Genomic DNA, 203,518 nt, shown 5'->3' with positions numbered 1-203,518 from the left:
CATGAGCTGGCTGACCCACCGCCTTCGCGAGCAAGCCCGCTCCCACAAGTTGACCGAGTTCAGCCTCCAGCACCGCTCTGCTTGGCTTTTCTGTGGGAGCTGGCTTGCCTGCGATGCGGACACCTCGGTGTATCAGGCACAACCAGTTGATGCCATCGCAGGCAAGCCAGCTCCCACATTTGATTGAGTTCAGCTTCCAACATCAGGTCGGCTGTCAGGCCGCCTCGCTTGCGCTTTTGATCTAACCACTCAGGTCGGCTACTAGGCCGCCGTGCTGTAGATCTTGATCTTGATCTTGATCTTAGGCGCCCCGTTAAACCACGCTGGCCGAGCGCAGGCTTGAATCCGTGGGTAACCCGGCAGGACGCCGGGTTAGCCGTGTTGGGCCAGGGATGGCCCGTCACGGCGGCCCACGGATTCAAGCCTTCGTTCGGGCACACCGAGCCCAAGCGAGGTGCCGAGTGGTCGGGCAAGAGCCCTTTGGTTACTTTGGGGCTTTTCCAAAGTGACCCGCCGTAAGGGCGGAACCAAAAGCAGCCATCACCCAAGCACCGGATATGCCCCCCAAAACACCCCACAATCAGAACGTATAGTCAGCCGAAACAACCGCCGCACGCCCATCACCCGGCACCGCCCAACCGTTGTTACGGATGCGCGTCAGGTATTCCTTGTCGAACAGATTGTTAACGTTCACCTGCAGGTTCAACTGTTTGTTGACCTTGTAGCCGAGCATCGCGCGCTGCACGGCGTAGCCTGGCGCAGTCGGTGCCCCGGCGGCGCTGACCAGGTACTGCTTGGATTGCGCCGTGATGCCGTAGCCCACCTGAAAGTCGTAGGGCAGGTCGTACACCGTCCAAAGGCTGGCCGCATGTTTCGGCGTAAACGGCAGCGGCTCGCCTTTCTGCGCGTCGAAGCCGGTGGTGGCCAGGGTGAAGTCGCTGGCGCTGCGCAACACGCGGGTATCCAGGTAGGTGTAGTTGGCGAAGACTTTCCACTTATCCGTGATCGCACCGCTCAGGCCGAGTGCCACGCCGTCTGCGCGTGCTTTGCCGTCGAGCGATTGCGTGCCGCTCAGGTTGGTCGGGTCGGGATCGGCGACTTTGTAGTTGGTGCGGTCATTGCGAAAGATCGCGCCGGTGACCGACAAGGCATTGTCGAGGAAGTCCCATTTGGTGCCGATCTCATAGCTGACGGCGGTTTCCGGGGCAACGTTGCAGTTGTTGGTGGGCGCGCTGGACGTTTTCGCCGGGGTAAAGCAGCCACCATTGACGCTGGCTTGCGACGGCGTCTTGCTGTTGCCGTAGGCGATATAGAAACTGCCGTTTTCCACCGGTTTGTACACCAGCGCCAGGCGATAGGACGTCAGGTCATCCGCTTGGCCGTAGCGAACGCCGGGCGTTTCCACGCCAGTGCTGGAGTAGGCATTGGTGACAGAACTGCCGGCATTGTGCTCGTAACGCAAACCGCCGTTGATTTCCCATTGCGGATTAAGTTTGAGCGTGTCGAAGGCGTAGGCGGCGCGGTTGTTCAGCGCACCGTCAACGTGGGCTGCGCGGGTGAAGTTGACGGGGCCGGTCCAGTCCGAGTTGGGGTCGCTGAAGCTGACCGGCGGTGGAACGATCGTGCTGCCGTTGCTGTTGGTCAGCCATTTTCCGGTATCCGCCTCGTATTCCTCGCGGCTGATGGCGATGCCGGTCACCAGTGTGTGGTCGATGAAGCCCGTGCTGAAGTGACTGGTTACGTCAGTCTGGTTGGTGAACATTTTGTTCTGGGTGTTGCGCTCGTTGCCCAGCGAACCGCCGCTTGGCTGGAAATAGCCAGGCTTGAGGCCGGTGGCGCAGGGCGCGCCCGTTATCTGGGTGCCGCTGGCGAGGCAGCCGGCCTGGGCACCTTCGGGGCCGGAGGCGCGCAAATCCTGGCGCACTCGCTCGACGCGGGTGAAGTTGCGCACTGACACGGCGTCGTTGAAGTCGTGTTCGAGTTTCAGGCTGAACGCGTCCGAGGTGATTTGCTGGTCATTGATGTTGTGGTAACCGTAATAGTCGCTCCAACCCACACCCGGCATTGGCTTGCCGTTGTAGATGGGGATGCCGTACTGCGGCGTGTTGTCATCTTTCTGGTGTTCATAACTGACGGTAACGCGGGTCGGCGTGCCCAGGCCAAAGGCGATGGAGGGCGCAATGCCCCAGCGCGAGTAATCTTCATAATCGCGGCCCGGCACATCGTTACCATGCGCCATCAGGTTGAGCCGGAACGCCGTGGTGTCGTTGAGTTGCTGATTGGTATCCAGCGTGGTGCGCTTGTAGTTATCGGTGCCGATGCCGGCGCTGATCGTAGTTTTGTCGCGTAATTCCGGCTGCTTGGACACCAGGTTGATGGTGCCGCCGACCGCGCCGGAACCTGAGTACACCGAACTCGCGCCGCTGACGACTTCGACCTGTTCCAGGTTGAACGGGTCGGTGCGGCTGTACTGCGCGCTGTCGCGCACGCCGTCGACGTAGATGTCGCCGCTGGCCGAGAAACCGCGCAGGTTGATGCTGTCGCCGTAACCGCTGCCGCCTTCGCCGGCGCCGAAGGTAATGCCTGGCACGGTGCTGAGCACGTCGCGCAGGGTCAGCAGGTTTTGATCGTGAATGACTTCCTTGGGCACCACGGTAATCGTCTGCGGTGTATCACGCAGCGCCTCGGTGTACTTGGGGGAGGAAGGCGCTACGGGGTTGTAAACGCTCTGGCTTGGGGCCTGACCTTCGATACTGGTCGCGCCGAGCTGAATTACCCCTGTGCCGTCATCTGCAGTCTCCGCTGCATAGCTGAATCCTCCTTGCGCAGCCACTGCCAAACCCACCGCCGACGCGAGCAAATGCCGCGATGAATGGGGGGCAGAACTGATCCCGGTAGCCATTGAATAGTCTCGTGTTGTTGGAATTGAGAGGTGATCGTAATTGATAAGCGATCTCAAATGTAATAGTTTGTAACAGGATGATTCATGAAATTTTTGTCAGCTTGAGAGAGTGCAGACGAGCATGCAGAGCGCGCGGCCAGGCAATGAATCGGGTGAAATCGGTGATAACCCGCGCGCGTATGCGCGATGGGTGATGCACGCTGCGCAATTGGGTGATGCCGATGCGCAGGCGACCTTGGGTCAGTTGTTGCTGGAGGGTCGGGGCATACAAAAGGACGAAGCGTTGGCGCTGAGCTGGTTTCGCATCAGCGCACGTCAGGACCACCCGATGGCGATCAACATGATCGGGCGCTGCCTTGAAAACGGCTGGGGTTGCGAAATCGACCTGCCGGACGCCGCCGAGCATTACCGCAAAGCGGGCGACCTTGGGCTGGATTGGGGGCTGTATAACTACGGCCAGTTGCTGACGCGCGGTCGCGGTGTCGAGCGCGACCTTGTCGCCGCGTATGTGTTGTTCGAGCAGGCGGCGGCCAAAGGGCATGCCAAATCGATGAACCTGCTGGGGCGGTTCCACCATGAAGGCGTCGTGGTGCCCAAGGATGTGCAACTGGCGCGGCAGTGGTATCAGCGCTCAGCCGAGGCGGGCGATTTTCGCGGGCAATACAACCACGCTGCCGAGCTGGTCGAAACCGGCGATGAGTCGCAGGCCTGCCTGTGGCTGGAGCGCGCGCTGGCAACGGCAACACCCGGGTTTTTGCAGGCGGCTTATCCGGTGTTGCTGGGCTCCGCCCTCAGCGGCATTCGTGACATGGGCCTGCGGTATCAGCGCCAGGCGCAGCAGGCATAAAAAAAGCCCCTGGCCTTTCGGCACAGGGGCTTTTGACAACGGCTTGATCAGGCCGCTTCGATCTTCGCGCGGTTCTGCTCGACCTTGGACAGGTAACGCTGCACGTTGGCCTGTTCCTCTGGGGTGGTGAACAGCCCAAGTTTGGTACGGCGCCACAACACGTCCTGCGGTTGCGTTGCCCATTCTTCGGCGCACAGGTAATCGACTTCGCGGGTGTACAGGCCGCCACCCAGGTGATCGCCCAGGTCAGCCAGCGACTGCACACCTTCGAGCAAGCGCCAGGTGCGGCTGCCGTAGGTGGTGGACCAACGACGCGCGATCTCGGCCGGGACCCAGTTGAACTTGGCGCGAATGGCCTCGGCCAGCGCTTCTGGCGTGGTCATGTTCTCGCCGCCCGGCAGGCTGGCTGTGGCCGTCCAGCTTGGACGCATCTGGGTGAAGAACGGCGCCAGCTGCGCCATCGCCGACTCGGCGAGTTTGCGGTAGGTGGTCAGCTTGCCGCCGAACACCGACAGGATTGGCGCCTCGCCAGTGCCGCCAGACAGCGACAGGGTGTAATCGCGGGTAATGGCCGACGGGTTGTCCGACTCGTCGTTGCACAACGGGCGCACACCGGAGTAGGTGTGGACGATGTCGTCGCGGCTCAACTGCTTCTTGAAGTGGGCATTCACCACTTTAAGCATGTAGTCGGTTTCACCTTCGGTGATCGCTACTTTCGCCGGGTCGCCGGTGTATTCGCGGTCGGTGGTGCCGATGATGGTCAGGTGGTTCAGGTACGGAATGGTGAAGACAATGCGCTGGTCTTCGTTCTGCAGGATGTGTGCGTGGGCACCCTCATACAGTTTCGGCACGATCAGGTGGCTGCCCTGGATCAAGCGGATGCCGTAAGGCGAATCCAGCTTCAGGTCTTCCTTGATGAACTTGGCGACCCATGGGCCGGCGGCGTTCACGAGGGCGCGGGCGCGGATCGAGAACAGGCTGCCATCGGCGCGTTCCATGTTCATTTCCCACATGCCGTTGTTGCGATGCGCGCTGATGCAACGGGTCTGGGTGTGGATATGCGCGCCTTTTTCGCGAGCGGCCATGGCGTTCAACACCACCAGGCGGGCGTCATCGACCCAGCAGTCGGAGTATTCGAAGCCTTTGGTGATTTCGCTTTTCAGCGGGCTGTCAGGGCCGAACTTGAGGCTCTTGGAACCGGCGAGTTTTTCACGCTTGCCCAAGTGGTCATACAGGAACAGGCCAGCACGAATCATCCACGCCGGGCGCAGATGCGGGCGGTGTGGCAACACAAAACGCATTTGCTTGACGATATGCGGGGCCTTGGCCAGCAGCACTTCACGTTCGGCCAGGGCTTCGCGCACCAGGCGGAATTCGTAATGTTCGAGGTAACGCAGGCCACCGTGGATCAGCTTGCTGCTGGCCGAGGATGTGTGGCTTGCCAAGTCGTCTTTTTCGCAAAGGAATACCGACAAACCGCGACCGGCTGCGTCTGCTGCGATGCCGACGCCGTTGATCCCGCCACCAATTACGGCAACGTCATAGACTTCGGCAAGCGGTGGAGCAGGCAAGGTGGAAGGGTTCATCGGCTAGCCTCGCGATCTTTTCGTCTTGGAATTCGAACATTAATGTTCATTTGCGAAAATGGTAGCTGATAAATGCGCGCACAGCCAGCCGACTTCGATTGAAAAAACTCATCGAAGGGGGGCAAAGGGAAAATTTGTGAACATTAGGGTGGCAGATAGATCGCCATCGGGGGCAAGCCCCCTCCCACAGATTGATCGCATTCCAGTGTGGGAGGGGCTTGCCCTCGATAGCTCCAGTAACGGCGCTAAACGACTTCCAGCCGAACCTTGTGCTGGTTCAACAACTGCACCAGAGCGGGCACCGGCTGCTGATCGGTCACCAAGCAGTCCACCAGGCTGATCGGCCCCAAACGAATCATGGCATTGCGCCCGAATTTGCTTGAGTCGGCCGCCAGGATCACCTGGCGCGCATTGGCAATGATCGCCTGGGAAACCCGTACTTCCTGGTAATCGAAGTCGAGCAGGCTGCCGTCTTCGTCAATACCGCTGATGCCCACCAGGGCGAAGTCGACCTTGAACTGGTTGATGAAATCGACGCTCGCCTGACCGACCACACCACCGTCGCGGCGCACATTGCCGCCGGTCAACAGTACGTCGAAGTCGTCCTTGGCACTGAGCATGGTGGCGACGTTGAGGTTGTTGGTGATGATTTTCAGGTGATTGTGATTGAGCAGCGCGCGCGCGATCGATTCGGTGGTGGTGCCGATATTGATGAACAGCGAGGCATGATCAGGAATTTGTGCGGCAATGGCTTCGCCGATGCGTTGTTTCTCATCGCGCATCTGGTCGGCACGCATGGCGTACGCGGTGTTCTCGACACTGGAGTCATAGGCTGCGCCGCCGTGGTAGCGGCGCAGCAGATTGGCGTCCGCCAGCTGATTGATATCGCGGCGGATGGTTTGCGGGGTGACAACAAATAGCTGCGCCATCTCCTCGATACTGACATAGCCGCGTTCGCGGACCAGTTCGAGGATTTGTTGCTGGCGGGGAGGCAGATTCATGGGGCGTCCTTTGGGCTGCCATACAAAAGTGGCCCATGATGACGCAGCACGCCGCTCCCCGCCAGTTACAACCCTATGTGGGTCCGGCGCTTGGCTTATTCAGCGCCTTCGTGCGGTTCCCAATCGCGGGTACGGCTTACCGCCTTCTGCCAGCCGGCGTAGAGTTTTTCTTTGGCGGCTTCGTCCAGCGTGGGTTCGAATTCACGCTCGATCACGGCCTTGCCGCGCAGCTCGTCCAGGCTGCCCCAGAAACCACAGGCCAGGCCGGCCAGGTAAGCGGCGCCCAGTGCGGTGGTCTCGCGCATTTGCGGGCGCTCGACCCGAGTGCCGAGGATATCGGCCTGGAACTGCATCAAGAAGTTGTTGGCGACTGCGCCGCCGTCCACACGCAGGGCTTTGAGGCGTTCGCCGGAGTCCTGTTGCATGGCGTCCAATACGTCGCGGGTCTGGTAGGCAATCGACTCCAGGGCTGCACGAATGATGTGATCAACCCGTACGCCACGGGTCAGGCCGAACAGCGCGCCACGCGCATACGGGTCCCAGTAAGGCGCGCCCAGGCCGGTGAAGGCCGGGACCAGGTATACGCCGTTGCTGTCTTTGACCTTGCCGGCGAAGTATTCGGTGTCGGTCGCATCGGCAATGATCTTCAGCTCGTCACGCAGCCACTGTACGGTGGAACCACCGTTGAATACCGCGCCTTCCAGGGCGTAGGCCACTTCGCCGCGGGGGCCGCAAGCGATGGTGGTGAGCATGCCGTGTTGGGATTTGACGGCCTTGTCGCCGGTGTTCATCAGCAGGAAGCAGCCGGTGCCGTAAGTGTTCTTGGCCTGACCCGCTTCTACGCACATCTGGCCGAACAGGGCCGCTTGCTGGTCACCGGCGATGCCGCCGATGGCGATACCGCTTTTGGTACGGCCGTAGATTTCCGAAGACGATTTGACTTGCGGCAGCATTTCGCGCGGCACGTCGAGAATCTCCAGCATCTTCGCATCCCACTCCAGGGTGTGGATGTTGAAGAGCATGGTGCGCGAGGCGTTGGTGTAATCGGTAACGTGGGTTTTGCCGCCGGTAAATTTCCAGATCAGCCAGCTGTCGATGGTGCCGAACAGCAGCTCGCCGTTGCGCGCACGCTCACGGCTGCCTTCGACGTTGTCGAGGATCCACTTGAGCTTGGTGCCGGAGAAGTACGGGTCGGTGACCAGGCCGGTGGTGTCATTGATGTACTGCTCGTGACCATCACGCTTGAGCTGCTGGCAGATCTCGGTGCTGCGTCGGCATTGCCAGACGATCGCGTTGTAGATCGGCCGGCCAGTGATCTTGTCCCAGACCACGGTGGTTTCACGCTGGTTGGTGATACCGATGGCGGCGACTTGGTCATGGTGCAGGCCGGCTTGTGCCAGGGCCTCGACCATCACCGCGCTTTGGGTGGCGAAGATTTCCATCGGGTCATGCTCGACCCAGCCGGCTTGCGGGTAATGCTGAGTGAATTCGCGCTGGGCGGTGCAGACCACGTTGGCGTCACGGTCAAAGATGATCGCCCGCGAACTGGTGGTGCCCTGATCAAGGGCAATGATGTAGTTCTTATTCTGAATGTCGGTCATGTCGATTGCCTTGGACGGAAAATAAGAGAGTAAGGAATCAGCCTGGGCCGCAAAGGGGCAGAGGGACCAGGCTGGCGCTATCAGGAAATACGCGTCTTGCCGTTGACAGCCGTGTCAGGTGTTTCATCTATAGCAGGTGCGGCGCTCGGCAGATGACGGGCAATCAGCCCGCGATAGGCCGCAGCACCGAGGCAGGCGCCGACAATCGGCGCGAAAATCGGAATCAGGAAGTAAGGAATATCGCGGCCGCCGGTAAAGGCCATTTCACCCCAGCCGGCGAAAAAGGTCATCAGCTTGGGCCCGAAATCCCGCGCCGGGTTCATCGCAAAGCCCGTCAATGGGCCCATGGCACTGCCAATCACCGCGATCAAAAGGCCGATCAGCAGCGGGGCCAACGGGCCGCGTGGCAGGCCGTTGTTGTCGTCGGTAAGGGCCATGATCACGCCCATCAGGATGGCGGTGATGACCATTTCCACCAGAAACGCCTGGGCTGTGCTCAGCAGGGCATGCGGGTAGGTGGAGAACACCGACGCCAGCTCCAGGCTGGCCTGGGAGCCGCGGACCATGTGGTGGGTTTGTTCGTAATCGAAAAAGAGATTGCTGTACAGCGTGTACACCAGCGCGGCGGAGCAAAAGGCGCCGGCGACCTGGGCGAGGATATAGAAGGGCAGTTTGCGTTTTTCGAAATCGGCAAAAATGCACAGGGCGATGCTCACCGCCGGATTGAGGTGAGCCCCGGAAATACCGGCGCTCAGGTAGATCGCCATGCTGACGCCGATCCCCCAGATGATACTGATTTCCCACAACCCAAAGCTGGCACCCGCGACCTTGAGCGCAGCGACACATCCTGTACCGAAGAAGATCAGAAGCGCAGTCCCCAGGAATTCGGCCATGCATTGGCTCGAAAGTGAAGGCTGTTGAAGAGCAGTTGTCATGGCAAACCTCAATTGTTGTTCTTGTTTGGCGCGCGGCCTCAACGGGCTGTTGCGCGATTTTCACCGTGGCGAGGATCCCCATCCAGGACATGGCTTATTGCTGGAGTACCGCAGGTGCTATTCCTACAGTATTCGGAAACGAAAAAATATAGACAAGAATGACGGCTGTCAAAGGTCGAAAGTGAACCATCGGTCATTTTCGAACTATTGGTCTGGTGAATGATCACGCTTACGCCGATTGGTACGTCTCGCGGGAGTGGCGCACTAGAGCGTTTTGCTTACGCTTGGCCTAGAATTGGCCCTCTGTTTGCCATGCCCGGAGTAGCCATGACCCCCGCACTGGACCTGTTGAAAAAAGTTCGTGCCGAACATCACATCCACAGTTACGAACATGACCCCAAGGCAGCCTCCTATGGGCTGGAGGCTGCGGAAAAGTTGGGGCTTGACCCCGCACAGGTATTCAAGACCTTGCTGGCCAGCAGTGAGAAAGGGGAATTGTTGGTGGCAGTGGTGCCGGTCGTCGGAAGTCTGGATTTAAAGGCGCTCGCCCATGCGGCCGGGGTGAAAAAGGTCGAAATGGCCGACCCAGCAGCGGCGCAACGCTCCACCGGTTACTTGTTGGGCGGCATCAGCCCATTGGGACAGAAGAAGCGTTTGCGCACATTTATCGACGTGACGGCGCAGCCGTTTGCAACGATTTTTGTCAGTGCCGGGAGGCGGGGATTGGAAGTTGAACTGCCAGCGACGGTGCTGGCCGAGCACACTCAGGCCACGTTTGCGCCGATTGGCCGGGCCTGAATTTCACTGTTGAAGAGCATGACATCCACTGGGGGAGCCGGGCTTGCCCGCGATGCAAGCGCCTCGGTCTTTCAGTCAGACCGAGGTGATGATATCGCAGGCAAGCCAGCTTCCACACAAGCCAGCTTCCACCTGTTGAGTCGGTTTCGTCAGTTAACGGGGCTGTGACGCCTTACCCCGGACTCGGACTGCGGAATCTGCGCCGCAACGCTGCCCGATGCCTGAAACAACACCAGATGCTCAGCCGCCACTCGAATCCCCACATCCGCGCCGACCTGGTGATCTGCATGGCTGGGGAAAATCGACTCCAGCTGTGCACCCGTCGGCAATTGCAGACGGTACAAGGTTGAAGCGCCAAGGAACGTTTTGCCGACAATCCGCGCTTTCAACGCGCTGTCCGGTGCATAAACGATGTCATCCGGGCGCAGCAACACATCCACCGCGCCGCCGGTGGGCCAGGTGTAGGCACGGTTACCGCGCAGGTCGCCGAGTTCGGTGCTGACCGATTCCGGCGAACTCAACTGGCCACGGATGAAATAACCCTGGCCGATAAAGCTCGCGACATACGGCGTCTGCGGTTCGTGGTAGAGGTTGTAGGGCGTGTCCCACTGCTCCAGGCGGCCTTCCTTGAACACGCCGACCTGATCGCTCACGGCGAAGGCTTCTTCCTGATCATGGGTGACCAGAATCGCGCTGGTGCCGCGCGCCTTGAGAATGTCGCGCACCTCGTGGCTGAGCTTGCGCCGCAGTTCGCCGTCGAGGTTGGAGAACGGCTCATCGAGCAGCAAGAGTTGCGGCTCCGGCGCCAGGGCGCGGGCGAGGGCAACGCGTTGTTGCTGGCCGCCGGAAAGTTCGTGGGGAAATCGCTTGCCCAGGTTCTTCAGGTTGACCAACTCGAGCAACTCAGCGACCACGCGGTCTTTTTGTGGGTGCTTGCGAATGCCGAAGGCGATGTTGTCGGCCACGCTCAAGTGCGGGAACAGCGCGTAGTCCTGAAACACCATGCCGATCCGGCGTTTCTCCGGCGCGAGGGTGAAGCCTGCACTGGAGATCACGTCGCCGGCCAGGCTGATTTCACCTTCATGCACCGGTTCAAACCCGGCGATCGCGCGCAAGGTCGTGGTTTTGCCGCAACCCGAAGAGCCCAGCAGGCAGCCGATGTCGCCCGCGTTGAGGTGCAGGTTGAGGTTCTGCACCACGCGTTGGTCTTGATAGCCGCATGCCAGATTGCGCAGGTTCAGCAGTAATGGCTGGCTCATGCGTGGTGGTACGACGGCGGGACAAGGAACTCAAGCAACGCTTTCTGGGCGTGCAAGCGGTTTTCGGCCTGGTCCCACGCGACCGAACGCTCATCGTCGAGCAGGTCAAGGCTGATTTCTTCGCCACGGTGCGCGGGCAGGCAATGCATGAACAGCACGTCCGGCGCGGCCAGGTCGAGCAGGGCGCGGGTTACTTGGAACGGTGCGAACAGGGCCAGGCGCTTGGCGGTTTCTTCTTCCTGGCCCATGGAGGTCCAGACGTCGGTGCTTACCAGGTGCGCGCCGATCACCGCGTCACGCGGGTCACGCACGACGGTGACACGGTCACCGGCTTGAGCCAGGAAACGTGCATCCGGCTCATAGCCTTCCGGGCAGGCAACGCGCAGTTGGAAGTCGAACTGGATCGCCGCTTCTATATAGCTGTTGCACATGTTGTTGCCGTCGCCAATCCAGGCCACGGTCTTGCCCTGGATCGAACCCCGATGCTCAAGGAAGGTTTGCATGTCGGCCAGCAACTGGCAGGGGTGCAGGTCATCGGACAGGCCGTTGATCACCGGCACCCGGGAGTTGGCGGAAAATTCAGTCACGGTGCTGTGTGCGAAGGTACGGATCATTACCGCATCGAGCATGCGCGACATCACGCGGGCGGCGTCGGCAATCGGTTCGCCGCGGCCCAGTTGGGTATCGCGCGAGGACAGGAAGATGGCTTGGCCACCCAGCTGGATCATGCCGGCTTCGAACGACACACGGGTGCGTGTCGACGACTTCTCGAAAATCATCCCGAGCACACGGTTTTTCAAAGGCTCGAACAGTACGCCGCGGTTACGCAGGTCTTTAAGCTCAATGCCTCGACGGATCACGCTGACCAGCTCTTCGGGCGTGCAATCCATCAGGGAGAGAAAGTGCCTTGCGCTCATCATTAACTACCTTTTTGCAACAGACCGCAGATACTCAAAGCCTTGTTTATTGTGACAACGGGCGAGACCTGCGGCGAAAGCCGCACGGGGCGACGAAATAGGGGAAGGCGCGATCTTATAATTAAATGTCGCGTCTTACCAATAGGGCTACGGTTTTTAAGGGTGTTCAAGAAGGGCGCTGAAGCGCTTTTGAAGACTGATTCCTGACAGCAGCGGGCCATTTGTACACTGGCGCTGAGACCTTTTGCAATGCGTGGGGGCGGGCGCAGGCCAGGCTGCGTCGGTTTCGGCGGCTCTTCGCAAGGTTTTGAAACATTTGCTCATGGTCTGGCCTGATGCCTCTCGATTCACGGGGCGAACCTTACTGGTACGCGCTCAGGTGACGGGCCATAGTTGGGTCAAAGCCCAATAAAGAGACTGGCCATGACCAAGACTCTCCACCACCGTGCCTGCCATCTGTGTGAAGCCATCTGCGGCCTGACCCTGGAAACCACCCGGGCCGACGACGGCAGCCTGGCGATCACCTCAATCAAGGGTGACGCGCTGGACACCTTCAGCCGTGGGCACATCTGCCCCAAAGCGGTGGCATTGCAGGACATCCAGAACGACCCGGACCGCCTGCACCAGCCCATGTTGCGCGTGGGCAGCGAATGGCAGCCGATCCCATGGGACGAGGCATTCACGCTGGTCGCTGAGCGCCTGGCGGGTATCCAGGCCCGGCATGGGCAGAATGCTGTGGCGGTGTACCAGGGCAACCCCAGCGTGCACAACTATGGGCTGATGACTCACAGCAACTACTTCCTTGGCCAGCTCAAGACGCGCAATCGGTTTTCCGCGACCTCGGTGGACCAGCTGCCTCATCACCTCACCAGTCATCTCATGTACGGCCACGGCCTGCTGCTGCCGATTCCGGATATCGATCACACCGATTTCATGCTGATCCTGGGCGGCAACCCGCTGGCGTCCAACGGCAGCATCATGACCGTGCCTGACGTAGAGAAGCGCCTCAAGGCCATTCAGGCGCGGGGCGGCAGCGTGGTGGTGGTTGATCCACGACGCAGCGAGACGGCGGCGATCGCCGATCAGCATCTGTTTGTGCGGCCCGGGGGCGATGCGGCGTTGTTGTTCGGGTTGCTCAACACCTTGTTTAGCGAGAACCTCACGCGTGAAAGCCATTTGCCGGTCGACGGTCTTGAAGACGTGCGCCGCGCGATTGCCGGGTTTACCGCTGAAGCCATGAGCCGCCAATGTGCAGTGCCTGCCGAACAGATCCGCCAGCTGGCGCGGGAATTTGCCGCAGCGGACAAGGCGGTGTGTTACGGGCGCATGGGCGTGTCCACCCAAGCCTTCGGTACGCTGTGCCATTGGTTGGTGCAATTGATCAATCTGGTGACCGGCAATCTGGACCGTGTCGGCGGCGCCTTGTGCACCTCGCCGGCCGTGGACTTGGTGGCGTCAACCGGTGGCGGGCATTTCAATCGCTGGCAGAGTCGCGTGTCCGGGCGCCCGGAATATGGCGGTGAATTGCCGGTGTCCGCCTTGGCGGAGGAAATGCTCACCGAAGGCGAAGGCCAGATCCGCGCCCTGGTGACCGTGGCCGGCAACCCGGTGTTGTCGACGCCAAACGGTCGCCAGTTGGAGCAGGCGCTGGACGGGCTTGAGTTCATGGTCAGCATCGACCTCTATATCAACGAGACCACGCGTTACGCTGACCTCATCCTGCCGTCCACCTCGGCGCTGGAAAACGATCACTACGACACCACGTTCAATATGTTCGCCGTGCGCAACGTCACTCGGTTCAACCGCGCGATCCTGCCCAAGCCCGCAGGCGCGCTGCACGACTGGGAAATTTTTGTCGGCCTGGCCAAGGCCTTCGCGGCGCAGACAGGCGTGGCGCTCAAACCGACCATGGCGCCGGCGCAGATGATTGACTTCGGTTTGCGTGCCGGGGCTTACGGTGACGCATCCGATCACAAGTTGTCGGTGGCGATGCTTGCCGACCATCCGCACGGCGTGGATTTGGGGCCGCTCAAGCCCAATCTCGTCGCGCGCTTGAAGACCGCCAACGGCCGGGTGCAGGCAGCGCCGGCGGTGATCCTTGCTGACTTGGCGCGGTTCTCAGCACACCCCGGGCCGGTGTTGGATGAACTCCTGTTGATCGGCCGTCGTCATGTGCGCAGCAATAACTCGTGGATGCATAACTATCATCGTCTGGTGAAGGGCAAGCCTCGGCACCAGCTGCATATGCACCCTGATGACCTGGCCAGTCGACAATTGAGCGATGGTCAGCGGGTACGCGTCAGTTCGCGCATCGGCATGATCGAAGTGGAAGTAGTGGCCAGCCTGGACATGATGCCCGGCGTGGTCAGCCTGCCCCATGGCTGGGGGCATGGACGCCCAGGCGTACAGATGAGCATTGCCAGCGGGCAGCCGGGGGCGAGTGCGAATGACTTGACCGACGAGCGGCAGTTGGACGAGTTATCCGGCAATGCTGCGCTCAACGGTGTGCCGGTGCAGGTAGCGGCTGCCTGAGGCGCCCGACCACCGGGCTGGAATTTTGCGTTACAATGCGCCACCGTGCCGACCTGTGAGTCGCAAAGTTCCAGCCGAGGTGTTCCATGGATATCATCGAAACGATCAAAGAGCAGATTGCCAACAACACCATTCTGCTTTACATGAAGGGCGCGCCAAACGCTCCTCAGTGCGGTTTCTCCGCGAAGGCTTCCCAAGCCATCATGCAGTGCGGCGAGAAATTCGCCTACGTGGATATCCTGCAAAACCCTGAAATCCGCGCCAACCTGCCGAAGTACGCCAACTGGCCAACGTTCCCGCAGCTGTGGGTCGCCGGTGAGCTGGTCGGCGGCAGTGACATCATCACTGAAATGGCTGCGGATGGTTCGCTGCAAGCGCTGATCAAAGAAGCAGCGGCAAACGCCGCCGCCAAGACCGACGCGTAACGCTGAAGGCGCCGGCTAGCCGGCGCCTTCAGTGCATCAGTCAATAAAAAGCCCCGCTTCTCGAAAGAGAGCGGGGCTTTTTTATGGCCTGTTGACTACGGGTTATTCACCCATCTGCGATTGCAGGTAGTTTTCCAGGCTGACTTTGTCGATCAGGCCTAGTTGGGTTTCCAGCCAGTCGATGTGTTCTTCCTGGTCTTCCAGAATGTCTTCGAGCAGTTCACGGCTGCCGAAATCGCCCTTGGTTTCGCAGTGCGCAATCGCGGCCTTGAGGTCGCTGTGGCTCTTCTGTTCGAACTTCAGGTCGCTGATGATCATTTCCTGGGTGTGCTCGCCGATGTTCAGCTTGCCCAGGTCCTGCACGTTCGGCAGGCCTTCCAGGAACAGGATGCGCTTGATCAACGCGTCCGCGTCTTTCATGGCCTTGATGGATTCTTTGTATTCGCGCTTGCCGAGCTTTTCCAGGCCCCAATCGTCATACATGCGCGCATGCAGGAAGTACTGATTGATCGCGACCAGTTCATTGGCAAGGATTTTATTGAGTTGCTGGATGACTGAGATGTCGCCTTTCATGACTGGGGTCCTGCCCTGTATTAGCTGTATATAAGGCGGAGTTTGAGCGGCGAAATCCCTAGTGTCAAACCTAAGTTATTGAATAATAAATGAAAATTAATCGGAATAAGAATGTTTGTGTTCCGCGTCTTGACGCTAACTAATTGAATTGCGGGCATAAAAAAACCGGACACTAAGTCCGGTTCTTCAAAACACGCTATTTAAGCGTGTGTAAATTCTGCTGAGTAGGGGAGTGCTGACTGAGCGGTTTGCAGCTGCGTCAGGGTTTCCCGTACCACTTGCTTGGCGAGGCAAGCACATTTACCGCACTGGCTGGCAACGCCGGTGGTTTCACGTACTTCCTTGTAGCTGCAGCAACCTTCGTAGATTGCTTCGCGGATTTGTCCGTCGGTGACGCCAGTGCAGAGGCAGACATACATAAGGGAGAACCATCGCGGGTTAAGGCTTAAGTGCGATGGATCTTAATGTTAACGAGAATGATTGTCAAAGTAGATTCGTAGGGTATTGCCCGGCACTGCCCGTGCGCTGACGAACGGTTTTTTCAGTGTATGATGGTCGGTCTTCACGAAGCGTGACCGCGTCACAGGGCTGTCGCTTATTCGCGTCAGACTGGGCCGGTCCTTTTACTTCAATCGTCACCCCTGCATCAGGAGATAACCAATGAGCGTACTCGTCGGCAAACAAGCCCCGGATTTCGACGTACCTGCCGTCCTCGGCAATGGCGAAATCGTAGACAGCTTCAAACTGTCTGAAGCCATCAAAGGCAAATACGGCCTGGTGTTCTTCTACCCGCTGGACTTCACCTTCGTCTGCCCGTCGGAGCTGATCGCTCTGGACCACCGCATGGACGATTTCAAGGCGCGCAACGTTGAAGTGGTAGCCGTTTCCATCGACTCCCATTTCACTCACAACGCCTGGCGCAACACCGCCATCAATGATGGCGGCATCGGCAAAGTCAAATACACCATGGCTGCCGACATGAAGCACGACATCGCCAAGGCCTACGACGTTGAGTCCGAAGGTGGCGTGGCTTTCCGTGGCGCGTTCCTGATCGACGACAAGGGCGTTGTGCGCTCGCAGATCATCAACGACCTGCCGCTGGGCCGTAACATGGAAGAGCTGATCCGTCTGGTCGACGCGCTGCAATTCCACGAAGAGCACGGCGAAGTTTGCCCTGCCAACTGGAAAAAAGGCGACAAAGGCATGACCGCTTCCACCGAAGGTGTTGCGGCTTACCTGACCGAGAACGCTGGCAAGCTGTAAGCCACGTTCGAAGCAAAAAAACCGGCCTGCGAAGGCCGGTTTTTTTATGCGTGGGAAATGACCTTGTGGCGACTGGTGTTCAGCGGCTGGCGGGTCGTGGTGGCAAATGGCTTGTTGTGGCGAGTGAGTAGGTTGTGGCGAGCGGGCTTGCACCGCGTTGGGCTGCGAAGCAGCCCCAATTAGACCGCCACGATTTACCTGGCAGACCGCGTTGTTTGGTTCTGGGGCCGCTGCGCGGCCCAACGCGGGGCAAGCCCGCTCACCACAACAAGCCCGCGCCACAACAAGCCCGTTCGCCACAACAGCGCTCGGGCAGGCCTCAGTCGTTGAAGTCTTCCCAGCCGCCCATCTGCTTCCAGCGGTTGACGATGCCGCAGAACAACTCGGCCGTCTTCTCGGTGTCGTAGCGAGCCGAGTGGGCCTCACGCCCGTCAAAGTCGATACCGGCCGCCTGACAGGCTTTCGCCAGCACGGTCTGGCCATACGCCAGGCCCGCGAGGGTAGCAGTGTCGAAGCTGGAGAACGGGTGAAACGGGTTGCGCTTCATGTCCAACCGCGTCACGGCGGCATTCAGGAAGCCCAGGTCGAAGCTGCTGTTGTGGCCGACCAGGATCGCGCGTTTGCAACCATTGGCCTTCAACGCCTTGCGCACGCCACGGAAGATATCGGTCAGCGCCGCTTCTTCACTCACCGCCATGCGCAGCGGGTGGTCGAGCTTGATGCCGGTGAATTCCAAAGCGGCTGCTTCGATGTTCGCGCCCTCGAACGGCTCGACACGAAAGAAGTGGGTGTGCTCGGGAAACACAAAACCCTGCTCGTCCATGCCGATGGTGGTCGCGGCAATTTCCAGCAAGGCGTCGGTGGCGCAGTTGAAGCCACCGGTTTCTACATCGATGACCACCGGCAGATAGCCGCGAAACCGCTCGGCCATCGGGTGACGGGAACCGCCGCCACTGTGCTCGTGTTCGTCATCGTAATGGTCTTCACTCACTTGCTTTCCTCCAGCAGGCGCCAGCGCAGTGTTTCACCGGCGCGCAGCGGGATAACAGTCAGCTCGCCAAACGGCAGGCTGGCAGGGGCGGTCCAGTCTTCACGAACCAGGGTAATGCGGTCGGTATTCGCCGGCAGGCCGTAGAAACGCGGGCCGTTGAGGCTGGCGAAGCCTTCGAGCTTGTCCAGGGCATTGCGCTGTTCAAACGCTTCGGCGTACAGCTCGATCGCCGCATAAGCGGTGTAGCAGCCGGCACAGCCACACGCGGCTTCCTTGGCGTGTTGAGCGTGCGGCGCGGAGTCGGTGCCGAGGAAGAACTTCGGGCTGCCGCTGGTGGCGGCGTCCAGCAAGGCCACTTGGTGAGTGTTGCGCTTGAGGATCGGCAGGCAATAGAAGTGCGGCCGAATCCCGCCCACCAACATGTGGTTGCGGTTGTAGAGCAGGTGATGCGCGGTGATGGTCGCACCGACATTGGCCGAAGCCTCGGTCACAAACTGCACGGCGTCGGCCGTGGTGATGTGTTCGAACACTACCTTGAGCGTCGGGAACAACTCGACCACGCGGCGCATATGCTCGTCGATGAAGACCTTCTCGCGATCGAACACATCGACATCGCCACGCGTGACTTCACCGTGAATCAGCAGCGGCATACCGACTTCAGCCATGGCTTCGATGGCCGGCAGGATCTTGTCGATACTGGTCACGCCGGAATCGGAGTTGGTGGTCGCGCCCGCCGGGTACAGCTTGGCGGCGTGCACGAAGCCGGTGGCCTTGGCCTGGCGAATCTCGTCAGGCTGGGTGCGGTCAGTGAGGTAAAGCACCATCAGCGGTTCGAAGCGGCTGCCGGCCGGCCGTGCAGCGAGGATGCGCTGGCGATAGGCGTCGGCTTCAGCGGCATTACGCACCGGAGGTACCAGGTTGGGCATGATGATGGCGCGGCCAAATGTGCGCGCTACATCGGCCACGGTTTGGGGTAACGCAGCACCATCGCGAAGATGAATATGCCAGTCGTCGGGACGCAGCAGGGTCAGGCGGTCGGACATTGGGGATTCCAGGCGGGTCAATCTGGTGGGAATGCTACCGGAAAAGACTCTTGCAGGCACTCGCTATCAAGTTTTGCAGGACGCTACCGATATCCCTGGGTATGCCTTAACGACGTATGACGCTTTGAAGTGTTGTAGAAACCAGTGGAGCCTCCCGTGCGCCAGCATTATCTAGCCCTGCTCAGTGTGTTCGCCAGCCTGCCTGCGATGGCCCTCACGTTCCAGACACGTCTGGAGAATATTGAGTGGAAGGTGGAAGGCGACCAGTTCGAATGCCGCTTGACCCAACCGATCACCGATTTCGGCTCGGGTGAGTTCGTGCGCCGGGCCGGTGAGCAGGCGACGTTTCGTCTGAAAGCCTACAACGGCGCGCTGGGTGCTGGCTCGGCGACCTTGTTGGCCGCCGCTGCGCCCTGGCAGCCGGGCCGCGGGGACATCAACCTTGGCGCCGTGCGTGCCGGCAGTGGCGAGGTGTTGTTCAACAGCTCCCAAGCTCAGGCCGGGCGGCTGTTCACCGGTTTGCTGGAAGGACGTAGCCCGACCGTGCGGCATTACGGGCGCGAAGGCGGCTACTCGGAAATTCGACTGTTGCCGGTCAAGTTCAACAAGGCCTACAACGACTACCAATTGTGCACCACCAAGCTGTTGCCGATGAATTACGACCAGGTCAAACAGACCGAAGTCGGCTTTCCCGGTGGCGGCATTGAACTGGACGCGGCCGCGAAGAAGAAGCTGGACGTGATTGTGGCATTCATGAAAGCCGATCCTACCGTCAACCATGTCGAGTTGAACGGCCATTCGGACAACAGCGGAAATCGCCTGACCAACCGTGATGTCTCGCGCCGCCGGGCGTTGGCGGTCACGGACTACTTAAAGGCCAATGGCATCCCGGAATCGCAGATTTCCATGCGGTTTTACGGCGAGAGCTACCCACTGGCGCCCAACACCAATGCCGCCAACCGGGCGCGCAATCGCCGCGTGAATATCCAGCTGGAACGCGTGGCAGCCCCCGAGAAACCGGCGCCGCAGGCCACTGCACCGAGCAACCCGGCACACACGTCTTAAGGTGCGACCCTCGGTCGCCCGCTCGACATAATCTGTCGCTTTATCTTCATTTGCTGTCGCGCCTCTGTAAATTCACGGTTTTGGTCGGTAGAATCGACGCCTTTCCGTACAACCCCGTGGAGTGATGGCATGGCCGACGTAAACAAGGTCGTTCTCGCGTATTCCGGCGGCCTGGACACTTCGGTGATCCTCAAGTGGCTGCAGGATACTTATAACTGTGAAGTGGTGACCTTCACCGCTGACCTGGGTCAGGGCGAAGAGGTCGAACCTGCACGTGCCAAGGCGCAAGCCATGGGCGTGAAAGAGATCTACATTGACGACCTGCGCGAAGAATTCGTCCGCGATTTCGTCTTCCCGATGTTTCGCGCCAACACCGTCTACGAAGGCGAGTACCTGCTGGGTACTTCCATCGCACGTCCGCTGATCGCCAAACGCCTGATCGAAATTGCCAACGAAACCGGCGCCGACGCCATTTCCCATGGCGCGACCGGCAAGGGCAACGATCAGGTGCGCTTCGAACTGGGCGCCTACGCGCTCAAACCAGGCGTGAAAGTGATTGCTCCGTGGCGTGAGTGGGACCTTTTGTCCCGTGAAAAGCTGATGGATTACGCTGAAAAGCACGCGATCCCGATCGAGCGTCACGGCAAGAAGAAGTCCCCGTACTCGATGGACGCCAACCTGCTGCACATCTCCTATGAAGGCGGCGTGCTGGAAGACACCTGGACCGAGCACGAAGAAGACATGTGGAAATGGACCGTCTCCCCGGAGAACGCTCCTGACAAGCCACAATACCTGGAACTGACCTACCGCAACGGCGACATCGTCGCGCTGGACGGCGTCGAAATGACCCCGGCCACCGTGCTGGCGACCCTGAACCGTATCGGTGGCGAACACGGTATCGGCCGTCTCGACATCGTCGAGAACCGTTACGTGGGCATGAAGTCCCGTGGTTGCTACGAAACCCCAGGCGGCACCATCATGCTGCGCGCTCACCGCGCCATCGAGTCCATCACTCTGGACCGTGAAGTGGCTCACCTCAAAGACGAGCTGATGCCCAAGTACGCCAGCCTGATCTATACCGGCTACTGGTGGAGCCCTGAGCGTCTGATGCTGCAACAGATGATCGACGCCTCCCAGGCCCACGTGAACGGCGTTGTGCGCCTGAAGCTGTACAAGGGCAACGTGATCGTCACCGGCCGCAAGTCCGATGAATCGCTGTTCGACGCCAACATTGCTACCTTCGAAGAAGACGGCGGCGCCTACAACCAGGCGGATGCTGCGGGCTTCATCAAGTTGAACGCACTGCGCATGCGCATTGCTGCCAACAAGGGTCGCAAGCTGTTCTGAGTGATCTGCGTTGTTAGAAATGGCCCCTGTTAAGGGGCCATTTTTTTTGCCTGCCGATTAAGTCGCGGGGCTTGAACCGAACACAATGTTTAAAAACTCAGGAGAATGTTTAAGTTTTTGTCGGCCAGGAAAGTTGATGGGTTTATTTTTCAGTTTGAATTCACGTTTTGCGTTGTTGAACGAATTTTTAACACCTGGCTAGGAACTATGTCTTACAGAAAATTCACTACACAAGTAAGAAAGGTATGTAAGGCATGGAAAGTTCTGTAGGAAGCAGGGGTGTAAATGAATATGTTCAAAGGAACTAATGCAGGCGGTTTTTTTGCGTCTGCTCATTCGCTTGTGGGTGATGAGCAATGGGTATCTCCTGAAAGTCCTGTGCGGCACCTTTACCCTGAACCCCTTGCGCGGCGGTTATTTCACTCAAAACATGTCAGCCCCCGGAAAGTTCTGAAAGGCGCCATAAAGCCCAAACTGTCCGAGTTAATGTTTTTTTGTAGGTTAATTCCTATATCGCTGTGGGGTGGGTCTCTGCTTGCTGTTGCTTGGGGGGTAATGCTATGCCAACTAGGAAACGACTACGCTATTGTGCTTGCTCTAAATAATTCGAACAGCGAAATTGGACTTTCTCATGAATAAAGTGCTGATCGTGGATGATCATCCCGTCATTCGTCTTGCTGTGCGCATGCTAATGGAGCGTCATGGTTATGAAGTCGTTGCCGAGACTGATAACGGTGTCGATGCGTTGCAACTTGCACGGGAACATGTACCGGACATTGTCATACTGGATATCGGGATTCCCAAACTCGATGGGCTGGAAGTTATTTGCCGCCTGGCGTCTGCCAAGCAGCCCGCGCCTTTCAAGGTGTTGGTGCTGACGTCCCAGGCGCCCGGGCATTTTTCGATGCGCTGCATGCAGGCGGGAGCGGCGGGCTACGTGTGCAAACAGCAGGATTTGACCGAATTGCTGAGCGCGATAAAGGCCGTGCTCTCCGGCTACAGCTATTTCCCCAACCAGGCGCTCAATTCCGTGCGTTCAACCATGGGCAACGCCAGCGAGGCGGACATGGTCGAGCGCTTGTCGGGGCGCGAAATGATGGTGCTGCAGCAGTTGGCCCGTGGCAAAACCAACAAGGAAATCGCCGACGGCATGTTCCTGAGCAACAAGACCGTCAGTACCTACAAGACTCGCCTGTTGCTCAAGCTCAATGCCCGGTCCCTTGTGGACCTGATCGAGCTGGCTCAACGCAACGGCCTGGTCTAGAGCGGGGCGCAGAAATAGTCGGCAAAAAAAAGCCTCCATCAGGGAGGCTTCCGGTCGTGAACGGGCTGATCAGAGGTCGAAATCGTAATCGGCCAGTTGTTTTTGCAAGCGTCGCTCTTCCAGAAGGTTATCGATAGTGCGGCGTTTGCTCAAATTGGTCTTGGCCACCTCTGCAACAGGTGCGTCCCCATCGTCATCCGACTCTGCAACGAGGTCGTCTTCTACATCCAGTTGTTCTTTGCCAGTGCTCATAAGGTTCACTCCAGGCTAAGACTGCCATTGGCGCTCCTTATAACGATAATCCATGAACGGGTAAAAAAGATTTTTTCAATCGACTGATCGAGAAAACCAATGATTGCTCAATCGTCGGACGTCTTGTCCTTGTATTCGCACAGGTCTTCGATCCGGCAGCTGCCGCAGCGAGGCTTGCGGGCCTGGCAAACGTAACGTCCATGAAGGATCAACCAATGGTGGGAATCGAGAAGATAGGGCTTGGGCACGAACTTCATCAGCTGTTTTTCCACCTCAACGACGTTTTTGCCGCGAGCGATGCCGGTTCGGTTGCTGACACGAAAAATATGCGTGTCCACTGCCATGGTCAGTTGCCGAAACGCAGTGTTGAGCACCACATTGGCCGTCTTGCGCCCCACACCCGGCAGCGCTTCAAGGGCTTCGCGAGTTTGGGGCACTTCGCTGCCATGCAGTTCGACGAGCAGGCGGCAGGTCTCGATGACATTCTTGGCCTTGCTGTTGTACAAACCGATGGTCTTGATGTACTCCGACAACCCGTCCACACCCAGTGCGTAAATAGCCTCTGGCGTATTGGCCACCGGGTACAGCTTGGCGGTGGCCTTGTTGACGCCAACGTCCGTGGATTGGGCCGACAGAATCACCGCAATCAGCAACTCGAATGGCGACGAGTAGGCCAGTTCGGTTTTGGGCTCCGGATTGTCTTCGTGAAACCTGCGGAAAATTTCCAGGCGTTTTGCGGCGTTCATGGGGCGGGTATTTCCTTGCAGGCTGTCGTCGTAGTTTCAAAAGTGCAGGCGTTGCAGGATAAACCATCACCACTCTGCCCGGCAGCGACTGTCGCGGATCAATCGCCGGTGTGCGCGTCCACTTGGCGCTGCGCTTGCTCGAGCGTGTGTTGTGCGGCTTTGAGCTCATCTGCGGTGGTTTGCGGCTGGCGTAGCAACTTGCTGACGTCCGCGCGCGCGTACGCCAAGGCGGTTTTCAGCTGGCGCAGCTGAGTGTCGATGGGGCGTTTTTCCACACGCTGCAACTCAGGTCTTGGCTGCTCACTGACAGCCTCGGCGTCATGCAGGGTTCGCTCTGCGGTGGCCAGCGCGGCACTCAAGGTTGCCAATTGCTGCTCGTCAGCATTGCGGTCCTGGGCCTTCTTCAATTCGGCGCGGCGCATCGCCAGCTGGATTTTCGCGCGCTTGAGTTCAGGGTCTTTGGCGGTCGGCGGTGGAGGCGGACTGTTCGCCTCCAGTGCGCTGAGCGCCTGCTCTGCCGCTTCGAACTGCTGCTGCAGGACGATCAGCTGCGACTGTTGCTCAAACGTCGGCGGATGACCGAATGCCTTCAAGGATTTGTGCAACTGGGCACGACTCATTGCCACGGTGATTTTGGCTTTCTTGACCGCTGCATCCTGGGCTGCCTGAGCACTGTCGGTGTGCACAGACACACTGGGTGTCGGGCGTTTGGCTCGCGCCAGGCGCTCGGCGAGTTTATGTGCATCTTCGCGTTGCAGCCGCGCGTTGCGTTGCTCATAGCGCCGCCGCGCCCGGTCGCGCTTGAGGGCACGCGCATGGCGCTGCTGATCATTGGCAGCCAGGCCGCCGACAATCGGCAGCACGCTCGTCGCTGGGCGCATCTCAATGCAATCGACAGGGCAGGGCGCCACACACAGGTCGCAACCGGTGCACTCATCAATGATCACGGTGTGCATCAACTTGGCGGCGCCGACAATCGCATCCACCGGGCAAGCCTGGATGCATTTGGTGCAGCCGATGCACTCGGCCTCGCGAATATAGGCGACCTGAGCGGGAGCCTCGCCTCGGCTGGTGTCCAGTTCCAGCACCGGCACGCGCAGCAACTGCGCAAGGCCCGCAATGGTTTCCTGCCCACCGGGCGGGCACTTGTTGATCGCCTCGCCCTGAGCAATGCCCTCGGCGTAAGGCTTGCAGCCCGGGTGCCCGCATTTGCCGCATTGGGTCTGCGGCAGCAGCGCGTCGATACGTTGGATCAGAGTCATGGGGTGATCATTGGCATGCCGGTTAGACAAACAGGGCCTGTAGGGGTGAGCCCGGGCGGCTTTTCTATGGCGAGCCGGGCTGTTGTGGCGAGCGGGCTTGCCCCGCGTTGGGCTGCGAAGCGGCCCCACCAAGGCCACCGGGTTTCCAAAGGTAGAACCGGGTGTTTGGTTCAGGGGCCGCTACGCGCCCCAACGCGGGGCAAGCCCGCTCGCCACAACAAGGCTGCTTGCCACATCGTTTTACTTGATCCGTTGACCCGGTTTGGCACCGCTATCAGGGCTCAACAGGTAGATCTCTTCACCGCCAGGGCCCGCCGCCATCACCATGCCTTCGGAAATACCGAACTTCATTTTCCGTGGCTTGAGGTTGGCAATCATCATGGTCAGACGACCATCGAGCTTGGACGGGTCCGGGTAAGCGCTCTTGATTCCGGAGAATACGTTGCGTCGCTCATCACCGATGTCCAGCGTCAGGCGCAACAGCTTGTCGGCACCTTCCACAGCTTCGGCCTTGATGATCAGCGCAACGCGCAGGTCAACGGCGGCAAAAGCGTCGAAGTCGATTTCCGGGGAGAGCGGGTCTTTGGCCAACTCGCCGTTGCCGGCCGGTGCCGATTCGCCGGTGTCGGTCTGGCTGGCGACCAGGTCTTCTTTCGAAGCATCGGTCATCGCCTGCACCTTGACGGGGTCGATACGGGTCATCAGCGGCTTGAACTCGTTCAATTGATGATTGCTGAGCAAGGTAGCGTGGTCATTCCAGGTCAGCGGCGCGACGTTGAGGAACGCCTCGGCGTCGGCGGCCAGCAATGGCAACACCGGCTTGAGGAAGATCACCAGCTGGCGGAACAGGTTGACGCCCGTGGCGCAGATCGCCTGGACTTCAGCTTGCTTGCCTTCCTGCTTGTTCAGCGACCACGGCGCCTTGTCGGCGATCCAGGCGTTGGCACGGTCGGCCAGGCCCATGATTTCGCGCATGGCGCGGGCGAAGTCGCGCGCTTCATAGGCGTCGGCAATGCTTGGCGCGGCGGCCAGGAAGGCCTCGGTCAGTTCCGGTGCGGCGTTCTCGGCCACCAACAAACCGCCATTACCCTTGTGGATAAACCCGGCGCAACGGCTGGCGATGTTGACGACTTTGCCCACCAGGTCCGAGTTGACCTTCTGTACGAAGTCTCCCAGGTTCAGGTCGAGGTCGTCGACGCCACGGCCCAGCTTGGAGGCGTAGTAGTAGCGCAGGTATTCCGGCGACAGATGGTCCAGGTAGGTGCGCGCCTTGATAAAGGTGCCACGGGACTTGGACATTTTCTGGCCGTTGACCGTCAGGTAGCCGTGCACGGCGATGCCGGTTGGCTTGCGGTAGCCCGACCCTTCAAGCATCGCCGGCCAGAACAGGGCGTGGAAGTTGACGATGTCCTTGCCGATGAAGTGGTACAGCTCGGCGGTGGAATCCTTGGCCCAGAACGCATCGAAGTCCAGCTCCGGCGTGCGGTCGCACAGGTTCTTGAAGCTGGCCATGTAACCGATCGGCGCGTCCAGCCACACATAGAAGTACTTGCCTGGCTCGTCCGGGATTTCGAAACCGAAGTACGGCGCATCGCGGGAGATGTCCCACTGTTGCAGGCCGGCATCCAGCCATTCGGCGATCTTGTTGGCCACGGCGTCTTGCAGGGTGCCGCTGCGCGTCCAGGTTTGCAGCATCTGCTGGAAGTCCGGGAGCTTGAAGAAGAAGTGCTGGGAATCCTTGAGCACCGGAATGGCGCCAGAGATGGCCGAGCGCGGGTTCTTCAGGTCAGTCGGTGCATAAGTGGCACCGCACTTCTCGCAGTTGTCGCCGTACTGGTCTTCAGTGCCGCATTTCGGGCAGGTGCCCTTGATGAAGCGGTCGGCCAGGAACATTTTCTTTTCCGGGTCGAAATATTGCGTGATCGAACGCGTGGCAATGTGCCCGGCGTCGCGCAAGCGCGTGTAGATCAGGCTCGACAGCTCGCGGTTTTCGTCGGAGTGGGTCGAGTGGAAATTGTCGAAATCAACCAGGAACTCGGCAAAGTCGGCGCTGTGTTCAGCCTGCACATTGGCGATCAGTTGTTCCGGGGTGATCCCTTCCTTTTCGGCGCGCAACATGATGGCCGATCCGTGGGCGTCGTCTGCGCAGACATAAATGCATTGATTGCCGCGATGCTTCTGGAAGCGCACCCACATATCGGTCTGGATGTACTCAAGCATATGGCCAAGATGGATAGAACCATTGGCATAGGGCAGGGCGCTGGTGACGAGGATCTTGCGTGGCTCGGACATGGGGCTCGGCTACTTGATGAAACGGAGGTCGGCCACTATAAAGCGCCGGGAAATATATTTCACCCCGTGGCGCTGTTTCTGAATCCTCCCGGGGCGCGAAAGCATGCCGCTTGGCGGCTGGAACGGTTAGGATAGCCGCCTGTTTCAGTCAGTCTTTTTTCGGGAGTAGCCCATGAGCGCCGTCAATCGCGCAGCGGTGGAAGCCGTTCTTCGCCAATACACCGACCCCTATTTGAACCAGGACCCGGTCAGCGCCGGCTGTGTACGCGCCATCGACGTCCAGGGCGACCAGGTCTCGGTCCAGATGGAGCTGGGTTATGCCGCCGGCCTGTTCAAGAGCGGTTGGGCGCAGATGCTGCAAATGGCCATCGAGGGTCTCGACGGTGTGCGTTCGGCCAAGGTCGACATCCAGTGCGTGATCGCCGCGCACAAGGCCCAGGCGCAGATTCCGGGTTTGGCCAACGTCAAGAACGTGGTCGCCGTGGCATCCGGCAAGGGCGGCGTAGGTAAATCCACCACGGCCGCCAACCTTGCACTGGCGCTGGCCCGCGAGGGGGCCCGCGTTGGCATTCTCGACGCCGACATTTATGGCCCAAGCCAAGGTGTGATGTTTGGTATCGCCGAAGGCACTCGCCCCAAGGTCAAGGATCAGAAGTGGTTCGTGCCGATTGAATCGATGGGCGTCGAGGTCATGTCCATGGCCTTCCTCACCGATGACAACACGCCGATGGTGTGGCGCGGGCCGATGGTGTCCGGCGCCTTGCTGCAATTGGTCACTCAGACCGCCTGGGGCGACCTGGATTACCTGGTGATCGACATGCCGCCAGGCACCGGCGACATTCAGCTGACCCTGGCGCAGAAAGTCCCGGTGGCCGGCTCGGTGATCGTGACCACGCCCCAGGATCTGGCGCTGCTTGATGCGAGAAAAGGCGTCGAGATGTTCCGCAAGGTCAACATCCCGGTGCTGGGCGTCGTGGAAAACATGGCGGTGCACATCTGCTCCAATTGCGGGCATGCCGAGCACCTGTTCGGCGAAGGCGGCGGTGAGAAGCTGGCCACGCAATACGGCGTTGAAGTGCTGGCTTCATTGCCGCTGGCGATGGAGATTCGTGAACAGGCGGATGGCGGCAAGCCGACCGTGGCGGCTGAGCCCGATGGGCAGATCGCTATGATCTATCAGGAGTTGGCCCGTCATGTAGGCGCGCGCATCGTCCTGCAGGAAGCGGCCGCGCCGGCAATGCCGACGATTACGTTCAGCGACGACTGATCAGCCTGAAGGAAAAGAAGCCTCGACAGTGTCGGGGCTTTTTCTTGTCCGCAGGAAGGTCAACCGGGCGCTGTTGCGCTTTTACGCATTTGCGCGTGTAAGCATTCACTTACTTTTTCGTAAGTGTTTGGGTTTTTTACCGGACGTGGACATCTCGAAATGGCGAGAGACTTTTCTATCTTATTGAAATATAACAATTATTTATTGTTGTTTTAGCGATGAAGCTCTTCAGCCCAGCCGTTGGATCCCGTTGAACTTCCCTTGGAACTCTTTAAGATCAGCCCTGTGTCCACGGATTGACACAGCCATCAAGGAACGATGGTTGAAGGAACGTCGCAGGATGCGATTCATCAGGATGATGAAAAAGGAATACAGGGACTAGGGAAAAAATGTGGGCGGGTCATACCGCCCCTTTTTTTGCCTGCAGAAAAGTGAAACCTGCCCTGCAGAAACGCAAAAAGGCCCGCAAGGGGCCTTTTTTATTGGGCGGCGGCGCTTTAGCGCTCGAGGTCTGCAATCTTGCCTTTTTTGCCATCCCACTCCGCTGCATCCGGCATCGGATCCTTGCGTTCGGTGATATTGGGCCAGATTTCCGCCAATTCGACGTTCAACTGAATGAATTCCTGCATCTCTGCCGGGACTTCGTCCTCGGAGAAAATAGCGACGGCCGGGCATTCTGGTTCACACAGGGCGCAGTCGATGCACTCATCCGGATGGATAACCAGGAAGTTCGGGCCTTCGTAGAAGCAGTCCACCGGACACACTTCGACGCAGTCGGTGTACTTGCACTTGATGCAGTTGTCGGTAACGACGAAGGTCATTTCTAATTCTCTCCTCAGGCGGCGGCAGCGAAACCCCTTGTGGTGGGGCTCGCGAGGTTCGGGAGCGATAGTCTGCAGGCCAGGCTAAAAGCCCGCAGCATCCCAAACCGCGCGAGATTCTATCAGCTTGCAAGCGTCTGCGTTAGACCCGTGTCTTTAGTGCATAGAGCATTTCCAGCGCTTTGCGCGGCGTCATGTCGTCCAGGTCCAGCTTGGCCAACTCATCCAGGACAGGGTGAGGCAGGCTGGCGAACATGTCGCTCTGGTGCGGCGCAGCGGGTTTGCTGCTGGCTTTTTTCGGGCTTGCCACCACGGTTTCATGGGGCAAGGCCGTGGTTTCCAGGCGGCTGAGGTGCTCGCGAGCGCGGGTGATCACATCGCCCGGTACACCGGCCAATTGCGCCACGGCCAGGCCGTAACTCTGGCTCGCCGGCCCTGGCAGCACGTGGTGCAGAAACACGATACGTTCGTTGTGCTCAGTGGCATTGAGATGCACGTTGGCCACCAGCGGCTCGCTTTCCGGCAGCACGGTCAGCTCGAAATAGTGCGTGGCGAACAGGGTATAGGCGCGCAGATGCGCCAATCGCTCGGCTGCCGCCCAGGCCAGCGACAGCCCGTCGAAGGTGCTGGTGCCGCGGCCGACTTCGTCCATCAGCACCAAACTGCGCTCGGTCGCGTTGTGGAGGATGTTGGCGGTTTCGCTCATTTCCACCATAAAGGTCGAACGGCCACCGGCCAGGTCATCGCTGGAGCCGATCCGCGTGAAAATGCGGTCGACCAGCGACAGCTCGCAACTGGCTGCCGGTACAAAACTGCCGATATGCGCCAGCAGCACGATCAACGCGGTCTGGCGCATGTAGGTGGATTTACCGCCCATGTTCGGACCGGTGATCACCAGCATGCGGGTGTCGTCATCCAGCGACAGGTCGTTGGCGACGAACGGCGTGGTCAACACCTGCTCCACCACCGGGTGACGACCCTGCACGATGCGCATGCACGGCTCGCTGACAAACCGCGGGCAGTTCAAATCAAGGTTCAGCGCGCGCTCGGCCAGGTTGCTCAACACATCCAGCTCCGCCAGGGCGGCGGCGGTGTCCTGCAGCGGCGCCAGGCGGCTGATCAAGTCTTCGAGCAGCGCTTCATAGAGCATTTTCTCGCGCGCCAGAGCGCGACTTTTGGCCGACAGCGCCTTGTCTTCAAACTCTTTCAGCTCCGGCGTAATGAAACGCTCGGCACCTTTAAGGGTTTGACGACGCTGATAGTCGATCGGCGCCGACTCGGCCTGCTTGCTCGGCAACTCAATAAAGTAGCCGTGCACGCGGTTGTAACCGACCTTCAAGTTGGCCAGGCCGGTGCGGGCCTTTTCGCGGGCTTCCAGATCAATCAGGAACTGCCCGGCGTTTTCGCTCAGCGACTGCAGTTCATCCAGCTCGGTGTCGTAACCGGTTTTCAGCACGCCGCCGTCACGGATGATGGCCGGCGGGTTGTCGATAATGGCTTTTTCCAGCAGCGCCGCGAGGTCCGGGTATGTGCCGGCGGTCACGGCCAGTTGTTGCAAGTGCGCAGTGTCCAGCTCGGTCATCGCCACTTGCAGCTGCGGCAGGGCGCTCAAGGCATCGCGCAGACGCGCCAAGTCACGCGGCCGCGCATTACGCAGGCCAATCCGCGCCAGGATGCGCTCGATATCGCCGATTTCCTTCAGCCGCGGCTGCAGCTTTTCAAAACGATAGCCATCCAGCAGGCAGGTAATAGAGGTTTGGCGCGCTTGCAGCACGCTCAGGTCGCGCAGCGGACGGTTCAGCCAGCGGGTCAGCAAGCGGCTGCCCATGGCGGTCTGGCAACGGTCCACCACCGATTGCAGCGTGTTATCGCGGCCACCGGCCAGGTTGGTGTCCAGCTCCAGGTTGCGACGGCTGGCGCCATCGAGCACCACGGTGTCGTCCAGGCGCTCGTGGCGCAGGCTGCGCAAATGCGGCAGGGCGGTGCGCTGGGTTTCCTTGGCATAACCGAGCAGGCAACCGGCGGCGCCGATGGCCAGGGTCAGGGTTTCGCAGCCGAAGCCTTTGAGGTCTTGCACCGAGAACTGTTGGCACAGACTTTTCAGCGCCGAATCACGCTCAAAATCCCACGGCGCACGACGCTTGGTCCCACGACGCTTTTCTGCCGGCAAGTCCTTGGGCCAATCATCCGGAATCAACAACTCCACCGGGTTGATACGCTCCAGCTCCGCCAGCAGGTTCTCCCAGCCCTTGATCTCCAACACGCTGAAATTGCCGCTGGTGATATCCAGCACCGACAGGCCGAACAAACGCTCATCGCCCAACACCGCTGCGATCAAGTTATCGCGACGCTCATCCAGCAACGCCTCATCACTCACCGTACCCGGCGTAATAATGCGCACCACCTGACGTTCAACCGGCCCCTTGCTGGTCGCCGGGTCGCCGATCTGCTCACAGATCACCACCGACTCGCCCAGCTTCACCAGCTTAACCAGGTAGCCTTCCAACGAATGGTAAGGAATCCCACACATCGGAATCGACTGCCCCGCCGACTGCCCGCGCGCGGTCAAAGTGATGTCCAGCAACTTGGCAGCCTTCTTCGCGTCTTCGTAGAAGATCTCGTAGAAGTCGCCCATGCGATAGAACATCAACTGATCAGGGTGCTGGTTTTTCAGACGCCAGTACTGCTGCATCATCGGCGTGTGGGAAGACAGATCGGACGTGTTTTTACTCATTGGATAGTAGGCAAATTCGTTGAAAGTGATGGGGCAAAGGGGGCGCGTGGTCCAGTGTCGATCAGTTAAAAGTGCGGACGTCCAAACACAGCAGGTCAAAGGTGGGAGCTGTAGCTCGACAGCTCCCACATTTATCTTCGGTGTCTGCCCAATCGTGGGCGCACAACTGATCGGCATCGGGCGCTTGGCCCAGCATTTGTTGCGATGGGCGCAAGGTTAACACGTGAAGTCGGCCCTTCGCAGGTCGCAAACGACCAGGTAAAACACAAAAAAGGGCGGCACCTTTATATAAGCGCCGCCCTTTTTTACGGTTGCCCGATTTACTGAATGTTACCGGGCGAATCCAACACCTTCACCACATCATCCACCACCGCTTTCGCCATCTCCTGCAAGTAATGCGACGCCCAGGCGTAACGGTCCGTCTCCTTGGTCATCGCCGCATCTTCTGCGAGCTGCTTGGCAACGTGGAGGAGGTCGGAGGCGTGGTGCAAGGCTTCGTGCAGGGAAACACCGCTGTTGACGCGGAATAAAGGTTGGTCGGAGTGGAAGGAGAAGGGCGTGACGCCGAGGGTGGTTAATGCAGACGGATTTGTAGCGGTCATCGGTAAAACTCCCATATCAGTTGAGAGCTACCACGTTCGTTATCAGGCGAATTGGGTGGCAGCTGTGCGCAGGCTGATAAACCGGAGATACAGGAACCCGGCAGACCCGAAGGTCTCCCACGCACAGCCGCCATTGCACGAATTGTGAGGCGAAAAAAAACGCCTGCAAATCGAGTTTTGGGGGCGCTTGGTGCGCCTGCATCTTGCCGGGTTATCAGGCCCGATCGCTGAATTGGCAGCGACGGAGGGGAGGGTAGCGTGGTGGTGGGGTGGGCGCAACTGGGAAAAAGGGGGGAGCCTCTTTGCTTTGCCAGTTGCCAGCGGACCCATGCGGAAGGATATGCCCCGCAAATGATCACCTAACGATAAGAGCCCTGATCAGTGGCTTAAAGGTGAAGGCAGCTTTCGGCCAGAACCGGCCGGTGGACAGGTAGATGGCAAAATAGTAGCTTGGGGCAGTAGCTACGGCATTTGGGATTAGATGACCGTACTGAGAGTAATTATCCAGCCAAGGAAGCCCAATGCATCGCATCGTCAATTCCCATTTGAAAAATTTTGTTAAAAGTTTTGGATTTGAATCTGATCCGCAGGATCAACAATTTGAATACTTTTGCAATTATGCAGTGTTGTACTCGCGATGTGCATCTGGTTTTGATCTAGACGATTTGACCACCGGAGTTGGGGATGACGGAGTTGACGGGGTAGCAATTATACTTGATGAAGAAATTATAATATCTGATGAAGACGCACGATCAGCATTTCAGACTGATCGTAAAAATCATGATATGGAAGTAGTTTTTGTTCAGGCTAAAACTTCTGACGGGTTCGATCTTGGTGACTTTCTAAAATTCAAAGAATCTATATTGCGTTTTCTAAATGAGGACCCTTACCTAGCGACTGACACAGTTCAGAGAAACGCAAGGAGTGTATTTGACGAGTGTATCGGAAACGTCCCTAAGATTCGTAATGGCAAACCCCGTCTGACTGCACGTTTTATCACCACTGGGAACTATCTTGCCCCAAGAGAGTTTGCTAGCGCAATTGCTGCCTTTGAAAAACAAATTAGTGATTTAGGGTATTTTTCTGAAGCGGATATAAAGTGCTTTGGCCGTAATGAGTTGACTGAGCTTTGGGTGGCTACTTATTCTGGCATTACAGCGCAACTTCCTCTTTTTGGTTCTGCACCGCTTCCGACGATTGCTGGCATTGAAGAAGCCTATTTGGTAGTTGCGCGCGCTGTAGACGTCGTAGCCAATTTATTAGTTGCAGAAGACGGCAGCCTTCGAACTCAAGTTTTTGAAGAAAATGTGCGCGCATATTTAGGCGGAGATAACATAGTTAACCAGTCGATTGCTGATACACTTAATAACAGCGTCACATCAACCCGCTTCCCAGTACTAAATAACGGAATAACAATTGTCAGCCCGGATATTCGCTTGCAAGGCAACGTTTTGCATCTGGAGAACTTTCAAATTGTAAATGGCTGCCAGACCTCTAATATTCTCTATGAGAACAGAGGCAGATATGATGACAAGGTGATGGTTACACTCAAGGTGATTGAAACTTCCAGCGAGGATGTATTCTCAGAGTTGGTTAGGGCGACAAATAGTCAGTCTAAAGTTGATGAGACTCAATTTCTAACACTTCGCCCTATAATAAAGCGTGTTGAGCAGTTATTTAATTCGTTTGAGGGTCAGGACGGACGCCTTTACTTTGAACGGAGAGAAAAACAGTACTTCGGGAAAGAGGTGCCTGCCATTCGTACCTTCAATATTAATACTGTTGCCAAATGTGTGGCTTCGATGTTCTGTCATCGTCCTGATTTGGCTTATCGTTATCCTAAGAAAATGTATGAAAGCCTTTCCGGCATTATGTTCGACGAAGAAAACAAGGAGATTATTTTCTATGCGTCGTGCTTGGTGTTGTATCGCTTGCACTTGTATGTTGCCAGCAGTAACGTCCCTCAAAATATGAGAAGATTCAAATGGCATATTCTCGTTTTAGTGTGTGTGATTATTGCTGGCAAAGACAAACCTTCTCTCAAGTCAAAAAAAATGGAAGCTTACTGCCAGAAAGTTATTGATAAACTGACCAAGCCAGGTGAGCAGGCACTAGCGCCATTTAAACAAGCAGTAGATATATTGGAGACGTTGGGAGAGATTTCAGACGACAGGCTTAAAAGGCAGATTGTCCTTGAAGAAATGCTTGCAGCAATACCTGATCCAATACCGGCTAAAAAATCTAAACGTAAGGTTAAAACTTGAACTTTTAATGGAGTGTTTTTATAAGCTCTCTCGCCTCAATGACTAATCGTTATAGAAATGGCTCTATGCACTTTTTATTAGTGCATAGAATGGCACCTGAACGCCACTTATTTCCAGTAACTTGAGCGACTGCTTTTGGCCGATTCCGTTGAAAAAGTCGGCTTCGAATTCCACACCAGAAAAGTACGCGCCTGAGATTGAAAATCTGAATTTTTGGCAGAAGGTTCAGTATTCGGATTTCACGTGGCAGCAGGCAACAGAGGTGTTTTCATCCATCCATATTCGAGTGTTTTGGGAAAGCCGACTTTTTCAACACAATCGGCCGATTGCCGCCGCTCCACGGCCCGACTCCAATTCAACGATTCATAGCTTGGCATACGCAGCTTCAAAATCATGGGAGGAATAGGGGCAGACTATCATTATTGAAAACGTGGTCTGCCCCCTATTCTTCACCTCGAATCTAAACGAGTGATCACTGGGTCTTTAACTAAACAAGCAGACCTTCCCACTCATTGTTCAGCGAGAAACGGAGCCAGACCTTTTCATTGGCTTTCACATAAAATCCGGCCCATGAATTTTCTTTGTCAAATTCAATTTTTACATTGTCGCTGGCACTAATAATCAGGCCGCAGAAGTCGCCAGCAGCCTCAAATAGAATATCGACTTTATCACTCACCCTTACTACGTAAGCAAGTTGCCTTAGCTCAACATCGTATAAGTAAGGGCCTCCGTAGCTTTTGTTTATTCTAGGGTTGAGCGAAGAATTTAGTCTTGGGTTTATAGCTGAGTTTAGTCTTGGGTTGATAGCGGAATTTAGCTTGTAGTTCAATGCGGAGTTTAGTTTTGGGTTGATGGCAGAATTTAACTTTGGGTTTAGGGTGGAGTTCAACTTTGGGTTGATTGATGAGTTGGTTTTTGGATTGATTAAAGAGTTTAGTCGTGGATTAATGGTCGGATTTAGCTTGGGGTTGTACGCGTTATTCGTGCGGGGATTGTTGCTTGCAAAAAAGGTGGTTGCTTTGGCTGGCTGCGACATCGATGCTACGTCTAGAAGCAATAGGAACTCGTCTCCCCAATCCGTACCTATGGTGAAAAATATTCTGCCAGCGTCAGTGTCAAACTTTGCGCTATATACATCCTCCTCGAGTATAGCAATATTATAATTTTCGCTCGAGATAAAGGCTGTCATGTCGGTATTTTCTGCTTCAGAGACGAACGCAGATAGTTTGCCTAAAGCATCCTTGCTCAGTGTTGCCAGTTTCTGGCTGAAATCAGGGCTGACCAAGACTTTCATTTAAGCACCTTTTTTAATTCTTCCATCGCCTGCTCCAGTTGGCCTACATTACCGGAACGAATTAGTTCTTTGTAGCGATCAGCCGCCTCTGGTAAACACTTACTTCGTACGTAGGCAACACAGTAGTCAGTGTCAAGAAAACGTGAAATTTCGCGCTCGTGCAGGTAGTTAGCCCTGTTGTAAATAAACGTGCACAGCCCAAAAAACAACAGGGCATAAAAGCTGTTCGCTTTGTAAAACAGCGCCCAGACGATTATGGAATTTTGGGTGATTTCAGTGACAAAAACCCCTGAAAGCACCCCCGCCAAGAGAGGAAGCACAAAAGCGAATACGGTTTTCCAGCCCGGCGACTCAAGAACGCGACCCTGCAAATCTTTCAATTTCATCTAGGCCCCATAAAAGCCGTTATTTTGAGCCGATAAGTATGCTGACTGAATTTCGTCAATGAGTTCCCGCTAGTTTAGCCGACGAGGCGGGTTCTGCTCGCCATCGCACAATGAGCAAGAACGCTACGGGATCGGTAACGATCTGTCTACCGCAGCCGTTGTCCTGCGGGGTAGGAGCAATGCCTCAGTTAATCTTCGACCGCACAGCGGTGAACGCTAGGATTAATCAGACACATATCCGTCGATTGACCCTTATCTTCCGGTCCCCGCGACCGGCTGCTGTGGTGGTTTGTCTTCAGCCATCTAAGTCTGCTCCTAGCCGATAGCAGCCGATAGCCAAATTGTTGTGCCAGCCCAACGTATCTTACCTTTATCCCTTCCGGAATCGGCCGATGTCCTCTAGGATCCGCTTCACCCAATTAACCCAGAGATCACTTCGACGCGTTGCGGATTTTTGGGATATCGCACCAGTATGTTCCGGCAGGTGGGGGAGGTCGGTATCATTGACTTCCTCGCGCCGCACTGGTCCAGTTTCGTGTTTAAGTAAATAACCTCCAGCTCCATTTTATTCATTATTCTGACCCAGGCTTCGAAATTCAACAGGTCGCCATAACGGACTAAGTGACAAGCGGGACTCCTCTTTTGCATGCTCTACTGCCCACGTGAGGTCACCGTTGGCGTGGATACCATTGACTTGGGAAATGTCCGAAAGGCGGTAATAACCGGCTGCCAGATGTTCTGCTCTAGCTTGTGTGATCGATTCCAATCCAAAAAAATTCCAGAATCTGTCTCTACGGACCGCGAGATTTATACCCGCTAGCTGCAATCGACTGGGGTACATGATCGCGTCAATAGCGGGAATTTTATTAAAAATTTCTTGAGACACTAACGAACTCAGACGATAGTCCTCCCCTTGCGAGGTAACCAACTCGTACAAAAATGCATTCGTTATCACTAACGACCTTCCTTGGTCCAACGGAAGTCTATTCACCATATCGCCTAGCCTCTTCGCCGCCTCATCTTTGATCAGAGTTCCGAAGCCTCTCCTGAGAATCAACATCAGCTCGCCGATGGGAAGTACCCTCATTGATTCGCCGGGGATAACATCAAACCTAGCCAAAGCGACGTGACCGTCGATGATCCTCGTTTCGCTCAGGGCCGTTTCCCGTGCCGATGCTAGATAGATAACCGGATGACCATCCACACTTATTCGGCCAGGAGCGGCCGGCCTGTTTTCTGGCCATACCACTTCAGAGACTGAATTTAAATAAGTGGCCGAGCGCAGCGCTCGCACGCGATTAAATACTCCGCCAGGCCAGTTGACACTCATGATCGGGTGTATGGAGATCAACTCTTTCACGAATGCTGCCTGCTCTGCATGTGGCATAACAGAGAAACTCTTAATTCGGTCGCTCAGTAAGTCGATGTCCATCGGGGGATGTACTTCAGCAAGCGTTGGCATTAAAACTCCTGAGGATTACGAGATTACGCACGGAAGATGTCTTGGAAAAGTGATAGCAGCGACTTTAGCAAGTCGTTACAGGCGACAGTAGCGTTGTCGTTGCATTGCAACGGCCCTTGCAGCGTATGTCCAGTGAGCGGTCGCCCCACGATAGTGGCTATTGCAGAGCGAAGTGCGGAATGGTGTCGGCATATTTCTCGCGAGAAGACGCTTTTTCGGGTGCCTGGAAAGTCGCTAAAGTGGGGCTTTTGACCGGCCACTTCTGGCCGAAAGCTGGCCCGCAATGAACGTCCGCTTTTGGCCGATAGCAGCCTCTCAGACTTTGAAAATGACGAGTGCTTAGGCCCCATTACTTACCGACGTGTTGGATTACGTTTTCTGACTTTGCATAAATTATGCAAATTAGCATTTGCCAACCCCCAAAACACCCGGCACTATCCGCGTTATGCAAAAACGCAACGTTTCTACCGTCTTAAGAGAACTGCTGGACCGCGACCGGATCTCCCCCACGGAGCTTCACCGGCGTACCGGCGTGCCTCAATCCACACTCTCGCGGATCCTCAGCGGCAAGATCGTTGATCCGTCGGACAAGCACATCTCGCGCATCGCCGAGTATTTTCGCGTCAGCACCGACCACTTGCGCGGGCGCGCGGCGGCGGGGGTTTTGCGCGATGACGGGCGCGACCCGATGCATTCGGAACTCAAGGACATAAGCCTGTGGGATGACGACACGCCCGTTAATGATGACGAGGTGTCGATCCCCTTTCTGCGCGAGGTTGAATTGGCTGCTGGATCAGGAAGATTCGTCATCGAGGAAAGCGAGAAGGCCAGCTTGCGGTTCGGCAAGCGCAGCCTGCGGCATAACGGTGTGCAGTTTGATCAGGCCAAGTGTGTGACGGTGCGCGGCAACAGTATGTTGCCGGTGCTGCGCGACGGCGCCACGGTCGGGGTGAACGCAGGCAAGAGTGGCATTGGCGACATCGTCGATGGCGACTTGTATGCCATCAACCATAATGGCCAGTTGCGGGTGAAACAGCTCTACCGCCTGCCTTCCGGGATTCGTCTGCGCAGTTTCAATCGCGATGAGCACCCGGATGAGGACTACAGTTTCCAGGATATCCAGGATGAGCAGATCAGCATCCTCGGCCATGTATTCTGGTGGGGCATGTACGCCCGTTAACCTCCTTACGTAAGACAGAGCCCGCCAGTGCGCGGGCTTTTTTTCGTCTGCAAAAAACCGGCAAACCCTTCACCCGCAAGGCTGAAAATGCATCCGTGCATTTCTCACAGAAAAATAAATGCATTTGTGCATTGACTGTATATGCATACATGCATATTCTTCATCTCAAGCCAGCCAACAAGGTGGTGGAGGCGGCAAGGATGCTGCCAAGGAAGACAAGGAAGGCACGCAACATCGGCAAGGACGCCATCGAAGCGATGGCAGGGATGCCAGGCAACACCGGCAAGGATGCCGACGCTCTTTAGTTTCAACGCTTCAAAAACAGGCAGCGATGAACCGGCCTAATAACGGTTCAGAGGGTTGGCAACTGACCCGGGTGTGCAGCGTAAAGCACCAGAAGCAGTTATCCGGCAGACAGGGATCGTGGTCGGAAAAACATCTTAGGAAAGGTCCGTACCGCGCCAGTAGCGCCGAAAGACCGAATCTGGACCGCATTACTGAAAAGCCCGGGCGACCGGGCTTTTTGGAATGCCTACCTATCGAAGCATTTGTAAATGAAAAACGGACTATCTATTGCTCAGCCAGGAGGCGTGACATGACAAATGAACAGCAAGCGTTAGCGGAAATGCCTATCTGGCTGGTCATCGTATTGGCAGTGATCGGCGGGGTATCCGGCGAAATGTGGCGCGCCGACAAAGAGGGCGCACGGGGTTGGTCGCTGATCCGCCGTCTGGCCCTGCGCTCCGGGGCCTGCATGGTGTGCGGCGTTTCAGCGCTGATGCTGTGCTACGCCGCCGGCATGTCGATCTGGACGGCCGGCGCCATCGGTTGCCTGACTGCCATGGCCGGTGCCGATGTAGCCATCGGCCTGTATGAGCGGTGGGCGGCCAAGCGCATCGGGATCAACGAAAACTCCCGTCAGGACCCGCAGTAACTGTTGCAAGGACGCTACTTAAAATGACGCTCATCGAAAAGCCCTCTCAACTGCCCCTCGCCATTGGCGAAGCGCTAAAAGCGGCCTTCCCGGACTTGAAGGTCGGCAATCACCAAGACTTTAACGGCGCCGGGGACAAAACCGGCGTACTGATTACTGTCGAGGGCAATGGCCCCGGCATTCGCTCTCGCGAAGGGCGCAAGGCTCACGCGTTGACCCTTTCGCTCAAGGCCATGGTTGCGCCCGGGGCATTGCCATTTGATGCCTGCGACCTGGCCAGCCAACTTATGGACCTGGTGCTGGATAACCGCTGGAAGCTGCCGCAGGCACAGTGTGATTTGCCGATGAATATCGTCGCCGCGCCGTCTGTGCGCACCACGGCGGAAACGGACTACGACACCTGGACCGTTTCCTTCACCCAAACCCTTTACTTGGGACCTGTATTACTCACCGATCCCACAGGCCAACCGCTGTTCGCCCGCACCTGGGAAGTCTCGAACATCAACGACCCCGATCAATACAAACCACTGGCGGAGTAGCCCATGTTCGACGCGCTGTTACGCATGCAACTGGGGCCGATCGTCGAGCGCCTGGTGGAAATGGAAACCCAGCTTGAAGACCTTTACCGACGTGCCGAAAGCTTCTGCCGCATTGGCGTGTGTCAGGAGGTCGACGCCGCCAGCAGTACCTGCAAGGTCAGCCACGGTGAGTTGCTCACGCCGGCCATCCGCTTTTTCAACCCCAGCGCCGGTGCACAGACTGAAACACGCATTCCGTCCGTGGGCGAACAATGCCTATTGCTCAACTACGGCGGCGGCGAAGGCGGCGGCCAGTCTGTGGCCTTGTTCGGCCTGAACAGTAGTCAGTTTCCGCCGGTCTCCAGCGTTGCCAGCTTGACCCGGCGCCGCCATCGGGACGGCACTCAAAGCGACTACGATGACGCCAGCCACACGTTCAACTGGGTCAACGGCCCCACCACATTTACCGGCTCCCGCGAACAGGTCGACATCAAGGTCGGCGCCGCCAGCCTAACCATGAGCGCCCAGGGCATCACCCTGCAAATCGGCGGCACCAGCCTGTTGCTCGATGCTGGCGGCGCACACTTCAGCGGCCCCGTAGTGGACCACCAAGGACGCGTCATCAGCCCCCGATAAGGACACCGCATGATCGGAATTGACAGGAACACCGGGGCAGCCGTCGATGACTGGCTGCAATTCGTGCAGCGCGCCACCCGAGCGCTGACCACCCCCGTGGGCACTCGCCAAAAACGCCCGCTGTACGGCTCGCAGATCCCGCAACTGCTCGGCCAGAACCTCGGCGACGACCTGCTGATCCTCGCCCAAAGCCACGCCGCCCAAGCGTTCTATAACGCGCAGAACGGCATCGGCGACTTCCAACCCCAGGTCATCGTCGCAACCCGCCAAGGCGCGGGCCTGCTGCTGCGCTTTGCCGGCACCTGGAAAAATCGCCAACAATCCTTTGAGGTCGTGACATGAGCATGCTGATCCCCGGCCAGAACCAACTGGCGGAACCGGCCATCATCGCGGTGGATGAGTTCGAACCGTTGCTGGCCGAATTCAAGGCGTTTGTTGTCGATTACGTCGCCACCCGAGCGCCGCAAAGTGCGGCCAAACTCAGGGCCAGCCTCGACAATGAAAGCGAGCTGCTGACCCTGGCGCTGGAAGCGTTTTGTGTGCGGCTGCAAACCCACGAGCGCAAATACAACGCGCGCATCAAACAGATGCTGGCGTGGTGGGCCACCGGCAGCAATTTGGATGCACGCCTGGCCGATATGGGCCTGGAACGCCAGGTACTCGATCCCGGCGACCCGGCGGCGTTTCCGCCCGTGCCGCCAACATTGGAGAGCGATGACGACGCTCGCCTGCGTTACTACCTGGCGCCCCATGCTCCGGCCGCAGGTTCGCGAATGCAGTATCGGCGTGAGGTTTTCACTCTAGGCGAGCGGCCGTCGGTGAAGGTGCAAAGCGCGACGCCAGGTGTGGTAACCGTCAGCTACACCTTTGATCCGGACGGCTATGCGGCCCAGGTCAAAGATGGCAACGGGCGTCGAACAGCGCCCGGCGAAGTCATGGTCACCGTGCTTTCCCGTGAGGGCGACGGCACGCCGTCTGCCGATTTGCTTGACGGCGTTCGTCGCCATTTCGCACGGCCGGATGTGCGGCCGGAGACGGACCTAGTGAGCGTGCAAAGTGCGCAAATCCTTCCCTACAAAATCCGCGTGGTCGCCAAGATCAACGCCGGCCCGGATTCGGGGCTTACACAAGTCGCCGCTCAAAAGCTGCTGCAAGACTATGCAGAGTCCTGTCATCGCCTGGAAGGGCGGGTGGACCCGAGCTGGATTGATTATGCGATTCACAGCGCCGGCGCTGCGCAACTGCAGATCCTTGAACCGCTGCAGCCGATCATCGGTACCGCGTTCCAGGCACCGTATTGCACGGCGGTTGAGGTGGAGGTGCGCACGCTATGAGTGAGCCCAAAACGAGTTTGTTACCTGCCAACAGCTCACCCCTGGAAAAAGCCCTGGACCTGGGCTTCGGACAGTTGCTCGACCGGGTTTTTCCACCGTTTCCGGCGTTGATGAACCCACTGCAAACGCCTGCCGAATTTCTTCCTTACCTTGCTGCCGACCGCGGGGTGAGCGAATGGGATGCTGACGCCAGCGAAGCTGAAAAGCGTCTCACCGTGGCGTTGTCCTGGCAGATCCAACGCCAGGCGGGTACACCCAAGGCGTTGAGTCATGCGGTGGAGTCGCTGGGGTTCACCCCCAATATCAGCGCGTGGTATCAGCAGCAGCCGTTGAGCCTGCCTTACACCTTCGATGTGCAAGCGATCATCGGGCGCAGTTGGTCCAGTGGTGACCACAACCGCTTGATTCGCCGTATCAATGCGGCGAAGAGCGAGCGGGATCAGGCGACCATCACCATCGTGCATGAAACCGAAGGTCGGCTTGCGTTCACTCAAGTCCTCGACGCCCCTTTAAGCGACGGCGAGTTGTGTCTGAACGGGGCGCTGCCGGAGTTGGCGTTGGTTGCGCGACTTAACAGTGCCGGGGTGGCCCAGCACTACACCATTAACGACTACGACCTCAGGGCGCAGCCATGACAGATGACATTACGCGCCTGGTGCGCTTCACCTCCAAAGGTTTGGATGAAGTGCTGCAGGCAAAGAACCAGGGTTTGAAAGGCGAAATTACCCACATCGGCGCCGGTACCGGCCGCTACAACCCAGACGGCACGGAAGTGGCCTTGCGTGATGAACGCCAGCGTGTCGCCATTGTGGATTATGAGGACTTGGGCGACCGGCAACTCAGGATGGCCGCGCTGTTTGATGGCGAGGCCGAATATGAGATTGGCGAGTTTGGTTTTTATCTCGCCAGTGGGACCTTGCTGGCGATTTACTCGGTGGCGGGAAAGTTGCTGACTTATAAAGCGTCTGCGACTCGAGTGCTTCAACGATTTACGTTAGATATTTCGCCATTGCCGACGGACAGTGTGACGGTTGTAGTAGGTAATGAAAATCTTAATGTCTTGATGGCTGGGGAGTTCGCGCAGCTCGCCGCAGCGAGTATTGATAACATGGCGCGGCATGTGGGGGTTTTGTTTCGGGTCATGAGCGTAGAACTTAAATAGTCCTCGCCTTTGGGTACTGGAAAAAACGACGTTTTACAAGGAGTGTAAAAGATGAGTTTGGAAACGGTAATCGCCGGCCTGGTGTCGGCATGCAATGCACTAACGGATACGGTAAGTAAAAAGATATCCTTAATCGACCAGAAAGTAGTTGCGGCAACTGAGCAGGTTCCAGCGGCTGTTCGAGCAGAAGTTAACAAGGTTCTGTATGTCGACTCCTCCAGTGGCCTGGACACCAATAGCGGTCTCACTTCGGATAAGCCACTTAAAACCATTGCTGCTGCAGTTGGCAGGGTCATGTTGTGCGGCTCAGCCACAATTTTCCTACGGCGTGGAAAGGTCTATGAGGTAGGTCGGGGCTTGGGTGGAACCAATGTTGACAATATGTCGCTTCTATTCATCCCGTATGGGACAGAAGCGTCTAAACCCATCGTTCGTGGCGCGCTGATGCGATTTCCTGATTCGAATGTCTACATATGTGGTGGTTTTTCCGCTATCACGGAAATGTCGATTAAGTTCACCGACTGCCGAATAGAAACCGGCTTGGCGAATGGCGTTTCGCAATGGGGCCCTGATTACGGCGGCTTGTTTTCTCGCGATGGGGGGGCCGGCGAAAGTGTGAGCTTTAAGTTGTGTTTTCATAAGTGTGAGGTCGTGGTTCAGGACGTTCCATTGTTCACTACGTACTACGGTTTTATTCAGCTAAGCCTCGCGCAGACGACCATTAGTAAAGGCGGCGCCCAGACGACAATCATCAATGTCGGTGTGCCGAAAATGGTTGATATCAGTACCGTGTCTATTGTCGGTTTCGGCTCCGGTGCGACACTTGATAGTTTGCTTACCTTGTCGCCAGGTTCTTACACGGCCCGCCAGGCATATACAACTATTTCCGCATAAGGAGCGTTTAAATGAGAACAGTGAATTACAAGGGCTCGATATACGTCAATCCAGATGCAGAGAGTTTGGAAGGGATTGGTTTGTCGGCTGAAGATGCAGCTGAGGTTATGGCACAACTGATGAGTAACGAAGCCATGCAGCGTCGAGACGAACTGTTGCAAGTCGCGGCGATACGTATCGCCCCCCTGTTGGATGCACAAGACTTGGGGAAGGCAACCGATGACGAGGTGGCACGGCTGCAAGCCTGGAAGCTGTATCGAATTGAATTGAACCGTATCGATAAGCAGGAAGGTTTTCCGGCCTTAATCAATTGGCCTGTAGCGCCAATCTAGGGACTGACATGACCGCGAAAGCGGTTTTTTTTCGCCCAATGAATCCCCCGCTTAATGGGCTTTTTGCATCTGGAGAAATTTACACATGGCCAACCGCCAAACCTACACCGTCCTCATCCCATTCCCCATCGGAGGTGGCCACTGGTCCACCGCCGGCGAAGAACTGGAACTGCTCGACGTCGAAGCATCCGCCCTGCGCACCGCCGGCCGCCTGGAACTGACCAGCGTCCTTAACTCCACCCCCAAGAAGGCTGACTAACCATGGCTGAGGTTCTGAACTTCGAGCACAACGGCATCACCGTGAATGCCACTGAATCCCCCGAGGCCATGGGTGGCCTTGGCGATAACGTCATCGGCCTGGTCGGCACTGCGCCGAATGCCCACGCGTCGATCCCGAAAAACGCGCCGTTCCGCATCAACAGCTTCACCACCCAAGCGCTGCTGGACCCCACCGGCGCAGAGTCGGGCACGCTGTTCCAGGCCGTCTACCAGATCCTCAAAGTGGTGAAGGTGCCGGTCTACGTGGTGATCGTGGAGGAGGGCGCAACCCCGGCCGACACCCTCAACAATGTGATCGGCGGCAACGAGCCGACCACTGGCCGCAAACTGGGCCTGGCTGCCCTGAGCAGCGTCCCTGAAGACCTGACCATCATCGGCGCCCCTGGCTTCACCGGCACCAAAGCCGTGGCCGGTGAGTTCGCGTCTTTCGGCAAGCGCATCAAGGCCCGTGTGGTACTGGATGGCAAGGATGCTTCGGTTGCTGACCAAGTGACCTACAGCGGCGAGCTGGGCGGGGCCGACCTCGGTTTCGACCGTTGCCTGCTGGTGCACAACATGCCGTCGGTGTACTCCAAGGCGGCGAAAAAGAACGTGTTCCTGTCGCCATCGTCGCTGGCCATCGCTGCACTGGCCAAGGTCAAGCAGTGGGAAAGCCCAGGCAACCAGGTGACGTTCGCTGAGGACGTTTCCCGCGTGGTCGAGTACAACATCCTCGACACCTCCACCGAAGGCGACCTGCTCAACCGCTACGGCGTGAGCTACTACGCGCGCACCATCCTTGGCGGTTTTTCGCTGCTGGGTAACCGCTCCATCACCGGCAAGTTCATCAGCTACGTCGGCCTGGAAGATGCGATCAGCCGCAAGCTGGTCAAGGCCGGCCAGAAAGCCATGGCCAAGAACCTCACCAAGTCCTTCATGGACCAGGAGGTCAAGCGCATCAACGACTGGCTGCAAACCCTGGTCGCCGACGAAACCATCCCCGGCGGCAGCGTGTACCTGCACCCGGAGCTCAACAGTGTCGAGAAGTACAAGAACGGTACCTGGTTCATCGTCATCGACTACGGCCGCTATGCGCCGAATGAACACATGATTTACCAACTCAATGCCCGCGATGAAATCATCGAGCAGTTCCTGGAGGACGTTCTCTAATGTTTACCAACCGTGTAAGACAGGCCATTGCGGCCACCCTTCAAGGCCTGCCGTTGTCCGCGACGGTAGAAGAGTTCACCCCGCCGAAGATCGAATTCGACATGGAATCCATGTCCGGCGGGCGCTTCATCGCCGAAGAAATGGCCAAGAGCGGCAAGGTGCTCAATGCCAAGTTGGTTCTGCAAGGTGCCGGGCCGGAAATCATGCTGGCCCTGGGCGTGCGTCAGGGCGACGATATTCTGCTGAACGTGCGTGAAGCCGGTCAGGACCAGGATGGCAAGACCTATTTCACCTACCACACCGTCGGCGGCAAACTTAAATCCCTGGAGGAGGCGAAGCTGAAGATGGGCGACAAGGCCACTACCACTCTGGAGCTGTCCTGCCGCACCTACAACCGTCTGGAAAACGGCATTCCGGTGATCGACATCGACGTGCGTACCCAGAAGTTCATGCTCAACGGTGTCGACATTCTCGGCGATGCGCGCCGCGCTGTGCTGATGCCTTAAGAGCGACGGTGCTCTGAAGTGAGCACGATCACTGTGGGAGCTGGCTTGCCTGCGATGCAGGCGACTCGGTTTATCAGGTGCTGCGCGGTGATGCCATCGCGGGCAAGCCCGGCTCCCACATTGACGGCGCTCATCCTGAGATTTCAACAACGCTTAAACAAGGAATTACCCCATGGCCTGGATGCCACCGCTGCACATTCTGCTGTCTCCGATCACCGCCGACACTGGCGCGACGATCCAGCAGATTCAACTCAAGCCGCTGTTCTACGCCGCGCAAAAAGCTGCACTCGCCCGGGCCGGTGATGACGAGGACGACCAGTTTTTTGAACTGGCAAAACTCGCCACCGGCCTGTCGGAAAAAGAACTCGATCAGCTCAAGCGCCCGGACTACGTGAGCATTGCTCAGTACGTGCACGAAATGTCGACGCGCCCAGCGTCGTTCTTCCTCGGCGAACGCGATGAGCCGTCGCAGCAGGAACAGGTGCACCTGCTGCTGCCCCTCGATGCCGCCGGCCGCAACCTGACCGCACTGAGCCTGGAAATGCCTGCCCTGCGTGCCACCAAGGCCATGAAGAAACTCGCCACCAACAAAGAACGCGCCGAATTCATCACCGCTCACTGCACCGGCCTGATGATCCCTGACCTGGCCGGGCTGACCGTTCCCGACTGGACGGAACTGCAGGAGCGCATCGACGATTTTTTAAACAAACCGGCGGACTTCTTTCGGAGCGCGACATCGAAGTGATCCTCGATGTGGTGCCACTGATTTACTCGGTCAATGAGGCGGAGATCCTCGACTGGGACGCCGGAAAAGCATTGCGCCGCTACGACATCGCGATCACTCGCCTTGGCGTCAAACAGGAGTAGAGCGGTATGGCAGGCAATAACCATGCAAGCCCGTCAGCCATCGCCACGGAAGGCGAGCTGACGCTGGGCTCACGTGACACCGCAGTGGCGCAGGCCAGTATCAAACCCATTGCGTCAACACTCGCCGGGCCCTCGGGCGCGATGCCGGTAGAGGCCGCGAGTCTGGGGTTGGCCCTGGCGACTGCCAGCCTTGAGATCAATCTCCTGGCGGCGGGGCAGGATCGGCTGGTGAATACCCTCGAGCTGTTCAACGCCTCACTGCTCAAGATGATGGACGCCCGGCAAGTTGAAGCTGGCGAAGGCGCGGGAGCAGCAAAAGCTGCAGCCCCCGCTGAGGCGCGCAAACCCTCGCAGGCACTGGATGCCGCGATGACTGACCTGGATCAGTTGTTGATGTTTGTCGGCCGCCAGCGCAAACAACTGCGCGAAACCAACTTGGCCATGGCGTCGGAACCGATGGTAGCGGCGAGCGGTGCAAGCGCCGTGGACCTGGCACAGGTCGAGTATGTGGCCGCCCGGTCCGGCATCGGCAGCGACCGCAAGGATGCCTCGGGCAATATCGACCGCGCGGCTCGTCAGGACGACCTGACCCAGTTCGCCCGCGACGCAGCCATCATGGCGACGGCCTTCAAGGTCGACGTCAAAAATGCCGGCGACATGATGGGCGGCTGGCGCGAGTCGATGAAAATCGACCGCGAGCAAACCCGGGACCTGGCTGACGCGACCAATGTGTTGGGCACCCACGTTTCGCTCAAGGCAGAAGCGGCGGATATCGGCGCTATTGTGCAGCGCGCAGGGGGGACGGCCACCGCCGCGGGCATGAGCCCCGAGCAGGCAGCGGCGCTTTCGGCGGCATTGCTCAGTGCCGGCAACAGCAAGAGTGCAGCCGGTGTCGGGCTGGAGAAAATCAGCAGCACCCTGGCCAAAGGCGACGGCGCTTCTGAAAGCCAGCGCAACGCGTGGGCGGCGCTCAAGCTTGATCCCACGTTGCTCGCTGGCGGGATGCAGCAGGATGCGCCCCAGACCCTGCTCACGGTGCTTGAAGCGCTCAAGGCGCAACCGGCTGAGAAACAAGCGGCGTTGGCCACTCAATTGTTCGATGGCAATCAGTCGATTCTGAGCCTGGTGCCCGCCATCGACACGGTAAAGCAGGCGTTTACGCTGGTGGCCGACAAGTCGGTGTACGCGACGTCGGCACTTGGCGAACAAGGCTCGGTCCTGCGTTCGGCAGCGGTTCGCGCAGACTCCACACAAGCACGTCGTCAAGCCTTCGAGGCCAGCACCACGCGGCTGGATACCGCCAAGGATGCCGCGCTGGCGCCGATCGTGGACACCTCGCTAACCGCGATGACCGGGCTGGTGACGGGCGTGGGCTGGTTGGCCGAGGCGCTGCCCAAGACCACGGCCGCTGTAACGCTGGCTGGCGCGGCGTTGGGGCCGGTGTTTTCTGGTGTGTTCGATGCGGTGAAGGACAAGGTGTTCGAGAAGGTCGCCGGCAAGATTCTCGGAGGCGGCGATACCACACCAGGCAAGGTGAGCGCGCCAGCCAGCCAGAACACACCCAAAGGTCACAAAACGCCGCGCGGTGATCGCTCGGCAGACAAGCCTTCACGAACCGCGAGAGCCAGCAAGTTCGCGCGAAGTGGCTCCCTTGGCGTGGTGCTGGCGGGTGCTGGCATTGACCTTGTCCAGGGCGCGATGTCGGGGAACCTGGGTAAAGCCGTCGGCACCACGGTAGGGTCAGTCGGCGGCGGTGTTGCCGGTGGCGTTGCTGGCGAATTTGCGGGCATGGCCGTTGGCCGCGCGCTCGGCACGCTCGCCGGGGCGGCGATCGGTTCGGTGGTGCCGGGGGCTGGCACAGTGCTGGGCGGGGTCATGGGCGGTGTCGCTGGCGGTGCCATCGGCAAAGTGGTCGGGGGGGCGCTGGGTACGTTTGCCGGCAGTGATATCGGCGCCTGGCTGAGTGAAAAACTGATGGGCTCCGATGACCGTCTGCCATCACCTGGCCGGACCAGCAAAAACCTCAGTAGCGCTCAAGCCGACAACCGCCAAGTCAACTTCGCACCGCAAATCACCATCAACGCACCCGAGCAGGCCAACCCACAACAACTGGCCGCGATCGTGGTGCAACAGATCGAAGCGCAATTCTCGCCGCTGTCGATGGACAGCCTGCTGGCGACGCGACGTGACTCGGCCCTGACCGATACAGGAGTGGTGTGATGCGACAACAAATGGCGTTGGGCCCGTTTATTTTCGGGCTGTCCCGTGGGTTCGCCTACGACACCCTGGACCGTTTGAGCAGTGGGGGTTGGGGCAGCCTGGATATCGTTTCCGGCAAGCCCAAATCCACCCAAGTTGGCCAGGCGCTCGAAACGCTGTCATTCGGCGGCAAGGCTGCACGCGCGCTGGGCATGTCGCGGATGGACGAATTGCGTGCGCTGCAAGCCCAGCGTGTGCCGTTGCCGCTGGTCGATGGCGTAGGCCTGAACTGGGGGCTGTGGACCATCAAATCGGTGGACGAAAAACAGTCCTGTGTGATCGATGACGGCACGGCCATGGTGGTCAATTGGGTGTTGGTACTGGAGGAGTTCGTCAATGCGTAAGGTACGAAGTATTGCCGGTGACTCGGTCAACCTGTTGCTCTATCGCGAGCTCGGTCGCTGTGATGATGCCGCCGAAGAGGTGCTGTGGCGCTTGAACCCGCAGTTGGCCGAACAGGGCGCGGTATTGCCGGCAGGCGTCAATGTGATTGTGCCTGAGCTGGATACCCAGCCCGTGGCCAGGCAGCCGGTTACGGCCTGGGATTAAGGAGCAACCATGACACTTGGATTTACACCCGTGGTGGAGATTTACGGTGCCAATGCCGCGCTCCTCAATGAGCGGCTATTGGAGTGGGAGCATACCGACATGGCCGGGTTTACGTCCGACCAGCTCAAGCTGACACTCGACATCGAGGGCCTTGAAGGGCTGCCCAGCCTGGGCGGGCGTATCGGCCTGCGCATCGGGTATCGGGAGTCGGGCCTGGTGGACAAGGGCCGCTTCAAAATCACCCAGCGCACACCGTCACTGTTCCCGCTGCGTCTGGTGCTGGTGGCGACGGCGGCGCCCTTTGATGAGCCCGAATTCAAGAAGCGACGCACCGCCAGTCACGGGCCGATCAGCCTGGGTGCGCTGTTTCGCCAATTGACCACGCGCTACGGTTTTTCACCGCGCGTGGCGCCTGATCTGGAAGGCGAGCATATCCCGCACATCGACCAGACCAATGAAAGTGACATGGCGTTTCTCACGCGTCTGGCCAATCGCTTCGATGCCGTGGCCAAGCCTGTCGACGAGCTGTATGTGCTGGGCCGCAAAGGGCAGACGAAATCGCTGTCGGGCAAGGTCTTGCCGGTCGTGCCGTTGTCGATCACCCGCGATAATCGTCCGGGTGATCGCGCGTTTATCACCGCCAGCTTTACCCAAACCAGCCGCGCTACTTACCTGGGCGCACAAACGTCCTGGTGGGACGCGGCAGCCGGTAAACAACGAGTGGTGCAGGTGGGCATCGCGCCGTTCAAGGTGGTGACGCAGCGTTACCAGAACGAGGCCGAAGCCAGAACCGCTGCCGAGGGCGAGATGCGCCGAGTGGGCCGCGAAGGGATGCAAGTTAATGTGATCTGCCCCGGAAACCCCTTGTTCGGCGCTGAAGGCCTGTTGCTGCTGGACGAATCGTGGCCCGACTTCATGCGCGGCCGTTGGTCGATCAAGACGGTGACCTCCAGTGGCAAGCGCAGCGAGAGCTATCGATGCACGATCATGGCCAACGGATTATCCGCGGCCGAGTGAGGACCCATGGCTATAACGCTTTCTCAACTGGTTCAAATCCTGCCCGGAGCCCGCCCTGTTGCGGGCCTTTTTTTGTCCGCATTGAACACTGCAATGTCCAGGTTCCAGATCGGCCAACCCAAGCGCATCGCTGCCTTCCTCGCGCAGGTCGGCCACGAATCCGGTGAGCTGCGCTACGTGCGCGAACTGGGCAGCGACCAATACCTCAGCAAATACGACACCGGCACTTTGGCCGCGCGCCTGGGCAACACCCCCGAAGCGGACGGCGATGGCCAGAAGTATCGGGGCAGGGGACTGATCCAGATCACCGGGCGGCGTAACTACCTGGCGTGCAGCCAGGCATTGTTCGGCGACGATCGCCTGCTGGGACAGCCGCAGCTGTTGGAACAGCCACAGTGGGCATGTGAGTCCGCGGCTTGGTTTTGGCAGAGCAACGGCTTGAATGAGCTGGCCGACAAAGACCAGTTCACCACCATTACCCGCCGCATCAATGGCGGCCTGAACGGGCTGGAGGACCGTTTGCAAGTGTGGGCGCGGGCCAAGTCGGTGTTATGCGTTTCTTAGGCGCGTTACGGCTGGTCGGCGTTTGCCTGCTGGTGGTCGTGACCTGGCAAGTGCAGGCGTGGCGTTATGGCTCGCAGCTCGAGCGCCAGGCGGATGTGCAGGCACAGGCGGTTTTGCTTCAACACCTGGCTGAGCAAAAAGAACAGTTGGCGTTGGAGAAGCAGCTCAGCGCCAACGATCAGCAACACGTACAGGAGTTGAACGATGCCCAACATAACCAAGCTGCTCTGCGCGACCGCCTGGCCACTGCTGATGTGCGGTTGTCAGTCCTTCTCGACGCCACCGACCGCAGCCTCAATTGCTCAGTGCCAACCGCCGCCACCGCCAGCGGCGTGGTTCATGCAACCCCGCGAGCCCAACTTGACCCGGCGCATGCTCAGCGAATTATTGCCATCACCGACGACGGCGATAACGCCCTGATCGCCTTACGTGCCTGCCAAGCGTACGTGCGCGCCGTCGGGCGTTAGCATCTTGATCCAGTCTGTCGCTTGCGTGTGCGATTTGCTCCTGTAGGGTAGGCAAATCCCCGCCTACTTCTGGAGTCGACCGTGAAGGAAATCACTCAACTGGCCGCTGAACTGGGTCGCCGTTTGCAGGTGCTTAATGCTCACGTCACCACTGCCGAGTCGTGCACCGGCGGCGGTATCGCCGAAGCCATCACGCGGATTCCGGGCAGTTCGGCCTGGTTCGAGGCGGGCTATGTCACCTATTCCAACCGGCAGAAGACCCGGCAGCTGGGCGTACCCGAGAAACTGTTCGGCAAAGTCGGCGCTGTCAGCCAGGAAGTGGTGGAGGCGATGGTCCGTGGTGCACAGGAAAAAAGCCTGTCGCGCTTTGCCGTGGCGGTCAGCGGTGTTGCCGGGCCTGACGGCGGTTCGCCGGACAAACCGGTCGGCACCGTTTGGCTGGCTTTTGGCGTTGGCGAAGAGGTGACGGCCGAGCTTGCGCACTTCCCCGGCAACCGCGACGAGGTCCGCCGACAAACGGTAAAAGCCGCGCTTGAGGGCTTGTTGCGACGAGCTGCACTAGAAATAGAAAAACAGGGGTAGGCGATCTTCGATCTTTGTGGAACAATACTGTCTACTTATACAGGTGTTGGCCGTCAGGCCTTATTGATTACGTGAGGACTTTAATGGACGACAACAAGAAGAAAGCCTTGGCTGCGGCCCTGGGTCAGATCGAACGTCAATTCGGCAAGGGTGCCGTAATGCGTATGGGCGATCACGACCGTCAGGCGATCCCGGCTATTTCCACTGGCTCTCTGGGTCTGGACATCGCGCTCGGCATTGGCGGCCTGCCAAAAGGCCGTATCGTCGAAATCTACGGTCCTGAATCTTCCGGTAAAACCACTCTGACTCTGTCGGTGATTGCCCAGGCGCAAAAAATGGGCGCCACCTGCGCGTTCGTCGACGCCGAGCACGCCCTCGATCCTGAATACGCCGGCAAACTGGGCGTCAACGTAGATGATCTGCTGGTTTCCCAGCCGGACACCGGTGAGCAAGCCCTGGAAATCACCGACATGCTGGTGCGCTCCAACGCCATCGACGTGATCGTGGTCGACTCCGTGGCAGCCCTGGTACCGAAAGCTGAAATCGAAGGCGAAATGGGCGACATGCACGTGGGCCTGCAAGCCCGCCTGATGTCCCAGGCGCTGCGTAAAATCACCGGTAACATCAAGAACGCCAACTGCCTGGTGATCTTCATCAACCAGATCCGTATGAAGATCGGCGTGATGTTCGGCAGCCCGGAAACCACCACTGGTGGTAACGCGTTGAAGTTCTACGCTTCGGTCCGTCTGGACATCCGTCGTACCGGCGCGGTGAAGGAAGGTGACGAGGTTGTCGGCAGCGAAACCCGCGTTAAAGTCGTGAAGAACAAAGTGGCTCCGCCTTTCCGTCAGGCTGAGTTCCAGATTCTCTACGGCAAGGGTATCTACCTGAACGGCGAGATGATCGACCTGGGCGTGTTGCACGGTTTCGTCGAGAAGTCCGGCGCCTGGTATGCCTACAACGGCAGCAAGATCGGTCAGGGCAAGGCCAACTCGGCCAAGTTCCTGGCGGACAACCCGGATATCGCCGCCACGCTCGAGAAGCAGATTCGCGACAAGTTGCTGACCGCAGCGCCAGACGTGAAAGCTGCTGCCAATCGCGAGCCGGTGGAAGAAGTCGAAGAAGCTGATACTGACATCTGAAGCAAACGATGACTGTTGTACTGGATACACTCGTCGCCGTTCGGCGCACTGCGATGGACCTGCTCGCTCGACGCGAGCATGGTCGAGTCGAGTTGACGCGTAAACTGCGTCAGCGCGGCGCAGAGCCCGAGATGATCGAAACTGCCCTCGACCGCTTAACGGAAGAAGGGCTTCTGTCGGAAGCGCGTTACCTGGAAAGCTTTGTCTCCTACCGCGCGCGCTCCGGCTACGGTCCGGCGCGAATTCGCGAGGAGCTGAGCCAGCGCGGTCTGCAACGCGCTGATATCGACCTCGCCCTGCGTGAGTGCGGTATCAGTTGGCAGTCGCAGCTCGAGGACACCTGGCGCCGCAAGTTTGCCGGCCATCTTCCGATTGATGCCAGGGAGCGTGCTAAGCAAGGTCGCTTTCTGAGTTATCGCGGGTTTTCGATGGACATGATCAGCCGCCTGCTAAGCGGCCGAGACATGGAAGACTGAGCTTTCGAGCTGCTGAAATTTAGAATGTAGGCGCTGGCTTGACTGCGACGCGGACACTTCGGTTTCCCAGTAGGATCGCGATGATGCCATCGCAGGCAAGCCAGCTCCTACATCGAATCTGCTGTACCTGATCGAACTCGGTAAATTAAAAAGGCCCACTATGAAAATAGTGGGCCTTTTTTTTTGCCTTCAAAAAATCATGCTGGCTCGGGCGTTACCCGCTGCTGCGCTTTCCCCTGAGCCTGTGCCCAGTTTTCCGGCAAGTTGATGTAATCCACCAACTCTCGTAGTCGGCCTTGATCCCGGCCATTGAAGTTGAACACCAAGCGCGTTAAATGGCTGAACCTCGGCTCATCGTGTTCCTCGCCGGTATAGGCAAGCTGCTGGAATTCACCACTCAGCCGCAGGCTGGCAAACTCGCTTTGCAAATGGGCCAGCGCCCGTTCACTGAGCGGATGGTTCATGCGCACCACAAACTCACGCTTCAACCAGCGCGTGGAGTGGAAGTTGGCATAGAACTGGTTAATTTCGTCCACTGCTGCTTCAGCACTGTGTACCAGTCGGACCAGCTTGAGGTCAGTGGGCAGGATATAACGATTGGCCTCCAGCTGGCTGCGGATAAAGTCCAGAGCCCCTTGCCAAAAGCCGCCGCCTGGAGCATCCAGCAGTACCACTGGCACCAGTGGGCTTTTGCCGGTCTGGATCAGGGTGAGCACTTCAAGCGCTTCATCCAGGGTGCCGAACCCGCCAGGGCACAACACCAGCGCATCGGCTTCCTTGACGAAAAACAGCTTGCGGGTGAAGAAGAAGTGGAAGGACAGCAGGTTCTCGGTGCCATCGATGGTCGGGTTGGCGTGCTGCTCAAACGGCAGGGTAATGTTGAACCCCAGGCTGTGCTCCAGGCCGGCGCCTTCGTGGGCTGCCGCCATGATGCCGCCGCCACCGCCGGTGATCACCATAAGGTCCGATTGCGCCAGCTGGGCGCCGACTTCCCGAGCCAAGGCATACAAAGGGCTTTCAACCGGTGTGCGCGCCGAGCCGAACACGGTCACCTTGCGGCGGTCCTTGAACTGTTCGAGCACGCGGAAGGCATTGTCCAGCTCGCGGATCGCCTGCAAGGTGATTTTGGCGTTCCAACGGTTGCGATCGTCCTGGGCCATGCGCAGAACGGTGAGGATCATGTCGCGATAAAGGGGAATGTTCGGGCTGCTGGGCGCGACCAGCTGGAGTTGCGCGTCGACCTGCTGAGTGAGGTCGGTCCCGTGTTCTTCAAAATGACGGAGCAGGCGGTCATTCGATTCGTAAGGCATTCAACTTCTCCTTCTTCAAAGAACCTGGGCCCTCGGCGAGGTATTCGTCCGCGGCCACGACACTGCATGTGTCGCTGCACGCCAGGGGCATTGCACGGTGTGCACCGAGCGGCAAAGCGGGCTCTGTATGTTCCTTGTGATTTGGAAACCTTTGCACTGCAAGTCGCAGGAGGGCAACCCTCTTTTGCCCTGAAAATGTTACAGAACGGCGTGGAAAATGCGCGGAGCAGGCTGTCGGGATGACTTGATCATGAGCCGAAAAACCCTTGGCTGGCAACCGGTTATTGGCCGCACATCAAGCAGTTTAGTTGTTGGCAAGCAAAGACAGCGAGGGATGTGCGCGCCACAGGACAGCAGCGCGCGACGGTGGAGCAATCGTTACTTTTTCTTCTTCGCTGCAGCAGGTGCCGGGCAATCGGCTTCGACAAACTTGACCGACGCCACCGGGCGGTTGGTCTTGTTCTCGGAGATGTCATAGCGCATCACAGCGCCCTTGGCCATCAACTCGCGGTAACCCTTGTTCAGGCACACGCTTTGACCCAGCTGGAAATACACGGCCTTGGGGTTGGCGCGCATCTGTTCGGCCCGGTCAGGTTGCACGCTGAGGTGATCGATCAGCTGCATGCCTTCAACGGTGTAGGCCACTTCCAGGGTTTTTTCATCGATTTCCCGGGGCAGGTCCTTGTTGCTTTCGGCCGCGACGCTTTGCAGCTTCCTGTTCATTTGGGCCTCCAGCAACGAGGCCGCGTGGGCGCCCATGGGCAATACCAGCGCAAGGGCGACGGATGGGGCAACAAGACGCAGCATGGAACGCAGCATGAAAATCTCCTGATTCGGTTACTGGTGCATAGACCAGCCACTGCGTTGTGCGTTCAGTGGCGCGCAATTATAGGTGAGCGCCTGCCACTACAGCCAGGCGTATCGCTCAGAAGTGCCGGCGGCTCTGCTAAACTGCCGCCACTTAAGCCTGTCTCGAGTTCCTCCAGTGTCGATTTTCCCTTCTACGGGTTACGCCCGATGAGCCATGCCGTTTCCCGTTTGCGTACCCAACGGCTGGCGCGGGCCGTGCGCCCGTTCCTCAACCGTGGTTCGCGCGCCGAGCGTTGCCCCGGCTGCCGGGTGATTCCCGAATATTGCCTGTGTGCCTGGCGGCCGCAGGTAGAAGCGCGCTCGGCAATGTGCCTGCTGATGCACGATGTTGAACCGATGAAGCCGAGCAACACCGGCTGGCTGATTGCTGATGTGATTGACGACACCACCGCGTTTGCCTGGTCGCGCACCGAGGTCGATCCCGCGTTGCTGACCTTGCTGGCCGACCCGCAGTGGCAACCCTACATCGTGTTTCCCGGCGAATTCGTCGCGCCAGAGCGGGTGGTCAGTGAGGTGAACGTGGAGGAGGGCAAGCGCCCGTTGTTCATCCTGCTGGACGGCACCTGGAGCGAAGCGCGCAAGATGTTCCGCAAGAGCCCCTACCTGGAACACTTGCCCGTGTTGAGCCTGGCGCCTGAACAGCTGTCGCGCTACAAGCTGCGTCGCTCCAAGCGGGATGATCATTTTTGCACTGCCGAAGTCGCCGCGCTGTGCCTGGAGCTGGCAAGCGATCAAGCGGCCAGTGAAGTGCTGGATGCTTACCTCGACGTATTCAGCACCCATTACCTGGCGGCCAAGTTCCTGTTGCCGCTGGACCCGGAGGACAGCGTTCATGCGCGCCTCTCGCCCCACGTCCCGGCAGTATGACCAGACGACGTTTGCATGATGGCACTGCAAACCTGCAACTCGCTAAAATGCCCACGGGCGTAGTGCTTGACCCCCCAGGCTACGCTGGGCATGCTGGGCGCCGATTGGGGCGTAACCGTGAATTTTCAGCGTCGTTGCAGGTGTTTTTGACGCTGAGCCTGCCCCGTGGCGATGGCTGCCTGGCCGTTGCCTTGTGTACTGGCGAACCCTGAACCCGTCAGGGCTGCCATAAAAAACAGGATCATTTAATCAATGGCCACATACGAAATCCTGATAGCCGATGACCACCCGCTGTTTCGCAGTGCGCTGCATCAGGCGGTAACCCTGGGCCTTGGCCCGGACGTGCGGCTGGTTGAAGTGGCCAGCATTGCCGAGCTGGAAGCACGACTCACCGAAAAATCCGACTGGGACCTGGTGCTGCTCGACCTGAACATGCCCGGTGCCTACGGTTTTTCCGGGCTTGTGCTGTTACGCGGGCAATACCCGCAGATCCCGGTGGTGATGGTCTCGGCCCAGGAAGAAGCTGACGTAGTGGTGCGCTCCAAGGAGTTTGGCGCCAGCGGTTTCATTCCCAAGTCCAGTTCAATGGAAGCGATCCAGAAAGCCGTGCGCACCGTGCTTGACGGCGATGTGTCCTGGCCGCCGCAAGCGTTTGAAGAAATCAACGTGTCCGACGAAGCCAAGGCTGCCCGTGATGGCCTCGCCAGCCTGACGCCCCAGCAATTTCGGGTGTTGACCATGGTCTGCGAAGGTCTGCTGAACAAGCAGATTGCTTACGAATTGAGCGTGTCCGAAGCGACCATCAAGGCCCATGTGACGGCGATTTTCCGCAAGCTGGGCGTGCGCACGCGCACCCAGGCGGCGTTGCTCTTGCAACAACTTGAGTCAATTTCGCAGCACTAAGACATTGCCGATTCACGCTTTTTTGACTTTGCGTGATCTAGTTTCCCCACTTCTTTGGTTCAGTTGCCTACATCTATGTCGCCTTTCAAGGGTCAAACCGGTATCAAACGTATCTTCAACGCAGGGGGCTATTCCCTGGATGGCTTGCGTGCGGCCTTCACTGGCGAGGCGGCATTCCGTCAGTTGGTGTTGCTCAACGTGATCCTGATTCCGCTGAGCTTTTTCCTGCACGTCAGCCGGGTCGAGCGAGCCTTGCTCATCGCGGTGTGCCTGCTGGCCCTGATCGTCGAGTTGCTCAACTCCGCGGTGGAAGCGGCCATCGACCGGATTTCCCTCGACCTGCACCCGCTGTCGAAAAACGCCAAGGACATGGGCAGCGCCGCGCAATTCGTGGCGCTGACCATGATCACCCTGGTGTGGGCCGTGATTCTGATCTAAGGCATCAGGCGATGCTTGGCAGTACGATTTCGTCGCTGCGCTGAACCCCGGCGGTGAAGGCGCGGCACAGTTCCAGAAACTCGCGCATTGCCGAGGTCTGGTACTTCTGTTTATGCCAGATGAAGTAAAACTGCCGGGCCAGGTCCAGGTCCGGGGTTTCCACCGGCACCAGGCTGCCGCGGCGGAACGCATCGCGCAGCGCCAGCCGGGAAATGCAGCCAATCCCCAAGCCCGATTCCACTGCACGTTTGATCGCCTCGGTGTGCTCCAGCTCCAGGCGGATATTCAGCGCGCTGCGGTGGTGACGCATGGCCTGGTCAAAGGTCAGGCGCGTGCCGGAGCCTTGTTCGCGCAGGATCCACGCTTCATGGGTCAACTCTTCCATGGTTGCCACGCCGCGTTTGGCCAAGTGATGCTGCGGTGCGCAAAACACCACCAGCTCATCTTCCACCCAGGTTTGCACTTCGATGTCCGGGTGGCTGCAGTCGCCTTCGATTAGACCCAGGTCAATTTCGTAGTGCGCTACCTGATGCACGATATGCGCAGTGTTCTGCACATGCAGCTTCACCTGGCTCTCGGGGTGCTGCTGCATGAAGCTGCCGATCAACAGCGTCGCCAGGTAATTGCCGATGGTCAGGGTGGCGCCGACCGCCAGGGAGCCGAAGCCGGACTTGCCGTTGAGCAGGTCCTCGATCTCCTTGGCCTGGTCCAGCAGCGCCACTGCCTGGGGCAACAGCTGATGGCCGAGGGCGTTCAGGCTCAGGCGTTTGCCGGCGCGGTCGAATAATTGGCAGCTGGATTGGCGCTCCAGCTCGGTGATCGAGGTGCTGGCGGCGGATTGAGATAAGGCCAGAAGGCCAGCAGCGCGGGAGACGCTTTCCTGCTGGGCGACGGCGACGAAGACTTGCAGTTGACGGAGAGTAAATCGCATATCGATATAACCGATAACCCTTATCTTAATAATCCAGTTAACAGATATTGTCGCCGCCATTAGAATGCTGTGCAATTGCGCATCTCAATCTTGGCGCAGACCCATTTCCAGGAGTCCCCCGTACATGAGCAACATGAACCACGAGCGTGTCCTCAGTGTTCATCACTGGAACGACACTCTGTTCAGCTTCAAGTGCACCCGCGATCCGGGCCTGCGCTTTGAGAACGGTCAGTTCGTGATGATCGGCCTGCAACAGCCAAATGGCCGCCCGCTCATGCGCGCTTACTCCATTGCCAGCCCGAACTGGGAAGAGCATCTGGAGTTCTTCAGCATCAAGGTGCCCGATGGCCCGCTGACTTCCCAATTGCAGCACTTGAAGGAAGGCGACGAGATCATCATCAGCAAAAAACCGACAGGCACCCTGGTGCTTGACGATTTGAAGCCGGGCAAACACCTGTACCTGCTCAGCACCGGTACTGGCCTTGCGCCGTTTATGAGCGTGATCCAGGACCCGGAAACCTACGAGCGTTTCGAAAAAGTGATCCTGTGCCACGGCGTGCGTTACGTCAACGAAGTCGCCTACCGCGAATTCATCACCGAGCACCTGCCGCAGAACGAATTCTTCGGCGAGGCCCTGCGTGACAAGTTGATCTACTACCCGACCGTGACCCGCGAGCCATTCGAAAACGAAGGCCGCCTGACCGACCTGATGCGCAGCGGCAAGCTGTTCAGCGACATCGGCCTGCCACCAATCAACCCTGAAGACGACCGCGCCATGCTGTGCGGCAGCCCAAGCATGTTGGATGAAACCAGCGAAGTGCTGAACAGCTTCGGCCTGAAGGTTTCGCCGCGTATGCGTGAGCCGGGTGATTATCTGATCGAGCGTGCGTTCGTAGAAAAGTAAACAGTCAGTGCAACAAAGAAGATCTAAATGTGGGAGGGGGCTTGCCCCCGATGGCGCCAAGTCAGTCAACAGAGATGTTGAATGTACCACCGCTATCGGGGGCAAGCCCCCTCCCACATTTTGTTTCCGGTTTATTCAGCTGGAACCACTTCCAGTACACAGATAAGGCCCGCCTCGGGATAGTGCCAGCGCACATCCACATCCCAGAACTGCGCTCCATACTCGCGCTCCGGCCCAGGCGTCTGATACGCCGGCCGTGGATCCTGCGCCAAACACTGCTCGATCAACGCCACCAAGGGCTCGTCAAGGCGCTCAGCATGGCCTTGTGCCTGGAACAGGGCAGTCTTCAGCCACTGCACGGGAATCAGCGGCGGTGCGCTGCTGGCGATGCTGTTGGTGGCGCCCTCGATAATGTCGGCATACGGCACATACGGCTTGATATCCAACACGGGCGTGCCATCAAGCAGATCAATCCCGGAAATCCACAGCCGGCCGGGCTCGACCTTGTCCAGCTTCACCACCGACTGGCCAATGCCGTTCGGGCGGTGCGTTGCACGGGTGGCGAACACGCCCATGGACGTGTTGCCGCCCAGGCGTGGCGGCCGCACTTTGAGGCGCGGCGTGTCTTCCAGGGCCTGATGAAAAAGAAACAGCAGCCACACATGGCTGACCTGCTCCAGGCCCTGTACCGCGTCGCCGCTGTCGAACGGCGCCACCAGCTCCAGCACGCCACGGGCGGCCGGCGCCAATTGCGGCTGGCGCGGGATGGCGAACTTCTCCTTGAAGCAAGAGCGCACGAAACCGACGGGCGAAACGTGGTAGGTCATTTCTGAAGCCTCAAGTTACAAGCTGCAAGCCGCAAGCGTTAACGTGCAGCTTGAGGCTCGTTGCTGCCCTTAAGCTCTGACGCGCAGCGTCAGGCCCTTGAGGAAGTTACGCAGCAACTGGTCGCCACACGGGCGGTAGTTGGTGTGGCCGAACTTGCGGAACAGCGCGCTCAGCTCTGGCTTGGACACCGGGAACTCGGCAGCCTTGAGGATCGCGTGCATGTCGTCCTCCTTCAATTCGAAGGCCACGCGCAGCTTCTTCAGGATGATGTTGTTGGTCACCGGAGTTTCGATCGGCTGCGGCGGACGGCTTTCGTCCTTGCCGCGCTTGAAAATCACCAGGCCGTCAAGGAAGTGCGCCATGACGTCGTCCGGGCAGAACACAAAACCTTCTTCCTCATCTTTTTTGAGGTAGGTCAGCAGGTCTTCCTTGGTCACGTCCATGCCGCCGAGCTTGATGATCTCGACCATCTTGTTGTCGCTGATGTCGAGCATGTAGCGCACGCTGCGCAGTACGTCGTTGTGAATCATGGTGGGCAATCCTGGTATTCAACTGAGGACACCGCCCGGTCAGGCGGCGTCGAGAAAGGGGGCAGCGGCTTAGAACTTCTCTTTGCCGGACAGGTAACGCCATTGGCCGACCGGCACTTTGCCGATGGACACGCCGCCAATGCGGATGCGGCGGATGGCGATGACTTTCAAGCCAACGGCTTCGCAGAACAGAGCGATCACACCCGGTTGCGGGTTTTTCATCGCAAAGCGCAGGCGGTTTTCGTTTTGCCAGCTGGCTTTCACGGGGGGCAGCTCTTTGCCCTTGTAAGTCAGGCCGTGGTTCAGGCGATTGAGGCCGTGGGCGACCATGTCGCCTTCAACCTCTACCACGTATTCCTGCTCGATCTTGGCGGCATCGGCGGTCAACTTGCGCAGAATCTTCCAGTCCTGGGTGAACACCAGCAGGCCGCTGGCCTTGGCTTGCAGGTCGGCACTGGCGGTCAGGCGCAGGAAGTGGCCCTTTAGCGGGCGTTTGCTGAAGCGATGCTCTTCGGACAGGGTTTCGGCGCTGATCGAGGCCATCGCCGTTTCCGCGTCCACGCCGACCGGCGCGTGCAGCAGAATGGTCACCGGCTCCGGTGCAGTGGCTTTGGCCTCTGGGTCCAGCTCGACCTTCTGGGTGGTGATCTTGAACTGCGGTTCGTCGATCACTTCGCCGTCCACCGAGACCCAGCCGCCTTCGATAAACAGCTCAGCCTCCCGACGGGAGCAACCGACCAGTTCGATAAGGCGTTTGGAGAGGCGTATGGGGTCAGTCATGACAAGGGCCGTAGCAAAAGGGGGCGGCTATTGTACCTGCCTGGCGCGGGTTAATCCCGGCTCCATTTCAGCGCAGGGGCTTTATTGGTCAATACACGGTTCACACTGTGGGAGCGGGCTTGCTCGCGAAGGCGGTGTATCAGCCCAAGGTGTGCTGATGAGGCTGCCGCTTTCGCAGGCAAGCCCGCCCCCACATTTTATTCTGTGTTGCGTCAGCCTCTGCGCAGTTGCTGCTGGCGTAAACGCATGTGCAGCAACGGATATGGCTGGCCCAGGCCGTCATGCTCTGCGCGGCCGATCACCTCAAAGCCCTGCTTGAAGTAAAAGCCCAGGGCCTGGGGGTTCTGTTCGTTGACGTCCAGTGTGTCGGCGTTCATGTGCTCGATCGCGTAACGCAGCAGTTGTCGGCCAAGGCCCTGTCCACGGTGTTGCGGGTCGATAAACAGCATCTCGACCTTGCCTGAGGCCACCCCGGCGAACCCGGTGATGCGTTGGCGCGCGTCCTTGGTGCAGATCAGCATCACCGAGTCGAGGTAGCGCGTCAGCACCAACTCCTTGAGCAACACGATGTAGCTGTCCGGCAAAAAGTCGTGGGTCGCCCGCACCGAATCTTCCCAGAGCTGCGCCAGGTGCGCGAAGTCGCTGAGTTTGGGTGTATGAATTGCCGAAAGCTGACGCATGCCCGCTGCCTCTTGCCTGTTTCTACGCCAATGGGCAAACGATAGACCTAAAAAAGCCCCGCATCTTGTCCAGAGGCGGGGCTTTTAAGGTTTTTTTAGTCGCGCTTGACGGCCCACAGGTCGTATTCGTCGGCGTCGGTCACGGTGCACCAGACCTTGTCGCCCGGCTTCAAACCGCTGGCATCGTCGATAAACACGTTACCGTCGATTTCCGGCGCATCGAAGAAGCAACGGCCTACGGCGCCTTGCTCGTCGACTTCGTCGATCAGCACTTCGATCTCCCGGCCGATGCGCAGTTGCAGGCGTGCCGAGCTGATGGCCTGCTGGTGCGCCATGAAGCGCTCCCAACGGTCTTGCTTGACCTCATCCGGCACGATGGCTGCGTCGAGCAAATTGGCCGGAGCGCCTTCCACCGGCGAGTACTGGAAGCAACCGACGCGGTCCAGCTGCGCTTCGGTCAGCCAGTCCAGCAGGTACTGGAAGTCTTCTTCGGTTTCGCCGGGGAAGCCGACGATGAAGGTGGAGCGGATGATCAGCTCCGGGCAGATCTCGCGCCAGTTCTTGATGCGCGCCAGGGTCTTGTCTTCAAAGGCCGGGCGTTTCATGGCCTTGAGGATTTTCGGGCTGGCGTGCTGGAACGGGATGTCCAGGTACGGCAGGATCTTGCCGGCGGCCATCAACGGGATCAGCTCGTCCACGTGCGGGTACGGATAAACGTAGTGCAGGCGCACCCATACGCCGAGGCTGCTCAAGGCTTCGCAGAGTTCGGTCATGCGGGTTTTCACCGGCGCGCCGTTCCAGAAGCCGGTGCGGTATTTCACGTCGACGCCGTAGGCGCTGGTGTCCTGGGAAATCACCAACAGCTCTTTGACGCCGGATTTGACCAGGCGCTGGGCCTCGTCCAGCACATCACCCACCGGGCGGCTGACCAGCTTGCCGCGCATCGACGGGATGATGCAGAAGCTGCAGCTGTGGTTGCAGCCTTCGGAAATTTTCAGGTACGCGTAGTGGCGCGGGGTCAGCTTGATGCCTTGCGGCGGCACCAGGTCGATCAGCGGGTTGTGGTCCTGACGCGGCGGCACTACGTCGTGCACGGCGTTGACCACCTGCTCGTACTGCTGCGGGCCGGTCACGGCCAGCACGCTTGGGTGCACGTTGCGGATAGCGCCTTCTTCCACGCCCATGCAGCCGGTGACGATGACCTTGCCGTTTTCCTTGATGGCTTCGCCAATCACTTCCAGCGACTCAGCCTTGGCCGAGTCGATGAAGCCGCAGGTGTTGACCACCACCACGTCAGCGTCCTGGTACGTGGACACGACGTCATAGCCTTCCATGCGCAGTTGCGTAAGGATGCGCTCGGAGTCGACCAGAGCCTTCGGGCAACCCAGGGATACAAAGCCGACCTTGGGGTTGGCTTTTGCGATGGTGGTGGACATGTCTAACCTCGGTATTGAATGGCGCCGCCAGTCGGGCACGACACGGCGGTAGACGGGCGCTTGGTGCGCCTCTGATCAAAAAGTGCGCAATTCTAGCGACGGGCAACGCACTTGACCAGCTTTATACGGGGAAATGCGACGAGTGCTGCGCTATGCTTCGCGCCGTTGCACATGGGTAAAACCCTTGGGTCAATAAAACGTCTGTTACGAGAAGTAAAACAGCGCATGCTACGGTCAGCTTAGACGCGTTGTTTATAAAAGACCTTGGGTCAAAGGGCAGGAGTGGTTGATGGGTCAGGCAAATAGTCAGGCGGCAGGTGCCGAGCATTCCAATGCAAAGCCGATTGGCATGCTGGTGGCGGCAGTCGGGGTGGTTTACGGCGATATCGGTACCAGCCCGCTCTATACCCTTAAAGAAGTGTTTACTGGTGGTTACGGAGTTCAAGTCAATCATGACGGGGTCTTCGGCATTCTGGCGCTGATTTTCTGGTCGCTGGTGTGGGTCGTCTCGATCAAGTACGTGCTGTTTATCCTGCGCGCGGACAACCAGGGCGAGGGCGGCATCATGGCCCTGACGGCGCTGGCGCGGCGTGCGGCGTCGCCCTACCCCAAATTGCGTTCGGTGCTGGTGATCCTTGGTCTGATCGGCGCGGCGCTGTTTTACGGCGACAGCATGATCACCCCGGCGATCTCGGTGTTATCGGCGGTCGAGGGCCTGGAACTGGCCTTTGATGGCCTGGAGCGTTGGGTGGTGCCGCTGTCTTTGGTGGTGCTGGTGGGCCTGTTCCTGATTCAGAAACACGGCACCGACCGCATCGGCAAACTGTTCGGGCCAGTGATGGTGGTGTGGTTCCTGGTACTGGCCGGGCTCGGCATCCATGGCATTGCGCAACATCCGGAAGTTCTTAATGCACTGAACCCGGTGTGGGGCGTGCGCTTCTTTGTCGTCCACCCCGGCATGGGCGTGGCGATTCTCGGCGCGGTGGTGCTGGCGTTGACCGGTGCCGAAGCGCTGTACGCCGACATGGGCCACTTCGGCCGCAAGCCGATTGCGCGCGCATGGTTCGCGCTGGTGCTGCCGGCGCTGGTGCTCAACTACTTCGGCCAGGGCGCCTTGCTGCTGGAAAACCCGGAAGCTGCGCGCAACCCGTTTTACCTGCTGGCGCCGGACTGGGCGTTGATCCCGCTCGTGGCACTGTCGACCCTGGCCACGGTAATTGCCTCCCAGGCGGTGATTTCCGGCGCGTTCTCGCTGACCCGCCAGGCCATCCAGTTGGGTTACATCCCGCGCATGCATATCCAGCACACCTCCAGTGCCGAGCAAGGCCAGATCTATATTGGCGCGGTGAACTGGTCGCTGATGGTCGGCGTGATCCTGCTGGTGCTGGGCTTCGAATCTTCGAACGCCTTGGCCTCGGCGTACGGCGTGGCAGTGACGGGCACCATGCTGATCACCAGCATCCTGGTGTCGGCGGTAATGCTGCTGCTGTGGAAATGGCCGCCCGTGCTGGCGATTCCGGTGTTGATCGGCTTCCTGTTGGTCGATGGCCTGTTCTTCGCCGCCAACGTGCCCAAGATCGTGCAGGGCGGTGCCTTCCCGGTGTTGGCGGGGATTGTGCTGTTTATCCTGATGACCACGTGGAAACGCGGCAAGGAACTGCTGATGGACCGCCTCGACGAGGGCGGCCTGCCGTTGCCGATCTTCATCAGCAGTATTCGCGTGCAGCCGCCGCATCGCGTGCAGGGCACCGCGGTGTTCCTCACCGCGCGCCCGGACGCCGTGCCCCACGCGCTGTTGCACAACCTGCTGCACAACCAGGTGCTGCATGAGCAAGTGGTGATGCTGACGGTGGTCTATGAAGACATTCCGCGTGTGCCGGCCTCGCGGCGCTTTGAGGTGGACGCCTATGGGGAAGGCTTCTTCCGGGTGATCCTGCACTTCGGGTTTACCGATGAGCCGGACGTGCCCGAAGCACTCAAGCTGTGCCATCTGGACGACCTGGATTTCAGCCCGATGCGCACCACCTACTTCCTCAGCCGCGAAACGGTGATTGCCTCGCGCATCAAGGGCATGGCCCGTTGGCGTGAAAGCCTGTTTGCCTTCATGTTGAAGAACGCCAACGGCAACCTGCGCTTCTTCAAACTCCCGGTCAACCGGGTGATCGAGCTGGGCACCCAGGTCGAAATGTAAGCCGCTGCTGCACGGGAGCCGGCAATCGGCTCCCGTTTTCCATCTGAACCCTGTGCAAGCCACCGTTGTCGACTAGGCTCTAGGCACTGTTTGAATAGTGCCCACAGAACCCAGAAGAGGTGCGCCATGAGTCAGCTGCTCGAACCCTACACCCTCCGCCAATTGACCCTGCTCAACCGGATTGCCGTCTCGCCGATGTGCCAGTACTCATCCGACGATGGCCTGGCCAATGACTGGCACCTGGTGCACCTTGGCAGCCGCGCCGTGGGCGGCGCCGGGCTGATTTTCACCGAAGCCACCGCCGTGACCGCCGATGGCCGCATCACTGCCCAGGACCTGGGCCTGTGGAACGACGCACAAATCGAACCGTTGCAACGCATCACGCGTTTCATTGCTGCCCAAGGCGCAGTGGCAGGCATTCAACTGGCGCACGCTGGGCGCAAGGCCAGCACTCACCGGCCGTGGATCGGCAAGCACGGCAGCGTCAAGCCGGAAGAGGGCGGCTGGGTGCCGGTTGGGCCTTCGCCGATTGCCTTTGATCCCAACCACACCCAGCCCAAACCATTAGATGACGCGCAAATCCAGCAAGTGATCGCCGACTTTGTCGCCGCTGCCAAACGCGCGCTTACGGCGGGTTTCGAGGTGGTGGAAATCCATGCGGCCCACGGTTACCTGCTGCATCAATTCCTGTCGCCCATCAGCAATCAGCGCCAGGACCACTACGGTGGCTCGTTTGAAAACCGCATACGGCTGGTGCTGGAAGTAACCCAGGCTGTGCGTGAGGTCTGGCCACAGGAATTGCCGCTGTTTGTTCGCGTGTCGGCCACCGACTGGGTGGAAGACGGCTGGAACCCGGATGAAACCGTGGAACTGGCGCGCCGCCTCAAAGACCTGGGCGTAGACCTGATCGACGTGTCGTCCGGCGGCACCGCCGCCAACGCCGAGATCCCCACTGGCCCCGGCTACCAGACGCGCTTTGCCGAGCGGGTGCGCAAAGAGTCGGGCATCGCCACCGGCACGGTCGGCATGATTACCGAGCCGGCCCAGGCCGAGCACATTCTGCGCACGTGTCAGGCCGATATCATCTTCCTGGCCCGCGAGCTGTTGCGTGACCCGTACTGGCCGCTGCATGCCGACGATGACTTGGGCGGGCGCCAGGCGACGTGGCCGGCGCAGTACCAACGGGCGACCCATCGTGATCAGCCGATTCATGAGTCTGATCTGCGCGACTGATCAGCGCCTGGTTCACCGAAACCCACCCTGACCCGGTGGGTTTTTTCTTGCGCGCGTTTCTTACAACTTCCAGCGCTGGCGGTTGCTGCGTGCGAAAGGGTTGTAGGTCTTTGTTACCTAAGCGAATTATTTAAGTTAATACTCTAAAAAAATCCCACACGTGACGAGATTGTTTCTACGCTTAAGGTAAGTCTGATTTCTGGCCCAGGGAGTCAGTCGGTGTGTCCGCGAAGGCATTGCGCCTCAGGGAAGGTGGGTGATGGGCGACAGGAGTCTTAGATCGATATCAGGAGAAACAGTCCATGGCCAAGTCCTATGGTGTAGCGGGTGTGGTGGCGTCTTTTCTGACCCGCAGGATGTTCTTGCGTGGCCGCAGGTTGAGTTCGGATGAAGCCGAATTGCTGGCGCAATATCGCGCCCTGACCGAAAACGATCAGGTCGCGATGCGGTATCTGATAGGGGCGATGAAGAGTGTGTCGCGGTTTTAGACAACCCTTTAATCGCGTGGGCGCTGGCTAGCCAGCCCCCACGTTGTGGGTCAGGTGTACTTGCGCTTGTCCGGTGCAGGCGGGAAGTACTGGTACAACCAGGTTTCACTCAAGGTGCGGTCCTGGGTGCGGATAAACAGCCGCAATTCCACCGGCTCGACGCTGTCGCTGGTCGGGTACCAATCGAACAGAATGCGATAGCCCTTGATGTTGTCGAGCACCAGCACGCTGAAGTCTTTCACTTCACCGTGCGAGCAAGTCACCACGGGCTCGATGCCGGTGCCGGCCGGCAGACGGTCCAGGCCGCCGCCCTTGAAGTCCACGGCAAAGCGGCGCGCCCACACTTCGGGGTAGTGTTCGCCCGGTGCCCAACCTTCGGTGAAGCCGCCCATGCCTGAACGGGTGGCATCGACTTGCGCCAGCGGCGTGCTCACCGGTGGCAATGCGCTCCAGTACAGCTTGTAGCCATAGTTGAGCGAATCGCCGGCGGCCACGGGCTTTTTCGGGGTCCAGAAGGCCACGATGTTGTCCAGGGTTTCGCCGGTGGTGGGGATTTCCAACAGGTCGATGGAGCCTTCGCCCCATGCGGTCGTTGGTTCAACCCACAGGCTTGGGCGCTTGCTGTACCAGTCGACGGTGTCCTGGTAGCTGGCGAACTCATGGTCGGTCTGCACCAGGCCGAAGCCTTTCGGGTCGGTGTCGGCGAACGCGTTGAATTGCAGTGTGGCCGGGTTGTTCAGCGGGCGGCAGATCCACTCGCCATTGCCGCGCCACATCGCCAGGCGGTCAGAATCGTGGATTTGCGGGTGGATGGTGTCGCACATGCGGCGTTCAACGGTGCCGCAGCTGAACATGCTGGTCATCGCCGCGATGCCCAATTGTTCGATGGCGGTGCGCGCATTGATGTTCGCGTCGATGGCCATCACCACCTGATTGGCCTGGCAATCGATGTCGAAGCGGTAGGCACCGGTGGCGCTCGGCGAGTCGAGCAGGGCATAGACCACAAAATGCGTGGCGTCCTTGGCCGGGGTTTCGAACCAGAACTGCGTAAAGTCGGGGAATTCTTCGCGTTTTTTCGCGTAGGTATCAATCGCCAGGCCACGTGCGGAAAGGCCGTACTGGCCGGTGGAATCCACCGCACGGAAGTAGCTGGCGCCAAGGAACGACAGCACGTCATGGCGATCCAGCTCCGGCGCCTTGAACAGCTTGAAACCTGCGAAACCCAAGTCGCCGGTCAGTTGCTTGGTGTCCACCGTGGTTTTTTCATAGTTGAACAACGACGGGCGGAAATGCACCTCGCGGGCTTCACGGGTCTTGGGGTCGACGCTGTGCATGCGCACCGGCGTCTTGAAACCCATGCCGACGTGGAAAAACTGCACGTCGAGCTGGCCGTTCAATTCCTTCCACAGCGAATGGTTGCCGTCGTAGCCGATGGCATTGAAATTCTGCGGCGTCATGTTTGCCAGGGTCGGCGGCAGCACCTGTCTGGTGTCTTTATACGCGGAGCCGGCGAGCTGTTTGGCCTGGGCTTTGAGTGTTTCAAAGTCAAACGCCACGGCCTTGCCATCGGCGGCACGGTTACCGGCCCAGGCCTGCGCGGCCAGCAGGCCACTGGCCGACAAACCGGTGTAAGCCGCAATGGCCATGGACGCTTTAAGCAAATTCCTGCGGTGCATAGAGACAACCTGTCGTGAGCAAATCCCGCGCCGTTCCTGGCACGTGCTGGATCAGAAATAACGGTTCGGACATGCCTTCGGCCAAACGCAACGGACTATAAACAGACGCCGGATAGCTTAAGCGGTTCGGTGACGTAGGAAAATTGATTGATGGCGGCGTGATGGCCTTGCATGTGAAACAAGTTATTTCCGGGGGCTCGGTCCAACACCTCACTCAAAAATGATGACGAGCCAATGTGGGAGCGGGCTTGCTCGCGAAAGGTTTGAATCAGTCATTAAATCCCGAGACTGACACAGCGCATTCGCCAGCACGCCCGCTCCCACAATGGGACCTGTATTGGCCTATAGGCCTTATTTCAGGCTACTTCACCCACCGCCCGATACGCCTCATCAATCGCCGCATGCGCATACGCGCTCCACGCCGCATCCGAGTTGGCGATGCTCACATGCCCCACCGGCTTTTTCGCCAGCTTCATCCACGCCTCACTGTCATTGGCGTCATCGAACAAGCTGTTGGAGAACGTCGCATAACCGTGTGACCAGCGGTTGACAGTGATCGCCAGAATGTCGGTCTCGTGGTTGAACCCACCCGGGCCGAGCATGCGTTGCAACTGATCCCGCAATTGCGCTTCCAACTGCTCGAACGTCTGCCCGTACAGCTTGCCTCGCCCGGCGCGCGCCTGGTCGCGAGCGTTCATGCCGCTGTTGGGGCTGGTCGGTACGTACACCATGTGCAAGCCAATCGGCTGTGTCGGGTCGCGCGGGTGATCGTAGCCACCCATGCTCACCGGGTAGTCCAGTTTGATGCGGCTGTAAGGCTGGGTCGCCGCATAAATCTCATGCACGCCCAGTTTCTGGAACGACTGCCAATTACGGATCACCACTTTGGTGTAGACCAGCGGGTATTTCACGTTTTGGCTCAGCGCATGCGCCTGCGCTGCCGGCAGGTCTTTGAGCAGGTACGGAATCATCATGTTGTAGCAGGCCAGGATGCAGCGTTTACCGCGCACCTGTGCGAGTTGGCCGCCACGGCTGTAGCCGATGTGCACGCCATCGCCGACGTTGCGCACACTCACCGCCGTGCTGTTGAGTCGCAGCCGTACCGCGGCCTTGGGCTGGTCGAGCTTGGCGTAGTCGAACGCCGCCAACACGATATCGTCCATGGTGTGCCCCGGCGCCACGCCCGGGATCAGGCTGCGCACCAGCAGGCGTGCCACCGACGCGTTGCCATCCGGGAAGTGGTAGATGTAGGGCTCTTCCATTTCCGCCGCCGCTTCTTCGCTGATCGGCGCCAGGTTCATCCCGCCGAAGCCTGGGAAACCTACGCTGTAAGCATCGGCCGACGCCACCGCATCAATGCTCAACGCCATGAAGTCATTGGTGCGGCTTTGGAAGTACTTCACCGCGCCTTCCGACAACCCGACGTTCTTGAGCAGAAAATCGCGGTAGCTGGTGGCGGCAAGGTAGGCGGCTTTTTCCTCTGCGGATTTACCCGCCAGGTAATCCTTGGGCGCCGTGTGCAGCTCGATCAATGCCTGACGGTCTGCCGGCGGCAAGGGAAAGTCATTGATGAAGTCACTGATGGCGCGCGCGTTCAATTGGTCCGGGGCGATGTCGTCGGCCACCATCGGCGTCGGGTCGCCGGTCACCAGCTTGTCTTCGCCGAAGTTTTCCTTGTCGAAGAACACCCCGCGCGACAGCCCCAGGCCAGGGTAGAACTGGCGGTCGAAGGCGGTTTCGAAACGCTGGATATTCACCCCGAGCTTTTTCAGCAAGCCATTCACGTGTTGACTGTAGAGGTGTTTCGGCGACTGGAAGGCCTCACTGCCGCCGTAGCCGATGATCATGCGGCCACCGGCCTGGAATTCATTGCGCTTGGCGTGGCCGCCGAAGTCGTCGTGGTTCTCCAGGATCAGGATTTTCGCCTTCGGGTGCTTCTCGCGATAGAACCAGGCGGCCGACAAGCCACTCAGGCCGCCGCCGACCACCACCAGGTCATAGTCCTCGGTGATGGGCAGTTGCTCGGTGGCGAACACCTTCTTTTCCCAGCCCATCTGGTGTGCCACCTCGAACGAGCCGACATGGCTGCCGCGCAAGCCGGTGAGGGCGGGTGGGTAGTAACGGCCATCGGGCGCGGCCTGGAGCAATTGCAGCGGGGTCATGCTGGCGGCAAGGGTAATAGCGACGCCGTTGAGGAAGTCGCGGCGGGTGATGTCCATGGGAAAGAACCTGCAAATTTTTATTGTTATAAGAAGATCCCTTGCGGGAACGGGCTTGCTCGCGAATACGGTGTGTCACTCCACACAGGAGTGCCTGATGGACCGCATTCGCGGGCAAGCCCGCTTCCACAGGGCAGGGTGTCAGTGCTTGAACATCACATGCCGGACGGTGGTGTAGTCCTCCAACCCGTACATGGACATGTCCTTGCCATACCCGGACAGTTTCTGACCGCCGTGCGGCATTTCGCTGACGAGCATGAAGTGGGTGTTCACCCAGGTGCAGCCATACTGCAGGCGTGCGGCCAGGCGATGGGCACGGCCTACATCGGCGGTCCATACGGACGACGCCAGCCCGTAGTCCGAATCATTGGCCCAACCCAATACCTGCGCTTCATCGGTGAACCTGGTCACCGACACCACCGGGCCAAATACCTCGCGGCGCACGATTTCATCGTCCTGTTGCGCATCCGCCAACACCGTAGGCTCAAAGAAGAACCCATTGCCTTCCACCGCCTTGCCACCCGTGACCAGGCGGATGTGCGACTGAGCCACGGCGCGTTCAACAAACCCGGCCACGCGGTCGCGGTGTTGTGCGGTGATCAGCGGGCCCAGCTCGGTGGCCGGGTCATCCTGCAAGCCGTACTTGATGCTGGCGACTGCCGCACCGAGTTTCTCGACAAACGCCTCGTAGATGTCTGCCTGGGCATAGATGCGGCAGGCGGCGGTGCAGTCCTGGCCAGCGTTATAGAAGCCGAAGGTGCGAATGCCTTCGACGGCCGCGTCGATGTCCGCGTCATTGAAGATGATCACCGGCGCCTTGCCGCCCAGCTCCATGTGCATGCGCTTCACGCTGTCGGCGGTGCTGGAGATGATGTTCGCACCGGTGGCGATGGAGCCGGTCAGCGAGACCATGCGCACTTTCGGGTGATTGACCAGCGGGCTGCCCACGGTCGGCCCACGGCCAAATACCAGGTTGAGTACACCGGCCGGGAAGATTTCCGACGCCAGTTCGACCAGGCGCAGCGCTGTCATCGGGGTTTGTTCCGACGGCTTGAGCACCACGGTATTACCGGCGGCGAGTGCGGGGGCGATTTTCCAGGCGACCATCATCAGCGGGTAGTTCCACGGCGCGATGGACGCGATCACGCCCACCGGGTCGCGGCGGATCATCGAGGTGTGGCCCGGCAGGTATTCACCGCCGGCCGAACCGCTCATGCACCGGCTGGCGCCGGCGAAGAAACGGAACACGTCGGCAACTGCCGGGATCTCGTCGTTCAGCGCGGCGCTGTAGGGTTTGCCGCAGTTGTCCGATTCAAGCTTGGCCAGTTCTTCGCCATGGGCCTCGATCGCGTCCGCGAGTTTGAGCAGCAACAGCGAGCGATCTTTCGGCGCGGTTTGCGACCAGCCTTCGAAGGCTGCATCGGCCGCGCGCACGGCGGCGTCGACCTGGGCTTCGCTGGCTTCCTTGATTTCCGCCAGCACGCGGCCGAGTGCCGGGTTGAATACCGCTTGGGCCGGGCCTTCGCCTTCGACCAGATGGCCGTTGATCAGTAATTTGGTTTGCATGGTTCAGCTCTCCACCAACTATCGTTATTTCCTTGAATTAACTGGCTCTAAATGTGACAGGGGGACTTGCCCCCGATAGCAATCTTCCAGTCACACCCTCTACAACTGACCCACTGCCATCGGGGGCAAGCCCCCTCCCACATTTGAACCGTGTTCCTTCAATGGCACCGTTATTTACCGCCACTCCCGGCCACGCTTTCACCGCCGCGTGTCAGGTAATAGGCACCGAGAATCGGGAACATCGTGACCAGCATCACCAGCATCGCCACCACGTTGGTCACCGGCACATCGCGAGGGCGACTCAGCTGGTTGAGCAGCCACAGCGGCAAGGTGCGCTCGTGGCCGGCGGTGAAGGTGGTGACGATGATTTCGTCGAACGACAGCGCAAACGCGAGCATGCCGCCGGCCAGCAGCGCCGAGCCCAGGTTGGGCATGATGATGTAGCGGAAGGTCTGCCAGCCGTCGGCGCCCAGGTCCATCGAGGCTTCGATCAGGCTGTGGGACGTACGGCGCAAGCGCGCGATGACGTTGTTGTAGACGATCACTACGCAGAAGGTCGCGTGGCCGACGATGATGGTGAACATCCCCGGCTCGATCCCCAGCGTCTTGAACGTCGCTAGCAGCGCGATACCGGTGATGATCCCCGGCAGCGCAATCGGCAGGATCAGCATCAGCGACACGCCTTGCTTGCCGAAGAACTCACGGCGATACAACGCGGCCGAAGCCAATGTGCCAAGCACCATGGCGATCAGGGTGGCGATGGCGGCGATCTGCAGCGACAGCTTGATCGCTTCCAGTACGTCCGGCCGGGCGAAGGCCACGCTGAACCACTTCAGGGTAAAGCCCTGGGGCGGAAAGCTGAACGCGGCTTCTTCGGTGTTGAAGGCGTAGAGAAAGATGATCAGGATCGGGAAATGCAGGAAAACCAACCCGCCCCAGGCCGCGATTTTTAAACCCAGTGAGGCTTTTTCAGAGTGCATCGAAGGCCCCCAGACGTTTGACGATGGACAGGTAAACCGCGATCAGCACGATCGGCACCAGGGTGAATGCAGCGGCCATAGGCATGTTGCCGATGGCGCCTTGCTGCGCGTAGACCATGCCGCCGACGAAGTACCCCGGCGGGCCCACCAGTTGCGGCACGATGAAGTCGCCCAGGGTCAGCGAAAACGTGAAGATCGAGCCGGCAGCAATGCCCGGCACCGACAGCGGCAAAATCACCTGCATGAAGGTCTGGCGCGGCTTGGCGCCCAAGTCGGCCGAGGCTTGCAGCAGCGACGGCGGCAAACGCTCCAGCGAAGCCTGGATCGGCAGGATCATGAACGGCAGCCAGATATAGACGAACACCATGAATCGCCCCAGGTGCGAGGTGCTCAAGGTGCTGCCGCCCACGCCGGGAATGCCCAGCACGAGCTGCAACAGCGGCTCCAAGCCCAAATGCTGCACGAACCACTGCGCCACGCCGCCCTTGGCCAGCAGCAAGGTCCAGGCATACGCCTTGACGATGTAGCTGGCCCACATCGGCATCATCACCGCGATGTAGAAAAACGCCTTGGTCTTGCCGGTGGTGTAGCGCGCCATGTAGTAGGCGATGGGGAAGGCCACCACGGCACTGGCGATCGACACCACAATCGCCATGCTCAAGGTGCGCACGATGATGTCGAAGTTCGACGGCTGGAACAGCGCGGCGAAGTTGGCCAGGGTCAGGTCTGGCGTGACCGCCATGGTGAAGTCGTCAAACGTGTAGAAACCTTGCCACAGCAGGGTCAGCAGCGAGCCCAGGTAGATCGCGCCGAACCAGATCAGCGGCGGTATCAACAGCATCGCCAGGTACAGGTTGGGCTTTTTATACAGCAGGTTCGAAAACCTGCGCATCGGCGGTTGGGAAAGGGCCAGGCTCATGTCACACCTCGCCTGCGGTATCGGTCAGCGGGGTCATGGCTTCCCGCGCCCAGCGCGCGGTGATCGACTGGCCGACCTGATGGCCGCTGCTGATGTCCAGCCATTGGGTGTTGGCCTGGCTGATGTTCAGCGCCTGGCCGTTTTCCAGTTTCAACTCATAGCGGGTGGCGCTGCCCTGGTACTGAATGTCGTGCAGCACACCGCTGATTTCGACGTCGCCGACGCCCAGCGGGCCTTCGGCAAAACGCACGTGTTCCGGGCGAATCGAGAATGGCTGCGCACTGCCGCTGAGGCGCTGGGCCAGCTCGCCGCGAATCACGTTGGAGGTGCCGACAAACTCGGCGACGAAAGTGGTCGCCGGTTTCATGTACAGGTTGCGCGGGGTATCGACCTGTTCAATGCGGCCCTTGTTGAACACGGCCACGCGGTCAGACATCGACAGCGCTTCGGTCTGGTCATGGGTGACGAAGATGAAGGTGATGCCGAGCTGGCGCTGCAGCTTTTTCAGCTCGCTTTGCATTTGTTCGCGCAGCTTCAAGTCGAGGGCGCCCAGCGGTTCGTCGAGCAGCAACACGCGGGGGCGGTTGACCAGTGCGCGGGCCAGGGCCACCCGTTGGCGCTGGCCACCGGAGAGCTGCACCGGCTTGCGCTCGCCATAGCCGCCGAGGGCGACCATGCCCAAGGCTTCTTCGGCGCGGTTCAGGCGTTCGGTCTTGCCGATGCCTTTGACCTTGAGGCCGTAGGCCACGTTGTCGCGCACATTCATGTGTGGGAACAGTGCGTAATCCTGGAACACGGTGTTCACGTCGCGCTGATACGGCGGCAAGCCGGCGGCTTCCTCGCCATGAATACGGATCGAGCCCGCGCTCGGCTGCTCGAACCCGGCAATCAGGCGCAGGCACGTGGTCTTGCCGGAGCCGGAAGGGCCGAGCATGGAAAAGAACTCGCCGTCCTGGATATCGATGCAAACCCGGTCAACGGCTTTCACTTCGCCGAACTGACGGGAAACGTGGGTGAATTGGACTGCAAGCGTCATGGTGCGGTGCTCCAAAAAGGCGCGGGTCGTCGCAGCGGCCCGGCCTGGACTTCTGAAAAATCAAAACATCTGTGAATGCGGTCAATGTGGGAGGGGGCTTGCCGCCGATAGCAGTTGGTCAGTGACCGATAGGTTGGCTGACACATCGCTCTCGGGGGCAAGCCCTCTTCCACAGGGGATCTATGCCGTCTGCAAGGTCTTACCTGCCGCCCATGATCGCGATGTAATCCTGGGTCCAGCGGCTGTACGGCACGAACTTGCCGCCTTCAGCCTGCGGGGTTTTCCAGAAGGCGATCTTGTCGAACTGGTCGAAGCCGTTGGTCTTGCACCCTTCGGCGCCCAGCAGTTCACTTTCCTTACAGGCCGCAGGCACCGCCGGCAGTGAGCCGAACCAGGCAGCGACATCGCCCTGGACTTTGGGCTGCAGCGACCAGTCCATCCACTTGTAGGCGCAGTTCGGGTGCTTGGCCTCGGCATGCAACATGGTGGTGTCCGCCCACCCGGTGGCGCCTTCTTTGGGGATGGTCGAGGCAATCGGCTGCTTCTCGTTGACTAGGCCGTTGACCTGATACGGCCAGGCGCTGGAGGCCACCACGCCTTCGTTTTTGAAGTCGCTCATCTGTACGGTGGTGTCGTGCCAGTAGCGGTGGATCAACGGTTGCTGGGCGCGCAGCAATTCGAGCACGGCCTTGTACTGGGTTTCGGTCAGCTCGTACGGGTTCTGGATGCCCAGTTCCGGCTGGGTGCTCTTGAGGTACAGCGCCGCGTCGGCAATGTAGATCGGGCCGTCATAGGCTTGCACGCGGCCCTTGTTCGGCTTGCCGTCCGGCAGGTCCTGCGCCTGGAACACCACATTCCAACTGGTGGGCGCGGTCTTGAACACGTTGGTGTTGTACATCAACACGTTCGGGCCCCACTGGTACGGAGTGCCGTACGTTTGCTGGCCGACCACGTACCACGGGGCATCCTTGAGACGCGGGTCGATGTTTTTCCAGTTCGGGATCAGCGCCGTATTGATCGGCTGCACGCGCTTGCCGCCGATCAAGCGTAGCGACGCGTCGCCGGAAGCGGTGACCAAGTCATAACCGCCCTTGGCCATCAGGCTGACCATTTCGTCGGAGGTGGCGGCGGTTTTCACATTGACCTTGCAGCCGGTTTCCTTCTCGAAACCAGTGACCCAGTCGTAGGCCTTGTCGCTTTCGCCACGTTCGATGTAGCCGGGCCAGGCGACGATATCCAACTGGCCTTCACCGGCGCCCACCGCCTTGAGCGGTTCGGCGGCCTGCAGGCTGGCGCTGGCCAGCAGCGCGGTGGTCAGGGCACTGAGCAGTGCGGTCTTGTGCGCAGACATGGGGGTTCCCTCTTCTTTAATTATGGTCGGGGCAGTTTGTGCAGCAGGTAATGCGTGAGCGTCGTTGTTGTTTTAAAGGTGCTGGCCGTGGCGGGCCATGATGTGGCGCACCACGCTGTAGTCCTGCAGCGAATCGCTGGACAGGTCTTTGCCATACCCCGAGCGCTTCAAGCCGCCGTGGGGCATTTCGCTGGCCAGCATGAAATGACTGTTGATCCAGGTGCAGCCGTATTGCAGGCGCGACGCCACTTGCATGGCCTTGTCCAGGTTCTGGGTCCAGACGGAAGAGGCCAGGCCGTATTCGGAGTCGTTGGCCCAATCCACCGCCTGTTCCAGTTCGTCGAAGCGGGTCACGGTAACCACCGGGCCAAACACTTCGCGCTGCACGATTTCATCGTTCTGTTTGCAACCGGCCAGCAGGGTTGGCTGGTAATAGAAGCCGGCGCCGGAGTGCACGGCCGCACCGGTGACGCGCTCGATATGCGGCTGGCCAAGGGCGCGCTCGACAAAACTGGCGACGCGGTCGCGCTGGCGCGTGCTGATCAGCGGGCCGAGCTCGTTGTCGGCATCGCGCTTGCCGGCAAAGCGCAGGCTGCTGACGGCAGCGCCGAGGTCGGCGACCAATTTGTCGTGAATGCCGGCCTGGGCATAGATGCGGCAGGCGGCGGTGCAATCCTGACCGGCATTGTAGTAACCGTAGGCGCGCACGCCCTCGACCACGGCCTGCAGGTCGGCGTCGTTGCACACGATCACCGGCGCCTTGCCGCCCAGTTCCAGGTGCGTGCGTTTGAGGGTTTTGGAGGCGGCCTGCAGAATCTTCTGCCCGGTGACGATATCGCCGGTCAGCGAAACCATGCGCACTTTGGGATGGCTGACCAAGTGACTGCCAACGCCTTCACCGCCGCCACACAGGATGTTGATCACCCCGCGCGGCAGCAGGTCCTTGAGGACGGGGGCCAGGGCCAGGATCGACAGCGGCGTATGTTCTGACGGTTTGAACACCAGCGTGTTACCGGCGGCCAGTGCCGGGGCGATTTTCCAGGCGGCCATCATCAGCGGGTAGTTCCACGGCGCAATCGAGGCGACGACGCCAATCGGGTCGCGGCGCACCATGCTGGTGTAGCCGGGCAGGTATTCGCCGCTGAGTTGGCCGGTCTGGCAACGCACGGCACCGGCGAAAAAGCGGAATACATCCACGGTGGCGCTCAAATCATCCTGGCGCGCCAGGTGCAAGGGCGTGCCGCAGTTCAGCGATTCCAGGCGGGCGAGGTAGTCGGCTTGTTTTTCAATGGCGTCGGCAATCCCCAGCAGGATGTTCGAGCGTTGCTGCGGCGTGGTCCGCGACCAACCGGCAAAGGCGCGATGAGCGGCGACGATAGCGCTTTCGACTTGCTCGCTGCTGGCTTCGGCAATCTGGGTGAGGACTTCACCGCTGGCCGGGTTGATGATCGGCTCGCCAAGCCCCTGGCCCTGGACCAGTTCGCCGTCGATCAGCAACGCAGTGAGCAGCGGGGTGGGCGCGCCGGACATTTTTCGCGATCTCTTTTCTTGTGTGGCCATGGGCGTTCTCTTACAAGGCGCCTGACCTTCTCTTATGGGATAGGCAGAGACTAGAGGTCAGGCGCGAGGTCAACAAATACTAAATACTGAAAGTAGCATTCGATTAAATAGATGGCTTGCGCGGATGTGGCTGTTCGCGGGCCACCGTCAGGAATGGATCAACCAGCGCCGGCCGCGCGGTGCCGCGGCGCCAGGCCAGGCCCACGTCGAGGGTCTGGCTGAGGTCGGCAATCGGCCGCGCTTCAATAATGTCGCCCTCAAGCGACCAGGGGCGGTAAGTCATGTCCGGCTGGATCGACACGCCGAGGCCGGCGGCCACCAGGCTTCGCACGGCCTCAGTGGAGGCGGTGCGCAAGGTCACGCGCGGTTGCAGGCCGGCGCCGGTCCACATCCGTTGTGCGTTGTGGCCCATTTCATCCACGTTCAGCTGAATCAGCGGTTCGCGCGCCACATCGGCGAGGTTGATGCTGTCGTGTTCCAGCAGCGGATGCTGGGCCGGCAGCCATAAACGGTGGGGCGAGTGGGTCAGCACTTCGGTCTGCAGGGCGTGGCGGTCTTCAAGGTTGGAGAGGATCAACACGCCGACATCGATTTCGCCGCTGACCAGCAGGTGCTCGATGTACGGCCGTTCATCCTCCATCACGCGGATTTCCACATTCGGGTAAGCGCGTTGAAAGCGCGTGAGCAAGTCGGCGAGGTAATAGCCGGCCACCAGGCTGGTCACGCCGATGATCAACTGGCCGGCCACTTGGTCGGTGCTCTGTTGCAGGCTGCGCTTGGCGTTGTCGACGGTGGCGAGGATCAGGTGCGCCTGGCGCAGAAACTGATGGCCCTGATGGGTCAGGGTCATGCCCTTGGCGTGGCGGTTGAACAGGTTGACGCCGATTTCCTGTTCCAGTTGCTGGATCGCCAGGGTCAGGGTCGACTGGGAAATAAACGCCGTTTGCGCGGCGGCGGAGATCGAGCCAGTCTCGGCCACGGCGATGAAGTGCCGGATTTGACGCAAGGTCATCATGCTGGAATTACCAGTGGGGTATTTTTATAGATTTTCCCGAGTGTATATCGTTTTAATCGAAGGGCAGTGGCGTTACATCTGGAAGCACTCTAGATCGCGGCTTTTTGGCACTTAGTTTTACGCTGGCGACCTATTACTCCTACAAACCCAAGTGCCTGGAGGCTGCGAATGAATACCCGTGGATTGCTCGATCAGTTGCTCAAATCTGGCCAGGACATGTTGCAGAAGAAAGCCGGCGGCCAGCCCAAGTCCGACGACAAGGGCGCTCTCGGCGGGCTGCTCGGCACTGGTGGCCTGGGCAGCCTGCTCGGTGGCGCAGGTGGCGGGGCCCTGGCGGCGGGGGCCATGGGCTTGCTGCTGGGTAACAAGAAAGCGCGCAATTTCGGCGGCAAGGCCCTGACCTATGGCGGCTTGGCGGCCTTGGGCGTGATTGCCTATAAGGCCTACGGTAATTGGCAGGCGCAACAGGCCAATGCGCCCCAGGGTGAGCCGCAGACCATCGACCGCCTGCCACCGGCCCAGGTCGAGCAGCACAGCCAGGGCATTCTTAAAGCGCTGGTTGCAGCGGCCAAGGCCGACGGGCATGTGGATGAGCGTGAGCGCGCACTGATCGAAGGCGAGTTCACCAAGCTGGACGACGACCGTGAGCTGCAAAGCTGGCTGCACGCGGAGTTGAACAAACCCCTGGACCCGGCCGATGTGGCGCGCGCGGCAAGCACCCCGGAAATGGCCGCCGAGATGTACATCGCCAGTGTGATGCTGGTAGACGAAGAGAATTTTATGGAAAAGGCCTATCTGGATGAATTGGCGCGCCAGCTGAAACTGGAACCCGGCTTAAAGGCCGAGCTGGAAAAACAGGTGCGGCTCAACTCATAAACCCAGGCTGTTCACACATCAAAAAAGGTGGGAGGGGGCTTGCCCCCGATGGCGGTCCATCAGTTGCAGATATTTCAACTGAGCGACTGTCATCGGGGGCAAGCCCCCTCCCACATTTATTCGCATTCTGTGCACGCTCCATCAAAACCCATTGATAAATGAGGGCAAAGGCTCAGCTATACTCCCCTCCATTTGAATGGCCCTTCGAGGAATTACTGTGAAGAACTGGACCTTGCGCCAACGGATTTTGGCGAGCTTTGCGGTCATTATCGCGATCATGCTGTTGATGGTTGTGGTCTCTTATTCACGGTTGCTGAAGATTGAGGTCAGCGAGACGGCTGTCCGCGATGACGCGGTGCCGGGGGTTTATCTCAGCTCGATGATCCGCAGTGCCTGGGTCGACAGCTACCTGCAAACCCTGGAATTGCTCGGTCTGCGTGACGACAAGGGCATGACCGACGCCGACAGGGCTGACTTCAAGTCATTTGAAGGGCGCATCCAGGCGCAGATGGCCAACTACCAGCAAACCATCAACGGCCGCGATGACCAGGCCGAGTTCGACAAATTCGAAGCCTTGCACCAGGCCTATAACAAGAGCCTGGCCACAGTGCTCGACGCCCTGCAGCGCAATGACCTGGTTGCTGCACGCAAGGAATTCAACGCCAACCTGACGCCCGCCTGGACGGCAGGGCGCATGAAGCTCAACGACATCATCACCGAAAACAAAAGCGTCGCCGACCGTGCAACCACCGCCATCGATGAGGCGGTATCCGCCGCCAAGGTCAGCATGTTCGTGTCGCTGGTGCTGGCCATCCTCGCCGCCGGCCTGTGCGGTTTGCTCCTGATGCGCGCGATCATGGCGCCGATGCAGCGCATCGTCTCGATCCTCGGCACCATGCGCGATGGCGATTTGAGCAAGCGCCTGAATCTGGAGCGCAAAGACGAATTCGGCGCCGTCGAAACCGGCTTCAACGACATGATGACCGAGCTGACGGCCCTGGTGTCCCAGGCCCAGCGCTCATCGGTGCAGGTGACCACCTCGGTCACCGAGATTGCCGCCACCTCCAAGCAGCAACAGGCCACCGCCACCGAAACCGCGGCAACGACCACCGAGATCGGCGCAACGTCGCGGGAGATAGCCGCCACGTCCAAAGACCTGGTGCGTACCATGACCGAAGTGTCCACCGCCGCCGACCAGGCCTCGGTCGCCGCCGGTTCCGGCCAGCAGGGCCTGGCGCGCATGGAAGAAACCATGCACTCGGTGATGGGCGCCGCCGACCTGGTCAATGCCAAATTGGCGATCCTCAATGAGAAAGCCGGCAACATCAACCAAGTGGTGGTGACCATCGTCAAGGTCGCCGACCAGACCAACCTGTTGTCGCTCAACGCCGCCATCGAGGCCGAGAAGGCCGGTGAATATGGCCGCGGTTTCGCCGTGGTCGCCACCGAAGTGCGGCGCCTGGCCGACCAGACCGCCGTGGCCACCTACGACATCGAGCAGATGGTGCGCGAGATTCAGTCGGCGGTGTCGGCCGGTGTGATGGGCATGGACAAGTTCTCCGAGGAAGTGCGCCGCGGCATGTTCGAAGTGCAGCAAGTGGGCGAGCAACTGTCGCAGATCATTCATCAGGTGCAGGCGTTGGCGCCACGCGTGTTGATGGTCAACGAGGGCATGCAGGCCCAGGCCACCGGTGCCGAGCAGATCAACCACGCGCTGGTGCAATTGGGCGATGCCAGCAGCCAGACCGTCGAATCCCTGCGCCAGGCCAGCTTTGCCATTGATGAATTGAGCCAGGTTGCGGTCGGTCTGCGCAGCGGCGTGTCGCGTTTCAAAGTCTGATGAGCGACCTCGCGGCTAAACGCGGCGCCGTCCCGGCAGCGAAAAAGGCGTTGTTTCTGGTGTTTCACATCGGCGGCGAACGTTATGCCCTCAAAGCCACGGAAGTGGCCGAGGTGCTGCCGCGCCTGCCGCTCAAACCCATCGCGCATGCGCCGGTCTGGGTGGCGGGGATTTTTGCCCACCGTGGCGCGCTGGTGCCGGTGATCGACCTGTGTGCGCTGACCTTCGGCACGCCGGCCCAAGCCCGCACCAGTACGCGGTTGGTGCTGGTCAACTACCAGCCGCAACCGTGGATTGAAGCGCGCTGGCTGGGGCTGATCCTGGAACAGGCCACCGACACCCTGCGCTGCGGCCTCGGGGAGTTCAAGCCCTATGGCCTGGACAATCGCGAGGCACCCTACCTGGGGCTGGTGCGTGAGGATGCCTTGGGCTTGATGCAATGGATTGGTGTCAACGAACTGCTCACCGAGCCCGTGCGCACTTTGCTGTTTTCTGCCGAGCTGAGTCTATGAGCAACGACCCGCGCTTCTTTGCCTTCTTGAAGGAACGCATCGGCCTGGACGTCGCGTCAGTGGGCGAGGCAATCATCGAGCGCGCGGTGCGCCAGCGCAGCCAGGCTGTGCTGGCGCAGACGCCGGAGGCTTACTGGAGGCATCTGCAGAGCTCGCATGATGAGCAGCAAGCGCTGATCGAAGCCGTGATCGTGCCCGAGACCTGGTTTTTCCGTTACCCCGAGTCGTTTGCCACCCTGGCGCGGCTGGCCAAGGCACGTCTGGCCGAGATCAAGCAGATGCGCGCGCTGCGTATTCTGAGCTTGCCGTGTTCCACCGGCGAGGAGCCGTATTCGATTGCCATGGCCCTGCTCGATGCGGGCCTGGCGCCGCATCAGTTCAAGGTGTTGGGCCTGGATGTCAGCCCGCTGTCGGTGGAGCGCGCCAAGCGTGGCGTGTATGGCAAGAATTCGTTTCGCGGCAGCGACATCGAGTTTCGCGAGCGCCATTTCACCGAAGAGGCCGACGGCTTCCACATCGCCGACCGGGTGCGCGAACAAGTGCGCGTGCAAGTCGGCAACCTGCTCGATCCGGGCCTGCTGGCCAATGAGCCGAGCTACGACTTCGTGTTTTGCCGCAACTTGCTGATCTACTTTGACCAGCCGACCCAAAAGCAAGTCTTTGATGTGCTCAAGGGCCTGACCCACTTGGACGGCGTGCTGTTTATCGGCCCGGCCGAAGGCAGCCTGTTGGGCCGCCATGGCATGCGCTCGATTGGCGTACCGCAATCTTTTGCCTTCAGTCGGCACTTCGAGCCGGTCAAGCCTGAGCCGGTGTTTGTGCCCGTGCCTGCGCCGGTTCCACAACGCAGTGCCGCACCGATTCCGGTCAAGCCACGGCCGTTCAGCACGGTCAGCGCACAGGGGCTGCCGGTCAAGGCGCCGCACACGGATGCCGGCGACTTGCTCAGCCGTATCGCCACGCTGGCCAATGAAGGCAAAAGCGCCGAAGCCCGCGCCGCCTGCGAGCAGTATTTGAGTAACCATCCGCCGGCCGCCCAGGTGTTTTATTGGCTGGGGTTGCTCAGCGATGTGGCCGGCAGCGCCCTGGAAGCCCAGGGCTATTATCGAAAAGCGTTGTACCTGGAGCCGCAGCACCCGCAGGCCTTGATGCACCTGGCGGCGTTGCTCGAGTCTCAGGGCGACAGTGCGGGGGCGCGCCGTTTGCAGGCGCGGGCCGGGCGTAGCGAGCGAGCTGACAGTGAGTCCAAACGATGAGTAGCACCGACGCGCTCAACACCGCGGGCCTGGACCTGACCCTGGCCGACACCCAAGCCATTGACGACTGCTGGAACCGCATCGGCATCCATGGCGACAAGTCCTGCCCGCTGCTGGCGGAGCATATTCACTGCCGCAACTGCTCGGTGTATTCCGCCGCCGCCACCCGTTTGCTTGACCGTTATGCCTTGCAGCAGGGCGATGAGCGCGCCTATGCCGTGGCCGAACTCGACGAAGACATCGTTACCCGTTCCCTGTTGATGTTCCGTCTGGGCGAGGAATGGCTGGGCATCGCCACCCGGTGCCTGGTCGAAGTGGCGCCGCTGCAACCGATTCATTCGCTGCCGCACCAGCGTTCCCGGGCGCTGCTCGGCGTGGCCAATGTGCGTGGCGCCTTGGTGGCGTGCCTGTCGTTGGTGGAGCTGCTGGGGTTGGATGCGACCAGCAACGGGGCCAGCGGCGGGCGCATCATGCCGCGCATGTTGATCATCGCCGCGCAGGACGGCCCGGTCGTGGTGCCGGTCGATGAAGTCGACGGCATCCACGCCATCGATGAGCGCACCTTGAAGGCCGCATCGGCCTCTGGCACCCAGGCCAGTGCGCGCTTCACCCAGGGCGTGTTGCAGTGGAAAGGCCGCAGCCTGCGTTGGCTGGACGAGGCGCAATTGTTGTCCGCCGTGACCCGGAGCCTCACATGACCCCCGACCAGATGCGCGATGCCTCGCTGCTGGAGCTGTTCAGCCTGGAAGCCGATGCGCAAACCCAGGTGCTGAGCGCCGGTCTGCTGGCGCTTGAGCGCAACCCGACCCAGGCCGACCAGCTGGAGGCGTGCATGCGCGCCGCGCATTCGCTCAAGGGCGCGGCGCGGATTGTCGGCGTGGACGCTGGGGTCAGCGTGGCCCACGTCATGGAGGATTGCCTGGTCAGCGCCCAGGAAAGCCGCCTGTACTTGCAACCCGAACATATCGACGCGCTGCTGCAAGGCACCGACCTGCTGATGCGCATCGCCACGCCCGGCAACGACGTTGGCCCGGCGGACATCGAGGCTTATGTGGCGTTGATGGAGCGCTTGCTCGATCCGTCGCAGCCGACCGCCAGCATCGCGCCACCGCCGCCTGCGCAATCTGCACCGGCGCCGATTATCGAAGAGCTGCCGCTGGAACCCGAGCCTGCGCCGCCCGTAACCAGCGAGCCGCCACGCCAGAACAAACGCATGACCGAAGGCGGCGAGCGTGTGCTGCGGGTCACCGCCGAGCGCTTGAACAGCCTGCTCGACCTGTCGAGTAAATCCCTGGTGGAAACCCAGCGGCTAAAGCCTTACCTGGCGAGCATGCAGCGCCTCAAACGCATTCAAAGCAACAGCGCCCGCGCCCTGGACACGTTGGACGGCCAGCTCAAGGCCCTGGATTTGAACCTCGAAGCCCAGGAAGCGCTGGCCGACACCCGGCGCCTGTTGAGCGAAGCCCAAGCCTTGCTGGCGGAAAAAACCGCCGAGCTGGACGAGTTCGGCTGGCAGGCCGGGCAGCGTGCCCAAGTGCTTTACGACACTGCACTGGCCTGCCGCATGCGCCCGTTTGCCGATGTACTGGCCGGGCAGGTGCGTATGGTCCGCGACCTGGGCCGTAGCCTTGGCAAGCAAGTGCGCCTGGAAATCGAAGGCGAAAAAACCCAGGTTGACCGCGACGTGCTGGAAAAGCTCGAAGCACCGCTCACGCACCTGTTACGCAATGCCGTCGACCACGGTATCGAAATGCCCGAGCAGCGCATGCTGGCCGGTAAACCGGCCGAAGGCCTGATCCGCCTGCGCGCCTCGCACCAGGCAGGTTTGCTGGTGCTGGAGTTGAGCGACGACGGCAACGGCGTCGACCTTGAGCGCCTGCGCGGCACCATCGTCGACCGGCACCTGTCGCCACTGGAAACCGCTCAGTGCCTGAGTGAAGAAGAACTGCTGACGTTTCTGTTCCTGCCCGGGTTCAGCCTGCGTGACAAGGTCACCGAAGTGTCCGGGCGCGGCGTCGGCCTGGATGCGGTGCAGCATATGGTGCGCCAACTGCGCGGCGCGGTGGTGCTGGAGCAGACGGCGGGGCGCGGCAGCCGCTTCCACCTTGAGGTGCCGCTGACCCTGTCGGTGGTGCGTAGCCTGGTGGTGGAAGTCGGCGAGGAAGCCTATGCGTTCCCGCTGGCGCACATCGAACGCATGTGCGACCTGGCCCCCGATGACATCGTGCAACTGGAAGGCCGCCAGCATTTCTGGCACGAGGGCCGCCACGTCGGCCTGGTCGCCGCCAGCCAGTTGCTGCAGCGCCCGCCGGGGCAGAGCAACGAGGAGACGCTCAAGGTCGTGGTGATCCGCGAGCGCGATGCGGTGTATGGCATCGCGGTGGAGCGCTTTATCGGCGAGCGCACACTGGTGGTGTTGCCGCTGGATGATCGCCTCGGCAAGGTTCAGGATATTTCAGCCGGTGCCTTGCTGGACGACGGCTCGGTGGTGTTGATCGTTGACGTTGAAGACATGCTGCGTTCGGTGGACAAGTTGCTCAATACCGGCCGGCTGGAACGCATCGCCCGGCGTAGCCAGCAGGCTACCGAGGCGCCGCGTAAACGCGTGCTGGTGGTGGACGACTCGCTCACCGTGCGTGAACTGCAACGCAAATTGTTACTTAATCGCGGTTATGAAGTGGCTGTCGCGGTCGATGGCATGGATGGCTGGAACGCGTTGCGTTCCGAAGACTTCGACCTGCTCATCACTGACATTGATATGCCTCGCATGGATGGTATTGAATTGGTCACACTCTTGCGCCGTGACAGTCGCCTGCAATCGTTGCCGGTGATGGTGGTGTCGTACAAGGATCGCGAAGAAGACCGGCGTCGTGGACTGGATGCCGGCGCCGACTATTATCTAGCTAAAGCCAGTTTCCATGACGATGCCTTGCTGGACGCCGTGATGGAACTGATCGGAGGCGCCCGGGCATGAGGATTGCGATCGTCAATGACATGCCCATGGCAGTAGAGGCCTTGCGCCGCGCCTTGAGTTTCGAACCCGCGCACCAAGTGGTGTGGGTCGCCAGCAACGGGCTGGAAGCCGTGCAGCACTGCGCCGAGGTGATCCCGGACCTGATCCTGATGGACCTGATCATGCCGGTGATGGATGGCGTGGAGGCCACTCGGCGGATCATGGCCGAGACCCCGTGCCCGATCGTGATCGTCACCGTGGACCGCCAGGCCAATGTCAGCCGCGTGTTCGAAGCCATGGGCCATGGCGCCCTGGATGTGGTGGATACGCCGGCGCTGGGCGTTGGCAACGCCAAGGATGCGGCGGCGCCGTTGCTGCGCAAAATCCTCAACATTGGCTGGCTGGTCGGCCAGCGCGGCAGCCGGGTGCGCACCGAAACGGCGCCCCAGCGCGGCACCGGCAAACGTCAAAGCCTGGTGGCGATTGGTTCGTCGGCAGGCGGGCCGGCTGCCCTGGAAATCCTGCTCAAGGGTTTGCCACGCGACTTTTCTGCGGCCATCGTGCTGGTGCAGCATGTGGACCAGGTGTTTGCCGCCGGCATGGCCGAGTGGCTGAGCAGCGCGTCCGGCCTGCCGGTGCGCCTGGCGCGTGAGGGCGAGCCGCCACAAAGCGGTGTGGTCCTGCTGGCCGGCACCAACCACCACATTCGCCTGTTGAAAAACGGCACGCTAGCCTATACCGCAGAGCCGGTTAACGAGATTTACCGGCCTTCCATCGACGTGTTTTTTGAAAGCGTCGCCAGCCATTGGAACGGCGACGCCGTCGGCGTATTGCTGACCGGCATGGGGCGCGACGGCGCCCAGGGGCTCAAATTGCTGCGTGAACAAGGATATTTGACCATCGCCCAGGATCAACAGAGTTCGGCGGTGTATGGCATGCCCAAAGCGGCGGCGGCCATTGATGCCGCTGTTGAAATTCGCCCACTGGACAGAATTGCGCCCCGATTGCTGGAGGTCTTTGCAAAATGATCAAACCCTCCGCGGTGCCGGCTTGCAGGAAAGTAATTCAGGTGACTGCACATGAATGATTTACAGATCGACGACATCAAGACCGACGAAAATGCCGCCATGGTGTTGCTGGTCGACGACCAGGCCATGATCGGCGAAGCGGTGCGGCGTGGCCTGGCCCATGAGGAAAACATCGACTTCCACTTTTGCGCCGACCCGCATCAGGCGATTGCCCAGGCGATTCGCATCAAGCCCACGGTGATCCTGCAGGATCTGGTCATGCCCGGTCTCGACGGCCTGACGCTGGTGCGTGAATACCGCAACCACCCGGCCACCGCGAATATCCCGATCATCGTGCTGTCGACCAAGGAAGATCCGCTGATCAAGAGCGCGGCCTTCTCGGCCGGGGCCAACGACTATTTGGTCAAGCTGCCGGACAACATCGAACTGGTGGCGCGCATTCGCTATCACTCGCGCTCGTACATGACGCTGCTGCAGCGGGATGCGGCGTATCGGGCGCTGCGGGTGAGCCAGCAGCAGTTGCTGGACACCAACCTGGTGCTGCAACGGTTGATGAACTCCGACGGCCTTACCGGGCTGTCCAATCGCCGGCACTTCGATGAGTACCTTGAGCTGGAATGGCGTCGCGCCATGCGTGACCAGACTCAGTTGTCGTTGTTGATGATCGATGTGGATTTCTTCAAGACCTACAACGACAGCTTTGGCCATGTCGAAGGTGACGAAGCGTTGCGCAAAGTCGCTGCGACGATCCGCGAAGCCAGCAGTCGTCCTTCCGATCTGCCGGCACGTTATGGCGGTGAGGAGTTTGCGCTGGTGTTGCCGAACACCTCGCCGGGCGGCGCACGTCTGGTGGCAGAAAAGCTGCGCATGGCCGTGGCGGCGCTGAAAATCCCGCACATTGCTCCGGCCGAAGGCGCGAGCCTGACCATCAGCATCGGCCTGTCGACCCTGACGCCGGTGCAGGGCACGGATTGCCGACAGCTGATCATGGCGGCGGATAAAGGCCTGTATACGGCCAAGCATAATGGGCGCAATCAGGTGGGTATCGAGTGACCTGAGGTCGTGCCCCATTCAATGTGAGAGGGGGCTTGCCCCCGATAGCGGCGGGTCAGTCACAACATCATTGAGTGACCGGCTGCCATCGGGGGCAAGCTCCCTTCCATATTTGGAACTTCATGGGGCTTGGATTGTGTACAAATCCGGCCTTTTCGCCAAGCGGGCTGCCGTTTCCGCTGGTTTGTCGTTATACTCGTCGGCTTTCAAAAGTTCGCCAACGAGTGCTGCCCGCCATGGAAATCAACCCGATCCTTAACACCATCAAGGACCTGTCCGAGCGCTCCGAAACTATTCGGGGGTATCTTTGACTACGATCAAAAGCATGAGCGTCTGACCGAAGTCAATCGCGAGCTTGAAGATCCGGCTGTCTGGAACAAACCTGAATACGCCCAGGAACTGGGCCGCGAGCGCGCTGCGCTGGCACAGATCGTCGACACGCTCGACGAACTGAACACCGGTCTGGGCGATTGCCGCGACCTGCTGGACATGGCCGTCGAAGAAAACGACGAAGGCGCAGTGGGCGATGTCGTCGCCGAGCTGGCCCGTCTCGAGGAAAACCTCGCCAAGCTTGAATTCCGGCGCATGTTCAGCCACGAAATGGACCCGAACAACGCCTACCTGGACATCCAGGCCGGTTCCGGCGGCACCGAAGCCCAGGACTGGGCCAACATCCTGTTGCGCATGTACCTGCGCTGGGCTGACAAACGCGGTTTCGACGCGACCATCATGGAGCTGTCGGCCGGTGAAGTTGCTGGCATCAAAGGTGCGACCGTGCACATCAAGGGTGAATACGCCTTTGGCTGGCTGCGCACCGAGATCGGCGTGCACCGCCTGGTGCGCAAGAGCCCGTTCGACTCCGGCAACCGTCGTCACACCTCGTTCTCTGCGGTGTTTGTCTCGCCAGAGATCGACGACAAGGTCGAAATCGAGATCAACCCGGCCGACCTGCGCATCGACACCTATCGCTCCTCCGGTGCCGGTGGTCAGCACGTAAACACCACCGACTCGGCCGTACGTATTACCCACGTACCGACCAATACCGTGGTCAGCTGCCAGAACGAACGTTCCCAGCACGCGAACAAGGACACCGCCATGAAAATGCTGCGGGCCAAGTTGTACGAGCAGGAAATGCAGAAGCGCAACGCCGCTTCCCAGGCGCTGGAAGACACCAAGTCGGATATCGGCTGGGGTCACCAGATCCGTTCGTATGTGCTCGATGCTTCGCGGATCAAGGATCTGCGCACTAACATCGAACGCAGTGACTGCGACAAGGTGCTCGACGGCGACATTGACGAATACCTGGAAGCCAGCCTGAAATCGGGCCTGTAAAAAGACTGTAGGAGCCGGCGGGACGCCCAGTCCTTGCCCGGCGATCCCCAGCCGAAGGTTGGGGAAAACGTACCTGTGATGGAATTTCAAAAGACATGAGCGACCAACAACTCGACCCGCAAGCCCTGCAACAGGAAGAAAACTCCCTGATCGCCCTGCGCAAGGAAAAGCTTGCTGCCGAGCGCGCCAAAGGCAATGCCTTCCCGAACGACTTCCGCCGCGACAACTACTGCGATGCCTTGCAGAAGCAATACGCGGACAAGACCAAGGAAGAGCTGGCAGAGGCTGCAATCCCGGTCAAGGTGGCAGGTCGCATCATGCTCAACCGTGGCTCGTTCATGGTGATCCAGGACATGACCGGGCGCATCCAGGTCTACGTCAACCGTAAAACCCTGCCGGAAGAAACCCTGGCCTCGGTGAAAACCTGGGACATGGGCGACATCATTGCCGCCGAAGGCACCCTGGCCCGTTCCGGCAAGGGCGACCTGTACGTTGAAATGACCAGCGTGCGCCTGCTGACCAAATCCCTGCGCCCGCTGCCGGACAAGCACCACGGCCTGACCGACACCGAACAGCGCTACCGCCAGCGCTACGTTGACCTTATCGTCAACGAAGACGTGCGCCAGACTTTCCGCGTGCGTTCGCAGGTGATTGCGCACATCCGCAGCTTCCTGATGAAGCGCGACTTCCTGGAAGTGGAAACGCCGATGTTGCAAACCATCCCCGGTGGTGCCGCAGCCAAGCCGTTCGAAACCCACCACAACGCGCTGGACATGGAAATGTTCCTGCGCATTGCGCCTGAGCTGTACCTCAAGCGGCTTGTTGTTGGCGGCTTCGAAAAAGTCTTCGAGATCAACCGCAACTTCCGTAACGAAGGCGTCTCGACCCGTCACAACCCTGAATTCACCATGTTGGAGTTCTACCAGGCGTACGCCGACTACGAAGACAACATGGACCTGACCGAAGAGTTGTTCCGCGAGTTGGCGCAGCTGGTTCTGGGCAGTACCGACGTGCCGTACGGCGACAAGGTGTTCCACTTCGGTGAGCCATTCGTGCGCCTGTCGGTGTTCGATTCGATCCTCAAGTACAACCCTGAGTTGACCGCTGACGACCTGACCGACATCGACAAGGCCCGCGCCATCGCCAAGAAAGCCGGCGCCAAGGTGTTGGGTTTTGAAGGCCAGGGCAAACTGCAGGTGATGATTTTCGAAGAACTGGTGGAGCACAAGCTGGAACAGCCGCACTTCATTACCCAGTACCCGTTCGAAGTGTCGCCGCTGGCCCGTCGCAACGACGACAACCCGAACGTCACCGACCGTTTCGAGCTGTTCATTGGCGGGCGCGAAATCGCCAACGCCTACTCCGAGCTTAACGACGCGGAAGACCAGGCCGAGCGTTTCATGGCCCAGGTGGCCGACAAGGACGCTGGCGACGACGAGGCGATGCACTACGACGCCGACTTCGTCCGCGCCCTGGAATACGGCATGCCGCCAACCGCCGGTGAAGGTATCGGCATCGACCGGTTGGTGATGTTGTTGACCAACTCGCCGTCGATCCGCGATGTGATCTTGTTCCCGCACATGCGGCCACAAGCGTAACCGTAGCGAAATCCGAAGCCGCCTTTTATAAGGCGGCTTTTTTGTGTGGCACATTCAGCCGTCAAGAGAACGGCGCCAGGTGATCGTTCCCATGCTCTGCGTGGGAATGCAGCCCGTGACGCAGCGCGTCACCTTTTAAAGGAAGATCTGTCGTGAACCGCGTAATGGCTCAAGAAGGTGCCGCCGGCATTGCTGCTGCCGTGGCTGAAAGCGTTCAGTATCAGGGCCGCAAGGCCAGCCGGCGGGGCAGCGAGCAGCGCAGGCAGGATATTCTCGATGCGGCCATGCGCATCGTTGTGCGCGATGGTGTACGAGGCGTACGCCATCGCGCCGTGGCGGCAGAGGCCGGTGTGCCGTTGTCGGCCACCACCTACTATTTCAAGGACATCGATGACCTGCTCACCGATACCTTCGCCCAATACGTGGAACGCAGCGCCGCTTTCATGGGCAAGCTGTGGGTGCGCAACGAAGGCCTGCTGCGCGAGATGGTCGCCTATGGCGATGGCAGCCCGCAGTCGCGCTCGCAATTGGCCGATGACATTGCGCGGCTCACCGCCGACTACGTGATGCGCCAACTGACCAACCGCCGCGAACACCTGATGGCCGAGCAGGCCTTTCGCCAGGAAGCCTTGCTCAACCCGCGGCTGGCGCAACTGGTGCGGTCTCATCAGCAGATTCTGTTGCAGGGCACCGGGCAGTTTTTCCAGGTATTGGGTTCCCGCGAGCCGCAACAGGATGCCAAAGTGTTGACGGCGATAATCGGTCGGATGGAATATCAGGGCCTGCTTGGCGGGCCAGAGCCTCTCACCGCTGACGAGATGCTTGAAATCCTCAAGCGTTACATGCATTTGGTGTTGGCCTCGGTCTAGCACACCCTGTGCGCTATCCGCTTTATGTGGGCGCCGGCTTGCCTGCGACAGCATCGCCTTGGATGACCTGATGCACCGAGGCGCCTGTATCGCAGGCAAGCCAGCGCCCACACTTGATGGAGTACGCAATGAAAGCCTGGCATGTCGCGCTAATCGCTTTGTCGTTCCTGTTGCTCAGCGGTTGCCTGGTGACCTTCAAGGACCCGCTGCCAGCCCGTGAAGCCGCGCCGGCTGCCTTGCTCGGCCATTGGTCGAGCAAAAATGCCTGGGGCGAGCCGCTTAACCTGCAGATCACTCGGGTTGGTGAGCACCGCTACAAAGCCGTGAGCTACCCTAAAGCCAAGCCGGCCCAGCGCGATGAGTACCTGTTTACCGTGGCGCGCCATGGCAACCGCTGGTATTTGTCGGCGCCCTTGCCGGGCAAACTGGGTGGACATTTCATCCTCGCCGGCTTTGACTTTGAAAGTGAGGGCGACAAAAAGCCTGAGTTGGTGGTCTACAACCTCGACCTTGAGCAGATCCACCAAGCCATCGGCCAAAACGTGTTGCACGGCAGCACCGTCGACACGGTCGAAGGCGCCGGCGTGCTGGTGGACAGCTCCATGGACCAGGTGTTTGCCTACCTGGATGACCCGGCCAATGCCGATGTGTTCGTTGAAGCCGTACGCTACCAGCGCGCGGGCAAATAACGTTTAAAGAGGAAGCACCGGGTGGACGATTACCAGCAGACGATACGCACCTTGTCTGATCGCATTGTGCTGGCGCAAACACCGATTCGCGTCCTCGACGCCGTGAAGTGGGACGAGAACATTCGCCAGGGTTTCCTCAAGGCCAAGGGCAAGGCGATGCCGGCCGTGGACCGCGATTACTACCTGAACCGGCCACTGTCGTTCGATTCCAGCGCAGTCAAGCTGGAGTTCCAGAACATCGAGCGCGACATCACCCGTCGCCTCGGCCAATTCAGTCCGGTGGGGCAGATCATGCGGCGCATGTGCCGTGAATACCGCATGGTGGTGCGCATGCTCGAGGCGCGCGGCACCGAGGATTTCGGCCTGATCTCTCAGGAGCTGTATGGCGCCGCCTCCGATGCGTTTCATGCCGGCGACCCGACCCTGGCTGACCTGGGCTTGATGCTGTCTGACTACCTGAACAACATCGACGGCCGTGGCGACCTCAAGGACGAAGCCAAGACCCTCACCGCCAAGGATGCAGTGGCGTTGCTGCAAACCCGCCTGAACAAGGTGTTTGGCGAAGCGGAGGAAACCATCCGCGTGTTTGAGTCCGACGGGATTGTCGCGGACGCGGCGGCTGGCGCCGACTACATCAAGATCCGCGCCGATGCGATGTTCAACGACCGCGACGTGCGCGCCCTGGAAGTGCATGAAGGCCTGGTGCACGTCGGCACCACGCTCAACGGCCAGAACCAGCCGATCTGCACCTTCCTGTCCAAGGGCCCGCCGTCGTCCACCGTGACCCAGGAAGGCCTGGCGATTCTGATGGAGATCATCACCTTCGCCTCATACCCGAGCCGCTTGCGCAAGTTGACCAACCGCACCCGTGCCATCCATATGGTCGAGGAGGGCGCCGACTTCCTGCAGGTGTTCGAATTCTTCCGTGAGCAAGGCTTTGAGATGGCCGAAAGCTACGGCAATGCCAGCCGGGTTTTCCGCGGCTCGACGCCGACCGGTCTGCCGTTCACCAAGGATTTGTCCTACCTCAAGGGCTTTATCATGGTCTACAACTACATCCAGCTGGCCGTGCGCAAAGGCAAGCTGGAACAAGTGCCGCTGCTGTTCTGCGGCAAGACCACGCTGGAAGACATGCGCACCCTGCGCCAGTTGGTCGATGAAGGCCTGGTGGTGCCGCCCAAGTACCTGCCCGAGCAGTTTCGCGACATGAACGCGCTGGCGGCGTGGATGTGCTTCTCCAACTTCCTCAATCACTTGAGCCTGGACCGGATCGAGGCCGATTACTCGAATATCCTGTAGGCGATAGTCCTGAAAAAACGGATCAAAAGGTGGGAGCAGGCAAGCCAGCTCCCACCTCTGATCCCTATTGATCTCAAGATTGATTTCCAACCCACTTGCGAGGCTTCAACGGATGAGAATCCTCGGCATTCTTTGCCTGCTACTCACATTGAACGGCTGCAGCTCGCTGCTGTTCTACCCCGAACCCGGCCTGCCGTTCACGCCGGAAAAAGCCCATCTGCAGTACCGCGATGTCACCCTGACCACCGCCGACGGGGTAAAACTTCACGCCTGGTGGCTGCCAGCCAAATCCGGCGTGCCAGTCAAAGGCACGGTGCTGCACTTGCACGGCAACGGCGGCAACCTGGCGTGGCACCTCGGGGGCAGTTGGTGGCTGCCGGAGCAGGGCTATCAAGTGCTGCTGCTGGACTACCGCGGGTACGGTTTGTCGGAAGGCAAGCCGTCGTTGCCGGCGATCTACCAGGACATTGATGCGGCGTTCAACTGGATCGACAAGGCGCCTGAAACCCAGGGGCGGCCGTTGATTGTGTTGGGCCAAAGCCTGGGTGGCGCACTCGCCGTGCATTACCTGGCGGCGCACCCGGAGCGCCAGCCGCAGCTCAAGGCGCTGGTATTGGACGGTGTGCCCGCCAGTTATCGTGACGTAGGACAATTCGCCCTGAGTACGTCCTGGATAACATGGCCGTTTCAAGTGCCCCTGTCGTGGCTGGTGCCCGACGCTGACAGTGCGATCAACGCCATGCCGCAACTGACCGGCGTGCCCAAGTTGCTGTTCCATAGCCTGGATGATCCGATCGTGCCGATGGCCAATGGCATTCGTCTGTATCAGGCCGCGCCGCCGCCCAGGGTGTTGCAGTTGACGCGTGGCGGCCATGTCCAGACATTTGCCGATAAGACCTGGCAAACCGTGATGCTGCGTTATCTGGACGACCCGCAGCACTTCAACGGCCTGCGCCGCCTGGGGGAAATCCCCAATTACCCGAACCCTAACGTTGATAGGTCAGAGAGCCCGCAATGAGCGAAGAACGCAACATGATCCCGCTAATCCTCACCGGCGTCGGCACCATCATCGGCACCGTCGGTTGCCTGTGGTACTACGGCTACCTGCACTTCGCCAAGCCGGAAGATGCGTTGCTGCTCAGCGACTTCACCCTGCTCAAGACGGTGCCGGGCGAGGATTACAAAATCTCCCTCACGCCGGCTGCGCAAGTGGCGCAGTGCGTCGACGGTGTGTTGGTGATGTTTGATACCGAACAAAAAGGCTTGAGCGGCGTGCTGGTGAACAACAAGAAGCAGGCCGTGCGCTGCATGGGCCAGGAGACGCCGCAACTGCAGGAGTGACCTGCACTTCATTCCCGCCACATGATCACGGAAATATCTGGAACCGTATCGCGTAAGAAGCCACTGAATGACGTGTCAGTGTTGCTGATAGTTAATTTGCGTATATCGAATCCGGGAGAGTGATCATGGTTGGTGGAATTGGCGCGATCAGTAAGATGTTGGAAATGGCCCAGGGCGCAGCAAAGCTGGGGCAGGGCGGTGAAGACGGCGCCCAGGGCGGGCAGGACGCCCAGAAGCAAGAGAAACAAGACCCGATGAAGATGCTCATGGACATGCTGTCGAAGGCCGCGGGTGGGGCTCAGGGCAGTGGCGCCGAGGACCAGAAGGGTCCGCAGGAGCTGGAGAAACTGATGGCGGGTCGACAAGGCATGGAGGCCATGATGCCCGCCGATGACAGCAGCCGTAAAATCGAAGTCTGAGGCATAAAAAAACCCACCGAAAGGTGGGTTTTTTTTACTGCTTCAATCGATCAATTAGCGACGGACGAACGTGGCTTGACCGGTTGGTTATCGTTGGAGATGGTCACTTCAACGCGACGGTTCATGGCACGGCCCGATGCGCTGCCGTTGTCGGCAACCGGGTATTCCTTGCCGTAACCCTGGGTCACGATGCGCGAGATATCCACGCCTTGTTGAGCCAGTGCGCGCTGCACGGAAGCGGCACGACGCTCGGACAGGCTCTGGTTGTACGAGTCGGAGCCGGTGCTGTCGGTGTAGCCTTCGACGATCACTTTACGGTCCGGGTTGTCGCGCAGGAACTGCGCTAGCTTGGTGATGTTGACCAGGCCGCTGGATTTGAGGTCGGACTTGTTGGTGGCGAACAGCACGTCACCGAACGTCACCAGGGTGCCGCGATCAGTTTGCTTGGCGTTCAAGCTGTCTTGCAGTTGCTTGATCTGGGCGTCACGAGCTTGCAGCAGGGCGCGAGCACGTTCGTCACCAGCGTTTTTCAGCTTGGCTTCGGATTCACGCAGCACGATGGTGTCTTTGGCCACTTCAACGCGCTGGTTGGTCAGGTAGGCCAGTTGGTCGACCTTCTTCTCGTCTTCCTTGTCGCGGTAGGCCTTGTCAGCCTTGTCCAGCCAGTCGCTGGCGTCCTTGGTTTCCAGCGCCGCAAGCTTGGTGGCTTGTGGGTTGGTCTGCAGGGCCGAGAAATTGGTCCGTGCGTTTTCCAGGTTCGCGTTCGGCGGGGTGGAGCAGGCCGCCAGGGCAACGCTCATCGCCAGCAGGGCAGGGATCATCAATTGTTTACGCATAGTCGTGTCGTCCTTTCAATTCGATTTCGGGTGCAATGCAATCAGGGCGTTGGCTTATTGCTGTTGGATAACAGCTGGGCGCATGCCTTCCTGACGCAGCTCCTGAACAGCCTTCTGGGAGTCCTTCACAGCCTGTTGGGCTTTGGCGGCCTGGGCTTTGCGCTCTGCAACGCGAGCGTCCCACTCGGCTTGTTCGGCCAGCTGACGAGCCTTGTCGTAGTTCTTGTCATGCATGGCGATTTCGGCTTCTTTGAGCTTGTCCTGAGCCGACTTCATTTCCACGGCTGCGTACTCGGTGCCGCCGGCGCTCACAGCGCTGTTGACCGCAGATTGGGTCACGGCATATTGCTCAGTCGGTGGGTTGCCGGCGCAGCCCGCCAGAAGGAAGCTGGTGCCGATTGCCAGCGCGGCCAATTTAAGCCCGCGCAGGTGGTTAAACGAGGTTTTGGCAGTGCTGGTCTTCATCGTCTTCAACTCCATTGGGTAACTCCTGAAAAACATCAAAATCCATGGCACCGGTCAGCGGTTCGGGTCTCGGCGGTTAAGCTCGAAACACGCTTTCAAACGGCCGTTCCAAGTGATGGCTTACTGGCTGTGACCGGAGGCTTTTTTCAAAAGTTCAGAGAAGATGGCGAATTGCCTAAAAAAATATCTGACTGAATGGTCAGCGTTTAAAAGTTGGAACTTTTGCAACGCGCAGAGGTACTCCGAGCCCGTGAAAGGCCCGGAATACTTGGGTTAAATCAGATTTTGCAGCGGTGTATCAGTGCTTTTGTTCGTCAGCACTGTCTGACAAATCATGCAGATAGCGCCGGGACAACGTGAGAAAGCGTGGCGTCGGGCCAACGTCTTCGTACAGAGGGTCACCCTCTTCGTCGGTGGCAATCACGTGCTGGCCCTTGACGTAGGGAAAGCTCGCTTCCAGCTCTTCAAGGGCGGCACCGATCAGCTCGCCGAGCAGTTCTTCGGTGTGGCGCTTGGGGTACATTTCGGCAATGGCGGCCAGCCGTGCAGCAGACTCCACATCCAGATGAATCGCATATTCGGTCTTGGTCAAGCGACCCGTGGCGTTCTCTTCCCAATGCTGGGCCAGTTCTCGAATCTTCATGGCAACCTCAATGAGCCCGCAGTAGCAGGCGGTGATGAGTGTCCGGCCGCCAGCGCGGATAACGCGGCGACTCACTGTTGAGACTAGCTGCAACTCACAAGGTTTAAAGTGTCTTGTCAGAAACCGACGCGGGCGGCACTCTGGAACACCTGCGCGTCCCGGATTTCTGGCTGGAGATTGGCTGATGAGTGATATCGATGCACGCTTGCGTGAGGATGTTCACCTGCTGGGTGAGCTGTTGGGCAACACCATTCGAGAGCAGTACGGCGACGACTTTCTCGACAAGATCGAGCAGATCCGCAAAGGCGCCAAGGCTGACCGCAGTGGAGCCGTCGCCGAGCAAGCCGCCGGCGAGGAACTGAGCGCCAGCTTGAACCAATTGCAGGAAAACGAACTGCTGCCCGTGGCGCGGGCCTTCAACCAGTTCCTCAACCTGGCCAACATTGCCGAGCAATACCAACTGATCCACCGGCGCGATGAGTCGCAACCGGCACCGTTCGAATCCCGTGTGTTGCCCGAGTTGCTGGCCCGCCTGCAAAGCGAAGGTCACAGCAATGAGTCGCTGGCCCGCCAGTTGGCGCGGCTGGAGATTGAACTGGTCCTCACCGCCCACCCGACCGAAGTGGCGCGGCGCACCCTTATTCAGAAATACGATGCGATTGCCGCGCAACTGGCGCTGCAGGACCACCGCGACCTCACCAGTGCCGAGCGCGACCAGATCCGTGAACGCCTGCAACGACTGATCGCCGAAGCCTGGCACACCGAAGAAATCCGTCGCGTACGGCCCACCCCGGTGGACGAAGCAAAATGGGGCTTTGCGGTGATCGAGCATTCGCTGTGGCACGCCATCCCCAACTACTTGCGCAAAGCCGACCATGCCTTGCACGCCGCCACCGGCCTGCACCTGCCGCTGGAGGCAGCGCCGATTCGGTTTGCTTCGTGGATGGGCGGCGACCGTGACGGCAACCCGAATGTCACCGCGCCGGTGACCCGTGAAGTGCTGTTGCTGGCGCGCTGGATGGCGGCGGACCTGTACCTGCGCGACATCGATCACCTGGCGTCCGAGCTGTCGATGCAACAGGCCAGCCCGGCGCTGCAGGCCAAGGTGGGCGACAGCGTCGAGCCTTATCGCGCTTTGCTCAAGCAACTGCGCGAACGTCTGCGCGCCACGCGCCAATGGGCGCACACCTCGCTGACCGCCAACACCCCGGCGCCGGCCGAAGTGTTGCAGAACAACCGTGACCTGCTGGACCCGCTGGAGTTGTGTTATCAGTCGCTGCACGAGTGCGGCATGGGCGTGATCGCCGATGGCCCGTTGCTCGACTGCCTGCGCCGTGCGGTAACCTTTGGCCTGTTTTTGGTACGCCTGGACGTGCGCCAGGATTCCAGCCGGCATTCGTCGGCCATGACCGAAATCACCGATTACCTGGGCCTGGGTCGTTATGAAGACTGGGACGAAGAGGCGCGCATCAGTTTCCTGACCCAGGAGCTGACCAATCGCCGACCGCTGCTGCCGGGCTACTTCAAACCGTCGGCGGACACGGCCGAGGTGTTGAACACCTGCAAGGAAATCGCCGCCGCGCCGGCTGCGTCGCTGGGCTCGTATGTCATCTCGATGGCAGGCGCCGCCTCCGATGTGCTGGCGGTGCAGCTGCTGCTTAAAGAGTCGGGCGTGCAGCGGCCGATGCGAGTGGTGCCGCTGTTCGAAACCCTGGCCGACCTGGATAACGCCGGGCCGGTGATGGAAACCCTGCTGCAATTGCCGGGCTATCGCGCGCGGTTGCAAGGCCCGCAGGAAGTCATGATTGGCTACTCGGACTCCGCCAAGGATGCCGGCACCACTGCCGCCGCCTGGGCACAGTACCGGGCACAGGAACGTTTGGTGGATATCTGCCGCGAACAACAGGTGGAGTTGCTGTTGTTCCACGGTCGCGGCGGCACCGTCGGCCGTGGCGGCGGCCCGGCGCATGCGGCGATTCTGTCGCAGCCGCCGGGCTCGGTGGCGGGGCGTTTCCGTACCACCGAGCAAGGCGAAATGATCCGCTTCAAGTTCGGCTTGCCGGACATCGCTGAGCAGAACCTCAACCTCTACCTGGCCGCCGTATTGGAAGCCACGCTGTTGCCACCGCCACCACCGGAGCCTGCCTGGCGCCATTTGATGGATGAATTGGCGGCAGACGGTGTCAGCGCCTACCGCGCCGTGGTGCGGGAAAATCCGCAGTTCGTCGAGTACTTTCGCCAGTCCACGCCAGAGCAGGAGCTTGGCCGCTTGCCGCTCGGCAGTCGCCCGGCCAAGCGCCGCGCGGGCGGGATCGAAAGCCTGCGGGCCATTCCATGGATCTTCGGCTGGACCCAAACCCGCCTCATGCTGCCTGCGTGGCTCGGTTGGGAAGCAGCACTGAGCAAGGCCCTGGAGCGTGGTGAAGGCGAGTTGCTGGGGCAGATGCGCGAGCAATGGCCGTTCTTCCGCACGCGCATCGACATGCTGGAGATGGTGCTGGCCAAGGCCGATGCCGATATTGCCCGCCTGTATGACGAGCGTCTGGTGCAACCGGACCTGCTGCCGTTGGGTGCGCACTTACGCGACCTATTGTCGCAGGCGTGCAGCGTGGTGCTTGGCCTGACTGGCCAGTCGCAACTGCTGGCCCATAGCCCGGACACACTTGAGTTCATCCGTCTGCGCAACACCTACCTCGACCCGTTGCACTTGTTGCAGGCCGAGTTGCTGGCGCGCTCGCGTGAGCAGGAGGCCGCACAGGACAGCCCTCTGGAACAGGCGCTGCTGGTGTCTGTGGCCGGTATTGCCGCCGGTTTGCGCAACACCGGTTAAGGTTTTATGCGTGTTCTCAATGGCTTGCAGATAAACCATGACGACCGCCCCGAAAAGGGCGGTCGGCGTTTGCGGGGCAAGGTTGCACTCAGGCACACCCGACCTGTGACGCATGCCGGGCGTGGGTTCCTGCGACTTTCGGCGGCTTGTATGGATAGAGCCCGCTGTGTATCTTGATCAGCCTTTGGCCGTTTCATCGGCCTAGACCCATATTTTTACGAGATTGGCCCCACGCGGCGAATCCGAGCGTCATCTCTATAAAAAATTGAGGAGCACATCGATGCGCGTCATTCTGCTGGGAGCTCCCGGGGCCGGTAAAGGTACTCAGGCAAAGTTCATCACTGAAAAATTCGGCATTCCACAAATCTCCACCGGCGACATGCTGCGCGCGGCCGTCAAGGCCGGCACCGAGCTGGGCCTGATCGCAAAAAGCGTGATGGACAGCGGCGGCCTGGTATCCGATGACCTGATCATCAACCTGGTCAAGGAACGCATCAGCCAGGAAGACTGCAAGAACGGCTTCCTGTTCGACGGTTTCCCACGCACCATTCCCCAGGCCGAAGCCTTGGTGAAAGCCGGCGTAGAGCTGGATGCCGTGGTTGAAATCGCAGTTGAAGACGAAGAAATCGTCCAGCGCATCGCTGGCCGTCGTGTTCACGAAGCCTCGGGCCGCGTTTACCACATCGTCTACAACCCGCCTAAAGTGGCTGGCAAGGACGATGTCACCGGCGATGACCTGGTGCAGCGTAAAGACGACACTGAAGAAACCGTGCGTCATCGCCTGTCGGTCTACCATTCGCAGACCAAGCCGCTGGTGGATTTCTACCAGAAGTTGTCTGCCGCCCACGGCAAGCCGAAGTACAGCCATATCCCTGGCGTCGGCTCCGTAGAAGCCATCACCGCCAAGGTGCTGCAAGCGTTGAGCTGATCCATCGATCGGCTTCACTGACAACGGCCCGCTTGCGGGCCGTTGTTGTTTATACTGGCGCACTTTTTTTCGACTTGGACACCTACACCCATGAGCACCCTGCTGGCCCTGGACACCGCGACTGAAGCTTGCTCCGTTGCCTTGCTGCACGATGGCAAGGTAACGAGCCACTACGAGGTGATCCCGCGCCTGCATGCGCAGAAGCTGTTGCCGATGATCAAGCAGCTGCTTGAGGACGCGGGCACCACGCTCTCTGCCGTCGATGCCATTGCCTTTGGCCGTGGCCCGGGTGCGTTCACCGGTGTGCGGATTGCCATCGGCGTGGTCCAGGGCCTGGCCTTTGCATTGGAGCGTCCGGTATTGCCGGTCTCCAACCTGGCAGTACTGGCCCAGCGCGCCTTGCGTGAACATGGCGCGTCGCAAGTCGCCGCGGCCATCGACGCACGCATGGACGAAGTCTATTGGGGCTGCTACCGCGAGCACGCTGGTGAAATGCGCCTGGTGGGCGTGGAAGCGGTGCAATCGCCGCAGTCCTCTGTGTTGCCGGCCGATGCCAGTGGTGACTGGTTCGGTGCCGGCACTGGCTGGGGTTATGGCGAGCGCATTGGCGTGAAACTGGCGGGCCAGGACGCTGGGATGTTGCCTCATGCCCAGGACTTGCTGACGCTGGCACGCTTCGCTTTCGAGCGTGGCGAAGCGATTCCGGCTGATCAGGCGGCGCCGGTCTACCTGCGCGATAAGGTCGCGCAGACCAAGGCTGAACGCGGGATTATTTGACGTCAAAAATGATGGAGATGTGGGGCAAATTTCGCCAATCGTCAGAATTTGCCCGCGTTTTTAAACCTTTTACAAATTATGTGTTCTAGTTATCACCAGAGCATTTGCGCACCACGGAAAGTGCCGCTAAATTGCCATCATTGATACCGAGTCTGCATGTATGCGTATAGACGGCTTCTCCTCACAGTCCTACCCCCTCAAACGTAAGCCGCGCAAGGCGAACGTGACGGTAGACGATTCCGTCGAGGATTCGCCGGACTTCATCGAGGTCCAATCCGAGTCGCATGCCAGTTCTCATTCCAGCGCCCAAGGTTCAGCCGGCGCGCGTATCAGCGGTCTTCCCGCGCGTCAGCAAGACATGGTCTTCCCTCGCTCCATGAGCAAAAGCGTTGCTACCGCCCTGGCCAGCTACCTGACCACTGCCGGCTTTGTCGAATGGGATATGGAAGTGCTGGGTCTCGACATCCATATCTGATGCGTCTGCCTTACTTTATCGGTTGCCCGTCCTGGAGTGAAAACGCCTGGCGCGAGTACCTGTACCCAGCCGACGCACGCGCCAGCGACTACCTTTCGCTGTATACCCAAGTCTTCAACGCCGTTGAAGGCAACACCACGTTTTATGCCCGACCCTCGGCCGCCACCGTGCAGCGCTGGGCTGAAATCATGCCCGCGGATTTTCGCTTCACCGCCAAATTCCCCGGCGATATCAGCCACAGTGGCGATCTGCTTGAACAGTTGCCGGCAGCGCAAAGTTTTGTCGGCTTGATGAGCCCATTGGGTGAGCGTGTTGCGCCGCTGTGGTTGCAACTGCCGGCGAGCTTTTCGCCACAACGCCTCGGTGAGCTGGCCGGTTTTATTGATGGACTGGAACGCCCGCTGGCGGTGGAAGTGCGCCATCAGGCGTTCTTCGCCAAGGGCGATGACGAGCGCAGCCTCAACCGTCTGCTGCGTGACCGTGGCGTCGAGCGGATCTGCCTCGACCCGCGTGCTTTGTTCAGTTGCACCTCTACCTCAGCCGCCGTGCTGCACGCCCAGTCGAAGAAACCCAAGGTGCCGCCGCGCCCGGCGGCGCTGACGCTGTTTCCCCAAGTACGCTTCATTGGTCATCCGGAGCTGGAAGCCAACGACCCGTTCCTGGTGCCGTGGGTGGAAAAAGTCGCCGCGTGGATCGAGGAAGGGCGCACGCCGTATGTGTTTCTGCATACCTCGGATAACCGCCTCGCCGCGCAACTGGCGCTGCGTTTTCATCAACAGCTGATGGTGCGTTTGCCGGGCCTGCCGCCGCTGCCGACCTTGCATCGAGAACCCGCAGCGGAGCAACTGGGGTTACTCTAAGGCTCCTTTTTCCGCCAGGAGTCAGACATGGATGCCCAAACCCTTCGCGCCGAAACCTTCAAAGCCTTGCACGAGCGTGACCGCGCGTTCGTGATGCCCAACCCGTGGGATGCCGGCTCGGCCATCATGCTCGCCAGCCTGGGTTTTGAAGCCCTGGCCACCACCAGCGCGGGTTACGCATTCAGCCTGGGGCGGCCGGATGCGGAAGGTGCGTTGTCGCTGGAGGACACGCTGGGCAATGCGTCAGCCATCGTTCGGGCGACGGCACTGCCGGTGGCGGCCGATCTGGAAAACGGTTTCAGCGATACCCCCGAAGGCTGCGCCCAGACCATCCTGCGCGCGGCCGCCACGGGTATCGTCGGTGGCTCCATCGAAGACGCCACAGGCATTGCCGTCGACCCGATCTATCCTTTTGATTTGTCTGTTGAGCGCGTCGAAGCGGCGGTTGCGGCTGCCCGTAGCCTGCCATTTGCGTTCACCCTGACGGCCCGCGCAGAAAACCTCCTGCATGGTCGCCTGGATTTGCCTGACACCATTCGCCGCTTACAGGCCTACGCCGAGGCGGGTGCGGATGTGCTCTATGCGCCGGCGCTGCGCAGTGCCGAGGACGTGTTGGCGGTGGTCAGGGCGGTCGCGCCCAAACCGGTGAATGTGTTGATGTCCGGTGGCTTGAACCTTAGCGTTGCGCAGTTGAGCGAGATGGGCGTGCGCCGTATCAGTGTCGGCTCGGCCATGGCGCTGGCGGCGTATGGCGAGTTCTATCGCGCCGCGCAGGAGGTCTACCAGTTGGGCACCTTTACCTTCACGGAGCGCAAGATGCCATTCAGCCAGGCCAACCAATTCTTCAAGGGCTGAGCCGTGCGTTTTCTCAACGTGAGCGGTGCGCTGCTGTTGCTGGCGGGTGTGTTTGCAGTGGGCGTGTGGCGTGGTTGGGTGCCGTTGCCTGCCGAGTGGAACCCCTGGGCGCCGCTGGACGTGCGTGCCAAGCCGAACCTGCTCACGCGCTTCAAGCTCGGCCGCCTGCAGGATGATCCAGCGCTGTGCGATCAGGTGCTGAAAACCTCGGGCTTGCGCGTCAGCCATCAGGCTGACAGCCCGGCTGATGCCGCGTGCCCATTGCGCAATGTCTTGCGCGTACAAGGCGCTGACGTGGCCCTGAGCAGCAGCTTTCTCGCCAGTTGCCCACTGGCGGTGGCCTTTGCCCTGTTCGAACGCCACAGCCTGCAACCTGCGGCGCAGGCGGTGTTTGGCCAGGCGGTGACGCGGGTCGATCACTTGGGCAGCTTCGCCTGTCGCAACCTGTATAACCGTGCAGAAGGGCGGCTCAGTCAGCACGCCTCGGCCAATGCCCTGGATATCGCCGGCTTTCGCCTGGCAGATGGGCGCAGCATCAATGTGCTCAAGGATTGGCCGGGGACGGGCGACAGCGCGCGGTTTTTGCGCCAGGTGCGCGATGGCGCCTGCGATGATTTCAATGTTGTGTTGAGCCCGGACTACAACGCTGCTCATCGCAACCATTTCCATCTGGACATGGGGCGGTGGGGAGTGTGTCGCTGAGCGTCAGGCGGCCAGGCGCAGGTTGTTGAGGATCAATGGGCGTGCCCAGTGGGAGTCAAAGTCGAGCGCTTTCTGTTGCGCCACCAGCTCTTCCATTGGATAAGGCGCGGCGGGCGGCGGCAGCAAGTCTAGTTCGAACTCGGCGATGGGCAGGTGCAGCGGTTGAGGTTCCGGCGCCGGGCCAGGCTCAGGCAGCGGCTGGCCGGCACTCAGCACGAGCGGGCGTACCCAACCACTTTCGAAGTTCTGCTGGCGCTGTTGGGCAACGATTTCTTGCGCCGGGAACGGCGTAGCGGGTGGCGGCAGCAACTCGGTTTCGAATTCGGCGATCGGCAGGAACAGCGGTTCTGGCGGGGCGATCTCGGTGTCTTTCACCTCGCATTCACGCTGGGTGAGGATCTGCGACAGCAGGTCGGCGCCTTCGCTGGGTTCTACCGCCGGGTCTCTGGGAGCCGATGCCTTGGCGGCGCGCGCGTCCGGCGTGTCGCCGAGCTGCTCGGCCAGCGCCCGGGCGAAGAAGTCCTGCCACACATGACTCACCCCGGCCAGCGCTTGAGTATTGCGCAGGCCGTAGTGGTTGTGGGTCGGCAGTACACCGATGGTTAGGGGAAGAATGTCTGACATTTTTCTCGGTCGACGCTCAGCTCTGGCAAAATACCTGACTGTTGTTTTTATCGGCCGCTGTTTGCCGATCCTTAATATTTTTGAGCGTAGCGATTGATGAGCGAACAACCAGCGGCCAGCCGCATTCGGGTCGAGGCTTTGGCCGAAGGTTTTCAGGCGCGTGCCGAGCAGTGGGCGTCGCAGCTCGGCCTGCCTGTGCAGCTGGAGGAGGCGGATTTTGCCCTGCAAGTGGGCGAGCACGGCTTGCAACTGCAACAGCTGGGGCCTGATGCGCCGGGGCCGGTGCGCGTGGATTTTGTCGAAGGTGGCGCGGCGCACCGGCGTCTCTACGGCGGTGGCAGCGGGCAGATGATCGCCAAGGCTGTGGGCATCGCTCAAGGCGTGCGCCCACGCGTGCTGGATGCCACGGCGGGGCTGGGCAAGGACGCGTTCGTGCTGGCCAGCCTGGGCTGCGAGATGAGCCTGGTCGAGCGCCAGCCGCTGATCGGCGCCTTGCTCGAAGACGGCCTGGCCCGTGGCGCGGATGACTTTGAAGTGGCGCCGATTGTGGCGCGCATGAAGTTGCTCAAGGGCAACTCCATCGACGTGATGCGCAATTGGGAAGGTGAGCCGCCGCAGGTGATCTACCTGGACCCGATGTTCCCTCACCGTGAGAAAACCGCGCTGGTAAAGAAGGAAATGCGCCTGTTCCGGCCGTTGGTGGGCGATGATCCGGATGCGCCGGCTTTACTCGCCGCGGCGTTGGCATTGGCCAGTCACCGCGTGGTGGTCAAGCGTCCCCGCAAGGCGCCGTGCATTGACGGGCCAAAGCCTAGCCATGCGCTGGATGGCAAGTCGAGCCGGTATGACATTTATCCCAAGAAAGCGCTCAAGCCTTAAATTTTCATTGGTTTGCCGGGCCTCTTCGCGAGCCAGCCCGCTCCCACATTTGGCATGCATTCCAAGGTGGGAGCGGGCTTGCTCGCGAAGAGGTCTTTCAACATGCTGCAAGGCTCAGGGCCGATAAGCCCGCATAAACAACCCGACCACCTCCTGCACATGCGCCTCGGCGGCTTCTTCGCTCAGTTGCCCGCCGCAGCCATACAGCAAGCAGAAATTCGCCGTGCCCTTGAGCAGGCAAAAGAAATGCTCGGCCGCCGTAAACGGTTTGTCGATGCTCAGGGCGCCGCTCTGGTGGATGCGGCTGAGCAGGCGCTCCATGCCCTGCAGCATGCGCATGGGCCCGGCTTCAAAGAAGATCTGTGACAGTTTCACGTCCTGATTGCCGGTGGTCATCATCAGGCGATGCAGGTTTACCGACTCCTCGCTGTTGATCAGCCGATGAAAGCCCCGTGCGATGTTCAGCAGCACGGTGTCCACCGGCATGCCGGCGGGCAGCTCGAAATACATCACCGGCAGCTGCTCTTCGCATTTGGCCACGACGGCGGCGGTGAACAGCGTCTCTTTGTCGGTGAAGTGGCTGTAGACCGTCAGTTTCGACACGCCGGCCTCCATTGCCACGGCATCCATGCTGGTGCTGGCGTAGCCATTGCTCAAAAACAGATTTTTCGCCGCGTCGAGGATTGCCTGGCGTTTTGCCATGTCCTTGGGACGCCCGGGGCTATTGGTGTTTACAGGATTGTCGGACATTTTCACCTTTAATACTGGACTGGTGAGTTTGGTATTAATAACATACCGGCCAGTATAATTATTCCAAGCTCCATTTGCGAAAGGTCCTTCAGCATGCGCAGCACTTTCCTGCCCCTTGCGTTGCCTGTCAGCCTGATCTTCCTGTTGGCCGCCTGCGGCCATGAAGAAGCGGCCCAAACCACCCCCCGTCCAGCCATGGTGGTGCAGCCGCAGCCCTCGGCGCAGGCGATGGACAGCTTTCCAGGCGAGGTACGTGCCCGTTATGAGCCGGACCTGGCCTTTCGCATTGGCGGCAAAGTCAGTAAGCGCCTGGTGGAGGAGGGCGAGCGGGTCAAGGCCAACCAACCGCTGGCCGAACTCGATCCGCAGGACGTACGCCTGCAGCTGGAAGCCACGCGCGCCCAAGTGGCCGCCGCCGAAGCCAACCTGAGCCTGGTGCGCGCCGAGCGAGATCGCTACAAGACCCTGATGGACCGTCAGATGGTCAGCCGTTCTCAGTACGACAATTCCGAAAACCTCTACCGATCCGGTGAAGCACGCCTCAAGCAGATCAAGGCCGAGTTCGACGTGTCCAGCAATCAGGCCGGTTACGCCGTGCTGCGCGCCCCCCAGGACGGTGTGGTCGCCAAGCGCGCGGTGGAAGTTGGCCAAGTGGTGTCTGCCGGCCAAACCGTCTTCACGCTGGCCACCGATGGCGAGCGCGAAGTGCTGATCAGCCTGCCGGAGCAAGGTTTCGGCCGGTTCAAGATCGGCCAGCCGGTGTCGGTTGAATTGTGGAGCCAGCCCGACCAACGTTTTGCCGGGCGTATCCGTGAACTGTCGCCCGCTGCCGATCCAAAATCGCGCACCTTTGCCGCCCGCGTTGCCTTCACCGGCGGCAAAGTCCCGGCCGAACTGGGCCAGAGTGCCCGCGTATTCATACAGGCCGACGGCGTTATTGCGCTGGCGGTGCCGCTGTCAGCGCTGAGTGCGGAGAATGGTGCGTCCTACGTCTGGTTGGTGCAACCAGACAACACGGTCAAGCGCACGCCGGTGCGGATCGGCGCCTTTGGTGAAAAAACCGTGCCGGTACTGGAAGGCCTTGCCCCCACCGACTGGGTGATTGCGGCCGGCGTGCATGTGCTCCATGAGGGCCAGCAGGTGCGCCCGGTGGATCGCTCCAACCGCGCGGTGAATCTGGCGGCCAACAAGGAGTAGTCCCCGATGGGTTTCAATCTTTCCGAATGGGCGTTGCGTAATCGCCAGATCGTACTGTTCCTGATGATCCTGCTGGCGGTCGTCGGTACGCTGTCCTACACCAAGCTGGGGCAAAGCGAAGACCCGCCGTTTACCTTCAAGGCCATGGTGATCAAGACCAACTGGCCTGGAGCCACGGCCCAGGAAGTCTCGCGCCAAGTCACCGAGCGTATCGAGAAAAAGCTCATGGAGACCGGCGACTATGAGCGCATCGTTTCTTTCTCGCGCCCCGGTGAATCCCAAGTCACTTTTATAGCGCGCGACGCGATGCACTCGGCGCAGATTCCGGACTTGTGGTACCAGGTGCGCAAAAAGATCAGCGACATTCGCCAGACCTTGCCGCCGGATATTCAGGGGCCGTTTTTCAACGATGAATTCGGCACCACCTTCGGCAATATCTACGCGTTGACCGGTGACGGTTTCGACTACGCCGTGCTCAAGGACTACGCCGACCGCATCCAGATTCAACTGCAACGTGTGCCGGATGTGGGCAAGGTCGAACTGCTCGGCCTGCAGGACGAAAAAATCTGGATTGAATTATCCAACCTCAAGCTCGCCACCCTCGGCCTGCCATTGGCCGCCGTGCAGCAGGCTTTGCAGGAGCAGAACGCCGTCTCTACCGCCGGCTTCTTCGAAACCCCGACCGAGCGTGTGCAGTTGCGTGTGTCCGGCAACTTCAAGACGGTGGAGGAAATCCGCAATTTCCCGATTCGCGTCGGTGACCGCACCTTTCGCATTGGCGACGTGGCCGATATCCACCGGGGTTTCAACGACCCACCGGCACCGCGCATGCGCTACATGGGCGCGGACGCCATCGGGCTGGCCGTGGCCATGCGTGACGGCGGCGACATCCTGGTATTGGGCAAGGCCCTCGAAGGTGAATTCGCACGCCTGCAGAAGAACCTTCCGGCAGGCATGGAGCTGCGCAAGGTGTCGGACCAACCGGCCGCGGTGAAAACCAGCGTCGGCGAATTCGTCCAGGTACTCGCCGAAGCACTGGCGATCGTGTTGTTGGTGAGCTTCTTCTCCCTCGGTGTGCGCACCGGCATGGTGGTAGCCCTGGCGATTCCGCTGGTGTTGGCGATGACCTTTGCCACCATGTATTACCTGGGCATCGGCTTGCACAAGATTTCCCTCGGCGCATTGGTCCTGGCGCTGGGCCTGCTGGTCGACGACGCGATCATCGCCGTGGAAATGATGGCGATCAAAATGGAGCAGGGCTACGACCGGCTCAAGGCCGCGAGCTTCGCCTGGACCAGCACTGCGTTCCCGATGCTCACCGGTACGTTGATCACCGCTGCAGGGTTTCTGCCGATTGCCACCGCGCAATCGAGCACCGGTGAATACACCCGCTCGATTTTCCAGGTCGTGACCATCGCACTGCTGGCCTCATGGGTGGCCGCCGTGGTGTTTGTGCCGTACCTGGGGGAAAAACTCCTGCCGGATCTGGCGAAAATTCATGCTGCCAAGCACGGCACCGATGGGCCCGATCCCTACGGCACACCGTTCTATCAGCGTGTACGACGTTTGGTTGAATGGTGTGTGCGTCGGCGTAAAACCGTGATCGTGCTGACGTTGCTGTTGTTTATCGGCTCGGTCGCGCTGTTCCGCTTTGTGCCGCAACAGTTCTTCCCGGCCTCCGGCCGCCTGGAGCTGATGGTCGATCTCAAGCTGGCTGAAGGGGCTTCCCTGAGCAACACCACCGAGCAGGTCAAACGCCTGGAGACGCTGCTCAAGGAGCACGCTGGCATCGACAACTATGTGGCCTATGTCGGCACCGGTTCGCCGCGCTTCTACCTGCCGCTGGACCAGCAATTGCCGGCCGCCAGCTTTGCGCAATTTGTGGTGCTGGCCAAGACCATCGAAGAGCGTGAAAGCCTGCGCACCTGGCTGATCGAAACCCTCGACGAGCAATTCCCCGAACTGCGTTCGCGGGTCACACGCCTGGAGAACGGTCCGCCGGTGGGTTACCCGGTGCAGTTTCGCGTGACTGGCGAACACATCGTAGAGGTCCGTGCCCTGGCCCGCAAAGTGGCGGCCAAGGTTCGTGAAAATACCCACGTGGTCAATGTGCACCTGGACTGGGAAGAGCCGAGCAAAATCGTCTACCTCAATATCGATCAGGACCGCGCCCGCGCCCTTGGTGTAAGCACCGCCAACGTGTCGAAATTCCTGCAGAGTTCGCTGACCGGTGCAAGCGTCAGCCAGTACCGCGAGGACAACGAGCTGATCGAAATCCTCCTGCGCGGCACCGTGCACGAGCGCACCGAGTTGGCGTTGTTGCCAAGCCTGGCCGTGCCGACCGACAACGGCAAAAGCGTTGCGCTGTCGCAGATAGCCACCCTCGAATATGGCTTCGAAGAGGGCATTATCTGGCACCGTAACCGCCTGCCGACGGTGACTGTGCGCGCCGACATCTATGGCAAGGAACAACCGGCGACCCTGGTCCAGCAGATCCTGCCGACCCTTGAAGGTGTGCGCGCCGAACTGCCGGAAGGTTACTTGCTGGAGGTTGGCGGCACGGTTGAAGACTCCGCGCGTGGCCAGAATTCGGTCAAGGCCGGGGTACCGCTGTTTATCGTGGTGGTCCTGACCTTGCTGATGCTGCAACTGCGCAGCTTCTCACGCACTGCGATGGTGTTTCTGACGGCACCGCTGGGCCTTATCGGCGTGACCTTGTTTCTGCTGGTGTTCCGCCAGCCGTTCGGGTTTGTCGCCATGCTCGGGACCATCGCCTTGTCGGGCATGATCATGCGCAACTCGGTGATCCTGGTTGATCAGATCGAGCAAGACATCAAGGCTGGCCTGACACCCTGGCAAGCGATCATTGAAGCAACCGTGCGACGCTTCCGCCCGATTGTGCTGACGGCGCTCGCGGCGGTGTTGGCCATGATTCCACTGTCACGCAGCGTGTTCTTCGGGCCAATGGCCGTGGCGATCATGGGCGGGTTGATTGTGGCGACGGCGTTGACCCTGTTGTTCCTGCCGGCCCTGTATGCTGCGTGGTTCCGAGTGAGGAAGGACGTCGCGTAATCATGCTGGCCACTGTTTCAGCCTTAATGTTGTTGCTGCTTGCCCCTGGCCCGACCAACACCCTGTTGTTTCGTGCCGGGGTGTTGTTCGGGTACCGGGCGTCGTGGACGCTGGCGCTGGTCGAGTGCCTGGCGTACCTGTTGCAGGTCTCGGTGTGGGGCGTGGCGTGGCTGTATCTGGCGGCGCATTCGCCGTGGGCGTTGAAAACCACGCAACTGGCGGCGGGCTGCTACCTGCTGTATGTCTCATTCAAGCTGTGGCAACGCAAACACAGCGCCATCGATTCGATCCGTGACCGCTTCTCTGGCCTGTATTTTTTCTGGCTCACTGTGATGAATCCCAAAGGCCTGTTGATCGTTTCGTTCATCGCCCCGATCAGCGCATTTGCATCGTTGCAAGGCTATGCCGGGTTCATGGCCACGCTGGCAATGGTGGTGGTGCCGGTGGGGTCTGCCTGGATCGTGCTGGGCAGCCGCTTTGAAGGGGTTCAGAAGACGTGGCTCACGCCACTGAAGATCAACCGCGCGGCATCCGTGGCGATTTGTTGTTTTGCCACGCTCATGCTTGGGCGGTTGGCGCAGGCGGTTATCCAGGGCTGAAACAACGGCGCCAAGGCCCGTGAACAGCGGCCTTGGCGCAGGTGTTGAAGGTTTACTGCGAGCGGTTACAGCGCGCCGAATACCTTCTTCGCCAGGCTGGTGGCAGCCGCGGCGGGGTTCTTGCGGATGGTTTCTTCCTGCTGCGCGATCATCTTGAACAGGCCGTCCAGCGCCTGTTCGGTCACGTAGCTTTCGACGTTGGCACTTTTGGCATCAACCGCGCCGAATGCTGCGGCCTTGCCGGCCAGGGCGTTGTATTGCTGGGCGACGCCGACCTTGTCGGTGGCGGCCTTGACGATCGGCAGGAACTTGGCACGAATCTCTTCGCGGCTGCTTTTGTTCAGGTATTGAGTGGCCGAGTCCTGGCCACCGGTGAGGATGCCCTTGGCGTCGGTCACGCTCATGTTCTTCACCGCGTTGACCAGGATTGGCTGAGCCTGGGTCACGGCGGTTTCTGCCGCTTTGTTCATGCTGGTTTCGAGCTGCGTGACCTGATCACCCATGCCGAACATTTTCAGCTTGTCGGCGACTTTGCCGAGTTTGCCGGGCAGGCCGATTTTCACCTGCGGGTTGTTGCTGAAGCCACCGGGTGCGCCCAGTTGTTTCACGGCGATCTGTGCGCCTTGGGTCAGTGCATCCTTGAGGCCGCCGCTGGCGTCGCCCTGGGACAGGCTGCCAAGTGACACCGCCATGGCGTTGGCGCCAAGCAGCAGACCGACGCACAGGGCTGTGAGGCGAAGAGAATTACGGAGCATGGACGCTTCCTTTTTTAAGCTGGGAATAATCAGTGTGCGACCGCATCAACCCGCAGACGCAGGGGTTGTGGGTCTTGGCCGTTGAGTTGCACGGCGTGCCGCTCGGTGGTGATAAACAGTAGCTTGCCATCCAGCTCGATGCGAGCGCTGACCGAGTACGTGTGCCCCGGTTTGATCTGGGCCGGGTCGTAGCTCAGGTGAAACGGCAGCGGCACCTGGCCTTTGACCGGGCCTTTCTGTTCGGCGAGGGTCACGGCCGGAGCGTCCATCAAGGACACGTCCTGCAGGCTGACGCTCAAGGTGGCGGCGGGCGGCAGCGCGATGCGTTGCAGGTAGAACACTTCGCCGTCGAGGCTGGCCTTGGGGGTCATGGATTGGCAGGCTCCGAGCAGGGCGGTCAGGCCCAGGAGGATGATCTTTTTCATGGTACAGCTCCTTTTCAACGGCGCCGGAAACCGCCCGACGCCTCGTTCACTCTAGCGGCTTTCTTCAGCGTTTACCGGCTCGGGTTCGGTCGGCGTTTCGGCTGCGCCATCGACGCGGTGCAACGCCACTTGGCGGATCGACAAACGAATATCGGCGGGCAGCACGCGTTTGGCTGCACCTTCGGCCAACTCACCGAGCAGGTCGTGATAACTCAACTTGCCGGCCTCATCGCGACGCAGCACATCTTGCTCGAGCAACGTCTGGATAAAATGTCGGAAAAGGCTCTTGTCGAAGAACTCCGGGGCATTGAGGCCATGCAGGATCGACAGGCGCTGAGCCATGATCGTGCACAGGTCTTCCAGCTCTTCGGCGCTGATGGTGTTCTGGCCGCTGTTGAGCAGCAGCGAGATCGCCATGTAGAAGCGTTGCAGGGTCTGGGCAATGCTCTTGGACAGCAGCGTCAGCAGCACAAAATGCCGCGAGCTCGGTGCCGGGCGCAGGTACACCTCATTCTCGAAGCGCAGCAGGCCTTGTTCGACAAACGCCTCCAGCCAGTGGTCGACCACCGCGTCCAGCTCATCCAGCGACCAGCGGATAAACAGCTCCGATTGCAGGTACGGGTACAGCGCACGGGTGTAGCGCAGGATTTGTTCGCGGCTCATGCGCGAGCTGCTCTGGAAGAAACTCGCCAGCAACGCCGGCAGGGCGAAGATGTGCAGCACGTTGTTGCGGTAGTAGGTCATCAGGACGGCATTTTGCTCGTCCAGGTACAAAATCTTACCCAGGGCGTCGCTTTGCTCCGACAGCAGGTCCATGTCCTTGACGTGCTTGATCAGCGCCAGGCCATCGCCTTCCGGCAAGGTGGTGTGCGGTGAGTAGGGCACGCGGCGCAGCAGCGCCAGGTACAGGTCCAATTGGCGCGCCATGGCCTGTTCATCCAGGGCCAGGCGGGTGGTGGAAAGCAACGCCAAGGCCACCAGGTTCACCGGGTTGACCGCGGCGGCCTCGTTCAAGTGGCGGGCCACCTGCTCGCCAAGGCGGTTGGTGGTTTCGTTGAGCCACGCCGGCTTGTAGTTCGGGCCCAGCTCCTGGGCGCGCCAGTCGGGTTGCTCGGCGTCGAGGAACTCGGCCAGTTTGATCGGCTCGCCAAAGTTGACCGCGACTTGGCCAAAGCGCTGCTTGAGCGCGCCGACCACCTTGAAAATATCGAAGATCGACTCTTTTTTCTTGCTCGCGCCGCGCAGCTCGCCGAGGTAGGTGCGGCCTTCCAGCACGCGTTCATAGCCGATGTACACCGGCACGAAGACGATCGGCATGCGTGAGGAGCGCAAAAAGCTGCGCAGGGTAATCGCCAGCATCCCGGTCTTCGGTTGCAGCATGCGCCCGGTGCGCGAGCGTCCGCCTTCGACGAAGTACTCCACCGGAAAGCCCTTGGTGAACAAGGTGTGCAGGTATTCGTTGAACACCGAGGTGTACAGCGGGTTGCCCTTGAAGGTGCGGCGCATGAAAAACGCACCGCCACGGCGCAGCAGGCTGCCGATCACCGGCATGTTCAGGTTGATACCGGCGGCGATGTGCGGCGGGGTCAGGCCGTTTTTGAACAGCAGGTAGGACAGCAGCAAGTAGTCGATATGGCTGCGGTGACACGGTACGTAGATCACCTCGTAACCCTGGGCAACCTTTTGCACACCTTCGATGTTGTTGACCTTGATGCCGTCGTAGATCTTGTTCCAGAACCAACTGAGCACCACTTCCAGGAAGCGAATCGCGGTGTAGGTGTAGTCCGAAGCGATCTCGTTGCCGTAGCGCAAGGCTTGGGCCTTGGCTTTTTCCGGGGAGATTTTCTCGCGTTCGGCCTCTTCGCTGATGGCTTGGCGCACCAACGGCATGTTCACCAGGCCTTTGACCAGGTTGCGCCGGTGCGACAGGTCGGGGCCGATCACGGCGGTCTTCAGGTTACGGAAGTGCACCCGCAGGATGCGCTGGGCCATGCGCACGGTGCGTTCGTGACCTTTATTGTGCTCGATCAATTCACGCAGGTTGATAGGCGCGGAGAATTGCACGCGGGTCTTGCGACCCAGGATCAGGATGCTCAGCAAACGGCGCAGGCGCCCGGTGACGGCCCAGCTGTCGGCAAACAGCAGTTTCCACGGGCTGGACTCGCTCTCGGGCGATTGGCCCCAGAACACGCTGACCGGAATGATTTGTGCATTCTCTTCGGCGTGTTCGGTCAGGGTGTTGACCAGCCGGGTCAGGGTCGGCGGTGCGCCGCGCTTGTCCTGACGGCCGAGCCAATCCGGTTCGGGCGTGAGGTAGAAGAACGCGGCGGGTTCGATCTGCGGGCCTACCGAGACCGGCAGCACCGGGCGCGGCAAGCCGGCCTTGGTGCACTCGGTATCGACCACGGCCAATTCGGTGAGGGAGGGCGATTGCAGGACGTAAAACACCGGCCGACTGCGGTCGAGGTTAAGGGTTAGGGACGACTGGTTGATCGTCTCCGAGCGAACCCAGAGGTACAACAGTCGGCGCAAGGTGCCAAACACCAGACGGCGGAACGGAGAGCGGGTCATAGGCGTGCTGCTTCAAGTGGAAAAAACCGAGCAGGCGCTCGGGCGGGTAGTGTGCCGTATTCGCCGAAAATCGGCAAAAAAGCAGCGATGTAAACTTGAGTTGATCGTTTTTGAGCCTGTCTTATACTCGGCAGTTCAATGCGACTGACTCAACAATAAAAAGCATGTGGGAGCAAAACTGATGGCAACGCGCGAAACCGGCAATGTGAAGTGGTTCAACGATGCAAAGGGCTATGGCTTTATTCAACGCGAGGACGGCAAGGATGTGTTTGTGCACTACCGCGCCATTCGCGGTGACGGCCACCGCTCACTGGCCGAGGGCCAGCAGGTGGAATACGCCGTAGTGACCGGCGAGAAGGGGTTGCAGGCGGAGGATGTGGTGGGGTTGTAACCTGAGTTTTTGCTACACAGCTGAACCCCTGTGGGAGCGGGCTTGCTCGCGAAGGCGGTGTGTCAGTCACAATAAAGGCGACTGACCCACTGCTTTCGCGAGCAAGCCCGCTCCCACATTTTGATTGGGTTTGCAGCTTCAGTTCAGGCCGTTTTCCAGGTGATCTGCTCTTCACCGTCTGCGCTGATACGAATCCAGGTGTCGGCACTTTCCTCGCCTTCTTCCTCAACCCACGTGCCCGGTGCGCAACGCACTTCGACGTTCAGCGCAGCAAACGCAGCGCGGGCGCAGGCGATGTCGTCTTCCCACGGGGTCTGGTCACTTTCCAGGTACAGACTGTTCCATTTGCCTACCGCTTTTGGCAGCCAGGTGACCGGCACATTGCCGGCCTTGCACTTGTAGGTCTGGCCCTTCTGAACCCAGTCGGTGCACGGGCCCAGCGCGGCGCCCAGCCAGGCGGCGATGGCTTTGTGGTCGACGTCGGCGTCCTTCAGGTAAATCTCGATATCAGGTTGGCGCATGGATGTTCCTCGTTGCGGGATTCGAAAATCCATTCGCGGATGCTTAAAAGTCGGTTATTGAAGCACGAAATAATCGTAGCGCATCGACACCGTGACCTGCAGCGGCTCGGCGGCCTCGATCACCTCGGCGCGGCGCTCGGCACTCGCGCGCCAGCCGTGCGGCGTCATCGCCAGCAGGTTGGCGCGGTCGTTGGGCTCGACCAGGCTCAAGGTGAATTCCAGGATTTCGCTGTGCGCCAGGCTCATGCCATCCGGCACCAGGGCCAGATGTTTGTCGTCGGTGTACTCGCGCACTTCGTCGTACAGGCGTTCGCGCAGTTCCATCAGGTGGCCGGCCGTCGGGCCGACTTTCATCAGACCGCCGCCAGGGCTGAGCAGACGCTTGGCCTCCTGCCAATCCAATGGGCTGAAAACGCTGGCGAGAAATTGGCAACTGCCCGAGGCCAGCGGCACGCGCGCCATGCTGGCAATCAACCAGGTCAGCGCCGGGTTGCGCTTGCACGCACGTTTGACCGCTTCCTTGGAAATGTCCAGCGCGTAGCCGTCAGCATGGGGCAGGGCCTCGGCGATTTGCGCGGTGTAGTAACCCTCGCCACAGCCTATGTCCACCCAACGCTGCGGCGCACGTTCCGCGGCCAGTTCAGCCAGGCGCTTGGCCACCGGCGCGTAATGCCCGGCGTTGAGGAAGTCGCGGCGTGCCTCGACCATGGCGAGGTTATCGCCCGGGTCGCGGCTGTTTTTGTGCTGCACCGGCAACAGGTTCAGGTAACCCTGGCGCGCGCGGTCGAAACGGTGCCCGGCCGGGCACGCCACGCCATTGTCCACCGCGTGGAGCGGTGCGCTGCAAATGGGGCACGCGAGCATCAGGCGAGCAACTTGATCAGGGTCTGGTAGTAGATTTCGGTCAGCACATCGAGGTCGCTGGCCAGAATGCGCTCGTTGACCTGGTGGATTGTCGCGTTGACCGGGCCCAGTTCCACGACCTGAGTGCCAAGGGTGGCAATGAAACGCCCATCGGAGGTGCCGCCGCTGGTGGAGGCTTTGGTTTCGCGACCGGTGATCGCCTTGATGCTGGCCGACACCGCATCCAGCAACGCGCCGGGCTCGGTGAGGAACGGCAGGCCCGACAGCGCCCACTCCACGTGCCAGTCCAGGCCATGCTTGTCGAGAATCGCCGCAACGCGCTGTTGCAGGCCTTCGACGGTGGACTCGGTGGAGAAGCGGAAGTTGAACACCGCCGTCAGGTCACCGGGGATCACGTTGGTGGCGCCGGTGCCGGAGTTGAGGTTGGAAATCTGGAAGCTGGTCGGCGGGAAGAAGGCGTTGCCGTCGTCCCAGTGCTCGGCGGCCAATTCGGCCAAGGCCGGGGCGGCGAGGTGGATCGGGTTCTTCGCCAGGTGCGGGTACGCCACGTGGCCTTGCACGCCGCGCACGGTCAGGGTGGCGCCGAGGGAGCCACGACGACCGTTCTTGACCACATCGCCCACCAGCGTGGTGCTCGACGGTTCGCCGACGATGCACCAGTCCAGGCGTTCCTTGCGTGCTGCCAGGCGTTCGATCACAGCTTTGGTGCCGTGGTGCGCCGGGCCTTCTTCATCGCTGGTGATCAGGAAGGCGACCGAGCCTTTGTGGTCCGGGTAGTCGCTGACAAAACGCTCGGAGGCCACCAGCATGGCGGCCAGGCTGCCTTTCATGTCTGCCGCGCCACGGCCGCAGAGCATGCCGTTTTCGTCGATCAGCGCGTCGAACGGGTCGTTCTGCCAGGCGCCCACCGGGCCGGTCGGCACCACGTCGGTGTGGCCGGCAAAGCACAGCACCGGGCCGTCGTGCTTGCCGTGGGTGGCCCAGAAATTGTCCACATCTTCGATACGCATCGGCTCCAGCGCAAAGCCGGCGTCGCCCAGGCGCTGCATCATCAGCTTCTGGCAATCGGCGTCGATCGGCGTCACGGAGGGGCGACGGATCAGGTCGATAGCGAGTTGAAGGGTCGGCGAAAGGTCGGCATGGGCCGTCATGGGGGAACTCCGAAAGCGTGTTATGGGCGCAGGACGAATGTGGAATACACAACCTGAATCGGCGCAAATCTAATGTGGGAGCTGGCTTGCCTGCGATAACTTCGCCGCGGTGTACCTGACAGACCGCGGCGTGTGCATAGCAGGCAAGCCAGCTCCCACAGAAAGCAGGGCGTGGCCAAGTCTCACAAAACGGCCGTTATCTTATAGCAAAACGGCGGCCAAGGGCCGCCGTTTAGTGCATTGCGCAAGTTTTTACTCAGCCGTTGCCGGCTCAACCTTCGGCGCAGGTTTTGGCAGCGACGAGAGGAACGCCATGATCAGCGCCGCCACATACGGCAGCGACTGTACCAGCAGCATCACCACCCAGAAGCGTATGTCATTGCTCGGCAGGCCCTGCACCAGGTAGATCCCCAGCGCCGCGCCCCACAACAGCAACATGATGAACATTTCTTCGCGGGCTTCGGAAATTGCTACCCAGAAGCCGTGGTTATCCGCGTTTTTCGGGGTACGAAAGAACGGAATACTGGTGGTGAAGAAACCGTACAACACCGCCTTGGCGATGGTGTGCGACAACGCCAGGCCGGCCAGCGCCGCGCAGAACGCATCTTTCAAGTTCACACCCACCGCACGGCGGTAGAGGAAAATGATCTTGCCCACTTTGAACACGAACAGCGCCAACGGCGGAATCGCGAAAATCAGCAGCGGCGGATCAACCCGCGTTGGCACGATGATCATCGCCGCCGACCACAACAAGGCGCCAACGGTGAAGAAGATGTTCATGCCGTCCGCCACCCACGGCAACCAGCCTGCAAGGAAGTGGTAGCGCTGGCCACGGGTCAGCTCGGTGCCCTTGCCGCGCAGCAGGCTGGCGGTGTGGCGCTTGATGATCTGGATCGCGCCATAGGCCCAGCGGAAACGCTGCTTCTTGAAGTCGATAAAGGTATCGGGCATCAAGCCTTTGCCGTAGCTGTCGTGGTAATACGCCGCCGACAGGCCTTTCTCGAATACGCGCAGGCCCAGTTCGGCGTCTTCGCAGATGCACCAGTCAGCCCAGCCGAGTTCTTCGAGCACCGAGCGACGGGTCATGGTCATGGTGCCGTGCTGGATGATCGCGTCGCGGTCGTTACGGGTGACCATGCCGATATGGAAGAAGCCTTTGTATTCCGCGTAGCAAAGCTTCTTGAAGGTGCTTTCGTTCTGGTCGCGGTAATCCTGCGGCGACTGCACCACGGCGATTTTCGGGTCGGCGAAGTGCGGCACCATGTGCTTGAGCCAGTTCGGCGACACGCAGTAGTCCGAGTCGATCACCGCGATCACTTCGGCGTCCTTGGCGGTGTGCGGGATCAGGTAATTCAGCGCGCCGCCCTTGAAACCGGCCAGGGGCGAGACGTGGAAGAACTTGAAGCGCGGCCCGAGGGTTTCGCAGTAGTCGCGCACCGGTTCCCATACAGCCGGGTCCTTGGTGTTGTTGTCGATGATCAGGACTTCATAGTCCGGGTAATCGAGGGCGGCGAGGGCGTCGAGGGTTTGTTTGACCATCTCCGGTGGCTCGTTGTAGCACGGCACATGAATCGACACTTTCGGGCGGTAGTCCGAATCGCCTTCCACCGGCAGGAATTCACGCCGACGCTTGTGGGTCCACACCGCTTCCGCCAGTTCGTGGGCCTCGGTCAGCAACACGATAAACACCCCGAGGGCGCCCAGTGCCAACAAGATCCCCACGGTCACGCTGAACCAGGTGCTGTATTGCTGGCTGTAGTCGTAGCCGATCCACACCAGCACCGAACCGCACAGGAACGCGATAAAGGTCAGGAACGTACGGCCACGCTGGCGCAGGGCCGAGCCGTCGATCATCAGCAAGGTCAGCGACAGCAGCGCAAGCACCACCGAGCCGATGGCCAGCACGCGCCATTGCGGGATCGCGACCACCGGGCCTTCAAAGTTGAATTTCTGCTGGCGCGCGGCGTTGTACACGCCCCAATAGGCGCCGGCCGAGCCTTCGTCGCTGACTTTCCACGGCTGATCGAACGCCTCGATCACGAAGTAGTTGTAGCCCTGGCGGTTAAGCTTGTTGACCAGCGTACGCAGGTAAATCGCCTGGTCAGCCGGGGAGGTTTCGTTACCCCCGCGCATACGGCCGTTACTCGGCCAGCCAACCTCCGACAGCAGCAGCGGCTTTTTCGGGAACAGTTTCTTCAGATCCCGGGCGCGGTCGAGTACGTATTGGCCGGCCTTGTCCATCGGAATAAATTCCCAGAACGGCAGGATGTGCGCGGCGATCAGGTCGACGTGCTTGGCCAGTTTCGGGTTCTTTTCCCAAATGTGCCATTGCTCGGACGTCGTTACCGGCACTTTCACGGCGGCGCGCACGCGGTCGAGCAGCGCAATCAGCGCCTCCGGGGTGATTTCTTCACGGAACAACGCTTCGTTACCGACCACCACGCGCACGACGCTGCGTGAGCTGTTGGCCAGTTCGATGGCCCGCTGGATCTCGCGTTCGTTACGCGCAAGGTCCGGGCTGATCCAGATGCCCAGCGTCACGCGCAGGCCGAACTCTTCTGCCAGCTTGGGGATGTCGCCCAGGGTGCCGTCGACCGAGTAGGTACGGATGTTGTCCGTCAGCTTGCTCATGATCTCGAGGTCACGACGCATTTCTTCGTCGCTTGGGTACTGGTCTTTCTGCGGGAACTGGCCTTGCTGGAACGGCGAGTAGGAGAACCCGGAGATCTGTTCAGGCCAGTTGGGTGTGGTGACCGGGCGGTTGATCAGCGCCCAGAAACCGGTGAACAGCGCGGCAATTGCCAGCACCACCACCAGGTTGAGTCCAAATTTACGCGATGACATGGCTATTTCGGGTTCCAAAGGGTGTGGAACGAAAAGAAGTGTCGGCTTACGCCGAACGGCGCGCATCCTACACTGGCCTTTCCCCGAGCGTACAGCAGACAGAGAAAAGCCGGACGTTAGTCCGCGAATGTTCACCTAAGTTCTTTACTTGTAGCTGGAAGCTTCGAACTTGTCGCTGCGTAGTCCATAATGCGCGCCGGTTTTTGGGGTAATGGTCATGAGCACAGAAGATCCGCGGTTTGCAGGCGTCGCCCGCTTGTATGGCATTGAAGGCCTGGAACGCTTGAAAGCGGCCCATGTGGCGATCGTCGGCGTCGGCGGCGTAGGCTCGTGGGCGGCGGAAGCCATGGCCCGTTGCGGGGTGGGCGAGATTTCGCTGTTTGACCTGGACGACGTCTGCGTCAGCAACAGCAACCGCCAGTTGCACGCGCTGGACAGCACCGTGGGCAAGCCCAAGGTCGACGTCATGGCCGAGCGCCTGCGCGCTATCAACCCCGATTGCGCCGTGCATGCGGTGGCGGACTTCGTGACCCGCGACACCATGGCCGAGTACATCACGCCGACTATCGATTGCGTGATCGACTGCATCGACGCCGTCAACGCCAAGGCAGCGCTGATTGCCTGGTGCAAGCGCCGCAAGATCCAGATCATCACCACCGGCGGCGCCGGCGGGCAGATCGACCCGACGCTGATCCAGGTGTGCGACCTGAACCGCACCTTTAATGACCCACTGGCCTCGAAGGTGCGCTCCACGTTGCGCCGCGATTACGGTTTCTCCCGCACCGTGACCCGCCATTACAGCGTGCCGTGCGTGTTTTCTACCGAGCAGCTGCGTTATCCCAAGCCGGACGGCAGCATTTGTCTGCAAAAAAGTTTTGTTGGGGATGGGGTGAAGCTGGACTGCGCCGGCGGGTTTGGCGCGGTGATGATGGTGACGGCGACCTTTGGCATGGTCGCGGCCACCAAGGCGGTGGACAAAATTGTGGCGGGGGTGCGCAGGCCTTCGGAGCGGGTTAAAGCCAGCTAAATCCTACAGCCGAACATAGACCGAAATGTGGGAGCGGGCTTGCTCGCGAAGGCACAGTGTCAGTCAATCCATCAATGACTGAACCACCGCCTTCGCGAGCAAGCCCGCTCCCACATTCAGTTTTGTGTAAGGCTCAGGTCTCGCATGCGCAGCAGAACTGCGTTGAGGCCATTACTGCGCGACGGCGACAACTGCCGTGACAGGCCAAGCTGGGCAAACCAGTCGGGCAGGTCAACGGCCTGCAACTGCGCCGCAGATAAGCCATTGACCCGCGCCAGCAGCAATGCCACCAACCCACGAATCATGCGCGCATCGCTGCTGGCGGCGAACTGCCAATGGCCATTCTCAATGCGCCCCACCAACCACACCAGGCTTTCGCACCCCTGCACCAGGTTGGCGTCGACTTTGTCCGCATCCGCCAAGGCTGGCAGGCGCTCGCCCCATTGCATCAGCATCCGCGCGCGCTGCTCCCAACTGCCGACCGCCTGAAAGGCGTGCAGGGCAGCGGCGGCTTCGGCCGGCAAGCTCATCGCAACATATCCAGCGCCTGGTCGAGCGCTTCAAAGAAGCGCTCCAGGTCATCGGAGTCGTTGTACAGCGCCAGGGACACGCGGATCGCCCCCGACAAGTGCATTGCCTTGAGCAACGGCATCGCGCAATGGTGGCCGGCGCGCACGGCGATGCCCTGTTCGGTCAGCAGGTGGGCGAGGTCGGCGTTGTGTATGCCTTCCACCACAAAGCTGGCCAAAGCTACGTGAGACGATCCCAACACGCGGATGCCATTGCGTGCCTTGAGGCCGCGCAGCAGGTAGTCGTGCAGCGCCGCTTCATGGGCGACCACGGCGTGCGGGTCCAGTGAGCTCAGGTAATCCAGGCTGGCACCCAGGCCGATCACGCTGGCGATTGGTGGCGTACCCGCTTCAAAACCCAGCGGGGCAGGGCGGAAACTGGCGCTGTGGTAGTCCGCCTGTTGCACCATCTCGCCGCCAAACTGCCAATGGCGCAGGTGATGCAGGGCTTCGTGGCGGCCAAACAGCACGCCGACGCCGTCCGGGCCGTACAGTTTGTGGCTGGAAAACACGTAGAAATCGCACCCCAGCGCCTGCACGTCATGGCGGCCATGCACGATGCCCTGGGCACCGTCGACCACGGTCAGCGCGCCGTGTGCCCGCGCCATCGCCAGCAAGGCGTCCAAGGGCTGCCAGGTGCCAAGCACATTGGAAAGCTGGCTCACCGCCAGCACGCGCGTGCGCGGGCCGATCAATTCGGCGGCAGCGTGCAGGTCAATCACGCCGTCGTCACCCAGTGGCAACACCACCAGCGTGAGCGCGCGACGTTTGGCCAGTTGTTGCCAGGGCAGCAGGTTGGCGTGGTGTTCGAGGGCGCTGATAACAATTTCATCGCCCGCATTGAATAAGTGCTCAAGGCCATAGGCCAGGAGGTTCAGCGCAGAGGTTGCGCCGTGGGTAAAGATGATTTGCCCGCTGTCACCTGCGTTAAGCCACTGCGCGACCTTGCTGCGACTGTCTTCAAACGCCTGGGTCGCATGGGCGCCCGGCAAATGTTGGGCACGGTGCACATTGGCTGCGCCATTGGCGTAGTAATGGCTGATGGCATCCAACAGGGCCTGGGGTTTTTGCGTGGTGGCGGCGTTGTCCAGGTAGGTCTGGTCTTGCCGTTGCAGGGTGGCGATGGCCGGAAAGTCGGCGCGCCAGGGAGAGGGCACAAGCATGGTGTTCAAGACTCGTATAAGCGGGCCGACCCGGAGGCGCGACCCGCTAGTGGCATCGAGTGGCTGCTTAGTTGTGAGCGTGCAGCGCTTCGTTCAGTTCGATGGCCGATTTGTGGGTTTTGCACTCCACGGCACCGGTCTCGGAGTTACGGCGGAACAGCAGGTCCGGTTGGCCGGCCAGCTCGCGCGCCTTGACCACTTTGACCAGTTGGTTCTGCTCGTCCAGCAGCGCGACTTTGGTGCCGGCGGTGACGTACAGGCCCGACTCCACGGTATTGCGGTCGCCCAATGGGATGCCGATACCGGCGTTGGCGCCGATCAGGCAGCCTTCGCCAACCTTGATCACGATGTTGCCGCCGCCCGACAGGGTGCCCATGGTGGAGCAACCGCCGCCCAGGTCCGAACCCTTGCCGACGAACACGCCAGCGGAGACGCGGCCTTCGATCATGCCCGGGCCTTCGGTGCCGGCGTTGAAGTTGACGAAACCTTCGTGCATCACGGTAGTGCCTTCGCCCACATAGGCGCCCAGGCGGATACGCGCGGCATCAGCGATACGCACGCCGGCCGGGACCACGTAGTCGGTCATTTTCGGGAACTTGTCCACCGAGAACACTTCCAGCAGGTCGCCACGCAGGCGTGCTTCCAGTTGGCGTTCGGCCAGCTCGCTGATGTCGATGGCGCCCTGGCTGGTCCATGCCACGTTCGGCAGTTGCGGGAACACGCCGGCCAGGCTCAGGCCGTGCGGCTTGACCAGGCGGTGCGACAGCAGGTGCAGCTTGAGGTAAGCCTCAGGCGTGGAGGTCAGCGCAGCGTCTTCGGCCAGCAGGGTCGCGACCAGCGGAGTGTGGCTTTCAGCCAGACGGCTCAGCAGGGCGGCTTGAGCAGCGTCGACGCCTTTGAGCGCGTCAGCCAGTTGCAACGCCTGGGAGACGGTGAAGGTGATGGCCTGGTTGCCTTCGGTGTAGCCCAGGATCGGCGCAATGGCTGCGACGATCTCGGCCGATGGATTGAGCAACGGTTGTGCGTAAAACACTTCCAGCCAAGCACCTTGGCGGTTCTGAGTGCCGACGCCGAAGCCCAGGCTGAACAGGGAATTGGACATGCTGTTACCTCTACAAAAATGGAAGGCTGGCCTACTTGAGGGCCGCCGAATAACTATCTGGCTTGAAGCCAATCAGGGTTCTGTCACCGAGATCGAGCACCGGGCGCTTGATCATCGAGGGTTGTGCGAGCATCAATTCAATGGCTTTCGACTGATCGAGATCGGCTTTGCGTTCGTCTTCGAGTTTGCGAAAGGTGGTGCCCGCACGGTTCAAAACCACCTGCCAACCGTGCTCGTTGCACCATTGGGTCAAGTGTTCGCGGTCGATACCGGCCGTTTTGTAGTCGTGAAACTCATAGCTCACAGCGTGCTCATCGAGCCAGGTGCGCGCTTTTTTCATGGTGTCGCAGGCTTTGATGCCGAAAAGGTGCAACGTTTTGCTTGAAGCGGTCAAGGAATTGCCCCCCTTTGGACCAAGTAGAAACGAAAGGTCACGGATTATGCCATGACCAGCAGGTTTGGGTGCCGCTCGTCATGCTTGCTGATGGCGCCGTGCGACTTTTGTGCAAAAGCCTTGGCGCGCCATGGCCGCGTAACATGGCTGGTTAACATAGCCGAGTAATATGGCACTTCAACGGCCGGTTGTTGCCTGATGGGTGTCGTTGCAAGTCGATTGTCCGGGAAACCCGCTTTATGCAAACCGCCTACACCGTTCTTATCCTGCTGATGCTGGTCAGCGTTTCGCGCCTGGTCGGGCGCATAATTCCTCTGCCGTTGCCCCTGGTGCAGATCGCCGCCGGCGCCTTGCTGGCCTGGCCCACCCTTGGGCTGCATGTGGCGCTGGACCCTGAGTTGTTTCTGTTTCTGTTCCTGCCGCCGCTGTTGTTCTCCGATGGCTGGCGCATGCCCAAGCGCGAGTTCTGGCGATTGCGCGGCCCGATTCTGACGTTGGCGGTGGGGCTGGTGCTGTTCACCGTGGTGGGCGCCGGGTATTTCATTCATTGGATATTGCCTACGATCCCATTGCCGGTGGCCTTCGCCCTGGCGGCGGTTTTATCGCCGACGGATGCCGTGGCGGTGTCGGCCATTGCCCAGAATCGTCTGCCCAAGCCGCTGATGCACATGCTTCAGGGCGAAGCGTTGATGAATGATGCCTCGGGTCTGGTGACCTTCAAGTTCGCCCTGGCGGCGGCGCTGACCGGCGTGTTCTCCCTGGCGGATGCCAGCCTGACTTTTGTGCTGGTCGCCGTGGGAGGCTTGGCGGTTGGCGTGGCGCTGAGCTGGCTGGTGGGCCGTTTGCGCGCCTGGATGATCGCGCGCGGTTGGGATGACCCGGCCACGCATGTGGTGTTCATGTTGCTGTTGCCGTTTGCGGCCTATGTATTGGCGGAGCGCCTGGGCGCATCGGGCATTCTCTCGGCGGTGGCGGCGGGCATGATGCAAAGCTGGCTCGACCTGTTGCCGCGCCAGACCAGCACGCGCTTGCTTAACCGCAGTGTCTGGTCGCTGCTGGAGTTTGCCTTCAATGGCCTGATCTTCCTTCTGTTGGGCCTGCAACTGCCGGACATCATCAAGGCGGTGGTCAGCCATGAGACAACGTTGTGGCCCACCCTGCTGTATCGCTGCCTGGACGTAATTGCGATCTTCGTGGTGCTGGTGGTGTTGCGCTTTATCTGGGTGCAGAGCATCTGGCGCCTGTCGGGTTTACTGCGGCGCCTGCGGGGCAAAAGCGAACTGACCATGGTGCCGACCGCGCGCTCCTGCTGGCTATTGACGGTCGGCGGCGTACGCGGTGCGGTGACCCTGGCCGGTGTGATGTCGGTGCCCCTGCTGCTGGCGCCGGGCGCGGCCTTCCCCGAGCGCGACCTGCTGATCTTCATCGCTGCCGGGGTGATTCTGCTATCGCTGATCGCCGCTTGCATCGCGCTGCCGTTGCTGTTGCGCGGCATCGAGCAAAGTCCCGATGAAAAGCGTCATAACGAAGTGCGCGAGGCGTGGAAAAAAACCGCCGTGGCGGCGATCCATGCCCTTGAAGCGGAAGAACCCGCCGAAACCGAAACCTCGGACGCCGCTCAGGCCGCACTGGCGGCTGAGCTCAAGGCGCGGCTGATGTCGGAATATCGCCATCAGTTGGAAGTGTTCAATGACTCCGCCGACGCGCAGGCGCTGGCGCTGCAGATGGACCAGCTGGAGCGTAAATTACGCCTCAAGGCCCTGCGAGCGCAGCGCTTGGAGTTGTACAGCTTGAGCCGTCATCACCAGATTGGTGATGACGTTTTGCGCGAAGTGCTGGCGGATCTGGACATGAGCGAGGCGAACCTGGGTCATGTGAAATGACCCATGAGTGTCAGCGGCGGCGCTGAATGAAGTCGCGAATGCGCTCCGCCGCCTCAACACACTCCGCCAACGGTGCAACCAGCGCCATGCGCACGCGCCCGGCGCCTGGGTTGACGCCGTCCACGTCCCGGGACAGGTACGAACCTGGCACCACGGTCACGTGTTCTTCCACGAACAAGTCACGGCAGAACGCAGCGTCGTCGCCATTCACGTTCGGCCACAGGTAAAACCCGCCGTCCGGGCTTTGTACGTCCAGCACCGGCTTGAGAATGGCCAGCACGGCGTCAAACTTCTCGCGGTACAGGTCACGGTTGGCCAGCACGTGGGCTTCATCCTGCCAGGCCGCGATGCTCGCCCGTTGGGTTTGCACCGGCATCGCGCAGCCATGGTAGGTGCGGTACAGCAGGAAGGCCTTGAGGATGTCGGCATCGCCGGCCACAAAGCCCGAGCGCAGGCCCGGCAGGTTGGAGCGCTTGGACAGGCTGTGGAAGACCACGCAGCGTTTGAAGTCCTGACGGCCGAGCTCGACGCAGGCACTGAGCAGGCCGGGCGGCGGGGTGTGTTCGTCGAAGTACAACTCGCTGTAGCACTCGTCGGCGGCGATGACGAAGTCGTACTCGTCGGCCAGGGCGATAAGCTTTTTCAGGGTGTCGACCGGAATCAGGGCTCCGGTGGGGTTGCCCGGCGAGCACAGGAACAGGATCTGGCAGCGTTTCCAGATGTCCGGCGACACGGCGTCAAAATCCGGGTTGAAACCGTTGGCGTCCAGGCACGGCAAGTAATGCGGCTTAGCGCCGGCCAGGAACGCGGCGCCTTCGTAGATCTGGTAGAACGGGTTCGGGCTTACTACCAATGCGTCGTCAGCGCGGTTGACCACGGTCTGGGTGAAGGCAAACAGCGCTTCACGGGTGCCGTTGACCGGCAGAATATTGCGCGCCGGGTCCAGCCAACCCTTGGGCACGTTGAAGCGGCGTTCGCACCAGGCGCCGATGGCCTCGCGCAATGCCGGAATGCCCAGCGTCGTCGGGTACACGGCCATCTGGTCGAGGTTGTCAGCCAGCGCCTTGGCAACGAATTCCGGCGATGTGTGCTTGGGCTCACCGATGGACAGCGCAATCGGGCGTTTGTCCGGGTTCGGCGTGACGCTGCCGAGCAGGGCGCGCAGTTTCTCGAACGGGTAGGGCTGCAGCTGGTTCAGGGCGTTGTTCATCGCAAGTCTCATTCAATTCGGTTGTAAGCGTGCGTTCTGCCGGGCAAAGCCATTCAAATGTGGGAGCGGGCTTGCCCGCGAATGCGGTGCATCAGTCAATCCATGTGTACCTGACCCACTGAATTCGCGAGCAAGCCCGTTCCCACACAAGTGCGCCCACACAGTGATAACAGGTGTTCAAATAGTCAGGCGCGTCAGCTCGACACCGGGCTCCTGGGTCACGCTCAGTTGCTGCACGATCGCAGCCTGCAAGCGTCGGCACAGTTCAGGGTCGGACAGCGGCTGGTTGTCGGCGTCGGTAATGAAGAACACGTCCTCCACGCGCTCGCCGAGGGTCGCAATCTTGGCATTCTGCAACGACAGGTCGAACTCCAGGAAAATCCCGCCGATGCGCGCCAGCAAGCCGGGACGGTCCGGCGCGCTGAGTTCCAGCACGGTCACCGGGCGCTGGGCGTCGTTGGAAATGGTCACCTGAGGCGCAAAGGCAAAGTGCTTGAGCTGACGCGGTACGCGGCGCTGGATGATCGTCGGGTAATCGTCCGGGTTACGCAGTGCTTCGGTCAGGCCTTCGCGGATCTTTTTCACGCGCACCGGGTTATCGCCGATGGAGTCGCCGTCGGTGTCGAGCACGATGTAGGTGTCGAGGGTGAACTGGCTGCTCGAGGTGATGACCCGCGCGTCATGGATGTTCAGGTTCAACTGGTCCATGGCCGCCACGGTCACGGCGAAGAAGTCGTGCTGATCGGGCGCATAGATAAAGATCTGCGTGCCGCCTTCGAATTCGCGCTGGGTGGTTTCCTTGATCAGTACCAGCGGGCCACCATCGGCGGGCTGCTGCAGGATCGCGTCACTGTGCCAGGCCACGTCGCCGGCGGTGTGGCGCAGGAAGTAATCGTCACCCAGTTGCGACCACAGCTGTTCGACGTCGTCCGGGTCATTGCCGCCGCGCACCAGGATATCCAGGGCCGCGCTTTGGGTGCGGCGGATCTGCTCTTCGCGATCTACCGGGTTTTCCAGGCCGCGGCGCAGCGCGCGCTTGGTCTCGGTGTAGAGCTGGCGCAGCAGGCTGGCACGCCAGGAGTTCCACAATGTCGGGTTGGTGGCATTGATGTCGGAGACGGTCAGCACGTAGAGATAGTCGAGACGGGTTTCATCACCGACGATGCCGGCGAAGTCGTGGATCACCTGCGGGTCGGACAAATCCTTGCGCTGGGCGGTGGTCGACATCACCAGGTGGTTCTGTACCAGCCAGACGATCAGGCGGCTGTCCCACAGCGGCAGTTGATGGCGCTGGCAGAACGCCTCGGCATCGACTGCGCCGATCTCCGAGTGGTCGCCATGCCGGCCCTTGCCGATGTCGTGGTACAGGCCGGCCAGGTAGATCAGTTCCGGCTTGGGCAGCTTGGCCATGAGCTTGCTGGCCAGCGGGAATTTCTCTGATACCTGGGTGTACTGCAACTTACGCAGGTGCTTGATCAGGTTCAGGGTGTGGGCGTCTACGGTGTAGATGTGGAACAGGTCGTGCTGCATTTGCCCGACGATAAAGCCGAACTCCGGCAGGTAACGCCCGAGGATGCCGTACCGGTTCATGCGCCGCAGGTTGCGGTGGATGCCGATTTTGCATTTGAACAGCTCGATAAACAGGCTGGTGTTGCGGATGTCATTGCGAAAATCATCATCGATCAGATGACGGTTTTCCCGTAGCAGGCGGATGGTGTCGGCGCGCACGCCTTTGATTTCCGGCTGCTGGGCCATCAGCACAAAGATTTCCAGCATGGCGAACGGGGTGCGGCGGAACACGTTGTCGTTGCGCGCCTCGATGTAGCCGTCGTGCAGTTGGAAGCGCGAGTTGATCGGCTGCGGCGGTGCTTCGTCTTCGGGCGCCAGGATCACTTCTTCGAAGTGCTGGATGATCAGGTCGCTGAGCTGGGCGATGCTCATGACCACCCGGTAATACTGCTGCATGAAGCTTTCGATGCTGGTCTTCGCGTCCTCGCCCTCGAACCCCAGGAGGGTGGCGATGGAGCGCTGGTGGTCGAACAGCAGGCGGTCTTCGGAGCGGCCTGCGAGCATGTGCAGGGCGTAGCGCACTTTCCACAGGAACTCCTGGGACGAGGCCAGCAGGGCGTTTTCGCTCTCGACCAGAAAGCCTTCGCCGGCCAGGGCGCGCAGGTTCAGGGTGCCGTATTGGCGACGCGCGACCCACAAAATGGTCTGGATATCGCGCAGTCCGCCCGGTGAGCCTTTGACGTTGGGTTCCAGGTTGTATTCGGTGTCGTTGTACTTGTGGTGCCGGGCCTTCTGCTCGGCGCGCTTGGCCAGGAAGAATTCCTTGCTCGGCCACATATGCGCGGTGCTGGTGACTTCCAGCATGCGCTTGCGCAGGCGCTCTGGGCCGGCAATGGTGCGGCTTTCCATCAAGTTGGTAATGACGGTGAGGTCGGCGCGCGCCTCTTCGGCGCATTCGTCTACAGAACGAACGCTCTGGCCGACTTCCAGGCCGATGTCCCACAACAGCGTCAGAAAGCGCTCGATGGAATCGCGAAAGATCTCATGATCGGCGCTGTCCAGCAGGATCAGCAGGTCGATGTCGGAGTAGGGGTGCAGCTCACCGCGACCGTAGCCGCCGACGGCCACCAGGGCGATATCGGCGTCTTCACTCCAGTTGAACTGTTCCCAGGCCTTTTGCAGGATGTTGTCGACGAACCAGGCGCGGTCCTCGATCAGTCGACGAATGTCCCGGCCACTGCGAAAGCGCGCATCGAGCACTTCGCGGGCCTGGCGAATAGCCTTCTTGAAGGCAAAGATGGGGCTTGCCTTCAAGGCCAGTTCAGCCTGGAACTGGCCACGGTCGAAGAGTTCGGGATCCACCTGGGGCATCGATCGGCTTTCCTTTCTATCTATCAGTCAGTCACAACACCGTTGGGGGAAAACCAAAGCAACCTTTAGGCCGAAACGCGTGGAATCGTGTCGTCTGCGCGCAAGGTGAAGATCTCGTAGCCGGTTTCGGTGACCAGCAGGGTGTGTTCCCACTGTGCCGAGAGCTTGCGGTCCTTGGTGATGGCGGTCCAGCCGTCGCCCAGCACCTTGGTGTCGGCCTTGCCCTGGTTGATCATCGGCTCGATGGTGAAGGTCATGCCCGCCTTGAGTTCCATGCCGGTGCCGGCGCGACCGTAATGCAGGATCTGCGGTTCTTCGTGGAATACTTTGCCGATGCCATGGCCACAGAATTCGCGGACCACCGAGAAGCCGTTCTTTTCAGCGTGCTTCTGGATCACTTCACCGATATCGCCCAGGCGGCAGCCGGGCTTGACGATTTCGATGGCCTTGTACATGCATTCCTGGGTGACCTGCGACAGGCGCTCGGCCCAGACCGGCACGGTGCCGACGTGGAACATGCGGCTGGTGTCGCCGTGGTAGCCGTCTTTGATCACGGTCACGTCGATGTTCAGGGTGTCGCCGTCTTTCAACGGCTTGTCGCCTGGAATGCCATGGCAGACCACGTGGTTGATCGAGGTGCAGATGGACTTGGGGAAGCCCTTGTAGTTCAGCGGCGCAGGGATGGCTTTTTGCACGTTGACAATATAGTCGTGGCAGATGCGGTCCAGGGCTTCGGTGGTTACGCCGGGCTTGACGTGTTCGGCAATCATTTCCAGCACGTCGGCAGCCAGTTTGCCGGCAACGCGCATGCCTGCGATGTCTTCGGCGGTTTTCAAGGTAACGGTCATACAGGCTCTCTCTAGCGCGACGCGCTGAAATCAATACGGTTTACGGGCGTGCGACAAAAGGTTGCAGAATTCGCACAAGCCCCAAAAAACGCGATTCTACCAGACGCGGGCGGCAAACCATGAGCGTCTGACGATCGCTTCTCTCTATAAGGTAGGGGCATGTTGGCTCTATTCAAAGGCTTACGCAAAAGCCGATCACGGCAAATGTGATTGCGGGTTTCGTTTTTGTCCTTCGTGTGGTATAAAATGCGCCGCTTTCCGGGGATACCCCGCAAAGCTTAAATCCACACACGTGTCGACACGATGACCTGGGTGCCGGAGGCGAATGCCGCTGGTTGGTCATTGGGATACGTGGAGGCCAAACCCGACTTATTAAGGAACTATCATGTCCCAAGTCAACATGCGCGATATGCTGAAGGCCGGTGTGCACTTCGGTCACCAGACCCGTTACTGGAACCCGAAAATGGGTAAATACATTTTCGGCGCGCGTAACAAGATCCACATTATCAACCTTGAAAAAACCCTGCCAATGTTCAACGAAGCGCTGACTTTCGTAGAGCGTCTGGCCCAGGGCAAAAACAAGATTCTGTTCGTCGGCACCAAGCGTTCCGCTGGCAAGATCGTTGCTGAAGAAGCAGCACGTTGCGGTTCGCCGTACGTCGATCATCGCTGGTTGGGCGGCATGCTGACCAACTTCAAAACCATCCGTGCTTCCATCAAGCGTCTGCGTGACCTTGAAGTGCAAGCCGAAGACGGTACTTTCGCCAAGCTGACCAAGAAAGAGGCGCTGATGCGCACTCGCGACCTGGAAAAGCTCGATCGTTCCCTGGGTGGTATCAAGGACATGGGCGGTCTGCCTGACGCACTGTTCGTTATCGACGTTGATCACGAGCGCATCGCGATCACCGAAGCCAACAAGCTGGGCATCCCTGTTATCGGCGTAGTCGATACCAACAGCAGCCCGGAAGGCGTTGACTACATCATCCCAGGCAACGATGACGCAATCCGCGCTATCCAGCTGTACATGGGTTCGATGGCTGACGCTGTAATCCGTGGTCGCAACCACGTTGCTGGCGGTACCGAGCAGTTCGTTGAAGAAGCTCCGGTAGCTGCCGCTGAGTAACTGACGCCCTGGCGTTGACTCAGTAAGCAAAAAGGGGGCTTGGCCCCCTTTTTGCCACCTCGAAAACCATTTGTCGGCAGCGCAGCTACATCTTCTGTAACGTGCAGCGGCCTACAAGGGTGATTCGGGAAGAATTGATCGCCCGTTTGATCGGGTGGAATGGTTGAAAACCTATCCAAGAGGATTTTGAAATGGCAGAGATTACTGCAGCGTTGGTTAAAGAACTGCGTGAGCGCACCGGCGAAGGCATGATGGATTGCAAAAAGGCCTTGACCAAGGCCGGCGGCGACATCGAAAAAGCCATTGATGACATGCGTGCTTCCGGCGCCATCAAGGCTGCCAAGAAAGCAGGCAACGTAGCTGCTGAAGGCGCTATCGCTCTGAAAGAAGACGGTAAGTCCGCTGTTCTGCTGGAAGTGAACTCGCAGACCGACTTCCTGGCTCTGCAAGACGACTTCAAGGCATTTGTTGCTGCTAGCGTTGAAAAAGCGTTCGCCGACAAACTGACCACTGTTGAGCCGTTGATCGAAGCTCAAGAAGCTGCTCGCCTGGTACTGGTCGGCAAGGTTGGCGAAAACGTCAACATCCGTCGTCTGGCGCGTATCGAAGGTGATGTGGTTGGCGGTTACCTGCACGGTAACAAAATCGGCGTTGTGGTTGCCCTTAAAGGCGGCGACGTTGAGCTGGCCAAAGACATCGCTATGCACGTAGCGGCCAGCAACCCAGAGTTCCTGCTGCCATCGGAAGTGTCTGCTGACGCAATCGAGCGCGAAAAAGCTGTGTTCCTGAGCCTGAACGCTGACAAGATCGCCGGCAAGCCAGAAAACATCGTTGAAAACATGATCAAAGGCCGTATCAGCAAGTTCCTGGCTGAAGCGAGCCTGGTTGAGCAGGCGTTCGTCAAGAACCCTGAAATCAAGGTTGGCGAACTGGCCAAGAAAGCCGGTGCTGAAATCGTTTCCTTCACTTACTACAAAGTAGGCGAAGGCATCGAGAAGCCGGTCGACAACTTCGCTGAAGAAGTTGCTGCCCAGCTGGCTGCCGCCAAGCAATAAGACAGTTTTCAACTGTCGCCCGAAAGAGGCTGCCCGCTCACGCGCGCAGCCTCTTTTCAAATGGGAAGGCCAATTTTTATTTGGTTTCCTCTCGGAACTGGCTTACAAAGCCGTGTTCCGATGGCGCTGAGACAGCGTCCAGCTAGAGTGAACGCAAGCCGTAAACGGCTCGCCAAGAATTTTTAAAAAATACGCCGCAGGAGAGATTCGCAATGGCTCAGCAGGGCAGTGGTTATCAGGCTCGCTATAAACGCATTCTACTCAAGCTTAGCGGCGAGGCCCTGATGGGCTCGGAAGAGTTCGGGATCGATCCCAAGGTGCTCGACCGCATGGCGCTGGAAGTCGGCCAATTGGTCGGTATCGGTGTTCAGGTCGGCCTGGTGATTGGCGGTGGTAACCTGTTCCGTGGTGCGGCGCTGAGTGCGGCCGGCATGGACCGGGTAACTGGCGACCACATGGGCATGCTGGCCACTGTGATGAACGCCCTGGCAATGCGTGACGCCCTTGAGCGTGCCAATATCTCGGCGATCGTGATGTCGGCTATTTCCATGGTTGGCGTGACCGATCACTATGATCGTCGCAAAGCCATGCGTCACCTGAACGCCAAAGAAGTAGTGATCTTTGCTGCCGGTACCGGCAATCCGTTCTTCACCACGGATTCGGCTGCCTGCCTGCGCGCCATCGAAATCGATGCCGACGTCGTGCTCAAGGCCACCAAGGTGGACGGTGTCTACACCGCAGACCCATTCAAGGACCCGCATGCCGAGAAGTTCGATCATCTGACCTACGATGAAGTACTGGATCGCAAGCTGGGCGTGATGGACCTGACGGCTATTTGCCTGTGCCGTGACCACAAGATGCCACTGCGCGTATTTAACATGAACAAGCCCGGCGCCCTGCTGAACATCGTACACGGCGGCGCGGAAGGGACTCTGATCGAGGAAGGCCAACAATGATCAACGAAATCAAGAAAGACGCTCAAGAGCGTATGCACAAATCCCTGGAGTCTCTGGCCCATGCTTTTGGCCAGATTCGTACCGGTAAGGCACACCCAAGCATCCTGGGCAGCGTGATGGTGCCGTACTACGGCACTGACACCTCCATTACCCAGGTCGCCAACATCACTGTAAAAGACTCGCGCACCCTGCAAGTCGTGGCCTTCGAGCGCAACATGCTCGCAGCCGTCGACAAAGCCATCCAGAGCGCCGGCCTGAACCTCAACCCGACCAACCTGGGCGAGTTGTTGCTGATCTCCATGCCTGCCCTGACTGAAGAAACCCGCAAGGGCTTCACCAAGCAGGCGCGCAGCGCTGCTGAAGATGCGCGTGTTGCCGTGCGCAACATTCGTCGTGATGCGTTGGGCGACCTCAAGAAACTGGTCAAGGACAAAGAAATCAGCGAGGACGAAGAGCGTCGCGCCGTTGCTGATATCGACAAACTGACCAAAGACGCCGAGGCCCAGATCACCAAGGCCACGGAAGAGAAAGAAAAGGACCTGATGGCCGTATAAGGGGTCAGGACGCCTTCATGGAAAAGACCAAGCAGACTGTGCCCTCCGTGGTGCCGCGCCATGTCGCGATCATCATGGATGGTAATAATCGCTGGGCGAAAAAACGCTTTATGCCGGGTGTCGCCGGGCATAAGGCGGGTGTCGATGCGGTGCGCGCTGTTATTGAAGTGTGTGCCGAGGCCAAGGTCGAGGTGTTGACTCTGTTTGCCTTCTCCAGCGAGAACTGGCAACGGCCCGCCGAAGAAGTCAGCGCCTTGATGGACCTGTTCTTCAAGGCGTTGCGTCGTGAGGCCAAGCGCCTCAACGACAACAACATCAGCCTGCGCATCATTGGTGATCGCTCGCGGTTCCATCCGGAACTGCAAGCGGCCATGCGCGAAGCCGAGGCTATCACCGCCGGCTCCAACCGTTTTGTGCTGCAGATTGCAGCCAACTACGGTGGCCAGTGGGATATCGCCCAGGCTGCACAGCGGCTTGCCCGCGAAGTGCAGGCCGGGCATCTGCGGCCCGACGACATTACGCCCGAATTGTTGCAAACCTGCCTGGTAACCGGTGATCTGCCGTTGCCGGACTTGTGCATCCGTACCGGTGGTGAGCACCGCATCAGCAATTTCCTGCTGTGGCAGCTGGCCTACACCGAGCTGTACTTCTCCGACCTGTTCTGGCCGGACTTCAAACACGATGCCATGCGCAATGCGCTGGCCGATTTTGCTTCCCGTCAGCGTCGCTTCGGTAAAACGAGCGAGCAGATCGAAGCTGGAGCCCGGGTTTAAATGCTTAAACAACGAATCATCACAGCACTGATCCTGCTGCCGATTGCCTTGTGTGGTTTTTTTCTGCTCGACGGTTCCGGCTTTGCGCTGTTTATCGGCCTGGTCGTTACCCTGGGTGCTTGGGAATGGGCACGCCTGGCCGGTTTCAACGAGCAGTTGCCGCGCGTGGTTTACGCCGCTGTGGTGGCGCTGTTGCTGTTTCTCATGCATACGCTTTCGAGCATTGTCGTGCCTTGGGTGTTGGGGGCAGCGGTGCTGTGGTGGGCGCTCGCGACCTTCCTGGTGCTGACCTACCCGCGCACCAGCGGCCAATGGTCCAGCGTGGCCAGCAAGTTGGTGATTGGTCTTCTGATTTTGCTGCCGGCCTGGCAAGGGCTGGTGGAAATCAAGAATTCGCCGATGGGCAACTGGCTGATCATGGCGGTGATGGTGCTGGTGTGGGGTGCTGACATTGGTGCCTACTTCTCCGGCCGGGCGTTCGGCAAGCGCAAGTTGGCGCCAGCCGTCAGCCCGGGCAAGAGCTGGGAAGGTGTTTACGGTGGCTTGGCATTGACGTTGGTGATCACGCTGGTTGTCGGCGTGGTGCGCGACTGGTCGGTCAAGGAAATCTTCCTGGCCTTGCTGGGCACTGCCGTTGTGGTGTTCATCTCCGTGGTGGGTGACCTCACCGAAAGCATGTTCAAGCGCCAGGCCGGAATCAAGGACAGCAGCAACCTGCTGCCGGGTCATGGCGGCGTGCTGGATCGAATCGACAGCCTTACCGCTGCCATTCCCATCTTCGCCGTGCTGTTGTGGATGGCGGCTTCGTGAGCCGCCTGCAACAGGTGACCGTGCTGGGCGCGACCGGCTCGGTCGGGCTCAGTACGCTGGATGTGATCGCTCGCCATCCAGATCGTTATCAGGTATTTGCGCTGACCGGCTTCTCTCGTTTGAATGAGTTGCTGGCCTTGTGCGTGCGTCATACGCCTAGATTCGCCGTTGTGCCAGAGGTGTCGGTAGCGCGCGGCTTGCAGGACCAATTGAGGTCTGCAGGCCTTGCGACCCACGTATTGGTGGGCGAGGAGGGCTTGTGCCAGGTCTCGGCTGATGCCGAAGTCGACACTGTGGTGGCCGCCATTGTTGGCGCGGCAGGGTTGCGCCCCACACTGGCCGCGGTCGATGCCGGCAAAAAGATCCTGCTGGCCAATAAAGAGGCGCTGGTGATGTCCGGCACGCTCTTTATGCAGGCTGTGCGCAAGAGTGGCGCCGTGCTGCTGCCTCTGGACAGCGAACACAATGCGATCTTCCAGTGCATGCCCGGTGATTTTGCCCGAGGCCTGAGCCAGGTTGGCGTGCGGCGGATTCTCCTGACGGCTTCCGGTGGCCCTTTCCGACAAACTCCGCTGGCTGATCTTGAGCATGTCTCGCCTGATCAGGCGTGTGCACACCCAAACTGGTCGATGGGGCGAAAAATCTCCGTGGATTCGGCGAGCATGATGAACAAAGGCCTTGAGTTGATCGAGGCGTGCTGGTTGTTCGATGCGCGGCCTGATCAGGTCGAGGTGGTGATTCACCCGCAAAGTGTGATTCATTCCCTGGTCGACTATGTCGATGGTTCGGTTCTGGCCCAGCTGGGCAACCCCGATATGCGTACGCCAATTGCCAATGCGCTGGCCTGGCCGGAGCGGATTGATTCCGGCGTTGCGCCGTTGGACCTGTTTGCCATTGCCCGCCTGGACTTCGAAGCGCCCGACGAGCAGCGCTTCCCGTGCCTGCGTCTGGCCCGGCAAGCGGCAGAGGCGGGCAACAGTGCGCCGGCCGTGCTCAATGCGGCCAATGAGGTGGCGGTGGCGGCGTTTCTTGACGGGCGTATTCGCTTTCCGCAGATCGCGAGTATCATCGAGGACGTTTTGAGCCTTGAGCCCGTTGTGGCAGTGGATGATTTGGGTGCAGTGTTCCAGGCCGATACAAAGGCCCGGGCCCTGGCCCAGCAGTGGTTGAACCGCAACGCGCGTTAGTCTGTGGGCAGGTTTGAGTCTTCAGGCACTGGATTGGAATGCGGAGAAATTAGATGAGTGCGCTCTACATGATTGTCGGCACCCTGGTTGCTCTGGGTGTGCTGGTAACCTTTCACGAATTCGGCCACTTTTGGGTCGCGCGTCGTTGCGGCGTCAAGGTGCTGCGCTTTTCCGTCGGTTTCGGCATGCCGCTGTTGCGTTGGCACGACCGTCGGGGCACTGAATTCGTGATTGCGGCCATTCCGCTGGGCGGCTACGTCAAGATGCTCGACGAGCGTGAAGGCGAGGTACCTGTCGATCAGTTGGACCAATCCTTCAACCGTAAGACCGTTCGTCAGCGTATCGCCATTGTCGCAGCCGGCCCGATCGCCAATTTCCTCTTGGCAATCGTGTTCTTCTGGGTCCTGGCCATGATGGGCAGCCAGCAGGTGCGCCCGGTCATCGGCGCAGTTGAAGCAGACAGCATGGCGGCCAAGGCCGGGCTGATCGCTGGGCAGGAAATTGTTTCTATTGATGGCGAGCCCACCACCGGCTGGGGCGCTGTCAATTTGCAGTTGGTTCGCCGCATGGGCGAGAGCGGCACTATTAATGTGGTGGTGCGCGAGCAGGACTCCACCTCCGAGACGCCGCGTGAATTGTCCCTGGACCATTGGCTCAAAGGCGCAGAAGAGCCTGATCCGATCAAGTCTCTGGGCATTCGTCCGTGGCGTCCGGCCCTGCCGCCGGTGCTCGCCGAGCTGGACCCGAAAGGCCCGGCGCAGGCCGCAGGTCTGAAAACCGGCGATCGCCTGTTGGCGCTGGATGGTCAGGCGCTGGGCGACTGGCAGCAAGTGGTGGATCTGGTGCGTGTACGGCCTGATACCAAAATTGTGCTGAAAGTTGAGCGCGATGGTGCTCAAATCGACGTCCCTGTGACCCTGGCTGTTCGCGGGGAAGCCAAGGCGGCCGGGGGTTACCTCGGTGCGGGGGTAAAAGGTGTCGAGTGGCCGCCATCGATGGTGCGCGAGGTGAGCTTCGGGCCTTTGGCGGCAATTGGCGAGGGTGCAAAACGCACTTGGACCATGAGTGTGCTGACGCTCGAATCGCTCAAGAAAATGTTGTTCGGCGAGCTCTCGGTAAAAAACTTGAGTGGACCGATAACCATTGCTAAAGTGGCGGGCGCTTCTGCCCAGTCGGGTGTCGCGGATTTCCTGAATTTCCTGGCTTATCTGAGTATTAGCCTTGGAGTTCTGAATTTGCTGCCCATTCCAGTATTGGATGGGGGGCATCTGTTGTTTTATCTGGTCGAGTGGGTGCGTGGTCGCCCCTTGTCGGATCGGGTGCAGGGTTGGGGGATACAGATCGGTATCAGTTTGGTGGTCGGAGTGATGTTGTTAGCTCTGGTCAACGATCTGGGACGACTGTAACGCTTCGCTGAATTGCGAATCTGCCGCATTTTGCGGCAGTTTGTTTATTGCCAGTTGGAATAAGAAAGGACTTCATGAAACGTCTGCTGCTAACTGCGGTTCTCACCGTATTGATGATCGCCGAAGTTCACGCCGAGTCCTTCACTATCTCCGATATTCGCGTCAACGGCCTCCAGCGGGTTTCCGCGGGTAGCGTCTTTGGTGCCTTGCCGTTGAACGTCGGGGAACAGGCGGATGATCGTCGCCTGGTGGAATCCACTCGTGCGCTGTTCAAAACCGGGTTCTTTCAAGATATCCAACTGGGTCGCGAAGGCAATGTCCTGGTCATCACTGTCGTCGAGCGACCTTCTGTCGCCAGTATCGAGATCGAAGGTAACAAGGCGATCTCCACTGAGGACTTGATGAAGGGTCTCAAGCAATCCGGCCTTGCCGAGGGCGAGATCTTCCAGCGCGCCACCCTTGAAGGTGTGCGTAACGAATTGCAACGTCAGTACGTTGCCCAGGGCCGCTACTCCGCGACCGTGGAAACAGAAGTGATCCCGCAGCCTCGTAACCGTGTTGGCCTCAAGGTCAAGATCAACGAAGGCACCGTGGCGGCAATTCAGCACATCAACGTGGTGGGTAACACCAAGTTTGCTGATGACGACCTGATCGACCTGTTCGAACTCAAGACCACCAACTGGTTGTCGTTCTTCAAGAACGATGACAAGTACGCCCGTGAAAAACTGTCGGGTGACCTGGAACGTCTGCGCTCCTACTACCTGGACCGTGGCTACATCAACATGGATATCGCTTCGACCCAGGTGTCCATCACCCCGGACAAGAAGCACGTCTACATTACTGTCAACGTCAACGAAGGCGAGAAGTACACCGTTCGTGACGTGAAACTCAGCGGCGACCTGAAAGTACCTGAAGACCAGGTCAAGGCGCTGTTGCTGGTACAGAAAAACCAGGTGTTCTCGCGCAAGCTGATGACCACCACGTCCGAGCTGATCACCCGTCGTCTGGGTAACGAAGGCTATACCTTCGCCAACGTCAACGGCGTTCCGACTCCGCACGATGATGACCACACTGTGGACATCACCTTCGTCGTTGACCCGGGCAAGCGCGCCTACGTGAACCGCATCAACTTCCGTGGCAACACCAAGTCTGCGGACGAAGTGCTGCGCCGTGAGATGCGTCAAATGGAAGGTGGCTGGGCGTCGACTTACCTGATCGACCAGTCCAAGACTCGTCTTGAGCGCCTGGGCTTCTTTAAAGAAGTCAACGTCGAAACCCCGGCCGTACCGGGCGTTGATGACCAGGTTGATGTGAACTACGCCGTTGAAGAACAAGCGTCGGGTTCGATCACCGCCAGCGTTGGTTTCGCACAGAGCGCCGGTCTGATCCTCGGCGGCTCGATCACCCAGAACAACTTCCTCGGTACCGGTAACAAGGTTTCCATCGGCCTGACCCGAAGCGAATACCAGAGCCGCTATAACTTCGGTTATGTCGACCCCTACTGGACTGCTGATGGTGTGAGCTTGGGCTACAACGCCTTCTACCGCACCACTGACTACAAAGACCTCGACGTTGACGTTGCAAGCTATGCGATCGACAGCCTCGGCGCCGGTGTGAACATCGGTTACCCGATCAGCGAGACGTCGCGTCTGACCTTCGGCCTGACCGCGCAACAAGACAAGATCAAGACCGGTGTGTACACCGTGGACGAAATCTTCGACTTCGTGCGTAAAGAGGGTGACCAGTTCCTGAACTTCAAGGCTTCGGCCGGTTGGTCGGAATCGACCCTGAACAAAGGCGTGCTGGCGACCCGTGGTCACTCCCAGAGCCTCACGGCAGAAGTGACTACGCCGGGCAGCGACCTGTCGTTCTTCAAGCTCGACTACCGTGGTCAGTTGTTCCAGCCGTTGAGCGATAACTACACCATGCGTCTGCACACTGAGCTGGGTTATGGCGACGGTTATGGTTCGACCAATGGCTTGCCGTTCTACGAGAACTACTATGCTGGTGGTTTCAACTCGGTGCGTGGCTTCAAGGACAGCACCTTGGGTCCACGTGGTACGCCGAGCCGTGGCGTTGGCGTAACGGGTAACCAGGGCACTCTGGCTGACTCGGACAACGATCCGCTGCCATTCGGTGGTAACGTTCTGATTCAAGGTGGTGCGGAGATTCTATTCCCGCTGCCGTTCGTCAAGGATCAGCGTTCCCTGCGTACTTCGGTCTTCTGGGATGTGGGTAACGTGTTCGACTCCAAGTGCGAACAGGTTAAAAACCCGGCACCTGGTTCCGTGTCCAACACCCAGTGCAACGACGTGAGCCTCAGCAACCTGGCGAGCTCCGTGGGCGTTGGTGTGACTTGGGTGACTGCGCTTGGCCCATTGAGCTTTGCTCTGGCCATGCCGATCAAGAAACCGGATAACGCTGAAACCCAGATTTTCCAATTCTCCCTCGGCCAGACGTTCTAAGCGTCTGACCCAAGATAACGACAACGGATTCTGTAGGAGTACATCGTGCGCAAGTTGACTCAATTGGTTCTGCTGGCCACCGTGCTGGTGACCACCCCGGCCTTCGCCGAAATGAAAATCGCCGTTCTGAACTATCAGATGGCTCTGCTGGAATCCGACGCGGCCAAGCGTTACGCAGTGGATGCCGAGAAAAAATTCGGTCCGCAACTGACCAAGCTGAAAACGCTGGAGAGCAGTGCCAAAGGCATCCAGGATCGTCTGGTAGCCGGTGGCGACAAAATGCAGCAAGGCGAGCGTGAGCGCCTGGAGCTTGAATTCAAGCAAAAGGCCCGTGACTACCAGTTCCAGTCCAAGGAGCTGAACGAAGCCAAAGCCGTTGCCGACCGTGAAATGCTCAAGCAGCTCAAGCCGAAACTCGACAGCGCTGTGGAAGAAGTCATCAAGAAAGGTGCCTTTGACCTGGTGTTCGAACGCGGCGCCGTGATCGACGTCAAGCCTCAATACGACATCACCCGCCAGGTGATCGAGCGCATGAACCAGCTGAAGTAAGCCATGACCGCGACTATCAAACTCGGCGAGTTGGCCGAGTTCCTGGGTGCTACCTTGCGCGGCTCCCCGGAGAAAGAAATCACTGGGCTAGCCACCTTGCAGGGGGCTGGCCCAGCTCAGTTGAGCTTCCTCGCAAGTCCCCAATATCGTAAATACCTGGTCGACAGCCAAGCCGCAGCCGTGTTGCTGAAGGCCGCTGATGCCGAAGGGTTTGCCGGGGATGCGCTGGTGGTGGCCGATCCTTACCTGGCTTATGCCCGGGCCTCGCACCTGTTCGATCCAAAGCCAACGGCTGCTGGCGGTATTCATCCGTCTGCGGTCATTGCTGATGATGCCTGGGTTGACCCTGCGGCAAGCATTGGCGCGTTTGCCGTGATCGAGAGCGGCGCGCGCATTGCCGCCGGCGTCACAGTGGGTGCGCATTGCTTTATCGGCGCGCGCTGCGAGATCGGTGCCGATGGCTGGCTGGCTCCGCGTGTCACCCTGTACCACGACGTGCGTATCGGTGAGCGTGTGGTCATTCAGTCGGGCGCCGTGATCGGGGGTGAAGGCTTCGGCTTTGCCCAATCCAAAGGCATCTGGCACAAGATTGCCCAGGTGGGCGGTGTGCTGATCGGCGACGACGTGGAAATCGGCGTCAATACCGCAGTGGACCGTGGCGCCTTGGCGGATACCGTCATCGGTAACGGTGTGAAGCTCGACAACCAGATCCAGATTGCCCACAACGTACAGATTGGCGATCACACCGCCATGGCCGCGTGCGTGGGGATTTCCGGCAGCACCAAGATCGGCAAGCATTGCATGCTCGCTGGTGGCGTCGGGTTGGTGGGGCACATCGAGATTTGCGACAACGTCTTCATTACCGGCATGACCATGGTAACGCACTCGATTACCGAGCCCGGTGCCTATTCTTCCGGTACCGCCATGCAGCCCGCGGCTGAATGGCGCAAGAGTGCAGCACGTTTGCGGCAGCTCGACGACATGGCTCGACGCCTCAAACAGCTGGAAAAGCGTGTTGGGGACGTGACCCCTGGCGGTAATGCTTCATCAGAAGGCTGATACCATTTCCATATCAAGTGTGCACAGCCGCTAGACTGCCTCCTTGATTTGCTAGCGGGGCGTGCGTTTTGTCCGCCCGCCCCCAATCTTTATTACAGGCTTCCCCCCGAAATGATGGACATCAACGAGATTCGCGAATACCTGCCTCACCGTTACCCGTTCCTGCTGGTGGACCGTGTAGTGGACCTCAACATCGAGGAAAAGCGCATTCGTGCCTACAAGAATGTCAGCATCAACGAACCGTTCTTCAATGGCCACTTCCCCGCGCATCCAATCATGCCGGGCGTATTGATCATCGAAGCGATGGCCCAGGCTGCCGGTATCCTTGGTTTCAAAATGCTCGACCTCAAGCCTGCCGATGGCACGCTGTATTATTTCGTGGGCTCCGACAAGCTGCGTTTTCGCAACCCGGTCACACCGGGTGACCAGTTGATCCTGGAAGCCAAGTTCATTAGCTGCAAGCGCCAGATCTGGAAGTTCGAATGCCAGGCCTCGGTGGACGGCAAGCCGGTGTGCTCTGCTGAGATCATCTGCGCGGAACGCAAACTATGAGTTTGATTGACCCTCGCGCAATCATCGATCCGTCGGCCGTTCTGGCCGCCGACGTTGAGGTCGGCCCATGGTCGATCGTCGGCGCAGGTGTTGAAATCGGCGAGGGGACTGTCATCGGGCCACACGTGATCCTTAAGGGTCCGACCCGCATTGGCAAACACAATCGTATCTACCAGTTTTCCTCGGTAGGCGAAGACACCCCGGACATGAAGTACAAGGGTGAGGAAACACGCCTGGTAATCGGTGATCACAACATCATCCGTGAAGGCGTGACGATTCACCGCGGTACCGTGCAGGATCGTGCCGAGACCACTCTGGGGGATCACAACCTGATCATGGCCTATGCCCACATCGGCCACGACAGCGTCATCGGCAACCATTGCATTCTGGTCAACAACACTGCGTTGGCGGGCCATGTGCATGTTGATGACTGGGCGATTCTGTCTGGCTTTACCCTGGTGCATCAGTATTGCCATATTGGCGCCCACAGCTTTTCCGGCATGGGCACTGCGATCGGCAAGGACGTTCCGGCCTTCGTCACGGTATTCGGCAATCCGGCTGAAGCGCGCAGCATGAACTTCGAAGGCATGCGCCGTCGCGGGTTCAGTGAAGATGCGATTCACGCCCTGCGCCGCGCCTATAAGGTGGTTTACCGTCAGGGTCTGACGGTTGACCAAGCCTTGACCGAACTGACCGAGCCGGCAGCGTTGTACCCGGAAGTCGCGGTGTTCCGTGACTCTATCCAGGCATCGACTCGCGGCATCACTCGCTGATCATGGCTAATCTGCGTATCGCGTTGGTGGCCGGAGAAGCTTCCGGCGATATTCTCGGCGCAGGCTTGATGCGGGCCCTCAAGGCCCAGCATCCTGCGGTGGAATTTATCGGTGTGGGCGGTCCGCTCATGCAGGCCGAAGGGCTGACGTCCTACTTTCCCATGGAGCGTCTTTCCGTCATGGGGCTGGTGGAAGTGCTGGGCCGTCTGCGCGAGCTGCTGGCTCGCCGCAAGCTGCTGATTCAGACCTTGATTGAAGAAAAGCCTGACGTCTTTATCGGAATCGATGCGCCGGACTTCACCCTCAATATCGAGCTCAAGTTGCGTCAGGCCGGGATCAAGACCGTGCACTACGTCAGCCCTTCGGTATGGGCGTGGCGGCAGAAGCGCGTGCTCAAGATCCGTGAAGGCTGCGATTTGATGCTGACACTGCTGCCGTTCGAAGCCAGGTTCTACGAAGAGAAGGGCGTGCCGGTGCGGTTTGTCGGGCACACCCTGGCCGATACCATTCCGTTGCAAGCTGATCGCGCGGCTGCGCGTGCCGAGCTGGGTCTGCCCGACGGCCCGCTTGTAGCGTTGATGCCGGGCAGTCGCGGCGGTGAAGTCGGTCGCCTGGGGGCGCTGTTTTTTGACGCCGCCGAACGTCTGCAGGCGTTGAAGCCCGGCATTCGTTTTGTGTTGCCATGTGCCAGCCCGCAACGTCGTGCACAAATTGAAACGCTGCTGGAAGGGCGCACGCTGCCGGTGACCTTGCTGGACGGTCAGTCGCACCTGGCCCTGGCGGCATGTGATGCGGTACTGATCGCCTCAGGCACCGCCACCCTGGAAGCGTTGTTGTACAAGCGTCCGATGGTCGTGGCCTATCGCCTCGCGCCGCTGACGTTCTGGATTCTCAAGCGCATGGTCAAAAGTCCTTACATCTCCTTGCCCAACCTGTTGGCCCAGCGTCTGCTGGTCCCGGAGTTGTTGCAGGACGATGCAACGCCCCAGGCTCTGGCGCAAACGCTACTACCCTTGATCGACGGCGGCGAAGAACAGACCCGCGGTTTCGACGACATCCACCGGACCTTGCGCCGTGATGCGTCGAACCAGGCTGCAGACGCCGTGCTGACCTTGATTGGCCACAAACAGGAAGCCCTATGACGACGCAAATGGGCCTGGACTTCAGCCTGGTCGCGCAAGTGCACGAGCTGGTCGCCGGGGTTGACGAAGTAGGGCGCGGTCCGCTGTGTGGCGCCGTCGTCACGGCGGCGGTGATTCTCGATCCGAACCGCCCGATCCTGGGCCTCAACGATTCGAAAAAACTCACCGAAGCGCGTCGCGAAGAGCTTTACGACGAGATCTGTGAAAAAGCTCTGAGCTGGCATATCGCCCGGGCTGAAGTCGAAGAAATCGACGAGCTGAACATCCTTCACGCGACCATGCTGGCCATGCAGCGCGCAGTGGAAGGCCTGCATATCACGCCCAAAATGGCGATGATCGACGGTAACCGTTGCCCTAAACTGGCGATGCCTGCCGAAGCGGTGGTCAAGGGTGACAGCAAGGTTCCCGCCATCGCTGCCGCCTCGATCCTGGCCAAAGTCAGCCGTGACCGTGAGATGGCCGCGTTTGAGTTGATATACCCCGGCTACGGCATGGGTGGCCATAAAGGCTATCCGACGCCCGTTCATCTGGAAGCCCTCGCTCGCCTCGGCCCCACGCCGATCCATCGCCGCTCGTTCGCCCCGGTCCGCCAGGCTTACGAGCTGCGCGAGAGCCTCATCGAGGTTTAGTCGCGAGGCTGATGTTTTGCTCAAGGCCCGGTACAATCCGGGCCTTGTTGTCTCCACGTATTAGAACAGGATCACTATGCCGGCTTCATTCGTTCACCTGCGCCTGCACACTGAATACTCCCTGGTCGACGGCCTGGTACGGATCAAACCGCTGGTCAAAACCCTGGTGGGCATGAACATGCCTGCGGTAGCGGTGACCGATCAGAACAACATGTGTTCTCTGGTCAAGTTCTACAAAAACGCCATGGGCGCCGGTATCAAGCCGATTTGCGGCGCCGACCTGTGGCTGTCCAACAAAGACCCGGATAACCCCCTGAGCCGCATCAGCCTGTTGGCGATGAACGGCGTCGGTTATCGCAACCTCACCGAATTGATTTCCCGTGGCTTTATCGACGGCCAGCGCAACGGTTCGATCATCATCGAGCGCGAGTGGGTGGCCGAGGCGAGCGAGGGCGTGATCATGCTCTCAGCTGCCAAAGAGGGTGAGATCGGCATCGCGCTGCTCGGCGGCAACCCGCAGGAAGCCGAAGTACTGGCGCGCGAGTGGATGCAGGTCTTCCCCGACCGTTTCTACCTGGAAGTTCAGCGCACCAATCGCCCCAATGATGAAGAGCATCTGCACGCCGCCGTGGCCCTGGCCGACAAGCTGGGCGCGCCGCTGGTCGCGACCAACGATGTGCGCTTTATCAAGAAGGAAGATTTCGAAGCCCACGAAACCCGCGTGTGCATCGGCGAAGGCCGGGCTCTGGACGACCCGCGTCGCTCCAAGAACTACAGCGAAGAGCAGTACCTCAAAAGCGCCGAGGAGATGGCCGAGCTGTTCAGCGACCTGCCCGAGGCCCTGGAAAACTCCGTCGAGATCGCCAAGCGCTGCAATATCGAAGTGAAGCTGGGCAAGCACTTCCTGCCCAACTTCCCGATTCCTGATGGCATGACCATCGATGAGTATTTCCGCAAAGTGTCCTTCGATGGCCTCGAAGAGCGCCTCAGCGTGCTGCTGCCCAAGGACACCACCGAGGACTACGAGGCCAAGCGCCAGGTCTACGTTGACCGGCTGAATTTCGAGCTGGATATCATCATCCAGATGGGGTTCCCCGGTTACTTCCTGATCGTGATGGACTTTATCCAGTGGGCCAAGAACAACGGCGTACCGGTAGGTCCTGGCCGTGGATCAGGTGCCGGTTCGCTGGTGGCTTACGTTCAGAAGATTACCGACCTTGACCCGCTGGAATATGACCTGCTGTTCGAGCGGTTCCTGAACCCGGAACGGGTCTCCATGCCCGACTTCGACGTCGACTTCTGCATGGACGGCCGCGACCGCGTGATCGAGTACGTGGCCGAGAAATACGGCCGCAATGCGGTAAGCCAGATCATCACGTTCGGTTCCATGGCGGCCAAGGCTGTAATCCGTGACGTGGCGCGGGTGCAGGGCAAGTCCTACGGCCTGGCGGACCGCCTGTCGAAGATGATCCCGTTCGAAGTCGGCATGACCCTGGAAAAAGCCTACGAGCAGGAAGAAATCCTGCGCGACTTCATCAAGGTCGATGAAGAGGCCGCCGAAATCTGGGACATGGCGCGCAAGCTCGAAGGTGTGGTGCGTAACGTCGGTAAACACGCCGGTGGTGTGGTGATCGCGCCGACCAAGTTGACCGACTTTTCGCCGATCTATTGCGATGAAGAAGGCGATGGCCTGGTAACCCAGTTCGACAAGGACGACGTTGAAGCCGCCGGCCTGGTGAAGTTCGACTTCCTGGGTCTGCGGACCCTGACGATCATCGACTGGGCGCTGAAGACGATCAACCGTGACCGCGCCAAGGTCAACGAAGCGCCGCTGGATATCGCCTTTATCCCGCTGGACGACAAACCGACTTACACCTTGCTGCAAAAAGCCGAAACCACGGCGGTGTTCCAGCTTGAGTCGCGCGGCATGAAAGAGCTGATCAAAAAGCTCAAGCCCGACTGCCTGGAAGACTTGATCGCACTGGTGGCACTGTTCCGTCCCGGCCCGCTGCAGTCGGGCATGGTGGATGACTTCATCAACCGTAAGCACGGCCGCGCCGAGCTGGCATACCCGCATTCGGATTATCAGTACGAAGGCCTCAAGCCGGTACTGGCGCCAACCTACGGCATCATCCTGTATCAAGAACAGGTGATGCAGATTGCCCAGGTGATGGCCGGTTACACCCTCGGCGGCGCGGACATGCTGCGTCGCGCCATGGGTAAGAAAAAGCCCGAAGAAATGGCCAAGCAGCGCGGCGGTTTCATTGAGGGGTGTGCCACCAACAATATCGACGCCGACCTCGCCGGTAACATCTTCGACCTGGTAGAAAAGTTTGCCGGTTACGGCTTCAACAAGTCTCACTCCGCCGCCTACGGCCTGGTGTCGTACCAGACTGCCTGGCTGAAAGCCCATTACCCGGCGCCGTTCATGGCCGCGGTACTTTCGGCGGATATGCACAACACCGACAAGGTCGTGACCTTGATCGAGGAAGTGCGCACCATGAAGCTGCGCCTCGACGCGCCGGACGTGAACGCCTCCGAGTTCAAGTTCACGGTGAACGACGAAGGCCGCATCATCTATGGCCTGGGCGCGATCAAAGGCGTGGGCGAAGGCCCGGTCGAAGCCATCACCGAAGCGCGCCAGGACGGGCCGTTCAAGGACTTGTTCGACTTCTGCGCGCGGGTTGACCTCAAGCGCATCAACAAACGCACCCTCGACGGCTTGATCCGGAGCGGCGCGCTCGATCGCCTTGGTCCGTATTTCCATGATGAGCCCAAGGCTTATCAGGCCAATATCGACCGCAACCGTGCGGTGCTGCTGACCGCCATGGAAGAAGCGATCAAGGCGGCCGAACAGACCGCCCGCACCCACGACAGCGGCCACGCCGACCTGTTTGGCGGCTTGTTCGTCGAAGAGGACGCGGACGTTTACGCCAACCACCGCAAGGCCAAGGAGTTGACCCTCAAGGAACGGCTCAAGGGCGAAAAAGACACCCTGGGCCTGTACCTCACCGGTCACCCGATTGACGAATACGAAGGCGAAATCCGCCGTTTCGCCCGTCAGCGCATCATCGACTTGAAGCCGGCGCGCGACACTCAGACGGTCGCCGGCATGATCATCGCTCTGCGAGTAATGAAAAATAAGAAGGGCGACAAGATGGGCTTTATCACCCTCGACGACCGCTCGGGCCGGATCGAAGCGTCGCTGTTTGCCGACGCTTTCCACTCCGCGCAGTCGTTGCTGCAGACCGATGCCATGGTGGTCGTTGAAGGGGAGGTCAGCAACGACGACTTCTCCGGCGGCCTGCGCCTGCGGATCAAGCGGGTGATGAGCATGGAAGATGCGCGCACCAACCTCGCCGAAAGCCTGCGCTTGAAGGTCAAGACCGAAGCCCTTAAAGGCGATCAGCTACGCTGGTTGGGTGACCTGCTCAAGCGCCACCGTGGCGCATGTCCGGTGACCATGGAATACACCGGCAATGACGCCAAGGCGATGTTGCAGTTTGGTGAGACGTGGCGAATTGATCCCGCCGATGGCTTGATTCAAGCTTTGCGTGACCAGTTCGGGCGAGACAACGTCTTCCTCCAATACCGTTGACGGTCAGATATGTCTGATCTCGACTGAACATTTAATCTCGACCTAAACGCGCCTCTCCCTTAAGGTAGGGCGCGAATAGACAACCGGCTGGCCAGGCACTCCTTGGCCGTCGACCCAAGACGGACGCTTATGAACCCGAATTTTCTTGATTTCGAACAGCCGATCGCTGACCTGCAAGCCAAGATTGAAGAATTGCGCCTGGTCGGCAATGACAATTCGCTGAATATCGGCGATGAGATCGCTCGCCTGCAAGACAAGAGCAGCACGCTCACCGAGGACATCTTCGGCAAGCTGACCAGCTGGCAGATCGCGCGCCTGGCACGCCACCCGCGCCGTCCGTACACCCTGGATTACATTCAGCACATCTTCACCGAGTTCGACGAGCTGCACGGCGACCGCCACTTCTCCGACGACGCGGCCATCGTGGGCGGTATCGCTCGCCTGGACGACCAGCCGGTCATGGTGATCGGTCACCAGAAAGGCCGTGAAGTGCGTGAAAAAGTCCGCCGCAACTTCGGCATGCCGCGCCCCGAAGGCTACCGCAAGGCTTGCCGCCTGATGGAAATGGCCGAGCGCTTCAAGATGCCGATCCTGACCTTCATCGACACGCCGGGCGCTTACCCGGGCATCGACGCCGAAGAGCGTAACCAGAGCGAAGCAATCGCCTGGAACCTGCGTGTCATGGCGCGCCTGAAAACCCCGATCATCGCCACCGTGATTGGTGAAGGTGGTTCCGGCGGGGCGCTGGCCATTGGCGTGTGCGACCAACTGAACATGCTGCAATATTCGACCTACGCGGTGATTTCCCCGGAAGGTTGCGCCTCGATTCTGTGGAAAACCGCCGAAAAGGCACCGGACGCTGCTGAAGCCATGGGTATCACCGCTGATCGCCTGAAAGGCCTGGGCATCGTGGACAAAGTGATCGCCGAGCCATTGGGCGGCGCCCACCGTGACCCGGCTGCCGCTGCTGCCACCCTGCGCGCCGAGCTGGGTTCGCAACTGGCGATGCTCAAGAAGTTCGATAATGAGGCGTTGCTGGCCCGTCGTTACGAGCGCCTGATGAGCTACGGCCTCTGATCAAACGCTGATCTTGCAGACAATGCAGTACCACTGTGGGAGCGGGCTTGTGTGGGAGCTGGCTTGCCTGCGATAGCATCAACTCGGTGTAACAGATAACCCGAGTTGCCTGCATCGTGGGCGAGCCCGGCTCCCACACAAGCCCGCTCCCACATTTGCGTTGTGTATGCTGGGTTATCGCATTCCAGATTGATGGCGGTACTGTGTTATGAAGCCGGCTCTACCCGCCAACCTCTTGCAAAATCTGGCGCCCTGGCGCAATGCCCCGGCCTGGCACATCGCATTCTCGGGTGGTCTGGACTCCACCGTCCTGCTGCACCTGTTGGCCACTCTGGCAACCACCGAAACCCTCCCGCCGCTCAGTGCTGTCCACGTCCACCATGGCTTGCAAGCTGCTGCTGACGCCTGGCCGAGCCATTGCCAGGCGGTGTGTGACGCCTTGGGCGTGCCCTTGCGGGTAATGCGTGTGCAAGTGCAACCGGGCGCCAGCCTTGAGCGTGCGGCGCGTGACGCGCGTTATCAGGCGTTTACCGAGACCACTGGGGCGGGGGAGGTGTTGCTCACCGGGCAGCATCGCGACGACCAGGCTGAAACCCTGTTGTTTCGGCTGATGCGCGGTGCAGGAGTGCGCGGGCTGGCGGCTATGCCTGTGCATCGCCAACTGGCAAGGGGTCACGTGGTGCGGCCGTTGCTGGAGGCCTCGCGTGCTGAATTGGAAGCCTACGCACACGAGCACCAGTTGACGTGGATCGAAGACCCTTCGAACGCCGACCCACGTTTCTCGCGCAATTACTTGCGCCATCGTGTGCTTCCCGTGTTGACGCAGCGGTGGCCTCAAGCCGTTTCCAGCCTGGCACGCACCGCCGAACACCTGAGTGAAGCCCAGGGCCTGCTCGACGAGTTGGCGAGGATGGACTTGCAAGCTGCCGATCAGCCTTCGCCATTTCCCTGGTTGCCTCTGCCCTCGTTGGTTCTGGCTCCACTGCGCGAACGTTCTGACGCCCGCCAACGTAATGCCTTGCGCCACTGGCTGGCGCCTCTGACCCGTTTACCCGACAGCGACCACTGGGCCAGCTGGCAGGCCCTGCGCGACGCCAAGGCTGACGCACAACCGCTGTGGCGCCTGGCCGACGGCCAGTTGCATCGTTGCGGCGAGCGCATCTGGTGGCTGCCCGCAACATGGTTGGAGTTTTCCGACGCCGTGGTCAGTTGGCCGCATCCGCAAAGCCCACTCGCGTTACCCGGCAATGGCCAGCTGAAATTTATCGGTGAGGCTCCCCGAGGTCCGCTTGAGGTGCGTTACCGTCAGGGCGGCGAAATCATCGAAGTGCCCGCTCGAGGCCGGCGCGACTTGAAGCGCTTGCTTAATGAATGCGGGCTGCCGGGCTTTGTCCGTGACAGATTGCCGCTGGTCTATCAGGGTGAGCAATTGCTGGCTGTCCCAAGCCTTGCAGGGCTGTGGGCCAGGCTGCCGGTTGATGGACAATTGGATTGGATGCCACAGACTTGCGATCAAGGTTTGAGCTGATAGAGCCTTTCCGGTAGACTACGCTCCCTTCTTGATACAACTTCTGTGGATTCGACTGAATCGCAGCAGTTGCCGATTACCAAGCAGTCTTTGCTGGGCGATTCCAAAAAATGTGTAGCGATCAACGTACCGGTGTTTCATTGCTGGTCTGTCACAACGCGGCGGTTTTTTTGAAAGGTGCACTGTGATTAATGCAGGTGATCGGGGGCTTCGGCCTTCCTTCGCTTTCCCCGGCGGCTCGGACCGCTTTAACGCAGACTTCTAGGGTTTTTCATGACGCGCTACATATTCGTCACGGGCGGTGTTGTTTCTTCATTGGGGAAAGGCATTGCCTCCGCTTCATTGGCGGCCATCCTGGAGGCGCGGGGACTTAAGGTCACCATGCTCAAGCTGGACCCGTACATCAACGTTGACCCGGGCACCATGAGCCCGTTCCAGCACGGTGAAGTGTTCGTCACGCACGACGGCGCCGAGACCGACCTGGACCTGGGCCACTACGAGCGGTTCATCCGCACGACCATGACCCAGAACAACAACTTCACCACTGGCCGTGTCTACGAGCACGTGCTGCGCAAGGAGCGCCGTGGTGACTACCTGGGTGCAACCATCCAGGTGATCCCGCACATCACCGACGAAATCAAGCGCCGCATCATCAAGGGTGCAGGCGATGCCGACGTGGCGATGGTCGAGATCGGTGGCACCGTGGGTGACATCGAATCCCAGCCGTTCCTCGAAGCCATCCGCCAGCTGCGTTTCGAAGTCGGCGCCAAGCGCGCGATGCTGATGCACCTGACGCTGGTGCCGTACATCGCCACCGCCGGCGAAACCAAAACCAAGCCTACCCAGCACTCGGTCAAGGAACTGCGTTCCATCGGCCTGCAGCCGGACGTGCTGGTATGCCGCTCCGATCACCCGATCGACATTTCCTCGCGTCGCAAGATTGCGCAGTTCACCAACGTTGAAGAGCGTGCGGTGATTGCCCTGGAAGACGCCGACACCATCTACAAGATCCCGGGCATCCTGCACTCCCAAGGCCTGGATGATTTTGTGGTCGAGCGTTTCGGCCTGCAGTGCAACGGCGCGGACCTGTCCGAGTGGGAAGCTGTGGTGGATGCCAAGCTCAACCCTGAGCATGAAGTCACCATCGCCATGGTCGGCAAGTACATGGAGCTGCTGGACGCGTACAAGTCGCTGATCGAAGCGATGAGCCACGCCGGTATCAGCAACCGTACCAAGGTCAACCTGCGCTACATCGATTCCGAAGACATCGAGAACCAGGGCACTGCCTTGCTCGAAGGTGTTGATGCGATTCTCGTACCGGGCGGTTTCGGCCTGCGTGGCGTGGAAGGCAAAATCACTGCGGTTCAGTACGCTCGTGAAAACAAAGTGCCGTACCTGGGTATCTGCCTGGGCATGCAAGTGGCCGTTATCGAGTTCGCCCGTAACGTGCTGGGCTGGAAAGACGCCAACTCCACCGAGTTCGATCACACCAGCGGCCACCCGGTCGTGGGCCTGATTACCGAGTGGGAAGATGCCACCGGCGCCGTTGAAACCCGTACCGAAAGCTCCGACCTGGGCGGCACCATGCGCCTTGGCGCGCAAGACTGCCTGCTGGAGCCGGGCTCGCTGGTTCACGATTGCTATGGCAAGGACGTGATCGTCGAGCGTCACCGTCACCGCTACGAAGTGAACAACAACCTGCTGCCGCAGATCAAAGAAGCCGGCCTGAAAATCTCCGGTCGCTCTGGCGATGGCAAGTTGGTTGAAGTGGTCGAGGCGCCGGATCATCCGTGGTTCGTGGCCTGCCAGTTCCACCCTGAGTTCACCTCGACCCCGCGCGACGGTCACCCGTTGTTCAGCGGTTTCGTTAAAGCAGCACTGACGCAACATCAGAAGAAGGCGTGAACCTGATGGCCCAGAAGATCATTCGCGTAGGCGACATCGAGATTGCCAACGACAAGCCCATGGTGCTGTTCGGCGGCATGAACGTGCTGGAAAGCCGCGACATGGCGATGCAGGTCTGTGAAGAGTACGTGAAGGTGACCGAGAAACTCGGTATCCCTTACGTGTTCAAGGCCAGCTTCGACAAGGCCAACCGTTCGTCCGTGACCTCCTATCGCGGCCCGGGCCTTGAAGAAGGCATGCGGATCTTCCAGGACATCAAGCAAGCCTTCGGCGTGCCGATCATCACCGACGTCCACGAGCCGGAACAAGCGGCCGTGGTCGCCGAGGTGTGCGACATCATCCAGTTGCCGGCCTTCCTGTCGCGCCAGACCGACCTCGTGGTCGCCATGGCCAAGACCGGCGCTGTGATCAATATCAAGAAAGCCCAGTTTCTCGCGCCCCAGGAAATGAAACACATCCTGAACAAGTGCGTGGAAGCGGGTAACGACCAGTTGATTCTCTGCGAGCGTGGTTCGAGCTTCGGCTACAACAACCTCGTGGTGGACATGCTCGGTTTCGGCATCATGAAACAGTTCGAATACCCGGTGTTCTTCGACGTGACCCACGCGTTGCAAATGCCCGGTGGTCGCGCCGATTCCGCCGGTGGGCGCCGTGCCCAGGTGCTGGACCTGGCCAAGGCGGGCATCAGCCAGTCGCTGGCGGGCCTGTTCCTGGAAGCCCACCCGGACCCGGACAACGCCAAATGCGACGGCCCATGCGCCCTGCGCCTGGACAAGCTGGAGCCATTCCTGGCCCAGCTCAAGCAGTTGGACGAACTGGTCAAGAGTTTTCCGACGGTAGAGACCGCGTAAGCGCCATTTCTCCGGTAGACTTTCCCTCGCTTTACGCTCAGGCCTGCGGGCCTGAGCCTTGTCGCCTGCAAGCCTGCCCCGTTGTTCCACCCTTGCGGTCGGTCAAAAGATTTCCTTCAGCTGCGTCGTTTTCGTCAACTTTGGAGTGTTTACAACAATGGCAAAAATCGTCGACATCAAAGGTCGTGAAGTTCTCGACTCCCGTGGCAACCCTACCGTCGAAGCCGACGTGCTCCTCGATAACGGCATCATCGGCAGCGCCTGCGCGCCGTCCGGTGCTTCCACAGGTTCCCGCGAAGCACTGGAACTGCGTGATGGCGACAAGAGCCGTTACCTGGGCAAGGGTGTACTCAAGGCTGTAGCCAACATCAACGGCCCGATCCGTGACCTGTTGCTGGGCAAGGACCCGCTGGACCAGAAAGCCCTGGACCACGCGATGATCAAGCTCGACGGCACCGAAAACAAAGGCAGCCTGGGCGCCAACGCCATCCTCGCCGTGTCCCTGGCCGCTGCCAAGGCTGCCGCACAGGACCAGGACTTGCCGCTGTACGCACACATCGCCAACCTGAACGGCACCCCGGGTGTTTACTCGATGCCGGTGCCGATGATGAACATCATCAACGGTGGCGAGCACGCTGATAACAACGTCGACATCCAGGAATTCATGGTGCAGCCGGTTGGCGCCAAGACCTTCTCCGAAGGCCTGCGCATGGGCACCGAGATTTTCCACCATCTCAAAGCTGTCCTGAAGGCCCGTGGTCTGAGCACTGCCGTGGGTGACGAAGGTGGTTTCGCGCCGAACCTGGCGTCCAACGAAGATGCACTGAAAGTGATCTCCGAAGCCGTGGCCAATGCGGGCTACAAGCTGGGCACCGACGTGACCCTGGCCCTGGACTGCGCGGCCAGCGAGTTCTACGAGGACGGTAAATACAACCTGTCCGGCGAAGGCCACGTGTTCACCTCCGAAGGTTTTGCCGACTACCTCAAAGGCTTGACCGAGCGCTACCCGATCATCTCCATCGAAGACGGCCTGGACGAGTCCGACTGGGCTGGCTGGAAAGTCCTCACCGACAAGATCGGCGAAAAAATCCAACTGGTCGGCGACGACCTGTTCGTGACCAACACCAAGATCCTGAAAGAAGGCATCGACAAGAAGATTGCCAACTCGATCCTGATCAAGTTCAACCAGATCGGCACCCTGACCGAAACCCTGGAAGCCATCCAGATGGCCAAGGCTGCGGGCTACACCGCCGTGATCTCCCACCGCTCCGGCGAAACCGAAGACTCGACCATTGCCGACCTGGCCGTGGGCACCTCGGCTGGGCAGATCAAGACCGGTTCCCTGTGCCGTTCCGACCGCGTTTCCAAGTACAACCAATTGCTGCGTATCGAAGAGCAATTGGCAGGTAAAGCCAAGTACAACGGTCGCAGCGAGTTTCGCGGCTGATTGTTAAATGGTAAAAGGTCTGCGGATTACGTCGGAAAAATCACGACAGCGTGAATTTCGACGCTAATCTCATGGCTAACAAGCACAAGCCTGGTTCATCCAGGCTTCGTGCTATCAGTTGCTTCAAAAGTTTTGCATGGCTGTCTTTTTTTACTGGATACCCGGATTTCGATGCGCAGTCCCAATTGGTTGTTCCTCGTCTTGCTCTTGTTGCTGGCTGGCCTGCAGTACCGCCTATGGGTGGGTAATGGCAGCTTTGCGCAGGTGAAAGAGTTGACCCAGCAAATTGCCGACCAGCACGCCGAGAACGAACGTCTGCTGGAGCGCAATCGTGTCCTCGATGCTGAAGTGCTTGAGCTGAAAAAAGGTACGGAGACCGTTGAAGAACGGGCTCGTCATGAGCTGGGCATGGTGAAAGAGGGCGAAACCCTCTATCAGCTGGCCCAATGAGTAGCGTTTTACCGGCCTTCTGGGCCGTGATTCCTGCCGCGGGCGTTGGTGCCCGTATGGCTGCGGACCGCCCCAAGCAATACTTGCAATTGGGCGGGCGCACAATTCTCGAACACAGCCTCGGCTGTTTTCTCGACCATCCAGGCCTCAAGGGGCTGGTAGTCAGTTTGGCTGTCGATGATCCTTATTGGCCGAACCTGCCTTGCGCCAATGACCCACGCATCGTGCGTGCGGACGGCGGTGACGAGCGCTCGGGTTCGGTACTCAATGCGTTGCTGCAACTCAATGCGCTGGGTGCCAGCGATGATGATTGGGTGCTGGTGCATGACGCCGCGCGGCCTAACCTCAGCCGTGATGACCTCGATAACCTGTTGTTGGAACTGTCGGATGATCCTGTCGGCGGGCTGCTGGCCGTGCCCGCTCGCGACACGCTCAAGCGCGTCGACAAGCACGCACGTGTGGTTGAAACCGTCGACCGCAGCCTGATCTGGCAAGCCTACACGCCGCAGATGTTTCGCCTCGGTGCATTGCATCGAGCGTTGGCTGATAGCTTGGTGGCTGACGCCGTCATCACCGACGAAGCCTCGGCGATGGAATGGTCCGGCCAGGCGCCGCGCCTGATTGAAGGGCGTTCGGACAATATCAAGGTGACCCGGCCCGAAGACCTGGAGTGGTTGCGGCTGCGGTGGGCGAACCGCAGGTAGTCAGTTAAACCGCGTCGACTTCATCGCAGGCAAGCCAGCCCTCACGGTTGAGATGCGATTCCCAGTGGGAGCCGGGCTAGCCCGCGATGAGACCCAGGCAGGCGCCCCAAATTACTCGCTGTACTCCGGCCGCTCGGCCAACCCCTCCTTCAAGAAATCCACCAGCTTTCTGACCTTCGGCGATAAATGCCGCTGCTGTGGATACAGCGCCCACACCGCCGTGTTCGGTGGCTGATGCGCCTCCAGTAACGACACCAGCGCGCCAGTGTGCAGATGCTCCAGCACGTAATAGTCCGGCAACTGGCACAGCCCAACCCCTTGCAACGCCGCATCCAGCACCGCCTGCCCACTGTTGCAGCGCCAGTTTCCCTGCACCCGTTGGGAAAATTCTCGCCCATCCTGGGCCAGTTGCCAGATATCCGAGCTGCCGATCAGGCAGTTATGCCGACTTAATTCCGACAGACTGTGTGGCCGACCATACCGCGCCAGGTAGGAAGGTGATGCGCACAGGTACATGCGCCGCGGGGCCAGGCGACTGGCGACCATGCGCGAGTCTTGCAGGCGGCCCAGGCGGATCGCCAGGTCGAGGCCTTCATGCACCAGGTCCAGCTGGCGATTGCTCAACTCGATATCCACGCGCAATTGCGGGTAGAGCCCCATGAATCGTGTGACCAGTGGCACAATAAAACGCTCGCCGTAAGCCACCGCGCAGGTCATGCGCAACATGCCCTTGGGTTCGCTGGCGAGGTCGCCGACGGCGCGCAATGCTTCTTCGCGACCGTCCTGCAAGCGTTGGCAGTGTTGCAGGAAGGTCTGGCCGGCTTCGGTCAGCGTGACCTTGCGCGTGCTGCGATAGAGCAACCGGGTTTGCAGCCGTTCTTCCAGGCGCGCCACCTGCCGGCTGATGTGCGATGACGACACGCCAAGTCGCTCGGCCGCCGCTGTGAATTGGCTGCACTCAGCCACCGCAACAAACTCGTCGATGCCTTCCCAGCGGTTTTCCAGCATGTTGATTATCCCTGTACAGCAATAAAGTTTTGCTTTCGCTCGGATTATTAATCACTGGGCCATGTTTTACACTCAGCGCTTCAGTTTTTAATTTCCTGGAGAAACCCGGATGATCAAGTCCCGTGCCGCTGTAGCCTTCGAAGCGAAGAAGCCCCTAGAGATCGTCGAAGTCGATGTCGCCATGCCCAAGGCCGGCGAGGTGCTGCTGCGGGTGGTCGCGTCCGGCGTGTGCCATACCGACGCGTACACCTTGTCGGGCGCCGACCCGGAAGGGATCTTTCCGTCGATCCTCGGCCATGAAGGTGGCGCGGTGGTTGAAGCAATCGGCGAGGGCGTGACTTCGGTGGCCGTCGGCGACCACGTGATCCCGCTGTACACGCCGGAATGCGGCAAGTGCAAATTCTGCCTGTCGGGCAAGACCAACCTGTGCCAGGCCATTCGGTCCACGCAGGGCAAAGGCCTGATGCCGGATGGCACCACACGTTTCTCCTACAAGGGCCAGCCGATTTTCCACTACATGGGTACCTCGACGTTCTCCGAGTACACCGTGCTGCCGGAAATTTCCGTGGCAAAAATCCCTAAAGAAGCGCCGTTGGAAAAGGTCTGCCTGCTCGGCTGCGGCGTTACCACCGGCATCGGCGCGGTGATCAACACTGCCAAGGTCAAGCCGGGCGATACCGTGGCTATCTTCGGCCTCGGCGGCATTGGCCTGTCGGCCATCATCGGCGCGGTGAAAGCCAAGGCCGGTCGCATCATTGCCATCGACATCAACCCGGCCAAGTTTGAAATCGCCAGGCAATTGGGCGCCACCGACTGCATCAACCCGAAAGACTACGACCGCCCCATCCAGGATGTGATCGTCGACTTGACCGACGGCGGCGTGGACTTTTCCTTCGAGTGCATCGGCAATGTGCAACTGATGCGCGCGGCCCTGGAGTGCTGCCACAAGGGTTGGGGCGAGTCGGTGATCATTGGTGTAGCCGGTGCAGGCCAGGAAATCGCCACCCGCCCATTCCAGCTGGTGACCGGGCGCGTCTGGCGCGGTTCGGCGTTTGGCGGCGTGCGTGGCCGTTCCGAATTGCCAAGCTACGTGGAAATGGCCCAGTCCGGCGAAATCCCGCTGGACACCTTTATCACCCACACCATGGGCCTGGAAGACATCAACAAAGCGTTTGACCTGATGCATGAAGGCAAGAGCATTCGTACCGTCATTCACTTTTAAAGCAGCTGCAAGTTGCACGCTCTAGGCTGCAAAAAGGTGTATGTCTGCCTGCAGCCTGAAGTTTGCCGCTCGCCGCTGGGAGCATTCCCATGACCCTCGAAAACATCTCCTGCCAAAAGAGTTTTGGCGGCTGGCATAAACGCTACAAACACAGTTCCCACGTGCTCGGGTGCGACATGACCTTTGCCGTCTACCTGCCGCCACAGGCGGAGCAGGGCGGCAAACTGCCGGTGGTGTACTGGCTGTCCGGCTTGACCTGCACCGACGAAAACTTCATGCAAAAGGCTGGTGCTCAGCGTGTGGCCGCCGAGCTGGGGTTGATCATCGTTGCTCCGGACACCAGCCCGCGTGGGCCCGGTGTGCCGGGCGACCCTGACAACGCCTGGGATTTTGGCCTGGGGGCCGGCTTCTACCTGAATGCCACGCAGGAACCTTGGGCCAAGCACTATCGGATGCATGACTACGTGGTGCAGGAATTGCCTGCGTTGGTTGAAGCGCATTTCCCTGCATCGGCAAAGCGCGGCATCAGCGGCCACTCCATGGGCGGCCACGGTGCGTTGGTGTGTGCCTTGCGCAACCCTGGGCGCTACCAATCAGTGTCGGCATTTTCGCCGATCAATAACCCGATGGATTGCCCATGGGGCCAGAAGGCCTTCTCGCGTTATTTGGGTGATGAACGCTCTAAATGGCGTGAATGGGACGCCTGCGCGCTGATCAGCGAGGCCACGCAAAAGCTGCCATTGCTGGTGGATCAGGGCGACCGCGACGATTTCCTCGCCGTGCAGCTCAAGCCCGAAGCCCTGCAGCAAGCGGCCAAGGCGGCCAACCATCCGCTCGAACTGCGCCTGCAACCCGGCTACGACCACAGCTACTTCTTTATCGCCAGCTTCATCGAAGATCATTTGCGACATCATGGGCGTGCTTTGCTCGGTTAATGTGAGGCAAAAGTAGGTAGAATCACGCCCTGAATTAAATCGGGGCGTTTTTTTATGCGTATTGGCCACGGCTACGATGTGCACCGTTTCGCTGAAGGCGATTTCATCACCTTGGGCGGCGTGCGCATTGCACACCACCATGGGTTGCTCGCTCATTCCGACGGCGACGTTGTATTGCACGCCTTGAGCGATGCCCTGCTCGGCGCAGCGGCGTTGGGCGATATCGGCAAGCACTTTCCAGACACCGACCCAACCTTCAAGGGTGCGGACAGCCGCGTCTTGCTGCGCCATGTGGTCGGCCTGATCCACGCCAAGGGCTGGAAGGTCGGGAATGTCGACAACACCATCGTCGCCCAGGCGCCGAAAATGGCCCCGCATATCGAATCGATGCGCGCAATGATTGCCGCGGATCTGCAAATTGAATTGGATCAAGTCAACGTGAAAGCCACCACCACCGAAAAACTCGGGTTTACCGGACGGGAAGAGGGCATCGCGGTGCACTCCGTTGCCTTGTTGCTGCGCGCATGAATGACTTGCAACTGTTGGGCCCGCGGGCCTACGGCGAGGCTTTGGGCAGCGCCGTATTAAAAGCGACGGCTGAAGATTTCCAGGTAGACGAAGTGCTGGATATTCCGCTGACCGGCGACGGCGAGCACCTGTGGCTGTGGGTCGAAAAACGCGGTTTGAATACCGAAGAAGCCGCGCGGCGCATTGCCAAGGCCGCCGGCGTGCCGCTGCGCACCGTCAGCTATGCCGGGCTCAAGGATCGCCAGGCGTTGACGCGCCAGTGGTTCAGCGTGCAACTGCCGGGCAAGGCCGACCCGGACATGAGCGGTGCGCAGAACGACACCCTCAAAATCCTCAAGATCGTCCGTCATAAACGCAAGCTGCAGCGGGGTGCGCATTCGGCCAACGGCTTTACCCTGCGCCTGACCCAATTGGCTGGCGACACCGCCGCCATCGACGCGCGTTTGCAGCAGATTGCCCAGCACGGCATCCCCAATTACTTCGGTGCCCAGCGCTTCGGCCACAACGGCGGCAACGTGGCGGACGCGCGTGAATGGGCGGCCCGCAAGGCCCTGCCGGAGCAGCGCAATGTGCGCTCGCGGCTGCTGTCTACCGCGCGTAGTTTTCTCTTCAATAAAGTCCTGGCAGCACGTGTGGCAGACGGGTCCTGGCAGCGCGCCCAGGTCGGCGATTTGCTGGCGTTTACTGACAGCCGCAGTTTTTTCCCGGCGGGGGAGGCTGAATGCAGCGACCCGCGCCTGGCGATTCTGGACCTGCACCCGACAGGGCCGCAGTGGGGCGAAGGCAATTCGCCGGCGTCGGGGGCGACCTTCGCGCTGGAACAGGCAATCGCCGACGGTGAAGCCGACCTGCGCGATTGGCTGGTCAATGCCGGCATGAGCCAGGAGCGTCGCATTCTGCGACTGCCCATTGGCGGGTTGACGTGGCATTATCCCTCGCTGGACATTCTGCAACTGGAATTCGTCCTGCCGGCCGGATGCTTCGCCACTGTCTTGGTGCGCGAGCTTGTTGATCTGGTGCCGGTGGGGCAGACGGACAGCCCATGCGTATTCTGATATCAAACGATGACGGTGCCACCGCACCCGGCCTTGCCGCGCTTTATGCTGCGCTGGAAGACTACGCCGAGTGTGTGGTGGTTGCCCCGGACCAGGACAAGAGCGGCGCCAGCAGTTCGCTGACGCTCGACCGTCCGTTGCACCCGCAGGTTCTGGCCAATGGCTTTATCAGCGTGAACGGTACCCCCACCGATTGCGTGCACCTGGCGATCAACAGCTTGTTGGAGCAGGAGCCGGACCTGGTGGTGTCGGGCATCAACCTGGGCGCCAACCTGGGCGATGACGTGCTGTATTCGGGTACGGTGGCGGCTGCGCTTGAAGGGCGTTTCCTGGGCCGCACCTCGTTCGCCTTTTCCTTTGCCTCGCGGCAGTTGGACAACCTGGCGACGGCGGCGTATTTCGCCCGCAAGCTGGTGGAGGCCCACGGATCACTGGACCTGCCGCCGCGCACAGTACTCAACGTCAACATCCCTAATTTGCCCCCCGACCATATTCGCGGCATCCAACTGACGCGCCTGGGCCATCGCGCCCGTGCGGCGGCGCCTCTGAAAGTGGTCGATCCGCGCGGCAAAGAAGGTTATTGGATTGCGGCGGCCGGCGACGCCGAGGACGGTGGCCCGGGCACAGACTTTCATGCGGTGATGCAAGGTTATGTATCGATTACCCCGTTGCAGCTTGATCGCACCTTCAGTGATGCCTTCAGTAGTCTCGATGGCTGGCTCGAGGGGCTGCGTTGATGGCGCGTGAACAAGACGACCTGCTGCGCCGTGGCATCGGGATGACCTCGCAGCGTACGCGCGAGCGTTTGATCCAGCGCCTGTACGAAGAAGGGCTGTCGAACGCCCAGGTGCTGGAAGTCATCCGGCGCACACCACGCCACCTGTTTGTCGACGAAGCCCTGGCGCATCGGGCCTATGAAGACACCGCGTTGCCCATCGGCCACAACCAGACCATTTCGCAGCCTTATATGGTCGCGCGCATGAGTGAGCTGTTGCTGGCGGCGGGGCCGTTGGACAAAGTGCTGGAGATCGGCACCGGTTCGGGTTACCAGACCGCCGTGCTGTCGCAATTGGTGGAGCGGGTGTTCTCGGTGGAGCGCATCAAGGTCCTGCAGGACCGCGCCAAGGAGCGCCTGGTGGAACTCAACCTGCGTAACGTGGTGTTTCGCTGGGGCGATGGCTGGGAAGGCTGGCCGGCGCTGGCGCCGTACAACGGCATCATCGTTACCGCCGTTGCTACCGATGTACCGCAGGCCTTGCTGGATCAACTGGCACCTGGCGGGCGATTGGTTATCCCGGTGGGTTCCGGCGAAGTGCAACAATTGATGCTCATTATCCGGGAAGACGAAGGCTTTTCCCGGCATGTACTGGGCGCCGTGCGCTTTGTACCGTTGCTCAATGGCCCGCTGGCCTGATCATTTATTCGCAAACAGTGAATTCTGTGGGTGGGGATGTGTCTTACAGCGGGGCTCATAGAGTCAACATGATGGGAAACCGGGTTTAAACATGATGAATTTTTCGTTTCAGTCGTGTGCCGGTAAAAATCCAATGCCCAGTTATACTTGCGTCATATTTCAAGCCTGATACAGGCGTTCATGTTCAGCCACCACAAAGGGAGCGGCGGGTGAGTCTCACAGGTCCTGCGCAGCGTATGAGTAAAACAAGCTTTCAGCGACTGGTGCTTGGCCTTGTCTTGAGTTCCTTATTGGCGGCCTGTTCGAGCACGCCATCCAGCGGTGCGCGGGTGGTTGACCGCAATAATGCAGTGCCGCAAAAACCGACGGTCACCACCGGTCAGTATGTAGTGCGAAAGGGGGACACGATGTTCTCGATCGCCTTCCGTTACGGTTGGGATTACAAGGCGCTCGCAGCTCGTAACAATATTCCTGTGCCATACACGATACATCCAGGTCAGACCATTCGTTTCGATGGACGCACCGGTTCAACGCCTACGACAGTTGTGACAAATTCCGGATCTTCGCCCTCGTCTTCGAGCAAAACCACGATCATCACCCGGCCTGCAGGCACCGCCGCGCCTACGGTTGCGAGCAAACCAGCGCCTGCGCCTCTGCCGCCCGCAGGGCCTGCTCCGACCGGTTGGGGATGGCCTTCAAACGGGGTATTGATTGGAAAATTCTCTTCAAACGGTAGTTTGAATAAAGGCATTGATATCGCCGGGGATTTGGGACAGCCTGTTTTAGCTGCGTCTGATGGGACAGTGGTGTACGCCGGGAGTGGTTTGCGGGGCTACGGCGAACTGGTCATCATCAAACACAGCGATACCTACGTCAGTGCTTACGGTCACAACCGCAGGCTGTTGGTTCGGGAGGGGCAGCAAGTCAAAGTCGGACAGACAATTGCCGAAATGGGGTCAACTGGTACAGACCGGGTGAAACTGCACTTTGAGATTCGCCGCCAAGGGAAACCTGTAGATCCGCTGCAATTCCTACCCCGTCGTTGATGTGTTGCACAGCCTGTTCCCTCACGTAGAAGGAACAGGCTCCAGCGTTGCCAAGGATAGAGGCGTCGCTTGAGCTTGAGGTCGAACTCACCAAAGGACTATAACAATGGCTCTCAGTAAAGAAGCGCCGGAGTTTGACATCGACGATGAGGTTCTCCTTGAAATGGAGATACTCACCGAAAAGGAATCGATGTCGAATGATGAAGGGTCTGCTACACCTTCAGTTCGCACCAAATCCAAGAACTCCACCGCGTTGAAGCAACACAAGTACATTGACTACACGCGGGCGCTCGACGCAACGCAGCTGTACCTCAATGAAATCGGCTTTTCCCCTCTGCTCACTCCCGAAGAAGAAGTCCATTTTGCGCGCTTGTCGCAAAAAGGCGATCCGGCTGGGCGCAAACGCATGATTGAAAGTAACTTGCGCCTGGTGGTGAAAATCGCCCGACGCTACGTCAATCGTGGGCTGTCGCTGCTGGACCTGATCGAGGAGGGCAACCTGGGCTTGATCCGGGCGGTGGAGAAGTTCGACCCTGAGCGGGGCTTCCGCTTTTCGACCTATGCCACCTGGTGGATTCGTCAGACCATCGAACGGGCGATCATGAATCAAACCCGTACGATCCGGTTGCCGATCCATGTGGTCAAGGAGCTCAACGTCTACCTGCGGGCGGCGCGTGAGCTGACACAAAAACTCGATCATGAACCTTCGCCTGAAGAAATCGCCAACCTGCTGGAAAAGCCGGTAGGCGAGGTTAAGCGCATGCTCGGCCTGAACGAGCGCGTGTCTTCGGTCGATGTCTCGCTGGGTCCGGATTCGGATAAAACCCTGCTGGACACCCTGACGGATGATCGTCCGACGGATCCTTGCGAACTGTTGCAGGACGATGATCTTTCCCAAAGCATTGACCAGTGGCTGTCTGAGCTCACGGACAAGCAGCGTGAAGTGGTGATTCGCCGCTTCGGCCTGCGCGGCCATGAGAGCAGTACCCTGGAGGACGTAGGCCTGGAGATCGGTTTGACCCGTGAGCGGGTGCGGCAGATCCAGGTAGAGGGCCTCAAGCGCTTGCGTGAGATCCTGGAGAAGAATGGCTTGTCCAGTGAGTCGTTGTTCCAGTAACAACGCTGTATGAACTGTGGGAGCAGGCTTGTGTGGGAGCTGGCTTGCCAGCGATAGCATCGTCTCGGTGTAACTGATACACCGAGGCGTCAGCATCGCAGGCAAGCCAGCTCCCACATCAGTAGGCTCCCACATTTTTTTGTGTCCGGGATTCCGGTGGCGTTGCGCCAAATCCCAGGCATAAAAAAACCCCGCTTTTGAGGGCGGGGTTTTTTCGACTAAGTCAGTACAAGTTAGATAACTTGAACTTCTTCAGCTTGCATGCCTTTCTGACCGCGGGTAGCGATGAAAGAAACCTGTTGGCCTTCTTTCAGGCTTTTGAAGCCGTCGGATTGGATAGCTTTGAAGTGAACGAACAGGTCGTCACCGGATTGTGGAGTGATGAAGCCGAAGCCTTTTTCATCGTTGAACCACTTAACGGTACCAGTTTGGCGATTAGACATGGTGTATCTCCTTGGACAAAGTTAACTGCGACTCAGGAAAAGCCCTGGCCGAGACTGAGTGCAAAGAGCAGGAAAAATTCTTGGAGATGGTTGGATCGAAATTCAACATATCGTGTAGAGATTCTCAGTGACACAAGCAGCACAGTGGCGCCACCTTAACCCTTTTTCCGGAACGTGCCAATGGTATTTCCGAAGGTTTCTCTATTTTCGTGACTGGCGGTGGTATTTACAGTCACAAGGGACCGCACTATAAGCCCCGGCCCCATTGGCTGCGGCTTGCAGCAGCCGGTGCATTCATCAAGAAAAGCCCCGCGCCCTTTGAACCCCGAAGCCGGCCCCGGTAAGATGCCCAACAGAATTTTTCCACCTCGCTATTCAGGACACCCGCCATGAGCATCAAATCGGACAAGTGGATTCGCCGCATGGCGCAAGAGCACGGCATGATCGAACCGTTCGTTGAACGCCAGATCCGTGGCGCAGGCGACGCTCCGGTGATTTCGTACGGTGTTTCCAGCTATGGCTACGACGTGCGTTGCGCCGACGAATTCAAGGTGTTCACCAATATCAACTCGGCGATCGTCGACCCGAAGAATTTCGACGAAAAGAGCTTCGTCGACGTCAAGAGCGACGTGTGCATCATCCCGCCCAACTCCTTCGCCCTGGCGCGCACCGTGGAGTTTTTCCGCATCCCGCGTGACGTGCTGACCATTTGCTTGGGCAAAAGCACCTACGCGCGCTGCGGCATCATCGTCAACGTGACGCCGCTTGAGCCCGAGTGGGAAGGTCACGTGACCCTGGAGTTCTCCAACACCACCACGTTGCCGGCGAAGATCTACGCCAATGAAGGCGTGGCACAGATGCTGTTCCTGCAGTCCGACGAGGCCTGTGAAGTGTCCTACAAGGACCGCGCCGGCAAGTATCAGGGCCAGCGTGGCGTCACACTCCCACGCGCTTGATCGAAAGGTCTTACACGTTAAGGGAATTAGTCTGCGGGAAGTGACTCTATTGGGTGTACTGCCTCGGTGCGTGCAAAACGCGCCGAGCCACGCTTGAGGAGTACTTTATGAAGATCGACCCGCGAATCAGCGCCGAACTCGCCCGGCTTGAACCCAACCAAATTGGTGTTCTGGCCTGGTCCCTGATGGCCGACCCTGCGTATGCGGGCGGCATCCCTGGTCAACCTGATCAAGATTGGCCGCAACCGCCCACCGAGCCTGGTGAACCGACGCTGCCGGATGAGCCGCCACCCGCGCCTGTCGCCTGATCGTTCAGGGCAAAAGACATGGCCGGTTGTTCAGCACACCGGCCATACGTCCTCATCGCCGATCACAAAGATCTGCTGATCGTCGCGCTGCTCCACTGAATAACCCCCGGTAAAGGCGCCGAACGCCGGCAACAGGCTGATCCGCGACCCGAACTGAAAGCACGGCAGACGCAAGCTCTGGCGGCCCCTGCCGCGCAGTCGATAGACCGGGTGCACGTGCCCCGCCAGCACATGGTGGCTGGCATGCGCGTCTGGTTCGTGTTGCAGGGCGAACGGCCCCATCAGCAAAGGCTCCGGCACCACCTCGATGCCCAAGTCGGCCGGTGGGTCGCCTGCGCGTTTATCGTGATTGCCACGAATCAGCGTCAGGCCAAGGTCGCGATTGTGCTCACGCCACGCTCTCAAGGCGCTTAGGGTGCCGCTGGCGTGAGAGCCGGGGCCGTGCAGGAAGTCACCGAGAAAGATCACCTGCTCGCACGGCAAGGCCGATAACAGCCGGTCCAGGCGTTGCAGGTTTTCAGTCGTGGTGCCTTGGGGCACGGGTTGCCCAAGGCTGCGGTAGGCGGAGGCCTTGCCAAAATGCACGTCGGCAATCAGCAGGCACTGACGCGAGGGCCAGTACACGGCCTTTTCCGCCAGCAACCACAGTTCTTCTCCCTCAAGCATTACCGAACAATGCATCAGCGTTTCCCGTTATCCGCGACTTTTTCCAGGTCTTTGACCATCCGTGCAATGCGCTCCGAGAGTTTCTCCGAACTCATGCTCTCGCGCATCCGCTCAACCAGCAGCGGGAAGGCCAGCGGTGTAGGCCGTTCGATCAGGTGCAGGTCCAGTTTCAGCGCGGCCAGTTGGCGCAATGTCTGTTCCAGCCGACGAATATCCAACTCGTCACGCAGGACTTCTTCCCCGGCCTGGGTCAGCAGCAGGTTCTGCGGGTCATATTGCTTGAACACTTCAAAAAACAACCCGCTGGAGGCCTGAACCTGCCGCGTGCTTTTTGGCGCACCTGGGTAACCCGCGAACACCAGCCCGGCGATGCGCGCGATCTCGCGAAAACGTCTAAGGGCCAATTCCCCGGCATTCAAGCTGGCTATGACGTCGGTCAGCAAATTTTGCGGACTCAATAACGCTTCGTTCAGCAGTAATGGCCAATCCACCGGCGTGGCACTCAACAGCTCCAGCCCGTAATCATTCACCGCGATTGAAAAGGTCACCGGCTGCAGTTGGCTGACCCGCCACGCCAGCAGGCTGGCCAGGCCCAGATGCACTTGGCGTCCGGCGAAGGGGTAAAGAAACACGTGCCATCCTTCCCGCGACTTCAGGGCTTCGGCCAGCAAATGCGTGCGTGTCGGCAGGCCCGACCAGCGCAACTGGGTTTGCAGCAAGGGTTGCACCGCCTGCATTTCCGGGCCGTCGAAATGCCCATGCGCCGCCGCATCAAACCGCTCGACCACCGCCTGCGCCAGTTCGTTGGAAAGCGGCATGCGCCCGCCATTCCAGCGCGGCACGGCGGCTCTTTTCGCGGTGCTGCGACGCACGTAAGCAGTCATGTTTTCCACGCGCACCAGCTCCAGCAAACGCCCGGCAAACAGGAAACCATCACCGGGTTTAAGCCGTGCGATAAAGCCTTCCTCGACACTGCCCAGGTTCTTGCCGCCGCCGCCCTTGCTCCAGAATTTCAGCTGGATACTCGCGTCACTGACGATGGTGCCTACGCTCATGCGATGGCGCCGCGCCAGGCGTGCATCCGGCACTCGCCACACGCCGTGCTCGTCGGGCTCCACGCGGCGGTAATCCGGATAAGCCGTCAGCGACAATCCGCCATGGCGCACAAACCCCAGCGCCCAGGCCCAGTCGGCTTGCGTGAGGTCACGGTAAGCCCAGGCACCGCGCACTTCCGCCAGCAGCGCATCCGGCGTAAAGCCTCCGCCCAGCGCCATGCTCACCAAATGCTGTACGAGCACGTCCAGCGGCTTGTAAGGCGATTCACGGGCTTCGATGCGCCGTTGGGCGATCGCGTCTTGGGCGGCCGCCGCTTCCACCAGCTCCAGGCTGTGGGTCGGCACCAGCGTCACCCGGGACGGCCGCCCTGGCGCGTGGCCGGAGCGTCCGGCGCGCTGCATCAGGCGCGCCACGCCTTTGGCCGAGCCGATTTGCAGTACGCGTTCCACCGGCAGGAAATCCACCCCCAGGTCCAGGCTGGAGGTGCACACCACCGCCTTGAGCTGGCCGTCTTTCAAGGCTCGCTCCACCCAGTCGCGCGTTTCGCGCGAGAGTGAGCCATGGTGCAGCGCGATCACTCCCGCCCAATCCGGGCGCGCCTCGAGCAACGCCTGGTACCAGATCTCCGACTGCGCCCGTGTGTTGGTAAACACCAGGCAACTGCTGCTGGAATCCACTTCGGCGACGACTTGCGGCAACATCTTCAAACCAATATGCCCGGCCCAGGGAAAGCGCTCAGTGGTGGGCGGCAACAAGGTATCGACCTGCAGCGTTTTGGCTGTTTGCCCCTGCACGTTGATCCCGCCACCTTGTGGGACCAAAACCTCCAGTGCGTGAGCCTGATTACCCAACGTCGCCGAAATTCCCCACACCATCAGTTCCGGATGCCACCGCCGCAAGCGCGCCAGCGCCAGTTGCAGCTGCACACCACGCTTGTTGCCGATCAGTTCATGCCATTCATCCACGATGACCATGCGCAGGTGTGCCAGGCTCGATTCACTGTCGGCACGCGCCAGCATCAACGTAAGACTTTCCGGCGTGGTAACCAGCGCGGTGGGCTGGCGGCGGCTTTGGCGGGCGCGTTCGCTGCTGCTGGTATCGCCGGTGCGCAGGCCGATGCTCCACGGAATCTGCAAGACCTCCAGTGGCGCTTCAAGGGCGCGTGCAGTGTCGGCGGCCAATGCGCGCATGGGTGTAATCCACAGCACCGTCAGCGGCTCAGCCGGCGGTTTGCGTTTGCCGGTGGCGGGCGGGCGAGTGATGGCGAAGCGATTAAGGGCGGCAAACCACAGTGCATAGGTTTTACCCGCGCCGGTGCTGGCATGCAGCAAGCCTGACTGACCCTGCTTGACCGCCGCCCATACCTCTTTCTGAAAGGCGAACGGTTTCCAGCCCTTGGCGGCAAACCAGTGTTTTGCGAAGTCGAGGGGTTTTGCCATGGGTGGGCTGACGCTCTGGAGGCTCTCATTCAGAGACCCTCCAGGCGCCGCAAAGGTTTACTTCAAATTGCCGCTCAAAAACTGCTGCAGGCGCTCGCTCTTCGGATTGCCCAGCACATCCGCAGGCGCACCTTGCTCTTCCACCAGGCCCTTGTGCAGGAACAGCACCTGGCTCGACACCTTGCGCGCAAAGCTCATCTCGTGGGTGACCATGATCATGGTGCGGCCTTCCTCGGCCAGCCCCTGGATCACCTTCAATACTTCACCGACCAGCTCCGGGTCGAGGGCCGAGGTCGGCTCGTCGAACAGCATCACCTCCGGCTCCATGGCCAGGGCGCGGGCGATGGCCACGCGTTGCTGTTGGCCACCCGACAGGAACGCCGGGTATTGATCGGCCACGCGCGCCGGCAAGCCTACCTTGTCCAGGTAGCGACGGGCGCGGTCTTCGGCGTCCTTCTTGCTGCAACCCAGCACCCGGCGCGGGGCCATGGTGATGTTTTCCAGCACGCTCATGTGGCTCCACAGGTTGAAATGCTGGAACACCATCGCCAGCCGCGTGCGCAGGCGTTGCAGCTCGGCGTCGTCGGCCACGCGCATGCCGTGGCGGTCGCTGACCATGCGGATTTGCTGGCCGTCGAGGGTCATCGCGCCGTCGTTGGGGGTTTCCAGAAAGTTGATGCAGCGCAAAAAGGTGCTTTTGCCCGAACCGCTGGCGCCGATCAAACTGATCACATCACCGGTCTTGGCCTTGAGCGAGACACCTTTGAGCACTTCATTGTCGCCATAGCTTTTATGCAGGCCTTCAACGGTCAATTTGTACATGGGGCGTGCATCCTCAAGGCGAAAGTAGGTAGCCGCTGCGGTAGGCTTCATGGCCTGCGACATGGCTGATCACCATGCCGGCAGTGGCCATGCGCCGCAGCGAACGGGCGTAAAGCAGGCCGGCGTTTTTACAGTGCACGGGCGTTACGCGGTCAGTAAGGGGGTCGATGATTTCGGCGATCAATTGCCCGGCTTCCAGGTATTCACCGGGCAGGGCGCAAAATACCAGCAAACCGCCAACGGGCGTGGTCACAGGCTCGACGCCCGCCAGTGGGGTGGCCGGGTAGGGCAAGGCAGGCAATGGCGCGGCGGTGCCTTCAATCGCGCCGAAGTGGATCAGATAATCGATGATCGCCTGGCAGTCGAGGCGGGCCAGGCCATGGTTGACGTCGCCCTGGCCGCGCAGCTCGACGGTCACCGAAAAGCTGCCCATGGGAATCGGGAAGCGCTCGCCGAAGCGTTGCTGCAACTGCCACCACACCAGGGTGAAACACTCATCGAAGGACTGCCCGCCGGAGTCGGTGGCAAGCAAGTTGGCTTCCGAGCCGATGTAGCGTGCCAGCGGCTCCACCTGCGGCCAGGCCTCGGGCGTGGTGTACAGGTGCGCCACGGCTTCGAAGTCGCAATGCAGGTCGAGCACCATGTCGGCCTCGCAGGCCAGGCGTTGCAGCACCAGGCGTTGGGATTGCAACTGGGTGTCGGCCGCTTGCCGGGCGAGGGCAGTGGACAGCGCGGCACGGATCAATCGGGCGTTGTGCTGCGCGTCATCTCCCAGCAAATACTCGACCTGGTTACCGACCTCTTCACTGAGGTCGACAAACCGGCGGTTGAAATTCTGTCCGCTTTCCAGCTCGTAGCGGCCCAGCGGAATATCCATCAACACTTGCTCCAGGCCCACCGGGTTGGCAATCGGCACCAACACGATTTCGCTGCGCAGCCTGCCGGCCGCCGCCAACTCGGCCAGGCGGGCCTTGAGGTGCCAGGCCACCAGCATGCCCGGCAGTTCGTCGGCATGCAGCGATGACTGGATGTAGACCTTGCCTTCAGCCTGTTCCGGGCCGAAGTGGAAACTGTGAATCTGCCGCGCCGTGCCTGGCACCGGCGCGATCAGATCATGTACCTGATGACGCATGACAACTCCTTAATGGCTCGGCCCGAGAAAGGCCAGCCAGCGGCGCTCCGCCAGACGAAACAGCCCGACCAGCGCAAAGGTCACGGTCAGGTAGATCAACGCAGCGATGCCGAATGATTGAAAGGTCATGTACGTGGCCGAGTTGGCGTCCCGGGCCACCTTGAGAATGTCCGGCACCGTCGCGGTGAACGCCACGGTGGTCGAGTGCAGCATCAGGATCACTTCGTTGCTGTAGTACGGCAGCGAGCGGCGTAGGGCCGACGGCATGATGACGTAGGCATACAGCTTCCAGCCTGTGAGGCCGTAAGCCTTGGCTGCTTCGACTTCGCCATGCGCCATGCTGCGGATTGCCCCGGCGAAAATCTCGGTGGTGTAGGCGCAGGTGTTCAGGGCGAAGGCGAGGATGGTGCAGTTCATCGCATCCCGAAAGAACGCATCCAGCACCGGTTGCGCCCGTACGGCCGCAATGCTGTAGATCCCGGTGTAGCAGATCAGCAGCTGGATATAGAGCGGCGTGCCACGAAACAGGTACGTGTAAAACTGCACCGGCCAGCGGATGTAGCGTTTGCGCGACACGCGGGCGATGGACAGCGGGATCGACACCACAAAGCCAATCACCAGCGCCGCGCTGAGCAGCCACAGGGTCATAGCCAGCCCGGTGATGTGCTGGCCGTCGCTATAAAGGAAGGGCCGCCAGTATTGCTGCAGAAGTTCGATCATCGCACGGCCTCCCGGGACCCAGCGGAGTAGCGGCGCTCAAGCCAGCGCAGGACGACATTGGACGCGCTGGTGATCAGCAGGTAGATCAACGCGGCGATGACCAGGAAGTAAAACAGTTGATAAGTGCTCTTGCCGGCGTCTTGAGCCGCCTTGACCAGGTCCGCCAGGCCGATGATCGACACCAGCGCCGTGGCCTTGAGCATCACCATCCAGTTGTTGCCGATGCCTGGCAGGGCAAAGCGCATCATCTGCGGGAAGGTCACGAAGCGAAACCGCTGCCCGCGCGTCAGCCCGTACGCGGTCGCCGCTTCCAGCTGGCCCCGCGGCACGGCGAGGATCGCACCGCGAAAGGTCTCGGTGAAGTAGGCACCGTAGATAAAGCCCAGGGTGATAACCCCGGCGCTGAATGGGTCGATCTCGATGTAGTCCCATTCCATGAAGTCGGTAAAACCGGTCAGCCAGATTTGCAGGCTGTAGAAAATCAGCAACATCAGCACCAGGTCGGGCACGCCGCGAATCAAGGTGGTGTAGAGCTGGGCGGGGACGCGGATCAGGCTGACGCTGGACAGTTTAGCGCTGGCGCCGAGCAAACCGAGCAGGACGCTGACGGCCAGGGAGGCGACCGACAGTTTCACCGTCATCCACGTACCTTGCAGCAACAGCGGGCCGAACCCCTTCAAACTGAAGGCACTCAGCCCCAGGGTTTGTAAAAGATCTTCAAACATGAATTCAGGACCTATGGCGATAAAAAAGCGCCCACCTGAAACAGGTGGGCGCCAGGGTGTTATTTACCGCTGTACAGGTTCAGATCGCCGAAGTGTTTCTTCTGGATGGTGGCGTAGGTGCCATCATCGTGTAACGCTTTGATACCTTTATCGAGCAAGGCCTTGAGGTCTTTGTTACCTTTTTTGATACCGACCGCCGTTTTGGATGGCAGCAATGGGTCGTCGATGGCCTTGCTGACTTCGTAGTCAGCGCCTGCCGGCGACTTCAAAAAGCCCAGTTCGGCTTGCAGCATGTCTTGCACCGAGGCGTCGAGACGACCGGACGTCAGGTCGGCATACACCTGGTCCTGGTTGGCGTAGGCCTTGGTGGTCACACCGGCTTTGTCCAGCACCGCCTTGGCGTAGGCTTCCTGGATGGTGCCTTGCTCGTAGCCCACGGTTTTGCCCTTGAGGGACTCAGGCGTGGAGAAGTTCGCGCCCTTTTTGAACACCAGGGACGTCGGGCCGGAGAACAGCTCGTTAGAGAAGTCGATCGCCTTTTCACGGGCTTCGGTCACGGTCATCGAGGAAATCACGCCGTCGAACTTGTTGGCGTTGAGGCCCGGAATCATGCCGTCGAAGTCACTTTCAACCCACTTGCACTTGACCTTCAGCTCGGCGCAGATCGCATTGCCCAGGTCGATATCGAAGCCTACCAGGCTGCCGTCGGCGGCCTTGGACTCGAATGGCGCGTAGGAAGGATCGACACCAAAACGCAATTCCTTGTATTCCTTGGCTGTGGCAACACCAGCAGCCATGCACAGAGCCAGTGCAGAAAGGGTCAGCAATGCTTTTTTCATTATGTAATCCCTGGAAACCAAGATAAGCGCTTGTGGCGCGTTTAGGACTGTTACTGAACGGTGTCAGACGGATCACAAGTAGCAATTTCTGCACCATAGTTCCGAATGTAGTTCCGAATGGTTGTTTTAAAAGGAAGGATAAAGGAGATGTGAGTGTAGGAGATGCCCGAAAATGGGCATGGAAAAATCAATGCACCATTCTGGATCTTGCTCGGATCCAAAATGTGGGAGCTGGCTTGCCTGCGATGGCGGTGTGTCAGCTAAATCTCTCTAACTGACCCACCGCCATCGCGGGCAAGCCCGGCTCCCACAGGGTTCTGCAGTGTTTGGGAGTAAGGGGTCAGGTCAACAAGTCCTGCAAGGTCCCGAGGTTGTCGGCTTCTTCCACTGCCTTATCCTGGCGCCACCGCAACATTCTGGGAAACCGCACCGCAATCCCGCTCTTGTGGCGCTTGGACAGGGCAATGCCCTCAAAGCCCAGCTCAAACACCATGCTCGGCGTCACGCTGCTGACCGGCCCGAATTTCTCCACCGTGGTTTTGCGCACAATTGCGTCGACCTTGCGCATTTCTTCGTCGGTCAGGCCGGAATAGGCTTTGGCAAACGGTACCAGCGTGCGTTCTGTGCCGGGCGGGCCATCCCACACTGCAAAGGTGTAGTCGCTATACAGGCTGGCGCGACGACCATGGCCACGTTGGGCGTAGATCAACACCGCGTCGACGCTGAACGGGTCGACTTTCCATTTCCACCACACGCCCATGTCCTTGGTGCGGCCCACGCCGTACAGGCCGTCCTTGGCCTTGAGCATCATGCCTTCCACGCCCAACTGGCGAGACGCCTCGCGTTGGTGCGCAAGGTCTGCCCAAGAGGTCCCCGTCAGCGAAGGCGATGGCAGCAGCACAGGCTGGTTGCACTGAGCAATCACCTGCTCGAGTTGGGTGCGGCGTTCGGCCTGGGTGTGATTGCGCCAATCGTCGCCCTCAAACTCCAGCAGGTCGTAGGCGAGGACGGCGACCGGAGCATCCTCAAGCACCTTTTTGCTCAGGGTCTTGCGGCCGATCCGCTGTTGCAGCAGGGCGAAAGGTTGCACCGCGTCCTTCCACACCACGATTTCGCCGTCGATCACCGTGCCATCCGGCAAGCCGCTGACCAGGCTGTGCAGTTCGGGAAAACGCTCGGTGACCAGCTCCTCGCCCCGCGACCAGACCCACAGCCGGCCTTCACGCTTGACCAGTTGCGCGCGAATGCCGTCCCACTTCCATTCCACCTGCCAGTCGGCGGGGGAGCCGAGCAGGGCGTCGAATTGCTCCACCGGCTGCGACAACCCATGGGCCAGAAAAAACGGATACGGCTGCCCGCCGCGTTGCGCGTGTTCGTCGGACGATTCGGCAGCGATCAGCTTGAGGTAGCCTTCAGGCGTAGGGCGATTGGACAGGTCGGTGTAGCCCACCAGGCGTTGCGCCACGCGCTTGCTGTCGAGGTCGGCCATCGCGGCGAGGGCGCGGGTGACCAGCAATTTGGACACGCCGACGCGAAAGCTGCCGGTGATCAACTTGATGCAGACCATCAGGCTCGGCTGATCCAGTTGGGCCCACAGCGCGGGCAGGCGTTCGGCGAGTTCCAGAGGCGGCAAACCACGCAGGGGCAGCAGCTTTTCTTCGAGCCACACCGCCAGGCCATCTTGCGAGGTGTAGGTGGATTCGGGTAACAGCAGGGAAATGGTCTCGGCCAAATCGCCGACCGATTGGTAGCTCTCTTCGAACAGCCATGGCTCGATGCCCGAGGCTTGGGTGGCCATGTCGCGCAGTAAACGGGTGGGCACCAGTTGCCGAGGTCGCCCGCCGGACAGGAAGTACACCGCCCACGCTGCATCGTCGGGCGGGGCTTGGCGAAAATACGCCTGCAACGCGGCGAGCTTGGCATTGCTGGACGTGGTGGCATCAAGGTTGGCGTATAACTCGGCGAAGGCTTTCATGCGCTGGCCTCCTCTTCGTCATCGCCGTATTCGGTAGTGAAGCCCTGGGCATCCAGGCCTTTTTCCCGCAGGTGACGTACCAGAACGCCGACAGAACCGTGGGTGACCATTACCCGCTCGGCGCCGGTTTGCTCGATGGCCCACAACAGCCCCGGCCAATCGGCGTGGTCCGAGAGCACAAAGCCGCGGTCCACTCCGCGGCGCCGCCGCGTACCGCGCAGGCGCATCCAGCCGCTGGCGAACGCGTCGCTGTAGTCGCCGAAACGCTTGATCCAACTGCTTCCGCCTGCGGACGGCGGGGCGATGATCAGCGCTTGGCGCAGCAACGGGTCGGTCTTTTTGAAGTCGCCGGCATAAAGGGTTTCGGGGATGTAGATGCCCGCTTCGCGGTACACCCGGTTCAAGGGCTCGACCGCGCCATGGCTGAGGATCGGGCCAATGCTGGCGTCGATGCCATGCAGGATGCGCTGGGCCTTGCCGAACGAATAACAAAACAACACGCTGGCCTTGCCGGCGGCGATGTTGGCCTGCCACCAGTCATTGATCCCGGCGAAGATCTGCGCCTGGGGCTGCCAGCGGTAGATCGGCAGGCCGAACGTGGATTCGGTAATAAAGGTATGGCAACGCACCGGTTCGAAGGGCGCGCAGGTGCCGTCGGGCTCGACTTTGTAGTCGCCGGAGGCGACCCAGACTTCGCCCTGGTATTCCAGGCGCACCTGGGCGGAACCCAGCACGTGCCCGGCAGGGTGAAAACTCAGGGTCACGCCGTGGTGCACGAGTTGTTCGCCATAGGCCAGGGTTTGCAGATTGATGTCCTGGCCCAGGCGCGAGCGCAAGATGCCTTCACCGGGCGCGGCGGCCAGGTAGTGCTGGTTGCCGGTGCGGGCGTGGTCGCCGTGGGCGTGGGTGATGACCGAGCGCTCCACCGGCCGCCATGGGTCGATATAAAAATCTCCGGCGGGGCAGTAGAGGCCTTCGGGCCGGGCGATGACAAGGTCCATGGGCGTGCCGGGGGCGATGGGCTTATCAGGTATGAGGGGACGGTGGGGCGAGAAGTTCTATCGGAATGCATAAGGTCAATGTGGGAGCGGGCTTGCTCGCGAAGGCGGTGGTTCAGCCAACTATTGAGTGACTGATCGACCGCCTTCGCGAGCAAGCCCGCTCCCACATTTTTGATCCGGTTTCTTCAGTGAGAAACCGGGTTATTTGCCAGGCGTCAGGGTCAACCGGGTTTTGCCGTACACCTTGTCGAAGTTCTGCGGCTGCATCGGGAAGCTCAGGTATTGCGCCTTGAGCGACGGGTCGATGCCGTTCGCATAATTCGGGCTGGCCGGGTTGCCGGACTGGCCAATGCCGCCCTGGCCCATCATCGGTTCGATCTGGCCGAAGTCGACAATCATGCGCAGCGCCGGCACCTGGGTGGTGGTGAAGTCCTGGCCCCAGCGGTAGGGCGCCGGGTTCAGGGTGTTGTGGTCGCCGCCGCTGGCGAACGGCCCGCGAATCACCTGGCCGTTGGTGTTTTTCCACGTGGTGGTGTGCAGCTTGCCCCACTGCCAGGCCTTGTGGTCGCCGCCCAATTGGCTGTCGCCGGCCGTGATCGCGGCGGTCAGGCTGCGGGCCAGGATCGCCGGTTTGTCTTCTTTTTGCGCCGTGCGCACGTCGTCCCAGAACGGGCTGTCTTCGCGGCCCAGCAGGTGGTCGGCGCTGGCGGAGTAGGACAGGTTGGCGTTGCTGATAAAGGCTTTCCAGCTGGCGCTGTTTTCCGGGCCGAGTTCGTCGAGGAAGATCTGCTTGGTGCTTTCCTGCAGGAACAGCTCGTAGATCGCCGCGTCGGCGGACGTTGGCGCCAGTCGGCCATCAAACGCCATCAGGCGATTCAGCGCCTCGCGGGCCTTGGTCGCGTCGGCCGCCGGCAATGCATCAATCGCCTGTTTCAACGGCTGAGCCATGCCCGGCGCCTGGAACATGGTCTTGAGTTTGGCGGCAAAGAGGGTGGTCTGGTCGTACTGCATGGCGATCATGCTGCGGCTGTCGTGCTTGCCGGCGTTGGCCAGCTGCGCCAGGCGTTCGCTGCGCTCCGGTGCATCCCAGGAGTTGGACAGCTGCATGCCATAGCCGCGTGGCGCGGTGCGCTGGTTGGCGGTGCCGATCCAGCCTTGGGCCGGGTCCTGATCGTAGGGGTGCAGCATCGCGTCGGCGTAGCCGTCCCAGTCAAAGCGCGCGTCCCAGCCCGGCGACGGCAGCAAGCCCTGGCCTTCGCGGCGGTTGGGGAAGCGGCCGGTGACTTGCCAGCCGATGTTGCTGGCGTCGGCGAAGATCATGTTCAGGGCGATGGCGCGGATTTCCCGGGTCGCGTCCGACGCCTTGCCGGCGTTTTGCGCACGGGACAGGTCGAAAAACGCGTCCAGGCTCTTGTCGTCCTTGAAGTCGGCGGTTTGCAGGGCCAGGCCGAAACCGCTGGTCAGCGCCTGGCTGCTGTTGAGCAGGGCGCCGTGGCGAGTTTCGTAGACCACTTCACGCAGTGGCCGCTGGCCTTTGGCGAAGTAGGTTTCGTTGCGCACGGTGGCCGGCAGCCATTTGCCGTTGTTCTCGTAGTACAACGCGTTGCCTTGGCGTTTGACCTTTTCCAGGAACAGGTCCTGGGTGTCGCCCTTGACCGCGCTCATGCTCCACGCGACTTTGCCGTTGAAGCCGGACAACAGGGTCGGCAGACCGGCAATCGAGGCGCCGACTGCCTGGTATTTGGGCGCACGGATCTGCACGTAATTCCACGGCGACGGCGCTTGCGGCTGGGCGGCAAGGTCGCTGGCCAGCAGGCTTTTGCCGCTGCGGCTGCGTTGTGGGCCGATGGCCCAGTTGCTGGAGGTGGTGACCGCCAGGGCGTTGAGGCTGCTCAACTGCTGGCCGACACTTTCCAGGCCCGCAAGGCCGGTGATCTGGCCCAGGTTCACGCCCTTGAGCTTGTCGGCCTCGTCCGCCGGGATTGGCTCATCCGGCGCACTTGGCGTGAGCCAGGCGAGCTTGTCGACGCCGACTTTCTGCGCCAGCACCAACGAGGAGAGCTCTTCTTGCAGGTTGCTCGATTCGCTGAAATTCAACAGGCAGAACAACAGCGCCGAATCTTCCGGTTTCCAGTACTCGGGCTTGTAGCCGGTCTGGGCGAGGTCCGGCGGCAGCTTGTCGCGGTAGCGGAACAGGTAGGCGTTGACGCCCCGCGCATACACTTCAAAGAAGCGCTTGAGGCGCGGCGACGAAGCGTTGTACAGCTCGCCGGCGCTTTTTTTCAGGTTGACCGCGCGCATGAAGCGGTCGACATCCAGCACTTCTGGCCCGGACATTTCCGCCAGACGGCCCTGGGCCAGCAGGCGCAAGGTGACCATCTGGGTGATGCGGTCGCTGGCGTGCACGTAACCGAGGCTGAACAGCGCGTCATGGAAGGTGTTGCTTTCGATCAGCGGCATGCCTTGGGCATTGCGGCGTACCGACACATTCTGGGCCAGGCCTTTGATCGGCTGCACGCCGGCAACGGGTGGCAGGGTGTCCTGGGTGCTCTGGAGCTGGCAACCGGCCAGGCTTAATGCACTGGCCACTGCCGCGGCAACGCCGAACCGGGGAAGAAAATGTGAGAGGGCTGGCGAGGCCATGGCAAAGCTCCTGCGGGGGTAGCGTCATTAAAGGCGCTACGTTAGTGAGCGCGGCGAAACGACGCAAGCAGGAGTTTGAGTCTTGCGCAAATCAACTGTGGGAGCGGGCTTGCTCGCGAATGCGGTGTGTCAGTCAACGAAGGTCTGACTGAACCACCGCATTCGCGAGCAAGCCCGCTCCCACATTTTGACCGAGTAAGACTTCAGATCAGGCTTTGGGTGGGTTCACTTTCTGCACCAGCTCATATGCCCGAACCGTCGCTGGCCGTTCCTTGATGCTGTTGAACCATCGCTGCACATGGGGGAAATCCTCCAGGCGCTGGCTTTGCCACTTGTGGGAAACAATCCACGGGTAGATCGCCATATCGGCAATGCTGTAGTCATCGCCTGCCACGAACGGGCGATCCGCCAGGCGCCGGTCCAGCACGCCATACAGGCGCGCGGTTTCATCGACGTAGCGCTTGATCGCGTAAGGGATTTTTTCCGGTGCGAACTGGCTGAAATGATGGTTTTGCCCGGCCATTGGCCCCAGCCCGCCCATTTGCCAGAACAGCCACTGCAATGCCTCCTGGCGACCGCGCAGGTCTTTGGGGAGGAACTGGCCGGTTTTTTCCGCGAGGTACAGCAAGATGGCGCCGGATTCAAACAGTGAAATCGGTGCGCCGCCGTCGCTCGGGCGTTGGTCGACGATGGCCGGGATACGGTTGTTGGGAGCAATCTTCAGGAAGTCTGGTTTGAACTGGTCGCCCTGGCCGATGTTGATCGGGTGCACCTTGTAGGGCAAACCGGCTTCTTCCAGGAACAGTGAAACTTTGTGACCGTTGGGGGTAGTCCAGTAATACAGGTCGATCATGAAGCTCTCCAAATGAGCGAATGCCTGCAGGTATAGGTGATGATCGAAGGGCAATAATTCAATCAAACATTTGCGTCTAACCTTAGAAGCGTTTTACACAGCCCCATCGACCAGCACCTGCAACGACTGCTGCGAGCACCGTTCAATGCGCACCCGCACGCCGTAAACGTCGGCAAACAGCGCCGGGTCAAGCACCTCGTCCGCCACGCCACTGGCGTACAAGCGGCCCTGGCGCAGCACGGCAATGTGGTCGGCAAACCGCGCGGCGAGGTTGATGTCATGCAGCACTACCACGGCGATCAGGTTGTGTTCGCGTACCAGCCCTCGCACGCAGTCCATGACCTTCAACTGGTAATTGAGGTCGAGGGCGCTGGTGGGTTCGTCGAGCAACATCACCTGTGGGCGGCGTGCGATGAGTTGGGCGAGGCTGACCAATTGGCGTTGGCCACCGGACAAGGTGCTTAGCAGTTGATCGGCCAGGTGTGCGATGCCGATGCGCTGCAACGCCTCAAACGCTTCACGCAGACAGGCCTCGCTGGACAAGGGAATGCCTTCCACATGGGCCACGCGCAGTGCGGCGATCACGCTTTCCATCACGCTGAGGCTCAGGCCCGGCGGCAGGTTTTGCGGCATGTACGTGACGCGGCGTGCACGCTCGGCCACGGACATGGCCGACAGGTCCAGTGCACCCAGCCTTACCACGCCTTGCATCTTTTCCAGCCCGGCCACGGCGCGCAGCAGGGTCGACTTACCGGCGCCATTGGGGCCGATCAGCGCGGTCAGGCTGCCGTGGGGCAGGGTAGGCAAGCTCAGGTCATGCACGATGTGCCGCCGGCCATAACTGACGTTGGCGTTGTGTACCGATAAGCCCAGGTTCATAGCTGCCTCCCGCGCTTGAACACCAGCACCACGAAAATCGGCACGCCCACCAGCGCGGTGACGATGCCGACCGGCACGATCACGCCCGGCATGATCAGCTTGCTGGCAATCGACGACAGCGCCAGCAATAACGCGCCGGTCAAGGCGCTGGCGGGCAGCAGGAAGCGTTGGTCCTCACCCACCAGAATCCGCGCGATATGCGGACCGACCAGGCCGATAAAACCGATGGTGCCTACAAACGCCACGGCGGTGGCTGACAACAGGCTGATACGCAGCAATGAGAAAAACCGCAGGCGCTTCACGTCCACGCCAAAGCTTTGCGCGCGGTCTTCGCCCATGCGCAGCAGGGTCAGGCGCGGTGCGGCGGCGAAAGAAAACGGCATCACCACCGCCACGACCAGCGCGAGGATGCCGAGCTTGTCCCAGTTGGCCCGGGTCACGCTGCCCAAGGTCCAGAACACCAGTTGCTGCAAGACATCTTCAGTGGCGACCAGTTGCAGCAGGGCCACGACCGCATTGCAACTGAACACCAGCGCGATGCCGAACAACACCAGGCTTTCCACGCCCGCGCCGCGTAGGCGTGACATGGCTTGCAGCAAAAATACCGAGGCGGCCGCGAAGATAAAGGCCGAGATGGAAATTGCCGTGTTGGCCGACACCCACAACGTGGTCACCGGAAATACGATGGCCAGTGATGCGCCCAACGCCGCCGCCGACGACACGCCCAAGGTAAATGGACTGGCCAGCGGGTTGTTCAAAATCGCCTGCATTTCGGCCCCGGCCAGCGACAGCGCGCAACCGACCAGCACCGCCATCAGTGCATAGGGCAGGCGCACGTTCCAGATGATCACCTGGTCGGTGGCGCTCAGGTGCGAGGGGTGCAGGATGCCGTCGAGTAACGCCAGCAGGCCCATGCCCGAAGGGCCACTGGCCAGGTCCACCAGCATCGCGCAGACCAGCGCCGTGCCCAACAGCGCGAGTAGCCAGGCGCGACGTGCCAGCAAGCGGCGGTAGCCGTGAGTGGCAGTGGCGAGGTCAAGGGTTTGAGTGGTCATTGGGCTCACACACAGTTAACAAACGATGAAAATCCAAATGTGGGCGCTGGCTTGCCTGCAATAGCGGTGTATCAGTCGACTGATTCAGTGACTGACACTTTGCTATCGCAGGCAAGCCAGCTCCCACACTGACTGCATTCCAACAGGGCGATAGGTGTTACTTGGTTTTTGCGTCAACCCAATAAGCACCCTGCAACGGCATGCCCAGGAACTGTTGGTTGATTTGCTCCCTAGTCGTCTGCGGATCGAGCGTGGCGAACAACGCCGGGTGAACCCACTTGGCCAGCGCTTCAATTGCCAGCAGGTTGTACGGCGAGTTGTAGAAGTCATGCCACAGGCCGTGGGCATTGCCCTCGCGGATGGCCCGAAGATGGGCGAATTCCGGCCGCGCCAACACCCGGTCAAACGCCCCACGTGCTTCGTCAGTGCTCACGCCAGCGCCCAGGATCAAGCCCGGCTTGTGGTTGCCGGTGGCCACGTACACGTCCGGATCGGCTTTCAGTGCGTACTCGACGCTGATATCGCCCAGCGCACCCGGCACCACGTCGGCGGCGATATTGCGCCCGCCGACCAGCTTGATCACTTCACCCATGCCGCTTTTGCCGGTGGTGTGCCCCGGCGCCTGCCAGGCACCGGCCAGCAATTCGAGGAACACGCTGGGGCGTGGGCCAGCGGGCAAGGTGGCGACGGCATCGGTGATGACCTTGATGTGCTGGTCATAGAACGCCAGGAAGGCGTTGGCCTGGCTTTCACGACCCAAGGCCTGGCCCAGCGCGTTCATGCTGGTGTGAGTGCCTTGGACCGGGTTGATGCGAAAGTCGACGAACACCACCGGGATGCCGGCTTTGGCCAGCACGTCTGCCACCGCGCTGTGTTCGGTCGGGCCGTGGCCCGAAATGCTGAACACCGCCAGGTCGGGTTTGAGCGAGAGAATTTCCTCGGCGCTGACGCTTTGCTCCGACGCCTGCCCGATCAACGGGATGTCTTTCACCGAGGGAAATTTCGCCACATAAGCGTTGTAGGTGTGCGGGTCCAGCAGCTTCAAGTCGTTCTGCCAACCAACGATGCGCTGGAACGGCGCGTCCTTGTCGAGCAGGGCAAATGCCGAAATCAACCGGCCTTCTCCGAGCACCACACGTTTAACGTCGTCCTTTACCTCGACCTTGCGGCCCAGCACGTCGGTAACTTCATGGGCGGCGGCGGTTTCGGCATGGCCGAGTACCAGCGCGGCGAACAGCACGCCGAGCTTGAGCACGTTGCGGGGTTTGAACATGGACAGGACTCCTGGTGAGGGAAAATCAGAATTCATAATCGACACTGGCGGTGAGGGTGCGGCCTGCGCCTGGGATGCCGTAGAGCTGGAAGCCGTCGAGGGACGCGCCAACCTGGCTGTAATAAAACGTGTTGAACACGTTATTCAGGTTGAGGTTGACCGTGGTGTCCTTGTTGACCTTGTATTGCGCCGCTAGGTTACTCAGCCAGTAACCGGGGGCTTTTTCGTGGTCGCGGGTGTAGATCGCATCGACGCCGGACGGGCCATTGGCGTAGCTGCTGTTGTTGTTCAAACCGCCGACATACTTGTTGTCGCTGTAGCGACGACGGCCCACGTATTGCTCGCCGTAGCTCAGGCTCAGGGCGTCGGTGACGGCGTAGGTGGTCCACAGGTTGGCGGTCAGGTCGGGGACGTTCTTGGCTTGCGCGCCCTTGTTGATGCCTTTGGTCTGCGTGCTTTTGAGCGCCGAAAAGCCGGTGTAGGCGGTCCAGCGCGGGGTGATGTTGCCATGCAGGCCGAGTTCGACGCCGTCCACGCGTTTGGCGGGCAGGGCGCGCACCGGGGCGGATTCGCCGTCCTGGTATTCCCAGGCGTTGTCCAGTTCGGTGCGGAAGATCGCCGCCGTAACATTGAGCCGGTCGTGGGCAATGTCCCACTTGGTGCCCATCTCGTAGGTTTTCGACTTGGCCGGGCTGTAGTTGCTGGTGGTGGACGCGCCGTAGATCTGGTTGTTGGTGGACGCGCCCAGCGCCGACGGTTGCGCCGCCTCGCTGTAGGACACGTAGATGCTGGCGTTTGGCAACGGCTTGTACACCGCGCCGATACGACCGCTGACCGCACCGTCGGTGCTGCTGATGGTGGCCTGGCCGCGCTGTGTGGTTTGCGCGCGCCAGTTGTCGTAGCGCAACGAGCCGAGCACTTGCCAGTGTTCGTTGAGGGTGACGGTGTCGCCCAGGTAAATGCCGGCGTTGTCGATCACCGAGCGCGGGTCGCCTTCGCCTTTGGTCACGTAAGTGCTGGCGAAGCTGTGGCTGGGGTCGTTCATGTTGAAGAACATGTCGCCGGCCGGCACTTCAGCGTTACGTTTCAGGCCGCCGTAGGTCTCGTGATAGAACTCCAGGCCGCTGACCACCGCGTGTTGCAGGCTGGCAGTGTTGAACGTGAAGCTGAAGTCGGTCTGGTTATCCAGGATGGTGTAGCGCTTGGACAGCCCGAAATCGCTGCCACGCAGAATGCCGTAGCCGGTGTTGCTGTTGTTCACGTAGTCGGTGTAGGCATTTACCGTGCTGCCCGGCACTTGGCTGAGCGGGCCTACACCCGTGTAGCCCAACGTCGCACAGCGCGTGCCGGTGCAGGTTTTTTTGCCTTTGGCGTCGGCGGCAAAAAAACGCGCCGGGGACAGCACCGCGAAGTTGTCGCTGCGCTCCCAACGCGTCTGGTTGCGCAGGTTGGCTTCGTTCCAGTCAAAGTCATGTTCGAAGCGTGCGGTCAGCGCGGTGGTTTCGTTTTGCTGCGTATACAGGCTCGAATCGCCGTACCCGTTGGAACGTTTCACACCCGGCATGCGATGGCCGTCGGTGCCACGCTGGATCGGCACGCCGCCGTCCGGGGTGTTGGTGTCCTTCTGATAGAAGGTGTCGACGAAGAACCGCGTGTCGGTGCCCAGGCCGAAGCCGAACGAGGTGGCAATGCCCCAGCGGTCGTAGTCCACGTCGTCGCGGTCGGCCACCTGGTTGTAGTGCTTCATCAGGTTGATGCGTACGGCGCTGGTGTCGGTCAACTGCTTGTTGATGTCGGCAGTGAGGCGCCGGTAGCTGTCGGTGCCTATCCCTGCGGAGACTTTGTTGGCATCACCCAAGTGCGCTTCTTTACTCACCAGATTGACGCTGCCGCCCACCGCCGAAACCCCTGACTCAATGGAACCGGTGCCCTTGAACACTTCGGCCTGTTGCAGGTTGAAGGTGTCGGTGCGCGTGGACATGCCAGCGTCGCGCACGCCGTCGACGGTCAGGCTTTGCTCGGACGAAAAGCCGCGAATCGAAAACAGGTCGCCCCAACCCAGGTTGCCCTCACCGGACATGAAGGTGATGCCCGGCACGTTGCGCAACACTTCCTGCAGGGTTTGCGCGTTCTGCTCTTTAAGCACTTGCTGCGGCACGATGGTCACGCTTTGTGGCGCGTCGAGCAGCGGCTGGCTGATTTTTGCCGAGGTCACCCGGTCGACTTTGAAGGCGGACGTGGTTTCTTCGGCGTCGACCTTGATTTGCGGCAGGCTCACCACCGAATCGTCAGGCGCGGCGGTGGACGCATCGGCCCAGGCCGTCGGCGCGACGCTGCCGGCAGCAAGAAAGCCGAACATCGGTGCCAGAGTGGTATGCAGCGTGTGACGGTGCGGGGTGGGCAGTGACATGGGCAGTGATCCGAGTCTAAATTACAATTACTCTCATTTAGGTTCGGTAGTCTAAAGAGCGATTCCGCCTGCCATACCCCGGCTTTGTATCGCTGATGCGTGATTATGGTTTCCCACAACATTCCATTACATTTGCGCGTACCACTGGCTGAGCTTTCGGCTATCTCCTGCGTTTTGAGTTTTCGGATTGACTGCCCATGGCAAAGCTTGACCACCTGTTGATCGTTGATGACGACCCGCAAATCCGCCAACTGCTCAGCGACTATTTGAGTGACGCGGGCTTTCAGGTGTCTACCGCCGCCGACGGCAAGGAAATGCGCCGTCGCCTGGCGCTGAATGTGATCGACCTGATCGTGCTCGACCTGATGCTGCCCGGCGAAGACGGCCTGAGCCTGTGCCGCGAGCTACGGGTCAGCTCCAACACGCCGGTGGTGATGCTCACGGCCAAGGGCTCGTTGATCGACCGCATCGTCGGCCTGGAAATCGGCGCCGACGACTACCTGCCCAAACCCTTCGACCCGCGTGAATTGCTGGTGCGCATCAAGGTGGTGTTACGCCGGGTACAGAGTTTTCCGGACCGTGCGCGCCTGGATGAGGCGCCGAGCATCCGGTTCGCCGGCTGGCAACTCGACACACGGGCGCGGCAGCTGCTCAGCCCCGAAGGCGTGGTGGTCAGCCTCGGCAATTCGGATTACCGCGTGTTGCGCCTGTTGTTGCAGCACCCCAATCGCCCGTTGAGCCGCGACTTTCTGCTCAACCATGTGTTCGACAAGGACAGCACGCCGTTCGACCGCTCCATTGACGTGTGCGTCAGCCGCCTGCGCTCGCAGCTGCCGGCGGGGCTGATCAAGACCGTGCGCAACGAGGGTTACATGCTCACCGCCGATGACGTGGTGCTGGGCGCGTGAGGCTGCTGCCGCGTTCGCTGTTCGGGCGCCTGGTGCTGATTCTGGTCAGCGGCATGCTCGCGGCCCAGGCGCTGACCAGCAGCATCTGGTACGACCGGCGTCATGGTCAGGTGCTGGAAATCCCCGCACGGCTGATCGCCACGCGTTTGGCGGATGTGGTGCGCCTGATGCACAGCGACCCGCAGCAGGCCGACCAGTTGATCCAGCTGCTTGATACGCCGCACTTTCGGCTGACCTTGAGCGACCAGGCCAGCAGCACGCCCAGCACGCTCACCGACAGCGACCGGCCCACCGAACGCCTGATCAAGCAGGTGTTGGCGCAAAAAACCGGCTACGCGCAAACCCTAAGCCTTTTACGCCTGTCGCTGGTCGATGGCGAAGGGCAGACCGCCGGGCTTTCAACCTTGCTCAGCTCAAGGCCTGTGGTCGGGCAGTTTCTGATCGACCTGCGCCTGCCCGATGGGCGCTGGTTGCGCGTGGACGCCAGTGAAGAGCAGGGCTGGACCAGTACCTCGCCGCTGGACCTGTTGTTCGATTACGTGATGCGCATCTATTTGCTGCGAGTGCTGGTGCTGGTGGTCATCGCTCTGGTGGCGGTGCGCCTGGCCATCCGCCCGCTGAATGCCCTGGCCAAGGCCGCCGAGGCGCTGGGTCGGGACATCCAGCGCCCACCGTTACCGGTGGATGGCCCGACTGAAGTGCGCCGCGCCGCCCAGGCGTTTAATGCGATGCAGCAGCGGCTGATCGCCAATATCGCCGAGCGCACGCGCTTTCTCGCGGCAATTTCCCACGACCTGCGCTCGCCGATCACACGCCTGCGCCTGCGCACGGAAATGCTCGAAGACACGCGCACCCAGGAGCGCTTTCGCAGCGACCTGGAAGAAATGGAACACATGGTGGCCAGCACCCTGGACTTTGTCAGCAGCGGTGAGATCAACGAGACGCGACAGAACATCGACATCAATGCCTTGCTGCAAAGCCTGCAGGCGGACCTGGAAGACGTGGGCGAAAGCGTGACCATCGTGGGCCGCGCCAAGCAACCGTTGCCGGGCTATGCGCGCAGTCTCAAACGCTGTGTGCAGAACTTGCTGGAAAACGCGGTGCGTTATGGCAGCGAGGTGGTGGTGCGGGTTGAGGATCAGGCGGACAGCTTGCAGATTGTCATCAGTGACCGCGGACCGGGGATTCCCCAGGAACAGCTGGAGCAGGTAATGGAGCCGTTTTACCGGGTGGAAGGTTCACGCAATGCCGAAACCGGCGGGTATGGGTTGGGGTTGAGTATTGCGCATACGATTGCGCGGGCGCATGAGGGGCGATTGAGTTTGAGTAACCGGGAAGGCGGGGGCCTGGAGGTTGTGCTGCTGTTGTGGCGAGCGGGCTTGCCCCGCGTTGGGGTGCGGAGCAGCCCGAAAACCTGACATTGCGTTTTGTTGAGGAAACGCGTTGATCTTATTGGGGCTGCTGCGCAGCCCAACGCGGGGCAAGCCCGCTCGCCACGGCAAGCCCGCTCGCCACAGCAAGCCAGCTTGCCACGGCGAGCCGGCTCCTGCGGGGTCAGGGCATCAGGCCCCGTGGCACTTCTTGAATTTCTTCTCGCTGCCGCATGGGCAAGGATCGTTGCGGCCGACGTCTTTCAGGGCGTTGCGCACTGGCTCCTGGTGAGCGTGGCCGCAGTTCGGGCCGTGGACATGGCCGTGGTCGTGATCATGATGATCATGGTGATCGTGATCGTGGTTGCAGTCAGGACCATGGACATGGGGTTGCTGAGTCATCGATGTCGCTCCGGAATAAAATCGCCGGGGATTATCTCGCCATTGTGGTTCACCTGCACGTCATTACCGATGAATAATCCGGTTTTCAGCTCGCCTTCCAGGCGATAGGGCACGGGTTTGCTCGGGTTTTTAAGCATCTGTACCACATCGCGTATCTGCGGCCAGAGGTTGGTCCGCACCTTCACCCGGAAAAAAGCATGGCCGCGCGGTGGTACGGTCAGCCATTCGTTGGACTCGCCTTCGGTGAGCACGAAATCGCCCAGGCTGACTTTGTAGATCAGGCCGCGCACCGTGAGGTCGGCGTCGTCGCGGTTATCCACGCGAAAGTACAGCTTGAAGCGCTGCTCGAGCAATTTGGCGCGCACCACTTCAACCTTCACCAGGGAGACATGAGGCGGGGGCGAGCTGTCCTCGAACCAGGACGCGCACCCGGTGAGGCCCAGGGTCAACGCCAGCATCAAGCTGTACATCCGAAGCATGGCGTTTTCCCTGTCAGTTGATTAGAGGTAGCTGGAGCAGCACTTCTTGAATTTCTGCCCACTGCCGCACAAACATACATCATTGCGCCCGGCCTTCACCTCCACTGTCGGGTCGATGAAGTACCAGCGCCCCTCATTCTGTACGAAAGAGGACTGTTCACGGTGGCTGTGTTCTCCAGTGCTGTCGTGCCAGCGAGCAGTGAACGTCACGAACGCATGCTCCGGCTGGCCGCCAAACACTTCGGAGCTTTCCACTTCCAGGCCCAGCCAGGTGCTCTGGGCACTCCAGGCGCCGATGGCGGCGCGGTCCAGTCCGGCTTGTTGCGCAGGCAAAGTAGTGGCTACCAGGTAGTCCACCAACCCCAGCACGTAGGCGCTATAGCGCGAACGCATCAATGCGCTGGCACAGGGCGCCGGGTGACCGGCGTGATAATGGCCGCAGCACGCATCCAGCAGATTGCCGCTGCCGCACGGGCAAATGGATGTACTCATGGTTACCACCAATACTTTCCGAAGTTTTCCGGGTTGGCCCAGAAGCGGGCGTTGAGCCAGTCCGGCACCTGTTTATAGTCAAGCAGATCATAGGTAAACAGCGTCAAAACCTGATCATCACGCTGGAAACGCTCGCCGGCCTGCAGCGCCAGGGAGAAGAAATCGGTTTCCTTCCAGCCGCAGGCGTTCAGGTCTGCCAGCACCGCAATGCGACTGGCATTGAGGTTGCGAATGCCGCCGAGCAGCGTCAGGCCTTGCGGTTTTGACAGGTGCTCCAGGCAATCGACCACCAGCGCCAGGTCAAAACGCTGCGCCGCAAGTTCTGCCGGTAACGGCCCGGGCGCCGCGATCGCCACTTGGGTGTCCGGGTGCTCGGCCTGAAAGGCATCCAGCGCCGGGAACTGGCTGGCACCCAACAACAACAGGCGTTTGGGCTGGTGCAAATCCAGCAAGGCGGCCAGGGCTTGCTGTGGCGTACGGGAAGAAATACCAGCGATCATCAGAGATCCTCACATCAGGACCCTAGAGACTAGCGCGGCTGAGCGTGCGGGCCTAGAGCGGGCGGCGTGCAAAAGTCCTGCATAGAGGGCGATCTCCAATAAATACGGGGGTGCGGCGCAGTGGCGTAGATGAAAAGAGCGGTCTTTACTCCACCCGTCGGCCCCCGCCGATCCCCTCAGGAGAAATCAGATGAGCATCATGCGGACAGCTCTACCCTTGGTTCTGCTAACCGGAGTATTGACAGGTTGCGCAGGTTTGCAAAAAACCGATTGGCCCACCTGTGCAGCCGTCGGTGGTGTGACCGGCGCAGCGATTGGCGCCACTGAAAGTTCGGCGTACGCAGGTTATGGCGCGCTGCTGATCGGCGGCATGGCTGGCGCCTATTGCTGGGTGCACGGTGATGGCGACGAAGATGGCGATGGCGTGCCGGACAGCCGCGACAAGTGCCCGGGCACGCCTAAGGGCGTGCAGGTTGATGTCAATGGCTGCCCACCTGTAGCGGAGGCAGCCGTGGTGGAAGAGGTGGTCGTGGTCAAGGAAGAAACCATCGTGATCCGCGATGTGCACTTTGAGTTCGACTCGGCCAGGCTGACGGCGGCGGACAAAACCAAGCTCGACACCATCGCCACGCGCCTCAAACGCGAAGCCCCGAGCGCCCAGCTACGGGTCAGCGGGCATACCGACAGCGTCGGCAAAGACGCCTACAACCAGAAACTCTCGGAAAAACGCGCGCACTCGGTAACCGATTACCTGGTGAGTGCGGGCGTGCCGCGCAGCAACTTTGTATCGGTGGTGGGCGCGGGCGAAAGTCAGCCGGTGGCCGATAACAAAACCGCTGACGGTCGAGCCTTGAACCGTCGTGTGGAAATCAAAATCAACCGCTGACGGCCCTTGCCCCTGTGGGACCCCCAGGGGCATTGCTGGCGATCCTCGCCGAAACCGCAGGCAAACCGTGCCTTTATCAAGTTTTTTCATCCTTCACTGGCAAATCGCCTGCAGAAGTCGGTACTGTGCGCCCAAAGAATAATAGGCAGGGGCATGCAGGATGAAGGTGTTTTGGGGGCTGGGAAAGTTTCTGACGTTACTGTTCTGGGTTGTGGTGGTGGTCAATTTATTCCGGCCGCTCGCCAATCCGTTTCACCTGTTGGTCAGTCTGGCCGGCAGTCTGTTGTTGCTGACTCATCTATTGGAATTGCTGTTGTTCAACAGCAGCCTGAAACACCGTGCCCACCCCTGGCGTGACCGCCTGCAGATTCTGCTGGTGGGGATGTTCCATGTGCGGGGCCTGTCGGCGCCTGCCGTTATTGAAACAAACAAGGAGGCCAATCATGCGTAAGGTTTTTCTGTTGGCCCTGTTGGTCAGCCCCATTGCCCTGGCGCAGAGCGTCAGTGTTGAAACCAACTCGCTGATGCGCCTGCCCAGCAGCACCAACGTTTTGCAGCTCGAACGCCTGGATGTGGCGGATTACGGCACGTTGTTGATTCCGGCGACCATCAGCCAAGTGACGGTGGATGAGCTGCATTTGGGCCGTGAAGCCCGTATCGCTATCGCCCCCGGCAACACCGCGCTGCAGTTGCAGGTGCGTAACGCGCAACTGGAACATGGCAGCCAGATCACTTCGCGCGGTGCTCCCGGCACCCACGAACGAGCCGCCAAGTCGGGGCGTGACTTGGTCCTGCGCATCAACGCGCTGACCGCCGATGAACTGTCGGTGGACGCCCGTGGCGGCGCCGGCGCCCAAGGGTATGCCGGCCTGGATGGCGCCAATGGCGTGGACCCGGGCTGCACCTGGGGTTCAGCCGGGCGCGGCGCCAATGGCGACAATGGCGGCGATGGCCTGCCAGGCGCAGCGGGCGCGACCGTACGCGTGGAGCTGCCGCAGAGCTTCCCGGCCGAGCAGATCAAGGTCTGGGTGGATGGCGGTGCGGGCGGTTTGGCCGGCACGGCCGGTAAGCCGGGCAAAGGCGGGCAATCCAAGGGCTGCCTGGTGTACCGCGCCGATGGTGGCCAGAAGGGCCGGCCAGGGCTGGAAGGGCAACCGGGGCCGGCTGGACCTGCGGGCGCTGTGACTATTCAGCGGCTTTGAGTCGATTGTTCTGACGCCTTCGCGAGCAAGCCCGCTCTCACATTGACATGCATTCCAAATGTGGGAGCGGGCTTGCTCGCGAAGGGGCCATGAAGGCCAGCCTCAGAACATCGGCCGAGCCGAAGCAATCGCCACCACCACCAACCCGATAATCAGGTTAATCCCCACCAGCTTGCGAATCTGCCCCAGCGCAGCCGCACCTGCAGGCCAATCCTCAGCCGCCACCGCCGTGCGCAATTCCGGGAACTTCAATGCCTGGATACGGATGAACAGCGCGGTCATCACTAGATACAAGCCCATCATCACCTGCACATAGCGCGGTGCGGTCTCAAACCCACTGAAGCGCAGTTGCAACAGACCGATGCCGCTGATCGGCAAAACCAGCACCGCCACCCAGACCCACACGAAAAAACGTTGAAACACATTCGCCCACAGCTTGAGCCGGACAGGGCCCTCAAGTGCCGCCATGGCGGCGGGGCGCAGGATCATCCAGGCGAAAAACATACCGCCGACCCATACCAGGGCGGCCAATACATGCAGGGTGTAAGCGAGGCTAAACGCGGTCATTGTGGTACTCCGTTCTGCGCGGGATTAATTAGCGGGGTATGATAGCGGCCGATCCGAACCACTGAAAATTTATCCAGCGTTTTTTGCGCCCGACTATCCATGATCAGCACTGAACTCAAAACCACGATCCAGGGCGCCTATTCGCGTTTTCTCGAAGCCAAGAGCTTGAAACCGCGCTACGGCCAACGCCTGATGATCGCCGAAGTGGCCAAAGTCCTCGGGGATATCGACACCGACGACGAAGGTCGGCGCAGTGGCGACCCCGCGGTCGTGGCCGTCGAGGCCGGCACCGGTACCGGCAAGACCGTGGCCTATAGCCTGGCCGCAATCCCTACCGCCAAGGCCGCCGGCAAGCGCCTGGTGATTGCCACCGCCACCGTCGCCCTGCAAGAGCAGATCGTCTACAAAGACCTGCCCGACTTGATGCGCAACAGCGGCCTGAATTTCACCTTCGCCATGGCCAAGGGCCGTGGCCGCTACATGTGCCTGTCCAAGCTCGACGTATTGCTGCAGGAAGGTCACGCCCAGACCGCCACGGCTTCGCTGTTCGAAGAGGAAGGCTTCAAGATCGAGGTTGATGAAGTCAGCCAGAAGCTGTTTACCAGCATGATCGAGAAACTTGCCGGCAACAAATGGGACGGCGACCGTGACAGCTGGCCCACCGCCCTGGAAGACGCCGACTGGGCGCGCCTGACCACCGACCACAGCCAGTGCACCAACCGGCATTGCCCCAACTTCGGCCAGTGCGCCTTCTATAAGGCCCGCGAGGGCATGGGCAAGGTCGACGTGATTGTCACCAACCACGACATGGTCCTGGCTGACCTGGCCCTGGGCGGCGGCGCTGTGTTGCCGGACCCGCGCGACACCCTTTACGTATTCGACGAAGGGCACCACTTGCCCGATAAGGCCATCGGCCATTTCGCCCACTACACCCGTCTGCGTTCCACCGCCGACTGGCTCGAAACCACCGCCAAGAACCTGACCAAATTGCTCGCCCAGCACCCATTGCCCGGCGATCTGGGCAAACTGATAGAGCAGGTGCCGGAGCTGGCGCGCGAGATCAAGACCCAGCAGCAATTCATGTTCAGCGCCTGCGAGCAGGTCGCCGACTTCAAACCCGGCGAAGACGTCGAAGGCCGCGAACGGCCGCGTCACCGGTTTGTCGGCGGATTGATCCCCGAGCACATGCGTGAAATGGGTATCGAGCTGAAAAAAGGCTTCTCACGGCTGACCGACCTGTTCACCCGCCTGACCGACCTGCTCAAGGAAGGCATGGATGGCGAGGTCAACATCGGTATCGCCAGCAACCAGGCCGAGGAATGGTACCCCCTGTTCGGCAGCCTGCTGTCGCGCGCCCAGGGCAATTGGGAGCTGTGGACCGCCTTTACCGTCGAAGACCCGGAAGACAACCCGCCCATGGCGCGCTGGCTGACCTTGTCCGAAAGCGGTGCGCTGTTTGATATCGAGGTCAACGCCAGCCCGATCCTGGCCGCCGAAATGCTGCGCCGCAACCTGTGGAATGTGGCCTACGGCTGCCTGGTGACCTCGGCCACGCTGACCGCGCTGGGCACTTTCGACCGCTTCCGCATGCGTGCCGGCCTGCCGAAAAAGGCCGTCACCGCCGTGGTGCCGAGCCCGTTTCACCATGCCGATGCCGGTGTGCTGCGAGTGCCGGACCTCAAGGCCGACCCTCGCGACGCGGCCGCGCACACGGCCGCGATCATCCGCGACTTGCCGGACCTGGTGGAAGGTTCACGCGGCACCCTGGTGCTGTTCTCCTCGCGTAAACAGATGCAGGACGTGTTCGACGGCCTCGACCGCGACTGGCGCAAGCAGGTGTTCATCCAGGGCAACCTGTCCAAACAGGAAACCCTGAACAAGCACAAAGCGCGTGTTGATGGCGGTGATTCCAGCGTGTTGTTCGGCCTGGCCAGTTTCGCCGAAGGCGTGGACTTGCCCGGCGCCTACTGTGAGCACGTGGTGATCGCCAAGATCCCGTTCTCGGTACCGGATGACCCGGTCGAGGCGGCCTTGGCCGAATGGATCGAGGCCCGTGGCGGTAACCCGTTCATGGAAATCTCGGTGCCGGATGCTTCCTTGAAGCTGGTCCAGGCCTGCGGGCGCTTGCTGCGTACCGAGGAAGACCGAGGCACCATCACCTTGCTCGACCGCCGTTTGGTCACGCAGCGCTATGGCAAGGCTATCCTCAATGCTTTGCCGCCCTTCAGGCGCGAAATTTCTTAAGCCACTATGGGCGAATTCGCCCACTTCGTGGTCTATCTCACTGCCAACGCTTTATGTCATCAGGCCATTCACCGGCCGTTTGGGAGAACCTTGTTCGTATGATTCGCACGCTGCCCGCTCTGTTTGCCTTGTTGTTTGCCGCGCCCTTGATGGCCGCGCCTGCCGGGCAACAAACGCTGTTCAATTTCGTCCGGCCTGCCGATGTGGTCAAGGTCGCGACCCAGGACGCGAGCCTGCCGCAATACAACGCCGAACAAACCGCTGAGGGCGAGGTGCTGCGCCGCATCACCTTCAACCCGGCGGCCGAACCGAGCCTGGTGCTCAGCCCGCAGACCGGCGTGTGGGACTGGTCGCAGTCCGGCGCCATGAGCCTGCGTATCCAGAGCGCCATGGACTGGGCGCTGACCCTCTACGTCAAGGTGCAGAGCACCGACGGCCAGACGCTGGTCAGCCGCATCGACCTGCCGGCCGGCCCCGCTCAAACCCTGCTGATTCCGCTGCAGGCCAACTCGCCGCTGAGCCAGGGCATGAAGGCCGGGCCGCCGATGCCGATTACCGTGGAAGGCCAGCGTGTGCTGTTGGCCAGCAGCGCCGGGGCAATCGATCGTAGCCAGGTGGCGTCGGTCACTCTGTCGATGATCAAGCCCAACGCAGCCCAAAGCATCCTGCTGGAACGCTTTGGCGTGCAGGACAGCGAGCCGGTGCTGAAGGCCGCCTACAGCGCGCTGGTGGATGCGTATGGTCAGTCCACGCGTGCGCGTTGGCCGGAAAAAGTCAGCAGCGACGAACAACTCAAAGCCGCAGCGGCCAAGGAGCAGCAACAGCTCAAGGGCTGGCTGGCTGAGCGCGACAAGTCTGCCCTGGACCAATATGGCGGCTGGAACAAAGGCCCGGCGTTTGAAGCAAGCGGCTTTTTCCGCACCGAGAAGCGCGACGGGCGCTGGTACCTGGTGACCCCGGAAGGCCATCCGTTCTACTCCCTGGGCGTCAATACGGTTGCGCCGGACGATAATCAAACCTACGTGGCCGGCCGCGAATGGATGTTTGCCGCGCTGCCCAAGTCCGGCGAGCCGTTCGACAAGTATTACGGCCGTGCGGATAACCGCGGCGGCAACGGCGCTGACCAGGGCCGGGGCTTCAATGTGGGGCGCTGGTACGACTTTTATGGCGCCAACCTGCAGCGCACCTATGACACGCAAGGTTTCGACCACAAGCGCTGGGTCACGCACACGCTGGACCGCCTGCAAGCCTGGGGTTTCAACACCGTGGGCAACTGGAGCGACGAGGATTTGGCCAGCGCCGACCGCGTGCCCTACACCTTGCCGCTGTCGATTGTCGGTGACTACGCCAGCATCAGCACCGGCACGGACTGGTGGGGCGGCATGCCCGACCCGTTCGATCCGCGTTTCGCCATGGCCACCGAGCGCGCCGTGGCGATCGCGGCCCGCGATCACCGCGACGACCCGTGGCTGATCGGCTTTTTTGCCGACAACGAGCTGGCCTGGGCCGGCCCTGGCGATGATCCAAAGTCGCGTTACGCCCTGGCGTACGGGACCTTGCGCATGACCACCGATGTGCCGGCCAAACGTGCGTTCCTCAAGCAACTGCGTGACAAATACCGTAACGAAGAAGGCCTCTCCAAAGCCTGGGGCATTCACCTGTCAGGCTGGGAGCTGATGGAAGACCCGGGCTTCGAGCCGCCGATGCCAAGCCCTGAACACCCGGAAATCGAAGCCGACTTCAAATACTTCCAGAAGACCTTCGCCGATGCTTATTTCAAGACCATCTCCGATTCGTTGAAGTGGCACGCGCCCAACCAGCTGCTGCTGGGTGGCCGCTACGCCGTCAGCACCCCGGAAGCCGTGGCGTCCTGCGCCCAGTATTGCGATGTGCTGAGCTTCAACATGTACACCCTCAAGCCTCAGGACGGCTACGACTTCGCCGCCCTGCGCGCGTTGGATAAGCCGGTGCTGATCACCGAGTTCAACTTTGGCTCGGCGGATCGCGGTCCGTTCTGGGGCGGCGTGACTCAGCTGGCCAAGGAGGAAGACCGTGGCGTGGCGTACAGCAACTTCCTCAAGCAGGCCATGGCTGAGCCGTCGATCGTCGGCGTGCACTGGTTCCAGTACCTGGATCAACCGGTGACGGGTCGTCTGCTGGACGGTGAAAACGGCCACTTTGGCCTTGTGGGCATCACGGATGTGCCGTTCCAGGGCTTTGTCGACAGCGTGCGCAAAAGCAACCTGGCGGCCGTCGACCAACTGGGCAAGGAAGCCGAAAAAGCCAAGGCTGCCAGCGGGGTGCGTGAGAGCGAAGCCGGCAAGTCGGGGCACGACGGCAGAGGCGCGGGGCAGGGCGCCGGGCATGCTGGCGGTCACTCTGGAAATGGCCATTGATTCATATTTGACGGGTTCACAAAACCGCCAATGACTGGAACAATGTCGGCCACTTATTACGGTGTTTTCCGAGGCGGCTTAGGTGCAGATTCAGGGTCATTACGAGCTCCAGTTCGAAGCGGTACGTGAGGCATTCGCCGCGTTGTTTGATGACCCGCAGGAGCGTGGTGCCGGGCTGTGTATCCAGATCGGCGGCGAAACCGTCGTCGACCTGTGGGCAGGCACCGCCGACAAGGACGGTGCCGAGGCCTGGCACAGCGACACCCTCGTCAACCTGTTTTCCTGCACCAAGACCTTCACTGCCGTGACGGCCCTGCAATTGGTGGCCGAGGGCAAGTTGCAACTCGACGCCCCTGTCGCCAATTACTGGCCCGAGTTTGCCGCGGCCGGTAAGGAAGCCATCACCCTGCGCCAACTGCTCTGCCACCAGGCCGGGTTGCCGGCGATTCGCGACATGCTCCCCGCCGAAGCCCTCTATGACTGGCAACTGATGGTCGACACCCTGGCGGCCGAAG

193 protein-coding genes and 1 pseudogene (1 of these 194 only partly in view) are annotated in these 203,518 nt (G+C 60.2%); 115 read left to right on the top strand and 79 right to left on the bottom strand.

Annotation, left to right across the window (positions count from 1 at the left end; all coding sequences use genetic code 11):
* Positions 1-187 (top strand): annotated as a pseudogene (locus tag AACU78_RS19130) (hypothetical protein); the annotation flags it as partial.
* A 393-nt stretch (positions 188-580) separates the two neighbouring features.
* Here AACU78_RS19130 and AACU78_RS19125 read toward each other — a convergent pair.
* Positions 581-2,902, bottom strand: a complete 2,322-nt coding sequence (locus tag AACU78_RS19125) for a TonB-dependent receptor (RefSeq protein ID WP_106577277.1) — start codon at positions 2,900-2,902, stop codon at positions 581-583.
* 121 nt (positions 2,903-3,023) lie between these two features.
* Between AACU78_RS19125 and AACU78_RS19120 the strand changes: the two genes are divergently transcribed.
* The gene (locus tag AACU78_RS19120; RefSeq protein WP_106577276.1) at positions 3,024-3,749 is read left to right on the top strand and encodes a tetratricopeptide repeat protein; all 726 of its coding nucleotides are present in this window, start codon (positions 3,024-3,026) and stop codon (positions 3,747-3,749) included.
* Positions 3,750-3,796: 47 nt separating this feature from the next.
* On the opposite strand, the gene glpD is transcribed toward AACU78_RS19120, so the two are convergent.
* The 4 genes from glpD to AACU78_RS19100 form a co-directional block, all read right to left on the bottom strand.
* A complete protein-coding gene (glpD, locus tag AACU78_RS19115) occupies positions 3,797-5,335 on the bottom strand; it encodes a glycerol-3-phosphate dehydrogenase (protein ID WP_106577275.1) in 1,539 nt (512 codons plus the stop codon).
* A 245-nt stretch (positions 5,336-5,580) separates the two neighbouring features.
* Positions 5,581-6,336: a DeoR/GlpR family transcriptional regulator gene (locus tag AACU78_RS19110; protein WP_010212755.1), complete on the bottom strand. Its 756-nt coding sequence runs from the start codon at positions 6,334-6,336 to the stop codon at positions 5,581-5,583.
* Positions 6,337-6,431: 95 nt separating this feature from the next.
* Complete coding sequence (gene glpK, locus AACU78_RS19105) at positions 6,432-7,937, bottom strand: glycerol kinase GlpK (RefSeq protein ID WP_106577274.1); 1,506 nt, start codon at positions 7,935-7,937, stop codon at positions 6,432-6,434.
* An 80-nt stretch (positions 7,938-8,017) separates the two neighbouring features.
* Positions 8,018-8,872: an MIP/aquaporin family protein gene (locus tag AACU78_RS19100; protein ID WP_106577273.1), complete on the bottom strand. Its 855-nt coding sequence runs from the start codon at positions 8,870-8,872 to the stop codon at positions 8,018-8,020.
* A 327-nt stretch (positions 8,873-9,199) separates the two neighbouring features.
* On the opposite strand from AACU78_RS19100, the gene ybaK reads away from it, so the two are divergent.
* Positions 9,200-9,670: a Cys-tRNA(Pro) deacylase gene (gene ybaK / locus AACU78_RS19095; protein WP_106577272.1), complete on the top strand. Its 471-nt coding sequence runs from the start codon at positions 9,200-9,202 to the stop codon at positions 9,668-9,670.
* Positions 9,671-9,819: 149 nt separating this feature from the next.
* Here ybaK and AACU78_RS19090 read toward each other — a convergent pair whose 3' ends face one another.
* Positions 9,820-10,929: an ABC transporter ATP-binding protein gene (locus AACU78_RS19090; protein WP_106577271.1), complete on the bottom strand. Its 1,110-nt coding sequence runs from the start codon at positions 10,927-10,929 to the stop codon at positions 9,820-9,822.
* A complete protein-coding gene (gene argF, locus AACU78_RS19085; protein ID WP_069786197.1) occupies positions 10,926-11,846 on the bottom strand; it encodes an ornithine carbamoyltransferase in 921 nt (306 codons plus the stop codon). The genes AACU78_RS19090 and argF overlap by 4 nt, the downstream gene beginning before the upstream one ends.
* 423 nt (positions 11,847-12,269) lie before the next feature.
* Between argF and AACU78_RS19080 the strand changes: the two genes are divergently transcribed.
* On the top strand, positions 12,270-14,378 hold the full coding sequence (locus AACU78_RS19080) for a molybdopterin oxidoreductase family protein (protein WP_106577270.1): 2,109 nt from the start codon (positions 12,270-12,272) through the stop codon (positions 14,376-14,378).
* Between the two features lie 86 nt (positions 14,379-14,464).
* Entirely contained in the window at positions 14,465-14,803 is a 339-nt protein-coding gene (gene grxD / locus AACU78_RS19075) for a Grx4 family monothiol glutaredoxin (protein WP_106577269.1), read from the top strand.
* 102 nt (positions 14,804-14,905) lie between these two features.
* On the opposite strand, the gene bfr is transcribed toward grxD, so the two are convergent.
* Complete coding sequence (gene bfr / locus AACU78_RS19070; protein WP_106577268.1) at positions 14,906-15,376, bottom strand: bacterioferritin; 471 nt, start codon at positions 15,374-15,376, stop codon at positions 14,906-14,908.
* A 200-nt stretch (positions 15,377-15,576) separates the two neighbouring features.
* Positions 15,577-15,795 carry a bacterioferritin-associated ferredoxin gene (locus AACU78_RS19065; protein ID WP_078047118.1) on the bottom strand — a complete coding sequence of 73 codons (219 nt, stop codon included), beginning with the start codon at positions 15,793-15,795 and terminating at the stop codon, positions 15,577-15,579.
* 241 nt (positions 15,796-16,036) lie between these two features.
* On the opposite strand from AACU78_RS19065, the gene AACU78_RS19060 reads away from it, so the two are divergent.
* Positions 16,037-16,639, top strand: coding sequence for a peroxiredoxin (locus AACU78_RS19060; RefSeq protein ID WP_057724790.1), 603 nt, complete (start codon positions 16,037-16,039; stop codon positions 16,637-16,639).
* Positions 16,640-16,958: 319 nt separating this feature from the next.
* Here the strand turns inward: AACU78_RS19060 and rnt are convergent, their stop codons facing one another.
* On the bottom strand, positions 16,959-17,630 hold the full coding sequence (gene rnt / locus AACU78_RS19055) for a ribonuclease T (RefSeq protein ID WP_017137041.1): 672 nt from the start codon (positions 17,628-17,630) through the stop codon (positions 16,959-16,961).
* Positions 17,627-18,673: a dihydroorotase gene (pyrC, locus tag AACU78_RS19050; RefSeq protein ID WP_106577267.1), complete on the bottom strand. Its 1,047-nt coding sequence runs from the start codon at positions 18,671-18,673 to the stop codon at positions 17,627-17,629. Before pyrC ends, rnt begins: the two co-directional genes overlap by 4 nt.
* Before the next feature lie 156 nt (positions 18,674-18,829).
* On the opposite strand from pyrC, the gene AACU78_RS19045 reads away from it, so the two are divergent.
* The 4 genes from AACU78_RS19045 to AACU78_RS19030 all read left to right on the top strand — a co-directional run bounded on the left by AACU78_RS19045 (position 18,830) and on the right by AACU78_RS19030 (position 22,349).
* Positions 18,830-19,738, top strand: coding sequence for a flagellar protein MotY (locus AACU78_RS19045; protein ID WP_106577266.1), 909 nt, complete (start codon positions 18,830-18,832; stop codon positions 19,736-19,738).
* A 129-nt stretch (positions 19,739-19,867) separates the two neighbouring features.
* A complete protein-coding gene (locus AACU78_RS19040) occupies positions 19,868-21,085 on the top strand; it encodes an argininosuccinate synthase (protein WP_017738284.1) in 1,218 nt (405 codons plus the stop codon).
* A 285-nt stretch (positions 21,086-21,370) separates the two neighbouring features.
* Positions 21,371-21,724 carry a hypothetical protein gene (locus AACU78_RS19035; RefSeq protein WP_339382666.1) on the top strand — a complete coding sequence of 118 codons (354 nt, stop codon included), beginning with the start codon at positions 21,371-21,373 and terminating at the stop codon, positions 21,722-21,724.
* A complete protein-coding gene (locus AACU78_RS19030) occupies positions 21,717-22,349 on the top strand; it encodes a response regulator transcription factor (protein ID WP_106577265.1) in 633 nt (210 codons plus the stop codon). The genes AACU78_RS19035 and AACU78_RS19030 overlap by 8 nt, the downstream gene beginning before the upstream one ends.
* Before the next feature lie 69 nt (positions 22,350-22,418).
* Here the strand turns inward: AACU78_RS19030 and AACU78_RS19025 are convergent, their stop codons facing one another.
* From AACU78_RS19025 to metG, 4 genes are all read right to left on the bottom strand, one after another.
* On the bottom strand, positions 22,419-22,601 hold the full coding sequence (locus AACU78_RS19025; protein ID WP_106577264.1) for a PA3496 family putative envelope integrity protein: 183 nt from the start codon (positions 22,599-22,601) through the stop codon (positions 22,419-22,421).
* A 107-nt stretch (positions 22,602-22,708) separates the two neighbouring features.
* On the bottom strand, positions 22,709-23,347 hold the full coding sequence (gene nth, locus AACU78_RS19020) for an endonuclease III (RefSeq protein ID WP_106577263.1): 639 nt from the start codon (positions 23,345-23,347) through the stop codon (positions 22,709-22,711).
* Between the two features lie 98 nt (positions 23,348-23,445).
* Positions 23,446-24,609 carry an electron transport complex subunit RsxB gene (gene rsxB / locus AACU78_RS19015; protein WP_106577262.1) on the bottom strand — a complete coding sequence of 388 codons (1,164 nt, stop codon included), beginning with the start codon at positions 24,607-24,609 and terminating at the stop codon, positions 23,446-23,448.
* 240 nt (positions 24,610-24,849) lie between these two features.
* Positions 24,850-26,901 carry a methionine--tRNA ligase gene (gene metG, locus AACU78_RS19010; RefSeq protein ID WP_106577261.1) on the bottom strand — a complete coding sequence of 684 codons (2,052 nt, stop codon included), beginning with the start codon at positions 26,899-26,901 and terminating at the stop codon, positions 24,850-24,852.
* A 172-nt stretch (positions 26,902-27,073) separates the two neighbouring features.
* Between metG and apbC the strand changes: the two genes are divergently transcribed.
* Entirely contained in the window at positions 27,074-28,168 is a 1,095-nt protein-coding gene (gene apbC / locus AACU78_RS19005; RefSeq protein ID WP_106577260.1) for an iron-sulfur cluster carrier protein ApbC, read from the top strand.
* A gap of 497 nt (positions 28,169-28,665) precedes the next feature.
* Here the strand turns inward: apbC and fdxA are convergent, their stop codons facing one another.
* The 3 genes from fdxA to AACU78_RS18990 all read right to left on the bottom strand — a co-directional run bounded on the left by fdxA (position 28,666) and on the right by AACU78_RS18990 (position 32,325).
* On the bottom strand, positions 28,666-28,989 hold the full coding sequence (gene fdxA / locus AACU78_RS19000) for a ferredoxin FdxA (protein WP_003208688.1): 324 nt from the start codon (positions 28,987-28,989) through the stop codon (positions 28,666-28,668).
* 142 nt (positions 28,990-29,131) lie between these two features.
* On the bottom strand, positions 29,132-31,723 hold the full coding sequence (gene mutS, locus AACU78_RS18995) for a DNA mismatch repair protein MutS (RefSeq protein WP_106577259.1): 2,592 nt from the start codon (positions 31,721-31,723) through the stop codon (positions 29,132-29,134).
* Positions 31,724-32,043: 320 nt separating this feature from the next.
* Entirely contained in the window at positions 32,044-32,325 is a 282-nt protein-coding gene (locus AACU78_RS18990) for a DUF3077 domain-containing protein (protein WP_106577258.1), read from the bottom strand.
* Between the two features lie 521 nt (positions 32,326-32,846).
* On the opposite strand from AACU78_RS18990, the gene AACU78_RS18985 reads away from it, so the two are divergent.
* Positions 32,847-34,589, top strand: coding sequence for an AIPR family protein (locus tag AACU78_RS18985; RefSeq protein WP_106577257.1), 1,743 nt, complete (start codon positions 32,847-32,849; stop codon positions 34,587-34,589).
* A gap of 487 nt (positions 34,590-35,076) precedes the next feature.
* On the opposite strand, the gene AACU78_RS18980 is transcribed toward AACU78_RS18985, so the two are convergent.
* From AACU78_RS18980 to AACU78_RS18970, 3 genes are all read right to left on the bottom strand, one after another.
* Entirely contained in the window at positions 35,077-35,883 is an 807-nt protein-coding gene (locus AACU78_RS18980) for a hypothetical protein (RefSeq protein WP_106577256.1), read from the bottom strand.
* Positions 35,880-36,269 carry a hypothetical protein gene (locus tag AACU78_RS18975; RefSeq protein ID WP_106577255.1) on the bottom strand — a complete coding sequence of 130 codons (390 nt, stop codon included), beginning with the start codon at positions 36,267-36,269 and terminating at the stop codon, positions 35,880-35,882. The genes AACU78_RS18980 and AACU78_RS18975 overlap by 4 nt, the downstream gene beginning before the upstream one ends.
* A 565-nt stretch (positions 36,270-36,834) precedes the next feature.
* Positions 36,835-37,731, bottom strand: coding sequence for an RES family NAD+ phosphorylase (locus AACU78_RS18970; RefSeq protein WP_106577254.1), 897 nt, complete (start codon positions 37,729-37,731; stop codon positions 36,835-36,837).
* 445 nt (positions 37,732-38,176) lie between these two features.
* Between AACU78_RS18970 and AACU78_RS18965 the strand changes: the two genes are divergently transcribed.
* From AACU78_RS18965 to recX, 25 genes are all read left to right on the top strand, one after another.
* Positions 38,177-38,911 (top strand): LexA family transcriptional regulator, encoded by a 735-nt coding sequence (locus AACU78_RS18965; RefSeq protein ID WP_106577253.1) that lies wholly within the window; start codon positions 38,177-38,179, stop codon positions 38,909-38,911.
* Positions 38,890-39,216: a hypothetical protein gene (locus AACU78_RS18960; RefSeq protein ID WP_146151422.1), complete on the top strand. Its 327-nt coding sequence runs from the start codon at positions 38,890-38,892 to the stop codon at positions 39,214-39,216. The genes AACU78_RS18965 and AACU78_RS18960 overlap by 22 nt, the downstream gene beginning before the upstream one ends.
* Positions 39,217-39,506: 290 nt before the next feature.
* Positions 39,507-39,845 carry a phage holin family protein gene (locus AACU78_RS18955; RefSeq protein ID WP_106577252.1) on the top strand — a complete coding sequence of 113 codons (339 nt, stop codon included), beginning with the start codon at positions 39,507-39,509 and terminating at the stop codon, positions 39,843-39,845.
* Between the two features lie 23 nt (positions 39,846-39,868).
* Positions 39,869-40,384, top strand: coding sequence for a hypothetical protein (locus AACU78_RS18950; RefSeq protein ID WP_106577251.1), 516 nt, complete (start codon positions 39,869-39,871; stop codon positions 40,382-40,384).
* A gap of 3 nt (positions 40,385-40,387) precedes the next feature.
* A complete protein-coding gene (locus tag AACU78_RS18945; protein ID WP_106577250.1) occupies positions 40,388-40,999 on the top strand; it encodes a phage baseplate assembly protein V in 612 nt (203 codons plus the stop codon).
* A gap of 9 nt (positions 41,000-41,008) precedes the next feature.
* A complete protein-coding gene (locus tag AACU78_RS18940; RefSeq protein WP_106577249.1) occupies positions 41,009-41,341 on the top strand; it encodes a phage baseplate protein in 333 nt (110 codons plus the stop codon).
* Positions 41,338-42,333 carry a baseplate J/gp47 family protein gene (locus AACU78_RS18935; protein WP_106577248.1) on the top strand — a complete coding sequence of 332 codons (996 nt, stop codon included), beginning with the start codon at positions 41,338-41,340 and terminating at the stop codon, positions 42,331-42,333. The genes AACU78_RS18940 and AACU78_RS18935 overlap by 4 nt, the downstream gene beginning before the upstream one ends.
* On the top strand, positions 42,330-42,968 hold the full coding sequence (locus AACU78_RS18930; RefSeq protein ID WP_106577247.1) for a phage tail protein I: 639 nt from the start codon (positions 42,330-42,332) through the stop codon (positions 42,966-42,968). Before AACU78_RS18935 ends, AACU78_RS18930 begins: the two co-directional genes overlap by 4 nt.
* Entirely contained in the window at positions 42,965-43,495 is a 531-nt protein-coding gene (locus AACU78_RS18925) for a hypothetical protein (protein WP_106577246.1), read from the top strand. Before AACU78_RS18930 ends, AACU78_RS18925 begins: the two co-directional genes overlap by 4 nt.
* A gap of 51 nt (positions 43,496-43,546) precedes the next feature.
* Positions 43,547-44,389, top strand: coding sequence for a hypothetical protein (locus tag AACU78_RS18920; protein ID WP_106577245.1), 843 nt, complete (start codon positions 43,547-43,549; stop codon positions 44,387-44,389).
* An 11-nt stretch (positions 44,390-44,400) separates the two neighbouring features.
* Positions 44,401-44,721 (top strand): tail fiber assembly protein, encoded by a 321-nt coding sequence (locus tag AACU78_RS18915; RefSeq protein WP_256586943.1) that lies wholly within the window; start codon positions 44,401-44,403, stop codon positions 44,719-44,721.
* 85 nt (positions 44,722-44,806) lie between these two features.
* A complete protein-coding gene (locus tag AACU78_RS18910) occupies positions 44,807-44,980 on the top strand; it encodes a hypothetical protein (RefSeq protein ID WP_177410080.1) in 174 nt (57 codons plus the stop codon).
* Positions 44,981-44,982: 2 nt separating this feature from the next.
* Entirely contained in the window at positions 44,983-46,149 is a 1,167-nt protein-coding gene (locus AACU78_RS18905; protein WP_106577244.1) for a phage tail protein, read from the top strand.
* Positions 46,149-46,655 carry a phage major tail tube protein gene (locus AACU78_RS18900; RefSeq protein WP_106577243.1) on the top strand — a complete coding sequence of 169 codons (507 nt, stop codon included), beginning with the start codon at positions 46,149-46,151 and terminating at the stop codon, positions 46,653-46,655. Before AACU78_RS18905 ends, AACU78_RS18900 begins: the two co-directional genes overlap by 1 nt.
* Positions 46,656-46,827: 172 nt before the next feature.
* Positions 46,828-47,400: a phage tail assembly protein gene (locus AACU78_RS18895; RefSeq protein WP_106577242.1), complete on the top strand. Its 573-nt coding sequence runs from the start codon at positions 46,828-46,830 to the stop codon at positions 47,398-47,400.
* On the top strand, positions 47,397-47,522 hold the full coding sequence (locus AACU78_RS18890; RefSeq protein ID WP_017844653.1) for a hypothetical protein: 126 nt from the start codon (positions 47,397-47,399) through the stop codon (positions 47,520-47,522). Before AACU78_RS18895 ends, AACU78_RS18890 begins: the two co-directional genes overlap by 4 nt.
* A 6-nt stretch (positions 47,523-47,528) precedes the next feature.
* Complete coding sequence (locus AACU78_RS18885) at positions 47,529-49,742, top strand: phage tail tape measure protein (RefSeq protein ID WP_106577241.1); 2,214 nt, start codon at positions 47,529-47,531, stop codon at positions 49,740-49,742.
* The gene (locus AACU78_RS18880; RefSeq protein ID WP_106577240.1) at positions 49,742-50,125 is read left to right on the top strand and encodes a phage tail protein; all 384 of its coding nucleotides are present in this window, start codon (positions 49,742-49,744) and stop codon (positions 50,123-50,125) included. Before AACU78_RS18885 ends, AACU78_RS18880 begins: the two co-directional genes overlap by 1 nt.
* The gene (locus AACU78_RS18875) at positions 50,118-50,330 is read left to right on the top strand and encodes a tail protein X (protein ID WP_106577239.1); all 213 of its coding nucleotides are present in this window, start codon (positions 50,118-50,120) and stop codon (positions 50,328-50,330) included. Before AACU78_RS18880 ends, AACU78_RS18875 begins: the two co-directional genes overlap by 8 nt.
* A gap of 9 nt (positions 50,331-50,339) precedes the next feature.
* Positions 50,340-51,347, top strand: a complete 1,008-nt coding sequence (locus tag AACU78_RS18870; RefSeq protein ID WP_106577238.1) for a contractile injection system protein, VgrG/Pvc8 family — start codon at positions 50,340-50,342, stop codon at positions 51,345-51,347.
* Positions 51,348-51,353: 6 nt separating this feature from the next.
* Complete coding sequence (locus AACU78_RS18865; protein WP_106577237.1) at positions 51,354-51,911, top strand: glycoside hydrolase family 19 protein; 558 nt, start codon at positions 51,354-51,356, stop codon at positions 51,909-51,911.
* Positions 51,899-52,378, top strand: coding sequence for a lysis system i-spanin subunit Rz (locus tag AACU78_RS18860; protein ID WP_106577236.1), 480 nt, complete (start codon positions 51,899-51,901; stop codon positions 52,376-52,378). Before AACU78_RS18865 ends, AACU78_RS18860 begins: the two co-directional genes overlap by 13 nt.
* 81 nt (positions 52,379-52,459) lie before the next feature.
* Positions 52,460-52,960, top strand: a complete 501-nt coding sequence (locus AACU78_RS18855) for a CinA family protein (protein ID WP_106577235.1) — start codon at positions 52,460-52,462, stop codon at positions 52,958-52,960.
* A gap of 83 nt (positions 52,961-53,043) precedes the next feature.
* Positions 53,044-54,102 carry a recombinase RecA gene (gene recA / locus AACU78_RS18850; protein ID WP_003189042.1) on the top strand — a complete coding sequence of 353 codons (1,059 nt, stop codon included), beginning with the start codon at positions 53,044-53,046 and terminating at the stop codon, positions 54,100-54,102.
* An 8-nt stretch (positions 54,103-54,110) separates the two neighbouring features.
* On the top strand, positions 54,111-54,578 hold the full coding sequence (gene recX / locus AACU78_RS18845; protein ID WP_017137076.1) for a recombination regulator RecX: 468 nt from the start codon (positions 54,111-54,113) through the stop codon (positions 54,576-54,578).
* 197 nt (positions 54,579-54,775) lie between these two features.
* On the opposite strand, the gene AACU78_RS18840 is transcribed toward recX, so the two are convergent.
* Both AACU78_RS18840 and AACU78_RS18835 read right to left on the bottom strand, forming a co-directional pair.
* Positions 54,776-55,888 carry an LOG family protein gene (locus tag AACU78_RS18840; protein ID WP_106577234.1) on the bottom strand — a complete coding sequence of 371 codons (1,113 nt, stop codon included), beginning with the start codon at positions 55,886-55,888 and terminating at the stop codon, positions 54,776-54,778.
* Between the two features lie 378 nt (positions 55,889-56,266).
* Positions 56,267-56,707, bottom strand: coding sequence for a PA3611 family quorum-sensing-regulated virulence factor (locus tag AACU78_RS18835; RefSeq protein WP_106577233.1), 441 nt, complete (start codon positions 56,705-56,707; stop codon positions 56,267-56,269).
* 198 nt (positions 56,708-56,905) lie between these two features.
* Between AACU78_RS18835 and AACU78_RS18830 the strand changes: the two genes are divergently transcribed.
* The 3 genes from AACU78_RS18830 to AACU78_RS18820 all read left to right on the top strand — a co-directional run bounded on the left by AACU78_RS18830 (position 56,906) and on the right by AACU78_RS18820 (position 58,966).
* Positions 56,906-57,625, top strand: coding sequence for a tRNA-uridine aminocarboxypropyltransferase (locus AACU78_RS18830; protein ID WP_106577232.1), 720 nt, complete (start codon positions 56,906-56,908; stop codon positions 57,623-57,625).
* 252 nt (positions 57,626-57,877) lie between these two features.
* Positions 57,878-58,528: a response regulator transcription factor ErdR gene (erdR, locus tag AACU78_RS18825; protein WP_106577231.1), complete on the top strand. Its 651-nt coding sequence runs from the start codon at positions 57,878-57,880 to the stop codon at positions 58,526-58,528.
* 75 nt (positions 58,529-58,603) lie between these two features.
* Entirely contained in the window at positions 58,604-58,966 is a 363-nt protein-coding gene (locus AACU78_RS18820) for a diacylglycerol kinase (RefSeq protein ID WP_094949927.1), read from the top strand.
* 4 nt (positions 58,967-58,970) lie between these two features.
* On the opposite strand, the gene AACU78_RS18815 is transcribed toward AACU78_RS18820, so the two are convergent.
* Positions 58,971-59,897 (bottom strand): LysR family transcriptional regulator, encoded by a 927-nt coding sequence (locus tag AACU78_RS18815; protein ID WP_169368331.1) that lies wholly within the window; start codon positions 59,895-59,897, stop codon positions 58,971-58,973.
* Between the two features lie 124 nt (positions 59,898-60,021).
* On the opposite strand from AACU78_RS18815, the gene fpr reads away from it, so the two are divergent.
* Positions 60,022-60,801, top strand: coding sequence for a ferredoxin-NADP reductase (gene fpr / locus AACU78_RS18810; RefSeq protein ID WP_003189055.1), 780 nt, complete (start codon positions 60,022-60,024; stop codon positions 60,799-60,801).
* A gap of 131 nt (positions 60,802-60,932) precedes the next feature.
* On the opposite strand, the gene tsaA is transcribed toward fpr, so the two are convergent.
* From tsaA to rimO, 5 genes are all read right to left on the bottom strand, one after another.
* Positions 60,933-61,628, bottom strand: coding sequence for a tRNA (N6-threonylcarbamoyladenosine(37)-N6)-methyltransferase TrmO (tsaA, locus tag AACU78_RS18805; protein WP_106577230.1), 696 nt, complete (start codon positions 61,626-61,628; stop codon positions 60,933-60,935).
* Positions 61,629-61,697: 69 nt separating this feature from the next.
* On the bottom strand, positions 61,698-62,159 hold the full coding sequence (locus AACU78_RS18800) for a YehS family protein (protein ID WP_034118394.1): 462 nt from the start codon (positions 62,157-62,159) through the stop codon (positions 61,698-61,700).
* A gap of 69 nt (positions 62,160-62,228) precedes the next feature.
* On the bottom strand, positions 62,229-62,939 hold the full coding sequence (locus AACU78_RS18795) for an rRNA pseudouridine synthase (protein WP_106577229.1): 711 nt from the start codon (positions 62,937-62,939) through the stop codon (positions 62,229-62,231).
* A 212-nt stretch (positions 62,940-63,151) separates the two neighbouring features.
* Positions 63,152-63,619, bottom strand: coding sequence for a GNAT family N-acetyltransferase (locus tag AACU78_RS18790; RefSeq protein WP_106577228.1), 468 nt, complete (start codon positions 63,617-63,619; stop codon positions 63,152-63,154).
* A 95-nt stretch (positions 63,620-63,714) separates the two neighbouring features.
* Positions 63,715-65,055 (bottom strand): 30S ribosomal protein S12 methylthiotransferase RimO, encoded by a 1,341-nt coding sequence (gene rimO / locus AACU78_RS18785; protein WP_106577227.1) that lies wholly within the window; start codon positions 65,053-65,055, stop codon positions 63,715-63,717.
* Between the two features lie 289 nt (positions 65,056-65,344).
* Between rimO and AACU78_RS18780 the strand changes: the two genes are divergently transcribed.
* The 3 genes from AACU78_RS18780 to AACU78_RS18770 all read left to right on the top strand — a co-directional run bounded on the left by AACU78_RS18780 (position 65,345) and on the right by AACU78_RS18770 (position 68,967).
* Positions 65,345-67,246: a potassium transporter Kup gene (locus AACU78_RS18780; RefSeq protein WP_106577226.1), complete on the top strand. Its 1,902-nt coding sequence runs from the start codon at positions 65,345-65,347 to the stop codon at positions 67,244-67,246.
* A gap of 126 nt (positions 67,247-67,372) precedes the next feature.
* Entirely contained in the window at positions 67,373-68,479 is a 1,107-nt protein-coding gene (locus AACU78_RS18775; RefSeq protein ID WP_106577225.1) for an NADH:flavin oxidoreductase/NADH oxidase, read from the top strand.
* A 302-nt stretch (positions 68,480-68,781) separates the two neighbouring features.
* Complete coding sequence (locus tag AACU78_RS18770; RefSeq protein WP_106577224.1) at positions 68,782-68,967, top strand: hypothetical protein; 186 nt, start codon at positions 68,782-68,784, stop codon at positions 68,965-68,967.
* A gap of 50 nt (positions 68,968-69,017) precedes the next feature.
* On the opposite strand, the gene AACU78_RS18765 is transcribed toward AACU78_RS18770, so the two are convergent.
* The 9 genes from AACU78_RS18765 to AACU78_RS18725 form a co-directional block, all read right to left on the bottom strand.
* Positions 69,018-70,643, bottom strand: coding sequence for a glucan biosynthesis protein D (locus AACU78_RS18765; RefSeq protein WP_106577223.1), 1,626 nt, complete (start codon positions 70,641-70,643; stop codon positions 69,018-69,020).
* Positions 70,644-70,999: 356 nt separating this feature from the next.
* Complete coding sequence (locus AACU78_RS18760) at positions 71,000-72,862, bottom strand: flavin monoamine oxidase family protein (RefSeq protein ID WP_106577222.1); 1,863 nt, start codon at positions 72,860-72,862, stop codon at positions 71,000-71,002.
* 141 nt (positions 72,863-73,003) lie between these two features.
* Positions 73,004-74,428 carry a gamma-aminobutyraldehyde dehydrogenase gene (locus tag AACU78_RS18755; RefSeq protein WP_106577221.1) on the bottom strand — a complete coding sequence of 475 codons (1,425 nt, stop codon included), beginning with the start codon at positions 74,426-74,428 and terminating at the stop codon, positions 73,004-73,006.
* 170 nt (positions 74,429-74,598) lie between these two features.
* Entirely contained in the window at positions 74,599-75,408 is an 810-nt protein-coding gene (locus tag AACU78_RS18750; RefSeq protein WP_106577220.1) for an ABC transporter permease, read from the bottom strand.
* Complete coding sequence (locus AACU78_RS18745) at positions 75,398-76,327, bottom strand: ABC transporter permease (RefSeq protein WP_106577219.1); 930 nt, start codon at positions 76,325-76,327, stop codon at positions 75,398-75,400. The genes AACU78_RS18750 and AACU78_RS18745 overlap by 11 nt, the downstream gene beginning before the upstream one ends.
* 1 nt (position 76,328) lies before the next feature.
* On the bottom strand, positions 76,329-77,363 hold the full coding sequence (locus AACU78_RS18740) for an ABC transporter ATP-binding protein (RefSeq protein ID WP_106577218.1): 1,035 nt from the start codon (positions 77,361-77,363) through the stop codon (positions 76,329-76,331).
* A gap of 199 nt (positions 77,364-77,562) precedes the next feature.
* On the bottom strand, positions 77,563-78,714 hold the full coding sequence (ydcS, locus tag AACU78_RS18735) for a putative ABC transporter substrate-binding protein YdcS (protein WP_106577217.1): 1,152 nt from the start codon (positions 78,712-78,714) through the stop codon (positions 77,563-77,565).
* A gap of 72 nt (positions 78,715-78,786) precedes the next feature.
* Entirely contained in the window at positions 78,787-80,244 is a 1,458-nt protein-coding gene (locus tag AACU78_RS18730; RefSeq protein WP_256586942.1) for a gamma-aminobutyraldehyde dehydrogenase, read from the bottom strand.
* Positions 80,245-80,377: 133 nt separating this feature from the next.
* Positions 80,378-81,289: a LysR family transcriptional regulator gene (locus AACU78_RS18725; protein WP_003209548.1), complete on the bottom strand. Its 912-nt coding sequence runs from the start codon at positions 81,287-81,289 to the stop codon at positions 80,378-80,380.
* Positions 81,290-81,457: 168 nt separating this feature from the next.
* Between AACU78_RS18725 and AACU78_RS18720 the strand changes: the two genes are divergently transcribed.
* The 16 genes from AACU78_RS18720 to AACU78_RS18645 all read left to right on the top strand — a co-directional run bounded on the left by AACU78_RS18720 (position 81,458) and on the right by AACU78_RS18645 (position 98,354).
* Entirely contained in the window at positions 81,458-82,165 is a 708-nt protein-coding gene (locus AACU78_RS18720; RefSeq protein ID WP_106577215.1) for a tellurite resistance TerB family protein, read from the top strand.
* A gap of 217 nt (positions 82,166-82,382) precedes the next feature.
* The gene (locus AACU78_RS18715) at positions 82,383-84,005 is read left to right on the top strand and encodes a methyl-accepting chemotaxis protein (RefSeq protein ID WP_106577214.1); all 1,623 of its coding nucleotides are present in this window, start codon (positions 82,383-82,385) and stop codon (positions 84,003-84,005) included.
* Positions 84,005-84,517 carry a chemotaxis protein CheW gene (locus tag AACU78_RS18710; RefSeq protein WP_106577213.1) on the top strand — a complete coding sequence of 171 codons (513 nt, stop codon included), beginning with the start codon at positions 84,005-84,007 and terminating at the stop codon, positions 84,515-84,517. Before AACU78_RS18715 ends, AACU78_RS18710 begins: the two co-directional genes overlap by 1 nt.
* The gene (locus tag AACU78_RS18705) at positions 84,514-85,773 is read left to right on the top strand and encodes a CheR family methyltransferase (RefSeq protein ID WP_106577212.1); all 1,260 of its coding nucleotides are present in this window, start codon (positions 84,514-84,516) and stop codon (positions 85,771-85,773) included. Before AACU78_RS18710 ends, AACU78_RS18705 begins: the two co-directional genes overlap by 4 nt.
* Positions 85,770-86,471, top strand: coding sequence for a chemotaxis protein CheW (locus tag AACU78_RS18700; RefSeq protein WP_106577211.1), 702 nt, complete (start codon positions 85,770-85,772; stop codon positions 86,469-86,471). The genes AACU78_RS18705 and AACU78_RS18700 overlap by 4 nt, the downstream gene beginning before the upstream one ends.
* Positions 86,468-88,747, top strand: coding sequence for a hybrid sensor histidine kinase/response regulator (locus AACU78_RS18695; protein ID WP_106577210.1), 2,280 nt, complete (start codon positions 86,468-86,470; stop codon positions 88,745-88,747). Before AACU78_RS18700 ends, AACU78_RS18695 begins: the two co-directional genes overlap by 4 nt.
* A complete protein-coding gene (locus AACU78_RS18690; RefSeq protein ID WP_106577209.1) occupies positions 88,744-89,754 on the top strand; it encodes a chemotaxis response regulator protein-glutamate methylesterase in 1,011 nt (336 codons plus the stop codon). The genes AACU78_RS18695 and AACU78_RS18690 overlap by 4 nt, the downstream gene beginning before the upstream one ends.
* 51 nt (positions 89,755-89,805) lie before the next feature.
* Positions 89,806-90,807 (top strand): response regulator, encoded by a 1,002-nt coding sequence (locus AACU78_RS18685; protein ID WP_106577208.1) that lies wholly within the window; start codon positions 89,806-89,808, stop codon positions 90,805-90,807.
* 236 nt (positions 90,808-91,043) lie between these two features.
* A protein-coding gene (gene prfB / locus AACU78_RS18680) for a peptide chain release factor 2 (protein ID WP_096236834.1) occupies positions 91,044-92,139 on the top strand; the annotation gives its coding sequence in 2 pieces (ribosomal slippage) (positions 91,044-91,115 and positions 91,117-92,139; 1,095 coding nt in all).
* Between the two features lie 95 nt (positions 92,140-92,234).
* A complete protein-coding gene (gene lysS, locus AACU78_RS18675) occupies positions 92,235-93,737 on the top strand; it encodes a lysine--tRNA ligase (RefSeq protein ID WP_106577207.1) in 1,503 nt (500 codons plus the stop codon).
* Between the two features lie 152 nt (positions 93,738-93,889).
* Positions 93,890-94,606, top strand: a complete 717-nt coding sequence (locus AACU78_RS18670) for a TetR/AcrR family transcriptional regulator (protein ID WP_106577206.1) — start codon at positions 93,890-93,892, stop codon at positions 94,604-94,606.
* Between the two features lie 128 nt (positions 94,607-94,734).
* Positions 94,735-95,295 carry a hypothetical protein gene (locus tag AACU78_RS18665; protein WP_106577205.1) on the top strand — a complete coding sequence of 187 codons (561 nt, stop codon included), beginning with the start codon at positions 94,735-94,737 and terminating at the stop codon, positions 95,293-95,295.
* Between the two features lie 21 nt (positions 95,296-95,316).
* The gene (locus AACU78_RS18660; RefSeq protein WP_106577204.1) at positions 95,317-96,594 is read left to right on the top strand and encodes a flavohemoglobin expression-modulating QEGLA motif protein; all 1,278 of its coding nucleotides are present in this window, start codon (positions 95,317-95,319) and stop codon (positions 96,592-96,594) included.
* 112 nt (positions 96,595-96,706) lie between these two features.
* Positions 96,707-97,612 (top strand): alpha/beta hydrolase, encoded by a 906-nt coding sequence (locus AACU78_RS18655; protein ID WP_106577203.1) that lies wholly within the window; start codon positions 96,707-96,709, stop codon positions 97,610-97,612.
* Positions 97,609-97,935 (top strand): hypothetical protein, encoded by a 327-nt coding sequence (locus AACU78_RS18650; RefSeq protein ID WP_106577202.1) that lies wholly within the window; start codon positions 97,609-97,611, stop codon positions 97,933-97,935. The genes AACU78_RS18655 and AACU78_RS18650 overlap by 4 nt, the downstream gene beginning before the upstream one ends.
* Positions 97,936-98,060: 125 nt before the next feature.
* Positions 98,061-98,354: a hypothetical protein gene (locus AACU78_RS18645; RefSeq protein WP_106577201.1), complete on the top strand. Its 294-nt coding sequence runs from the start codon at positions 98,061-98,063 to the stop codon at positions 98,352-98,354.
* Positions 98,355-98,404: 50 nt separating this feature from the next.
* On the opposite strand, the gene AACU78_RS18640 is transcribed toward AACU78_RS18645, so the two are convergent.
* From AACU78_RS18640 to AACU78_RS18630, 3 genes are all read right to left on the bottom strand, one after another.
* On the bottom strand, positions 98,405-99,190 hold the full coding sequence (locus AACU78_RS18640; RefSeq protein WP_106577200.1) for an OmpA family protein: 786 nt from the start codon (positions 99,188-99,190) through the stop codon (positions 98,405-98,407).
* 54 nt (positions 99,191-99,244) lie between these two features.
* Positions 99,245-99,670 (bottom strand): DUF4398 domain-containing protein, encoded by a 426-nt coding sequence (locus AACU78_RS18635; protein WP_106577199.1) that lies wholly within the window; start codon positions 99,668-99,670, stop codon positions 99,245-99,247.
* 283 nt (positions 99,671-99,953) lie between these two features.
* Positions 99,954-100,298, bottom strand: a complete 345-nt coding sequence (locus AACU78_RS18630; protein ID WP_106577198.1) for a pilin assembly protein — start codon at positions 100,296-100,298, stop codon at positions 99,954-99,956.
* A gap of 184 nt (positions 100,299-100,482) precedes the next feature.
* Between AACU78_RS18630 and ppc the strand changes: the two genes are divergently transcribed.
* The 7 genes from ppc (at position 100,483) to AACU78_RS18595 (ending at position 107,725) form a co-directional block, all read left to right on the top strand.
* The gene (gene ppc, locus AACU78_RS18625) at positions 100,483-103,128 is read left to right on the top strand and encodes a phosphoenolpyruvate carboxylase (protein WP_106577197.1); all 2,646 of its coding nucleotides are present in this window, start codon (positions 100,483-100,485) and stop codon (positions 103,126-103,128) included.
* Positions 103,129-103,408: 280 nt separating this feature from the next.
* Positions 103,409-104,056, top strand: a complete 648-nt coding sequence (gene adk / locus AACU78_RS18620; RefSeq protein WP_106577196.1) for an adenylate kinase — start codon at positions 103,409-103,411, stop codon at positions 104,054-104,056.
* A 90-nt stretch (positions 104,057-104,146) separates the two neighbouring features.
* The gene (gene tsaB / locus AACU78_RS18615; RefSeq protein WP_106577195.1) at positions 104,147-104,833 is read left to right on the top strand and encodes a tRNA (adenosine(37)-N6)-threonylcarbamoyltransferase complex dimerization subunit type 1 TsaB; all 687 of its coding nucleotides are present in this window, start codon (positions 104,147-104,149) and stop codon (positions 104,831-104,833) included.
* 160 nt (positions 104,834-104,993) lie between these two features.
* The gene (locus AACU78_RS18610) at positions 104,994-105,308 is read left to right on the top strand and encodes a hypothetical protein (RefSeq protein ID WP_106577194.1); all 315 of its coding nucleotides are present in this window, start codon (positions 104,994-104,996) and stop codon (positions 105,306-105,308) included.
* Entirely contained in the window at positions 105,308-106,168 is an 861-nt protein-coding gene (locus tag AACU78_RS18605; protein WP_106577193.1) for a DUF72 domain-containing protein, read from the top strand. The genes AACU78_RS18610 and AACU78_RS18605 overlap by 1 nt, the downstream gene beginning before the upstream one ends.
* A gap of 27 nt (positions 106,169-106,195) precedes the next feature.
* Positions 106,196-107,023, top strand: a complete 828-nt coding sequence (locus AACU78_RS18600; RefSeq protein WP_106577192.1) for an isocitrate lyase/PEP mutase family protein — start codon at positions 106,196-106,198, stop codon at positions 107,021-107,023.
* Positions 107,024-107,026: 3 nt separating this feature from the next.
* Positions 107,027-107,725 (top strand): extensin-like domain-containing protein, encoded by a 699-nt coding sequence (locus AACU78_RS18595; protein WP_106577191.1) that lies wholly within the window; start codon positions 107,027-107,029, stop codon positions 107,723-107,725.
* A gap of 3 nt (positions 107,726-107,728) precedes the next feature.
* On the opposite strand, the gene AACU78_RS18590 is transcribed toward AACU78_RS18595, so the two are convergent.
* On the bottom strand, positions 107,729-108,349 hold the full coding sequence (locus AACU78_RS18590) for an energy transducer TonB (protein WP_106577190.1): 621 nt from the start codon (positions 108,347-108,349) through the stop codon (positions 107,729-107,731).
* 96 nt (positions 108,350-108,445) lie between these two features.
* Between AACU78_RS18590 and AACU78_RS18585 the strand changes: the two genes are divergently transcribed.
* Entirely contained in the window at positions 108,446-109,228 is a 783-nt protein-coding gene (locus AACU78_RS18585; protein ID WP_106577189.1) for a class I SAM-dependent methyltransferase, read from the top strand.
* 114 nt (positions 109,229-109,342) lie between these two features.
* On the opposite strand, the gene AACU78_RS18580 is transcribed toward AACU78_RS18585, so the two are convergent.
* Positions 109,343-109,978, bottom strand: a complete 636-nt coding sequence (locus AACU78_RS18580; RefSeq protein WP_106577188.1) for a TetR/AcrR family transcriptional regulator — start codon at positions 109,976-109,978, stop codon at positions 109,343-109,345.
* Between the two features lie 93 nt (positions 109,979-110,071).
* Here AACU78_RS18580 and AACU78_RS18575 point away from each other — a divergent pair, with 93 nt between their 5' ends.
* Genes AACU78_RS18575 through AACU78_RS18565 form a run of 3 tightly spaced genes read left to right on the top strand, consistent with a single transcriptional unit; the run spans position 110,072 to position 114,846 of the window.
* The gene (locus AACU78_RS18575) at positions 110,072-111,175 is read left to right on the top strand and encodes an efflux RND transporter periplasmic adaptor subunit (RefSeq protein ID WP_106577187.1); all 1,104 of its coding nucleotides are present in this window, start codon (positions 110,072-110,074) and stop codon (positions 111,173-111,175) included.
* Positions 111,176-111,181: 6 nt separating this feature from the next.
* Positions 111,182-114,247, top strand: a complete 3,066-nt coding sequence (locus AACU78_RS18570) for an efflux RND transporter permease subunit (RefSeq protein WP_106577186.1) — start codon at positions 111,182-111,184, stop codon at positions 114,245-114,247.
* Positions 114,248-114,249: 2 nt separating this feature from the next.
* Positions 114,250-114,846, top strand: a complete 597-nt coding sequence (locus AACU78_RS18565) for a LysE family translocator (RefSeq protein ID WP_106577185.1) — start codon at positions 114,250-114,252, stop codon at positions 114,844-114,846.
* Between the two features lie 65 nt (positions 114,847-114,911).
* On the opposite strand, the gene AACU78_RS18560 is transcribed toward AACU78_RS18565, so the two are convergent.
* From AACU78_RS18560 to plsB, 3 genes are read right to left on the bottom strand one after another with little or no spacing between them, the layout of a single operon-like run.
* Entirely contained in the window at positions 114,912-115,601 is a 690-nt protein-coding gene (locus AACU78_RS18560; protein WP_106577184.1) for a DUF4197 domain-containing protein, read from the bottom strand.
* Between the two features lie 29 nt (positions 115,602-115,630).
* A complete protein-coding gene (locus AACU78_RS18555) occupies positions 115,631-116,026 on the bottom strand; it encodes a YbaY family lipoprotein (protein WP_106577183.1) in 396 nt (131 codons plus the stop codon).
* 51 nt (positions 116,027-116,077) lie between these two features.
* Positions 116,078-118,597 carry a glycerol-3-phosphate 1-O-acyltransferase PlsB gene (gene plsB / locus AACU78_RS18550; protein WP_106577182.1) on the bottom strand — a complete coding sequence of 840 codons (2,520 nt, stop codon included), beginning with the start codon at positions 118,595-118,597 and terminating at the stop codon, positions 116,078-116,080.
* Positions 118,598-118,778: 181 nt separating this feature from the next.
* On the opposite strand from plsB, the gene AACU78_RS18545 reads away from it, so the two are divergent.
* The gene (locus tag AACU78_RS18545; RefSeq protein WP_032891681.1) at positions 118,779-118,988 is read left to right on the top strand and encodes a cold-shock protein; all 210 of its coding nucleotides are present in this window, start codon (positions 118,779-118,781) and stop codon (positions 118,986-118,988) included.
* Positions 118,989-119,131: 143 nt separating this feature from the next.
* Here AACU78_RS18545 and AACU78_RS18540 read toward each other — a convergent pair whose 3' ends face one another.
* The 4 genes from AACU78_RS18540 to AACU78_RS18525 form a co-directional block, all read right to left on the bottom strand.
* Positions 119,132-119,509 (bottom strand): hypothetical protein, encoded by a 378-nt coding sequence (locus tag AACU78_RS18540; protein WP_106577181.1) that lies wholly within the window; start codon positions 119,507-119,509, stop codon positions 119,132-119,134.
* A 54-nt stretch (positions 119,510-119,563) separates the two neighbouring features.
* Entirely contained in the window at positions 119,564-120,373 is an 810-nt protein-coding gene (locus AACU78_RS18535) for a putative RNA methyltransferase (protein WP_106577180.1), read from the bottom strand.
* The gene (dapE, locus tag AACU78_RS18530; protein ID WP_106577179.1) at positions 120,373-121,524 is read right to left on the bottom strand and encodes a succinyl-diaminopimelate desuccinylase; all 1,152 of its coding nucleotides are present in this window, start codon (positions 121,522-121,524) and stop codon (positions 120,373-120,375) included. Before dapE ends, AACU78_RS18535 begins: the two co-directional genes overlap by 1 nt.
* A gap of 252 nt (positions 121,525-121,776) precedes the next feature.
* Positions 121,777-124,368 (bottom strand): glycosyltransferase, encoded by a 2,592-nt coding sequence (locus tag AACU78_RS18525; protein WP_106577178.1) that lies wholly within the window; start codon positions 124,366-124,368, stop codon positions 121,777-121,779.
* 217 nt (positions 124,369-124,585) lie between these two features.
* Here AACU78_RS18525 and tcdA point away from each other — a divergent pair, with 217 nt between their 5' ends.
* A complete protein-coding gene (gene tcdA, locus AACU78_RS18520; protein WP_371924120.1) occupies positions 124,586-125,395 on the top strand; it encodes a tRNA cyclic N6-threonylcarbamoyladenosine(37) synthase TcdA in 810 nt (269 codons plus the stop codon).
* A 116-nt stretch (positions 125,396-125,511) separates the two neighbouring features.
* On the opposite strand, the gene AACU78_RS18515 is transcribed toward tcdA, so the two are convergent.
* From AACU78_RS18515 to AACU78_RS18500, 4 genes are all read right to left on the bottom strand, one after another.
* Positions 125,512-125,925 (bottom strand): SufE family protein, encoded by a 414-nt coding sequence (locus AACU78_RS18515; protein ID WP_106577176.1) that lies wholly within the window; start codon positions 125,923-125,925, stop codon positions 125,512-125,514.
* Positions 125,922-127,127: an aminotransferase class V-fold PLP-dependent enzyme gene (locus tag AACU78_RS18510; protein ID WP_106577175.1), complete on the bottom strand. Its 1,206-nt coding sequence runs from the start codon at positions 127,125-127,127 to the stop codon at positions 125,922-125,924. The genes AACU78_RS18515 and AACU78_RS18510 overlap by 4 nt, the downstream gene beginning before the upstream one ends.
* Before the next feature lie 67 nt (positions 127,128-127,194).
* Complete coding sequence (gene dapD, locus AACU78_RS18505) at positions 127,195-128,229, bottom strand: 2,3,4,5-tetrahydropyridine-2,6-dicarboxylate N-succinyltransferase (RefSeq protein WP_106577174.1); 1,035 nt, start codon at positions 128,227-128,229, stop codon at positions 127,195-127,197.
* Positions 128,230-128,260: 31 nt separating this feature from the next.
* The gene (locus AACU78_RS18500) at positions 128,261-128,569 is read right to left on the bottom strand and encodes an arsenate reductase (RefSeq protein WP_231982825.1); all 309 of its coding nucleotides are present in this window, start codon (positions 128,567-128,569) and stop codon (positions 128,261-128,263) included.
* Between the two features lie 293 nt (positions 128,570-128,862).
* On the opposite strand from AACU78_RS18500, the gene AACU78_RS18495 reads away from it, so the two are divergent.
* Positions 128,863-130,506 carry a Na+/H+ antiporter gene (locus AACU78_RS18495; protein ID WP_106577173.1) on the top strand — a complete coding sequence of 548 codons (1,644 nt, stop codon included), beginning with the start codon at positions 128,863-128,865 and terminating at the stop codon, positions 130,504-130,506.
* Positions 130,507-130,516: 10 nt separating this feature from the next.
* Here AACU78_RS18495 and dapC read toward each other — a convergent pair whose 3' ends face one another.
* The 3 genes from dapC to map form a co-directional block, all read right to left on the bottom strand.
* Positions 130,517-131,716 carry a succinyldiaminopimelate transaminase gene (dapC, locus tag AACU78_RS18490; protein WP_106577172.1) on the bottom strand — a complete coding sequence of 400 codons (1,200 nt, stop codon included), beginning with the start codon at positions 131,714-131,716 and terminating at the stop codon, positions 130,517-130,519.
* Between the two features lie 177 nt (positions 131,717-131,893).
* A complete protein-coding gene (locus AACU78_RS18485; RefSeq protein ID WP_106577171.1) occupies positions 131,894-134,596 on the bottom strand; it encodes a [protein-PII] uridylyltransferase in 2,703 nt (900 codons plus the stop codon).
* A gap of 65 nt (positions 134,597-134,661) precedes the next feature.
* Complete coding sequence (gene map / locus AACU78_RS18480) at positions 134,662-135,444, bottom strand: type I methionyl aminopeptidase (protein ID WP_106577170.1); 783 nt, start codon at positions 135,442-135,444, stop codon at positions 134,662-134,664.
* A 385-nt stretch (positions 135,445-135,829) separates the two neighbouring features.
* Between map and rpsB the strand changes: the two genes are divergently transcribed.
* From rpsB to ispD, 23 genes are all read left to right on the top strand, one after another.
* Positions 135,830-136,567 (top strand): 30S ribosomal protein S2, encoded by a 738-nt coding sequence (rpsB, locus tag AACU78_RS18475; protein ID WP_003219330.1) that lies wholly within the window; start codon positions 135,830-135,832, stop codon positions 136,565-136,567.
* 191 nt (positions 136,568-136,758) lie between these two features.
* Positions 136,759-137,622: a translation elongation factor Ts gene (gene tsf, locus AACU78_RS18470; RefSeq protein WP_083359812.1), complete on the top strand. Its 864-nt coding sequence runs from the start codon at positions 136,759-136,761 to the stop codon at positions 137,620-137,622.
* A 212-nt stretch (positions 137,623-137,834) separates the two neighbouring features.
* Entirely contained in the window at positions 137,835-138,578 is a 744-nt protein-coding gene (gene pyrH, locus AACU78_RS18465; RefSeq protein WP_003172271.1) for a UMP kinase, read from the top strand.
* A complete protein-coding gene (gene frr / locus AACU78_RS18460) occupies positions 138,575-139,132 on the top strand; it encodes a ribosome recycling factor (protein ID WP_106577169.1) in 558 nt (185 codons plus the stop codon). Before pyrH ends, frr begins: the two co-directional genes overlap by 4 nt.
* Positions 139,133-139,149: 17 nt before the next feature.
* A complete protein-coding gene (gene uppS, locus AACU78_RS18455; RefSeq protein ID WP_017137143.1) occupies positions 139,150-139,905 on the top strand; it encodes a polyprenyl diphosphate synthase in 756 nt (251 codons plus the stop codon).
* The gene (locus tag AACU78_RS18450) at positions 139,906-140,715 is read left to right on the top strand and encodes a phosphatidate cytidylyltransferase (protein ID WP_106577168.1); all 810 of its coding nucleotides are present in this window, start codon (positions 139,906-139,908) and stop codon (positions 140,713-140,715) included.
* A complete protein-coding gene (gene ispC / locus AACU78_RS18445; protein ID WP_106577167.1) occupies positions 140,712-141,902 on the top strand; it encodes a 1-deoxy-D-xylulose-5-phosphate reductoisomerase in 1,191 nt (396 codons plus the stop codon). The genes AACU78_RS18450 and ispC overlap by 4 nt, the downstream gene beginning before the upstream one ends.
* A 53-nt stretch (positions 141,903-141,955) precedes the next feature.
* On the top strand, positions 141,956-143,308 hold the full coding sequence (rseP, locus tag AACU78_RS18440) for a sigma E protease regulator RseP (protein WP_106577166.1): 1,353 nt from the start codon (positions 141,956-141,958) through the stop codon (positions 143,306-143,308).
* 74 nt (positions 143,309-143,382) lie between these two features.
* Positions 143,383-145,773, top strand: coding sequence for an outer membrane protein assembly factor BamA (gene bamA, locus AACU78_RS18435; protein ID WP_106577165.1), 2,391 nt, complete (start codon positions 143,383-143,385; stop codon positions 145,771-145,773).
* A 45-nt stretch (positions 145,774-145,818) separates the two neighbouring features.
* Positions 145,819-146,322: an OmpH family outer membrane protein gene (locus AACU78_RS18430; protein WP_003189173.1), complete on the top strand. Its 504-nt coding sequence runs from the start codon at positions 145,819-145,821 to the stop codon at positions 146,320-146,322.
* A 3-nt stretch (positions 146,323-146,325) separates the two neighbouring features.
* Positions 146,326-147,381, top strand: a complete 1,056-nt coding sequence (lpxD, locus tag AACU78_RS18425) for a UDP-3-O-(3-hydroxymyristoyl)glucosamine N-acyltransferase (RefSeq protein WP_106577164.1) — start codon at positions 146,326-146,328, stop codon at positions 147,379-147,381.
* Between the two features lie 111 nt (positions 147,382-147,492).
* Positions 147,493-147,933, top strand: a complete 441-nt coding sequence (fabZ, locus tag AACU78_RS18420; RefSeq protein ID WP_016976866.1) for a 3-hydroxyacyl-ACP dehydratase FabZ — start codon at positions 147,493-147,495, stop codon at positions 147,931-147,933.
* On the top strand, positions 147,930-148,706 hold the full coding sequence (gene lpxA / locus AACU78_RS18415) for an acyl-ACP--UDP-N-acetylglucosamine O-acyltransferase (protein WP_106577163.1): 777 nt from the start codon (positions 147,930-147,932) through the stop codon (positions 148,704-148,706). Before fabZ ends, lpxA begins: the two co-directional genes overlap by 4 nt.
* Positions 148,707-148,708: 2 nt before the next feature.
* Positions 148,709-149,848, top strand: a complete 1,140-nt coding sequence (lpxB, locus tag AACU78_RS18410) for a lipid-A-disaccharide synthase (RefSeq protein ID WP_106577162.1) — start codon at positions 148,709-148,711, stop codon at positions 149,846-149,848.
* Positions 149,845-150,477, top strand: coding sequence for a ribonuclease HII (gene rnhB, locus AACU78_RS18405; RefSeq protein ID WP_106577161.1), 633 nt, complete (start codon positions 149,845-149,847; stop codon positions 150,475-150,477). The genes lpxB and rnhB overlap by 4 nt, the downstream gene beginning before the upstream one ends.
* A 76-nt stretch (positions 150,478-150,553) precedes the next feature.
* On the top strand, positions 150,554-154,075 hold the full coding sequence (gene dnaE / locus AACU78_RS18400) for a DNA polymerase III subunit alpha (RefSeq protein ID WP_106577160.1): 3,522 nt from the start codon (positions 150,554-150,556) through the stop codon (positions 154,073-154,075).
* A gap of 129 nt (positions 154,076-154,204) precedes the next feature.
* Positions 154,205-155,152, top strand: a complete 948-nt coding sequence (locus tag AACU78_RS18395) for an acetyl-CoA carboxylase carboxyltransferase subunit alpha (RefSeq protein ID WP_106577159.1) — start codon at positions 154,205-154,207, stop codon at positions 155,150-155,152.
* Positions 155,153-155,360: 208 nt separating this feature from the next.
* Positions 155,361-156,680 (top strand): tRNA lysidine(34) synthetase TilS, encoded by a 1,320-nt coding sequence (gene tilS / locus AACU78_RS18390; protein WP_106577158.1) that lies wholly within the window; start codon positions 155,361-155,363, stop codon positions 156,678-156,680.
* A gap of 273 nt (positions 156,681-156,953) precedes the next feature.
* Positions 156,954-158,585: a CTP synthase gene (locus AACU78_RS18385; protein ID WP_106577157.1), complete on the top strand. Its 1,632-nt coding sequence runs from the start codon at positions 156,954-156,956 to the stop codon at positions 158,583-158,585.
* Between the two features lie 5 nt (positions 158,586-158,590).
* Entirely contained in the window at positions 158,591-159,436 is an 846-nt protein-coding gene (kdsA, locus tag AACU78_RS18380; protein WP_010212442.1) for a 3-deoxy-8-phosphooctulonate synthase, read from the top strand.
* A 157-nt stretch (positions 159,437-159,593) separates the two neighbouring features.
* A complete protein-coding gene (gene eno / locus AACU78_RS18375) occupies positions 159,594-160,883 on the top strand; it encodes a phosphopyruvate hydratase (protein WP_106577156.1) in 1,290 nt (429 codons plus the stop codon).
* 171 nt (positions 160,884-161,054) lie between these two features.
* Positions 161,055-161,333 (top strand): cell division protein FtsB, encoded by a 279-nt coding sequence (ftsB, locus tag AACU78_RS18370; RefSeq protein WP_017137157.1) that lies wholly within the window; start codon positions 161,055-161,057, stop codon positions 161,331-161,333.
* Positions 161,330-162,037, top strand: a complete 708-nt coding sequence (gene ispD / locus AACU78_RS18365; protein WP_106577155.1) for a 2-C-methyl-D-erythritol 4-phosphate cytidylyltransferase — start codon at positions 161,330-161,332, stop codon at positions 162,035-162,037. Before ftsB ends, ispD begins: the two co-directional genes overlap by 4 nt.
* Positions 162,038-162,148: 111 nt before the next feature.
* On the opposite strand, the gene AACU78_RS18360 is transcribed toward ispD, so the two are convergent.
* Positions 162,149-163,045, bottom strand: a complete 897-nt coding sequence (locus tag AACU78_RS18360; RefSeq protein WP_106577154.1) for a LysR substrate-binding domain-containing protein — start codon at positions 163,043-163,045, stop codon at positions 162,149-162,151.
* 109 nt (positions 163,046-163,154) lie between these two features.
* On the opposite strand from AACU78_RS18360, the gene AACU78_RS18355 reads away from it, so the two are divergent.
* From AACU78_RS18355 to rpoS, 8 genes are all read left to right on the top strand, one after another.
* A complete protein-coding gene (locus tag AACU78_RS18355) occupies positions 163,155-164,267 on the top strand; it encodes an S-(hydroxymethyl)glutathione dehydrogenase/class III alcohol dehydrogenase (protein WP_106577153.1) in 1,113 nt (370 codons plus the stop codon).
* A gap of 89 nt (positions 164,268-164,356) precedes the next feature.
* Entirely contained in the window at positions 164,357-165,202 is an 846-nt protein-coding gene (fghA, locus tag AACU78_RS18350) for an S-formylglutathione hydrolase (protein ID WP_106577152.1), read from the top strand.
* A 54-nt stretch (positions 165,203-165,256) separates the two neighbouring features.
* Positions 165,257-165,730, top strand: a complete 474-nt coding sequence (gene ispF, locus AACU78_RS18345; protein ID WP_106577151.1) for a 2-C-methyl-D-erythritol 2,4-cyclodiphosphate synthase — start codon at positions 165,257-165,259, stop codon at positions 165,728-165,730.
* The gene (gene truD, locus AACU78_RS18340; RefSeq protein WP_106577150.1) at positions 165,727-166,785 is read left to right on the top strand and encodes a tRNA pseudouridine(13) synthase TruD; all 1,059 of its coding nucleotides are present in this window, start codon (positions 165,727-165,729) and stop codon (positions 166,783-166,785) included. Before ispF ends, truD begins: the two co-directional genes overlap by 4 nt.
* Positions 166,773-167,522, top strand: a complete 750-nt coding sequence (gene surE / locus AACU78_RS18335; protein ID WP_106577149.1) for a 5'/3'-nucleotidase SurE — start codon at positions 166,773-166,775, stop codon at positions 167,520-167,522. The genes truD and surE overlap by 13 nt, the downstream gene beginning before the upstream one ends.
* 41 nt (positions 167,523-167,563) lie before the next feature.
* A complete protein-coding gene (locus AACU78_RS18330) occupies positions 167,564-168,199 on the top strand; it encodes a protein-L-isoaspartate(D-aspartate) O-methyltransferase (protein ID WP_169850588.1) in 636 nt (211 codons plus the stop codon).
* A 209-nt stretch (positions 168,200-168,408) separates the two neighbouring features.
* Positions 168,409-169,245, top strand: coding sequence for a peptidoglycan DD-metalloendopeptidase family protein (locus tag AACU78_RS18325; RefSeq protein ID WP_106577148.1), 837 nt, complete (start codon positions 168,409-168,411; stop codon positions 169,243-169,245).
* 106 nt (positions 169,246-169,351) lie between these two features.
* Positions 169,352-170,362 carry an RNA polymerase sigma factor RpoS gene (gene rpoS, locus AACU78_RS18320; RefSeq protein ID WP_016974430.1) on the top strand — a complete coding sequence of 337 codons (1,011 nt, stop codon included), beginning with the start codon at positions 169,352-169,354 and terminating at the stop codon, positions 170,360-170,362.
* Positions 170,363-170,595: 233 nt separating this feature from the next.
* On the opposite strand, the gene AACU78_RS18315 is transcribed toward rpoS, so the two are convergent.
* Positions 170,596-170,805 (bottom strand): cold-shock protein, encoded by a 210-nt coding sequence (locus AACU78_RS18315; RefSeq protein WP_002554837.1) that lies wholly within the window; start codon positions 170,803-170,805, stop codon positions 170,596-170,598.
* Positions 170,806-171,194: 389 nt separating this feature from the next.
* Here AACU78_RS18315 and dcd point away from each other — a divergent pair, with 389 nt between their 5' ends.
* A complete protein-coding gene (dcd, locus tag AACU78_RS18310) occupies positions 171,195-171,761 on the top strand; it encodes a dCTP deaminase (protein WP_106577147.1) in 567 nt (188 codons plus the stop codon).
* Positions 171,762-171,868: 107 nt separating this feature from the next.
* On the top strand, positions 171,869-172,069 hold the full coding sequence (locus AACU78_RS18305; RefSeq protein WP_106577146.1) for a hypothetical protein: 201 nt from the start codon (positions 171,869-171,871) through the stop codon (positions 172,067-172,069).
* A 30-nt stretch (positions 172,070-172,099) separates the two neighbouring features.
* Here the strand turns inward: AACU78_RS18305 and pdeM are convergent, their stop codons facing one another.
* The 15 genes from pdeM to AACU78_RS18230 all read right to left on the bottom strand — a co-directional run bounded on the left by pdeM (position 172,100) and on the right by AACU78_RS18230 (position 191,557).
* On the bottom strand, positions 172,100-172,750 hold the full coding sequence (gene pdeM / locus AACU78_RS18300; RefSeq protein ID WP_106577145.1) for a ligase-associated DNA damage response endonuclease PdeM: 651 nt from the start codon (positions 172,748-172,750) through the stop codon (positions 172,100-172,102).
* On the bottom strand, positions 172,750-175,230 hold the full coding sequence (locus tag AACU78_RS18295; protein WP_106577144.1) for a ligase-associated DNA damage response DEXH box helicase: 2,481 nt from the start codon (positions 175,228-175,230) through the stop codon (positions 172,750-172,752). Before AACU78_RS18295 ends, pdeM begins: the two co-directional genes overlap by 1 nt.
* 57 nt (positions 175,231-175,287) lie before the next feature.
* Positions 175,288-176,052, bottom strand: coding sequence for an ABC transporter ATP-binding protein (locus tag AACU78_RS18290; protein WP_106577143.1), 765 nt, complete (start codon positions 176,050-176,052; stop codon positions 175,288-175,290).
* A gap of 13 nt (positions 176,053-176,065) precedes the next feature.
* Complete coding sequence (locus AACU78_RS18285) at positions 176,066-177,184, bottom strand: succinylglutamate desuccinylase/aspartoacylase family protein (protein ID WP_106577142.1); 1,119 nt, start codon at positions 177,182-177,184, stop codon at positions 176,066-176,068.
* Positions 177,185-177,193: 9 nt separating this feature from the next.
* Positions 177,194-177,904: an ABC transporter permease gene (locus AACU78_RS18280; RefSeq protein ID WP_106577141.1), complete on the bottom strand. Its 711-nt coding sequence runs from the start codon at positions 177,902-177,904 to the stop codon at positions 177,194-177,196.
* Positions 177,901-178,629: an ABC transporter permease gene (locus tag AACU78_RS18275; RefSeq protein ID WP_106577140.1), complete on the bottom strand. Its 729-nt coding sequence runs from the start codon at positions 178,627-178,629 to the stop codon at positions 177,901-177,903. Before AACU78_RS18275 ends, AACU78_RS18280 begins: the two co-directional genes overlap by 4 nt.
* 59 nt (positions 178,630-178,688) lie before the next feature.
* Complete coding sequence (locus tag AACU78_RS18270) at positions 178,689-179,468, bottom strand: transporter substrate-binding domain-containing protein (RefSeq protein WP_106577139.1); 780 nt, start codon at positions 179,466-179,468, stop codon at positions 178,689-178,691.
* A gap of 340 nt (positions 179,469-179,808) precedes the next feature.
* The gene (locus tag AACU78_RS18265; RefSeq protein ID WP_106577138.1) at positions 179,809-181,443 is read right to left on the bottom strand and encodes an ATP-dependent DNA ligase; all 1,635 of its coding nucleotides are present in this window, start codon (positions 181,441-181,443) and stop codon (positions 179,809-179,811) included.
* Positions 181,440-182,444 (bottom strand): ligase-associated DNA damage response exonuclease, encoded by a 1,005-nt coding sequence (locus tag AACU78_RS18260; protein ID WP_106577137.1) that lies wholly within the window; start codon positions 182,442-182,444, stop codon positions 181,440-181,442. Before AACU78_RS18260 ends, AACU78_RS18265 begins: the two co-directional genes overlap by 4 nt.
* A gap of 201 nt (positions 182,445-182,645) precedes the next feature.
* A complete protein-coding gene (locus tag AACU78_RS18255; protein ID WP_106577136.1) occupies positions 182,646-185,087 on the bottom strand; it encodes a penicillin acylase family protein in 2,442 nt (813 codons plus the stop codon).
* Positions 185,088-185,295: 208 nt separating this feature from the next.
* Positions 185,296-185,940 (bottom strand): glutathione S-transferase N-terminal domain-containing protein, encoded by a 645-nt coding sequence (locus tag AACU78_RS18250; protein ID WP_106577135.1) that lies wholly within the window; start codon positions 185,938-185,940, stop codon positions 185,296-185,298.
* Between the two features lie 93 nt (positions 185,941-186,033).
* Positions 186,034-186,819, bottom strand: a complete 786-nt coding sequence (locus AACU78_RS18245) for an ABC transporter ATP-binding protein (protein ID WP_106577134.1) — start codon at positions 186,817-186,819, stop codon at positions 186,034-186,036.
* Entirely contained in the window at positions 186,816-187,874 is a 1,059-nt protein-coding gene (locus AACU78_RS18240; protein WP_106577133.1) for a FecCD family ABC transporter permease, read from the bottom strand. The genes AACU78_RS18245 and AACU78_RS18240 overlap by 4 nt, the downstream gene beginning before the upstream one ends.
* Positions 187,875-188,031: 157 nt before the next feature.
* Entirely contained in the window at positions 188,032-189,147 is a 1,116-nt protein-coding gene (locus tag AACU78_RS18235; RefSeq protein ID WP_106577132.1) for an ABC transporter substrate-binding protein, read from the bottom strand.
* A gap of 25 nt (positions 189,148-189,172) precedes the next feature.
* Complete coding sequence (locus AACU78_RS18230) at positions 189,173-191,557, bottom strand: TonB-dependent receptor (RefSeq protein WP_106577131.1); 2,385 nt, start codon at positions 191,555-191,557, stop codon at positions 189,173-189,175.
* A 197-nt stretch (positions 191,558-191,754) separates the two neighbouring features.
* Between AACU78_RS18230 and AACU78_RS18225 the strand changes: the two genes are divergently transcribed.
* Positions 191,755-192,465, top strand: a complete 711-nt coding sequence (locus tag AACU78_RS18225; protein WP_106577130.1) for a response regulator — start codon at positions 191,755-191,757, stop codon at positions 192,463-192,465.
* On the top strand, positions 192,462-193,883 hold the full coding sequence (locus AACU78_RS18220; protein ID WP_106577129.1) for an ATP-binding protein: 1,422 nt from the start codon (positions 192,462-192,464) through the stop codon (positions 193,881-193,883). Before AACU78_RS18225 ends, AACU78_RS18220 begins: the two co-directional genes overlap by 4 nt.
* A gap of 144 nt (positions 193,884-194,027) precedes the next feature.
* Here AACU78_RS18220 and AACU78_RS18215 read toward each other — a convergent pair whose 3' ends face one another.
* From AACU78_RS18215 to AACU78_RS18200, 4 genes are read right to left on the bottom strand one after another with little or no spacing between them, the layout of a single operon-like run.
* Positions 194,028-194,237: an SEC-C metal-binding domain-containing protein gene (locus AACU78_RS18215; RefSeq protein WP_065890089.1), complete on the bottom strand. Its 210-nt coding sequence runs from the start codon at positions 194,235-194,237 to the stop codon at positions 194,028-194,030.
* Positions 194,234-194,716: an LEA type 2 family protein gene (locus AACU78_RS18210; RefSeq protein ID WP_106577128.1), complete on the bottom strand. Its 483-nt coding sequence runs from the start codon at positions 194,714-194,716 to the stop codon at positions 194,234-194,236. The genes AACU78_RS18215 and AACU78_RS18210 overlap by 4 nt, the downstream gene beginning before the upstream one ends.
* Before the next feature lie 21 nt (positions 194,717-194,737).
* Positions 194,738-195,208: a YchJ family protein gene (locus AACU78_RS18205; RefSeq protein ID WP_106577127.1), complete on the bottom strand. Its 471-nt coding sequence runs from the start codon at positions 195,206-195,208 to the stop codon at positions 194,738-194,740.
* Positions 195,209-195,210: 2 nt separating this feature from the next.
* The gene (locus tag AACU78_RS18200; protein ID WP_106577126.1) at positions 195,211-195,708 is read right to left on the bottom strand and encodes a DUF6231 family protein; all 498 of its coding nucleotides are present in this window, start codon (positions 195,706-195,708) and stop codon (positions 195,211-195,213) included.
* A 190-nt stretch (positions 195,709-195,898) separates the two neighbouring features.
* Here AACU78_RS18200 and AACU78_RS18195 point away from each other — a divergent pair, with 190 nt between their 5' ends.
* From AACU78_RS18195 to AACU78_RS18185, 3 genes are all read left to right on the top strand, one after another.
* Entirely contained in the window at positions 195,899-196,594 is a 696-nt protein-coding gene (locus tag AACU78_RS18195) for an OmpA family protein (protein ID WP_106577125.1), read from the top strand.
* A 160-nt stretch (positions 196,595-196,754) separates the two neighbouring features.
* Positions 196,755-197,045, top strand: coding sequence for a DUF1145 domain-containing protein (locus AACU78_RS18190; RefSeq protein ID WP_106577124.1), 291 nt, complete (start codon positions 196,755-196,757; stop codon positions 197,043-197,045).
* Positions 197,038-197,796, top strand: coding sequence for a hypothetical protein (locus tag AACU78_RS18185; RefSeq protein WP_106577123.1), 759 nt, complete (start codon positions 197,038-197,040; stop codon positions 197,794-197,796). The genes AACU78_RS18190 and AACU78_RS18185 overlap by 8 nt, the downstream gene beginning before the upstream one ends.
* A gap of 102 nt (positions 197,797-197,898) precedes the next feature.
* Here AACU78_RS18185 and AACU78_RS18180 read toward each other — a convergent pair whose 3' ends face one another.
* Positions 197,899-198,363: a CopD family protein gene (locus AACU78_RS18180; RefSeq protein ID WP_106577122.1), complete on the bottom strand. Its 465-nt coding sequence runs from the start codon at positions 198,361-198,363 to the stop codon at positions 197,899-197,901.
* Positions 198,364-198,462: 99 nt separating this feature from the next.
* On the opposite strand from AACU78_RS18180, the gene dinG reads away from it, so the two are divergent.
* From dinG to AACU78_RS18165, 3 genes are all read left to right on the top strand, one after another.
* Positions 198,463-200,607: an ATP-dependent DNA helicase DinG gene (dinG, locus tag AACU78_RS18175; protein ID WP_106577121.1), complete on the top strand. Its 2,145-nt coding sequence runs from the start codon at positions 198,463-198,465 to the stop codon at positions 200,605-200,607.
* A gap of 98 nt (positions 200,608-200,705) precedes the next feature.
* The gene (locus AACU78_RS18170) at positions 200,706-203,003 is read left to right on the top strand and encodes a beta-galactosidase (protein WP_106577120.1); all 2,298 of its coding nucleotides are present in this window, start codon (positions 200,706-200,708) and stop codon (positions 203,001-203,003) included.
* 82 nt (positions 203,004-203,085) lie between these two features.
* A protein-coding gene (locus tag AACU78_RS18165) for a serine hydrolase domain-containing protein (protein ID WP_106577119.1) crosses the window boundary here: on the top strand, positions 203,086-203,518 show its 5' end (the start). Its footprint extends 713 nt past the window's final position; only the first 433 of its 1,146 coding nucleotides appear in the window; its start codon is at positions 203,086-203,088; its stop codon lies off the right edge, out of view.

It is taken from the genome of Pseudomonas sp. R9.37 (assembly GCF_963878885.1).
In the GTDB taxonomy this organism is placed as follows: Bacteria; Pseudomonadota; Gammaproteobacteria; order Pseudomonadales; family Pseudomonadaceae; genus Aquipseudomonas.
This window is presented reverse-complemented; position numbering and strand designations above follow the sequence as displayed.

What these genes read in the sequence shown, in the direction of transcription:
- AACU78_RS19125 (WP_106577277.1), bottom strand. Translation starts at nt 2,902, where the DNA reads ATGGCTACCGGGATCAGTTCTGCCCCCCATTCATCGCGGCATTTGCTC.
- AACU78_RS19120 (WP_106577276.1), top strand. Translation starts at nt 3,024, where the DNA reads ATGCAGAGCGCGCGGCCAGGCAATGAATCGGGTGAAATCGGTGATAAC.
- glpD (WP_106577275.1), bottom strand. Translation starts at nt 5,335, where the DNA reads ATGAACCCTTCCACCTTGCCTGCTCCACCGCTTGCCGAAGTCTATGAC.
- AACU78_RS19110 (WP_010212755.1), bottom strand. Translation starts at nt 6,336, where the DNA reads ATGAATCTGCCTCCCCGCCAGCAACAAATCCTCGAACTGGTCCGCGAA.
- glpK (WP_106577274.1), bottom strand. Translation starts at nt 7,937, where the DNA reads ATGACCGACATTCAGAATAAGAACTACATCATTGCCCTTGATCAGGGC.
- AACU78_RS19100 (WP_106577273.1), bottom strand. Translation starts at nt 8,872, where the DNA reads ATGACAACTGCTCTTCAACAGCCTTCACTTTCGAGCCAATGCATGGCC.
- ybaK (WP_106577272.1), top strand. Translation starts at nt 9,200, where the DNA reads ATGACCCCCGCACTGGACCTGTTGAAAAAAGTTCGTGCCGAACATCAC.
- AACU78_RS19090 (WP_106577271.1), bottom strand. Translation starts at nt 10,929, where the DNA reads ATGAGCCAGCCATTACTGCTGAACCTGCGCAATCTGGCATGCGGCTAT.
- argF (WP_069786197.1), bottom strand. Translation starts at nt 11,846, where the DNA reads ATGAGCGCAAGGCACTTTCTCTCCCTGATGGATTGCACGCCCGAAGAG.
- AACU78_RS19080 (WP_106577270.1), top strand. Translation starts at nt 12,270, where the DNA reads ATGACCAAGACTCTCCACCACCGTGCCTGCCATCTGTGTGAAGCCATC.
- grxD (WP_106577269.1), top strand. Translation starts at nt 14,465, where the DNA reads ATGGATATCATCGAAACGATCAAAGAGCAGATTGCCAACAACACCATT.
- bfr (WP_106577268.1), bottom strand. Translation starts at nt 15,376, where the DNA reads ATGAAAGGCGACATCTCAGTCATCCAGCAACTCAATAAAATCCTTGCC.
- AACU78_RS19065 (WP_078047118.1), bottom strand. Translation starts at nt 15,795, where the DNA reads ATGTATGTCTGCCTCTGCACTGGCGTCACCGACGGACAAATCCGCGAA.
- AACU78_RS19060 (WP_057724790.1), top strand. Translation starts at nt 16,037, where the DNA reads ATGAGCGTACTCGTCGGCAAACAAGCCCCGGATTTCGACGTACCTGCC.
- pyrC (WP_106577267.1), bottom strand. Translation starts at nt 18,673, where the DNA reads ATGTCCGACCGCCTGACCCTGCTGCGTCCCGACGACTGGCATATTCAT.
- AACU78_RS19040 (WP_017738284.1), top strand. Translation starts at nt 19,868, where the DNA reads ATGGCCGACGTAAACAAGGTCGTTCTCGCGTATTCCGGCGGCCTGGAC.
- AACU78_RS19035 (WP_339382666.1), top strand. Translation starts at nt 21,371, where the DNA reads ATGAATATGTTCAAAGGAACTAATGCAGGCGGTTTTTTTGCGTCTGCT.
- AACU78_RS19030 (WP_106577265.1), top strand. Translation starts at nt 21,717, where the DNA reads ATGAATAAAGTGCTGATCGTGGATGATCATCCCGTCATTCGTCTTGCT.
- AACU78_RS19025 (WP_106577264.1), bottom strand. Translation starts at nt 22,601, where the DNA reads ATGAGCACTGGCAAAGAACAACTGGATGTAGAAGACGACCTCGTTGCA.
- nth (WP_106577263.1), bottom strand. Translation starts at nt 23,347, where the DNA reads ATGAACGCCGCAAAACGCCTGGAAATTTTCCGCAGGTTTCACGAAGAC.
- rsxB (WP_106577262.1), bottom strand. Translation starts at nt 24,609, where the DNA reads ATGACTCTGATCCAACGTATCGACGCGCTGCTGCCGCAGACCCAATGC.
- metG (WP_106577261.1), bottom strand. Translation starts at nt 26,901, where the DNA reads ATGTCCGAGCCACGCAAGATCCTCGTCACCAGCGCCCTGCCCTATGCC.
- apbC (WP_106577260.1), top strand. Translation starts at nt 27,074, where the DNA reads ATGAGCGCCGTCAATCGCGCAGCGGTGGAAGCCGTTCTTCGCCAATAC.
- fdxA (WP_003208688.1), bottom strand. Translation starts at nt 28,989, where the DNA reads ATGACCTTCGTCGTTACCGACAACTGCATCAAGTGCAAGTACACCGAC.
- mutS (WP_106577259.1), bottom strand. Translation starts at nt 31,723, where the DNA reads ATGAGTAAAAACACGTCCGATCTGTCTTCCCACACGCCGATGATGCAG.
- AACU78_RS18990 (WP_106577258.1), bottom strand. Translation starts at nt 32,325, where the DNA reads ATGACCGCTACAAATCCGTCTGCATTAACCACCCTCGGCGTCACGCCC.
- AACU78_RS18985 (WP_106577257.1), top strand. Translation starts at nt 32,847, where the DNA reads ATGCATCGCATCGTCAATTCCCATTTGAAAAATTTTGTTAAAAGTTTT.
- AACU78_RS18980 (WP_106577256.1), bottom strand. Translation starts at nt 35,883, where the DNA reads ATGAAAGTCTTGGTCAGCCCTGATTTCAGCCAGAAACTGGCAACACTG.
- AACU78_RS18975 (WP_106577255.1), bottom strand. Translation starts at nt 36,269, where the DNA reads ATGAAATTGAAAGATTTGCAGGGTCGCGTTCTTGAGTCGCCGGGCTGG.
- AACU78_RS18970 (WP_106577254.1), bottom strand. Translation starts at nt 37,731, where the DNA reads ATGCCAACGCTTGCTGAAGTACATCCCCCGATGGACATCGACTTACTG.
- AACU78_RS18965 (WP_106577253.1), top strand. Translation starts at nt 38,177, where the DNA reads ATGCAAAAACGCAACGTTTCTACCGTCTTAAGAGAACTGCTGGACCGC.
- AACU78_RS18955 (WP_106577252.1), top strand. Translation starts at nt 39,507, where the DNA reads ATGACAAATGAACAGCAAGCGTTAGCGGAAATGCCTATCTGGCTGGTC.
- AACU78_RS18950 (WP_106577251.1), top strand. Translation starts at nt 39,869, where the DNA reads ATGACGCTCATCGAAAAGCCCTCTCAACTGCCCCTCGCCATTGGCGAA.
- AACU78_RS18945 (WP_106577250.1), top strand. Translation starts at nt 40,388, where the DNA reads ATGTTCGACGCGCTGTTACGCATGCAACTGGGGCCGATCGTCGAGCGC.
- AACU78_RS18940 (WP_106577249.1), top strand. Translation starts at nt 41,009, where the DNA reads ATGATCGGAATTGACAGGAACACCGGGGCAGCCGTCGATGACTGGCTG.
- AACU78_RS18935 (WP_106577248.1), top strand. Translation starts at nt 41,338, where the DNA reads ATGAGCATGCTGATCCCCGGCCAGAACCAACTGGCGGAACCGGCCATC.
- AACU78_RS18930 (WP_106577247.1), top strand. Translation starts at nt 42,330, where the DNA reads ATGAGTGAGCCCAAAACGAGTTTGTTACCTGCCAACAGCTCACCCCTG.
- AACU78_RS18925 (WP_106577246.1), top strand. Translation starts at nt 42,965, where the DNA reads ATGACAGATGACATTACGCGCCTGGTGCGCTTCACCTCCAAAGGTTTG.
- AACU78_RS18920 (WP_106577245.1), top strand. Translation starts at nt 43,547, where the DNA reads ATGAGTTTGGAAACGGTAATCGCCGGCCTGGTGTCGGCATGCAATGCA.
- AACU78_RS18915 (WP_256586943.1), top strand. Translation starts at nt 44,401, where the DNA reads ATGAGAACAGTGAATTACAAGGGCTCGATATACGTCAATCCAGATGCA.
- AACU78_RS18910 (WP_177410080.1), top strand. Translation starts at nt 44,807, where the DNA reads ATGGCCAACCGCCAAACCTACACCGTCCTCATCCCATTCCCCATCGGA.
- AACU78_RS18905 (WP_106577244.1), top strand. Translation starts at nt 44,983, where the DNA reads ATGGCTGAGGTTCTGAACTTCGAGCACAACGGCATCACCGTGAATGCC.
- AACU78_RS18900 (WP_106577243.1), top strand. Translation starts at nt 46,149, where the DNA reads ATGTTTACCAACCGTGTAAGACAGGCCATTGCGGCCACCCTTCAAGGC.
- AACU78_RS18895 (WP_106577242.1), top strand. Translation starts at nt 46,828, where the DNA reads ATGGCCTGGATGCCACCGCTGCACATTCTGCTGTCTCCGATCACCGCC.
- AACU78_RS18885 (WP_106577241.1), top strand. Translation starts at nt 47,529, where the DNA reads ATGGCAGGCAATAACCATGCAAGCCCGTCAGCCATCGCCACGGAAGGC.
- AACU78_RS18880 (WP_106577240.1), top strand. Translation starts at nt 49,742, where the DNA reads ATGCGACAACAAATGGCGTTGGGCCCGTTTATTTTCGGGCTGTCCCGT.
- AACU78_RS18875 (WP_106577239.1), top strand. Translation starts at nt 50,118, where the DNA reads ATGCGTAAGGTACGAAGTATTGCCGGTGACTCGGTCAACCTGTTGCTC.
- AACU78_RS18870 (WP_106577238.1), top strand. Translation starts at nt 50,340, where the DNA reads ATGACACTTGGATTTACACCCGTGGTGGAGATTTACGGTGCCAATGCC.
- AACU78_RS18865 (WP_106577237.1), top strand. Translation starts at nt 51,354, where the DNA reads ATGGCTATAACGCTTTCTCAACTGGTTCAAATCCTGCCCGGAGCCCGC.
- AACU78_RS18860 (WP_106577236.1), top strand. Translation starts at nt 51,899, where the DNA reads ATGCGTTTCTTAGGCGCGTTACGGCTGGTCGGCGTTTGCCTGCTGGTG.
- recA (WP_003189042.1), top strand. Translation starts at nt 53,044, where the DNA reads ATGGACGACAACAAGAAGAAAGCCTTGGCTGCGGCCCTGGGTCAGATC.
- recX (WP_017137076.1), top strand. Translation starts at nt 54,111, where the DNA reads ATGACTGTTGTACTGGATACACTCGTCGCCGTTCGGCGCACTGCGATG.
- AACU78_RS18840 (WP_106577234.1), bottom strand. Translation starts at nt 55,888, where the DNA reads ATGCCTTACGAATCGAATGACCGCCTGCTCCGTCATTTTGAAGAACAC.
- AACU78_RS18835 (WP_106577233.1), bottom strand. Translation starts at nt 56,707, where the DNA reads ATGCTGCGTTCCATGCTGCGTCTTGTTGCCCCATCCGTCGCCCTTGCG.
- AACU78_RS18830 (WP_106577232.1), top strand. Translation starts at nt 56,906, where the DNA reads ATGAGCCATGCCGTTTCCCGTTTGCGTACCCAACGGCTGGCGCGGGCC.
- erdR (WP_106577231.1), top strand. Translation starts at nt 57,878, where the DNA reads ATGGCCACATACGAAATCCTGATAGCCGATGACCACCCGCTGTTTCGC.
- AACU78_RS18820 (WP_094949927.1), top strand. Translation starts at nt 58,604, where the DNA reads ATGTCGCCTTTCAAGGGTCAAACCGGTATCAAACGTATCTTCAACGCA.
- AACU78_RS18815 (WP_169368331.1), bottom strand. Translation starts at nt 59,897, where the DNA reads ATGCGATTTACTCTCCGTCAACTGCAAGTCTTCGTCGCCGTCGCCCAG.
- fpr (WP_003189055.1), top strand. Translation starts at nt 60,022, where the DNA reads ATGAGCAACATGAACCACGAGCGTGTCCTCAGTGTTCATCACTGGAAC.
- tsaA (WP_106577230.1), bottom strand. Translation starts at nt 61,628, where the DNA reads ATGACCTACCACGTTTCGCCCGTCGGTTTCGTGCGCTCTTGCTTCAAG.
- AACU78_RS18800 (WP_034118394.1), bottom strand. Translation starts at nt 62,159, where the DNA reads ATGATTCACAACGACGTACTGCGCAGCGTGCGCTACATGCTCGACATC.
- AACU78_RS18795 (WP_106577229.1), bottom strand. Translation starts at nt 62,939, where the DNA reads ATGACTGACCCCATACGCCTCTCCAAACGCCTTATCGAACTGGTCGGT.
- AACU78_RS18790 (WP_106577228.1), bottom strand. Translation starts at nt 63,619, where the DNA reads ATGCGTCAGCTTTCGGCAATTCATACACCCAAACTCAGCGACTTCGCG.
- rimO (WP_106577227.1), bottom strand. Translation starts at nt 65,055, where the DNA reads ATGTCCACCACCATCGCAAAAGCCAACCCCAAGGTCGGCTTTGTATCC.
- AACU78_RS18780 (WP_106577226.1), top strand. Translation starts at nt 65,345, where the DNA reads ATGGGTCAGGCAAATAGTCAGGCGGCAGGTGCCGAGCATTCCAATGCA.
- AACU78_RS18775 (WP_106577225.1), top strand. Translation starts at nt 67,373, where the DNA reads ATGAGTCAGCTGCTCGAACCCTACACCCTCCGCCAATTGACCCTGCTC.
- AACU78_RS18770 (WP_106577224.1), top strand. Translation starts at nt 68,782, where the DNA reads ATGGCCAAGTCCTATGGTGTAGCGGGTGTGGTGGCGTCTTTTCTGACC.
- AACU78_RS18765 (WP_106577223.1), bottom strand. Translation starts at nt 70,643, where the DNA reads ATGCACCGCAGGAATTTGCTTAAAGCGTCCATGGCCATTGCGGCTTAC.
- AACU78_RS18760 (WP_106577222.1), bottom strand. Translation starts at nt 72,862, where the DNA reads ATGGACATCACCCGCCGCGACTTCCTCAACGGCGTCGCTATTACCCTT.
- AACU78_RS18755 (WP_106577221.1), bottom strand. Translation starts at nt 74,428, where the DNA reads ATGCAAACCAAATTACTGATCAACGGCCATCTGGTCGAAGGCGAAGGC.
- AACU78_RS18750 (WP_106577220.1), bottom strand. Translation starts at nt 75,408, where the DNA reads ATGCACTCTGAAAAAGCCTCACTGGGTTTAAAAATCGCGGCCTGGGGC.
- AACU78_RS18745 (WP_106577219.1), bottom strand. Translation starts at nt 76,327, where the DNA reads ATGAGCCTGGCCCTTTCCCAACCGCCGATGCGCAGGTTTTCGAACCTG.
- AACU78_RS18740 (WP_106577218.1), bottom strand. Translation starts at nt 77,363, where the DNA reads ATGACGCTTGCAGTCCAATTCACCCACGTTTCCCGTCAGTTCGGCGAA.
- ydcS (WP_106577217.1), bottom strand. Translation starts at nt 78,714, where the DNA reads ATGTCTGCGCACAAGACCGCACTGCTCAGTGCCCTGACCACCGCGCTG.
- AACU78_RS18730 (WP_256586942.1), bottom strand. Translation starts at nt 80,244, where the DNA reads ATGTCCGGCGCGCCCACCCCGCTGCTCACTGCGTTGCTGATCGACGGC.
- AACU78_RS18725 (WP_003209548.1), bottom strand. Translation starts at nt 81,289, where the DNA reads ATGATGACCTTGCGTCAAATCCGGCACTTCATCGCCGTGGCCGAGACT.
- AACU78_RS18720 (WP_106577215.1), top strand. Translation starts at nt 81,458, where the DNA reads ATGAATACCCGTGGATTGCTCGATCAGTTGCTCAAATCTGGCCAGGAC.
- AACU78_RS18710 (WP_106577213.1), top strand. Translation starts at nt 84,005, where the DNA reads ATGAGCGACCTCGCGGCTAAACGCGGCGCCGTCCCGGCAGCGAAAAAG.
- AACU78_RS18705 (WP_106577212.1), top strand. Translation starts at nt 84,514, where the DNA reads ATGAGCAACGACCCGCGCTTCTTTGCCTTCTTGAAGGAACGCATCGGC.
- AACU78_RS18700 (WP_106577211.1), top strand. Translation starts at nt 85,770, where the DNA reads ATGAGTAGCACCGACGCGCTCAACACCGCGGGCCTGGACCTGACCCTG.
- AACU78_RS18695 (WP_106577210.1), top strand. Translation starts at nt 86,468, where the DNA reads ATGACCCCCGACCAGATGCGCGATGCCTCGCTGCTGGAGCTGTTCAGC.
- AACU78_RS18690 (WP_106577209.1), top strand. Translation starts at nt 88,744, where the DNA reads ATGAGGATTGCGATCGTCAATGACATGCCCATGGCAGTAGAGGCCTTG.
- AACU78_RS18685 (WP_106577208.1), top strand. Translation starts at nt 89,806, where the DNA reads ATGAATGATTTACAGATCGACGACATCAAGACCGACGAAAATGCCGCC.
- lysS (WP_106577207.1), top strand. Translation starts at nt 92,235, where the DNA reads ATGAGCGACCAACAACTCGACCCGCAAGCCCTGCAACAGGAAGAAAAC.
- AACU78_RS18665 (WP_106577205.1), top strand. Translation starts at nt 94,735, where the DNA reads ATGAAAGCCTGGCATGTCGCGCTAATCGCTTTGTCGTTCCTGTTGCTC.
- AACU78_RS18655 (WP_106577203.1), top strand. Translation starts at nt 96,707, where the DNA reads ATGAGAATCCTCGGCATTCTTTGCCTGCTACTCACATTGAACGGCTGC.
- AACU78_RS18650 (WP_106577202.1), top strand. Translation starts at nt 97,609, where the DNA reads ATGAGCGAAGAACGCAACATGATCCCGCTAATCCTCACCGGCGTCGGC.
- AACU78_RS18645 (WP_106577201.1), top strand. Translation starts at nt 98,061, where the DNA reads ATGGTTGGTGGAATTGGCGCGATCAGTAAGATGTTGGAAATGGCCCAG.
- AACU78_RS18640 (WP_106577200.1), bottom strand. Translation starts at nt 99,190, where the DNA reads ATGCGTAAACAATTGATGATCCCTGCCCTGCTGGCGATGAGCGTTGCC.
- AACU78_RS18635 (WP_106577199.1), bottom strand. Translation starts at nt 99,670, where the DNA reads ATGGAGTTGAAGACGATGAAGACCAGCACTGCCAAAACCTCGTTTAAC.
- AACU78_RS18630 (WP_106577198.1), bottom strand. Translation starts at nt 100,298, where the DNA reads ATGAAGATTCGAGAACTGGCCCAGCATTGGGAAGAGAACGCCACGGGT.
- ppc (WP_106577197.1), top strand. Translation starts at nt 100,483, where the DNA reads ATGAGTGATATCGATGCACGCTTGCGTGAGGATGTTCACCTGCTGGGT.
- adk (WP_106577196.1), top strand. Translation starts at nt 103,409, where the DNA reads ATGCGCGTCATTCTGCTGGGAGCTCCCGGGGCCGGTAAAGGTACTCAG.
- tsaB (WP_106577195.1), top strand. Translation starts at nt 104,147, where the DNA reads ATGAGCACCCTGCTGGCCCTGGACACCGCGACTGAAGCTTGCTCCGTT.
- AACU78_RS18610 (WP_106577194.1), top strand. Translation starts at nt 104,994, where the DNA reads ATGCGTATAGACGGCTTCTCCTCACAGTCCTACCCCCTCAAACGTAAG.
- AACU78_RS18605 (WP_106577193.1), top strand. Translation starts at nt 105,308, where the DNA reads ATGCGTCTGCCTTACTTTATCGGTTGCCCGTCCTGGAGTGAAAACGCC.
- AACU78_RS18600 (WP_106577192.1), top strand. Translation starts at nt 106,196, where the DNA reads ATGGATGCCCAAACCCTTCGCGCCGAAACCTTCAAAGCCTTGCACGAG.
- AACU78_RS18590 (WP_106577190.1), bottom strand. Translation starts at nt 108,349, where the DNA reads ATGTCAGACATTCTTCCCCTAACCATCGGTGTACTGCCGACCCACAAC.
- AACU78_RS18585 (WP_106577189.1), top strand. Translation starts at nt 108,446, where the DNA reads ATGAGCGAACAACCAGCGGCCAGCCGCATTCGGGTCGAGGCTTTGGCC.
- AACU78_RS18580 (WP_106577188.1), bottom strand. Translation starts at nt 109,978, where the DNA reads ATGTCCGACAATCCTGTAAACACCAATAGCCCCGGGCGTCCCAAGGAC.
- AACU78_RS18575 (WP_106577187.1), top strand. Translation starts at nt 110,072, where the DNA reads ATGCGCAGCACTTTCCTGCCCCTTGCGTTGCCTGTCAGCCTGATCTTC.
- AACU78_RS18570 (WP_106577186.1), top strand. Translation starts at nt 111,182, where the DNA reads ATGGGTTTCAATCTTTCCGAATGGGCGTTGCGTAATCGCCAGATCGTA.
- AACU78_RS18565 (WP_106577185.1), top strand. Translation starts at nt 114,250, where the DNA reads ATGCTGGCCACTGTTTCAGCCTTAATGTTGTTGCTGCTTGCCCCTGGC.
- AACU78_RS18560 (WP_106577184.1), bottom strand. Translation starts at nt 115,601, where the DNA reads ATGCTCCGTAATTCTCTTCGCCTCACAGCCCTGTGCGTCGGTCTGCTG.
- AACU78_RS18555 (WP_106577183.1), bottom strand. Translation starts at nt 116,026, where the DNA reads ATGAAAAAGATCATCCTCCTGGGCCTGACCGCCCTGCTCGGAGCCTGC.
- plsB (WP_106577182.1), bottom strand. Translation starts at nt 118,597, where the DNA reads ATGACCCGCTCTCCGTTCCGCCGTCTGGTGTTTGGCACCTTGCGCCGA.
- AACU78_RS18545 (WP_032891681.1), top strand. Translation starts at nt 118,779, where the DNA reads ATGGCAACGCGCGAAACCGGCAATGTGAAGTGGTTCAACGATGCAAAG.
- AACU78_RS18540 (WP_106577181.1), bottom strand. Translation starts at nt 119,509, where the DNA reads ATGCGCCAACCTGATATCGAGATTTACCTGAAGGACGCCGACGTCGAC.
- AACU78_RS18535 (WP_106577180.1), bottom strand. Translation starts at nt 120,373, where the DNA reads ATGCTCGCGTGCCCCATTTGCAGCGCACCGCTCCACGCGGTGGACAAT.
- dapE (WP_106577179.1), bottom strand. Translation starts at nt 121,524, where the DNA reads ATGACGGCCCATGCCGACCTTTCGCCGACCCTTCAACTCGCTATCGAC.
- AACU78_RS18525 (WP_106577178.1), bottom strand. Translation starts at nt 124,368, where the DNA reads ATGTCATCGCGTAAATTTGGACTCAACCTGGTGGTGGTGCTGGCAATT.
- tcdA (WP_371924120.1), top strand. Translation starts at nt 124,586, where the DNA reads ATGAGCACAGAAGATCCGCGGTTTGCAGGCGTCGCCCGCTTGTATGGC.
- AACU78_RS18515 (WP_106577176.1), bottom strand. Translation starts at nt 125,925, where the DNA reads ATGAGCTTGCCGGCCGAAGCCGCCGCTGCCCTGCACGCCTTTCAGGCG.
- AACU78_RS18510 (WP_106577175.1), bottom strand. Translation starts at nt 127,127, where the DNA reads ATGCTTGTGCCCTCTCCCTGGCGCGCCGACTTTCCGGCCATCGCCACC.
- dapD (WP_106577174.1), bottom strand. Translation starts at nt 128,229, where the DNA reads ATGTCCAATTCCCTGTTCAGCCTGGGCTTCGGCGTCGGCACTCAGAAC.
- AACU78_RS18500 (WP_231982825.1), bottom strand. Translation starts at nt 128,569, where the DNA reads ATGAAAAAAGCGCGCACCTGGCTCGATGAGCACGCTGTGAGCTATGAG.
- AACU78_RS18495 (WP_106577173.1), top strand. Translation starts at nt 128,863, where the DNA reads ATGCAAACCGCCTACACCGTTCTTATCCTGCTGATGCTGGTCAGCGTT.
- dapC (WP_106577172.1), bottom strand. Translation starts at nt 131,716, where the DNA reads ATGAACAACGCCCTGAACCAGCTGCAGCCCTACCCGTTCGAGAAACTG.
- AACU78_RS18485 (WP_106577171.1), bottom strand. Translation starts at nt 134,596, where the DNA reads ATGCCCCAGGTGGATCCCGAACTCTTCGACCGTGGCCAGTTCCAGGCT.
- map (WP_106577170.1), bottom strand. Translation starts at nt 135,444, where the DNA reads ATGACCGTTACCTTGAAAACCGCCGAAGACATCGCAGGCATGCGCGTT.
- rpsB (WP_003219330.1), top strand. Translation starts at nt 135,830, where the DNA reads ATGTCCCAAGTCAACATGCGCGATATGCTGAAGGCCGGTGTGCACTTC.
- tsf (WP_083359812.1), top strand. Translation starts at nt 136,759, where the DNA reads ATGGCAGAGATTACTGCAGCGTTGGTTAAAGAACTGCGTGAGCGCACC.
- pyrH (WP_003172271.1), top strand. Translation starts at nt 137,835, where the DNA reads ATGGCTCAGCAGGGCAGTGGTTATCAGGCTCGCTATAAACGCATTCTA.
- frr (WP_106577169.1), top strand. Translation starts at nt 138,575, where the DNA reads ATGATCAACGAAATCAAGAAAGACGCTCAAGAGCGTATGCACAAATCC.
- uppS (WP_017137143.1), top strand. Translation starts at nt 139,150, where the DNA reads ATGGAAAAGACCAAGCAGACTGTGCCCTCCGTGGTGCCGCGCCATGTC.
- AACU78_RS18450 (WP_106577168.1), top strand. Translation starts at nt 139,906, where the DNA reads ATGCTTAAACAACGAATCATCACAGCACTGATCCTGCTGCCGATTGCC.
- rseP (WP_106577166.1), top strand. Translation starts at nt 141,956, where the DNA reads ATGAGTGCGCTCTACATGATTGTCGGCACCCTGGTTGCTCTGGGTGTG.
- bamA (WP_106577165.1), top strand. Translation starts at nt 143,383, where the DNA reads ATGAAACGTCTGCTGCTAACTGCGGTTCTCACCGTATTGATGATCGCC.
- lpxD (WP_106577164.1), top strand. Translation starts at nt 146,326, where the DNA reads ATGACCGCGACTATCAAACTCGGCGAGTTGGCCGAGTTCCTGGGTGCT.
- fabZ (WP_016976866.1), top strand. Translation starts at nt 147,493, where the DNA reads ATGATGGACATCAACGAGATTCGCGAATACCTGCCTCACCGTTACCCG.
- lpxA (WP_106577163.1), top strand. Translation starts at nt 147,930, where the DNA reads ATGAGTTTGATTGACCCTCGCGCAATCATCGATCCGTCGGCCGTTCTG.
- lpxB (WP_106577162.1), top strand. Translation starts at nt 148,709, where the DNA reads ATGGCTAATCTGCGTATCGCGTTGGTGGCCGGAGAAGCTTCCGGCGAT.
- rnhB (WP_106577161.1), top strand. Translation starts at nt 149,845, where the DNA reads ATGACGACGCAAATGGGCCTGGACTTCAGCCTGGTCGCGCAAGTGCAC.
- dnaE (WP_106577160.1), top strand. Translation starts at nt 150,554, where the DNA reads ATGCCGGCTTCATTCGTTCACCTGCGCCTGCACACTGAATACTCCCTG.
- AACU78_RS18395 (WP_106577159.1), top strand. Translation starts at nt 154,205, where the DNA reads ATGAACCCGAATTTTCTTGATTTCGAACAGCCGATCGCTGACCTGCAA.
- tilS (WP_106577158.1), top strand. Translation starts at nt 155,361, where the DNA reads ATGAAGCCGGCTCTACCCGCCAACCTCTTGCAAAATCTGGCGCCCTGG.
- AACU78_RS18385 (WP_106577157.1), top strand. Translation starts at nt 156,954, where the DNA reads ATGACGCGCTACATATTCGTCACGGGCGGTGTTGTTTCTTCATTGGGG.
- kdsA (WP_010212442.1), top strand. Translation starts at nt 158,591, where the DNA reads ATGGCCCAGAAGATCATTCGCGTAGGCGACATCGAGATTGCCAACGAC.
- eno (WP_106577156.1), top strand. Translation starts at nt 159,594, where the DNA reads ATGGCAAAAATCGTCGACATCAAAGGTCGTGAAGTTCTCGACTCCCGT.
- ftsB (WP_017137157.1), top strand. Translation starts at nt 161,055, where the DNA reads ATGCGCAGTCCCAATTGGTTGTTCCTCGTCTTGCTCTTGTTGCTGGCT.
- ispD (WP_106577155.1), top strand. Translation starts at nt 161,330, where the DNA reads ATGAGTAGCGTTTTACCGGCCTTCTGGGCCGTGATTCCTGCCGCGGGC.
- AACU78_RS18360 (WP_106577154.1), bottom strand. Translation starts at nt 163,045, where the DNA reads ATGCTGGAAAACCGCTGGGAAGGCATCGACGAGTTTGTTGCGGTGGCT.
- AACU78_RS18355 (WP_106577153.1), top strand. Translation starts at nt 163,155, where the DNA reads ATGATCAAGTCCCGTGCCGCTGTAGCCTTCGAAGCGAAGAAGCCCCTA.
- fghA (WP_106577152.1), top strand. Translation starts at nt 164,357, where the DNA reads ATGACCCTCGAAAACATCTCCTGCCAAAAGAGTTTTGGCGGCTGGCAT.
- ispF (WP_106577151.1), top strand. Translation starts at nt 165,257, where the DNA reads ATGCGTATTGGCCACGGCTACGATGTGCACCGTTTCGCTGAAGGCGAT.
- truD (WP_106577150.1), top strand. Translation starts at nt 165,727, where the DNA reads ATGAATGACTTGCAACTGTTGGGCCCGCGGGCCTACGGCGAGGCTTTG.
- surE (WP_106577149.1), top strand. Translation starts at nt 166,773, where the DNA reads ATGCGTATTCTGATATCAAACGATGACGGTGCCACCGCACCCGGCCTT.
- AACU78_RS18330 (WP_169850588.1), top strand. Translation starts at nt 167,564, where the DNA reads ATGACCTCGCAGCGTACGCGCGAGCGTTTGATCCAGCGCCTGTACGAA.
- rpoS (WP_016974430.1), top strand. Translation starts at nt 169,352, where the DNA reads ATGGCTCTCAGTAAAGAAGCGCCGGAGTTTGACATCGACGATGAGGTT.
- AACU78_RS18315 (WP_002554837.1), bottom strand. Translation starts at nt 170,805, where the DNA reads ATGTCTAATCGCCAAACTGGTACCGTTAAGTGGTTCAACGATGAAAAA.
- dcd (WP_106577147.1), top strand. Translation starts at nt 171,195, where the DNA reads ATGAGCATCAAATCGGACAAGTGGATTCGCCGCATGGCGCAAGAGCAC.
- AACU78_RS18305 (WP_106577146.1), top strand. Translation starts at nt 171,869, where the DNA reads ATGAAGATCGACCCGCGAATCAGCGCCGAACTCGCCCGGCTTGAACCC.
- pdeM (WP_106577145.1), bottom strand. Translation starts at nt 172,750, where the DNA reads ATGCATTGTTCGGTAATGCTTGAGGGAGAAGAACTGTGGTTGCTGGCG.
- AACU78_RS18295 (WP_106577144.1), bottom strand. Translation starts at nt 175,230, where the DNA reads ATGGCAAAACCCCTCGACTTCGCAAAACACTGGTTTGCCGCCAAGGGC.
- AACU78_RS18290 (WP_106577143.1), bottom strand. Translation starts at nt 176,052, where the DNA reads ATGTACAAATTGACCGTTGAAGGCCTGCATAAAAGCTATGGCGACAAT.
- AACU78_RS18285 (WP_106577142.1), bottom strand. Translation starts at nt 177,184, where the DNA reads ATGCGTCATCAGGTACATGATCTGATCGCGCCGGTGCCAGGCACGGCG.
- AACU78_RS18280 (WP_106577141.1), bottom strand. Translation starts at nt 177,904, where the DNA reads ATGATCGAACTTCTGCAGCAATACTGGCGGCCCTTCCTTTATAGCGAC.
- AACU78_RS18275 (WP_106577140.1), bottom strand. Translation starts at nt 178,629, where the DNA reads ATGTTTGAAGATCTTTTACAAACCCTGGGGCTGAGTGCCTTCAGTTTG.
- AACU78_RS18270 (WP_106577139.1), bottom strand. Translation starts at nt 179,468, where the DNA reads ATGAAAAAAGCATTGCTGACCCTTTCTGCACTGGCTCTGTGCATGGCT.
- AACU78_RS18265 (WP_106577138.1), bottom strand. Translation starts at nt 181,443, where the DNA reads ATGAAAGCCTTCGCCGAGTTATACGCCAACCTTGATGCCACCACGTCC.
- AACU78_RS18260 (WP_106577137.1), bottom strand. Translation starts at nt 182,444, where the DNA reads ATGGACCTTGTCATCGCCCGGCCCGAAGGCCTCTACTGCCCCGCCGGA.
- AACU78_RS18255 (WP_106577136.1), bottom strand. Translation starts at nt 185,087, where the DNA reads ATGGCCTCGCCAGCCCTCTCACATTTTCTTCCCCGGTTCGGCGTTGCC.
- AACU78_RS18250 (WP_106577135.1), bottom strand. Translation starts at nt 185,940, where the DNA reads ATGATCGACCTGTATTACTGGACTACCCCCAACGGTCACAAAGTTTCA.
- AACU78_RS18245 (WP_106577134.1), bottom strand. Translation starts at nt 186,819, where the DNA reads ATGAACCTGGGCTTATCGGTACACAACGCCAACGTCAGTTATGGCCGG.
- AACU78_RS18240 (WP_106577133.1), bottom strand. Translation starts at nt 187,874, where the DNA reads ATGACCACTCAAACCCTTGACCTCGCCACTGCCACTCACGGCTACCGC.
- AACU78_RS18235 (WP_106577132.1), bottom strand. Translation starts at nt 189,147, where the DNA reads ATGTTCAAACCCCGCAACGTGCTCAAGCTCGGCGTGCTGTTCGCCGCG.
- AACU78_RS18230 (WP_106577131.1), bottom strand. Translation starts at nt 191,557, where the DNA reads ATGTCACTGCCCACCCCGCACCGTCACACGCTGCATACCACTCTGGCA.
- AACU78_RS18225 (WP_106577130.1), top strand. Translation starts at nt 191,755, where the DNA reads ATGGCAAAGCTTGACCACCTGTTGATCGTTGATGACGACCCGCAAATC.
- AACU78_RS18215 (WP_065890089.1), bottom strand. Translation starts at nt 194,237, where the DNA reads ATGACTCAGCAACCCCATGTCCATGGTCCTGACTGCAACCACGATCAC.
- AACU78_RS18210 (WP_106577128.1), bottom strand. Translation starts at nt 194,716, where the DNA reads ATGCTTCGGATGTACAGCTTGATGCTGGCGTTGACCCTGGGCCTCACC.
- AACU78_RS18205 (WP_106577127.1), bottom strand. Translation starts at nt 195,208, where the DNA reads ATGAGTACATCCATTTGCCCGTGCGGCAGCGGCAATCTGCTGGATGCG.
- AACU78_RS18200 (WP_106577126.1), bottom strand. Translation starts at nt 195,708, where the DNA reads ATGATCGCTGGTATTTCTTCCCGTACGCCACAGCAAGCCCTGGCCGCC.
- AACU78_RS18195 (WP_106577125.1), top strand. Translation starts at nt 195,899, where the DNA reads ATGAGCATCATGCGGACAGCTCTACCCTTGGTTCTGCTAACCGGAGTA.
- AACU78_RS18190 (WP_106577124.1), top strand. Translation starts at nt 196,755, where the DNA reads ATGAAGGTGTTTTGGGGGCTGGGAAAGTTTCTGACGTTACTGTTCTGG.
- AACU78_RS18185 (WP_106577123.1), top strand. Translation starts at nt 197,038, where the DNA reads ATGCGTAAGGTTTTTCTGTTGGCCCTGTTGGTCAGCCCCATTGCCCTG.
- AACU78_RS18180 (WP_106577122.1), bottom strand. Translation starts at nt 198,363, where the DNA reads ATGACCGCGTTTAGCCTCGCTTACACCCTGCATGTATTGGCCGCCCTG.
- dinG (WP_106577121.1), top strand. Translation starts at nt 198,463, where the DNA reads ATGATCAGCACTGAACTCAAAACCACGATCCAGGGCGCCTATTCGCGT.
- AACU78_RS18170 (WP_106577120.1), top strand. Translation starts at nt 200,706, where the DNA reads ATGATTCGCACGCTGCCCGCTCTGTTTGCCTTGTTGTTTGCCGCGCCC.